181 protein-coding genes, 4 tRNA genes, 1 riboswitch and 1 other annotated feature (1 of these 187 cut by a window edge) are annotated in these 230,686 nt (G+C 48.7%); of the genes, 40 read left to right on the forward strand and 145 right to left on the reverse strand.

Annotation, left to right across the window (positions count from 1 at the left end; translation table 11 throughout):
- Positions 1 to 89 precede the first annotated feature (89 nt).
- The 10 genes from WMO65_RS12405 to WMO65_RS12450 form a co-directional block, all read right to left on the reverse strand.
- Positions 90 to 1,670, reverse strand: a complete 1,581-nt coding sequence (locus WMO65_RS12405; protein WP_148392880.1) for a hypothetical protein — start codon at positions 1,668 to 1,670, stop codon at positions 90 to 92.
- Positions 1,651 to 3,042 carry a M17 family metallopeptidase gene (locus WMO65_RS12410; protein ID WP_148392879.1) on the reverse strand — a complete coding sequence of 464 codons (1,392 nt, stop codon included), beginning with the start codon at positions 3,040 to 3,042 and terminating at the stop codon, positions 1,651 to 1,653. The genes WMO65_RS12405 and WMO65_RS12410 overlap by 20 nt, the downstream gene beginning before the upstream one ends.
- Positions 3,039 to 6,320 carry an alpha-mannosidase gene (locus WMO65_RS12415; protein ID WP_148392878.1) on the reverse strand — a complete coding sequence of 1,094 codons (3,282 nt, stop codon included), beginning with the start codon at positions 6,318 to 6,320 and terminating at the stop codon, positions 3,039 to 3,041. The genes WMO65_RS12410 and WMO65_RS12415 overlap by 4 nt, the downstream gene beginning before the upstream one ends.
- A gap of 3 nt (positions 6,321 to 6,323) precedes the next feature.
- Positions 6,324 to 7,688, reverse strand: coding sequence for a family 4 glycosyl hydrolase (locus tag WMO65_RS12420; RefSeq protein ID WP_148392877.1), 1,365 nt, complete (start codon positions 7,686 to 7,688; stop codon positions 6,324 to 6,326).
- A gap of 16 nt (positions 7,689 to 7,704) precedes the next feature.
- Positions 7,705 to 8,646, reverse strand: coding sequence for a carbohydrate kinase family protein (locus WMO65_RS12425; protein ID WP_148392876.1), 942 nt, complete (start codon positions 8,644 to 8,646; stop codon positions 7,705 to 7,707).
- Between the two features lie 91 nt (positions 8,647 to 8,737).
- Positions 8,738 to 9,649, reverse strand: coding sequence for a carbohydrate ABC transporter permease (locus WMO65_RS12430; RefSeq protein WP_033139246.1), 912 nt, complete (start codon positions 9,647 to 9,649; stop codon positions 8,738 to 8,740).
- 22 nt (positions 9,650 to 9,671) lie between these two features.
- Entirely contained in the window at positions 9,672 to 11,408 is a 1,737-nt protein-coding gene (locus tag WMO65_RS12435; protein WP_349064217.1) for an extracellular solute-binding protein, read from the reverse strand.
- A gap of 31 nt (positions 11,409 to 11,439) precedes the next feature.
- Positions 11,440 to 12,405, reverse strand: coding sequence for an ABC transporter permease (locus WMO65_RS12440; RefSeq protein WP_033139244.1), 966 nt, complete (start codon positions 12,403 to 12,405; stop codon positions 11,440 to 11,442).
- 88 nt (positions 12,406 to 12,493) lie between these two features.
- Positions 12,494 to 13,273, reverse strand: a complete 780-nt coding sequence (locus WMO65_RS12445; RefSeq protein WP_148392875.1) for an endonuclease/exonuclease/phosphatase family protein — start codon at positions 13,271 to 13,273, stop codon at positions 12,494 to 12,496.
- Positions 13,274 to 13,289: 16 nt separating this feature from the next.
- Positions 13,290 to 14,204 carry a CehA/McbA family metallohydrolase gene (locus WMO65_RS12450; protein WP_054352061.1) on the reverse strand — a complete coding sequence of 305 codons (915 nt, stop codon included), beginning with the start codon at positions 14,202 to 14,204 and terminating at the stop codon, positions 13,290 to 13,292.
- Positions 14,205 to 14,408: 204 nt separating this feature from the next.
- On the opposite strand from WMO65_RS12450, the gene WMO65_RS12455 reads away from it, so the two are divergent.
- The 5 genes from WMO65_RS12455 (at position 14,409) to WMO65_RS12475 (ending at position 20,555) form a co-directional block, all read left to right on the forward strand.
- On the forward strand, positions 14,409 to 14,870 hold the full coding sequence (locus WMO65_RS12455) for a DUF6669 family protein (RefSeq protein ID WP_148392874.1): 462 nt from the start codon (positions 14,409 to 14,411) through the stop codon (positions 14,868 to 14,870).
- A gap of 10 nt (positions 14,871 to 14,880) precedes the next feature.
- Positions 14,881 to 15,822 (forward strand): CehA/McbA family metallohydrolase, encoded by a 942-nt coding sequence (locus WMO65_RS12460; RefSeq protein ID WP_187370614.1) that lies wholly within the window; start codon positions 14,881 to 14,883, stop codon positions 15,820 to 15,822.
- 4 nt (positions 15,823 to 15,826) lie between these two features.
- Positions 15,827 to 17,605, forward strand: coding sequence for a sensor histidine kinase (locus tag WMO65_RS12465; RefSeq protein ID WP_148392872.1), 1,779 nt, complete (start codon positions 15,827 to 15,829; stop codon positions 17,603 to 17,605).
- The gene (locus WMO65_RS12470; protein ID WP_256157879.1) at positions 17,577 to 19,199 is read left to right on the forward strand and encodes a helix-turn-helix domain-containing protein; all 1,623 of its coding nucleotides are present in this window, start codon (positions 17,577 to 17,579) and stop codon (positions 19,197 to 19,199) included. Before WMO65_RS12465 ends, WMO65_RS12470 begins: the two co-directional genes overlap by 29 nt.
- 93 nt (positions 19,200 to 19,292) lie before the next feature.
- The gene (locus tag WMO65_RS12475; RefSeq protein WP_148392870.1) at positions 19,293 to 20,555 is read left to right on the forward strand and encodes an MFS transporter; all 1,263 of its coding nucleotides are present in this window, start codon (positions 19,293 to 19,295) and stop codon (positions 20,553 to 20,555) included.
- Here WMO65_RS12475 and WMO65_RS12480 read toward each other — a convergent pair.
- The 20 genes from WMO65_RS12480 to WMO65_RS12575 form a co-directional block, all read right to left on the reverse strand.
- Positions 20,552 to 22,102 (reverse strand): response regulator transcription factor, encoded by a 1,551-nt coding sequence (locus tag WMO65_RS12480; protein WP_148392869.1) that lies wholly within the window; start codon positions 22,100 to 22,102, stop codon positions 20,552 to 20,554. The genes WMO65_RS12475 and WMO65_RS12480 overlap by 4 nt on opposite strands.
- Positions 22,074 to 23,807 carry a sensor histidine kinase gene (locus WMO65_RS12485; protein WP_148392868.1) on the reverse strand — a complete coding sequence of 578 codons (1,734 nt, stop codon included), beginning with the start codon at positions 23,805 to 23,807 and terminating at the stop codon, positions 22,074 to 22,076. Before WMO65_RS12485 ends, WMO65_RS12480 begins: the two co-directional genes overlap by 29 nt.
- Before the next feature lie 240 nt (positions 23,808 to 24,047).
- Positions 24,048 to 24,716: a YesL family protein gene (locus tag WMO65_RS12490; protein ID WP_033139237.1), complete on the reverse strand. Its 669-nt coding sequence runs from the start codon at positions 24,714 to 24,716 to the stop codon at positions 24,048 to 24,050.
- Positions 24,717 to 24,812: 96 nt separating this feature from the next.
- Complete coding sequence (locus WMO65_RS12495; protein WP_148392867.1) at positions 24,813 to 27,935, reverse strand: alpha-mannosidase; 3,123 nt, start codon at positions 27,933 to 27,935, stop codon at positions 24,813 to 24,815.
- Positions 27,936 to 28,094: 159 nt separating this feature from the next.
- Positions 28,095 to 29,378, reverse strand: coding sequence for a glycoside hydrolase family 125 protein (locus tag WMO65_RS12500; RefSeq protein WP_148392866.1), 1,284 nt, complete (start codon positions 29,376 to 29,378; stop codon positions 28,095 to 28,097).
- Positions 29,379 to 29,558: 180 nt separating this feature from the next.
- Positions 29,559 to 31,190, reverse strand: coding sequence for an AAA family ATPase (locus tag WMO65_RS12505; RefSeq protein ID WP_033139235.1), 1,632 nt, complete (start codon positions 31,188 to 31,190; stop codon positions 29,559 to 29,561).
- A 184-nt stretch (positions 31,191 to 31,374) separates the two neighbouring features.
- On the reverse strand, positions 31,375 to 32,199 hold the full coding sequence (locus tag WMO65_RS12510) for a DNA-formamidopyrimidine glycosylase family protein (RefSeq protein WP_103731952.1): 825 nt from the start codon (positions 32,197 to 32,199) through the stop codon (positions 31,375 to 31,377).
- Between the two features lie 86 nt (positions 32,200 to 32,285).
- Positions 32,286 to 32,555, reverse strand: a complete 270-nt coding sequence (locus WMO65_RS12515; protein WP_033139233.1) for a zinc ribbon domain-containing protein — start codon at positions 32,553 to 32,555, stop codon at positions 32,286 to 32,288.
- A gap of 56 nt (positions 32,556 to 32,611) precedes the next feature.
- Positions 32,612 to 33,517, reverse strand: coding sequence for a helix-turn-helix transcriptional regulator (locus tag WMO65_RS12520; RefSeq protein WP_148392865.1), 906 nt, complete (start codon positions 33,515 to 33,517; stop codon positions 32,612 to 32,614).
- Between the two features lie 167 nt (positions 33,518 to 33,684).
- Complete coding sequence (locus WMO65_RS12525) at positions 33,685 to 34,101, reverse strand: stage V sporulation protein AB (protein ID WP_033139231.1); 417 nt, start codon at positions 34,099 to 34,101, stop codon at positions 33,685 to 33,687.
- Position 34,102: 1 nt separating this feature from the next.
- On the reverse strand, positions 34,103 to 34,717 hold the full coding sequence (locus tag WMO65_RS12530) for a stage V sporulation protein AA (protein ID WP_033139261.1): 615 nt from the start codon (positions 34,715 to 34,717) through the stop codon (positions 34,103 to 34,105).
- A gap of 126 nt (positions 34,718 to 34,843) precedes the next feature.
- Positions 34,844 to 35,557, reverse strand: a complete 714-nt coding sequence (locus tag WMO65_RS12535; protein ID WP_033139230.1) for a SigF/SigG family RNA polymerase sporulation sigma factor — start codon at positions 35,555 to 35,557, stop codon at positions 34,844 to 34,846.
- A gap of 11 nt (positions 35,558 to 35,568) precedes the next feature.
- The gene (gene spoIIAB, locus WMO65_RS12540) at positions 35,569 to 36,012 is read right to left on the reverse strand and encodes an anti-sigma F factor (protein ID WP_033139229.1); all 444 of its coding nucleotides are present in this window, start codon (positions 36,010 to 36,012) and stop codon (positions 35,569 to 35,571) included.
- 14 nt (positions 36,013 to 36,026) lie between these two features.
- Positions 36,027 to 36,362, reverse strand: a complete 336-nt coding sequence (locus tag WMO65_RS12545) for an STAS domain-containing protein (RefSeq protein ID WP_033139228.1) — start codon at positions 36,360 to 36,362, stop codon at positions 36,027 to 36,029.
- A gap of 133 nt (positions 36,363 to 36,495) precedes the next feature.
- Positions 36,496 to 38,139, reverse strand: coding sequence for a tetratricopeptide repeat protein (locus tag WMO65_RS12550; protein ID WP_033139227.1), 1,644 nt, complete (start codon positions 38,137 to 38,139; stop codon positions 36,496 to 36,498).
- An 11-nt stretch (positions 38,140 to 38,150) separates the two neighbouring features.
- Positions 38,151 to 38,300: a hypothetical protein gene (locus WMO65_RS12555; RefSeq protein ID WP_018597822.1), complete on the reverse strand. Its 150-nt coding sequence runs from the start codon at positions 38,298 to 38,300 to the stop codon at positions 38,151 to 38,153.
- On the reverse strand, positions 38,293 to 39,594 hold the full coding sequence (locus WMO65_RS12560; protein ID WP_148392864.1) for a bifunctional folylpolyglutamate synthase/dihydrofolate synthase: 1,302 nt from the start codon (positions 39,592 to 39,594) through the stop codon (positions 38,293 to 38,295). Before WMO65_RS12560 ends, WMO65_RS12555 begins: the two co-directional genes overlap by 8 nt.
- 186 nt (positions 39,595 to 39,780) lie before the next feature.
- The gene (locus WMO65_RS12565) at positions 39,781 to 41,952 is read right to left on the reverse strand and encodes an LTA synthase family protein (RefSeq protein ID WP_148392863.1); all 2,172 of its coding nucleotides are present in this window, start codon (positions 41,950 to 41,952) and stop codon (positions 39,781 to 39,783) included.
- Positions 41,953 to 41,980: 28 nt separating this feature from the next.
- Positions 41,981 to 44,629: a valine--tRNA ligase gene (locus tag WMO65_RS12570; protein WP_148392862.1), complete on the reverse strand. Its 2,649-nt coding sequence runs from the start codon at positions 44,627 to 44,629 to the stop codon at positions 41,981 to 41,983.
- 121 nt (positions 44,630 to 44,750) lie between these two features.
- Positions 44,751 to 44,975 (reverse strand) — a binding site (T-box leader).
- Between the two features lie 315 nt (positions 44,976 to 45,290).
- Positions 45,291 to 45,482: riboswitch (cobalamin riboswitch) on the reverse strand.
- A gap of 64 nt (positions 45,483 to 45,546) precedes the next feature.
- A complete protein-coding gene (locus tag WMO65_RS12575; RefSeq protein WP_148392861.1) occupies positions 45,547 to 45,753 on the reverse strand; it encodes an alpha/beta-type small acid-soluble spore protein in 207 nt (68 codons plus the stop codon).
- A 228-nt stretch (positions 45,754 to 45,981) separates the two neighbouring features.
- On the opposite strand from WMO65_RS12575, the gene WMO65_RS12580 reads away from it, so the two are divergent.
- The gene (locus WMO65_RS12580) at positions 45,982 to 46,908 is read left to right on the forward strand and encodes a CAP domain-containing protein (protein WP_148392860.1); all 927 of its coding nucleotides are present in this window, start codon (positions 45,982 to 45,984) and stop codon (positions 46,906 to 46,908) included.
- A gap of 104 nt (positions 46,909 to 47,012) precedes the next feature.
- On the opposite strand, the gene WMO65_RS12585 is transcribed toward WMO65_RS12580, so the two are convergent.
- The 4 genes from WMO65_RS12585 to WMO65_RS12600 form a co-directional block, all read right to left on the reverse strand.
- Positions 47,013 to 47,201: a PspC domain-containing protein gene (locus WMO65_RS12585; RefSeq protein ID WP_033139214.1), complete on the reverse strand. Its 189-nt coding sequence runs from the start codon at positions 47,199 to 47,201 to the stop codon at positions 47,013 to 47,015.
- A gap of 64 nt (positions 47,202 to 47,265) precedes the next feature.
- Positions 47,266 to 48,135, reverse strand: coding sequence for a DUF4097 family beta strand repeat-containing protein (locus WMO65_RS12590; RefSeq protein ID WP_148392859.1), 870 nt, complete (start codon positions 48,133 to 48,135; stop codon positions 47,266 to 47,268).
- Positions 48,132 to 48,908 carry a DUF1700 domain-containing protein gene (locus WMO65_RS12595; RefSeq protein WP_033139212.1) on the reverse strand — a complete coding sequence of 259 codons (777 nt, stop codon included), beginning with the start codon at positions 48,906 to 48,908 and terminating at the stop codon, positions 48,132 to 48,134. The genes WMO65_RS12590 and WMO65_RS12595 overlap by 4 nt, the downstream gene beginning before the upstream one ends.
- On the reverse strand, positions 48,905 to 49,228 hold the full coding sequence (locus tag WMO65_RS12600) for a PadR family transcriptional regulator (protein ID WP_033139211.1): 324 nt from the start codon (positions 49,226 to 49,228) through the stop codon (positions 48,905 to 48,907). The genes WMO65_RS12595 and WMO65_RS12600 overlap by 4 nt, the downstream gene beginning before the upstream one ends.
- Before the next feature lie 1,292 nt (positions 49,229 to 50,520).
- Between WMO65_RS12600 and WMO65_RS12605 the strand changes: the two genes are divergently transcribed.
- On the forward strand, positions 50,521 to 51,120 hold the full coding sequence (locus WMO65_RS12605; RefSeq protein ID WP_103732717.1) for a DUF4230 domain-containing protein: 600 nt from the start codon (positions 50,521 to 50,523) through the stop codon (positions 51,118 to 51,120).
- Between the two features lie 177 nt (positions 51,121 to 51,297).
- Here WMO65_RS12605 and WMO65_RS12610 read toward each other — a convergent pair whose 3' ends face one another.
- The 15 genes from WMO65_RS12610 to WMO65_RS12680 form a co-directional block, all read right to left on the reverse strand.
- Positions 51,298 to 53,100 (reverse strand): ABC transporter ATP-binding protein, encoded by a 1,803-nt coding sequence (locus tag WMO65_RS12610; protein WP_148392858.1) that lies wholly within the window; start codon positions 53,098 to 53,100, stop codon positions 51,298 to 51,300.
- 1 nt (position 53,101) lies between these two features.
- Positions 53,102 to 54,838, reverse strand: a complete 1,737-nt coding sequence (locus WMO65_RS12615; RefSeq protein ID WP_148392857.1) for an ABC transporter ATP-binding protein — start codon at positions 54,836 to 54,838, stop codon at positions 53,102 to 53,104.
- Between the two features lie 92 nt (positions 54,839 to 54,930).
- Positions 54,931 to 56,625: a sensor histidine kinase gene (locus WMO65_RS12620; protein WP_187370613.1), complete on the reverse strand. Its 1,695-nt coding sequence runs from the start codon at positions 56,623 to 56,625 to the stop codon at positions 54,931 to 54,933.
- A complete protein-coding gene (locus WMO65_RS12625) occupies positions 56,618 to 57,412 on the reverse strand; it encodes a glutaredoxin family protein (protein ID WP_148392855.1) in 795 nt (264 codons plus the stop codon). Before WMO65_RS12625 ends, WMO65_RS12620 begins: the two co-directional genes overlap by 8 nt.
- Positions 57,413 to 57,429: 17 nt before the next feature.
- Complete coding sequence (locus WMO65_RS12630; RefSeq protein WP_148392854.1) at positions 57,430 to 58,494, reverse strand: glycoside hydrolase family 172 protein; 1,065 nt, start codon at positions 58,492 to 58,494, stop codon at positions 57,430 to 57,432.
- Positions 58,495 to 58,652: 158 nt separating this feature from the next.
- Positions 58,653 to 59,618 (reverse strand): ABC transporter ATP-binding protein, encoded by a 966-nt coding sequence (locus WMO65_RS12635; protein ID WP_103732321.1) that lies wholly within the window; start codon positions 59,616 to 59,618, stop codon positions 58,653 to 58,655.
- A 2-nt stretch (positions 59,619 to 59,620) separates the two neighbouring features.
- Positions 59,621 to 60,586, reverse strand: a complete 966-nt coding sequence (locus WMO65_RS12640; protein WP_148392853.1) for an ABC transporter ATP-binding protein — start codon at positions 60,584 to 60,586, stop codon at positions 59,621 to 59,623.
- Positions 60,579 to 61,433: an ABC transporter permease gene (locus WMO65_RS12645; RefSeq protein ID WP_118593788.1), complete on the reverse strand. Its 855-nt coding sequence runs from the start codon at positions 61,431 to 61,433 to the stop codon at positions 60,579 to 60,581. The genes WMO65_RS12640 and WMO65_RS12645 overlap by 8 nt, the downstream gene beginning before the upstream one ends.
- An 11-nt stretch (positions 61,434 to 61,444) precedes the next feature.
- Positions 61,445 to 62,443 (reverse strand): ABC transporter permease, encoded by a 999-nt coding sequence (locus WMO65_RS12650; RefSeq protein ID WP_103733112.1) that lies wholly within the window; start codon positions 62,441 to 62,443, stop codon positions 61,445 to 61,447.
- A 33-nt stretch (positions 62,444 to 62,476) separates the two neighbouring features.
- Positions 62,477 to 64,411: an ABC transporter substrate-binding protein gene (locus WMO65_RS12655; protein WP_225305189.1), complete on the reverse strand. Its 1,935-nt coding sequence runs from the start codon at positions 64,409 to 64,411 to the stop codon at positions 62,477 to 62,479.
- Between the two features lie 163 nt (positions 64,412 to 64,574).
- Entirely contained in the window at positions 64,575 to 66,083 is a 1,509-nt protein-coding gene (locus WMO65_RS12660) for a response regulator (protein ID WP_148392852.1), read from the reverse strand.
- A 258-nt stretch (positions 66,084 to 66,341) separates the two neighbouring features.
- A complete protein-coding gene (locus WMO65_RS12665) occupies positions 66,342 to 67,733 on the reverse strand; it encodes an alanine/glycine:cation symporter family protein (protein ID WP_187370612.1) in 1,392 nt (463 codons plus the stop codon).
- A 140-nt stretch (positions 67,734 to 67,873) separates the two neighbouring features.
- Entirely contained in the window at positions 67,874 to 71,656 is a 3,783-nt protein-coding gene (addA, locus tag WMO65_RS12670; protein ID WP_148392851.1) for a helicase-exonuclease AddAB subunit AddA, read from the reverse strand.
- Between the two features lie 3 nt (positions 71,657 to 71,659).
- Entirely contained in the window at positions 71,660 to 75,091 is a 3,432-nt protein-coding gene (addB, locus tag WMO65_RS12675) for a helicase-exonuclease AddAB subunit AddB (RefSeq protein ID WP_148392850.1), read from the reverse strand.
- Positions 75,092 to 75,105: 14 nt separating this feature from the next.
- Positions 75,106 to 75,921 carry a Cof-type HAD-IIB family hydrolase gene (locus tag WMO65_RS12680; protein ID WP_033139207.1) on the reverse strand — a complete coding sequence of 272 codons (816 nt, stop codon included), beginning with the start codon at positions 75,919 to 75,921 and terminating at the stop codon, positions 75,106 to 75,108.
- Between the two features lie 323 nt (positions 75,922 to 76,244).
- Between WMO65_RS12680 and WMO65_RS12685 the strand changes: the two genes are divergently transcribed.
- Positions 76,245 to 76,787 carry a type III toxin-antitoxin system ToxN/AbiQ family toxin gene (locus WMO65_RS12685; RefSeq protein ID WP_033139206.1) on the forward strand — a complete coding sequence of 181 codons (543 nt, stop codon included), beginning with the start codon at positions 76,245 to 76,247 and terminating at the stop codon, positions 76,785 to 76,787.
- Between the two features lie 80 nt (positions 76,788 to 76,867).
- The gene (locus tag WMO65_RS12690) at positions 76,868 to 77,305 is read left to right on the forward strand and encodes a hypothetical protein (RefSeq protein ID WP_018597792.1); all 438 of its coding nucleotides are present in this window, start codon (positions 76,868 to 76,870) and stop codon (positions 77,303 to 77,305) included.
- Positions 77,306 to 77,430: 125 nt separating this feature from the next.
- Here the strand turns inward: WMO65_RS12690 and WMO65_RS12695 are convergent, their stop codons facing one another.
- The 21 genes from WMO65_RS12695 to WMO65_RS12795 form a co-directional block, all read right to left on the reverse strand.
- Positions 77,431 to 78,648, reverse strand: coding sequence for a LysM peptidoglycan-binding domain-containing protein (locus WMO65_RS12695; protein WP_187370611.1), 1,218 nt, complete (start codon positions 78,646 to 78,648; stop codon positions 77,431 to 77,433).
- 199 nt (positions 78,649 to 78,847) lie between these two features.
- A complete protein-coding gene (locus WMO65_RS12700; RefSeq protein ID WP_033139205.1) occupies positions 78,848 to 79,705 on the reverse strand; it encodes a carbohydrate ABC transporter permease in 858 nt (285 codons plus the stop codon).
- Entirely contained in the window at positions 79,705 to 80,745 is a 1,041-nt protein-coding gene (locus WMO65_RS12705; RefSeq protein WP_033139204.1) for a carbohydrate ABC transporter permease, read from the reverse strand. The genes WMO65_RS12700 and WMO65_RS12705 overlap by 1 nt, the downstream gene beginning before the upstream one ends.
- Before the next feature lie 64 nt (positions 80,746 to 80,809).
- Positions 80,810 to 82,144: an ABC transporter substrate-binding protein gene (locus WMO65_RS12710; protein ID WP_033139203.1), complete on the reverse strand. Its 1,335-nt coding sequence runs from the start codon at positions 82,142 to 82,144 to the stop codon at positions 80,810 to 80,812.
- Between the two features lie 525 nt (positions 82,145 to 82,669).
- Complete coding sequence (locus WMO65_RS12715; protein ID WP_148392848.1) at positions 82,670 to 83,686, reverse strand: LacI family DNA-binding transcriptional regulator; 1,017 nt, start codon at positions 83,684 to 83,686, stop codon at positions 82,670 to 82,672.
- A gap of 19 nt (positions 83,687 to 83,705) precedes the next feature.
- Complete coding sequence (locus tag WMO65_RS12720; protein ID WP_148392847.1) at positions 83,706 to 85,769, reverse strand: glycoside hydrolase family 31 protein; 2,064 nt, start codon at positions 85,767 to 85,769, stop codon at positions 83,706 to 83,708.
- A gap of 283 nt (positions 85,770 to 86,052) precedes the next feature.
- A complete protein-coding gene (locus WMO65_RS12725) occupies positions 86,053 to 87,132 on the reverse strand; it encodes a hypothetical protein (RefSeq protein WP_033139200.1) in 1,080 nt (359 codons plus the stop codon).
- 83 nt (positions 87,133 to 87,215) lie between these two features.
- On the reverse strand, positions 87,216 to 88,196 hold the full coding sequence (locus tag WMO65_RS12730) for a Gfo/Idh/MocA family protein (RefSeq protein ID WP_148392846.1): 981 nt from the start codon (positions 88,194 to 88,196) through the stop codon (positions 87,216 to 87,218).
- Positions 88,197 to 88,233: 37 nt separating this feature from the next.
- Entirely contained in the window at positions 88,234 to 89,328 is a 1,095-nt protein-coding gene (locus WMO65_RS12735) for an alcohol dehydrogenase (RefSeq protein WP_148392904.1), read from the reverse strand.
- Positions 89,329 to 89,380: 52 nt separating this feature from the next.
- Positions 89,381 to 91,294: an NAD(+) synthase gene (locus tag WMO65_RS12740; protein WP_148392845.1), complete on the reverse strand. Its 1,914-nt coding sequence runs from the start codon at positions 91,292 to 91,294 to the stop codon at positions 89,381 to 89,383.
- A gap of 18 nt (positions 91,295 to 91,312) precedes the next feature.
- On the reverse strand, positions 91,313 to 92,197 hold the full coding sequence (gene hslO, locus WMO65_RS12745; protein WP_033139196.1) for an Hsp33 family molecular chaperone HslO: 885 nt from the start codon (positions 92,195 to 92,197) through the stop codon (positions 91,313 to 91,315).
- Between the two features lie 66 nt (positions 92,198 to 92,263).
- On the reverse strand, positions 92,264 to 93,025 hold the full coding sequence (locus WMO65_RS12750; protein WP_033139195.1) for a class I SAM-dependent DNA methyltransferase: 762 nt from the start codon (positions 93,023 to 93,025) through the stop codon (positions 92,264 to 92,266).
- Between the two features lie 381 nt (positions 93,026 to 93,406).
- Positions 93,407 to 95,614 carry a beta-glucosidase BglX gene (bglX, locus tag WMO65_RS12755; protein WP_148392843.1) on the reverse strand — a complete coding sequence of 736 codons (2,208 nt, stop codon included), beginning with the start codon at positions 95,612 to 95,614 and terminating at the stop codon, positions 93,407 to 93,409.
- Positions 95,615 to 95,631: 17 nt separating this feature from the next.
- Positions 95,632 to 97,230 (reverse strand): response regulator transcription factor, encoded by a 1,599-nt coding sequence (locus WMO65_RS12760; protein WP_187370610.1) that lies wholly within the window; start codon positions 97,228 to 97,230, stop codon positions 95,632 to 95,634.
- On the reverse strand, positions 97,205 to 98,992 hold the full coding sequence (locus tag WMO65_RS12765) for a sensor histidine kinase (protein ID WP_148392841.1): 1,788 nt from the start codon (positions 98,990 to 98,992) through the stop codon (positions 97,205 to 97,207). Before WMO65_RS12765 ends, WMO65_RS12760 begins: the two co-directional genes overlap by 26 nt.
- Before the next feature lie 7 nt (positions 98,993 to 98,999).
- A complete protein-coding gene (locus WMO65_RS12770) occupies positions 99,000 to 99,902 on the reverse strand; it encodes a carbohydrate ABC transporter permease (RefSeq protein WP_033139191.1) in 903 nt (300 codons plus the stop codon).
- Positions 99,903 to 99,912: 10 nt separating this feature from the next.
- Complete coding sequence (locus WMO65_RS12775) at positions 99,913 to 100,836, reverse strand: ABC transporter permease (RefSeq protein WP_033139190.1); 924 nt, start codon at positions 100,834 to 100,836, stop codon at positions 99,913 to 99,915.
- A gap of 144 nt (positions 100,837 to 100,980) precedes the next feature.
- On the reverse strand, positions 100,981 to 102,486 hold the full coding sequence (locus WMO65_RS12780; protein WP_148392840.1) for an ABC transporter substrate-binding protein: 1,506 nt from the start codon (positions 102,484 to 102,486) through the stop codon (positions 100,981 to 100,983).
- A 366-nt stretch (positions 102,487 to 102,852) separates the two neighbouring features.
- A complete protein-coding gene (locus WMO65_RS12785) occupies positions 102,853 to 103,026 on the reverse strand; it encodes a DUF4250 domain-containing protein (RefSeq protein ID WP_081960325.1) in 174 nt (57 codons plus the stop codon).
- 15 nt (positions 103,027 to 103,041) lie between these two features.
- Positions 103,042 to 105,624 carry an ATP-dependent chaperone ClpB gene (gene clpB / locus WMO65_RS12790; protein WP_033141394.1) on the reverse strand — a complete coding sequence of 861 codons (2,583 nt, stop codon included), beginning with the start codon at positions 105,622 to 105,624 and terminating at the stop codon, positions 103,042 to 103,044.
- 193 nt (positions 105,625 to 105,817) lie between these two features.
- A complete protein-coding gene (locus WMO65_RS12795) occupies positions 105,818 to 107,200 on the reverse strand; it encodes an RNA-binding domain-containing protein (protein ID WP_148392839.1) in 1,383 nt (460 codons plus the stop codon).
- Between the two features lie 433 nt (positions 107,201 to 107,633).
- On the opposite strand from WMO65_RS12795, the gene mscL reads away from it, so the two are divergent.
- A complete protein-coding gene (gene mscL / locus WMO65_RS12800; RefSeq protein WP_103732781.1) occupies positions 107,634 to 108,032 on the forward strand; it encodes a large conductance mechanosensitive channel protein MscL in 399 nt (132 codons plus the stop codon).
- A 234-nt stretch (positions 108,033 to 108,266) separates the two neighbouring features.
- Here mscL and WMO65_RS12805 read toward each other — a convergent pair whose 3' ends face one another.
- The 10 genes from WMO65_RS12805 to WMO65_RS12850 form a co-directional block, all read right to left on the reverse strand.
- Positions 108,267 to 108,851 carry a 50S ribosomal protein L25 gene (locus WMO65_RS12805; RefSeq protein WP_054351991.1) on the reverse strand — a complete coding sequence of 195 codons (585 nt, stop codon included), beginning with the start codon at positions 108,849 to 108,851 and terminating at the stop codon, positions 108,267 to 108,269.
- 340 nt (positions 108,852 to 109,191) lie between these two features.
- Positions 109,192 to 111,717 (reverse strand): FAD-dependent oxidoreductase, encoded by a 2,526-nt coding sequence (locus WMO65_RS12810; protein WP_148392838.1) that lies wholly within the window; start codon positions 111,715 to 111,717, stop codon positions 109,192 to 109,194.
- Positions 111,718 to 111,839: 122 nt separating this feature from the next.
- Positions 111,840 to 111,974, reverse strand: a complete 135-nt coding sequence (locus WMO65_RS12815) for a hypothetical protein (RefSeq protein ID WP_255785803.1) — start codon at positions 111,972 to 111,974, stop codon at positions 111,840 to 111,842.
- 288 nt (positions 111,975 to 112,262) lie between these two features.
- Entirely contained in the window at positions 112,263 to 113,618 is a 1,356-nt protein-coding gene (locus tag WMO65_RS12820) for a C40 family peptidase (protein ID WP_118593794.1), read from the reverse strand.
- Between the two features lie 330 nt (positions 113,619 to 113,948).
- A complete protein-coding gene (locus WMO65_RS12825) occupies positions 113,949 to 115,370 on the reverse strand; it encodes a C40 family peptidase (RefSeq protein ID WP_148392837.1) in 1,422 nt (473 codons plus the stop codon).
- Between the two features lie 184 nt (positions 115,371 to 115,554).
- Positions 115,555 to 117,117 (reverse strand): sodium:solute symporter family transporter, encoded by a 1,563-nt coding sequence (locus tag WMO65_RS12830; RefSeq protein ID WP_148392836.1) that lies wholly within the window; start codon positions 117,115 to 117,117, stop codon positions 115,555 to 115,557.
- Positions 117,118 to 117,263: 146 nt separating this feature from the next.
- On the reverse strand, positions 117,264 to 117,698 hold the full coding sequence (locus WMO65_RS12835) for an amino acid-binding protein (RefSeq protein WP_033141402.1): 435 nt from the start codon (positions 117,696 to 117,698) through the stop codon (positions 117,264 to 117,266).
- Positions 117,699 to 117,784: 86 nt separating this feature from the next.
- A complete protein-coding gene (locus WMO65_RS12840) occupies positions 117,785 to 118,357 on the reverse strand; it encodes an indolepyruvate oxidoreductase subunit beta (protein ID WP_033141403.1) in 573 nt (190 codons plus the stop codon).
- Positions 118,357 to 120,096: an indolepyruvate ferredoxin oxidoreductase subunit alpha gene (iorA, locus tag WMO65_RS12845; protein WP_033141404.1), complete on the reverse strand. Its 1,740-nt coding sequence runs from the start codon at positions 120,094 to 120,096 to the stop codon at positions 118,357 to 118,359. Before iorA ends, WMO65_RS12840 begins: the two co-directional genes overlap by 1 nt.
- Positions 120,097 to 120,164: 68 nt before the next feature.
- The gene (locus tag WMO65_RS12850) at positions 120,165 to 121,469 is read right to left on the reverse strand and encodes a phenylacetate--CoA ligase family protein (RefSeq protein ID WP_033141405.1); all 1,305 of its coding nucleotides are present in this window, start codon (positions 121,467 to 121,469) and stop codon (positions 120,165 to 120,167) included.
- 256 nt (positions 121,470 to 121,725) lie between these two features.
- Between WMO65_RS12850 and WMO65_RS12855 the strand changes: the two genes are divergently transcribed.
- The gene (locus WMO65_RS12855) at positions 121,726 to 122,130 is read left to right on the forward strand and encodes a phosphate-starvation-inducible PsiE family protein (RefSeq protein ID WP_033141406.1); all 405 of its coding nucleotides are present in this window, start codon (positions 121,726 to 121,728) and stop codon (positions 122,128 to 122,130) included.
- Between the two features lie 47 nt (positions 122,131 to 122,177).
- On the opposite strand, the gene WMO65_RS12860 is transcribed toward WMO65_RS12855, so the two are convergent.
- The 3 genes from WMO65_RS12860 to hisD all read right to left on the reverse strand — a co-directional run bounded on the left by WMO65_RS12860 (position 122,178) and on the right by hisD (position 127,035).
- Positions 122,178 to 123,806: an ATP-binding protein gene (locus tag WMO65_RS12860; RefSeq protein WP_148392835.1), complete on the reverse strand. Its 1,629-nt coding sequence runs from the start codon at positions 123,804 to 123,806 to the stop codon at positions 122,178 to 122,180.
- A gap of 426 nt (positions 123,807 to 124,232) precedes the next feature.
- Positions 124,233 to 125,720: an APC family permease gene (locus WMO65_RS12865; protein WP_033141408.1), complete on the reverse strand. Its 1,488-nt coding sequence runs from the start codon at positions 125,718 to 125,720 to the stop codon at positions 124,233 to 124,235.
- Between the two features lie 40 nt (positions 125,721 to 125,760).
- Positions 125,761 to 127,035 (reverse strand): histidinol dehydrogenase, encoded by a 1,275-nt coding sequence (hisD, locus tag WMO65_RS12870; RefSeq protein WP_330641677.1) that lies wholly within the window; start codon positions 127,033 to 127,035, stop codon positions 125,761 to 125,763.
- Between the two features lie 180 nt (positions 127,036 to 127,215).
- On the opposite strand from hisD, the gene WMO65_RS12875 reads away from it, so the two are divergent.
- Positions 127,216 to 128,493 carry a MerR family transcriptional regulator gene (locus WMO65_RS12875; protein WP_187370609.1) on the forward strand — a complete coding sequence of 426 codons (1,278 nt, stop codon included), beginning with the start codon at positions 127,216 to 127,218 and terminating at the stop codon, positions 128,491 to 128,493.
- Here WMO65_RS12875 and WMO65_RS12880 read toward each other — a convergent pair.
- From WMO65_RS12880 to WMO65_RS12905, 6 genes are all read right to left on the reverse strand, one after another.
- Positions 128,465 to 129,385, reverse strand: coding sequence for an alpha/beta hydrolase (locus WMO65_RS12880; RefSeq protein ID WP_148392833.1), 921 nt, complete (start codon positions 129,383 to 129,385; stop codon positions 128,465 to 128,467). The two genes, WMO65_RS12875 and WMO65_RS12880, sit on opposite strands and share 29 nt — an antisense overlap.
- Positions 129,386 to 130,180: 795 nt before the next feature.
- The gene (locus WMO65_RS12885) at positions 130,181 to 131,449 is read right to left on the reverse strand and encodes a M18 family aminopeptidase (protein WP_148392832.1); all 1,269 of its coding nucleotides are present in this window, start codon (positions 131,447 to 131,449) and stop codon (positions 130,181 to 130,183) included.
- A gap of 135 nt (positions 131,450 to 131,584) precedes the next feature.
- Complete coding sequence (locus WMO65_RS12890) at positions 131,585 to 133,003, reverse strand: APC family permease (RefSeq protein WP_033141414.1); 1,419 nt, start codon at positions 133,001 to 133,003, stop codon at positions 131,585 to 131,587.
- Positions 133,004 to 133,098: 95 nt separating this feature from the next.
- Positions 133,099 to 135,408: a xanthine dehydrogenase family protein molybdopterin-binding subunit gene (locus tag WMO65_RS12895; RefSeq protein ID WP_148392831.1), complete on the reverse strand. Its 2,310-nt coding sequence runs from the start codon at positions 135,406 to 135,408 to the stop codon at positions 133,099 to 133,101.
- The gene (locus WMO65_RS12900; protein WP_054351985.1) at positions 135,405 to 135,884 is read right to left on the reverse strand and encodes a (2Fe-2S)-binding protein; all 480 of its coding nucleotides are present in this window, start codon (positions 135,882 to 135,884) and stop codon (positions 135,405 to 135,407) included. The genes WMO65_RS12895 and WMO65_RS12900 overlap by 4 nt, the downstream gene beginning before the upstream one ends.
- Positions 135,874 to 136,692 (reverse strand): FAD binding domain-containing protein, encoded by an 819-nt coding sequence (locus tag WMO65_RS12905; RefSeq protein WP_148392830.1) that lies wholly within the window; start codon positions 136,690 to 136,692, stop codon positions 135,874 to 135,876. The genes WMO65_RS12900 and WMO65_RS12905 overlap by 11 nt, the downstream gene beginning before the upstream one ends.
- 284 nt (positions 136,693 to 136,976) lie before the next feature.
- Between WMO65_RS12905 and WMO65_RS12910 the strand changes: the two genes are divergently transcribed.
- The 3 genes from WMO65_RS12910 to WMO65_RS12920 all read left to right on the forward strand — a co-directional run bounded on the left by WMO65_RS12910 (position 136,977) and on the right by WMO65_RS12920 (position 140,191).
- Positions 136,977 to 138,011: a serine hydrolase gene (locus tag WMO65_RS12910; RefSeq protein WP_187370608.1), complete on the forward strand. Its 1,035-nt coding sequence runs from the start codon at positions 136,977 to 136,979 to the stop codon at positions 138,009 to 138,011.
- Positions 138,012 to 138,090: 79 nt separating this feature from the next.
- The gene (locus tag WMO65_RS12915) at positions 138,091 to 139,458 is read left to right on the forward strand and encodes an MATE family efflux transporter (protein WP_118593795.1); all 1,368 of its coding nucleotides are present in this window, start codon (positions 138,091 to 138,093) and stop codon (positions 139,456 to 139,458) included.
- 85 nt (positions 139,459 to 139,543) lie between these two features.
- A complete protein-coding gene (locus tag WMO65_RS12920) occupies positions 139,544 to 140,191 on the forward strand; it encodes an SH3 domain-containing protein (RefSeq protein WP_033141420.1) in 648 nt (215 codons plus the stop codon).
- A gap of 69 nt (positions 140,192 to 140,260) precedes the next feature.
- Here WMO65_RS12920 and WMO65_RS12925 read toward each other — a convergent pair whose 3' ends face one another.
- Both WMO65_RS12925 and yicI read right to left on the reverse strand, forming a co-directional pair.
- Positions 140,261 to 142,333, reverse strand: coding sequence for a beta-glucosidase family protein (locus WMO65_RS12925; protein ID WP_148392828.1), 2,073 nt, complete (start codon positions 142,331 to 142,333; stop codon positions 140,261 to 140,263).
- Between the two features lie 34 nt (positions 142,334 to 142,367).
- Positions 142,368 to 144,704, reverse strand: a complete 2,337-nt coding sequence (gene yicI, locus WMO65_RS12930) for an alpha-xylosidase (RefSeq protein WP_148392827.1) — start codon at positions 144,702 to 144,704, stop codon at positions 142,368 to 142,370.
- A 240-nt stretch (positions 144,705 to 144,944) separates the two neighbouring features.
- Here yicI and WMO65_RS12935 point away from each other — a divergent pair, with 240 nt between their 5' ends.
- Together WMO65_RS12935 and WMO65_RS12940 are read left to right on the forward strand one after the other, a co-directional pair.
- Positions 144,945 to 146,744 (forward strand): sensor histidine kinase, encoded by a 1,800-nt coding sequence (locus WMO65_RS12935; protein WP_148392826.1) that lies wholly within the window; start codon positions 144,945 to 144,947, stop codon positions 146,742 to 146,744.
- Positions 146,741 to 148,282, forward strand: coding sequence for a response regulator transcription factor (locus tag WMO65_RS12940; protein WP_148392825.1), 1,542 nt, complete (start codon positions 146,741 to 146,743; stop codon positions 148,280 to 148,282). Before WMO65_RS12935 ends, WMO65_RS12940 begins: the two co-directional genes overlap by 4 nt.
- Positions 148,283 to 148,344: 62 nt before the next feature.
- On the opposite strand, the gene WMO65_RS12945 is transcribed toward WMO65_RS12940, so the two are convergent.
- From WMO65_RS12945 to WMO65_RS12955, 3 genes are read right to left on the reverse strand one after another with little or no spacing between them, the layout of a single operon-like run.
- Positions 148,345 to 150,102, reverse strand: a complete 1,758-nt coding sequence (locus WMO65_RS12945; RefSeq protein WP_148392824.1) for an extracellular solute-binding protein — start codon at positions 150,100 to 150,102, stop codon at positions 148,345 to 148,347.
- 13 nt (positions 150,103 to 150,115) lie between these two features.
- Entirely contained in the window at positions 150,116 to 151,036 is a 921-nt protein-coding gene (locus tag WMO65_RS12950; protein WP_148392823.1) for a carbohydrate ABC transporter permease, read from the reverse strand.
- 14 nt (positions 151,037 to 151,050) lie between these two features.
- A complete protein-coding gene (locus tag WMO65_RS12955; protein ID WP_148392822.1) occupies positions 151,051 to 151,959 on the reverse strand; it encodes an ABC transporter permease subunit in 909 nt (302 codons plus the stop codon).
- A 295-nt stretch (positions 151,960 to 152,254) separates the two neighbouring features.
- Between WMO65_RS12955 and WMO65_RS12960 the strand changes: the two genes are divergently transcribed.
- The gene (locus tag WMO65_RS12960; RefSeq protein ID WP_148392821.1) at positions 152,255 to 152,857 is read left to right on the forward strand and encodes a YesL family protein; all 603 of its coding nucleotides are present in this window, start codon (positions 152,255 to 152,257) and stop codon (positions 152,855 to 152,857) included.
- Positions 152,858 to 152,914: 57 nt separating this feature from the next.
- Here WMO65_RS12960 and larB read toward each other — a convergent pair whose 3' ends face one another.
- The 10 genes from larB to WMO65_RS13010 all read right to left on the reverse strand — a co-directional run bounded on the left by larB (position 152,915) and on the right by WMO65_RS13010 (position 164,864).
- A complete protein-coding gene (larB, locus tag WMO65_RS12965) occupies positions 152,915 to 153,661 on the reverse strand; it encodes a nickel pincer cofactor biosynthesis protein LarB (protein WP_033141423.1) in 747 nt (248 codons plus the stop codon).
- Between the two features lie 13 nt (positions 153,662 to 153,674).
- Complete coding sequence (asnA, locus tag WMO65_RS12970) at positions 153,675 to 154,682, reverse strand: aspartate--ammonia ligase (protein ID WP_033141424.1); 1,008 nt, start codon at positions 154,680 to 154,682, stop codon at positions 153,675 to 153,677.
- A gap of 173 nt (positions 154,683 to 154,855) precedes the next feature.
- On the reverse strand, positions 154,856 to 156,196 hold the full coding sequence (locus WMO65_RS12975) for an MATE family efflux transporter (protein ID WP_148392820.1): 1,341 nt from the start codon (positions 156,194 to 156,196) through the stop codon (positions 154,856 to 154,858).
- Between the two features lie 113 nt (positions 156,197 to 156,309).
- The gene (gene arfA / locus WMO65_RS12980) at positions 156,310 to 157,824 is read right to left on the reverse strand and encodes an arabinosylfuranosidase ArfA (RefSeq protein WP_033141426.1); all 1,515 of its coding nucleotides are present in this window, start codon (positions 157,822 to 157,824) and stop codon (positions 156,310 to 156,312) included.
- 87 nt (positions 157,825 to 157,911) lie between these two features.
- Entirely contained in the window at positions 157,912 to 158,772 is an 861-nt protein-coding gene (locus tag WMO65_RS12985) for a carbohydrate ABC transporter permease (protein ID WP_033141427.1), read from the reverse strand.
- Position 158,773: 1 nt separating this feature from the next.
- Entirely contained in the window at positions 158,774 to 159,667 is an 894-nt protein-coding gene (locus WMO65_RS12990) for a carbohydrate ABC transporter permease (protein WP_148392819.1), read from the reverse strand.
- A gap of 78 nt (positions 159,668 to 159,745) precedes the next feature.
- Positions 159,746 to 161,110: an ABC transporter substrate-binding protein gene (locus WMO65_RS12995; protein WP_033141429.1), complete on the reverse strand. Its 1,365-nt coding sequence runs from the start codon at positions 161,108 to 161,110 to the stop codon at positions 159,746 to 159,748.
- Between the two features lie 24 nt (positions 161,111 to 161,134).
- Positions 161,135 to 161,263 carry a hypothetical protein gene (locus tag WMO65_RS13000; RefSeq protein WP_255611035.1) on the reverse strand — a complete coding sequence of 43 codons (129 nt, stop codon included), beginning with the start codon at positions 161,261 to 161,263 and terminating at the stop codon, positions 161,135 to 161,137.
- A gap of 34 nt (positions 161,264 to 161,297) precedes the next feature.
- Positions 161,298 to 163,250 (reverse strand): glycoside hydrolase family 127 protein, encoded by a 1,953-nt coding sequence (locus WMO65_RS13005; RefSeq protein ID WP_148392818.1) that lies wholly within the window; start codon positions 163,248 to 163,250, stop codon positions 161,298 to 161,300.
- A gap of 540 nt (positions 163,251 to 163,790) precedes the next feature.
- On the reverse strand, positions 163,791 to 164,864 hold the full coding sequence (locus WMO65_RS13010) for a LacI family DNA-binding transcriptional regulator (protein WP_033141431.1): 1,074 nt from the start codon (positions 164,862 to 164,864) through the stop codon (positions 163,791 to 163,793).
- A gap of 163 nt (positions 164,865 to 165,027) precedes the next feature.
- Here WMO65_RS13010 and WMO65_RS13015 point away from each other — a divergent pair, with 163 nt between their 5' ends.
- The 4 genes from WMO65_RS13015 (at position 165,028) to WMO65_RS13030 (ending at position 171,076) form a co-directional block, all read left to right on the forward strand.
- Entirely contained in the window at positions 165,028 to 166,731 is a 1,704-nt protein-coding gene (locus tag WMO65_RS13015) for a family 43 glycosylhydrolase (protein ID WP_148392817.1), read from the forward strand.
- Positions 166,732 to 166,859: 128 nt separating this feature from the next.
- Complete coding sequence (locus WMO65_RS13020) at positions 166,860 to 168,236, forward strand: YfcC family protein (protein ID WP_033141433.1); 1,377 nt, start codon at positions 166,860 to 166,862, stop codon at positions 168,234 to 168,236.
- 398 nt (positions 168,237 to 168,634) lie between these two features.
- On the forward strand, positions 168,635 to 170,056 hold the full coding sequence (locus WMO65_RS13025) for an MFS transporter (protein ID WP_033141434.1): 1,422 nt from the start codon (positions 168,635 to 168,637) through the stop codon (positions 170,054 to 170,056).
- 30 nt (positions 170,057 to 170,086) lie between these two features.
- Positions 170,087 to 171,076 carry a uroporphyrinogen decarboxylase family protein gene (locus tag WMO65_RS13030; protein ID WP_033141435.1) on the forward strand — a complete coding sequence of 330 codons (990 nt, stop codon included), beginning with the start codon at positions 170,087 to 170,089 and terminating at the stop codon, positions 171,074 to 171,076.
- Between the two features lie 58 nt (positions 171,077 to 171,134).
- Here the strand turns inward: WMO65_RS13030 and glyA are convergent, their stop codons facing one another.
- From glyA to WMO65_RS13050, 4 genes are all read right to left on the reverse strand, one after another.
- Positions 171,135 to 172,373 carry a serine hydroxymethyltransferase gene (glyA, locus tag WMO65_RS13035; protein WP_033141436.1) on the reverse strand — a complete coding sequence of 413 codons (1,239 nt, stop codon included), beginning with the start codon at positions 172,371 to 172,373 and terminating at the stop codon, positions 171,135 to 171,137.
- A 123-nt stretch (positions 172,374 to 172,496) separates the two neighbouring features.
- A tRNA-Phe gene (locus WMO65_RS13040) sits at positions 172,497 to 172,569 on the reverse strand.
- A gap of 165 nt (positions 172,570 to 172,734) precedes the next feature.
- Positions 172,735 to 173,628, reverse strand: coding sequence for a fumarylacetoacetate hydrolase family protein (locus WMO65_RS13045; RefSeq protein ID WP_033141437.1), 894 nt, complete (start codon positions 173,626 to 173,628; stop codon positions 172,735 to 172,737).
- Between the two features lie 146 nt (positions 173,629 to 173,774).
- A complete protein-coding gene (locus WMO65_RS13050; RefSeq protein ID WP_052099459.1) occupies positions 173,775 to 174,206 on the reverse strand; it encodes an Lrp/AsnC family transcriptional regulator in 432 nt (143 codons plus the stop codon).
- A 232-nt stretch (positions 174,207 to 174,438) separates the two neighbouring features.
- Between WMO65_RS13050 and WMO65_RS13055 the strand changes: the two genes are divergently transcribed.
- Positions 174,439 to 175,374: an agmatinase gene (locus WMO65_RS13055; RefSeq protein WP_148392816.1), complete on the forward strand. Its 936-nt coding sequence runs from the start codon at positions 174,439 to 174,441 to the stop codon at positions 175,372 to 175,374.
- 305 nt (positions 175,375 to 175,679) lie between these two features.
- Here the strand turns inward: WMO65_RS13055 and WMO65_RS13060 are convergent, their stop codons facing one another.
- Entirely contained in the window at positions 175,680 to 176,528 is an 849-nt protein-coding gene (locus WMO65_RS13060; RefSeq protein WP_148392815.1) for a hypothetical protein, read from the reverse strand.
- Between the two features lie 245 nt (positions 176,529 to 176,773).
- On the opposite strand from WMO65_RS13060, the gene WMO65_RS13065 reads away from it, so the two are divergent.
- Positions 176,774 to 177,460 (forward strand): site-2 protease family protein, encoded by a 687-nt coding sequence (locus tag WMO65_RS13065; protein WP_054351972.1) that lies wholly within the window; start codon positions 176,774 to 176,776, stop codon positions 177,458 to 177,460.
- Between the two features lie 20 nt (positions 177,461 to 177,480).
- Here WMO65_RS13065 and WMO65_RS13070 read toward each other — a convergent pair whose 3' ends face one another.
- From WMO65_RS13070 to WMO65_RS13100, 7 genes are all read right to left on the reverse strand, one after another.
- The gene (locus WMO65_RS13070; RefSeq protein ID WP_148392814.1) at positions 177,481 to 177,978 is read right to left on the reverse strand and encodes a DUF2798 domain-containing protein; all 498 of its coding nucleotides are present in this window, start codon (positions 177,976 to 177,978) and stop codon (positions 177,481 to 177,483) included.
- 240 nt (positions 177,979 to 178,218) lie between these two features.
- Positions 178,219 to 179,526 (reverse strand): sodium/glutamate symporter, encoded by a 1,308-nt coding sequence (locus WMO65_RS13075; RefSeq protein WP_033141442.1) that lies wholly within the window; start codon positions 179,524 to 179,526, stop codon positions 178,219 to 178,221.
- A 10-nt stretch (positions 179,527 to 179,536) separates the two neighbouring features.
- A complete protein-coding gene (locus WMO65_RS13080; RefSeq protein WP_103732516.1) occupies positions 179,537 to 180,238 on the reverse strand; it encodes an RraA family protein in 702 nt (233 codons plus the stop codon).
- 48 nt (positions 180,239 to 180,286) lie between these two features.
- Positions 180,287 to 181,210, reverse strand: a complete 924-nt coding sequence (locus WMO65_RS13085; protein WP_033141444.1) for a hydroxyacid dehydrogenase — start codon at positions 181,208 to 181,210, stop codon at positions 180,287 to 180,289.
- Between the two features lie 280 nt (positions 181,211 to 181,490).
- Positions 181,491 to 182,354, reverse strand: coding sequence for a MurR/RpiR family transcriptional regulator (locus tag WMO65_RS13090; RefSeq protein ID WP_033141445.1), 864 nt, complete (start codon positions 182,352 to 182,354; stop codon positions 181,491 to 181,493).
- A 90-nt stretch (positions 182,355 to 182,444) separates the two neighbouring features.
- Positions 182,445 to 182,517: transfer RNA gene (locus WMO65_RS13095), tRNA-Gly, on the reverse strand.
- 5 nt (positions 182,518 to 182,522) lie between these two features.
- Positions 182,523 to 182,593, reverse strand: a tRNA-Gly gene (locus WMO65_RS13100).
- Positions 182,594 to 182,881: 288 nt separating this feature from the next.
- Between WMO65_RS13100 and WMO65_RS13105 the strand changes: the two genes are divergently transcribed.
- From WMO65_RS13105 to WMO65_RS13115, 3 genes are read left to right on the forward strand one after another with little or no spacing between them, the layout of a single operon-like run.
- Positions 182,882 to 183,256 (forward strand): metal-dependent transcriptional regulator, encoded by a 375-nt coding sequence (locus WMO65_RS13105; RefSeq protein ID WP_033141473.1) that lies wholly within the window; start codon positions 182,882 to 182,884, stop codon positions 183,254 to 183,256.
- A 17-nt stretch (positions 183,257 to 183,273) separates the two neighbouring features.
- Complete coding sequence (locus tag WMO65_RS13110; protein WP_256157806.1) at positions 183,274 to 184,473, forward strand: glycosyltransferase; 1,200 nt, start codon at positions 183,274 to 183,276, stop codon at positions 184,471 to 184,473.
- On the forward strand, positions 184,437 to 185,195 hold the full coding sequence (locus tag WMO65_RS13115; protein WP_148392812.1) for a lysophospholipid acyltransferase family protein: 759 nt from the start codon (positions 184,437 to 184,439) through the stop codon (positions 185,193 to 185,195). Before WMO65_RS13110 ends, WMO65_RS13115 begins: the two co-directional genes overlap by 37 nt.
- A 29-nt stretch (positions 185,196 to 185,224) precedes the next feature.
- Here the strand turns inward: WMO65_RS13115 and WMO65_RS13120 are convergent, their stop codons facing one another.
- A complete protein-coding gene (locus tag WMO65_RS13120) occupies positions 185,225 to 188,446 on the reverse strand; it encodes a YhgE/Pip family protein (RefSeq protein WP_148392811.1) in 3,222 nt (1,073 codons plus the stop codon).
- A 507-nt stretch (positions 188,447 to 188,953) separates the two neighbouring features.
- Here WMO65_RS13120 and WMO65_RS13125 point away from each other — a divergent pair.
- Entirely contained in the window at positions 188,954 to 189,124 is a 171-nt protein-coding gene (locus WMO65_RS13125; protein WP_187370607.1) for a hypothetical protein, read from the forward strand.
- 27 nt (positions 189,125 to 189,151) lie between these two features.
- The gene (locus WMO65_RS13130; protein ID WP_033141447.1) at positions 189,152 to 189,730 is read left to right on the forward strand and encodes a TetR-like C-terminal domain-containing protein; all 579 of its coding nucleotides are present in this window, start codon (positions 189,152 to 189,154) and stop codon (positions 189,728 to 189,730) included.
- Between the two features lie 183 nt (positions 189,731 to 189,913).
- On the opposite strand, the gene WMO65_RS13135 is transcribed toward WMO65_RS13130, so the two are convergent.
- The 3 genes from WMO65_RS13135 to WMO65_RS13145 all read right to left on the reverse strand — a co-directional run bounded on the left by WMO65_RS13135 (position 189,914) and on the right by WMO65_RS13145 (position 192,891).
- The gene (locus WMO65_RS13135; RefSeq protein WP_103732779.1) at positions 189,914 to 190,636 is read right to left on the reverse strand and encodes a DUF975 family protein; all 723 of its coding nucleotides are present in this window, start codon (positions 190,634 to 190,636) and stop codon (positions 189,914 to 189,916) included.
- Positions 190,637 to 190,783: 147 nt separating this feature from the next.
- Positions 190,784 to 191,731, reverse strand: a complete 948-nt coding sequence (locus tag WMO65_RS13140) for a carbohydrate kinase family protein (protein ID WP_243128826.1) — start codon at positions 191,729 to 191,731, stop codon at positions 190,784 to 190,786.
- Between the two features lie 77 nt (positions 191,732 to 191,808).
- On the reverse strand, positions 191,809 to 192,891 hold the full coding sequence (locus WMO65_RS13145) for a helix-turn-helix domain-containing protein (protein ID WP_187370606.1): 1,083 nt from the start codon (positions 192,889 to 192,891) through the stop codon (positions 191,809 to 191,811).
- Positions 192,892 to 193,167: 276 nt separating this feature from the next.
- On the opposite strand from WMO65_RS13145, the gene WMO65_RS13150 reads away from it, so the two are divergent.
- Together WMO65_RS13150 and WMO65_RS13155 are read left to right on the forward strand one after the other, a co-directional pair.
- Positions 193,168 to 193,680 carry a ferritin gene (locus tag WMO65_RS13150; RefSeq protein ID WP_033141451.1) on the forward strand — a complete coding sequence of 171 codons (513 nt, stop codon included), beginning with the start codon at positions 193,168 to 193,170 and terminating at the stop codon, positions 193,678 to 193,680.
- Position 193,681: 1 nt separating this feature from the next.
- Complete coding sequence (locus WMO65_RS13155; protein ID WP_033141452.1) at positions 193,682 to 193,870, forward strand: (2Fe-2S)-binding protein; 189 nt, start codon at positions 193,682 to 193,684, stop codon at positions 193,868 to 193,870.
- Positions 193,871 to 193,939: 69 nt separating this feature from the next.
- On the opposite strand, the gene WMO65_RS13160 is transcribed toward WMO65_RS13155, so the two are convergent.
- Positions 193,940 to 194,971 (reverse strand): YeiH family protein, encoded by a 1,032-nt coding sequence (locus WMO65_RS13160; RefSeq protein ID WP_033141453.1) that lies wholly within the window; start codon positions 194,969 to 194,971, stop codon positions 193,940 to 193,942.
- A 137-nt stretch (positions 194,972 to 195,108) separates the two neighbouring features.
- On the opposite strand from WMO65_RS13160, the gene WMO65_RS13165 reads away from it, so the two are divergent.
- The gene (locus WMO65_RS13165) at positions 195,109 to 195,984 is read left to right on the forward strand and encodes a LysR family transcriptional regulator (RefSeq protein WP_103732683.1); all 876 of its coding nucleotides are present in this window, start codon (positions 195,109 to 195,111) and stop codon (positions 195,982 to 195,984) included.
- An 11-nt stretch (positions 195,985 to 195,995) separates the two neighbouring features.
- Here the strand turns inward: WMO65_RS13165 and WMO65_RS13170 are convergent, their stop codons facing one another.
- The 3 genes from WMO65_RS13170 to WMO65_RS13180 form a co-directional block, all read right to left on the reverse strand.
- On the reverse strand, positions 195,996 to 197,069 hold the full coding sequence (locus WMO65_RS13170; protein WP_148392808.1) for an FUSC family protein: 1,074 nt from the start codon (positions 197,067 to 197,069) through the stop codon (positions 195,996 to 195,998).
- A 30-nt stretch (positions 197,070 to 197,099) separates the two neighbouring features.
- Positions 197,100 to 197,546 carry a MarR family winged helix-turn-helix transcriptional regulator gene (locus WMO65_RS13175; RefSeq protein WP_033141456.1) on the reverse strand — a complete coding sequence of 149 codons (447 nt, stop codon included), beginning with the start codon at positions 197,544 to 197,546 and terminating at the stop codon, positions 197,100 to 197,102.
- A 124-nt stretch (positions 197,547 to 197,670) separates the two neighbouring features.
- Positions 197,671 to 198,540, reverse strand: coding sequence for a helix-turn-helix domain-containing protein (locus WMO65_RS13180; protein WP_033141457.1), 870 nt, complete (start codon positions 198,538 to 198,540; stop codon positions 197,671 to 197,673).
- Between the two features lie 158 nt (positions 198,541 to 198,698).
- On the opposite strand from WMO65_RS13180, the gene uxuA reads away from it, so the two are divergent.
- On the forward strand, positions 198,699 to 199,766 hold the full coding sequence (gene uxuA, locus WMO65_RS13185) for a mannonate dehydratase (protein WP_018595261.1): 1,068 nt from the start codon (positions 198,699 to 198,701) through the stop codon (positions 199,764 to 199,766).
- A gap of 2 nt (positions 199,767 to 199,768) precedes the next feature.
- The gene (locus WMO65_RS13190; RefSeq protein ID WP_033141458.1) at positions 199,769 to 201,379 is read left to right on the forward strand and encodes a mannitol dehydrogenase family protein; all 1,611 of its coding nucleotides are present in this window, start codon (positions 199,769 to 199,771) and stop codon (positions 201,377 to 201,379) included.
- 56 nt (positions 201,380 to 201,435) lie between these two features.
- Here WMO65_RS13190 and WMO65_RS13195 read toward each other — a convergent pair whose 3' ends face one another.
- From WMO65_RS13195 to WMO65_RS13215, 5 genes are all read right to left on the reverse strand, one after another.
- Positions 201,436 to 201,795 carry a YccF domain-containing protein gene (locus tag WMO65_RS13195; RefSeq protein ID WP_033141459.1) on the reverse strand — a complete coding sequence of 120 codons (360 nt, stop codon included), beginning with the start codon at positions 201,793 to 201,795 and terminating at the stop codon, positions 201,436 to 201,438.
- Between the two features lie 21 nt (positions 201,796 to 201,816).
- A complete protein-coding gene (locus tag WMO65_RS13200) occupies positions 201,817 to 202,245 on the reverse strand; it encodes a hypothetical protein (RefSeq protein WP_033141460.1) in 429 nt (142 codons plus the stop codon).
- A gap of 317 nt (positions 202,246 to 202,562) precedes the next feature.
- Entirely contained in the window at positions 202,563 to 207,023 is a 4,461-nt protein-coding gene (locus WMO65_RS13205; RefSeq protein WP_118743282.1) for a diguanylate cyclase domain-containing protein, read from the reverse strand.
- Positions 207,024 to 207,213: 190 nt separating this feature from the next.
- Positions 207,214 to 208,041, reverse strand: a complete 828-nt coding sequence (locus WMO65_RS13210; protein ID WP_103731161.1) for a MerR family transcriptional regulator — start codon at positions 208,039 to 208,041, stop codon at positions 207,214 to 207,216.
- Between the two features lie 35 nt (positions 208,042 to 208,076).
- The gene (locus WMO65_RS13215) at positions 208,077 to 210,383 is read right to left on the reverse strand and encodes an EAL domain-containing protein (protein ID WP_103731162.1); all 2,307 of its coding nucleotides are present in this window, start codon (positions 210,381 to 210,383) and stop codon (positions 208,077 to 208,079) included.
- Between the two features lie 157 nt (positions 210,384 to 210,540).
- Between WMO65_RS13215 and WMO65_RS13220 the strand changes: the two genes are divergently transcribed.
- Positions 210,541 to 212,022: a GntR family transcriptional regulator gene (locus tag WMO65_RS13220; protein ID WP_118743281.1), complete on the forward strand. Its 1,482-nt coding sequence runs from the start codon at positions 210,541 to 210,543 to the stop codon at positions 212,020 to 212,022.
- Between the two features lie 45 nt (positions 212,023 to 212,067).
- On the opposite strand, the gene WMO65_RS13225 is transcribed toward WMO65_RS13220, so the two are convergent.
- Positions 212,068 to 212,141: transfer RNA gene (locus WMO65_RS13225), tRNA-Arg, on the reverse strand.
- Between the two features lie 233 nt (positions 212,142 to 212,374).
- On the opposite strand from WMO65_RS13225, the gene WMO65_RS13230 reads away from it, so the two are divergent.
- From WMO65_RS13230 to asrC, 4 genes are all read left to right on the forward strand, one after another.
- Entirely contained in the window at positions 212,375 to 214,120 is a 1,746-nt protein-coding gene (locus WMO65_RS13230) for an ABC-ATPase domain-containing protein (protein ID WP_033141464.1), read from the forward strand.
- A 129-nt stretch (positions 214,121 to 214,249) separates the two neighbouring features.
- On the forward strand, positions 214,250 to 215,263 hold the full coding sequence (asrA, locus tag WMO65_RS13235) for an anaerobic sulfite reductase subunit AsrA (RefSeq protein ID WP_033141465.1): 1,014 nt from the start codon (positions 214,250 to 214,252) through the stop codon (positions 215,261 to 215,263).
- Complete coding sequence (asrB, locus tag WMO65_RS13240) at positions 215,260 to 216,054, forward strand: anaerobic sulfite reductase subunit AsrB (protein WP_103731164.1); 795 nt, start codon at positions 215,260 to 215,262, stop codon at positions 216,052 to 216,054. Before asrA ends, asrB begins: the two co-directional genes overlap by 4 nt.
- A gap of 12 nt (positions 216,055 to 216,066) precedes the next feature.
- Entirely contained in the window at positions 216,067 to 217,035 is a 969-nt protein-coding gene (gene asrC / locus WMO65_RS13245; protein WP_054353737.1) for a sulfite reductase subunit C, read from the forward strand.
- Between the two features lie 137 nt (positions 217,036 to 217,172).
- Here the strand turns inward: asrC and WMO65_RS13250 are convergent, their stop codons facing one another.
- Together WMO65_RS13250 and WMO65_RS13255 are read right to left on the reverse strand one after the other, a co-directional pair.
- A complete protein-coding gene (locus WMO65_RS13250; RefSeq protein WP_148392807.1) occupies positions 217,173 to 218,186 on the reverse strand; it encodes an aldo/keto reductase family protein in 1,014 nt (337 codons plus the stop codon).
- A gap of 7 nt (positions 218,187 to 218,193) precedes the next feature.
- On the reverse strand, positions 218,194 to 219,276 hold the full coding sequence (locus tag WMO65_RS13255) for a zinc-dependent alcohol dehydrogenase family protein (RefSeq protein WP_197064107.1): 1,083 nt from the start codon (positions 219,274 to 219,276) through the stop codon (positions 218,194 to 218,196).
- 398 nt (positions 219,277 to 219,674) lie between these two features.
- Between WMO65_RS13255 and WMO65_RS13260 the strand changes: the two genes are divergently transcribed.
- Positions 219,675 to 220,445, forward strand: coding sequence for a TraX family protein (locus tag WMO65_RS13260; RefSeq protein WP_148392806.1), 771 nt, complete (start codon positions 219,675 to 219,677; stop codon positions 220,443 to 220,445).
- Positions 220,446 to 220,584: 139 nt separating this feature from the next.
- Here the strand turns inward: WMO65_RS13260 and WMO65_RS13265 are convergent, their stop codons facing one another.
- The 13 genes from WMO65_RS13265 to WMO65_RS13325 form a co-directional block, all read right to left on the reverse strand.
- Positions 220,585 to 221,901, reverse strand: coding sequence for a M23 family metallopeptidase (locus tag WMO65_RS13265; RefSeq protein ID WP_243128825.1), 1,317 nt, complete (start codon positions 221,899 to 221,901; stop codon positions 220,585 to 220,587).
- Between the two features lie 179 nt (positions 221,902 to 222,080).
- Complete coding sequence (locus WMO65_RS13270; RefSeq protein WP_054353754.1) at positions 222,081 to 222,329, reverse strand: hypothetical protein; 249 nt, start codon at positions 222,327 to 222,329, stop codon at positions 222,081 to 222,083.
- Positions 222,322 to 222,699 (reverse strand): DUF3990 domain-containing protein, encoded by a 378-nt coding sequence (locus tag WMO65_RS13275; protein ID WP_243128824.1) that lies wholly within the window; start codon positions 222,697 to 222,699, stop codon positions 222,322 to 222,324. Before WMO65_RS13275 ends, WMO65_RS13270 begins: the two co-directional genes overlap by 8 nt.
- Positions 222,700 to 223,146: 447 nt before the next feature.
- Positions 223,147 to 223,461: a hypothetical protein gene (locus WMO65_RS13280; protein ID WP_033143672.1), complete on the reverse strand. Its 315-nt coding sequence runs from the start codon at positions 223,459 to 223,461 to the stop codon at positions 223,147 to 223,149.
- Positions 223,462 to 223,551: 90 nt separating this feature from the next.
- On the reverse strand, positions 223,552 to 224,112 hold the full coding sequence (locus WMO65_RS13285) for a Fe-S-containing hydro-lyase (RefSeq protein WP_033143673.1): 561 nt from the start codon (positions 224,110 to 224,112) through the stop codon (positions 223,552 to 223,554).
- Positions 224,113 to 224,955, reverse strand: coding sequence for a fumarate hydratase (locus WMO65_RS13290; protein WP_018595180.1), 843 nt, complete (start codon positions 224,953 to 224,955; stop codon positions 224,113 to 224,115).
- 14 nt (positions 224,956 to 224,969) lie between these two features.
- Positions 224,970 to 226,571 carry an FAD-dependent oxidoreductase gene (locus WMO65_RS13295; RefSeq protein ID WP_033143674.1) on the reverse strand — a complete coding sequence of 534 codons (1,602 nt, stop codon included), beginning with the start codon at positions 226,569 to 226,571 and terminating at the stop codon, positions 224,970 to 224,972.
- Positions 226,572 to 226,583: 12 nt separating this feature from the next.
- A complete protein-coding gene (locus WMO65_RS13300) occupies positions 226,584 to 227,258 on the reverse strand; it encodes a 2Fe-2S iron-sulfur cluster-binding protein (RefSeq protein ID WP_103731167.1) in 675 nt (224 codons plus the stop codon).
- Between the two features lie 20 nt (positions 227,259 to 227,278).
- Entirely contained in the window at positions 227,279 to 228,133 is an 855-nt protein-coding gene (locus WMO65_RS13305; protein WP_033143676.1) for an FAD/NAD(P)-binding protein, read from the reverse strand.
- Positions 228,133 to 229,173, reverse strand: coding sequence for a 4Fe-4S dicluster domain-containing protein (locus WMO65_RS13310; protein WP_033143677.1), 1,041 nt, complete (start codon positions 229,171 to 229,173; stop codon positions 228,133 to 228,135). The genes WMO65_RS13305 and WMO65_RS13310 overlap by 1 nt, the downstream gene beginning before the upstream one ends.
- 3 nt (positions 229,174 to 229,176) lie before the next feature.
- Complete coding sequence (locus WMO65_RS13315) at positions 229,177 to 230,151, reverse strand: 4Fe-4S dicluster domain-containing protein (RefSeq protein WP_103731168.1); 975 nt, start codon at positions 230,149 to 230,151, stop codon at positions 229,177 to 229,179.
- A complete protein-coding gene (locus WMO65_RS13320) occupies positions 230,139 to 230,582 on the reverse strand; it encodes a hydrogenase iron-sulfur subunit (protein ID WP_033143679.1) in 444 nt (147 codons plus the stop codon). Before WMO65_RS13320 ends, WMO65_RS13315 begins: the two co-directional genes overlap by 13 nt.
- On the reverse strand, positions 230,573 to 230,686 hold the 3' end of the coding sequence (locus WMO65_RS13325; RefSeq protein WP_018595173.1) for a CoB--CoM heterodisulfide reductase iron-sulfur subunit A family protein. The gene runs 1,875 nt beyond the window's last position; the window shows 114 of its 1,989 coding nt (coding positions 1,876-1,989); its start codon lies beyond the right edge, outside the window; it ends in the stop codon at positions 230,573 to 230,575. The genes WMO65_RS13320 and WMO65_RS13325 overlap by 10 nt, the downstream gene beginning before the upstream one ends.

Raw genomic sequence — 230,686 nt, forward strand, 5'->3', positions numbered from 1 at the left:
CTGCGTCATTCAAAAATCTCCGCCTCCACTGCGTCATTCAAAAATCTCCGCCTCCACTGCGTCATTCAAAAATCTCCGCCTCCACTGCGTCATTCAAAAATCTCCACCTCCACTGCGCAGTCGGTAAAATCAAAGCGGAAACGCACTGCGGCGTTGTCTTTCTCCACCGTGAAAGTCCCCTTATTGGAACTTCCGCTTCTGGGATATCCGTCCCCGCAGTAGGTTGCCGACAGTGTCCCGTAGGTAGATACGGCAAAATCGTATGTCCCCGCATAAGGGATCACCACACTCAGCGTGTATGTATTATTTCCTATATAATACATCCTGGTCACTTCGCTGTTGGAATCATTTTTTACAGCTCCCACATAAGGCTGAAAGCTTCCGTAAACTACCACCTTTTCAGGAAGCTTGATCCCCGTTTCCGGATCATAAACCGCCTCCGCCCCATATGCGATCTGCAGCTCCGGATTGGCAGCCAGTTCTCTCAGACGGTGTCCCTCCTGCCACAGCCGCTTTACTGTATCCTCCTGACCGAATCCCATAGGGCAGGAAGAACTTTTTTTGTTGATCTGATAAAATGTCTGGATATCTTTTGCTCCGCTGTCCCCGCGCTCCATAGCTACCGGCGCGTCACCCAGCATACGCCGGAAGGGAATCTCAAAAAAACCGCACACGTTATTCACTTCCAGCCAGCGGTAAGTATATTCCAGAAAATGATTCCGCTTTTCAAAGCTCTGATGTGCAAACCATGCAATCTGGTCATACCCCCACCAATCCTTTAAGGCCAGCTCTTCTCTGGAATACCGGGCCGGGTCATCCACCGCCAGACCACCCCAGTTGTCGTATTCCATCAGATAGGGCATCGCCTGTGCTGACCAGCCGTTGGGGTTCAGGCCTCCCTCACTGTAGCCCTCCCGGACCAGCACCAGATCGGTACCTTCCCGTTCCAAAAGGGGCACCCTGGTAAATGGCATGGCATGATAGTCAAACAACAGCTTTCCCCTCCGGTTCACCCCATGGGTGTGGGCATCCAGCAATACCTTATGCCGCCTGCCATGGACAGCGGCATACCTGCGTATCATCTCAAAAAGCTCCTGTGTCTTCACCATCCCCCGGTCATTTGCCGTGTACAGATGTACTTGTCCCATGTGGAGTGCCTCATAGCCACAGTCAATATAGCGCGCTGCCCGGTAATAAAACCACATTCTGGCCTCCTGCCGGTTCAGATCCGGGATTCCCCCATTCTTCTCCGGCACCTCTCTGCGGCTTACAAATCCCGCCGGTTCTCCGGGAAACAGGGTATCTGCCAGACAAAAGTACCTGTCTTTTGGTTCCATCCCAAAGTCACGGAACACAAATTCCGGTATCTTCACCGACTCCATCCTCTGGGTCACACACTCAAAAATACAAGCCTGCAGAATGATCTCCGGGTCTGCTTCATGCACCTTTTCTGCCAGCTCCCTGGATTTTGCAAAATGCACATCATCGTCTTCCGTCATATACCAGATCCCCGAAGCACGACCCAGGAATTTTACTCCCAGTTCCCGTACCACCCGCAGGTCATCCGAAAGTGTCTCACTCTCATAAAGCCCTGCCGCGGTCACTGCCCGCGACAGATAATTTTCCAGGACTTCCTTTGAAATCCTGCCGTCAAATTGATAATCCATCATCCCGGTTTCCCTTCTCTAAAAATGTAACGATTAAGGCAATATCTGCCCCTGTTGCTCCCTCTGCCAGCCTTTCGTCCTTCCCGCGCATCACGCTTGGGCCTACAGCATCCAAGTGCACCCATTTTACCCCTTCCCGGATAAAAGATTCCAGAAAACAGGCAGCCACACTGGCTCCCGCTCCTTTGCCGGGTGCATAGTTAGCCAGATCTGCTGTGCTGCTCCGGGCAAGCAGTTCCCGGTAATGGCTGTCCAGGGGCAGTCTCCAGACCAGTTCTCCGGCTTCGCGCGCTGCGCATATAAAACTGCTGCTCATAAAATCATCATTGGAGAACATCCCTGTCATCCGGTCTCCAAGCGCATTATGGCAGGAGTATGTCAGAGTAGCCAGATCCACAATGCGCTGCGCGCCCTGCCGCTGGGCATATACCAGGGCATCCGCCAAAATGAGGCGTCCCTCAGCATCCGTGTTGCAGACTTCCACTGTAGTCCCGTCCAGCATGGTGATCACATCCCCCATCCGGCAGGCCTTTGGGCCGATGGCATTCTCCGCCAGAGGCAGCACTGCCATGATATTTTCTTTTGTCTCCTCCCGTACAAGAATCTCAAAAGCTTCCAGCACATTGGCTGCACCGCACATATCAAACTTCATTCCCTCCATGGCCTCTGCGGACTTTAAGTGATATCCGCCGCTGTCAAAGAGAACCCCCTTTCCGACCAGCGCTGTAAAAGGCTGTTCGGGAACACATTCCCGGGTGAGAACTGCCAGTTTCGCTTCACGGGCACTGCCCTGGTTCACTGCCAGGATTCCGCCGAATCCCTGTCTTTTTAATTCCATGCCATCTAATATTCTGCACGTTGCTCCCAGTTTTGCGGCAAGCTTTTCCGTATAAGCAGAAAATTCCTCCGCTCCCAGGTAATTGACCGGAAGATTGCCAAGGCTTCTGGCATAAGCAATACATCTCCCCTCCAATTCTCCGTACCGGACTGCACGTTTAAATCCGCTGTCCTCCGCCGCACTGCTTTCCAGGTAAAATACCGCACTGCCGAAATCCGCCAGACTTTCACGCATTCCAAATACGTCCCCTTTTTGCAGTTCTTTCAGCCCTTCTTTTCGGAAACGATACGCCCCCTGATACATAGACCGCACAAGGAGACGCACCATTTGTCTCTGCTCTTCCGCCTTTAGGCGGTAAAAAGCAGCGCTGTCTATATCCAGCCGTATCAGAAAACAGCCTTTCCGCTGTCTTCCCAGACGGCAGAACTGTTCTGCCAGCCGCCGGGCATCCATACTCTCAGGAATCACCTCCGTAAAGACAGAGGAATCGTGATTTCCAGGCACTGTTTCGGATGGATGTTTTAATATTATCTTCATAAAGCAATCCCCCCGCCTTTCATCCTCTGCCCATTCTCCACACGCAGAAGCAGTGTCTTGATCTCATAAGGCTTCAGGAATACCCGAATCCCGGATGAGCGCCAGGGACTCTCCGGTTCTTCCATAAGATTACATTCGCACCATTCCTTCACTTCAAAACCGGGGCATACTTTAACTTCTCCCCTTCTTCCCTGGAATTCATGGAATCTGAGCACAATTTCCTCCCCGTTTTCCGCCTGTTTCAGCGCATCTGCCACCAGGTTCTCCCTGTCGAAAGACAAAAGACTTCCATGCACAGCCGCAGCTCCTGCTTCTGCACGGAGGGGTGCGTTCAGATCAAAAGCCTCCTGCTCTATTCCTGCGTCATACCACTCCTCACAATGAGGCAGCAGCGAGTAGGTAAAGGTATGGCTGCCCAGATCCGCGCTGTAGTCCGGGTCTGTTGCAGACTTTAAAAGTGTCAGACGGATTGTATTTTCTTTCAGGTCATAGCCGTATTTGCAGTCATTAAGCAGTGCCGCCCCGTATCCTGTCTCCCAGATATCCGCCCATTTGTGGGCCGCCACCTCGAATTTCGCAGCCTCCCAGCTTGTATTTCTCGTAATGGGACGCCGGATATTGCCGTCCTGGATATCAAATCTGGCATCCACTGCCCGGATATCCACCGGAAATGCCGCTTTCAACAGCTTCTGCCGCTCCTGCCAGTCCACAGAGGTCTTAAAATCAATTCGTTTCCTGCTGTTGTAGAGGCACATGGTCTGGCAGATTGTGCTCTTATGGTATTGCCATGTAAATGACACCTCAATGCCCAGCGCATGTCTCCAAACATGGATGTCCGTACATTGGGTGATCTCCTCCATCTTTCTGTCAATCGTGGGTTCCAGTTCCCAGGCATCAAAACAGCGCGGTTTGTCTTCAAAAATCTGCAGCACATTGGCGCATGCACCGTGGGGCAGCATCTCTCTTTCAGCCTCCCTGTCATAGATTTTTGTGAGCTGTCCTTGTTCATTCCAGCAGATTTTGTAAAACAGAGTAGATACCTCATGAATTCCCCCGTTTGACTCCTGCTGCCGGCTGCAGGCAGTATTCTCTGTAATCCGCTGGTCAGCCGCCTTTTCGGTCTGCAAAGACCTCTCCTCCCCAGACCCCCAGGCAGGTTCCTCATGGGGCCCGGAGACACTCTTCTTCGCAGGCCCCCATACGATTTCCGTATAAGAGAAGGGTTCCATATCCCGAACAAGCACATAAGCCCCATCCTCTTTCCATACACAGGGAAGAGATATCTTCTCCTCACTGCCATCTTCCCGTTTCTGATAGAACCCGCCTTTCCCGTATTCCCCGACGCACACGGATTCTGCCTCCCTGCGGGGAATCCGGACAACGGAGGTTCGCTGCCAGTTGCCGCTGTTGAATACGGAAAACACCCGTTCCTCCCTGCATTCCCGAATAAGGCCGGCGCGGCAGGTCTCGTTCACTTCTCTTAAAAGAGCCGCGGCTTTTTCATATTCCGTATGGCTGTCAAGGTAGACCTCCCTTATGGAAGACCCCGGCAGTATATCGTGGAACTGCTGGCAGAGCACGATTTTCCACGCACGCAGGATACGCTGGGAGTCATAGGGCACACTTCCAAACACTCGGGATAAGACAGACCGGATCTCCGTATCCCTCAGCGCATATTCCATCCTGCGGTTCATCCGTTTATTATACGCCTGGGAGGTGTAAGTCCCTCTGTGGAATTCCAGATAGAGTTCCCCGTCCCACACCGGAAGATATCCTTCCATGGGATTCTCTTTCAGCGTCTCGTTGAGACTGCGGAAATACTCCGTCACGGACTGTTTCCTCACATGGGGGATTCCAGGCATTTTCTCCACCATCTCTATCTGGCGGATCATATCCCGGTTCGGGCCTCCGCCGCCGTCCCCATATCCGTAAGAGATCAGCAGTTCCCTGTTGGAATCCTTGTTCTTATAATTGTCCCAGACGCTTTTCACTGCCCTGGGGCCGGAATTTCCATTGTATGTATAATAATCCTCGCCCGGATCGGATGTAGTCACAAAATGGGCTGTCACCCCGGTTCCGTCAATGCCCTTCCATGTAAAGGTATCATAGGGCAGCCGGTTGGTATCGTTCCAGCTTATCTTGGTGGTCATGAACGTGTCCACACCGGATTTCTTTAAGATCTGAGGAAGCGCCCAGGAATACCCGAACACATCCGGCAGCCAGAGAAATTCACTCTCATAGCCGAATTCTTTCCGAAAGAAATTTTTGCCCACCAGGATCTGCCGGATGATGGATTCCCCTGAGGCGATGTTGCAGTCACACTCCACCCACATGGCCCCGGAAGGCTCCCATATTCCCTCAGCCACCCTCTTTTTGATATTCTCATAAATATCCGGGTGGTCCTCTTTGATAAATTCATAGAGCTGAGGCTGGGACTGCAGAAAATGATACTCCGGATACTTTTCCATCAAACGGTTCACCGTGGAAAATGAGCGGGCAGCCTTCTCCCTGGTATGGCACAGCCGCCACAGCCAGGCCACATCTATATGGGTATGGCCCGCCATGGTCACATGGACATCCGGTTTTCCGCGGCCGTCCAGACACTCGTCCAGGTATCCGGCTGCATCCGACACACTCTCATAAAATTCCCTGCTGCCCGGTTCCGTAAAATCCACCAGACAGAACGCCTTTACAAGCACATTTAAGATCCATTCCCGATATTCATTCTCTGCGCTCAGGGCCTCATAGGTTTCAAGGGCCGCTGTGGTCAGATAGTAAAGGTCATCCGCCCCCCGGTCCAGCACACCGATCTGCGCCCTGCATATCTCCATCACATTGTCTTTGGGGATTCCTCCACCGCTGAGTCCTGTCCACAGCCTGAATTTAAGCTGCAGTTTCTTTCCGCATACCCCGGGGCCGAAGAACACTTCCCTGTGGTTTCCGTCCACAGCCTGATACGGTACATCATTTATATAGAGCAGGCTTTCAAAGTTCCCGTTATTTCCGGTTCCCGAAGGGGCGCCGAAGTCAAAAAGGCCCAGCACTTCCTCCCCGCAGAATGCCTCCGGGATTTCCGCTTCCGCTGTCAGCCAGTAGTATTTGTCCCAGCCCCGGAAAGAAAATCCCGGTCCCACCTCCCTGGCGCACACTCTGCTCTCTCTGTCACTGTCCTCCCAGAACCGGAAGGAGGGAATGTTCCGAAGATTCCGGTACCGAAGCTCCCGCAGTTCCTCTGCCAGATTCTTTATCCTGTCAAAATCATGAAAATCAAACGGCATTTTTTACTCCTTTCCAAACAGACCTCCATATGCCTTGTCATAAGCTTCCAGCAGTTCCCCGGCAAGAGACCAGGAATTGACCAGCGGATGAAGCATCAGCGCCTGGGCTGCACATGCATAAGAACCTTTCTTTACAGCCTCCACTGTGAGACGCTCATAATTTTTGAGCAGCCGCATCAGGATATCACACTGCGGAGGGACGACAGCCACAGGAACGGGACGAATGCCCTCTGCGGATACATGGCAGGTCACTTCCACCACATCGTTATCCGCCAGTCCCGGAATACAGCCTTGGTTCTCCACAGAGAGCACCAGGTATTTTCCCTCTCTGCTCTGCATCCCCTCAATACAGTCCAGCATCACACCCGCATAGCCCATACCGTCGGGGACCTCCAGGCTGCCCTTCTCTGCCATCGGACGTTTGGCTGCCCCAGATTCAATGCTCATGTAAGAGTTCTCTCTCAACTGCATGTAATACAGAAATACCTGCAGCGCTCCCTCCGGGTCGGCATCCATGTCCATGGTTTTCAGTTCTTCCATCATGTGTCTGTTAATCGTTTCTATGGTTTCCCCTCTGGCCGCACCTGCTTTCTGTATATTGGCAAGCGCTTTCTCTCTGTGATAGTAATAATACAGATATTCATTTGGCAGAAGTCCCATGAGCCGCAGAAGCTTCGGATCGAACATGGCAAATTCCTGGATTCCGGCAAGGAAGCTGTCATCTGCCAGAAGCTTCGGAAGAATCTCCTCCCCCTTTCTTTTCACACTCCGTATCCAGGAGAGATGATTCAGTCCGAAAAACTCCACATACAGGTCATCCTCCTTCACTCCCAGCCAGTCGGCCATACGGTACTTTGTACTGCTCGGCGCATCACAGATCCCGATGACCCGGTCATAGCCTGCCGACCGGAGTGCCTGAGTCACAAGCCCGGACGGGTTGGTAAAATTAAAGATCCACGCATCCGGCGCATACTTTTCTATCATCCTGCAGTATTCCAGAAGAACGGGAATCGTCCGCACTGCCATGGAAAATCCCCCCACGCCTGTGGTCTCCTGACCGATGACACCGTGTTCCAGCGCAATCTTCTCATCCGTCACACGGGAATGGTCTCCGCCCACACGAAGGGTAGTCACCACATAGTCCGCGCCTTCCAGGGCTTCCCGGGGCGTTCCCGCTGCCCGGACCTTCAGGCTTTCCTGCTTCCTTTCCACTACATGACGGCACAGCCGCTCGATGATCCTCTGCTTTTCTTCCTGGATATCGTAAAGCACCACCTCATCAATATGCAGCTTTTTATATCTCTTTAAAAGTCCGTTGATAAATATGACGGTCCTTACACCAGCACCGCCGATGACTGCTATCTTCATACTAATCTCCTCCCGCTTATTTATTTTCGTATCTCTCTGTAAAACGCAGCAGTTCCTTTTCTTCCGGAAAACCGGTATTACCCCCATGGGCAGACACTGAGAAGGCACCACAGGCGTTTCCGTACTGCAGACATTTTTCAACCGGTTCCCCCTTCAAAAATCCATAGATATACCCGGCATTGAAGGAATCCCCGGCCCCGGTGGTATCCACAGCTTCTGCCCGGTAGGAGGACCTGCGGTACACCATACCATCTTTCACTGCAAGAGAGCCTTTCCCTCCCAGCTTAATCACCGCCTGCCCGCACTCCCGGGCAAACTGAAGGGCTGCCTCCTCTGCTGTATCTGTCTTTCCGTAGTGCTCCGCCTCTGTCTCGTTCATAAAAAGGACATCAATCCATGGAAACAGCTCACAGATCCTGCTGCTCCAGTTCCCGGTGGGATCCCATCCCACATCAAAAGAGACTGTGGCATCTGTCTCCTCCTTTACCCGGCGCAGCAGCCGCGCATAGGCAGCGTGGGAAATCCCCCCCTCATACCCTGTCACGTGAACATGGCGTGCCCGGCCCGCCTTTTCAATCTCCACCCTGTCCATGCTGATATACCGGTTCGTTCCCCGGTAAGTAAGAAAGGACCGGTCCCGGGCATTGGTAAAGCTCAGGGAGATCCCGGTCCGCGCACCCTTTGCGGTCACAAGCAGCTCCGTATCCACACCAAAACGCTCAAAGGTCTCCCGTATCATATGACCGTAACAATCATCCCCCACTGTCCCCTGGAAGACAGGACGCAGTCCCAGTTTACCAATCCCTAAAGTAAACAGGGCCGCCCCGCCTCCCACATAAGTCTCCATGGAGGAAACCAGCTCCTCCTGTCCCGGTGCCGGAAACGTCTCCACTCCGGGAATGATAATATCCACGTTCACATCTCCGTAGACATAGACATCCCATTTCTTTTCACTCATTTTTCTGCTCCTTTTGTCTTCATCTGCAAATAAATACTGCCCGGCAGGTAAAAAACCGGCTTTCAGCGCGAACTAAAAGCCGGTTTTTTTGTCAACCCTTTACTGCCCCGATCATGGCACCCTGGGCAAAATATTTCTGCACAAAGGGATACACACACAGAATCGGAACTGTGGTGATCACCACTGCCGCCATCTTCAGAGAATCTGATGTGACAGCCGTTGCATTCTGCGCCAGTGCCTGGGCCACAGAAGTAATCTCCTGCTGGGAACTCATGGCCTTGCTCAGCATCTGCTGAAGCACGGTCTGTACCGGCCACTTGGAGGTATCACTCATGTAGAATGCCCCGGCAAACCAGTCATTCCAGTGATTGACTGCCGTGTAAAGTCCCACCACCGCGATCACAGGTTTGCTCAGCGGAAGCATAATACGCGTATAGATCTGAAAATAGCTGCAGCCATCCAGCTTTGCCGACTCCTCCAGACTGTCCGGAATCCCTTCAAAGAAGGTTCTTGCCATCAGAAGATATGTCACACTCACCAGCGACGGAACCACATACACCCAAAAACTGTTGAGCAGATGCAGGTTCTTATACTGGATATAAGTGGGGATCATACCTCCGCTGAATAACATGGTGAAGGTAATCAGCATGGTAATCAACTTATTTCCCGGCAAATCTTTCTGTTTCAGGGAAAATGCCGCAAGCGTAGTCACAGTCAGGCTTAATACCGTACCGATGACAGTTCTGGCAATGGTATACCCGTAAGCCCGGACAATACTGCCGTCCTTGAACACTTCCTTAATATTGTCAAACGTGGGCACTCTAGGCCAGAACCAGATACCGCCCCGAGCGGCATCCTTTCCGTCATTGAACGCCAGAACCAGTACATTCAGACAGGGCAGTATAATAATCAGGCAGACAGCAATGACGATCATATATACAATAACCTGCACCGCAATATCTGTCCGGCTGGCCCTGATCCTGCTTTTTTGGCCTTTCCTCATCCTTAACACCCTCTCTCACCTGTCACTGATAAAAGTTGACAGCATCTTTATCTTTGTTATAGACATCAGCCACATAATCTTCAAATTTCTCTACACCTGCTGCTTTTAACTGGCCGCGGAAGGATTCTATGATACTCTTCACCTCGTCGTCAGACTTTGCAAAACATGCCTGCACAAACACTTCGTCCCAGTTGAGCAGGTCCATCTGTGTCTTCACGTCCTCCATTCCCTCTGCAGACAGATACGCCGGCGCGTCCAGTCCCGGGATCAGTTTCTTCACATAGGGATAATCCGCTGCAACTTCAACACTTCTGGCAAAGGTATCGTTGGAGGACGCCCCCGGTCTTGCCTCTCCGAAATTATTGATGTTGTCTTTATTGGTAAGTACGAATTCAAAGAAATAGTTTCCGCTTCCGCCGAAACCTGCGCCCACCTCATTGAGCAGATAGTCCATATTGCCATCACTCAGGGCCTGCTGTACCTCTTCTTTGAGGACCGGTTTTCCGTCAACCATATCGTAGCTTACACCTTCAACCCCGTACTGGGCGATCATCTGTCCCTCTTTTGTGGAGAGCCAGTCAAAGAACCGGAAGATTTCCTCCGGATTTTCCGCATCCGAGGAGATTGCCATACATCCTCTGGCACCCTTGCCGTGTGTCACCTTTTTGTTGTCGCCCTGAATGTCATTGAGAGGTCCCAGCGGAATCCAGTCATCTGTCTGGTAAATGATATCCGTATAATTGTTCACATCAGCGATGATGGCGGAGTTATAACTCTTGCAGGCCTCCTGGGCACGGGTGGAATCCATGGTGAAGAATTCGGGATTCATAAGCCCTTCGTCTATGAGCCTGCGGATATAATTGATCTCATCATAGATGGAATCCCGCTCTGCCTCATGCTTTACTTTTCCATCTGTATCGATATTATAGTTTTTGTTCACGCCCCAGCGGTATCCCGGACAGATATACTCCAGGGTGTCCACAGAACCGCCCCAGTATTTCGGTCCCAGCGGATAGACTGCGTTTCCGTTCTTATCTTTAAAGCCGCCCTCTTTGATCTTCACGAGCAGATCATAAAAATCGTCCTGGGTCCTGATATCATTCACGTTGATGCCAAGCTGGTCCACAATGGATTTCTGTATGTACATGCCTCCGCGGTAATCCTCCTCCGGATTATATTCCAAAGACTTGTCCGTGGCATCCACATTCATCTGCCACAAATACACGCCGTCCAGGTCTTCACGGAAGGTAACGTTCTTATAGGAATCCCAGGGAAGATAACCGTCCTCATAATATCTGGAATACACCTCTGCATTTTTCATATACTCGGATACATCGGCAAACATTCCCTCTTTTGCCGCCTTTGACAGCAGCGGGAACTCCGGTCTTGTAGAGTTGTCCAGATAAGAAACGATCACATCCGGAATGGTGCCGGACGCAAGCTGGGAGGCCAGCACTTTCGCGTCGCTGTCTCCGGGTGTGTATTTTACATCCAGCTTGATCCCTGTCAGCTCCGTGATTTTCTTCATTGTGGGGGTATTGTTCAAATCCTTGGGAAGGGAATTGCCGATGTCATCCACATACGCCTGGACTGTGATCGTGCGGTCCGCGATCCAGGTATCCGGTTTTCCTTCTTTGCTCTCTGTACTTACATTTTTTGCTGTCTCCTTACTGTCACCTCCGCACCCTGCAAGAGCACCTGCTGTCATGGCACCGCACAGAGCCAGCGCCAGAATTGTTTTTGCTGCTTTTTGTCTCATACCTCTTTCCTCCTTTATCTTCACGGTCACGCTACCAAAGCCCGACTTCTGTGACTTTCTTGCATATCTTATTGCTGATCACAACCAGGATCAGTCCCACGACGCCCTGTATGAGCCCAATGGCGGTTGCATATCCAAACTGTCCGCCCTGCAGTCCCACCCGGACTACATATACATCCAGCGTATCCGCCAGGGTCATATTGCCCGGTGTACGCAGAAGCCAGATCTGGTCCACGCCCGAGGAGAGCAGACCTCCGATGCCCATAATGAACAGCAGGCCGATGGTTCCCCGGATTCCCGGCAGTGTAATATGCCACATTTTTTTCAATTTTCCGCATCCGTCCATCTCCGCTGCCTCGTACAGAGCTGTATCCACACTGCTGATGGCAGCCAGATAGATAATGGAATCCCATCCGATATTCCTCCACAGATCCATGGAAAACAGGATTTTTAAGAAATACTTGGCATCCATCATAAAAAATGTGCCCCCGTCTCCTCCCATGCCAGCTATAAGCTGGTTCAGAATACCGGTATCCGGTGCGAGGATTCTCTGAAGCATTGTGACAATGATGACCGATGACAGGAAATGCGGCAGATATGTGATGGTCTGCGTCACCTTCTTAAATTTCATGTTCCTAATCTCATTGAGCATCAGTGCCAGAATAATGGCGAATGGAAACTCCAGCACACATTTGATAAACCCGATCCTGAATGTGTTCAGGATCAGCCTGGGGGCATCATAGCTTTCAAAAAAGGTCTTGAAATATTTAAGCCCCACCCAGGGACTTCCCCAGATACCCTTGTTAAAAGAGTAATCCTTAAAAGCCAGCACAGAACCGGCCATGGGCACATAGCAGATCAACGCGTAATAGATAATTGCCGGCAGCAGCATCACGTACAGGGGCCAGTAACGGATAAGCCGTTTTCCAATGGGCTGCTTTGGCTGTTTTGGCTGCTTTTCTTTCTTTTTCTTTCCCAAACTTTTTGCCGTTTGCATTTGGTTTCCTCCTTCCTTCTGGTCTCTATTATATTTTTTCCGGGCGATTTTCCACAATGGATAAAAATTAATTATTTCATGGACATTTCTATTCCCCGCAGTCCCCGGGTTCCAGTACCGCGCAGATGGGGTAATGGTCAGACAGCCAGACATCCCCTTCCCTGTCTTCCCATTTTTCAACACTTTGGCAGACAAACGGCGCACCGGCATAGATGTAGTCAATCCGCTCCGGCATATCCTCCGGCTCGAATCCGTGATAGGTGACACCGATTCCCTCCGTGACGTTTGTAAATTCCCTGCGGCTTTTCAGGACTGCAAGCTCCGGGCTGTCCGGTTCCGCGTTGAAATCCCCTGCCAGGATCACGGGAATGTTTTGAAAGGCCGATTCCCGGTCCGCTCTTTTTAAGATAAGCTCCAGCCCCAGCCTTCTGGCCTCCCCGCCCATATGGTCCAGATGGATATTATACAGCCGGAACAGATATGCCTTTCCCGGCCCCCCGCTATACGAAAACACGGCCCCGGTACAGACTCTCGGGCAGATGCTCTGGCACGCGTAGCGGCTTCCCGGCACATAAGGCTCATCCGACAGCCAGAACGTATCCATGGAGATCAGATTCACCCTGTCCCTGCGGTATGCCACGGACACCTGCTCATCCTCCAGGTTTACGTCCCTGCCGCATCCGATCACATAATACCCCTTAAGGTTCTCCTTCAGCCACACTGCCACATGGGGCAGCACCTCCTGAAAACAGATGATATCCGGCTGTTCCCTCCGAATCTTCGCAGTGATCAGATCCCTGCGGCGGCAGAAGCAATTTTCTCCATCCTGTCCGAAATCACAGCGGATATTAAAAGTAACCAGTTTCATACCTCTTCCTCCCAGATCATAATAGCCACAGCCAGATTGGCTGGGACCATGCTTTTTCCCCGGCTGCGTTCTTCACCACAAGCCGTACATATTCCTCATCCCCATTCAGCACAAAGGTTCCTCCCTTTAACTTGCCTTCCTCATTGTGAAGATGTCCGCTTCTGTGCGGTGTCTTGAAATAAATATCCGTACAACCACTGCAGGAGGCACAGGCCGTATTGTCCTCCACATAAAAATCATGGATCAAAGGGCCTGAAGAGGCATAAAAGCTTCCGTCTCTCAGCGCCTCGAAGATACCTCTGTGGGTAAGCTCCCGGGCCTTTGCCATAATGAACCCGCCCATGCTGTACGGTCCCAGTTCATGGGTATCATCCGCCGCAAAGCAATACGTCCTGTTCCTCACATACAGAAAATGATCGTAATATGTCTCGGAGTTTCCGTTGCTGTCCTCAAACTCTGCCACATGGTTGTAGATTTCCATTCCCAGCAGCCCGTGAAGATTCTTGATATCCGTGGAATCCACCTTGGACCAGTAAGGATGGGCATAGATAGTGACATTGCCCCGCTGGGCCATATATTCAATGATCCTCTGTGGCGTACACAGGGTATTGCCTGTTCTCTCCCTTTCAAAACGGTAATGATCGGGAATCCGGTTCGTCTCTGGCAGACCTATGCTCACAAGATGATGGTCCTTGCGCTCCGGAAGCTCCAAATCCAGCTCTGTACCGGGAAATATGAGAAAATCCTCCCGGTTCAGCTCCTCATGCACTCCGTAGACCCAGTGGTCCGTGATAGCCAGAAAGGAATACCCCTCCTGTCTGTACCGCTTTGCAGTCTCCTCCGGTTCGCTGCTGCCGTCTGAGCGGGTGGTATGTGTGTGGAGATTTCCCTTGTAAAATTTTCCGGACTGATACAATGTTCTCTTCTGCATCTTCTATCCTCTTTTCTCAAAATTCTGCCTCCGAAAATCGGCATGGGCATATTATAAAGCACTTTCTTTCGGAAAAAGAATGAAGATTTCTCAGAAAAATAATGGACAATTCTACGATAATCTCAAATCTATTGAATCCCCATTTTATATGTAGTATCATTTACCCAAATTCTATTAACACTTTTTTCAGGAGGAGAGACATCTATGAAAGTACTTTATAAAGTTGGAGGGACCCTGTCCAAAGATTTTATCGGGCAGATATCCTATACCGTATGCCTGGACCGGAAATACGAAGAACTGGATATCGAGTTTTCTTTTGATAAGCAGAAGTACACAGCCGAGGATGTGACAGAGGACGTGATCCGTGAGCTGACAGACTACTGCCGCAGCAATTACGGCCTGGAACTGCCTCCCGGCGCAGACCCGGTAAAGGAGATCATGGACAGTGCCAAGACCGAGATACACACACTGGCAATGCTCAATGACCGCTTCATAGGCTGCATCCACCGCCAGCTCACCAACAGACATATGCACTTTTGCTCCTCGTTGGCCACTGAGGGCTGTATCCCTCAGACGGATCTTGAAGGAGTTCTGAAAGTGACTGTACTCGTCTTCAATGTCCTCATGGATGACACACACTACACACTGCAGGTCTCTGCCCGATAAGGAGGTTTTCATGTACAAACGACTGGAATTACACAATCACACCACAGAATCCGACGCTTCCCTCACGTGTGAGGACCTGCTTCGATGGATGGAGGCAGATCAGGTAGATGCCTTCGGCCTTACAGACCATAATACCATCTCCGGCCATCCCAAGATGCAGAAGCTGCTCTTGGAGAACAGTTCCGGCATACAGTGTATTTACGGCATGGAATACACCACCTACTACGGACATATCCTCTGTCTGAACTTAAAGGAGTATGTTCCCTGGGAAACCATTGACCGCCGCCGCCCTGAACTTTTGTTTCAGGCCATCCGGGATAAAAACGCTCTGGCAGGCATTGCCCATCCGTATTCCTATGGTTACCCCTTTGCCCGGGGATGCCGTTTTGAGATGGAGCTTACTGACTATAGCTGCGTGGATTTTATTGAGATCTTCAATAATCCCGAACCACTCCGCCAGGTCAATGAAAAGGGGCTGCTGCTCTGGGAAGATTTGGTGCTGAAGGGCTGGCCCATTGCCATAACCTGCGGTATGGATCTGCACGGACGCTGGGAGATGGGAAACCAGTTCGCCACCTTTGTGAAAGGGGAACCCGGGGGAGATACCGCAGCAGAACTGGAACAGGCCATCCGCAGCCAGAAGACCTGCATTTCCAAAGGGCCCATCCTGGAAGTCTCCGTGGCCCCTGACAGCCGCTCCCTTACGTTTCATCTGGCTGACACGAAGAAACCCGGCTTTTCCCGGCAGGATTCCTCACAGTTTCTGATCACACTCAAAACATCCTCAGATACATACACGGCTGCCCCGGACCAGGCTTTCCCCATAGAAAGACTGAAGGGCGCGGAATCTGTCATTCCGAAATTATATGATAAAACTGCGGAGATAGAAAACCTGGTCTGTGTAGCGCCTGTTCTGCATCTTACAGGACAGAGCCGTCAGCCATGGATGTGATGTTATGAAATGGAAGGGTATCTATTCGCACCGCATTTTTACGCAGCTTGTCGTCTTTACACTTTTGATCAGCCTGATCCCCACCCTGTCCATCACCTTTTTTCTGTTCTATAAGCTGGAGAATATGGTCAAGACAGAGCTTTCCGAATCCTACCGGCAGATGACCTCCCAATATATAAAAAACATTGACGAAAAGCTGACCCAGTACCGATACAGCCTGGATGTCATTGCCGACAACACCGTGATTCTGGAAACCCTGGTGGACAAGACAGAAAGTCCTTACATCAAAGGGGAACAGATCAGCAGTGAGGTGACAAAATCCCTGCTGCTGGACCGTCAAAGAGAGATCCGCAACTGTATGCTCTACTCTGATATTGATGAGTATCCCGTATACGGAAAACGGGCTTCCATGGTCAAGGAGGCCGGACACGAGGAATGGTTTCTGCAGGAGCGCGCGATCAGGGAAAACAGCTTCAGCTATATCTCCAGCGCCGGCAATGTTCCTGTTCTCTCCTTTGTCAAAAACATTGAAAATGTCAATATCCACAATTATGAAAAAGAACAGCTCGGCTTTCTGAAACTGGACCTGTACATGGATCTGGTCTTCAAGCCCGCAGACACAGCCAATGAGGGGGATTCCTCCTATGAGGTCATTGTCTACGGCGATGACAGCAAAATCCTCTATTCCTCAGCGCCACAAAAGAATTACCTGCTGGACGCATGGCTTACGGCCGGGGATTCCTCGGAACTGGTTGACGGCTATACCATCAAGCACGAGGAACTGGAAAAATGTGCCCTGCATGTCCTGCTTCTGTTCGACAATCATCAGCTCACGGTCAAACAGCAGGCAGTCAGACAGATGATCCTGCCCATCATGCTCTGCGTTATCCTGCTCATCCTGTTCTGGTCCTGGCTCTACAGCCGTAACTTTTCAGTCAGGATCAGGTGTCTGGTACAAAAATTCCACAAAGCGGAGACCGGTGATCTGAACATCTACGGACCTATATCCGGCAACGATGAGGTGGCAGAGCTGGACCGCCAGTTTTCCCATATGCTGGGCAAACTGGATGCCCTGATCCAGAAAAACTATATCCGCGAACTGGAGAACAAGGAGGCACAGCTGAAAAATCTGCAGCTCCAGATCAACCCCCACTTTCTCTACAACACTCTGGAGACCATCAGCTCCATGGCTGCTGTAAAACAGGTATTTGACATCTGCGATATCTGCCAGAGGCTGGGGGAGATCTTCCGCTACAACCTTGGGAAGAATTACGGGGAATTTGTGACAGTGGCACAGGAGCTGGGCCACGTGCAGAATTATATCTTTATCATAAAAAAACGGTACGGAAACCGTTTTGAAGTGTTCTACAACATCTCCGTGGATACAGACAATGCCATGACGCTCCGCTTCATCCTGCAGCCCATCGTTGAAAATGCCATTCTTCACGGCCTGGTAAAACAGACCACCACGGGCACCCTGGAACTCTCCGCCTGGGAGGAGGAGGACAGTCTGATGATACGTGTGGAGGATGACGGCATCGGCATGGATATCCAGAAAGTGGAGGAGCTGAACCGCTCCATAAATGTGGCTGACGATCTTACCCATACCGGACTCAGCATTGGTATCCGCAATGTCAACCAGAGGATCAAGCTCGCCTGCGGGGACCAGTACGGAATCACCATAAAGAGTACCCTTCACTACGGCAGTCAGTTTGATCTGCGCCTGCCGCTCATTCGGAAAGGAGAAAAAACAGATGAAAAGGAACCTGCTGATAGCAGATGACGAGGAGCTTATAAGAAAAGGCCTGATCGCACGTCTTAATTATCTGGGGTTTGCATTTGGTGAGATTCTGGAAGCGGAGACGGGAACAGAGGCACTGGAGGCAGTGAGAGAAAATTCCATATCCATTGTCATCACAGACATCCGGATGCCTGATATGGACGGTCTGGTCTTCATCCGGGAGGCCAAGAAACTCTCCCCTCATCTGCGCTTCATGGTGTTAAGCGGTTACGCCGAATTTGAATATGCCAAAACCGCCTTAACTCTGGGCGCCAGTGCTTATCTGCTGAAACCTCTGTCAAACCAGGACCTGAAAGAGGGTATGGACAAACTGCTCACACAGGTAGAACTGGACACGAGAATACGCCGGGACATCACCTCCAGGAAGAAGCTGGAGGAGGAGAACACTGCGTACACCCTGGAAAAGGAGGTCAATGCTCTCCTCCATGAGCCTGAAGACGAGAAATTCGGAAAAGGCAAATATCCCGCATTCTACCATAAGATCTCCTCCGCTCCCGGAAACCGCCTTCTCCTGGGCATTGTCAACATTGAGGAGAAAAGCTGTGAGAACAACTTCTGTAAAGACGACACGGAGCTGATCCGCTTTGCCGTCAAGAATGTATTTGACGAGATCAGCTCACCCAGCAAGGTCCTTCTGGTGAACAGTATCATCCACCGGCGTCAGATGTATGCCGTCTTTGAGAGCAGCGGCAGTGAGGAATCCATGCTCCGCCGGGAGGTGGAACAGTTCTTCCTGGAGATGCGGGCTGTTCTGGAGAAGAAGATGGGCATTTACCTGACCATGGGCACCAGCAGCCAGACCGGCAGACTCTTTGCGGGAATCCTGGGGGAGGCGGAATCCGCCCTTCGCCAGCGGACCATCTACGGTGACGGCAATCTCTATTTTTATGAGGACAACACCGTCTTCTCCGGGAAGTCCTTTCCCGCCTCAGAGCTGTACTTTCTGGAACAGTACCTGATCCAGGGCAATGTCAACGGTATCCTCAAGCTTCTGTCCCAGTTATTCTCAGAGGAAATGCTCCAGAGCTGCGGCGTCTCCTACATCCGCATCCTCTGGGTGCGCATCCTGAATCTCCTCCTGAAATACTATGAGCCGGAGATACGCAAGTACATCGGTGTGGAGGACCTTCTCCACAATTTCCGGATCCTGGATGAACTCTGCCTCCCGGAAAGGATCCACCGCTATATCTCGGATATTATCACGGACTGCATCAGCAAACGTGGAATGCAGGATGCCAGTTCCAAGGACAAGATACAGCTTGCCACTCAGTATATAAAAAAGCATTACAACGAAAATCTGTCCATAAACGGCCTGGCGGAACTCTACAACATGAGTCCAAACTACTTCTCCTCTGTCTTCAAAAAGGAGCTGAACCGTTCCGCGGTAAACTATATCACAGAGGTTCGCATGGAAAAGGCCAGGGAGTATCTGAAAGATACCGGCCTGAGCGTGATTGAGATCGCGGAAAGCGTGGGCTATGAGGACAGCCAGTATTTTTTCCGGGTCTTTAAAAAGACAACCGGGGTCACACCCCTTCAGTACCGGCAGCAATGCCGATCCGGTAAACCCATGTAGAAATATCTACTTTAAAATGGTGATATATCCATTTCTCCTTTTTCCGTTCTGGTGTATATTGAAGAACGAAAAAAGAAAAAAGGGGTATCTCTCATGAAAAGATTTCACAAACTTGAAAGCAGTAAAATGGCATTCTATCTGTTCCTCCTGTGCTGGCTGGCCTACTTTACCTCCTATATCGGACGGCTGAATTTCTCTTCCGCCATGACAGCCATGATCGAGGAGCAGGTGCTTGCCGGGTCCCAGGCAGGGTTTATCAGTATGGTATATTTCTTTGCCTACGGCATTGGGCAGATGTGCAACGGCCTGTTGGGAGACCGGTTCCATCCCGGACATATGATATTTACCGGTCTCGCCGCCGCCGCTGCCGCTAATCTCATCATGGGATTTGTGGATTCCTTCTTCCTCATGTCCCTGGTCTGGGGCATCAACGGATACGCCCAGTCCATGATCTGGCCTCCCATCATCCGTATTTTTGCGGAAATGCTGCAGGAAATGCAGAAGGTACGCTATTGTATCCACATTGTGTCCTCACAGGTGGCCGGGACTCTGGGCGCCTATCTCCTGGCAGCGGCCGTCATGTGGCTGGCAGGCTGGAAAGCCGTGTTCGGTGCGGCAGCCCTCTGCCTGGGCGTCATGGCTGCTGTCTGGTCCCTGGGTTTCGGCCGTATTGAGCGTTACAGCCAGAGCTGCGGGAAGGAAGATACCGCGGCCCCGGATGTCTCGGGCTTTAAACCGCAAGACACATCAAAGGCTGTACCTTTCTCCTCTCTTCTCTTCAGCTCCGGCCTGCTGGCCGTAGTATTTCCGGTACTGATCCACGGAATGCTGAAAGACGGAGTAGCCACCTGGGTGCCGACCTTTATCAGCAAAACCTTTCTGACCTCTCCGTCTCTCTCTGTGCTGGTGACCACCGTTCTGCCCATTGTAAATCTCACCGGTGCCTATGCCGCACAGTATATATACCGCCGCACAGGCAGACGGGCCATGAAGGCTGCCGTTCCCTTTTTCCTGCTGGCCTCTGCCGCGCTGGCCGGAATCCGTCTGGCAGGCAGTCTGTCCATCGTCCTGACCGTGATTCTGTTCGCGCTCATCACCGCCTCCATGATGGCAGTCAACACCTTATTTGTCAATCTGCTGCCCCTGAACTACGAAAAGCAGGGCCGGGTCTCCACAGTATCCGGCTTTCTGAACTCTGTGGCCTATCTCGGCACCGCGGTTTCCACCTTTTCCATTGGGGTCATGGTGGACCATCTGGGGTGGGGCGCCACTGTTACAAGCTGGATACTGGTCACAGCCGCTGCCCTTATAGTCTGCATTGTAAAATCTCTGCGCGAAAACGTTACAGGTCCCTAATATTTTTTCATCTCTCGTAAGGAAGCCGGGGACACCCCGTAGCACTGCTTAAACTTCCGGTAAAAGTAGCTGGTATCCGTATATCCTACCTCCTGGGCGATATCGTTGATCCTGCGGTTCGTATTCAGTATCAGGTCTTTGGCGATCCCGTTCTTGATATTGCTCAGATACTGGGTGAAGGAGCACCCCACTTCCTTCTGGAAAATCTGGCCCAGATACGAGGCGTTCATATGGTATTTATACGCCAGTGTCTTCAGACTCAGCTCCTCCCTGTAATTCTTCTGCACCTCTGCCATGATCTGCTTTACCACAGGCGTGTATGCGGAATTCTCTGTGTGCAGATATGTGATGATCTCCGAAATCTCCGAGATGAACATAGCCTTCAGTCCGAAGATATCCTCAGCGCCGTAAATCCCCTCCACCATATCGGACAGATCCTGCATATTCTTCTCTTCCAGCTTATATTCCCCCTTGATATCCCACAGCAGCATGGCGATCTTCAGGGCAGTCTGGTACAGGTTATTCACATCCGTGTCCTTGCGGATATTGTTGATGAACAGATCCTCGATGTAATTGATCGCCCCGTCCCTGTCCTTCTGCAGTATCATTTTGCGGAGCTGCGTCTCATCAATGGCCACATCCTTTGATTCCCGGTTCCTGATATGGTTGTCATCCACACAGCTTCCGTATCCGTCCAGCATCCTGTACTTCTGCATCCGCATGGCCTCCCGGTATGCATCCGGAAGCTTTTCATAATCCGTAAAGGAAGGGCCGATACTGATAAATGTAAAAATCCCCAGCTCACTTTCCAGGCGGTTCTGCAGACAGGAGAAACGGCTGTGGATCTCACCACGTATCTTCCCGGCAGTCTCCCCTTCCCCTCCGTTCCAGGTATAATCTATCTGAAAACTGTCTATCAAAAGCAGGGTATCTGTGCCCAGATGGATCACTCTGCACGCTTCCTCCTGCAGAATGGAAAGCAGTTCCGACATATCCCCTTTCCGCATGCTTCTGCTGTCAATCTTCATAACTGCCGCTGACAGCAGCTCCGCCTTCTTTACCCTTGGAAACAGGGAGAGAAATGTTTTCTGCTCCTCCTCACTGCTTCCTCCCTCCAGAAACTTCTGCCATCCGATACGGTCCTCCATGTCCTTTGCATTGTCCCGGTCCATCTCCCGGAGTTTCAGAAGCGCCTTTTTTGCCACTGCCTCAAGCTGTTCCTCGTCAATGGGCTTTAATATGTAATCCTCCACGTCAAGGGGAATGGCTTTTCTGGCATATTCAAATTCATCGTATCCGGTGAGAATGACAAACCGCACCCTCTCATCCCTGCCCCTGATCTCCCTTAACAGGTTCAGGCCGTTCATCACGGGCATCTCCACATCTGTCACCACCAGATCCACAGGCTCCTTCTCCCAGAGGGACAGTGCCTCCTTACCATTGTGGGCCATATGCACCACCTCAAGTCCCAGCGCCTCCCAGTCTATGATGTTCCTTATCCCCTGGAGAATCAGCTCCTCATCCTCCACCAGCATTACTTTCTTCATCTGTTTCCCTCTCCCTGACCTTCAATTTCAATATCACATGCATGCCCCGGGGCCTGCCGGCCTCTAAAAACACACCGCATGTATCCCCATAAGCAGCCCGCAGCCTGCGGTTCACATTCGTCACGCCAATGGATTTTCTTGTATCCATCTCATTGTTTCTGAGTTCACGGTTCTTACTCTCCATGTCTTTTCCGGGCATTCCCCTTCCATTGTCTTCTACATGGATATAGAGGTCCTCCTCCACGCACCTGGCATAGATCCGAATCTCATTGTCGCTCTCCTCCATCCGGATTCCATGGATAAAATAATTCTCAATAATGGGCTGCAGGATAAATTTGATAACCGGAATGTTGGACAGTTCCGGTCCGCACTCCACACTGGAACGGAATTTTCCCTGGTACCGGTATTCAAACAATTCCAGATATTTCTTACAGTAGTGCAGCTCCTGCATAAGAGTTATCACATCCGCCTCCTTTAGCTGACTGCGGAAAGTGACGGCCAGGCTGTAGAGCATTTTCCCCACTTCCCGGTCCCCGTTGCAGATGGCTTTCATGCGGATGGCTTCCAGTGTATTGTACAGAAAATGAGGGTTGATCTGACTCTGCAGTGCCTGCATCTCCGCATTCTGCTGTTCAATCTCTGCCAGATAGCTTTTCTGGATGTAGGATTCCAGTTCCCGGCACATGCGGTTAAAATGGTGGGCGATCATGTCCAGCTCATCCCCGTGCTCATGTTCCGGAAGCTGTACCTTTAAGTTTCCCGTCTGCACCTGGTCCATGCCCTGCAGAATACCGTCAAGCCGTTTTGTAAGGCGTTTCAGATAACTGCTGATCAAGATCTCACCTGTAATGACAAGGACAGCCCCGATTCCCAGTATGGCAAAAATATGGACTGCCGGAACGGAGGCTGCAGTGTGCTTGTCAAGCCTGGCTGCCACAATATAATCTTCCACACTTTGAAGCTGTATGTAGGACCCGAGTTTTTTATCTGCGTCCTTTTGCTGGAAATCCTCCAGAAGCAGAGAGTCCGCCCCCGGAAATACCTGGTTTCCGTTCTTGTGATAGAGATACACCTCTGCCATGGGATACTTTTCCTGAATCTTTTTCATGGACCCTGTATCAAATGTAAAGACAATACACCCCTCCATCCTCATGCTGAGAGGGTCCCTGATTTCTTTCTGAAAGGAGTAGGAACCGGGCATGGCAAGCCCGCCGTCCAGAATCTCCTTTCTCCGTTCCCTGCCTTCATGATTTACACGGATATCATTTTCGGAGTAAAAAACCGTTGTCTTGTTATTGGTATAGCTGATGAATTCTATCTCTTTGATATCCGGATACGCGGAATACGCATTTTCCACATAACTGTAAATATCCTTGTTGTCCAGTGTGTTGGAGGACGCGTACGTGTCCAGATGACGTTTGAGATATTCCTCCGTGTCATACCGGAAGTAATTGAGCAGGTCCTCCAGCTCAGAACTGTTCTGGTAAATCGCTCTGTGCAGATAATCCGCGTCCGAGCTTACACGGCTCACCTCCAGAACCGCCTCCCCGCACAGCTTCCCTGCATAATCCTGATTTGTCTCCAGCATGCGGGTTCTGCTGGAGGAAACCGAATATAAGATCAGCACTCCTACGATCAGTATCAGAACTGCGGAATAACTGAAAAATAATTTCTGAAATAAATGTCCCGGGCTTTTGTTTTCCATATATCCCCTCCTGCCTGTAAGTATACCATATCTCCGCCTGTCTGTGCATGCTGAGGATATGCTGATAGCACAAAAAGAGAGTCCTGTGGTTACTGTTCACACTCCACTGTCCCGCGAGGTGTTTTCAGGCCAAAGGCATGAAAATCCCGAGGCAGCCAGCGCGATATGGAGCGGAATGCTCCATATCTGTGCATCGCGAAGCGTGTTATTGGGCACGGAGTGAACAGTAACGTCCTGTGGTTAACTCTCTTCCAGTGAATGCAGAACCTTCCGGTTCATAAATGCTATGAGGAATCCGTACAGGCTTCCCATAAATAATACTGCTGTCCCTGCTTTCAGCTCAAACAGCATCAGGATGACTCCCAGGGAGACAATGCTCCCCAGAGTGCTGACAGGCCTGGTGACAAGAAGGATCAGGGAGGTCTTAACAATATCCCGGTTCTTCATCCGGTACCGGGAGGCCAGCAGGTACAGATTCGGTGTCACCGCCAAGGCGGCTGCGAATAATATCACAAAAAGGATCATAAGAGGAAAGACCGGAATCTGTACCGCAAAAAACTCTATATTTATCTCAAATACCAGGATCAGGAACATATGGCCTGCCGCCAGCAGATATTTCTGTCCCCAGTCATCCCTGTATGCCTTCCTGTAGTCTCTCCATACCCCGGTCTCCGTTTTGGAGAGCAGGCGGTTCATGGTGTAAAACAGGGCGGAGAGCGCCGGCCCCGCAGGAACCATGCACAACAGGAAGAATGGCAGGCAGGTGCGCACCTGGGAGGCTCCCACAAAGAGGAAAAACAGGAGCGCCGGAAGGTTGGAGAGCAGAAACAAAAGGTTCGCTCCAATCACATACCACAGCTTTTCACAAAATCCCAATATCTTATCCATCTGGAACACTTCACTAAACATTTTCTCCTCCTCTTCCCAAGCTGCCGGTCTGCAGCCGCTCTCAGGTACGGTCTGCGCTATAAATGCACAGGCCTGACCGGATCATTACCATTATTCTTACAGCTCGATCAGGATCGTCTTGATCTCATAGGGATGCAGATGAAGCTTCATCTCCCCTGCCGGCCTTGCCTTTGTGAGCGGGCGTTCCCTCAAATCCCCCTCCATCCAGCAGGAATAACCAAATCCCGGTGTCACCGTCACGTTCTGGGAACTTCCCGCAAACTCATGGAAGCGCAGAACAATATACTTTCCGTCCTCGGACTTTTTCACTGCGTCCACTTCCACCTGTTCATTGTCAAAGGTGACAAAACTCTCAAAGTCTGCCTTCGTCCTTCCGGCAGCCGCTTTCATGGGGTCATTGAGCGTACATGCCTCCTGCACGGTACGTCCCTCCACAAAATCCCCGCCGTGTGGCAGAAGGGCATAGGTAAAGGTGTGCATACCCTGGTCCTGCAGATGGTCCGGCTGCAGACCGGAACGCAGAAGGGAAATGCGGATCACATTATCCTTGATGTCATGTCCGTATTTGCAGTCATTCAAAAGGCTGACGCCGTAATTTCTCTCGGAGAGGTCAGCAAAACGGTGGGCAACGCTCTCAAATCTGGCCTGATCCCAGCTTGTGTTCCAGTGGTTTGGGCGCCTCACATTGCCGTACTGTACATCATAGGTTGCATAGGTGGAGCGGATATCCACCGGGAAAGCAGCCTTTAATAACTGCTGTCTTTCATGGAAATCCACATCTGTCCGAAAGTCGATCCTTCGGGAATCCCGGTACAGGCTCATATCCTGGGAAATGAAGGATCTCATATATTTCCATTCCATGTGGATGGTCAGTTTCAGCGGACCGCACTCCGTCACTTCAAAGGCCGTCAGCTCTGTGATCTCCCTCATTTTCTGCTGGTAGTAAATATCAATGTCCCACGCGTCGTTGTCAAGAGGCTTATCCTCGAACATCTGCAGCACATTTCCCCGCTCCCCTTCTGCCAGGACCTCACGGCCGAAGGTCTTGTCATAGAGCCGGGTCATCTGACCGTAATCATTCAGGGAAATCAGATAATAAGGGGTCTCGATCTCCCTTCCCCGGATCACGAAACTGTTCTGCTCCTCTTTTCCCTGTGCCTGGGGATGGAAGAAGATGACCTTATGCCCCATGGCCGGCACCTGCTCTGCCTTTACATACACGGCATTTTCCCCTTTCTGTACAGGAAGCACACACCCCTTATCATCTGTAAAGTATCCGTTCTCTGTGCAGGGGATGGATATCAGCTCATCCTTCGTCCAGGCAGAAGCATTCCATACGGTCCAGGTGTTCTCCTCCGGCAGGGCTGTGTTCTCCGTGAAATCCTCCTCCACCTGAACTGCGATTTCTTCAATGGCAGCGTAATCTTTATGGCAGTCCTCATATACCTCATGGATGGAGGAGCCGGGTATGATGTCATGGAACTGGTTGGTCAGAATCAGCTTCCAGCCCTTTGTGAGGCTTTCCTGCTCTGCTTTTTCCAGGCTTCCTGCCATGAGGCCCTGCATAACGGTCATCCACTCAGCCCTGCGGTACAAAAGCTCCATTTTCCTGTTCATGCGTTTGTTGTAGCCCTGGCTGGTGTAAGTTCCCCTGTGGTATTCCAGATACAGTTCCCCGTCCCAGGTATTTACATACTGGTCTGTGTCCTTTACTGTCTCCTTCAGTTTTCTGAAATACTCCCCTGCTGTGGATGTTTTCACATGAGGCAGCCCCGGAATCCTGTCCAGTCTCCGTCTCTGTTCCAGCATGTCACGGTTCACACCCCCGCCGCCGTCTCCGAATCCATAGGCGATGAGCAGGTCTTTGTTCATCTCCTTCTCACTGTAGGCATCCCACACGCCTTTTACAGTCTTTGGCATAAGCTTGCCGTTGTAGGTGTAGAACCAGGAGCCCGGTTCATTCCAGGGTTCCGGTGTGGTGATGAAATGGGTCAGCACTTCGCTGCCGTCAATGCCCTTCCATTTGAAGGTGTCGTGAGGCATACGGTTAAACTGGTTCCAGCTTATCTTTGTGGTCATGAACATATCAATGCCGGATTTTTTCAGAATCTGGGGAAGTGCCCAGGAGTAGCCGAACACATCCGGCAGCCAAAGGTATTCCACATCTTTTCCGAACTCATCCTTGATGAATTTGCTCCCGATCAATATCTGGCGTGTCAGAGATTCTCCGCTTGTCAGGTTGCAGTCTGCCTCCACCCACATAGCGCCGTCCGCTTCCCAGCGTCCCTCTCTGACGCGCTCCTTGATCTTCTCATAGATTTCAGGGAAATCCTCTTTGATATACTCATAAATCTGGGGCTGCGTCTGCAGGAAAATGTATTCCGGAAACATTTCCATCATGCGGAGCACTGTGGAGAAGGAACGGGATGCTTTCTCATGAGTGTGCTTCAGCCGCCACAGCCATGCCATGTCAATGTGGGTATGGCCTACACAGTAGACATTTACCAGGGAATGCTTATCCATCTTGTCAATCTTCTCATTCAGCACCTGATCCGCCTGATGAAGGGATTCATAGAATTCATCACTTCCCGGATATGCCCAGTCAATGCAGTGACACGCTTCATCCAGTGCGTTTCTCAGATCATAGCGGATGGGATTGTTTTCCTCCAGGTTCTCAATGGTCTCAAGCACCATGGTTCCCAGATAGTAAAAGTCGTCTGCCTCTTCATCCAACCAGGCCAGATCTGCCCTTTTGATCTGATGCTCCTGCACCGCGGGCACACCGCCGCCCTCCAGCCCTGACCAGAGGCGGAAGGTCAGGCTTGTGTCCTTTCCATAACATTCCTCCGGGAAAAATACCTCCTGATGGTTCACGTCAACACCCTGGAAGGGTTCCTCATCCAGATAGCACATGGACTCAAAACCACTGTTGTTTCCCGCACCTGTATTTCCGAAATCAAAGATACCCACTGCCCGTCTGCCGGCCCACTCTGCCGGGATCCGGATATCCCTGTGCATCCACAGATAGCGGTCCCTGCCGGCCCAGCACTCACCCCCGGCAATCCTTCCCCAGCCGTCAAAGTTTACGGGAACCCTGGGATTTACCAGCTTCTGTTCATCCTCGCACATTAGGAATTCTCCTATAGGAGTCACACCGCGGTATCTGTATTTCTTCACTTCATCCATTCGTCTCTGTAATTTCCTGTCTGTCAAAAACATAATACCCTCCTGTTTGATGCCGCCTTTCCCACCGCCTTAAGCAGCTCTGCAGCCAGCAGCACGCTTCGTTATTTTTATTTTACATGTTTTACAGGAAATAACAATTTCCCTTTTTCTAGGTTAACTGTACAAATTCTAGTGCGGTATTCCGGTGCGCGCTTACCGCTTTACCCGGTATCCCAGAAAGTCCAGCATCAGTTCACTGTACATGGCATTGGCCCAGGAAAACCATTCTCTTGTGAAAATCTCAGGGTTATCCACAAAGACACCCTCGTGCATCATACCTTTTCCACCGTCTGTCCCCGCAAGGCGTCTGAGTACCTGAAGTTTCTCCTCCTCTTTTTCCGCAGTCAGCCCCTCCATGGCTGCAGCAATGTGCCATACATATCTGGATGGTGTATGGGGACTTCCGATGCCGGACAGCCTGTCCCCTTTATAATAGTAAGGATTGGCCTCACTCAGCAGAAATCTCCTTGTGTTTTCCGCCACGTCACGGCGTCTCGGTATGTAGCCCAGATATTCCATGGATAAAAGGCTGGGCACATTGGCATCATCCATGAGATTATACTGCCCGAAGCCGTCCGTCTCATAGGCATAGATCTCACCGAATTCCGCTGTCCTGGCAATTCCGTATGTCTCGATTCCCGCTGTTATCTCCTCCCGAAGGCGTTCTGCCCGCTGTGCTGCTGCCTCCTCATGAAGGATTTCCCGGCAGATTTCAGACATGTATCCTAAAATAACACAGGCAAACATGTTGGACGGTATCAGATAACCATAGGTACATGCATCGTCACTTGGGCGGAATCCTGACCAGATCAGACCGCAGCCCTCTTTTACCAGAGCGCCCTTTCCATCCCTTGACAGTGTATCTGTGTGAATGGCATTTTTCCGCTGGAAACGGTACTGTGACCTGGACTCATGATACTGTTCCCGTTCAAACACATCCATGATAGTTTTTATCCCTGTCAGAAAGGTATCATCAAAATGCGCGGTATATCCCGTATTCTTCCAGAGCAGGTAGGCAAGCTGGACGGGATAACACAGGGAATCCACCTCGAATTTCATTTCCCATACCCATGGGTTCTGATCCGGGAAATCCTTCTCCCAGCAGTTCCCGTTGTCTGTCTCATTAAACGCATTGGCGTAAGGCTCTGTCAATATGCAGCGAAACTGCCGCTTCACAAGCCCTGCGATCACCTGTGTCAGCTTCTCATCCTTCCCGGCAGCCAACAGATACGGGCGGAGCTGCGCAGTGGAATCCCGCAGCCACATAGCCGGAATATCGCCTGTGATCACATGGGTGGTGCCGTCCTCCATCTCCCTCACCGTTGTGTTCAGGGTGTTGGTAAAGCAATTGCGAAACACCTCTGCCAGGTACGGTTCCTCCCTGCACTTGGATTCTGCTTCCTTTATCAGTTCTTCTATGATTCCCGGGTTCTCCATTTTTAAAGTCCTCCTGTAATTTTTCTTATGTGTCCATCCTATCAAAAACAGATGGGGCTGTATAGTGAAATATCTCTTGAAATTTGTAAACTTTTCTACTCCGGGCTTCATATCCTGCTGTATACTCCTGAACACAAAAAAGAGCCTCCGTGACTGCTGTCCGAAAGGCCCTTCTCCTCTTTATCTGTACTGCAGGCTGGACATATCCAGCTCCTTTACAGCACATCTGTGTGTTTTTGTTTTTCTGTCATAAGTAAGCGCTGCCGCAAGTACCCTGCCCTTTACTTTTCTTTCACCGGTCATCTCCTTCAACCGCAGCGCATATTTTTTCTCCTGTATCTGCTCCAGTGCAGTTTCCGGCTCTGCATCCACCTTCAGTTCCAAGATCAAAGCAGTCTCAACAGGAGGAATGGGGTAAAATATAAAATCCGCATACCCTTTACCGGCCCTGTCTTCCCGCTCAATGCGATAACTGTCCCTGGCAGATAAATAGACCAGATTCACCAGAGCACTCAGATCTGACTCACTGCTATAATTCAGTATGGGAATTTCCGTATCATGTGCCAGGGATAAAATCTCCTCCATGGTCCTGGTATCTCCCTGCAAAGTGGCATGCAGCATTTCCTGGGACCGTTTTGCAAGCTTTGCGATATATCCCATTTCCCGTCGCTGCAGAACTTCCTCGTATTTCAGCATCAGTTCCTTATTCGGAATCGCTATTTTCCCATCCTTATGGGTCAGCATGCCATAGACCAGCATGGCTGAAAAAATATCTTCACGGCTGTGCAGTTCCATGGTTTCCGCAGTAAAATTTTTGATAGAAACCTCTATCCACTCTCCTGCCACCATACGCACGATATCTTCTTTGACTTCATGCAGATTATGGTTTATATAGAAAAATATCTCGTCATACGGCCCCGTACTGCTCCAATAAGTGCCCAGGTGGTTTTCTGACAATGCCCTGATCACAGAACGTGGATTATATACGGATTCCCCGTCTGCAGTCTGATATCCGTCATACCAAATCTTCAGCTCCTGAAAGCTGAATCCTGCCTTTTCCGTCACAGCGGAATATTTTTGATACAGATCCAGCACTTCTTTGTCCGTAAAGCCGAAACATGTGCTGAATCTGGCAATACCCGTGTCCGCCATAGTGTATTCATTGAACATATTAAGCGGGGACCCGCTTGAATACTTGGCGATAGGAAGAATTCCCGTCATATATGCCATCTCTACATATGCCTGTGATTTAAGCAGATTCTGCAGAAAACGAAGAAACTTAAACTGATCTTTCTCATCAAATGTGTTATCATGGAATATAAAATCCCACTCATCCATAACGAAAATAAAACGTTCTCCTGTTTTACTTCTGATCATTTCCAGGGCATCCCAGGGGGCGTCTGTTTCGGTAACTCCGCACTGCGGATACTGCTCAGCCAAATCTTTCATAAGCTTTTTCACAACAGCGCTTATATAGGTATTATAATCCTCACATAAAAACGGCATTTTACTGAAATCAATAAATATAACATTATGTCTGTTGATATGCTCTTCAAAGTGAGGATTGTCTTTGATCTTCAGTCTGAAGAACAATTCCCTGCTGTCGCATCCACGCGAGAAAAAGGAAGATATCAGATTGGCTGCGGCAGTCTTCCCAAACCGTCTTGGCCTTGTGATACAAACAAAGCGGTTCTCTGTATTAAGGACAGGGAATAACTCTTCAAGGATTTCTGATTTATCAACAAAGTATTCCATCTGTGTAATATATTTATATGCCTCATAACATACATTATTGTTTAGATAATATCCCATAGCGTCCTCCATAATCCCTGAACAAAGTATTCTACTTCATTTCTCTGATCACTCATTGTTCCGAAACAAAAAATATATCCTGTTATTAGATTATAACACATTGCTGAATTATTTTACATTGACAGGCATAAAAAAACCAAAACACCCGACAGTCTTGACCATTCCAAAAACTGCCGGATGTTTTCTATCTCTTCTGGCATTTCTCGCAGAAATATACATTCCCGCCCATATACGCCGCCCTTTTTATTTCCCCACCGCACCGCATGCACGGCTGGTGCAGAGAGTTTTTGGAGAGCTGGGTTATGTACCCGCCTTTGTTTCCGAATAAATCCCGCTCTGTATCTCTGCCCCCCTCATCACACATCTTTTTCAGTGTTTCGGTAACAGATTTGTAGAGATTCACAAAATCTTCTTCCTCCGCCTCCCGCATGTCAAACCTGGGGTCAATGCCTGCATTCCACAGAATGTCCTGCAGCACACCGTTTCCAAGGCCGGGTATGCGCTGCTCGGTTGCCAGAAATGCTTTGGCTGTCACCTTTTTTTGGGTATCCGGGTACAGACTCCGGAAATACTCGTAAGTAAATCCCTCCTCCAAAGGCGTACACTTGCTGACAGACGAAATATAATATTCATCACTGCATTTTCCCAGCGGATATACTCCGATAAACGCATACATCTGCACCGACACGGACAGGGCCGTATCGTCGTCAAAGGCCGCAAAAAACTGATGCCTTTTCGGGAACTCTGCCTTCTTTTCACAGTATTTCGGATAGGCGCCGTCGAAAAGCAGAATCATACAGTCTTCCGTATCAATCTCAATCATGCCGCCCCGGTTCACAGCCTTTACAATGGACTGCCCCTGGAGCATCTCATCATAATTTTCTTTGTCTCCGTGAAAGAACGCAAACTTATGGGGCGTATGGCCTGCTGTGACATAGTCAATAGTCTTTCCTTTCAGGTTATCTGTTATCTGCTTTGCTATGGTTCGGCTCTCCGGCAGTTCCAGCATATCGTATTCCTCCTCCGGCATGTGTTTCAAACTGCATTCGGCAGGCTGTGCGTCACAGTTTGCCGAAATGAACTTTCAGGCATCTTCTAAGACTGTTTCCACCTCTTCAGTGTGGGGAACCAGGATTTCATCATTTTTTCTGCTTCCTCCTGCGTACCGAAAGGATTTCCGTTTTCCTCATTAAACTTCAGGTTAAACCGAATCATATCCTCCATTGTCATATCACCGGTAAAGCTGCCGTCCTTATAGCAGTAACAGCAATAATCCTCATTTCTGCTGCCGTCCCTTTCCGTTCCGAAATCTTCTTCCTTCTCCATAGGCATGCCGCAGCTCTGGCAGAATTTTTTATCTTCCATGATATCTGTCCTCCTGTTTTTCTTACAGGATACGATATCTAATATGACACCTTATGTCATATACGGTAAAGTTCCCGAATCTTTTCCGCCTCCTTTTCGATCTGCACTCTCAGCCATTCCGGCTCCAGGACCCTGGCATCCGCGCCGAAGGATAAAATAAAACCGGTCAGCCACCTGCCAGGTGAAAAAGCAGTCTTCACCTCAAAGCCACCGTCCTTTTGTCGGACAATATCCTCCTCAGCGAAAAAGTCCAGCACCTGATAGCCCGCTGCCTCCGTAAACCTGAGTCTGACTGCTGTCATATCCTCTGACATGTCCCCGCCCGCATCCTTTTCCCCGGGCGCCTGTCTTGCCTGGAACTGTTCCTCCTCCATCTCCAGCTCCCGGATCCGGTTCAGGCGGAACAGGCGGAATGCCTGCTTATTCCTGCAGTAACCGGACAGATACCAGTGGCCGCCCTTAAAGCATAGGCGCAGCGGCTCCACCGTTCTTCTGCTCTTAATACCGGAGGAATTATAATACCGGAAGGTCAGAAGGCGGCGGTGCAGAATTGCATATTTACAGAGTTCAAAATACTTCTTCTCCAGCTTTCCCGCGCCCCATGTCTCAAAATCCACCTCCAGCCAGTCCACCGTCTGTCTTCCGAACAGTCCGGCAAGCTGGGAGAGCAGACTTCCCGAGTCCGCCGCTCCCACAGCATCCAGACTTTGAAGAGCCGTCATAATGTGCTCCTGCTCCTCCTCGCCCAGCAGCGTCCTGTCAAGCTGGAAATGCTCCATCAGCCGGATTCCCCCGCCGTGCCCTCTCTCTGTATAAACCGGTATTCCCGCTGCGGAGAGCGTGTCCAGGTCCCGGTATATGGTGCGTACCGATACTTCAAGCCTTGCAGACAATTCCCCGGCAGTGATCCCGCGGTGCTCCATCAGTATGTATAATATCTCAAATAATCTGCTGTTCTTCATCTTCCCATCCCGTCTGTCACTACAGCCGTCCTGCTGCCTCTTCCCGCAAAGGGAATACAGCCTGCCCGGGAAGAAAATATCCCCGGGCTGTGTAACCTGCCCAAAGGCTGTCTGTTTTCATGTTACCAGTATAACACAGCCCTGATTCTGCCCACAAGGAGCACTTGTCACGTCATAAGGAAAAACTGGATCAGGCTTCCCAGTGTCTTACCGATGGCAATGGACAGCACCACAAGCCCCACACCCTTTGTAAGGCCGATCCGCCTTGCCATAATAGCGAATACATTCACCACTTCACCCAAAGCAATGATCCAGCTTCCCAGGAACATGCCGAAGAATATGCCGATGACAGCCAGTCCCCAGTGTCCGAAAGGCACATGGAACTGATACAGGTATAAAATATTTCCCAGAAAGGTCCCCAGGATCAGAGCGTCCTCATAGAGGAGCAGATTATGGCCCGTATGGGTAACACCCGCATACCGGGGAATGATACCCAGCCCGATGATAAAAGCAGCCAGCGCGGTGGCTACAACCATACCGCCGCTTAAGCCTACAATGGCAGCGATCACTTCATTCACCCACATCTTAACTCTTCTCCTTCCTGTTCTTCTTCTCGATCAGAGTCTTATCTACATCATCCTCATAGACACGCATCTGTACTTCCATAGGAGTAGGGTCCTGCGTGATCTTTCCATGTCCGAAATGATTGAAGAAAAATATAACGCCAAGGCCGATTCCCAGGGAATAGGTAAATTCCAAAATGGTGTGCCCCGTGGAAATATTGCCTGTGAGCTGCTTGTAAAGCTGAAAAAACAGTCCGGATGTATCCACATCCATATTAAACGTCATAATGGAAAAAGCCCCTCCGAAAAATGTAAGAAAGCACACCAGAGCCGTCTTCATCCAGCTCCACAGCACATGCCCATGCTTCTGCGTCTCATAGGTAATGACAAAATTCGCCTCACCGATATGCGTCACATCCACACTCTGTTCCTTATCCTGGATCGCCTCCACCAGCTCCAGGGCAGATACCACATAGCGCCCCGGCTTACCGTCCGGAACGGTGAATACCTTTCTCACCCGGTTCCTGTTCAGTACACTGGTACTGCTGGAGGAAAGCTTTGCCACATCCTGCAGGTAGACCTCCGGCTGATGTACCTCCACATTTTTCTCTGTCTGCACATATAAAACATCACTCATGTAAATATCTCCTTTGAACATAGACAGCCGGACGAAATCCTCCTGACTGCAATTACGATTACAGGGATAGTATGACATTTTCCTGTGCAAACTATTCTTAAAACAGCACACTTGCCGTGCCATAAATCAAAGCTTTTCCCGCAGGCGGCTCAATATTTTTTTCTCCAGCCTGGACACCTGTACCTGGGATATTCCCAGCTCTCCCGCAATCTGGGTCTGGGTCTTCTCCTGGAAGAAACGCATGTAGATCAGTTTTCTCTCCTCAGGGTCCAGCGTTCCCAGCATCTGCTCCAGCATCATACGGTTTAACAGATGTTCCTGGTCATTGCGCTGCTCCTCAATCTTGTCTTCTAGAGAAATATCCGTGCCGTCGCCCTGGTATATGGTCTTCTGCAGGGACTCGATCTGTGCCCCGGACTCCATTGCCAGCACCAGTTCCTCTCTGGTCACTGCAATACGCTCCGCAATCTCATCCATCTCCGGCTCTTTCCCGTTCTCCATCATCAGTTCCTCTCTGGCTGTGTAGGCTCTGCAGCATATCTCCTTTAAGGAACGGCTCACCTTCATCATGCCGTCATCCCTTAAAAAGCGTTTGATCTCCCCTGTGATCATAGGGACCGCATAGGTGGAGAATTTCACATCATAGGAAGTATCGAATTTGTCAATGGCTTTCAACAGGCCAATGCTCCCTATCTGGAACAGATCCTCTGCCTCCACGCCGCGGTTTAAAAAGCGCCTGACAATGCTGTGTACCAGACCAATATTTTTCTCTACCAACGTATCTCTTGCTTCCTTATCTCCCTGGTGCGCACGCCCGATAAGGGCAAGGATATCCTCCATACAGCCTCCTTTTACTCAAATACCTGACTTCCGGTTCCGATTTTTTTCTTCATCCGGACGACAGTGCCCTTTCCCGGCTCAGATTCCACTTCCAGCATATCCATGAAAGCCTCCATAAAGGCAAAACCCATACCTGAGCGGTCCTGTTCCGGCTTTGTGGTGAACATGGGTTCCATGGCTTTCTCCACATTCTCAATCCCCCGGCCGTGGTCTGTTACCGCCACGGTCAGCTCTCTGCCGCAGATGGTACAGTCTATCCTGATCTTCTCTGTCTCCTTCTCGTAAGCATGTACAATACAGTTTGTGATCGCCTCGGAGACAGCAGTCTTAATATCCGCCACCTCCTCAAGTGTGGGATTTAACTGGGTGGCAAATGCTGCCACCGTGATCCGTGCCAGCCCTTCGTTGCAGGAACGGCTGTCCATCTCCAATGTCATTTCATTGGTATTCTCCATATCTACCTTCCCCCTTACCTTCTTTTCTGGTGCCAGACAGCTTCCTGGCTGATTTCAATATATTTGTAGATCCCTGACAGGCGCATGATACGGTTTACCCTGTCATTTACATGGATTGCCGACACCCTGCCTCCGCTGTAATGCAGAAGGCGGTATCTTCCCATAAGCATACCGATTCCGGAACTGTCCATAAATGTAGTGCCGGAAAAATCAAAGACAAGCTGGCGGACATTCCCCTTCTTCAGCTCCCTGTCCACTTCATCGGTGATCTGGCTGGCAAAATGATGGTCCAGCTCCTGTGGTACATATACCATCAGGCAGTTGCCCCTCTTTTTTAACACATCTTCCATACTCATTTCCCCTTACTATTCCAATGCATCCCATCCGGCTGCTGCTGCCTGCAGAAATCCCATATTTTTCTGCGGACAACAAAAGGATGTGCATACGCTTATGCACACCCTTTCCTTCAAGGTTTCTCTTAGGTTATTCTTCTCCGGTGTCATCCAAGTTATCCTGGCCGTCACCTTCACCGTTGTTGTCATCGCCGCTGTTGTCATCGCCATTGTTGTCACCATTATTGTCGTCCTGGTTTCCATCTGTATTTCCGGAATCCAATCCGTCCTCACCGCCGCCGTTATCCTGGCCCTCATCTGTCTCTCCTCCGGTGTCATCCTGAGGCTCCCCCTGGTCAGCCGGTGCCTGGGAACCATCCCCGCCGCCGTCCTGCCCTGTGGGTGTTCCGCCGATGGCAGTCATATAATCCTTTGCGTCGCTGGCATAGCTGGTACCCGGAAATGCGTCTATGATCTTCTGATACCAGACAATGGCATTGGCGTTGTCCCCGCTCTTCTGGTAAGACTGGGCCAGATAGAACATGGAGTCATAATCCGGATCTCCTATCTCCTGTGCCTTCAGCAGATTGTCAATGGCAGCGGCATAATCCTGTCCTTCATACGCCGTGATGCCTGTGCTCTTATATCCCGCTTTAACGGTTTCACCGATCTCGTTCATGATGGTATCATACATGGCCTTGGCATCCACAGACAACTGGGATGCATCCACACTCTCAAGAGCGTTGGCTGCATTCTGGTAGTTACCGCTGTTGTATGCCTGCCAGGCTTTGATCAGGTTATCATAGCTCTCCGATTTGGTGTTGGCCTGGGCGATCTGCTCATTGGCCGTGTTCACCGACTGGGAGGAAGCGTCAATCTCCTGCTGCATCCTGTCTATCTCCGCTGCCTGGGTGGCTACCTTGTCACTGTATTCCACGATCTTCTTGTTGGCCTCATTGTTGATCTTCTGCGTCTTGGCCGGAACGATGAGGAACCAGAGCGCAGAGGCCCCCACCAGCAGGCCGATGATCAGATTGATCAGCGTATTGGTCACGGTCCTCTCCCTGTATTCCGGGGGCTGAATGATGGTGTCATTTCCTGAGTTGTAGATCACACGCCCGTCTTTTTCCTCACGATTCTTTTCCTTTGCCCTGAATCTTGGCTCCAGACTGGTCATTCTACCGGTCTGGTCATCCACCTCCCGCAGAAAACGCAGAGTGGTGGTGTTGGTCTTGTCTATCTTCGCCGCAATTTTAAGCTGTTTTCTGGCCTTTTCATATGCTTCTTCCTTTATATAGATCAGAGAGAGCAGATGATAACCCTTGATCAGCTTTGGATTGCTGGTCAGCACCTTCTTAAGCTGCATCTTAGCCATATCCAGATTTCCGGTACGGCAGTATGCGAGACACTGGTTATATTTCTTGATGCTGGTATTGATGGTGTCCAGCCGGTTGGCATTGCTCTGCAGCTTGTTGATGTAATCTGAAGCCACATTGCCGTCCGGCATAATGTTCTTGCTGATGACCCATTCACTTAGAGCTGCCACTACCTCTCCGGTCTCAAAATACACCAGACCCAGAAGGTTTCTGGCCTGGATATTGCATTTGTTCATCTTCAGGCTTCGTTTCAGGCAGGTGATGGCTCCGGACAGGTCACGGATCTGTGCCTTCTCCAGCCCCTGATTGTAGTAGAGATTGGACAGTGCCACTGCCTTTTTCTGGGCGGTCACATTACACCCGCACTTTGGGCAGTAAGGTGAAGTGTTGAGCTGTGCTTGGCATATCATACAATTCATCTGTCTTCTCCCTAATTCTTAGCCGTTCCATTGGTTTCTTTCAGCATTTCCTTCAAAATATCGATCACATCCGTCAGATCCTGTTTGTAGATGTTGCCTTCCGCATCATCCACATCCAGGCACGGCTGGAATTTCTTCAGTTCTTCCTCGTAATTAATCATTCATTCTCCTCCTAACGTAATCCTTTATCTCCCCGGCAAGATACAAGGAACCCACAACGAACATCAGGCCGTCCCCCTTCAGGGCGTATGCCTTCTCAAATGCCTCTCCCGAATCCGGCACTGCCATTACACTGCTGCATCCGTTTGCCCGGAACAGCTCTGCCAGCTCTTCTGATGACTGCTTCCTGCTGCCCCATATCTCTGTTGTCACCACATTGGCAAATCTGAGTCCGCTGCAGACTCTGCGAATCATATCCTCATAGTCCTTATCCGAAACAGTGGCAAACAAAAGCGTTATGGAAAACTCCTCCTGAAAATGCCGGACTGTCTCCACAAACTGGGCAACCCCGTCCTCATTGTGGGCACCGTCCACGATCACTCCCGGAAGTATGGTCTCCATTCTGCCCTGCCATTTTGTATGTTCAAGGCCCTTTTTCAAAGTTTCCTTTCCTATCCCGTGGTTTTCCCTGAGGACACCCATTGTCTCCACTGCCAGTGAGGCATTCATCATCTGGTATTTTGCAATAAACGGAACAAACAGCTCTGTCGTCCCGTAAACAGCGGAATCAAAAGTAAAACCGATTCCTTTTGGCGTGTAGGATAAAAGCTTCTGGCTTTCTGCCCTCACCTCATGGGCGGGACATCCAAGCTCCTCCGCCCGGCTGCGGATCACAGCGGCTGCTGTCTCGTTGTTCGCGTCAAAGATGACCGGCACACCCTTCTTGATTATGCCAGCCTTCTCCCCGGCTATCTTGTCGATGGTATCTCCCAGATATTCCACATGGTCCAGACTGATGGATGTGATGACACAGGCTAATGGATTCAAAATGGAGTTGGTAGCGTCAAGTCTTCCCCCAAGGCCTGTCTCAAGTACAACAATATCCACATCCTCATCTTCAAAAATCAGCATTCCCATGAGAAACAGGAACTCAAAATATGTGGGATGGTAATCCCCCTGCTCCACAAGGCGGTCGGAAAGCTCCTTCACCTTCAGAAAAGCCTCCAGAAATTTTTCATCTGAAACCATCTGTTCATTGATCTGGAATCTCTCATTGATCTTCATCAGGTGCGGGGATGTAAAAAGTCCGCATCTGTAACCGCCTTCCTCCAGCATGGTGGACAGAAAAGCGCAGACGCTTCCCTTTCCGTTGGTTCCTGCCACATGGATTATCTTTCTATTTTTATCGGGACTGCCCAGCATGTCCAGGCATTTCCTGGTGTGTTCCAGTTTGTTTTTCGTTGTAAATTTTGGAATTTCTTCAATGTATGCTGCTGCTTTTTCATAAGTAAACAAAAGCGTTTTCCTTCTTTCCGTCTTTGGTAAGCCTTATCTATATAGGAAAGTCACCACTTCCCCTTATAAGGACAAGACCGTCTGCTGCAGTCCGGACAGTAGCCGCCGGATTGTAACAGGTCACTTATCATTATAATGAAGTGGTGACAATATGCAAGCAAATTATGTCGGTTCTTTTAAAAGTTTTTAATTCTGGACCGGGTTTTCCACATCAGGTACCTCTATCGGCCCTTCTCCGGCGGCTGTCCCGGTGTTATTTTCTTCCCCTATGGGATTCCCGGCGGCGCCGCCTTCTTTGTTCGCCGCATTCGGGTCAATGGTGTCCGCCCCGCCTTCTTTGTTCTCATCGTCCAGAGGCGGTACCTCCGGAGTCAGCGGCTCCACAGGCACTTTGTAGATAATACTGTCGGTTCTGGTGAGTACCTTGCGGGTGGAACTGTTGCTTCGGATCGCTACATCCACCTCATCCCCGTCTTTTAACTCCACATCATTCAGCAGAAGTGTGGTTGGGCTGATATAGGTGGTTTCCAGAAGTTCACCGTTCACCTCCACATACGCGGACTGGGTGAAGTTCTCACCGGTGATATAATACCTGCCGTCTGAGATCTTCTCGATCTTATCAAGCACAGCGTCTTTTACTCCCAGATGCATCTCTGTCCGTTCAAAAGGATTCTCACCGTCGTAGACATACTGTTTTCCATACAGGATATCATACTGGAGGGTTTCCAGATCCACCTGGTAATTTTTCGTCTGCCTTCTGGCCTGATGGAAGCGGAAAATATTTCCCTCATGGATTCCCACACGGTCCATCACCTCTGCTGCCATCTGGTAGGCTGCCACATTGGCATCCTTCTTCTCAAGCCCCATATTGTCCCAGATCACATACTCTGTCTGGAACAGATAGCGGTTCTTCACATCCTTGACCTTCAGACCCATGGTCGGAAGGTGGTCACCGTACATGACAAGCACAACGTCCTCATCATATTCGGCCAGAGTTTCCGTAAGCTGCTTGACAAACTGGTCCATCTCATAAATCTGGTTGCAGTAATACTCCCATTTATTATTGACAGCTTCGGACTCTCCGCCGGTGACGGTGATCTTGGGGTCATCGATCATAGGCTCCTCCGGATAATCCCCATGGCCCTGTACGGATATGGTGTAAATGTAATCCGGGTCGTCGGATGATTCCAGTGCTTCCATAATATATTTTGTCAGGTTCCTGTCGCGCATCCAGTCATTTGGATTAGTGTCATCCTGCTCTGACATGTATTCCTCTGAGGTAAAACTGTCAAATCCCAGATTGGCGAATACATTCCTTCTGCCGTAAAAGTTTGCCTCATTGTTGTGTATGGCATGGGTGCTGTATCCCAGATTCTTTAACACATAGGGCGCGCTCTCACAGGTGGTCTCTTTTAAGATACTCTTGTAGGGGTATTCCCCCGGTCCGAAATAGCGCAGGCTCATGCCCGTGATGGATTCAAACTCCGTATTGGCTGTTCCCGCGCCCACACTGGGCACCTTGTAGTAGCCTGAGGAATATTCCTTCATCAGTTTCCTGAAGGTTGGAATCGGGTCCTCAGAAATCTTCAGGAAGTTCACCAGCGTAGGATCAAAGAAGGACTCAAGCTGCAGGAAAATAATATTGGGACGTTTTTCTCCCGTCTCGGCAAGGCCGCTCTCGCTCTTCTCGATTCTTTTGATGGATGCCTCAGAGTAATCCCTGGGACAGCTGATGCCTGTGTTAAATATGGTGGTTGCCAGACAGTAAGGATATCCATAGTCTTCATAGGCAAACGCAATATTTCCGAAATAGTTGGACAATACCCTCTTCTCCAGTGCCAGCTTGGTAGTTCCGGCAAATGCCAGCACCCCGGCCAGCACCAGAGGGATATTGAGTTTATATGTCATTTTTCCCTGATACTTCGGTCCCTTCAAAAACAGAAATACCAGTCCAATGAGCGCCGCTGCTGCCAATATGATCACGATCACAAAAAAGACAGGTGACAGATACTTATTGGCGATTTTAAACGCATCTGTGATCAGGTGCAGATCCGGCCCGGTGAAGGGAGTGACACGGTTTGCCAGAAGCACGCCGTTGATAATTCCCAGTACCAGCCAGAAGATAGCCAGAAGGGTTCTCATAAAAACCCTCCGGCGCACCAGATATACTAACAGTGTGGTAGTGAAGATCAGAAAGGAATTGTAGAGAAACACCAGAGGCCTTTCCGTCATGTAAGTGTATGCTTCGCGGACGGAATGTCTGGAGATTGCTTCTATCACAAAATACCCCATCATAACCACTACCATCTGAATCGGCAGAGAAAGCCGGTTCAGATATTTTAACCACTTCTCATTCATATATTTAACTCTCCTATAGCCTGCGCAGTTATCTGCCAAGCTGTGCAAGCCTTTCCTTTACCTGTTCCATCATATTTGTGTATTTTTCAAGTTTGGCCTTCTCCTCAGCCACCTTGCTCTCGGGAGCTTTGCTCAGGAACCGTTCATTGCTCAGCATTCCATTTACACGGGCAAGCTCTTTGTTCAGGCGTTCGGCCTCTTTGTTCAGACGCTCAATTTCCTTCTCGATATCCACCAGCTCCGCAAAAGGCATGTAGATGACTGCCTTTGAAGTTACCGCAGAGACAGCGTCATCCGCAATTCCCGTCTTGTCAGCCTGGATGGTCACTTCGCTGGCATATCCCAGAGCTGCGAAGAAGACTTTTCCGTTCTCAAAGACCTGACGGATCTCCTCCTCCTCTGATACCACGTATACTTTCGCCTTTTTACTTGGTGGTACATTCATATCGGTACGAACATTCCGGATGCTTCTTACAGCTTCCTTGATGATCTCAACCGCGCGCTCATCCTCTGTGAAGTTCCATGCCTCTGTCTTCACCGGCCAGGAAGCGATCATGACGGACTCTTCCTCAGGGTGAAGGGTGCAGAAGATTTCCTCTGTGATAAAAGGCATATAAGGATGCAGAAGCTTCAGCGCATTGCCCAGAACGGTCTTCAGTGTCCAGAGGGCTGCTGCCTTGGTGTTGTCCTCGTCATTGTACAGCCTTGGTTTTACCATCTCAATATACCAGTCACAGAATTCTTCCCAGATAAAATCATATACTTTCTGAACCGCAATGCCCAGCTCGTATTTGTCCAGATTCTCTGTAACTTCCTCTGCCAGTTTGTTCACTTTGGAGAGGATCCACTTATCCGCTCCGGTCAGGGTATTCAGGTCAATCTCAGCGGGAACCTCCGCTTTTTCCAGGTTCATCATTATGAAACGTGACGCGTTCCATACCTTGTTGGCAAAGTTGCGGCTGGCTTCCACTCTCTCCCAGTAGAAACGCATATCATTGCCCGGCGCGTTTCCTGTCATGAGGGTGAGGCGCAGGGCATCAGCGCCGTATTTATCAATAACCTCCAGGGGATCAATGCCGTTCCCCAGGGATTTGCTCATCTTGCGGCCCTGGGAATCACGCACCAGACCGTGGATGAGAACATGGTGGAACGGTGTCCTGCCTGTCTGCTCCAGACCTGAGAATACCATACGGATAACCCAGAAGAAAATAATATCATAGCCTGTTACCAGCACATCTGTGGGATAGAAATAATCCATCTCTTCCGTTTTCTTCGGCCATCCCAGTGTGGAGAAGGGCCAGAGGGCGGAGGAGAACCAGGTATCTAAGGTATCCTCATCCTGTGTCAGATGCTCACATCCGCATTTTGGACAAACTTCCGGCATGTCACGGGTTACCACTACCTCACCGCATTTGTCGCAGTAATAAGCAGGGATCCTGTGTCCCCACCAGAGCTGGCGGGAAATACACCAGTCACGGATATTCTCCAGCCAGTGCATATAGATTTTATCAAAACGGTCCGGTACGAACTGCAGACTTCCGTCTTCCAGTGTCTTAATGGCAGCCTCTCCCATCTCTTTCATTCTGACAAACCACTGGGGCTTGATCATTGGCTCCACTGTAGTGCCGCAGCGGTCATGGGTTCCCACACTGTGGGAATGAGGCACTACCTTTACCAGCAGCCCCTGCTCCTCCAGGTCTCTGACCATGGCTTTTCTGGCCTCATAGCGGTCCATTCCTGCATATTTGCCGCCCAGCTCATTGATGGTGGCATCGTCGTTCATGATGTTGATCTCCGGCAGGTTATGGCGTTTTCCCACTTCAAAGTCATTGGGGTCGTGGGCCGGTGTGATCTTCACGCATCCGGTACCAAACTCCTTGTCTACATATTCATCTGCCACAACCGGGATTTCCCTGTCTGTGAGCGGCAGCTTCAGCATTTTTCCAACCAGGTCTTTGTATCTCTCATCCTCCGGATTGACAGCAACCGCCGTATCACCCAGAAGCGTCTCAGGACGTGTGGTGGCAATCTCCACATAACGGCCCTCTTCCCCTGCGATGGGGTAATTGATATGCCAGAAAAATCCGTCCTGGTCCTCATGCTCTACCTCTGCGTCGGAGATGGATGTCTGGCATACCGGACACCAGTTGATAATACGGGATCCTTTGTAGATGTAACCTTTTTCGTATAATTTAATGAAAACTTCCTGTACAGCCTCGGAACAGCCCTCATCCATGGTGAAACGTTCTCTGTCCCAGTCAGCGGAGGCGCCCAGCTTTTTCAACTGGTTGATGATCTTGCCGCCGTATTCCTCTTTCCACTCCCAGGCGTGTTTCAGGAATGCTTCCCTTCCGATCTCGTTCTTGTCAATGCCCTGTTCTTTCAGCTTCTCAATAACTTTGACCTCTGTGGCAATGGCTGCATGGTCCGTGCCCGGCTGCCACAGTGCTTCGTATCCCTGCATTCTCTTGAATCGGATGAGGATATCCTGCATGGTCTCATCCAGTGCGTGTCCCATATGAAGCTGTCCTGTTACATTGGGCGGAGGCATCACAATGGTAAATGGTTTTTTATCTCTGTTTACTTCGGCGTGGAAATATTTGTTGTCCAGCCATTTCTGGTAAATTCTGTCTTCCAGTCCCTTGGGGTCATAAGTTTTGGCAAGTTCCTTGCTCATAATCTCCTCCTTAAAATGAAATGGAATCCCGCGTGCAGCCATCTTCCTTTTGTATGCATAGAGTATCCTGCCCGGCAGACGTTTTGTGTTACAATAAAAAACGCCCTCTACAGAATAAACTGTAAAGGGCGAAATCTTCCGCGGTACCACCTTTTTTTCTCACTCATGTCCGTTAACGCAGACTACGCGTGAAGGCCTACTCCTGATTCATCCTTTACAAACCACTCTGTTCAGCCCTCCGGTTCAAAAGCTACCTTCCATCCGTTCCTCTGAAACGACCTTGCAGCCGGTGGGTCGTTCTCTCTGCCAGTTTCCGGGATGTACTCCTCTTTCTCATCACCTTTTCATACGTCCCATCATAATCACATTGTTCTCTTTTGTCAAGTGAATAAATTGTGAAGAAATAAAAATAAGCCCGTATCTGCGGACTTATTCCTCATTTGTTCGTAATACACGCTATCCTATGCGGGATATTATCCCTCTGATTTCATCCCGGTTCCTTCTATATAAAAGGGTGCGGTTACACCGGGAATAAAAATCAGAGGAATCCCAGCCGTTTAATCTGGTGCATAATTCTATAAATTCAGGTTTCGGCCTTTCGGCATTCCATAATAAGAATCTCACATGGAAGATTCAGGTTCTAAACTTTGCACGGAAGTTCTCACCCTACTGCCATCAAGCAGGTTTCCTGGCTCATGGTTCATCGCTCAGCCGCCTTCTCACACTTTCATGCAATGGCATTTTGGCTTCGCTTCCCATTTACAGTGACCGCATCGCTCAGGATTTGCACCTGATTCCCTTTTCACCAGCACTGTGCGGCCAGTGCGGATGCACTTGATCGTTTTATGGAATTATACATATTTATGTTACCATTCTGCAAAGGTTCAGTCAACCCCCATTTACAATACGGACCGCTTTTACGATACACCGTCCGTCTTCTTGCTCTCCCGTCTTCTTCTTGTCATAATGCCGCCGATTCGTCCGGTCTCCTTGGCAGAAAGGCTCTTCCAGCCCGACTCCAGAACCTGATCAAGCAGTCCCAGTTCCTCTGCGATTTCATATTTCAGCATCTCCTCACGGGGGATCTTATTTAAGTCAATCTTCTCATCGTTTTTCTTGTTCATGAAAAGTCACACTCCTTCATAAATAATTAAAGTCTCTTTCAAGTATGACCTGTTCTTTTCATTTTAAACATATCTGAAAAAAATGTTGTTATACGGCAGAGGTACTTCCGTCAGTCTGCCGCGCTTTGGGGATTCCAGATGTTCCCTGTTTCATTCCCTCGCTTATCATGTTATTATTGCTCTTGTAACAATTACATAATATTTTCGTAACAATTCAAGGAGGTCTCTATGAAACATAAAATATTACCAGGTTTTCTTGCGCTGGCTGTTGTCAGCGCCATGGGAATGGCTCCGGCCACTGTGCAGGCTGCCGGCATTGAAGATGTAAAGCAAAATCTGCAGGGCAAGGGTATCATCGTAGCCGGAAATGTCTCCAATCTGGACGAATTAAAACAAAAGCTGGAAAGCATGGGAATTGACTGCTCTATCCCCGGCTGGCTGGAATCCCTCTGCCCGGAACTCCCGGGAATCGGACAGCCGGGAGACCCGGATACTCCGGACAACAACCAGCCGGAAAACCCAAGTGTCCCGGATGACAACCAGTCAGAAAATCCGGGCACTCCGGACAATAACCAGCCCGAAAACCCGAGCACTCCGGACGGCAGCCAGCCGGAAAATCCGGGTACTCCGGACAACAACCAGCCAGAAAATCCAGATGCTCCGGATGACAACCAGCCAGAAACCCCGGGCACTCCGGACGGCAGCCAGCCGGAAAATCCGGGTACTCCGGACAACAACCAGCCAGAAAATCCAAGTGTCCCGGATACTGACACAGAAAACGCCAATTTTGTCCGGCAGGTAGTAAATCTTGTCAACCAGGAGCGTGCCAAAGCTGGCCTGTCACCTGTAACAGCTGACACTTCCATCCAGGCTGCCGCTCAGGTCAGAGCAAAAGAGATTGAAAAGTCCTTCTCACACACCCGTCCTGACGGAAGTTCCTTCAGCACAGCGCTGACCCAGCAGGGTGTCACTTACCGCGGCTCAGGCGAAAACATTGCATGGGGTCAGAAAACCCCGGAACAGGTTATGAACGGCTGGATGAACAGCGATGGCCACAGAGCCAACATCCTCAACAAAAACTTCACAAAAATAGGCGTAGGCTACCACCAGAACGCCTCCGGTACCAATTACTGGACCCAGTTATTCACTTACTAAAACACACACAATCATAAGTACACACCACACATAAAAATACAGAGGCTGCAGTGTTCCCCCACTGCAGCCTCTGTATCTTTATGTTTGTCTCTTATCGCTTTTCTTTATTTTGGAATTATAATTGAGGCAATAATGTACGCCACAATTCCGGTCCATACCATTCCAAAGCAGGAAAGGATTACCCATGCAAGCCTCACCAGCGTAGGATCAATATTGAAATACTCCGCAATCCCTCCGCATACTCCTGTCAGCATATAATTTGTAGATGACCTATACAATCTCTTATCAGACATAACCATTCTCCTTTCATCTGAAAACATTTTCTATTTATCTATTCCTGTCGCCGGTTCCCGCAAATCAGTCCCCGTTTTCAAATAGTATATCCACACTGCCCATTCCGCACTCTATCTCCAAATATTTCGGAGCATTGCTGTCACCAGTCCTCAGGGAACTGACGCCGCTGTGAGATTCGCTGCCCACATTGACGGACCCTAAGCCACAGTCTATATCTGTGCTGTAATCCTGGCGTTTTCCCGCTAATCTGGCGTTTACCGTGCCCATTCCGCAGTCCAGGGAACCTGTATTGAATTCTATAAAGGCAATATCCATTGTTCCCATACCTGCTCCCAGTTCTGCTTCATCGGCCCTGATGATTCCGGTAGTCTCCGCACTGCCTGCCCCTACATACATAGTAAGCTTTTCTGCCTCTAAATCCTGAACCTCCAACGCTCCTGCCCCGATATGGAGTTCTGCTTCCTCAAACTTTTTGTCTTTCGGAATCTCAATCTGAATCGGATATTTTTCTATAGAACGTCTGCGGTAGGATCTTTCTACGGAGAGCCGGCCGTCATCTTCGTCAAAATTCACCTTATCCTTATTGGAATAGACTCTGACGCGTATCTTATTCTTGTCTGAAGAACGGATCACGGAAACATAAGCATATTTTGTATCCACATCCAGTTCCCTTACCTGGTCTGCGTCAAATTCAAACTCCTTATCCGCTTCTCCTTTCAGCGTATCTTTAATATTGTCGAGAGATTCTGTAAATTCATAATCATTGTCATAACGCATCCAGCTTTTAAAAGGAATCCAGTTAATTCCATTCTCTGCAGCCGTTGCCACCCCTTCCCAGGTAGCCCCCATAACGAGGCCCGATAAAAACAGGGCACCTCCCACAACCGCCAGCACTAATGCTGTGATCAGACAGAATTTCGTAAACTTTTTCATGAATGGTCACCTCCCCTTATTCCTCTGTGCACAATCCTCTGGATCAAATCTATGACCCAGCGGAACACAGCCGGTACCACCTTAACCACAACCAGGACAAATACCAATATCAGCAGAATCCCAATGGCTGACAACATAATTCCCGCACCGGAAAAAGCCAATGCCGCCGCAGGATTCCCCAACATATGAATCAGTGCATAAACCACCATGGCAATACCGCCGCCCAGCAGCCCTACGCCGCATCCCAGGATTCCTGCAAAGATTCCGAGCAAACCAAGCAGCAGTCCGAAAGGTACGCCGAGAATTCCAATACCGATTCCTCCCACCACCGGGACAGCAATGATGACACATATGATAATGATGCCCCACATAAGCCCGCTTCTGTTTCTCTGGTGCTTTGCCGAACCGTAGCCGTGTCTGCTGTAGGGGCCGTTATATCCGTTCCCCTCCTGCTGTCTCTGTTCCTCTTTGTCTGTGTTTTCCTTTTTCGTATCTGCACCTGCGCGTTCCGGCATATCCCTGTCATCAAATATCCCGTCGCTGTATCCGGTCTCCGTGTATTCTCCGTACTCCTTGCGGCTCCCTCCCAGGTCGGCCTTGATAATGGCAGCCACCTTGCCGGGACTTCCCAATTCCTGAATGACAGAGGATTCGTTTTCAGCCCCTGCATCATCAAAATAATTATTGTAGAATTCCAGTGCTTCCTCTCTCTCCTGCACCGGAATATCCCAAAGCAGCCGTTCCAGCTGCGCTAAAAATTCCCTTCGACTCATTTTGGTATCCCTCCCTCGAACAATCTGGAAATTTTTGTGGAATAGTTTTTCCACTCTGTCTTATAAAGATTCAGCTGTGCCATACCTCTCTCTGTCAGCTTATAGTATCTTCGGTTCCTGCCCCCGTACTCCTGATCGTAAGTCTCCAGGCATTCATCCTTCTGAAGCCTTCTGAGTACCGGATACAGTGTGGATTCGGATACCTCCAAAACCTGCCGTACATCCTGGGTGATCTTATACCCGTATGTGCCGTCCGCCTCCTTGGAGACAACCGCCAGTACAATTGCATCCAGCAGCGCGGCGCCTGTATTAAAAACCATATGCTCACTTCCTTTTCTATATATAAGCCGTCTGCACTGCCAACGGCCGACTCCCGATATGATACTGTAATGCTTCGGGATATTTAGGATTTGTATAATATTATATTTTTTACAATACTATTTTATATTTAATACTATACGCTATATAATATAGTTTTGTCAATAGTATTATATGAAAAATATTTATTCCAGCTGTTGGGATATGGAAGATTGTATCGCAGCAATGATTTTACCTGTAATTCTCATTCAATATTTCGGCCTTATATGTATTATGGACATATGAAAATTGGTTTTTTTCTCAATTTACCACTAATTTCTCTCACTACGTTCTATTCTATCTGTAATCCTAAAGGCATAAGTCCGCTTTTCTTCCTTTTTTACCTATAAATCCCCACACTTCGTTACACTCTATCTGTATTCCTAAGGGCCCAAGCACACTTTTCTTCCTTTTTTACCTATAAATCCCCACACCATGTTACACTCTATCTGTATTCCTAAGGCCCAATCCTAATTTTCTTCCTTTTTTACCTATAAATCCCCACACTACGTTACACTCTATCTGTATTCCTAAAGTCCCAATCCTACTTTTCTTCCTTTTTTACCTATAAATCCCCACACCATGTTACACTCTATCTGTATTCCTAAAGGACCAAGCACACTTTTCTTCCTTTTTTACCTATAAATCCCCACACTGCATTACATCCTATCTGTATTCCTAAAGGTCCAAGCACACTTTTCTTCCTTTTTTACCTATAAATCCCCACACCATGTTACACTCTATCTGTATTCCTAAAGGCCCAAGCACACTTTTCTTCCTTTTTACCTATAAATCCCTACATCATGTCACATGCAATCTGCATTCCTGCAAATTCTCCTGGCTCCTCTCCTGTTCAGGAAATATTCTCATAAAATAATCACTCTTATATATACTCCTAATGTCCTAATTCAAACATCTCCTGATTTCACCATTGCTTTTTTCATACTCACGTTTTCCAACCGGCAATCATTTCTCAGGTTACATTTCACTCCGCACCCAGCAACATACTTCGCAATGCAAAGGTATGGAACATTCTGCTCCATACCATACTGGCTGTCCCGGGATTTTCATGCCTTCGGCCTGAAAACAGCTCGTCAATCAGTGAGCGTGAGCAGCGACTTTCCCAGAACATCATTTACCCGAACCTGTTACTTTTCCTTTTCAAACGTCGGAAAAAGACGTATAATGTAGAAAACAGCACTGTATACAAGCTGCTCAACAGCAATACTGAATATCAAAAAATACGGAGGTAAGAATGAAAAATAAAATAGCAAGGGTAATCGGCGTAATCTGTGTCCTGATACTGGTAATCTTCGGTATTTTCCTGGGACGATACTGGGAGGGGCGCAAATATCAAAAGGCAGATATCTCTGTTTCCGCTATCACTGCCCGTTTGACCCAGGCCAGCGACTTAGCCACAGCGCGCCTGGAATACAGGGGACTTATCCGCTATGAAGCCGGAGAAATCCGTTTTATCACCCAGAAAGGCTTCACCATGATCTACAATGCCCATATCAAGGCAGGCATTGACCTCTCCAAAGCAAAGGTGGACGTATCCGGCGAAACCATCACTGTGACACTTCCAAAGGCAGAGATTCAGGATATCACCATTGACCCTGACAGCCTGGAGTTCTACGATGAGAAAATAGCGCTGTTCAATCCTCAGAACAAGGAAGACACCGTAACCGCACTGCAGGCAGCCAAGGAGGACGCAGAAAAAAATGCCGCTGACAGCGAACTGCTGACAACGGCAAATGAACAGGCCCAGCGTCTGATCCAGGAATTGCTCGCACCTGTAACAAAGGACAGTGAAAAGGAATACACCATTGTATTCAACGAACCGTCCGAGAACTGAGCTAATATCAAAAATACATAAAAATGTAAAAACGGGCCGGGAGAATATGGCAATTCTCCCGGCCCGCCTTTGTATTCTATGCCTGCAGCCGCTGTAACAGTTCCCGGAAGACGAACGGCTGCGTGCATGCCCATTAAAAACCGCTTCGCACTGGGCCGGAGGGCTGCCGGCACCGGTTCAGCGCTGTGAATGTGCAGACCTGCCTGAACCGTTATCCGCCATGTCCTGTCCGGACAGAAACTGGCTGTTATACAGTCTGGCATAGAATCCGTTCTTCTCAAGCAGTGATCTGTGATCTCCCTGCTCCACAATATTTCCGTTATTCATTACCAGGATCACATCCGCCTCCCGGATGGTGGACAGGCGGTGTGCCACAATAAAGCTGGTCCTGCCCTGCATCATCTTTGCAAATGCCTCCTGAATGTGCATCTCTGTTCTGGTATCAATGGAGGATGTAGCCTCATCCAGAATCAGCATGGGCGGCAGGCAGAGCATAACCCTGGTAATACACAGAAGCTGCTTCTGCCCCTGGGACAACCCGCCGCCGTCCTCTGTGATCTCTGTGTCATAGCCCTTGGGAAGACGTTTGATAAAACTGTGCGCATGGGAGGCTTTGGCTGCGGCTTTGATCTCTTCCTCCGTGGCGTCCGGTTTGCCCATTGTGATATTATCCCGGATGGTGCCTGTTCTGAGCCAGGTATCCTGAAGCACCATTCCATAGGACCCCCGCAGGCTTTTTCTGGTAATACTGCGGATATCCCGGCTGCTGACACGGATACTGCCGCTGTCCACATCATAAAAACGCATCAGCAGATTGATGATAGTAGTCTTTCCGCAGCCGGTGGGTCCCACAATTGCCACTCTCTGCCCCGGCTGCACATGGAGATTAAAATCCTGCACCAGCTTTATCTCCGGTGAATAGGAAAAATATACATGCTCCAGATCCACCTTCCCATCTGTATGTTCCAGATTCTCAGCATGATCCGGTTCCGGTGTCTGAGGCTCCTCCTCTATGAGCGCAAATATGCGGGAAGCGCATGCCAGCGCATTCTGAAGCTCTGTCACCACGCCTGAAATCTCGTTGAAAGGTTTTGTATACTGGTTGGCATAGCTTAAAAAACAGGAAAGCTGCCCCACAGTTATCCCGCCGTTTATAACCGACAGTGCCCCTACCAGCCCGACTCCGGCATAAACAAGACTGTTGACAAACCGTGTACAGGGATTTGTCAAAGACGAAAAGAAAATAGCTTTCAAGGAACAGTCTGCCAGCTTTTCATTGATCTCATCAAAATGTTCCAGAGCTTCCTCCTCATAATTGAATGCCTGCACCACCTTCTGTCCGCCTATCATTTCCTCCACAAGCGCAGTCTGCTCTCCGCGGGCCTCCGACTGCTGCTTGAACATCACGAAAGTCCTCTTTGCAATGAAATTTGCCACAAAAAGGGACAGCGGCGTGATCAGAACCACCACCAATGTAATGCCCACATCTCTGGTGAGCATAAAAAGCAGGGTACCCAGAATCGTGATCACACCGGTAAATAACTGGGTAAATCCCATTAAAAGTCCGTCTGAGAACTGGTCCACATCCGCTATGACACGGCTTACCACCTCACCGTAGGAGTGGTCATCCATGTATTTAAGCGGCAGGATCTGTATTTTCTGAAATGCCCGGTTCCTCACATCCTGTACTGTGTGGTAGGCGATTTTATTGTTGCTCACATTCATGATCCACTGCGCCAGGGCTGTGAGCAGAATGACGATCCCGATTTTCTGCAGAGTGCCGAACACATGGACAAAGTCAACTTTTCCCTTGTCGATAATGTAGTCAATGGCCTCTCCTGTGAGAATAGGCACATACAGAGTCAGAACCACAGTCACCGCTGCTGCCGCGATGGACAGAATCAGAAACGGCCAGTAATGGCGGACATATTTTAATACCTTCAGAAGTGTTTCCTTCTGCGCTGATTTTTTCTTGTCCATATTATGCCTCCTCCTGTCTGCTCTCAAACTGTGATTCATAGATTTCCCTGTACACGCTGCAGGTCTCCAGAAGTTCTCCGTGACTGCCGGCCCCTGCCAGACGGCCGTCCTCCATAACAAGGATCAAATCCGCATACATAACAGAGGAAGCCCTCTGGGATACAATGAAAACTGTCATCCTGTCCTTCAGATTTCCTATGGCCTGACGCAGCCTGGCGTCTGTGGCAAAGTCAAGGGCTGAGGCACTGTCATCCAGAATCAGAATCTCCGGATTTTTGACCAGGGCTCTGGCAATAGTGAGGCGCTGTTTCTGTCCGCCGGAGAGGTTCTTACCACCCTGCACCACCTCTGTGTCCAGGCCGTCCTCCTTCTTATCCACAAATTCCTTTGCCTGGGAGATTTCCAGCGCGCGCCACAGCTCTTCGTCGGATACCCCCCGGTTTCCCCAGAGGAGGTTTTCCCGAATAGTCCCTTTAAAAAGGGTTGCCTTCTGCAGGACCATCCCCACCTTCTGTCTGAGCTCATGGATGGGATAGTTCCTCACATCCACGCCGTTTACCCGTACTTCACCTGCCGTGACGTCATAGAACCTGGGGATCAGGTGTACGAGAGATGATTTTCCGGAACCGGTACCGCCAATGATACCGATAGTCTGCCCCTTTTCTGCCTTAAAATCAATGTCTGTCAGGGATTCCTCCCCGGCATTCTTATACGTAAGTCCCACATGGCGAAATTCTACAGATGGGCTGCCCGTCTCTGCCCTTTCCGGGGATTTTCTGTCTGCGTCCTGCATACTTGACTGTATTTCCAGGACACTCTCCACGCGGTTTGCACAGGCAAGTGCTTTGGTGATGGTAATGATCAGGTTTGCCAGCTTGATCAGCTCCACCAGGATCTGGGACATATAATTTACCAGAGCAATAAGCTGGCCCTGGGTGATATACCCTGTATCCACACGGATGGCGCCTGTCCACAGCAGAACCACCAGGGCACCGTTGATGATCACGTATGTCATGGGATTCATCAGACCTGATATTTTCCCCACGTGCTTCTGCATTGCAGTGAGTGTATCATTGCTGGCTTCAAAGCGTTCCTTCTCTTCCTCTTCCTTATTAAATGCACGGATAACCCTTACGCCGGTCAGATTCTCCCTGGTAATTCCCAGTACCCGGTCCAGGGCGGCCTGTGTCTTCTTATACAGAGGAATGGTGATCAGCATGATACCAAATACTACCACAGAGAGCAGGGGAATCGTCACCACAAAGATAAGCGCCGCCTTTACGTCAATGGTAAACGCCATGATCATAGCGCCGAACACAATGCACGGCGAGCGGAGGAACAGACGCAAAACCATATTGACTCCATTCTGCACCTGGTTGATATCACTTGTCATCCTGGTGATCAGAGTGGAGGTACCCATGGTATCCATTTCTGTAAAAGAAAGCCCCTGGATATGGGAAAATAACGCGTGCCGCAGCTTTGTGGAAAATCCCACTGCCGCCTTTGCGGCAAAATACTGTGCCGTGGCGGAGCACACAAGTCCGATAATGCCCAGGCTTACCATGAGCAGGCACATGATGGTCACATAATGCTTGTCTCCGTTTCCGATGCCCCGGTCAATGATCCTGGCCATAACAAGAGGCACCAGCAGTTCAAAGGATGCTTCCAGAAGTTTGAACAGGGGTGCCAGGACAGACTCTTTTTTATAGTCTTTCATATAAATCAGCAGTTTTCTCATGATGTTCTCCTACCGGTAATTTATTTTCTTTCTTATCTTATCACCTCTTTCGTGGAATGACAAACCTTTCCTCCAATAAAAATAACCTGCTGCTATCTGATATATTCCGGCACCGGCACATCCTTGAGTATTCTGACAGTGACTTTTGTTCCCCACCCTTCTCTGCTGTAGATGGAGACACCGCAGTCCTCCCCGTAGGTGCTCTTTACCATAGCCTTCACAAGACGTACCCCAAATCCGCCGTTATCTCCTGTATCGTCCTGAAGCAGGCGGCGGGTGGTCTCCTGCGGCATCCCTTTTCCATTGTCCCAGACTTCAAAAACCAGGTAATCCCCCTCCTGTCTGAGGCTCACACGAAGCTGCCCTTCCTGTTCATCCATACCGTACTTAATAGCATTTTCCACCAGCGGCTGAATCAGCAGTTTGGGCATCTCACATTCTGAAAGCTCCTTGGGAATGTCGATCTCATACTGCAGCTTTTCGTTAAGAAGCAGCCTCTGGAATGACAAATAGGAAGACAGGTATCTCATATCCTCCTGCACTGTAACAAATTCCTTTTTGTGGTTAACACAATACCGCAGAATGTCCGCAAGGGTTGCCACCACATCGGCAATCTCATACTCATTTTTCAGAACCATCTTCCAGTAGATCATATCAAAGGCGTTATAGAGAAAATGAGGATTCAGTTTTGATTTGAGTGCCAGCATTTCCAGCTTATAGTAGTTGTTGCGCTGTCTCTGCACCGTATGGAGCAGTTCCTTGATGCGCACAAGCATATAATTGAAACTGTCGATGATCATGCCGAATTCATCCTGCTTCTTGCGCTCCATAGTAAAATCCAGCTCTCCGTTCTGTATCCGCTCCATGCCGTACAGGAGCTGTTTTACCGGCCTTAGAAAAGACTTGAAAATGGTGAGAGCTATGATTCCAACCAGAAGAGCTATGCACACAAAGACAATGATCAGTATCGGGATGATCTTATTCAGTTCCTGTGTGACGGCTGTACTTTCCAGAATCCCGCACAGGTTCCATCCAAAGCTTCCCAGAGGGTAGGCTACATGATGTTCCTCTGCCTCCTGCGCTGGTGCCTTCACATATTTTCCGATCAGGCTTTTGTCCTCTGTAAACAGAATGCGTCCGTCAGCATCTGTCAGCAGCATTTTCTCCTGGCGGCTTTTATTCTTAGCTGTAAATAGTGTCTCGAAACTCTCCTGTGTAAACTGGACGACCAAAAGCCCGTAAACCACATCCCCGTCATGAATATAGCTTACGGCCTCCATCATACGCGGCTCCCCCTGGGGATACCGCCACAGGATATTTCCGTGGGGAAACTCCTGGTATTTTTCCAGATATGTCCTGTATGGCTCTTCTGTCTCAAATACCGCGTTTCTGTAAAAACAGTTGATCGGCTCATAATCCTCTGTATAGACATAGACATTTTCCGCCATATTGAGATTTCTCTCCCGCAGAGCCTCCCGCACAATACGCACCTCTGTCATGGAAAAATTATCTCTGCCGGACATAAGCCCGGACAGATAATTTTTCACCCACTGGTTCTCTGAGATTCCCAGTATCAGATCCTCCATCTGCCCGGCCTCCTGGCTGCATCTCTCAGAGACCTGGTACACGGTATTTTCAAAGAGCAGGTTTGTCTTCTCTGTCATGATCTTCACTGTCCGGTAATACAGGATGCTGAAAAGAATGCAGATAAAGATACCGCCTGTCAGGAAGATCAAAATTGTCTTGATCCACAAGGTTCTGGGTCTGTTCAGCTTTAATTTACTCATAGTCTTTCGGCACCTCTGTCCTGATCTCCCCGTCTGTGTCATAATGCTCAAAATAATTCCTGATCTCTTCCATGCCGATGAGACATTCACCATTTACCACAATGGTGGGCACCCACAGAGATTCCTGTTCCCTGCCGTAGAGAATATAGAACTTTTTCAGCATCTCCCAGCTTCCCGTTTCCCCACTGCCCACAGGGTAAAAGTCGAATTTTTCATACAGCTTTTTGTCCAGCTCCTCATTTCTGCCGTCCAGCCATTCTTTTGCCTCCCGGCAGTCCGGGCATCCGTCCATGGTAAAGAATACGATCCGGGGGATCTCACGGCTTCCCATATGCGTTTCCCTGTGGATTCCCAGCAGGTATCCCAGTTTCTTCTGCCAGGCCCCTTCCTCCGCAATGGCGGATAACAGCTTAGCCTCCACCTCATCTTCCCCCAGCAGCATGGTGCTGCCCACAAAAACCACGGGGTAGGTCATCTCAGAGGGTTCACTGGCAGTCTGCATGGCTTTTGTAAGGTTACTCCTGTAAAACGAATAGAGAACATTATAAATCTTCAGCTCAACCTGATCTCTCACTCCACCTTCCTCCAGCACGGATTCCATCTTGATCCTGTACTGCCGTTCACCGGTACACGCATTGCAGGGATGGTCCGTCACAGAACATCCCCCGCACTGGTCATATATGTAGCACGATACAGGAACCGGTATCCTGCTTATTTTCCTCACAGCACATGCCCCTCCTGCAAGCAGCAGCAAAAGTACAGCTCCAAAAACCATTTTTCTCTTCAATACCGGTTCCTCCTGTCTTAAATGATCTCCAGATCGTCCCTGTTCCCAAGCACGGAACCGCTGGACACCGGTTTGTCCTGATACCAGTAGGCCACAGATGAGATATCATCCTGCAGCGGCAGATACCTGCCGCCCGAACGCCAGCCCAGTGCCTGAATTGTAACCTTCAGATCCGTATCAAAATATACCGGATCTGTAATATGCCAGCGGTACATACTGAACCTCTGCTGTGTTTTGTAAGCACCGTCCGTATTGGTTATTTTGGACAGCCCTGCATACGGGGTACAGTACGGCCGGTAAACCCCGTCCACCTCAAAGTCATAAGCTCCGCAGAAATAATCTTCTGTCCCTGTTCCGCAGATGGTCGGATATTCCCGGTCGCCGTCCATGAAGAACTTGATCTCGCCCTCTCCCCACCATCCGTTGTTATTGACACCCCAGAACATATATGTTCCCACATATTGTCCTTTTCCCTTCACTCCATCCAGGATGGTGTAGTCTTCTTTATACGGAAGAGGATTGGTACGGCGGTACTGTGCATGAAAATAGCCGTATCCTTCTTCCAGTTCCCGAAGCTGGTAATCGATCTGGTAATACACGATCACAGGTTCCTCTGCCAGATTTTCCAATGTCATGCGGCAGCCTTCGTAAAACGGCATGTCCCAATAACAGTTCAGGCCTCTGCGCGGATTTACACAAACCGCAAGGGAGGTGAGCTGCTCATACTGCTGTTCATCCGCGCTTGCAAAAAAATCCCCAAGCGGAGCCTCCACAGACGGGAACTCCTGCTTATCCCAGTAGATTCTCAGAACCAGAGTCCTGTTCTGCATACTGCTGGTGGTCACCCAGATGTGCTTTACCATCCCCTGCCCGCTGATATCTGACAGGGTAAATGTCTTTCCCGGCTCAATCTGAACAGACGGCGAAACTTTCCACCCCCTGCCCAAATCCCTTGCGCAGGAAGCGCCGGTCCCTTCTACTGCCTGCCCTCCGGCCCCTTTCTCTCCCGTAAAGTTTTCAGGACTGACAGAACGTGTCCTGATATTCTGCATTTTACTTAAACTGCTCATATCTCCAATCATGTTTTTCTCTTCTTTCGTAACTGTTCAGTGCCCTCACAATCACGAGCAAAAATCCATGCAGAATCGCCTGTGGCGATGGGATTTTTGCCTGACTGCGGAACGTTTTCTTACGGTCATCGCAGTAAATGTGCAGACCTGCTGAATCGTTACTTCCTTTCTTATTTTTCATAGCGGTAACATAAAACCGTATGCCCGTCTTCCATGGGATACATAGACGGACTTTTCTGCCTGCATTTCTCTGTGGCATATCTGCACCGGGAAGCAAATTTACAGGCAGTGGCAGCAAACTCCTTCGTTTCCAGGTCAGGCAGCACCATATCCTGATCCCACTTTCTTCCCACAACAGGAATAGACTCCTGCAGAAGCTCTGTGTAGGGATGGCCCGGATTCTCTAAAATAGATTTTGCTTTTCCGAATTCAATAAGATTCCCCCTGTACATGGTGGCTATATAGTCACTCACATAGTAAGCTGTGGAAAGGTCGTGTGTAATGTAAATAAAATTTACATGGTAGTCATTTTTCAGCTTCTTAAAAAGGTTTACAATGTTCATTCTCAGGGAGGCATCGATCATAGCCACCGGCTCATCCGCCACGATCAGCTTCGGCCTCGTGATCAATGCCCTGGCAATGGAAATACGCTGCAGCTCTCCCCCTGAAAACTGATTTGGGAATTTCCCCTGGACATGTTCCATATTAAGCCCCACCTCTGCAAGGGTTTCCCGGATTTTTTTGGCAGCCTCTTCTTTTGACCTGATTCCTCCCAGATTACAGGCTGTCTCGTACAAATAGCTGTCCACGGTTCTCCTGGCGCTGAAAGCGGTAAACGGATTCTGGAAAATAGGCTGCACCATCCTTCTGAATTCCTTTTTTCTCTTGTCGTATACAGAAAGATTTTCACCTCCCAGGGAAATATTCCCGCTCCCTGCCTCCAAAAGCTTTAAAACCATTTTTGCCAGGGTACTTTTCCCGCTTCCCGATTCCCCCACAATAGCCATGATCCAGGGTTTGTCTGAATGGATATCCAGGTTCACATGGTCCACAGCAACAATGTTGGTGCCGAAAATCATTCCGCCTATTTTAAAAGATTTCGTCAGATCCTGAATGGATAAATTATAGTTTTCCATGGCTACCTCCTTTTGTCTGCCAGCAGATGACAGCTTGCCTGATGCCGTTCCCCTACCGATACGGATGCAGGCTGTTCTCTGCGGCACCTGTCCGCCGCATATGGACAGCGGGCGGCGAACCTGCATCCCTTTGGCGGATTTCTGAGACTCGGAGGCAGACCCGGTATCCCTTCCTTCTGTGTGTCATCCCCCAGCCTTGGCAGGGCTTTGATCAGCATCTGTGTATAGGGATGCTTTGGATTTCCGAATATTTCCTCTGTGGGTCCGTCCTCGATCATCTGCCCTGCATACATGATTCCCAGTCTGTCCGTGATCTGATAATGGACGCCCATGTCGTGAGACACTATGACCATGGAATTCTGCAGTTTCTTCTGAACCCTTGACAACATGGTCAGAATTCCCCGCTGTACCACCACATCCAGAGCAGTAGTGGGTTCATCTGCAAGCACCAGATCCGGCCCCAGAAAGGTGGCAAGGGCAATGATGACCCTCTGCCGCATGCCGCCGCTCAGCTGATGGGGATAGGCATCCAGGACTTGGGGCGGCAGCTCCAGTTCTTTCAGATACGCTGTGATGCTCTTTTCCTGTTCTGCTTTTTTCTGTCTCTTCTCTTTCGGAATCACATCAAAGAACTGCTCCCTGACCCTTTTTACCGGGTTCATAACGTGCATGGCCCCCTGCGGCACATAGGAGATTTCCTTCCACCACTCATCTCTGATCTCTCCTGTTGTCAGCACTCTCTTTTCTTTTGAGGATTCTGTGACCAGAGATACCTTTCCCCCGCAGATCTCCAGCGGAAAACCCACCAGGTCATACATGGTTTTCAGAAGTGTGGATTTGCCGCAGCCTGACTCCCCTGCAATACCCATGATCTCATTTTTCCGAACCTCAAAACTTACATTATCCACAGAATTCACGTATCCGCTGACTGTCTCATAGCGGGCACTCACCTGTTCCATTTTAAGCATTGGTCCCCCTCCTTTTCGCCCACATCTGCTGTGCTCCTGTCATGGTGAGGAACAGACCGATGAAGATAAGTGCCGTGGATACCACCGGCGCTCCGATCCATACCCAGCGGCCTGCCAGCATGGCCTGATGTTCATTGGCCCAGTAGATCATGGTCCCCAGTGTGGCCGTGGTATTGCTGGACATTCCGATTACGGCAAGACTGGATTCCGCAGCGATGGCCACCAGGATTGTATTGATAAAGTTTGCCAGAGACCAGTTCATGACAAACGGAAAAATCTCTTTTAATATAATCTTTCCGGTGCTCTCCCCGGAAAACAGGGCCGTGTTGATAAAATCACGTTCCTTCAGAGTCAGCGCCATGGAACGCACCTGTCTGGCCGGCCAGGGCCAGTTGAAGATCACCAGGACCACTGCCACGTAAAAAAGCGGCGCGGTCCCCTTCATCATACTGGATATGAGGATCAGTATGGGAAGCGATGGGATCACAATAAAGGAATCTGTCAGAAGGGTAATGATGCGGTCTGCCCATCCGCCCTTGAAACCTGCCAGCAATCCCATGAAAACACCGATAGCCGTAGCAAAGAATGCAACACCGATGCCTACCAGAAATGAGTTTCTGACAGAATAGGCCAGCAGCCAGAAGACATCCTGGCCAAGGCCTGTGGTTCCCAGCCAGTGCTCTGCTGTGGGATCCATATTTCTGGAATAAGACTGCCACTCCACAGGACTGACTTTACAGAAAACCGGCATGATAAATCCGATGACGAGGAAGACACAGAGCAGCACTGCTCCCATCTTCAGCCGGAAATTCCAGTATTTATTTGTTTTGTTCTTTTTTCCTGCCATTTTCTCTCCCCCTAACTATAGCGGATTCGCGGGTCCAGGAATGGATACAGCAGGTCTATGACAAAGGTTGTCAGGGCAACACTGATGACTGAAATGGTGATCGTACCCATGATCAGATTGTAGTCACTCTGCAGGATTCCCTGATAGATCAAACTGCCCAGCCCCGGAAATCCAAACAAGATCTCTGTCACAAGCGCGCCGTTGAAGATACCGCCAATCTGCAGCGCCAGATTGGTGACCTGGGGCAGCATGACATTCGGCATCACATAACGCCTCATGATACGTCCCTCGTGCAGACCTTTCAGTCTTGCAAATTTAACATATTCCTCTTCATTGGCATTGCTTACCATGGTCTTCATGCTGATGACCCACCATCCGAAACCTACCAGTATCAGAGACAGTGCCGGCAGAAAGCAGTTCCAAAGTATACTTTTGATATGTACCCAGTTAAATCCTTCCCCCTGCACAACAAAGGACAGCGGAAATACGGGAAGCAGATAACAGAAGAACATGATCAGCAGCAGTGCGAAAATGTAATATGGAATAGGATACATGAGGATCGCGATCCCTTCCAAAAACTTTGACAGGGGCTTATCCTTACGGAAACCTGCCAGAAGTCCGATCAGGTTTCCGATCAGCCAGGACAGGACCGTGGTGGTCAGCATCAGCCCCAGTGTCCACGGCAGCGCCCTGGCGATCATCTGCATAACCGGTGTGGGATATGCGGACAGGGACGGGCCAAAGTCATGAGAAATAACCACACGTTTAAAAAAATCCAGATATTGGTGCATGACAGAACCGTCCAGGCCGAAGAGGGAATTCATGGATTCCCTCATCTGCTCGACTGCCTCCGGGCTCATGGAACCGGCATTGGACGTCATCTGTCCAATCATTGCTTCCACCGGGTCATTCGGCATGAGCCTCGGAACAAAGAAGACGGTTGTCACACCAATAAAAATCACGAGTAGAAATGTCGCGATCCTGGAGAGAAGAAATTTACCAAATTTCATTCGTTGCCTCCTTATGATTGGTGTTGTGACAAATTATTTTGCAGCTTCGATTTTCGTAGTATAGAATCTGAATTGTGACCACCACCACCAGGGTCCCTCAAAGGGATTCTCTGAATCCTGGAAACCGGTCCAGTATGTCTCCACAACGGGAACAAATTTTGCTGTTCCGAACATGGGGATCGCAGGCATTTCGTCCACAAAGATCTTCAGCATCTCTTCCACCGTTTTGTTTACCTCCGGGTCATCCGGCTCCAGTGTCTGCAGTTTATCAATGGCAGCGCTCAGCTCTTCGTTGGCGTAACGCTCTTTGTTGCCTGCTGCGTTTTCCCCGTTGGGAAGAATATATTTTTCGTGCCAGGTCTGGATATTTTCTGTCAGGTCGGGAATCAGTCCGCAGAACGGCCAGTATGCGCCTGTATCGTAATTTCCTGTGGCATAGGATGTCCAGAATGTGGAGGAATCCTGCTGTTTTACCTCAGCCTTCACTCCGAATTTACTCCAGGCATCCGCAACGGCAAATGCAAGCCGCATGGATTCGATCTCAAAATCCGCCGGTGCCAGAATAATGATCTCCCAGGGTTCTCCCTCCGGTGTCATCCACTGACCGTCTTTTTGTGTAAAGCCGTTTTTCTGGAGCAGTTCTGCTGCCTTGTCTGTATCATATTTCCACCAGCCGATACCGAAGATATCCGTGATCTCCTCATCTGTGGTCGGAAGATTTTCCACGCCTTCCGTCTTAAGAAGTTCTACCATCTCTTTTGCTGTGTTCTCATTGAAGGGTTTGTATCCGTCCTCAAAGGCATACGTTTTCAGCCATTCCGCCATTGGTTTCTGATATACATCTGTGAGTGCTGTTGTGGGCGGCACAGCCAGAGGGGAAAATTTCAGTTTTCCGCCGAAGGTCGCCATGCTCACCTGCTTGATATCCATACTCAGTGTCAGCGCCCAGCGCACATCCCTGTTGCTGTAATATTCGTTGGAGCAGTTGAAAGAAATACCGCGCTCGCAGGGGTCATCCGGGATTGCATACGGAAATTCCTCGGTCCAGCATTTTGCATTGGGATTTTTCTCTTTCAGGATATCCCAGCTCTCCGGGGAAATATCCTGCAGAATGTCAATCTCATTGTTCACGGCTGCCATGACACGTTTCTCTTCACTCCCGAAATATTTGAACAGTACATACTGTGGTTTCGGCTCGCCGTCAATGACGCCTACGTCTGATTTATCCCAGTCCTCTCTCTTTTCATACAGGAACCAGTTTCCCTGAGCATCACGTTTTGACAAAGTATACGGCCCGAGGGACAGAGGGTCTGTGTATTTAAAAGTGGCCGGGTCCTCTTTTTCCCAGATGTGTTTCGGAAGCACTTTAAAGTTGTTGCCAAACACAATAACGCCAAGTTTCTGCTGGGGCTTCACATTTGGCTCCACAAGCTCCATCTCCACTGTGTATTTGTCCACAGCCTTCATGCTTTTTACAAAGGACTTGTACCAGCTTCCCCAACTGAATTCCTCTGTGCTGCTGAGTATATCGGATGTAAACTCCACATCCTCTGCAGTGAACTCCACGCCGTCCGACCAGGTGATGCCCTCCCGCAGGTGGAACCGGTATTTTGTGTTGGTGTCATCCATGGCTTCCGGAAAATCCGCTGCCAGGTCACAGGTCTGTTCTCCATTCATGGTGTCAGCCTCCCACAGGCACGGATACAGGAGCTGGTGAAGGCCGCAGTCCATGGCCACACAGCCTGTCATATAGGGGTTGAAGTTATCCGGGTCTGTCTGTGTACCGCTCAGCATGTCTACGATCAGTGTATCCTTTCTGGGTGTTCCCACATCTGTCATCTTATCCCCCGACGCTGCAGTCTGTTCTGATGTTCCCTCTTTGGATTCACCTGCACCGCCTCCGCAGCCGGATAACAACAGGGCTGCTGCTGTGGCAGCCGCTAAAATTTGTTTCCCTTTTCTACGCATCTTTTTTCCTCCTTTGTTTCTTGTTTTGATGGTTTCAAGTATATCTTTTTCTGTAAAAAAAACTGTTGATTTCATTAGATTTCTTGTAAATATATTTTATATTTCACAGAAAAAAACAGGAATCATCAGTATTTTGACGATTCCTGCCTCTCATACATCATGTTTATTTATTCATTATTTTCATTCGATACTCTTTGGGAGACATTTTCTTAAACTTCTTGAACACACTTCCGAAATAGGCGGAATCTTTAAATCCCACCAGTTCCGCTATCTCTCCTATCTTTAAATCTCTCTCCTCCATCAGGCTGACCGCTGCCTTTATCCTAATCTGGTTCAGATATTCCCCCATGGAAATTCCCATATATTTTTTAAATTGAGAGCTGAAATACCAGGGATTCAGTGAAACATACTCCGCAACCTTCTGCAGAGACAACTCCTGCATATAATTCGCTTCTATATATGCAGATGCCAGCCGGATATAAGAGGGCACCTTGGCCTTTTCCTGAAAAAAGCTGAGGATCTGCTGCAGATATGCTTCCAGATTGGCCCATGCCTGCATTAAAGTTCGGCTGTTTCTCAGGTCTGAAAGAATCTTCTCCTGTTCAGAAAGACTCTCCGGAATTTTACCTGCCTCCTCAGTCTTTATCCGCTCCTCCAGCAAGTAACAGAAATGTATCATACCCTTTTTTAACTGCACCGGTTCAAAACCATCTGTTCTGCCAATCAGCCGCCGTCTGCCTTCGCGCAGTGTCAGCTGGAGCTGATCTTCTCTGCCCCGCATGAGGATCATCTCAATTTTTGAAAACGGAAGAAACTCCTCCATTTTGATTTCCTCTGCCTGACTGGTTTTCTTCTGCCATATTTCCTCATCCCAGGCGTACAGCCTGCCGTTAAAATCCATATAAAATTCCCGCTCCAAAAGTGTATGTACCGTCTCCTGCAGTTCCCGCTGTCCCCACTTAAAATTTTTCTTCAGATGAACAACAAGATCCCCGTCATTCACACAGATTTCCGGAAAGCCTTCCCCTTCCGTTCCTGATATAGGCGTTACGATCCACAGTCTGTGTTCTTCCACGGTCCCTACAGCGTTTCTCTTTCTCAGCTCTTCCCTTGACCGGTACATAACTGCCTCCCACTCCTCACGGCCTCTGTCCCTGTCTGACCACATAGTGCACACACACGCTTTCCCCTCCGGAAATATACAGAAATCCTTATCCTGCCAGTCTTCATTCCCTTTCAGCAGTTTAAAAAAACGACGCTCCCTCTGTTTTTCCTCCGTCTCCTGAGCCCGCTCTTTTTTCTGCCTCTCCACTTTCTCGAATATTCCCAGGATTTCCTTGCGTCTGCAGGGTTTCAGAAGATAATCTACCGCTCCGTTTTTCATGGCCTGACGGATATATTCATAGTCCGTATAGGCACTCATGGCAATCATGACGATCTCAGGACGTATGTCCCGGATCTTCTCTATCAGAGTGACCCCTGATATGTGGGGCATTTTAATATCTGTCACCACCACGTCCACCTGACCCGGATTTTCCTCAATAAAACGGATGGCAGGCTCCGGATCTGTAAAGCTTCCCGTTATCTCGTGATCCGGAAACTCCTCCGCCAGCAAGTGGCTCATCCCCTGCAGCACTACTTGTTCATCATCAATCAATACAATCTTCAGCATAGTTTTCCACCCGCAATTCTGATCAATTTTCTGTTGACAGCTCTTTTTAACACAGTTCCTTTTCTGTATCTGTCCCCCATATGCCGCAGCTAAAAATCCTCTGCAAACTGCAGATATACAGAATATGTAGATTATTATAATATATTGTCGAATTATAGACAATGGGTAATCACTTTATTTCCTCTATTTCACATCAGGCAGACGCAAAAGAACCTGCGGCAGTCAGCGCAGGTTCTCTCTATACCTCTTACAGCAGGTTTATTTTTTCTTTACTTCTTTCTGGAAATCAAAACATTCTTCCGCCACCACATTACTGAGCATCAGAAGACAGATCAGGTTTGGTATCGCCATAAGACCGTTCATTGTATCTGAAAAATCCCATACGATCTGCAGCGTTCTTGTAGCGCCCACAAATGTGATAAAGGAAAACAGCACCCTGTATATCCTATTCATCTTTGTAGAGCGGACTAAGAATTCCAGGGATTTCTCCCCGTAGTATTCCCATCCCAGGATCGTGGAAAAGGCAAAAAGCATGATGCCAATGGATACCAGATAGCTTCCCATAGGACCCAGTGCACTCTCAAAAGCTTTTATGGTCAGGTTCACACCCGTGATCAGTTCACCGGAGGCATCCTTCATACCGAGGACACCGGAGGACGCAATGACAAGACCTGTGACGGAACAGACTACCAGTGTGTCAAAAAAGGTTCCTGTCATATTGATATATCCCTGTCTGGACGGATAATCCGTCTTGGCTGCAGCCGCTGCAATGGGAGCGGAGCCGAGACCTGCCTCATTGGAGAAGACGCCTCTGGCAACACCCCAGCGCATAGCCGATAACATTGTGGCAATAATATTGCCGCCCACACCGCCGGCTACCGCCTTTACGGAAAATGCCATGCCGAATATCTGGGCAAGCCCATCGGGGATATGCTTTGCATTTATAATAATAACACCTATTCCGCATGCAAAATACAGAACTGCCATAAAAGGAACCACCTTCTCACAGACCTTACCGATGCTTTTAATTCCACCTACCAAGACCACCAGTGCCAGTGTTGTGATCACTACGCCTGTCACAATGTTCGGAATCTTGAAGGTGCTGTTCAAAGCGTCCGCAATAGAATTGGCCTGTGTCATGTTGCCGATTCCGAAAGATGCCAGGACCGCGAAGACAGCAAAAAGCGTTGCCATCACTGCACCCAGTTTTTTGTATTTAAAACCGTTTTTCATGGCATACATAGGGCCGCCAACCATCTCGCCGTCTGCGTTCATTTCCCTGTATTTTACAGCGAGAACGCTCTCCGCGTATTTGGTGGAAAGCCCGAAGAGAGCAGATATCCACATCCAGACGATCGCGCCGGGACCGCCCATGACCATGGCAGTGGCAACACCCACAATATTGCCGGTACCTATGGTTGCCGCAAGAGCGGTCATCAGAGACTGGAACGGTGTGATATCACCTTCCCTGCTGCCCATGCCTTCCTTATCGGGATCTTTAAAAATAGACTTCAGCGCAAATCCCAGATTGCGCCATGGCAGGAAATTCAGCCGAATGGTAAGAAAAACTCCTGTGCCCACCAGCAGTACCAGCATAAAAGGGCCCCATACAAAATCATTCACTGCTTTCAGTATTACTGCAAAATCCATACGTTACCTCCCTCACATGCGACAACGCAGAAAGGGACAGACTACCGACCGTCTGCCCCTTTGCTCCATCGCGTTATCACATCAACGTTTTATTCTTTCTTCCTATCATAACATGGGGGAAGGGGTTTGTAAATCTGAAATTACGGGGCAGCCTGCTGCACAGCCAATCCCTTCTGTAATTCCACGGAGTAAATATACTTCTCCGTCACTTTCCTTCCCGTCACCCGTTCCAAGGCCTCCGCATAGTAATCAAGCTGGACCCTGTACATCTCGATCAGATCACTTCCGTCTCTGCGGCGCACCCTGTCTGTTTTGTAATCCACAAGTACAATGCTGTCCCCCTCGTAGAAGAAGGCATCAATGATTCCCTGTACCAGAACACGCTCCTCCTCCGGGTATTCCTCCTTCAGCCTGTCCGCTGCGATCTCCATGACAAAGGGCTGTTCCCGATACAGCGATCCACGGGTCTGGGCTTCTGCCATGCGTCTGCCAATGGAGGAAGCGGCAAACTGATACACATCACGGGGAGAAACCGTGCGGCGGATCTCACTGTCAATCCTGTGTTCAGACTCCAGAGCCAAAAGCTGCTCCTCCGCCTCTTCTGCAGACCCGGCTTTTGAAAAGTCAAGGCACTCGAATACCCTGTGGTATGCGGTACCTCTTCCGGCTCCTGTCAGTCCTTCCTCGCGTTTTTCAATAAAGGACGGGATATAGGGTATCATCTCCTCCTCCTCTTCATACCAGGAAGTACTCTCCTCGTCTTCCATGTGCAGCCGCTTCACCTCGGATACCGTGACCTTTGCAGGAATCTTGTCCCGGTCCGAATAAGGATAAGAATAGGTAAAACGCTCCTCAATCTGTTCCCTGACCTTTTCATCCCAGACTGCGGCTGTATCAAATTCCAGAATTTCCTGCTTTTTCATCTTCTGTATCATTCTGGTCTCCGCTTCCTCCAGTGTAAGCTTTGTGGGTGAGATCACCTGTATATGGAAACCGGCCTCGTCATCGTGGAGCGGATTTAAAACATAGGGGCGTTTCTCATAGGAGAGGTACACTTCATCCATACAGCGGTGCCTTGCAAGGGCAGGGAAAATCCAGTCCAGATAACAGCGGGCTTTTGCCAGCCTGCCGTAGGATATCCTGCGCTCCTCCTGTTTTTTCAGGGGTTCTAAGGCAGTCAGCCGCTTTTCCAGCCTGGAGGTACTTCCGGTGAGGATCAGTTTTTCCTTGGCGCGGGTCAGTGCCACATAGAGAATACGCAGTTCCTCTCCCAGATTCTCAATCTGTATCTGGCGCTGTACTGCTTTTTTCAGAAGAGTCGGCGTTTTGGTGCGCAGCTCTGCATCCACCCAGTCGGCGCCCACTCCCAGATCAGGGTGCATGGCAAGGGATGCTCTGGCATCCTGCTGGTTGAACTGTTTTCCCATGCCGGAGACAAAGACCACCGGAAATTCCAGACCCTTGCTCTTGTGGATACTCATAATCTTCACTGTATCTTCATTTTCGGAAAGAATGTTCGCCTCCCCGAAATCCACCTGGTATTTCTGCAGATTCTCTATATACCTGACAAAGTTAAAGAGGCCCCGGTAGCTGGTGCTCTCATAATCCCTGGCCTTCTGAAGAAGCATCAGCAGGTTGGCCTTCTGCTGTTCCCCGGAAGCTCCTGCCTGTATATAGTCAAAGAGTCCTGTCCTGTCATAGATCTCCCACAGCAGTTCATGCATGGGTGTGTAGGGAACTTTCTTCCGGACACTCTCATACAGCTCCAGGAAACGGCCTGCCTTCTCCCCGGTCTGCCTGTCCCCGGCATTATCCGATTCACACAGGCTTTCTGCCGCCAGAAGTGACTGATACATGCCGGATTTCTCCATCTCCCTGCCCACGCATTTTACACGGGCCAGCTCCTCCATGGAAAATCCGCCCGGCAGGTTGTGAAGCGCCCCGGTAAACGGAATGTCCTGCAGCGGATTGTCCAGAATGCGCAGATAATTCAAAACGGTCATAACTTCTGAGGCGGAAAAATATCCCGTCTTTGTCGTCACACTGGCCGGAATCCCCTGGGCATTCAAAACGCGTTTAAAAGTCTCCGACCAGCCGGAAAGGGTTCTGAGCAGTACCACACAGTCTCCAAACCTGGCCGGGCGGTACTGTCCCGTGGTTTTGTCAAGAACAGGATAGGAACCCACCAGCTCCTGAATCCTTGCGGCAGCGGCTCTGGCCTCCAACTCCTGTACATTTTCACCGGACTCCATGACCTTCCACTCTTCCTCATCTGTCTCCACCAGGATCAGTTCCGTATCCGCCGCCGAGTTCTGTCGCTTCTCTGCCGCATCCGATCCACCATCCTGCCGGTTCTCTGACGCATCCGGTTCCCCATCCTGTCCCGCCGGATACGGTGGAAAAGATGCACCCGGATACAGCGCCGCTGCATCATCGTACTCCACTTTTCCAAGCGCTTCCCCCATGATCTGATAAAAAAGGAAATTCACCCCGTCCAGCACTTCCTTCCGGCTTCGGAAATTTTTGTGCAGGTCGATTCTCAGGCATTTCCCTCCGGCTGTGGAATAAGTTTTGAATTTTTCCATAAACAGATCCGGCCTTGCAAGACGGAAACGATAGATACTCTGTTTCACGTCCCCTACCATGAAAATATTGTTGTTTCCTTCCTCCATCTTAGACACAGCGTTTAAAAGCTTTTCCTGTACAAAGTTACTGTCCTGGTATTCATCTATCATGACCTCAGCAAATCTGTCCGCCAGTTCCTTTGCCGCCTGAGTCCGCTTATCCTTCTCCCCGGAATGGTCCACCAGGATCTTCAGGGCAAAATGTTCCAGATCGGAAAAGTCCAGTATATTTTTCTCCCTCTTCTTCTCTGCAAACGCCCGGGCAAACGCAAGCGTCAGATCAATGAGCACACCAACCGGACCTCCCGCCATGCGCACATACTCCGCCGCGTCCTCCAGAGAGAGGGCAAAATACTGTTCCTTCAGTTCACCTAACAGGTCTTTTACCTGCTGCCGCAGATTCTTTGTAAGCTCCTTTGCCTCCTCTGAGACCTGGGAATCCTTTTTTGCCGCAAGCCTGGCAAAGGAAAGACCGGAAAAAAGTCTCTGCCATTCCTCAAAGGAATCCGTCTGCAGCAGTTTCTGCACAAACGTCCTGTCAGATTCCAGGGCATTTTCATAATAATAAGGTCCGCCCTCTTCTCTGGCTGTCTCCAGCGCCGCGTCTGCCAGATTCATGGCCTCCTGCAGGCTTTTTCTGATATCCTCTTTGATCATCTGCATCCATCCGGCCTGTTCCAGTTCCTCCGCGGAAGAAATGCTGTAAGCCTCCTTACAGGACAAAAGCCATTCCTCAGGATACGGATAGCTGACCGAAAAGGCATAGAGGCGCTTTATCATATCCTCAATCCCCTCATCCGTCTTCCCGGTGGAAAAACACTCCACAAACTGCAGAAATTCCGGCTCTTTCCTGCTGTATGCATCATCAAGCACCTGGGCAGCTACATCACCCTGCATCAGGCGAAGCTCCCCCTCCTCCGCCATACGATAAGAAGGGTCCAGATCAATGAGATGAAAATAATTTTTCACCACATAGGAACAGAAGCTGTCAATGGTGGTGATCTGCGCGTGGTGAAGCAGTGTGCTCTGCCTCTGCAGATGCTCATTGTCCTCATCCTCCGCAAGCTTTTTTTCAATCGCCAGCCGGATACGTTCCCGCATCTCCCCCGCAGCCGCCCGGGTAAAAGTCACAATCAGCAGCCTGTCAATATCCACCGGATGCACCGGATCTGTGACCATGGAAATAATACGCTCCACGAGCACAGCCGTCTTGCCGCTTCCCGCCGCTGCACTGACCAGTATGTTGCAGTCTCTGGAATCGATCACCTTCTGCTGCTCTGTTGTCCACATCACTCCCATTTTTTACACCTCCTTATCCACAGGGTCCTCAGACTTTTCCCCGTCTTTCATTCTGCCCCATATCTCCTCCGGCTTCAGAGGATTCAGTCTGCGGTAGTGGTATCCCGCGGTTTTCTCGTCAAACCCACAGGCACCTTTATAAGGACAATACTGACACGCATTTCGTTTTCCCATCTCATAAGGCTGAGTCTCAGCCTCCCCTGCTAAAATCCTGCGGCCGATCTCCTTCATCTTCTGGTTTACATAATTCGATATCAGACGGAACTGCTCCGGGCTGACCGCACTGGAATTCCGTGACAGGCTTCCGTCCTTGTTGATGGTCACCGGAACACAGAGGGATGAGGTACCGTTTGCGCTCAGGTTTTCATCCAGCTTTTCCAGCACACCCCTGTCTGAGGAGGCCAGGCCGTTCATGCGCAGCTCCTTCAAAATGCGGCGGTTCAGCGCCTCCGGGTCCTCCTCCTCCACTTTCTCAACCACAGGATCTTTGATATTATAGTAAAAAATACCTGCAGGCACCACCTGCTTATCCGGATGGTTCCTCTGCTCCAGCTCCATAGCTGCGTTCATATACAGCACAAGCTGAAGCTGCAGGCCGTGATACAGAGCCAGCAGGTCAAAGGAGGTGTTTCCTGACTTATAGTCAATGACCTTCACCAGAACCTTGTCCTCCTCCTCGCAGGTATCCACCCGGTCAATCCTGCCCAGGAGTTTCATTTTCTCCTCCTTTGACAGGGCAATGTTGATACTCTCCAGAGAATCTGCCATGGCAAAAGAGACCTCGAAACGGCTGGGCGTGAACGCTCCCTGCTCCATCTGCTTTGTCAAAGCCCAGATGGTGCGCTTCATCATCCTTTTTACCCGGCTGACCATGTATTCATTTCTGGCACTGCTTTTCAGCACGGTATTTCCGTAGTAAGAAACTACCTCCTCCACACAGTCTTCTGCCATCTCATCCATCTGAACCTCATCAAGAGCAGTCCATGAAAGACCGCGCTGGTGCATTTTTTTTGCAAAACTCTCAAGGCCGCTGTGCAGTACATTTCCCATATCCATGGGGCTGAATTCATATCTGGCCCGCTCTTTTAATTCCAGGCCGTACGCCATAAAATGGGCACAGGCACACTGGGCAAACAATTCCAGACGGGTGGCGCTGTTCTCCAGGGTGGTGCCATAGAGCGCTCTTGCCACACTTCTTCCGATCTCATCCTCAGGATTGATGCGGAAAGCTCCTTCCACCATATTCTCCATGGTCTGTTTCCAGGCATCCTGCTTCTGGTACCAGGAAAAAAGCTCCTTCCAGAGCAAAGAAGGCTCACGTTCCAGAATTTCCTTAAATCCCCATGCCAGATACGCAAGCGCGCTTTTGGGATTTTCCACTTCCCAGACAGCATCCTCGGACGGCCGCTCCAAAACAAGCGCCGGAAACAGCTTCCTGACTGCACCGATCAAAAAGGACTGGGTCATGGGTTCCCCTCCGTCGTCGGCTCTGCTGTAGGAGAGATACAGTTTATCGGATGGCTTTGTCATATTCAGGTACAGATAGAACCTCTGAGTGTACAGATTCTCCCGGTAGGTGGGCGCCAGGGCAACAGAGGAAGCCTTTAAATCCTCCCGATTCAAATCTGACAGGATCTTGCCTGCAGCGTCCTCTCTTGGAATTTTCCCGTCATTTACACCCACAAAGAAAAGCACCCGGATATCCTTAAGCCTGGTCCTCTCCATATCGCCCACAAGCACCTGGTCGGAACTGGGCGGAATAATACCGATCTTCACTTCGGAAAGGCCTGCCTCCAAAAGCTCCTTGAACTCCCGGAGGCTTACTTTCTCCTCCCCCAGAACCTCTGTCATCTTGTCAAAAAGGTCCATGACCATGGGGTAGATCTGCTCATATTCTTTTGCCCTGTCCATGGCGTTTTCTTTTGCGAACGCTTTTCCGCTTCTGTCCAGTTTTTCCTGGATACCACAGGCAGTGATAAATTCATAGAAGGCCAGGACGCGTTCCCGGACAGTCCCTTTTCTGGTCTTCATCTGTTCCGTGAACGGGGCCAGGGTGTCCATGAGCTGCTGCCGTATCCTGTCAATCTCAGGAACCTCCTCCGGCTTTTCCCCGCGGTAGTGGAGCACCCACTCCTCCTGCCATTTGCGGAACCCACGGATTCCCATGCCAAGCACATAATTTTCCAGCCAATCCATATCCCGGCAGGGCAGATCCAGCAGTCCGCAGCGCAGCAGCCGAAAAACACTCTCATAACTGTAATTTTCCAGAAGCATATCCACAGCCGAGCGGAGAAATTCCACAAAAGGATTCATGAATACAGACTTTTTCCGGTCTATGAAACAGGGGATATCAAACTTATCAAAGGCCCTTGCCGCATGGTCCGCATAGGTCTCCATATCTCCTGTGATCACTGCGAAATCCCGGCATCTGTATCCTTCCTCCCGCATCAGGCGGCGTATCATAAGAGCTGTCTCCTCCATCTCCCGGGCCGGGTTTCTGCTCTCCCGAATATGGACTGCCTGCTGTTCTTCTGTATAGACTTCCTTTCTGAACCGGAACAGATTCCGTTCCAGAAATGCCATGGGCTTATTATCGGAAAATCTTCCGTTTTCTTTTACCCATGTCTCCTCAATCTGACTGCCCGCCGCCCCCGCAAGTTTACATAACTTAGACACGGTTTCCCTGCTCAGATGAAAGAGATGGTGGGGGCTGCCCGGGCGATAGGGGTCCAGACGGTCATCCATAGTGACGGTCACGTACATGGTCTCACACAGAGGGAGAATCCGCTCCAAAAGCTGCAACTGAATAGGGGTAAAACCCGTATAGCCGTCCAGGACCATCACACTCCCGGCCAGCTTTCCGGACTTCCCTGCCACCCTTCCCAGCACCTCCAGCACTTCCTCCTGGGTGATAAAATTCCCTTCCAGGTAATCAAAAAATCCCTGGTACAGCACAGAGATATCTTTCAGCTTATAATACAGCTCCGGCTTATTTTTCGCATAGTCCAGCATAAGGTCCATATCCTCTTTTGTGACCTCATACTGCTTCAGCTCTGACACCATGGATTTCATCTGGGAAATATAGCCCTGCTTTTTCATTTTCTCTCCCAGGATCTTCAGTTCCTTTTTCTTCTCCTGGGACACCTTGCGAAGCACCAGGCTTTTACCCGTCTCTTCCAGGACCTGCGCGCAGGATTCCCCTGTCTCCTCCAGAACGCGGTAGGCAAGGCGCTCAAAACTCAGGACATCTATGTTCAGAATCCCCTTTTTGGGGTGCATCATTACAAGCTCTTTCTGCGTCTGCATGGTAAACTGCTCCGGAACCAGCACCAGATACTGCCGTCCGGGATGCTCCATGGATTCCTGTATGATCTTCTGATAAATATAGTGCGATTTCCCGGCCCCTGAAGCGCCGAATATAAAATGCAGCGGCATGGACTCCCTCCTTATTATTCTTTCAAGAAAAATTTCTCTATCACTTCTTCGACTCCGTCCTCATCATTGCTGCGGACTGTGATATAGTCAGCCACATCTTTTACCTTTTCCTGGGCATTTGCCATAGCTGCCCCAAGGCCTGCAAACTGTATCATGGATATGTCGTTATATCCGTCCCCACAGCACACCATCTCTTCCCTGGATATGCCCAGAAGCTTCAGCAGCTTTTCCAGACAGTAGGCCTTGTCCACATTTTTAGGCGTTGCCTCCAGGAAAAACGGCTCTGAACGGAATATCTGGGCCTCATGGAGATACTCCTCAGCCAGAAGCGGCTCAATTCTCTCCAACTCATCCGGCTCTCCTGTGAGAAGACATTTATTCACCGGGAAGTTTACATAATTAGGAAAATCCTGTCTGTAACAGATGGGCAGTCCTGTGATCCTTGACTCTGTCTCCATATAGATATCCGGCGTTGTCCCGGCAATGATCTGCTCCTCTTCATATGTGATGATCCCTACCTCATGGCGCACTGCGCTGCGGTAGAGCTTTCTGGGCATTCCCAGAGGAAGGGTCTTGGAATAAATGCACTCCTTTGTCTTCCAGTTCACGATCCTGGCACCGTTAAAGGCCAGCACATAACTGCCGTATTTATCAAACTCCAGTTCATCTGCCACCGGCGCGATCCCCCTTGTGGGCCGCCCGGAAGCAATGGCCACCAGGGTGCCCTGCTCCTGCAGTTTCTTTATGGCTGCTTTTGTCCTCGGCGTCACTTTTTTCTCTGTATTGGTAACTGTGCCGTCAATGTCCAGCACAAGCAATCGGTACTTCATATTTCTCCTGCCTCCTTAGCGACAAAAATTGTCTGCAACCAGTGTATCACAAAACGGGGGCGGAACCAACCTTGTTTTTCTGTTGGGGAATATTCTGAGCTCTAATTTTCTTGACATATTTTTAGTCGAAACGTATAATAATGATATAGATGAGCAATCATCATCAGGTGAGTTCCTACCAGAAGTGGAAAACTTTAACATCAGGAGAGTTCCTGCCAGATAGTGGAAAACTTTAACATCAGGAGATTCCCTGCCGGACAGTGGGAAACTTTAATATTAAGGGGCAGTCTTAGGACTGCCTCTTTTCATCAAAGGAGACAGATATGGATACTCTACGATTATATGAAATTTCAGAAGAATACATCGCTTTTCTAAGAGCCGCTGATAGAAATGTATTCTCAGCAAAGGAAAATGACCGAAAACATACCAGAAAATATCTGGGTATTGTATATATTATTAATAATTATTATTACTATATTCCTCTTTCCTCTCCAAAAAACACAGATTACCAAATAATAAACGGTGAGCGGCGAATACGAAAAAGTATTATCCCAATCATAAGAATTACTGCGGTTTCCTCAAACGGAGAGCCGGAGTTGAAAGGAACCTTAAAACTGAGCAACATGATACCAGTTCCAGCATCTGAACTTACTTTGTACGATATCGACAATGAGTCAGACCGTCGTTATAAAGCATTGATACATAAAGAATTAATCTTTATCCGTAAGAATCAAAAGAAAATAAAACAGAATGCCAAACTTCTATATAAGCAAAAATCCGAAAACAATTCTTCCATCGGCTACCTGAAAAGCACAGTCGATTTCCGACTTCTCGAACAAAAACATGACGAGTTCATTCGCAGGTAATTTGTCCTCCCCAAAAGAATCCTTGCATATTTTCCCCACTTTCATAATAAGTTATAAAAAGGAATGCAGGAGGTGCAGCCATGAGCTCAAAGACCAAGATTGTCGTATTACATATGAAAGAAGTCATTTATACCATTATTTTCGTGGTACTTGCCATTCTTCTGGCGGTTCTTCTCTTTATGATGTTCGGAAAAGACCGGAAAGCCGACTCAGCCGCCACTTCAGCCGCTGTCTACCACGCTGGCGTGTATAAAAGCCCCATCACACTAAATGGCAACACATTTGACGTTGAGGTTACCGTGGACGAAAACCACATAAATGCCATATCTCTGGTAAATTTAAGCGAGACCACCACTGCCATGTATCCGCTGATGGAGCCCGCACTGGATGCGCTCTCCAGCCAGATATACGCATCGCAGACCACGGAAAACATCACCTATACAGACGAAAACAAATACACCTCAATGCTTCTGCTGGACGCCATCAATGAGGCACTTGACAAAGCAAAAGCTGACTGAACGCTGCGGCTCTTATCATGGCCGGCTCATACAAAAACGGGGATGCTCCGGAACATCCCCGTTTTTTCTGTCTGTTCTTCTATCTGTTCTTTTGCCTGCATTTCATATCGTCTCTTCCTGCCTGCTCAGCTGACTGTAAGAACTTCCCCGGCGTAGATCAGATTCGGGTCCGCTATCCCGTTAACTGCCGCAAGCTGTGAAACCGTAGTCCCAAACCTGTCCGCGATCCCTGACAGCGTATCCCCGTAACGCACAATATAGGTCCTTCCCACATCCCCCGTACTTCCGGAGGCTGAAATCTGCAGAACCTCCCCGGGATAGATCAGGTTCGGATCAGAGATATGATTTATAGCCGCAAGCCTTGCCACAGAAATCCTGTACATCCGCGCTATCCCCCAGAGGGTATCTCCTCTTCGCACCATATACGTGTTATCCACCTGAGAAGACGATACCTGATCCGCAAGTGTGATCCTCAGCACTTCCCCGGGGTAAATCAGGTTGGGATTTGCTATCCCATTTTCAGAAACAATAGCAGATACACTGGTTCTGTACATCCGGGCAATCCCCCACAGCGTATCCCCGCTCTTAACCGTATACTCCACCGTAGACGAAGAAGGTTCGGGCATAGGCACAGGCCCCGGCACGCTTCCCGCTTCCTCTAAAAACATAGCATCTGTATAACGGTCCAAATCCACATACCCGGAAATCCCGGCCACATTCCCCGTATCCGAATACTGCCATCCTGCCCATGAGTCCCAGTTCACCTGTGACGAAGGCTCTGACACATCATATTCCGCGATCCAAAGGGGGTATTCTGTCAGCTCTCCCCCAAACACGTTCCCGGCATTGTAGGCATCACTATACACCACTGTCCCTTTACCGCTCAGGTTTTCCACGGTCCTGATAAACGCCAGCCCAATCTCATTCGCCTCCCCGGCACTCAGACGGGTCAAATCCTCAAAATCCATAGCCAGCCGGCACTGAAACTCCTTTCCCTGAATCACGTTCACATAAAAATGTGCTTCATACACCGCCTGGGAAACTGTCCTGGCGGTCACATAATGATAAAATCCCACATTCAGCCCTGCTGCCCTGGCTCTCTCATAATTATGTTCAAAATATGGGTCAGTATAATCACTTCCCAGACTGGACCGGATATAGACCGTATCCACTCCGGTACCTGCCACCTCCTCAAAATCAATATCCCCCTGCCACATACTCACGTCAATCCCCTGCCGCTGATTCCCATCTTCAGGCGGCAGCGCGAAAACCGATGTACACCCCAACAGCATGAAAACACCAAAAAACAATATATATGAAGATACTCTCCTGATCATATTCATAAAAATCCCTTTTTTTCTATCATATGACCCTCGTTTCCAATCGGTCACCTGCCGCCCTCCACTACCAGGGGAAAGCAAAGGGCCCGGGGCCGGGAGGCAAAGGCATCCGGACCCTTTGCTTTCCATGTCCATGTACCAAAAAAGCACCGGATACATTCTCCCCATATCCGGTGCCCAACTTCAAAACCTTTTTCACTTCTTACTTAATCGCTCCATCCACCATTCCCTGTATAATCTGCTTCTGCGCAAACAGGAACAAAATAATAATAGGAATCATAGCCAGCAGCGCTGCCGATAAGATCAAATCCCACTGCTTCACATAAGACCCCACAAAACTGCTGACCGCCACAGGCAGTGTCTTGATCTTCCCATTCAGCCCCAGCATCAGAGAGGGAAGCAGGTAATCATTCCAGATCCAGATACCGTTCAGTATCAGAACCGTCACCTGTACAGGTTTCAAAAGCGGGAAAATAATACGGAAGAACGTCCCTTCCGGACTGCACCCATCGATCCAGGCAGCCTCCTCCAGCTCATAAGGAATCCCTTTCACAAACCCATGCAGAATAAACACGGACATAGACCCGCCGAATCCCAGATAAGCAAAGATAATCCCCTTATAACTCTGCAGCATCTGAATCCCGAAGAAGTTGGAGGTTTCCCGGAATGTGGAAAGCAGCGGTAGCATAACGACCTGGAAAGGAATAACCATAGCTGACACAAACAGCATAAAAATGAAACTGGACCATTTTGTTTTGTTTCTCACCAGAACCCATGCAGCCATACTGGAAAATACGGTCAGCAGCAAAAGGGAAACCGCTGTGATCAGCAGAGAGCTGAAGAAAGAATTCCAGTAGTTAAAGTTCTGGTTATGTATTACATTGCTCAGATTTGTAAAAATCTGTCCCCAATGCTCCGGCAGGGAAATAGGGCTTGTGATAATATCCGCGCTGCTCTTTGCGGAGTTCACAACCACCAGCAGGAAAGGAGCCAGGATGATAATTGTAAGAATCACACCAATAATTTCTGCGATTCCGGTTCTTATTTTCTGTGCCTTCATTACATTTCAACCTCCTTCTTCTTACTGATGGATACCTGTGTCAAAGACACGATCGCCAGGATGATAAAGAATACCACTGCCTTTGTCTGTCCCAATGCATACTGGTTTTTACTGATAGCCGTGTTATAAATATTCAATGCCAAAAACTCGGTTGCCTGCACCGGTTTACCCGCCAGAATACGGCTGGGCGCACCATTGGTGATAGCCAGGTTCAGGTCAAACTGTTTGAATGAGTTGACCAGTGTCAGGAAAATACATACAGTAAATGTATTTGCGATCATGGGAACCTTGATCTTCAGCAGGGTTGTGATCTGGTTAGCCCCATCCACATTGGATGCCTCCAGAATATCCTTTGGCACACTCTGCAGACCTGTCACATAGATCATCATAATATACCCCGCGTACTGCCAGGTACTTACGATCAAAATAGCGGCGATCGCCAGATTGGGATCTGTCAGCATGGACGTGCTGCCTTCGATCACAGTTGTCATTACCTTGTTGAAAATAAACTGCCATACATAACCAAGTACAATACCACCAATCAGGTTCGGGATAAAGTAAGCCGCACGGTAGAAGTTTCTTCCCTTAACTTTTGATGTACAAAGAAGAGCCAGTCCGAAAGCCACCAGGTTCACAGCCAGCATATTGATCACCGTGAAGATAAAGGTTACCACAAATGAATAAATATAATCATTTGATTTAAACATACTGATGTAGTTGCCAAGTCCCACAAACTTCTCAAATTTGATTCCATTCCAGTCTGTCATGGAGTAAAAGATACCGCAGGCAAACGGAATCAATACTGTCACCGCAAACGCAAAGATCAGCGGAAACAGGAACAGCACATTGATAATGGAGCGGTGCTTTCTGGTCGGAAGCAGGTAGACGCCGGCTATCACAAGCAAAGCCCCTGCAATAAGAAGCGGTCCCCTGATCGTGGAGGCGCTGCCCGAAAAATCCATATAGAGTGCTGCTGCCATACCTATAATGCCCGCAGCCATGGCAGCGATTGATATCGTTTTTTTCAATTGAACATTCATGCCTTTTCCCCTTTTGAAAATTTACCGGCTGTCCTCCCCTCGGGGAAAACCGCCGGTAAACTGGTTAATTGCTTCCGTTAGATGCTACATAATCTTTGATTACTGATTCCATGGTGTCTACAAATCCCTGTTTATCCAGCTGTCCTTTTGCGTACAGCTCAAATACAGCTCCTGTGGCATTCTGTGCAATACCTTCCGGCTGTGTCAGCCAATCCCATGCATAGGTTTTTCCGTCTTTGATGTAAGGAAGCATGCTTTTTGCCAGCGGTGTGCTCGGCTCCAGTGTGCAGGATTTATACGGAGAAACCATTCCGCAGTCCTCAACCAGGGCTTTCTGTCCCTCTTCGCTCTCTGCCAGTGCCTTTAAAAATTCCTTGCAGGCGTCAATCTTATCACTCTCATTATAGATACCCCATACAGCCGGTGCGTCCACTATGATGCCGTCTGTATCCTCTTCCATAAATGCCGCCGGTGCCAGTCCGCATGCAAACTCTGCTTCATAGGTGGGAAGTGACGGGTCGATCCAATTACCCTGGGTGATGAATGCTGCTTTTCCTGTAGCCCACAGTGCAAGCTGGTCATCATATGTACCGGAGATCAATACGTTCTGATCTGAATAATCAAACAATAACTGAAGCCAGTCACCGAACTGTCCCATTCTGTCTTTATCAATCTCCCCTTTGTTCAGCTTATCAATAATATCTTTGTCCGTTCTGTCTTTTCCCTGAGAAATGTAAGCTGCCATCATATGGTTGCCCGTTGACCAGTACATCTGTCCTGACTCTGCCGCTACAGCACACACAGATGTAATTCCCAGCTCGTCCTTCATGGAATCTATCTTCTCAAATGCCTCTTTGTAAGCATTGATATTTGTCAGCGCTGACGGGTCAACCCCCGCTTTATCCAGAATATCTTTGTTGTATGCCAGACCGATTCCTTCCAGTGCGAAAGGCATTCCGTATACTTTTCCGTCCTCTCCCTTAAACGCATAATCCGTATCGTCGATCCAGGACTCACCGTCCAGTGGTTCCAGCCAGTCTTTAAAAGAAGATTTGTAAGAGTCTGCAGCAAATGCAAAGATGTCCGGCATGTTGCCTGCTGCATAATAATTTTTGAGCTGTCCGTTTACATCCACACCGCCGCCCAGGGATTCGATCACAACTTCCTGTCCTGTCTCTTCCTGGTACTGCTTTGCAAACTCTTTCAAAGCTCCGTCAATCTCGATCTTTGTGTTCATAAAGCGAATGGCATCCTTGCTCACATCCGCTGTGTCCGTTGTCCCCTGTGTGTTGTCGTCTGCCTTGCTGGTGTCATTTCCACTGCCTGTATTTCCTCCGCATGCTCCCAGTGTAACTGTCATTGCTCCGGCAAGCAGTGCCGCTAAAACCTTCTTTTTCATCTCTCTTACCAACCTTTCTGAGGATTATCTTTTTATACCTTTTGCGCATAAGGTTTTGATGCTTTGTATCTTACCACCACTTCCGCGTAAAATCAATGTTTTTTATAACCTCTTATATTCATTTCTCTATTTTTCACAGAAACACTTCCCATTTTCCTGGTATTCAGCCTATATTTTTGTATAATTTTTACAAAAGGTTTTTCGCAAAACCTTTTTCTGTTCATTCGACACTTTAATACTTTTGCGCATAAGCTTATATTCTACATTCTCTGCTGCTGCCCTTTTCTTATGTCATTCACATTGTACACAATCCATAAAAAAACAAAAAAAATACCGTATGGCGGCAGTATCTCTGCAGCCATACGGTATATTATTTGTAACGATTCAGCCAGCTGAATCGTTACGGGTATTCGCCCATTAAAAATCGCTTCGCGATGGGGCGAATACTTGCCGCCACTACTCTTTTGCACGGTCAGCGCAGTAAATGCGCAGACCTGACAGAACAGTTACTATTATTTTACTTTCTTACCCGTTGATCCTTTTTACAGAATCACGAATGACCATCTGTGTGGGAAGGACAACCAGTGTCTCCATGTCCTTGGGGTTTTCCTCCAACATTTTTACAAGCATATCAACCGCCACCAGTCCTTTTTCCTGGATATCCTGGCGCACAGTGGTGAGTGCCGGCCTTACCAGGGAGGCGTACTCCACGTCATCAAAGCCGGTGATGGATATGTCATCCGGAATCTTTCTCCCTCTGTCTTGAAAAGTATTGAGGAGCATTGCGGCATAATAATCCGAAGAACATATGATCGCCGTATAGGCAAAGGATTTCTCATACAGCTCATCCAGATTGTTCTTCTCTCCCCTGTTTCCGGGACATATTTTCAGAAAATTTTCCTCGCTGCCAAAAAGTCCGGCCTCATCCATGGCCTGGCAGTATCCCAGGAACCGCTGATGATCCAGGTTCACATTATTATCGGCAAGAAACGCGATTTTTTTATGACCGCATCCGATGACATATTTTGTCATCTCATAGGCGGCTTTCTTATCCTCCAGCCGGATATTGATGCAGCGCTCCAGATCATTTGTATCATAATCGTCAATGATCACAATCGGCTTTTTGTAACGTTCCTGCAGGTATGAGATTTCCCCTTCCACAAAACCGCAGGTCACCAGTCCATCCATATTCCATGACAGGATAAATTTCTGGACCTGCCGGACATCATTCAGTGCGTAGACCATCAGATTATAGCCTCTGCTTCTCACACGGTCCTCCACTGCACCCAGCAGCTCCCCAAAAAACTGGTCTTTAAACGGATTTTCCTTTCCATTGACCTTTACCACCATACCGATGATCTTAGAGCGGTTGCTTGCCAGGTTGCGGGCATTGATGTTGGGCATATAGTCATACTCATCCAGAACCTTCCGGATACGCTCCACATTGGCAGGTGATACCTCTTTTGTCTTGCCGTGGATAACATTTGACACCGTGGTGGTGCTCACATTCAGCATATTGGCTATCTCTTTTATTGTAATCATTCTTAAATCCCCAATCTGTTTACAGTATTTCAGCTTGAATCTCTTTCTTCCGGCAGCCTGTATACACACAGGTTCCTGCCTTGTCGATTTCAATCATACCATAATTCGCCGGGTTTTCAAAGTCTTTCCCTTTTCCGTCATCCTCATACCACTCGTAAACAGCCTTCTCTTTTACGAATGCCAGGGCTTTTACGGAATCCGTATCCACATCTTCCGTGGATTCTCCGCCTTCAGACAGCAGAAGAATCTTATCCGGGCGCACAAATACCAGCATCTCATACAGACCTGCTTTCACATAATGATGGCCTGCCGGCAGGATTTCCTTGTCAAAGTCCGTCAGGCTCCGGAAACGCAGAAGCGCCATCTCCTCCGGCAGATACACATATCTTCCCTCCGCGTTCTGACTGTACACAGGAGCTATCATAAGGCTGTCTCCCACAAGAAGCTGGTCCTCCACCTGGGGTGCAAATTCATCTTCCGTGTAAACAAAGGACAGCGGTGTAAAATACATCTCGCCGCGCAGGGCCGCCTTCATATATTCGCTGTAAATATAGGGCAGCATGCCGTAGCGCAGTCCCAGAATATCCCGGAACCGGTCCATATGGTCAAACTGATAGACCTCCTGCATTCTGGTTCCCAGTGCCGTGTGATTCCTCATAAGCGGTGAGAACATGGCAAGCTGGATCCAGCGCATTACCAGGTCTTCCGTGGTGTCAGAACCGAATCCTCCGATATCGGCGCCTGTGTAGAGAATCCCCACCATGTTAAGGCTCGGCATCATCTTCAGGTTGAGAAGCAGGTGCTGCCACCAGGACTTGTTATCTCCTGTCCAGATACCGCCGTAGCGGTGCATTCCCACGTAAGAGGAGCGGGAGAACATGAGTATCCTCTTGTCAGGGCACAGACGCTCAAAGGCTTCCCCTGCCGCTCTGGTCATATTATAGCCGAACAGGTTATGAACCTTGTCGTGGCGCATCTGTCCTGCATCCGTCTTGTGATAGAACTTTTTAAAATCCTCTGTATTATTTGCCAGACCGTCCACCAGACCGGTAAATTTCTGGAAGGTATCCAGGTCCAGGTTCTTTCCTTTCAGCTCTGCAATGGCGTCAATGGTGTCATCCATGCGGTCCTGGGCAAAGAAGATGCTGGGCTCGTTCATATCATTCCAGAAGCCTTCAATCCCCTTATCCAGCAAAAACTTATATTGGTTTCCAAACCACTCCCTGGCGTCTTTGTTCAGCACATCAGGAAAATGCACTTGTCCCGGCCACACACCGGCGATAAATTCTTTTCCGTCTTCGTCTTTGCAGAAATATCCCTTCTCCAAACCTTCCTCATAGACGGAATAGCCTTTTTCCACTTTCACACCGGCATCAATGATAGGCACCAGACGGATATTCTGCGCCTTCATATCCCTCACCAGACCTTCAAAATCCGGAAAACGCTCCTCGTCAATGGTGAAGTCCTTATACCGCTCCATGTAATCAATATCAAGGTAAATGCTGTCAAGAGGCAGATGATTCTTCCTGTGGCCCTCTGCCACCTCCCTGATGTCCGCCTCACATTTATAACCCCAGCGGCTCTGCTGGTATCCGAATGCCCATCTGGGCGGAATATAACTTCTGCCGATCAGACCCCTGAACTCCTTTACGATCTGCCGGATATCGCTGCCCTCCAGAATATAGACATCCGCATCCGGTTCCTCCAGTGTGATCACCAGCTCATCCATGTGGGTATAGCCCACGTCAAAGCTGATAATGCCCGGATAATCAAAAAAGACGCCAAAGGTCGTCTCACCGGCAATCACTAAAAAGTTGTGGGATGCGTACAGAGAATGCCTGTCCTCCAGATGGTTTGGCTCATCTGCACAGCAGCTTCGGTAAAGCCATCCCCGCTTGTTGATCCCTCTTACATTTTCCCCCAGTCCGTACACCAGGTCCTTTTCCCCAAGGCTGCAGGAAAATATAAGCCTGCCGTCCTGCTCTGCCTTTTGCAGATATGGCAGAGTCTGGGTCTCTGCCGCCATATCCTTTACAACCGCGTCCGTACAAAAAGGATTTCCGTATGTATATTTCCGTATCATGTCTGTTCCTCCTGGTTCTCCATATTTATTTTGACATCATAGCATATGCGTATTTTAGCCGCAATACCTTTTGCGCATAATTGATACAACGCACAATATATATCGAATGTATCATTGCATATTTCACTTGTTTATTTCTTTTTCTTCGTTTTTATGCACAAAACACATTTGATAAATTCAGTCAAAATAACATAATGAAAATCCCGGATTTTTTTATACAGCAAAAAGGGGAACGTACCCATATACGTTCCCCGCTGCCTGCTTTAAATCTCAGTTCCGGCACTCACTGTGTTTCATCTGTATTCTGTTCTGCAGATCCTGAATCCTCCTCTGTCCCTTTTTCCCTTTCCTCTTCTTCCATCTTCTCTCTGGCTTCCTTTGGTCTTAAATAATACTTATTAAACGGAACTTCCCCGTACTTTTCCAGAGCTTTCTCTTCCCCGTATTTTTCCACATACTCATCAATGGACATATCATCGTCAGAATCGGTATCCGCAGGGTCTGAATCCTGCCCGTTTTGTTCCGGCTGTTCCTGTTCTCCGCTGTTGGATTCCTGATTCTCAGAGTCCGGTGTTTCCGGTGTATCGGAAGGATTCTCCTGTTCCCCGGAAACTTCTCCCTGCTCCTCACCAGAAACAGCATTTTCGGGCACCGCTGCAGATATGACCTCCTTCACCGCATAGGGAAACAGTCCGCCGTAAGGGTTCTCCACAATGCGAAAGGAACTCACGGCTGACGGTGTATCGGAGGATGCCGGATATGGATAATGTGAACTCACATTTACGATCCAGCCCCCGTCTGTGCCTTCTTTATAGTCCTGTATGGAGACAGTCATTTCTACCTGGTCACCAAGCGCAAAGAGATATTCATTTTCCACGGATTCTATACCCATCTCCTGCTCTAAGTCCGCCGTAAGTTCAGGCAGTGTTTCAATACCTGCAAACAGTCCCTGGGCATATTCTTTTACCACTCCGGACGGGACACGTTTCATGGAGGAATCCTCTGTGTAATCCACTCCGTTATCGCCGACTCTGGCGTAATCTGTGATAATGCGGTTCAGGACTCCCCATACATATTTACTGTCAGAAGCGCTGTATTCAAGCGGCTCCCGGCTTTGTGCCTGAAAGCGTATCACGGAGTCAAAGATCGGCAGCATTTTCTCCAGCTTCCCGGTCTCTATGGCTGCCTTCTCCGCGGTATCCCCTTTTGCATCTGTTTTTTCTTCTTTTCCGGTTTCCTCCCGGGTCTCTGTTTTCTTGTCAGACTTGTCGTTCTCTTTTGAAGAACATCCCATAAGACCGGTGACTGCAAACAGAAGCACAGCCATGGATGCAGCAAGGACAATCCCTCTTTTTTTAATCATTCTTGTACTCCTCCCTTTTTCTACAAATGTAGTATCTATCTATATACTACATTTGCAGTAAGGAAAAGTCAACCGGTATTTTCTTATTTTTCCATTGGATAACGAAAGCCCCATTTCTCACGGACAGCATCCATCTGCTCCATAATGCGGATCGTTTCGCTGTGGGGCATATCCGGGCATTCGCACATCCCCTCTTCTATGGCCTTTTTGCAGGCCCTTACCTCGTATTCATAGCCGCTGATCTGTTTTGGCTGGTCATATCTGGCTGTCACTTCCCGTTTTTCATTATAGACTGTGATGGATTCGAAATTATTGATGTTTTCCACAACCAGAAAGCCCTTTGTCCCGTAAATGATTCCCTGTCTGTCGGAAAGGGCGCGGAGGGAACTGTTCAGCACCGACATCTTCCCATCCGGATAGCTAATGGTTATGCTGCTCTGTGCGTCCACTCCCGTGTCTGTCATAATGACGGAAGTGTCAATGGAGGAGATGTCATCCCCGAACGCAATAGATGCAAATGTCAGAGTGTAGACACCTACATCCAAAAGGGCGCCGCCTGCCAGTTCAGGCTTCATCATCCTGGGTACTGACTCCAGCAGATATCCCAGGTTAGCGGTCAGGGTATACGGTGTGCCGATGGCACCGGAGGCAAGTACCTCCTGCAGTGTCCTTGCCATGGGCATATATCTGACCCACATGGCCTCTGCCAGAAGCAGTCCCTTTTCTTTTGAGAGCGCAGTCATCTCTTCGGCCTCCCGGGCATTTACGGCAAATGCCTTCTCGCACAGGACGTTCCTGCCGTTTTCAAGCAGCATTTTCACATGGGAACAGTGTTCTGAGATTGGGGTTGCCACATAGACCAGGTCTACCTTCTCATCTGCTGCCATCTCTTCATATGTACTGAATGCCTTTTCAAATCCGTATTTTTCTGCAAACGCGTCTGCCTTCTCCTGACATCTGGATGCCACTGCATACAGCTCCACATCCTCCATACAGCGGAGTGTCTCCGCCATAGTGGCTGCAATATTTCCTGTGCTCAATACACCCACTCTTAATTTTTCCATATCGTTCTCCTTCTGCGGTCTTATTTTGTCCGCATTCTTATGGTTTTACCGCGTATTTTATCACGCCGTCCTTTTTTTGTTCAAATATCTCATATGCCTTCATAATATCTTCCAGACGGGTCCTGTGGGTGATCAGGCATCCTGTATCCAGCTTCTTTGCCGCCAGAAGCTCCATGATCTCCTCACAATAGCAGCCGTCCACTCCGCCTGTTTTAAAAGTCAGATTCCTGCCGTACATCTGCGGCAGGGGCAGAGTCTGATCTCTTTCATACATGGCAGCGATCACCACAACCGCGTTGGGCCTGGCTGTCTTCCAGGCCAGCTCAAAGGTATCCGTTCCGCCTGCGGCCTCAAATACCACATCTGCGCCTCTTCCGTGGCTCTCTGCAAGGACACGCTGCACAACAGTCTCCTGTACCTTCCCCGCAACATCGGCATAATCCTCTGCCCCATAGCGGCAGAGCTCTTCCGCGGGACATACCGTCACATCGGCAAGCCCCTGTCTTTTCGCCAGTTCCAGTCTGCTTTCATCTACGTCTATGGCGACGATCTTGGCAGGACTGTACAGCCGGGCACACATCATGGTACAGAGTCCGGTGGGGCCGGCTCCTATAACCACAACTGTATCTGCCGGCTTTACCTCACCCAGTCTGGCAGCCCAGTAGCCGGTGGAGAGTATATCCCCGGTAAAAAGAGCCTCCTCATCGGTCACATGGTCCGGTATCTTAGTCAGTCCATTGTCCGCACAGGGAATGCGGCAGTATTCCGCCTGTCCTCCGTCTATGCGGCATCCGAGAGCCCAGCCTCCGTTTTCATGCTCACAGTTGTTCACAAACCCGCGCCTGCAGAAAAAGCACTCCCCGCAGAAAGTCTCCACATTGACAGCCACTCTGTCTCCGGGCTTCACCTTCTTCACCGCGCTTCCTGTTTCCACCACCTGTCCGACAAACTCGTGCCCCAGGATGGTTCCCGGTACGGCTTTCGGCACTGCACCGTGTTTTATATGAATATCGCTGGAGCATATGGTGGTAAGTGTCACTTTCACAATAGCATCCCCCGGGTCCCGGATCACAGGGATATCACGCTCCTCCAGAGATACCGCGCCTTTCCCCTGATACACTACAGCACGCATTTTATTCGTCCGCAAATCCTGCGCCCCCTTTCTATCCTCTGGCCTTATCCGCTTATCCCAGAGTCTCCAACTCATCCATCCAGATCCTCACAGATGCGTCACTGGGCATCCGCAGATCTCCTCTGGGTGACACTGCCACGCTGCCCACTTTTGGACCGTCCGGCAGGCAGGAACGCTTAAACTGCTGGGAGAAAAATCTCCAGTAAAATTTCTTCAGCCATTTCAGTATCACTTCGTCATGATACATGCCCGCGAAGGCGATTCTGGCTATGCGGTAGATCTTAGCGGGACCGAACTGGAAACGCATCATATAATACAGGAAGAAATCGTGCAGCTCGTAGGGGCCCACCAAATCCTCTGTCTTCTGGGAAATAACACCGTCCGTGGGCGGAAGCAGCTCAGGGCTCACCGGTGTATCCAGCACATCCTCCAGAATGGCTGCCAGTTCCGGTTCCCCGCAGGTATCCGCGTAATAGCGCACCAGATGGCGGACGAGAGTCTTCGGCACAGAGCCGTTTACCCCGTACATGGACATATGGTCCCCGTTGTAAGTTGCCCATCCGAGAGCCAGCTCCGACAAATCCCCTGTTCCGATCACAAGGCCGCCGCAGCTGTTGGCAATGTCCATAATAACCTGGGTCCTCTCCCTGGCCTGTGCGTTTTCAAAGGTCACACTGTGGTCCTGATAGTCATGACCGATGTCCTCAAAATGCTGCAGCACTGCCTTTTTTATGTCAACCTCACGAAGCGTGGCTCCCAGCCTTCTTGTGAGTTCACAGGCATTGGTATATGTCCTGTCCGTGGTGCCGAAGCAGGGCATGGTCACCGCTGTGATCTGGCTTCTGGCAAGACCGCACAGATCAAAGGCTCTTGCAGTCACCAGAAGGGCAAGGGTGGAATCCAGACCGCCGGAAATGCCCAGAACTGCAGCTTTGCATCCTGTATGGTCCAGACGTTTTTTAAGACCCATGGCCTGCATGGTGAGGATCTCATCACATCTTCTCTCTCTGTCTTTTTTATCATCCGGCACAAAGGGGCTGGGGTCAAAGAAACGGGACAGGGCTGTCTGCTCCTGTTTCACATGGAAGGAAATCTGTGTATATTCCTCCTTGGATTCCGGCTGCCAGGTAGAGATCCTTCTTCTCTCGCTTTCCAGGCGCTCCACATCAATTTCACCGTAAATGGTCTCATTGGCAAAGCGTTTTGCCTCCCGCAGAATGGTTCCGTTCTCCGCGATCAGATTCTGTCCTCCGAATACCAGATCCTGGGTGGACTCCCCGTTGCCTGCGGTTGTATATACATATCCGCAGATGAGGCGGGCGGACTGTCCACCTACCAGTTCTCTTCGGTAGGCATCCTTTCCTGTGGTCTCGTCGCTGGCTGAGAGATTGACGATCAAAGTGGCTCCTGCCATGGCATGGAAAATACTGGGCGGATTCGGTGCCCACAAGTCTTCGCAGATTTCTGCTGCCACACAGAGTCCCGGTACTTCCGCACAGTGGAACAGCAGATTCTGTCCAAAGGGAACTTTCTCCCCCTGCCAGTCCACATATCCGTCAAATGCCTGGCCAGGAACAAAGTATCTGGCCTCGTAAAATTCACCGTAATTGGGCAGATGGTGCTTGGGGACAAATCCCAGTATCCTGCCCTGGTTCAGCACTGCCGCCGCATTGTAGAGCTTGCCTTTATGCCTCAGGGGAAGTCCGATGAAGATCAGACCGTCCACATCCTGAAGCTCTCTCTGGATTGTCTTCAGCTCCTCCTCTGCCCTGTGTAAAAGAGCTCCCTGCCAAAACAGGTCCTGGCAGGTATATCCTGTCAGACAAAGCTCCGGGAACACCAGGATCTTTGCCCCGTTCCCGGCCATTTCCCTGGCCTTCTCCACAATTTCCTGTCTGTTGTGTGCACAGTCTGCTACCAGTATATCCGGTGTTGCGGCCGCCACTTTGATAAAACCATCTCTCATATTGTACCTGACCTTTCTTTACCCTCTTTTGCAGCGTTTTAATATATTTTTCAGCTCTTCCACAGAGAATGTGTAATTTCTGTTGCAGAAGTGACAGTTCATCTCTATCTCTTTCCCCTCATCGATCATTTCCTGCAGCTCTTTTCTGCCTACGCTGATCAATGCTTTTTCCACCCGGTCTTTATCGCAGTTGCAGTAAAATTGTGTGGGAATCGTCTCATTAATCTCTATATCAAAGCCTTTCAGCAGGGTATTCAGCAGGGATTCCGGTGTATGGCCTTCCTCCAGCATGGTTGTGACGGAGGTTACATCCTTCAGATTTTCTTCCAGCTGACTGATGACCGATTCCTCTGTAAAGGGCATAAGCTGGATGATAAAGCCGCCGGCCTGTTTTACCGTGTTATCCTTTTCCATGAGGACACCAAGGCCTACGGATGAGGGAACCTGTTCGCTGGTAGCGAAATAATAGGTCAGATCCTCGGCGATCTCACTGGTCTGCAGCACGGTCTGGCCTACATACGGCTCCTTCAGACCCATATCTTTGATCACATTCATGAAGCCCACACCTACGGCTCCTGCCACGTCCAGCTTTCCCTTGTCATTTGCATGGAGGATGACATTTGGATTGCCCACATAGCCTTTCACATTGCCTTTGGAATCTGCGGTCACGGTGATGCCCTCCAGAGGACCTCCTGCCTTGACCTGCAGGGTCAGTAAATCTTTTTCGCCCTTCATCATGACGCCCATCATGCTTCCTGCGGTGAGGAGGCGTCCCAGGGCTGCTGTTGCCACCGGGCTTGTATTGTGCGCTGCTCGGGCGTGCTCTGTCAAATCTCTTGTGGTTGCAGCAAAAGCGCGGATCTGGCTGTTTGCTGCGGTTGCTCTTACTATATAGTCTGCCATGTTTTTTCTCCTTTTATTATAATAACTCAGGCGAATCTTTGCCGGTACTGCCTGTAGTAATCGCTTTTATTTTCCGTTTTCCTGTGCAAGGATGTAGACGCGCTCACTGTCTTCCTTTACCGGGTCATGGGTGAATGCGTCGTAAGCGGCGAGGAATTTCATGCCGGATGCCTCTATGAGCTGTCTGATCTCCTCCAGGGTGTAGGCTTTCTGGTAGTGGACTTCCTCGTATTTGCGGTAGAGGATCTCCCCGCCGTGTTCTTCCGGAATGAAGAGAGAGAGGTCGTATTCGTTGATGTTCTCCTCCTCGTCAAAATAGTTGTCCCAGATAAAACTGGCGTCCTCCCGGTCCTCCGCTATGGTCTGTTCGCCCAGTATCTCTCTGTATTTGTAGAAAGTGTTCAGGTCAAATATGAAAATGCCCTTAGGGTCCAGGTAGTTGTTGACCAGACGGAATACCTCCAGGAGGTCTTCCTTTTCTGTGATGTAGTTCATGCTGTCGCAGATGGAGACTACTGCCCGCACAGTGCCGTAGAGCTCGAATTCGCGCATGTCCTGCAGAAGGTAGAGGATGTCCTGGCCGTCCTCCGCTTTTTTCTCCATGGCGATCTCCAGCATATCCGGGGAGTTGTCAATGGCTATCATGTCGTAGCCGGAAGATGACAGGATCCTGGTGGCATTGCCGGTGCCGCAGCCTAATTCCAGGATCAGGCCGTCTTCTATGTTATATTCTTTCAAAAGCCCGGTGAGATATGCGCACCATTCTTCATAGGGGATGTTGTCCATGAAGAGGTCGTATACGCGGGCGAAGTTTTCGTAGGAACTCATGAGGGGCCTCCGTGGGGGTTTTTCTTTTTTATACTATCACGAAAAGGGGGGTGGTGCAAGAGGGACGGGGAATCCGGTGCGGCGTCGGCGAGGGAGGGCTGTATCCCGGGGGCGAAGCGTTCCGCTGTCCGGAAGCTAACCTGCTCCCAGTCACTAAATTCGTCGGCAATGGCCTCCTCATTAAGTGTCTGGGGCAGGTGGATCTTCCGAACGCTCCACTAAGACATCGCCCCCGGGATACAGCCCTCCCTCGCCGACGACGCACCGGATTCCCCTGGGTATTGGATGGCCGCAGGGTTGTGGAAAGGAAAAGAAAAAATCCCTCTCCTGCTTGTTATAGGGATAAGCGGGAGAGGGTTTGTATTTGTATTTAGTTTTTTGTTATGGTAAGAGGGTGAATTGGGTTTGGTTGGTGGTGGTGCTGTCGGTGCCTATGTAGAGGTCGAAGGTGCCGGGTTCGCTTTCCGGGAGGGAGTGTTGGGTGAGGAAGCGGAGGTCCTGGTCGGTGATGTGGAAGGTTACTTTTTGGGATTCACCGGGGTGGAGGTGGATCTTGCGGAAGTGTTTCAGCTCTTTGACAGGGCGGACGACGGTGGCGGCTCTGTCGTGGATGTAGAGCTGGATGACCTCGGTTCCGGAAAGGGGACCTTCGTTTTTAATGGTTACGGATGCCTGGATGGTTTCGGTTTTGGTCATTGCGGGCTTGTCCAGCTCTATGGGGGAGATGGAGAAGGTGGTGTAGCTCAGGCCGTAGCCGAAAGGATATAAGGGGGCATTGGGGATGTCCAGGTATTTGGAGCGGAAGCGGTCTTTGTCTGCTCCGGTATAGGGGCGGCCGGTGGAGTATTCGTTGTAATGGACCGGGACCTGGCCGACGCTGTAGGGGAAACTCATGGGGAGTTTGCCGCTGGGGTTAAAGGCGCCTGTGAGAACATCCATGACCGCGTGGGCACCTTCTGTGCCCGGCATCCATACCTGGAGGATGGCTTTTGCTTTACCGGAAAGTTCTCGGATGTCCAGGGGTCTTCCGGAGAAGAGGATGACGGCAATGTTCTGGTTGACCTCGTAAATTTTGTTGAAGAGGGTCTGCTGGATCTCGGGGATCTGTATGTTTGCATTGCTGGTGGCCTCGCCGGACTGGACGTAGTGCTCGCCTAAAGGCATGATGACCAGGTCTGCTTTTTTTGCGGCTTCTATGGCTTCTGCGAGCATTTTCTGCTGCTGCTCCGGGGAAATGGATTCCTCCGTCTGCTCTGTGAAGCCTTCCAGACGGATGTCATTTCCAAGGAGCGGACTGCCGGGATGGAAGGATACTTCTGTGCTGTCAAGGGATTCCAGGGCGGCTTCCCGGAGGGTCAGGGTGTCTTCCGGGCGGCCGATGAAGGACCAGGAGCCTGACATGCTGCGGTTATCTGTGTAGGGGCCTATGAATGCAATGTGCTTTCCTTTTTTCAGGGGAAGGACAGACTCGTTTTTCAGGAGGACGAAGGACTTGCAGGCGGCCTCTCTGGCAAGAGCTTTGTGTTCCTTACATAGGATGATTTCTTTTTCTTTGGACTCGTCTGCGTCTTTGTATGGGTTCTCAAAGAGGCCCAGTTTGTTTTTCAGCTCCAGAATGCGGAGAACTGCTTCATCCACCAGTTGTTCATCGAGGATGCCCTCCTCTATGAGCGCTGTCAGATGTTCGGAGTAGATGCCGGTCATCATATCAATGTCAACACCGGCTTCGGCGGCTCTGATGGCTGCTTCTTTTCTGTCTTCACAGTATCCGTGGTAGATGATCTCCTCGATAGCGGCCCAGTCGGATATGAGGACTCCGTCAAAACCCATCTCCTCTCTCAGGATATGACGCATGAGCCATTTATTGCCGGTTGCAGGGACTCCGTTTATGGTGTTGAAGGAGGTCATGACCAGGGCTGCACCTGCGTCAATGCCGGCTTTGTAGGAGGGAAGGTAAAATTCGCGCAGGGTATGTTCTGAAAGCTCCACAGTGTTATAGTCACGGCCTGCCGTGGGGGCGCCGTATCCCGCAAAATGTTTTACACAGGCAGCTATGTTGTAAGGCTCTTTCAGGTCCTCCCCCTGAAAGCCCCGGACCATGGCCTCGGAGAAGAGGCAGTTCAGATAGGTATCCTCCCCGGTGGATTCCATGACTCTGCCCCAGCGGGCATCACGGACCAGGTCCACCATAGGCGCAAATGTCACGTGAAGGCCGCTGACAGCAGCTTCTTTGGCTGCTGCGGCAGCTAACTTTTCAGACAGCTCCGGCTCAAAAGTGGCGCCCTGCCCCAGGGGAATGGGGAATATGGTGCGGAAGCCGTTGATGATGTCAAGCATAAAGAGCAGCGGAATCTTGTGAGGATGTTTTTCCATATAGTTTTTCTGGATCTCTTTTATTTTTGACGCGCCAAGGGCACCTAAAACAGAACCGGCCTGGGATATATTCTCCTCTGTGAAGCCGTTTTCCTTCATAGGGCCTGTGATAACTGTGTCGTCCATGTAAAAATTGCCGGCCACCTGGAGCATCTGGTTAACCTTTTCCTGCAGGGACATGTCTTTTAAAAGTTCTGTTAACTGTTGTTTTGTCATGATCTTTCCTCTCTGTTTTACTGGTTTATTTTGAATTTTCTGCGGTATTCCAGGGGCGAGAATCCTGTGTTCTCCCGGAACATTTTTGTGAAATAGGAGAAATTGCTGTAACCCACATAGATGGATACGGTATTGATGGGCAGACTGCTCCGGGTCAGCATATTTTTTGCCTCCTCCACCCGTTTCTGCATCAGATAGGCACTGATGGAAATACCGGCCTCTTTTTTGAAGATTCTGGACATATAATCTACATTCAGATACACAAGCTCTGCCAGAGTCTCCCTTCTGATGTCCTGCTGGTAATGTGTGTCGATGTATTCTTTTAGCTGGTCTGCCACAGATTCACTTTTGTTGATATATTTCGTATATTCCACGGCAGCAGTCACCAGATGGGAGGCAAACTGCATGGCGCCGTCCACACTCTCCAGGGCCTCCTGGTAATACTGTTCGTTCTCACTTCCGGCAAACAGCAGATGGGCCTTGATCTCCCTTGCGGCAAGCCAGGAATACGTTATCTGGGTAATGTCCATGCGGAAGCTTTTCAAAATGTCACGCGTGATCAGTTCACGCTCCGCAAGCTCTGTGAGATACTGCCGCATGCTGTTAATCAGAGCTTCCGGTTTCTGCTCGCCGAGAAGAGTCTCCCACACCGTGCGCTGTTTATTCTGATAGGCAATGCAGGGCTGCCGGAAATCGGACAGATACAGGACTTTATCCCACACGGTCAGACTGTTGTCCCGCATCTCCTGTAGTTGGGCAAGGCAGTCCGCCAGATCACCGATCCCGGTGCTGCTGCCGGCTCCGCACCAGATATCCATCTGCATGCGCTCCCTCAGCAGATTCCGGAAGGAGGAAAATACGCCTTCCTCACTGAGCCGCTCCAGGTTCCCTGCAGTGCCCCGGCATATGACCGTATAGCTGTCTTTCCGGCAGGGCAGGACAGTTTCCACAGCCACCTGATATTCCTCAGCCAATTCCCCCAGAATATTTTTTATGATAAATAAAAGAATGTTTTCATCCCAGTGCTCTCTTTTTTCTCTTCCCCCTCTGCCGGACAGGTGCAGGAGCACAGCCAGAAATCTGTCCTCCGGTTTATGATCCAGATGTCTTTTGCTGATTTCCTCCTCTATGGCGGATTGTTTTATCCTGCCGGTGAGCAGCTCAGACCAGAAGTTTTTCAGAAGGATTTCCCTGTTCTGCTCCCAGATTCTGCTCTCCTGACGATAAGCCTCGTAATTTAGCGCAGCCTTTACCCTGTCAGACGCTTTCTGAATGGCAGCGGTGAGTTTTTCAAAGTCTATGGGCTTCAGCAGATAATCCACACTGTCCAGGGCAATGGCACGGCGCGCAAAATCAAACTCTGCATAGCTGGTAAGAAATATAGCCTGTACCTCATACGCTTCTTTGCGCACCCATTCCATAAAATCAAAGCCGCTGCCTTTCGGCATGACAATATCACTCACGATCACATGGATAGGCATAAGTCCCATGACCGTCTGTGCCTGCTGCATGGAGGATGCCGTATAAATCTGCCCTATATTCAGCAGTTCCCAATCTACATTTTTCTTGATACTCTCTATCACATATTCCTCATCGTCCACCAATAACAGATTCATAAGTACCTCCCTGAACGGTTTTGTCTGCCTCCTTCTTCCCATGCTCCCGGAACGGGATATGGATATCCACTATGGCACCCTGCAGGGGACTGTTGTCAAAATTGATTTCCCCCTGTCCGCCGTAGTAGTAATGAAAACGCTTCAGGCAGTTTTCAATCCCCACATGACTGCCGTTCTCGCTGATTCCCTTCCCCTGCCTAAGCCTTTCCAAAACATGCTTGGGAAATCCCTTTCCGGTGTCAGAGATATACAGATTGATATATTTCCCATCTTCCCTGTCCTCCGGAAATGCTGTAACTGAGATCAATATCTTCTCTTCCAGTGTCAGTGCATGCTTCGCCGCGTTCTCCACAAAGACCTGCAGCATGAAGGGAAATATCTCCCCGTTTTCGACCTCCTCATCGATCTCAATATAGTATTCAAAGCTGTCCGGATAGCGCAGAAGCAGTATTTTCAGATAGTCTTCGCAGTGCGCTGTCTCTGCCTTGACAGGCACCAGACCACTGGTGCTGCGAAATACATACTGGAGATAATCTGAGGTAGTCTTTGTCATCTTCTGCGCATTGCCGTACTGCTTGAAATCAATCATGCTGTATATAAAATTCAGACAGTTCAGATAAAAATGAGGGCGTATCTGCAGCTTCAGATAATCCATCTCTATCTTCTGCTTCTCTAATTCCTGCTCATACAGGGTAATCTTCAGGCGTCGGATCTGATGTATCATTCTTTTAAACTTGCCGTCAATCTGCTCCAGCTCCATCAGGTTGTTTTCCGTGATGTGGAAGGTATAATCATCGTCATCGTATTTTGTCAGATTATCCGTAAATTCCCTCACCGGCTCCAGCAGATACTTTTTCAGGTATAAAAGGATCGCGGCTCCGGCCAGGACCAGTGCTGCTGCCAGGACTAAAAGGAATCCCAGACTGCCCATCATGACGCCCAGTATCTTGTCCCCTGATATCTTCATCTGAATGGTAAAGGGTGCCTGTTTCAGATTTTTGCTGAGTGAGTATCCGCTGTTTGCCTCCCTAAAATCCAGCTCCTGTTCTATGCCTTTGCTGGTGATCTGACCCGCCACCCGGTTCCTGGCATCCACCAGGCGCACATATCCGTCATCGCCTACGATGGTGTCAGTGAAAGGCTCCAGAATACTTTTTACATTCACAAAACAACCCATGTAAACATCCTGGTTCTGGGCTATTTTACAGATATAGTTTTCCTCGCCGCAGTCCATTTGGTTCCACTTTTTCTTGACCGAGTAGGAAGTGTCTGCAATGAGCCCCAGCTGGTTTCTCACTGCGTCTTCCAGGTCTTTATCAATATCATATCCCACCCCTGTCATAGTGAGCATGGTAAACATATCATTTTTCTTCAAATACAGGAAAAAGTGGTATTCTGTGCCATACTCCCACGCATAGGAGAGACAGATTCTCCGCAGGTTACTGACTGCATTATTTATTTTTACGGGGTCACCGGAATGCTCCATGATCTCAATATAGTCCCCCAATACAGAATACCCCTGATTCTTCTCCATGATATTGGAAAACAGGCTCCGGCTGATCCGCAGGAAACGGTTGTCCAATTCATCGGTATAGAGCTTTGACATTTCGTCCATCTCCTGTATGGCCTGCTTTCTGGTTCTTTCAAGCAGCATGGCGCTGACGCCCACGTACACAGCCAGCACCACCATGAGAATAATAAGGATGGCCTTCATCTGCTGGGCCATATTTTTTTGTTTTCTGTATTTCGGAACTTTCCTCATGCGTTTTTTATCCTTTCACTGCCCCCAGAGTGATTCCCTCCGAGAAATATTTTTGAAGGAATGGATACACAATAAACAGCGGCAGCATGGCTATGAACGCAATGGCCATTCGGATGGATGTGGTGGGAAGCTTGGCGACCTCCGCGCCGATATTCCCCACAACTTTGCCGCTTGCCAGGTATTGGATATCCGTGATCATCTGGTTCAGAAGGTTCTGTATGCCGAACAGCTTCTGTCCCTGGTTTCCTGATAAATAGTATAAACCATTGGTCCAGTCGTTCCAATAGGCAAGTCCGGAAAAGAGTCCCATGGTCACAAGAATCGGCTTGCCCAGAGGCAGCACCACACTGGTAAATATCTTCATATGCCCTGCCCCGTCTATCTTGGCAGCTTCAAACAGGGCATCCGGTATGCTTGTAATGAAATAACTCCGTATCATCAGCACATTGTTGGCGCTCAGAAGAAGGTTGGGAAGAAGAAGCGCAAAAATCGTATTTTTAATATGCAGGTAATTCACATACATCAGATATGTAGGTACCAGGCCGCCATTGAAAAGCATGGTGAAAAATACGAAAAAGGTCAGTGCCCTTCTGTGGGGAAGGGTCTTAATGGTCAGCGGGTATGCCATCAGCGCTGACAGACTGATATTCAGTATAGTGCCCACGACCGTCACAAATATGGTGATCCCATACGCGCGCAGTATTTTTTCTCCCTGCTTGATAATATACTGGTAAGCGTAAAGACTTAATTTCTCAGGAAAAAATGAGTAGCCGTTGCGAATCAGTGTATTTTCATCTGTGACGGAAGAAATGAACACCAGTACAAAAGGCAGTATAATGACCAATGTCATAAGAATCAGAATTATATTGATGAAAAACTGATACCGTTTTTCTTTTGCAGAATTTTTCATTTCTCTCCTCCTAAAACAATGCCTGTTCTTTATCTACTTTTCTCACGACCCAATTGCTCAGCATAACAATGGCAAATCCCACAATGGACTGGTACACGCCTGCCGCGGATGACATACTGATATTTCCCCGCTCAATGAGCGCTCTGTACACATAGGTGTCGATCACATTGGTCGTCGGAAAGAGAACCCCGGAATTCATAGGCACCTGATAAAACAGGCCGAAATCCGAATAGAAAATACGTCCGATATTTAACAGAAGCAGAGTGATAATGGTGGGTACCAGACTTGGCAGGGTGATCTTTGTGATCTGCTGCCATTTTGTTGCACCGTCCAGGCTGGCTGCCTCATAGTAGGACGGGTCAATGCCGATAATAGAGGCAATATAGATCAGGCATCCGTACCCAACGCCCTTCCAGCAGTTAGCAAATACCAGGATAAACGGCCAGTATTTAGGCTGCTGATACCACTGCACCGGTTCTTTTCCCAGGGCGCTTAAAATGGTGTTGTTTATCAAGCCGTTCTCGGAACTGAGCAGTGCATAAACAATGTAGCTCAGTATTACCATGGACATGAGGAAAGGCAGCAAAATGGCGCTCTGGTAGAGCTTTTTCATTTTATTGTTCCGCACTTCACAGATCAATATGGCTACCGCAATACCTACTATCATATTTACGGCAATGAAGGCCACATTATAAAGCAGTGTATTTCTGGTAATGATCCAGGCATCCTTTGACTGGAATAAAAACTTGAAGTTATCCAGTCCGCACCAGGGACTTGCAAATATGCCTTTTGCAAAATTCAGCTTTTTAAAGGCAATCACAATTCCACCCATGGGAATATAGTTGTTGATCAGCAGGTACAAAAGTCCCGGCAGCATCATCAGGTATAGGGGCCAGTGTTGCTTGTAGACACTGAGCCTGGATTTTTTCTTCATATTTCTCCTCCTCTGTCTTATGAATGGTTTCTTTCCGGCAAAAAGGCTGCCGCGCTAAGAGCTTTTTCTGTTTCCTAGAGCGACAGCCTGCTGTCAAAAATGATCCTGTCTATTTATTGTTGACGGGCAGAGAATAAACAGTAACTATTTATTCTCTTCCAGCCATTTGTCAAACTGTTCCTGTTTTGCCTGGATGATCTCGTCAATTCCGGCTGCCTGAAGAGCATCCAAAAACTCCGGCAGATACGTTTCAGGGTCAGCAGAACCGCTGTTCAGTGAACCGGTATACTGTTTTACAACATTGGCCAGCGCCGCTACCTGACTCTCATACTGGGTGTTGTCAAAGCAGAAGCCGACTGCCTTTGACTCTTTTGCGGAATCGTTGAATTCCTCCATCTTCTCCCAAAGCTGCGGGTCAGAGCCTGTCCACTTATGTGCGATGAACTGGTTCGGCAGCTCCCAGCCCAGATTCAGGCTGTATCCCACATTGTCGGCGGTGATGCCTTCCGGGTAGTTGATGATGCCGTTCTCCTCATCCTCTATGACATAATCCACACCTTCCTCACCCCAGTTCAGCAGATTCATGATCTCAGGGCTTCCATAGATGTAATCCAGAGTTTCCATGGTCTTTTCCGGGTTCTCTGAGTTCTGTGCAATGGAATAGATAATACCGTTGTAGGTCTGGCAGTTTTTGATCGGATAGTCCCTGAACGGAACAATCTCAAAATCATATCCGGTTGAGCTTTTGAATTCCACAGGAGTTCCCGGATGATAGGCAAAAAACAGAGAAAACAGATTGCCTGCCTTGCAGACGGTACGCCAATTTTCTGTATCTGTTCCGGCGTCCTTGCTGATATATCCCTTCTGATACCAGTCATAGAGCATCGTGGTGGTATCCTTATACCAATCACTGGCGAAGAAATTGGTGATGGTGGTGTCATTTTCCTGATCCATGAGTACGCCCAGATAGTTGGCATCTGACAAGGGGTCCCCTCCGAACAGCCTTGTCAGCGGCGTATCCCCCTCATTGATGGAAAACAGCATGGTCATGTCCGGCTCCCCTGCTTTGACTGTCTCAAAAACAGATTCCATATCTTTTGGTTCTTTGATGGCGGATGTATCTATACCGTACTTCTCCACCAGGTCTTTTCTCATGAAGACAGCAGGGATACTTCCTCTTTCGATCTGGTTTGGTACGCCGTACAGAAAACCATCCACTGTATTGCTGTTCAGTACATCTTCGCCGTAAATTTCCTTCAGGTTCTTACCGTATTTGTCCACCAGTTCTGACATATCCATGATCTGTCCGCTGTGCATGTACTGGATAGCATTTGTGGCATTTGTATAAAAGCAGTCGATTTTTTCATCTCCTGCCAGCATGAGCTGGAGCTGCTGCGCGGCGCTGGCCCAGGGAAGCACCACAATGTCCAGATTGGCATTCACTTCCTTTTCCAGAATCTCATTGATCTTTTCCTCGATCCGCTCTTCGTCGGCGGGCTGGCTTCCCTGCAGTACCATGGTCACGGTATAAGGTTCCTTTCCGCCTTCCCCTGATGCTGTCTCCTTGCCCTCACTGCCGCTTCCGCCGCAGGCTGCCAGTGACAATACCATGGCTGCTGTGAGTATGGCAGCTGCTATCTTTTTCTTCATGTGATTTCCTCCTTCATTTCTGTTCCTTTGATACGTCTATCTTATTCTTTTCCCTGTTTCTTTTCTATAACTGGTCTGACTTAAAAATATCACTCATTTGACTCCTCCGCGCGTCCGAGGACATAAAAAAGCCTGTATACCCCATTTGTGTCACATGGTATACAGGCTTTTTCCTGTTTCAGTCCACACCCGTACTTTCACGGAGTGCGGCATAGCTTATATTGCTGTAACTGTTCAGTCAGGTCTGCGCATTTACTGCGCTGACCGTGCAAAAGAGTAGTGGCGGCAGGTATTCGCCCCATCGCGAAGCGATTTTTAATGGGCGAATACCCGTAACGATTCAGCTGGCTGAATCGTTACATATTGCTAAATAAACTGATTTACATTTTCATCATAGGCGTAATCAATGGCGCCCAGCTTTTTCTCCAGTTCTTTTCTGTCAAGCTGCAGATCTTCGCACATGTCATCCAGAGAGGAATAGAAATCCCTCAGCTTCATGTTTGCAAAGCTTAAAAGCATCACCGGATCTTTTGGTATCATAATCTCTCTCACCTCTTATGCCCTGCGGGCTGTAAGTTCACCATTTTCCACATCAATGACAATGGTGTCCTCTGTTCCCACATTGCCGGAGAGAATGAGTTTTGCAGTCAGTGTCTCCACGTATTTCTGCAGGTAACGTTTCAGAGGACGCGCACCATAGATGGGGTCGTATCCGCCCTCAATAATATAATCTTTTGCGGCATCTGTCAAGCGTAAAGACAGCTCCTGGTCTTTCAGCCTGCGGTTCAGATCCTCCACAAGCAGGTCCACAATACCGCCGATGTTCTCCTTGGTAAGCGGCTTAAACATGATGATCTCATCCAGACGGTTTAGGAATTCCGGACGGAAATGTGCCCGCAGATCCCTGTCAACCATATCTCTGGCTTCCTGGCTGATCTCCCCGTTTGGCTCAATGCCGTCCAGCAGATAGGTGGAGCCCAGATTGGATGTCATGATCAGGATGGTATTCTTAAAGTCAACGGTACGTCCCTGGGAATCTGTGATACGGCCGTCATCCAGCACCTGAAGCAGGACGTTGAAGACATCCGGGTGTGCCTTTTCAATTTCATCAAACAGAACTACGGAGTAAGGTTTCCTTCTGACAGCCTCTGTGAGCTGTCCGCCCTCCTCGTATCCCACATATCCCGGAGGCGCTCCGATCAGACGTGACACGGAATATTTCTCCATGTACTCACTCATATCAATACGCACCATGTTCTGTTCGTCATCAAACAGGGTAGCTGCCAGTGTCTTGGCAAGCTCTGTCTTACCGACACCGGTTGGCCCCAGGAAAAGGAAGGAACCGATTGGTTTTGTGGGGTCCTTGATGCCGGCTTTGGAGCGGATAATGGCATCTGTTACTTTCTGGACACCCTCATCCTGACCGATGACACGCTTGTGCAGTTCATCCTCCAGGCCCAGGATCTTTGTCTTTTCCCCTTCTGTCAGCTTGGCAACAGGGATTCCTGTCCAGCGGGAGATGATTCTGGCGATCTCCTCATCTGTGACACTCTCGTGTACCAGGGATAGATCCTGACTCTTTACTTTTTCCTCTTCCACCTCTAATTGTTTCTGAAGTTTCGGAAGTTCGCCGTACTGCAGCCTTGCCGCTTCATTCAGGTCATAATTTCTCTGAGCAACCTGAATCTGTTTATTCATATCTTCTATCTGCTCGCGCAGTTTGGAAAGCTTTTCCACGGACGCTTTTTCATTGTCCCACTGGGCTTTCTTACCGTTAAATTCGTCGCGCAGCTCTGCCATATCTTTCTGCAGATCCACCAGACGGTCCTGACTGAGACGGTCGTTTTCTTTTTTCAGAGCCGCCTCCTCAATCTCCATCTGCATGATCCTTCTGCGCAGGTCATCCAGTTCTGTCGGCATGGAATCCAGCTCTGTCTTGATAAGCGCACATGCCTCATCCACCAGGTCAATGGCCTTATCCGGCAGGAACCTGTCGGAAATATAACGGTTCGATAAGGTAGCTGCCGCTACCAGGGCACCGTCTGTGATCTTGACGCCATGGAAGACTTCATACCGCTCTTTCAGACCTCTCAGAATAGAGATGGTATCCTCAACTGTCGGCTCATCCACCATAACGGGCTGGAACCGGCGTTCAAGTGCCGCGTCTTTTTCAATATACTGACGGTACTCATCCAGAGTGGTGGCACCTATACAGTGCAGTTCACCTCTGGCCAGCATGGGTTTCAGCATATTGCCTGCATCCATGGCGCCCTCTGTCTTGCCTGCACCTACGATCAGATGAAGCTCGTCGATGAACAGTATGATCTGTCCCTCACTTTTTCTGACTTCCTCCAGTACGGCTTTCAGACGCTCCTCAAATTCACCTCTGTACTTGGCACCTGCTACCAGCGCGCCCATATCCAGTGCGAAAATCTTCTTATCTTTTAACCCTTCCGGCACATCCCCCTGAACGATTCGCTGCGCCAGGCCCTCCACAGCGGCAGTTTTACCCACGCCGGGTTCACCGATCAATACAGGGTTATTTTTTGTTTTCCTGGACAGGATCCGAATGACATTACGAATCTCTGCATCCCTGCCGATCACCGGGTCAAGCTTCTGCTCCCTGGCTTTTTCCACCAGGTCCTGGCCGTATTTGTTCAGTGTGTCATACGTGGCCTCCGGATTGTCGGTAGTCACCCGCTGGTTGCCCCGCACAGTGCTCAAAGCCTGCAGGAAACGTTCTTTTGTAATCCCATACTCCTGCCAGATTTTTTTCATGGACGGGCTGGGGTTGTTGACCAGTGCCAGAAACAGATGCTCCACAGAGACGTATTCGTCTCCCATGGCTTTTGCCTCATCCTCAGCGCTCACCAGGGCTTTGTTCAGATACTGCCCGATATACGGCTGACCGCCGGATACTTTGGTCCGGGCATTCAGTGCCCGCTCCACATTGTTCAGAAAGTGTTCTTTCTGAATTTCCATTTTTTCAATCAGTTTCAGGATCAAGCTGTCCTCCTGATGTAAAAGATTGTATAGTAAATGCTCCTGTTCGACCTCCTGATTGCCGAACTCATAAGCTGTCTTTTCCAAGTCCTGAACTGCCTGAAGTGATTTCTGTGTAAATTTGCTGATGTTCATAAAATCCCTCCATTCCGAGATTTGAGTTCTTTGTTATTTGTTCTAGTGCTAATATAACACTGTTTGTTAGCACTGTCAAGAGGTGAGTGCTAATTTATTGAATTTAATTTTCTGCACCTTTCCTTCCATCTGGCACAGCATCATGGAACTCATAGCCACCCCCAAGATTTTTGTAAACAAGCTGTTATAATGCTTACTCAAGAGCTTTCCAATAACCGGTCTTTTTAGAACCAACTCTTTCCACATATCCATTTTCTTTTAAAAATGTCAAATTATTTTCTACTGCCGTTTCACTAATCCCCAGTATTTGATGCAATTCCCTGGCAGTAATGTTCGGATTATCTCTTATTTCTGTTATGATTCTTTCTCTTCTTGCATTTAATCCTTTTTTATTCCCAACTTTTTTCCCAACCTTATTCCCGTATTTTTTTATTCGCTGAAACGGGATTGTAACAACAATCGAGTTTTCTCTAAAGGTAAATGCTTCCTTCCCATATGTTTCAATAATCTTAGGCACACCACGACCTGATTTTTCACTAATATGAAGCTGAAGAAAGATTTCTGACAGCTTTTCATTTACAGGGATTGATTCTCCCAGGAAAAAGCCTTCCAAAGTCTGCGCCGGTGCCAGTGTTCCTCTTGATAAAATTTCTATTCTATCTGAAAATACAGAAATCATTGGCTCGTTTCCGCTTATCCACAGATTATGCAAAATAGCATTTATGATTGCTTCTCTAAACGCTTTGTTATCGAACAATGGTATTTCCGTACGTTCCACCACACGCTCGCTCTCATCTGTCTGAATCAAATTTAATACATCCGCATATCTTAAAACCTCATCCAAACTGTAGAGCAGACAATTATTTCCAAATTCTCTTACAGAAAATAAATTGGAGCCTTTTGTCTCTCCTTCAAAAATTGATACTCTTAATGGAAAATGTGAATTATCCGAAAGCAACTGTGCCAACAGGTTATATTCTCCATCTTTATTTCTTAATCCGAGATTTTTTTCAAAGGTTTTCTTATTTAGTACAATCCCTTTTGAACCATAATATCCAAATAATTTTGAAAATGTCAGTTCCTGATATTTCGCCGGTAATGTTTCAATGGTCTCCACTCTTCCGTCCAAAATTTTGAACAATTGGATTTCCCGTTTCGGATAATCTTTCAAATTTGCTTTAGAAGAACCAATACGAATATATCGCTTTTCTTTAAAAGCTGTCGGGATTTCCTGTGCTGCAGGAATCACTAAAACAACAACCCTCTTGTCATTTATAGTTGCTTCCTCAAACGAAAAATTGACGCTTGGAGACAGATTCCTTGCCAAAAAATTTTGGTATGGCTCTTTGTTATGGTCGCAATACTGATTAAATGTTGTACCAACAATTTCATGTGTCTTATCATTAACACCCCACACAAAATATGCCTGAGCCTTATAATGAAATGCTGCTGCATTTGACAAAGCTGATATATATTCCCCCAAGCCTTCCGGCTGAAACCAATTTTCTTTAAATTCAAACCATTCCTGTTCATTGTTATACGCACATAAATCTAAAACCAATTTTTCGACATTCATAAACCATCATCCTTTTCCCAACTTTTATTCCCAACTTTTGTATTATAGCACATTGGGATTAAAGTTGGGAATATTTTGTGCATTTTTCAAAAAATTATTCTTAAAAACTATGAAATTATCACAGCCAAATAGGAATCTATTCTCTCTGCCCCTGCTGTCAAACTCCCGCGTAAATGCGTGGGGAAAGCACTCTGTCATACGGAACAGTGGTCATCACGCAACAAACATCCTTATGGCGAGAAAATGGCTGACCAGCGGATAAGCGAGCTCCTTAACCGCATGAATGGCTCGAAACAGCATCTCCATATCAAATAGCATAGTTGATTTTCTGCAGTCAGTTTTTATCTATATGAAATATTATCTTTATTTGGAAATCATCGAAATATATGGTATGCTTAATTAAAAATACAAAAGAGAAACCAGGAGGTACACCATGAAAAAATTTATAGAGGAGTTCAAGTCATTTGCACTCCGCGGCAACGTTATGGACATGGCCGTCGGCGTCATAATCGGCGGCGCTTTTTCCGGGATTGTGACATCTCTGACGGACAATTTTATTAATCCCATTTTGAATTTTCTGACCGGACATGCAAAATATAATGCACAGGATATTGCCGGATTTGCCTCAGCTTTTGTATCTGCTGTTATTAATTTTCTGATCATGGCATTGATTTTATTCTGTCTTATGAAGGGAATCAATAAATTTCTCTCTTTTGGGCAGAAAAAAGAAGAGCCGGCAGCCCCGGCAACAAAGGTATGTCCTTTCTGTAAAAGTGAAATTGCAGTTGATGCTGTGCGGTGCCCTCACTGCACATCTGAACTTTCAAAATAGCAAAGCATGGTTATGGGCCGGCACATGCATGCCATACTTTTTCACAAACCCCATAAGCCTGCGCATATTCCAGGAGAAACACACCCGGATATAAAGCGGCCGGACACCACGCTTTCCTGAAACAGATCGACCACATTATACAAATCATAAACCGTCCATGAAAAATGCCATAAGCCCCTTACCGTTACACGCGGCAAGGGGCTTATGGCATTTTTTAAGTTCCATGTTAAAACACTATTCCTGTGTTTCCTCTTCCTCTGTATCATCCGGCAGTGAATTGTGTACTGCTGATACGCTCACAACAACGGCCTCCGGATCTGTCATCAGTTCAATATCCTTGTTCTGGCTGATCTCCAGATCCTTTACCCGGAGGGAATCACCGGCACGCATATTTCCCACATCAACGATTACTTTTTCCACCAGTGCTGCCGGAACCGCTTTATATGAAATTTCTTTTAAGATCTCCTGCAGAACTCCTTCTATCACATTTTCATGATTTAATAATACAACCTCAGCAACAGAATGTACTTTTTCATTGCTGATCAAAGCCTGAAAATCAATCTCCTCTACACACCGAGCCATAGCATTGTAATCGATTTCTTTAATCAGCGCATCATAGGTCTGTCCATCTATTTCCAGCATAACCTGTCCGCCTTTTCTTTCCGTCTTGAGGAGCTGCTCCACATCTCTTTTGGCTATCTTTAGCGGAATGGATCCCTGCAGTTCCCGTCCGAACAGGTTTCCTGTGACAAAACCTTCTCTTCTTAATCTCCTTGCTTTCACGTTCATGTTTCTTTTTTCAGCTTTTAAAGTATTCATTTATCTTTTCCTCCGAAAAACCTGATCGCTTAGCATGCCTCGTATGAGGTTGTTTTAAGTATTTCCTTTTGTTACAAGTTCATTATAGCACTACTGCCCAAAAAAGATTCACCAATATTTACAGTCATCAAATATGAATTTTGGTCATTATTAGTTCTCCGGTGTTTTCCAGTATTAAAATTCCAATTCCTTTTCTCTCCCTGGTTATATGCTGCTAAACAACTGCCAGAAGATCCATGTCACCTTGGCCACTTCACATTTTGCTGTCCTATAGAGAGACCCCTTAAAAGCCGTAAAAAACCAGGCAGAGCTACACACCCTGCCTGGTTTCCCGCAAATACTATTTCATCACTTCCTGATACGTGGTATGTCTTTCCAGAGCCTCCGTCATCTCCGCCAGACGGCTTACATCTCCGATCAAAATCACACCGCACAGTCTGTTATTCAGGAAATAGAATTTCTGATACTGCTTTTTCCCCATATCCTTAAACTCAACTGTTTTATAGATCAGATTTGGATTCTTACCATTATCACCTGCCGCGAAAAGCGCAGTCCCCATTCCATGGAAGTTCAGCGCAGCGGATACCGTCTCATATTCCAGATTGTCCCCTGCTGCATTGGCACCTGCAGTCTTGCCCTGTTCCACAGCCTGGCTCCACAGACCATAATTGATGCCTTGATACTGAGCACAGTCACCACACGCATAAATATCTTCTGCGCTGGTTTCCATCCTGGCATTGACCACAACAGAGCGGTCCACTTCAAGACCTGCCTCTTTTGCCACTGCGGTATTGGCCCTCACGCCGCAGGAAACCACCACCATATCAGCCGGGAGCACCTCGCCATCCTCCATACGGATTCCGGAGACAAAATCTTCTCCCTCCAAAGCCGCGATCTTAACGCCGGTACGGATTTCGATATCCTGCGCTTCACTTATCTTCTTCAAAAGCTCGGCTGCCGGTTCATCCAACTGGCGTCCCATGATCACAGGGGCAAGCTCCAACACTGTCACACGGCATTTTGCTTTCTTCAGTTCCCAGGCAGCCTCCAGGCCAAGCACACCGCCGCCGATCACTGCCACATTTTTCACCTGGGGAAGCACATCCGCAATCTTCTTCGTATCATCCAGCCTGCGGATTGCAAATACGTTCTTCTTCTCCACGCCCTTCATAGGCGGCACAAAACACTCTGCTCCAAGAGCATAGATAAGCTTCGTATATTTCAGCTTCATGCCGTCATCCAGAACCACCTCTTTGCTGTCCGTATCAATCCGCTCCACCCGGCGTCCCAAAATCTGGAATACTCTGTTCTCCTCATACCAGGAAGTCTCGTGCACAGCGATCTGACCGGCATCTAAATCTGCCATAATAGATTTTGTCAGCATGGGCCTGTTATAGGTACTGTAAATTTCATTGGAAATCATGGTAATAGACCCTGTCTTATCCCTCTGCCTGATAGCCTCCGCAGCACTGATACCTGCGGCACCATTTCCAAGAATAAGATAAAAATTCTTTGTGTCCCTGCTAAACTGATTTTCCTCTTCCTCAACAGGTACAAAATGCTCTTTTCCCACTCCGCATACCGGGCATATATCAATGGAGGAATCAAAAATAGCACCGCACACCAGACACTTCACCAGTCTGCTTCTGCCTGACTTCCTCTCATTTTCCTTATTCTGAAGGGTACAGCCGAAATTATAGCCAAAGTCATAGGCATCGATCAAGTCCGCCTCACTGGGTTTAAACCGCACGCGAAAGCCGTCCATCGTCTTCATCCGAAGCTGTTTCAGCCGCTCCATCACATGAGGCACGCCCTCACCGCTCCAGCCATAACTTCCGAACGCACTTGCCAGCTTCTTCCCATGAGTCACGGGATACATGGAAATCAGCAGATCCCAGACAGGCTTCAATGCCTCTCCCAAAATAGTCGGTGTGCCGAACAGGATACCATCTGCAAATCCCAGTTCCTCCAGCACCTTCTCCTGCTCTGCTTCCACCAGATCATAACTGCGCACAGCAATATCCCCGCTGTCCTCCACGCCTTTCGCAATCCGCTCTGCCAGCATTTTCGTATAACCGTAAGCACTCACATAAGGGATAATCACGGTTTTCGTGCTGTTTGGATTCACAACTGTACACCATTCCTCGTAAATGTCATACATCTGTTCAATCTTATCATCCAGCACCGGCCCGTGCCCGGTACAGATCATGGACACATCCAACTCCCTGACCCTTGCCAGCGCTTTCAGCATATACGGTTTAAACGGACCCAAAATACAGTCAAAATAATACTTTGTCGCCCGCATATATCCTTCCCTGTCTGTCACCCTGCTTGCCAGCACATCCGAAAATCCATAATGGGACCCAAAAGAATCACAAGTCACCAAAATCTGTTCTTCCTCAATATAAGTATACATGGTATCCGGCCAATGCAGATTCGGCACCACAAGGAACCGCAGAGTCTTGTCCCCAATTTTCATGGTCTCATTATCCTTCACCGCAATCCCGGTAAAATCACCATTTACGATCTCTTTCAGGAACCCAAGCGCACAGCCCGTAGCCACGATCTTCAGCCCCGGATTCAGCTTCAGCAGATTCTCAATACTTCCCGCATGGTCCGGTTCCGTATGACTCACAACAAGATAATCAATCTCATCAACTGCCGTTACCTCCTGCACCTTCTCCAAATACTCATCCCAGAATTTCACCTTAGCAGTCTCAAACAAAACCGTCTTATCCCCGGATTTCAGCACATAAGAGTTATATGTAGTGCCAAACTCTGTATACATTATAATATCAAACACCCGCAAATTTGAATCCACAATCCCAGTCCAATAAAAATTCTTTCTAAGCTCCAATGTTTTCAACTCTTATACCTTCTTTCTCTCTTTATTATCAGTTTTACCCCACAACCCCATTATATTCCAAAACCCTCAAAAAAGATATTCCCATTTTCCATTCCCCTCCCATACTCAAAATATACACCATTTTACTCCACATTAAAACCCCCTATTTTATATCTTTTATTATATCCTTTCTCTTTTATCCTTTCTTTTTTCTTTTCTTTTTTCTTTTCTTTTTCCTTTTCTCCTCCTCCCGCCCTATCATCCCCAGGGGAATCCAAAGCATCCGGGGCCGGCCGGTGTCTGTGTGGGGTGAGCGATGTTTAGTGGAGCGCCGGGGAGATCCACCTGCCCCAGACACTTAATGAGGAGGCCATTGCCGACGAATTTAGTGACTGGGAGCAGGTTAGCTTCCCGGCAAGCGCAACGCTTCGCTCACCCCACACAGACACCGGCCGGCCCCGGATGCTTTGGATTTCCCGCCCCCATGAAAGCCACCTCCCCACATAAACACCAAAAAAGGACCCATGCTCCCAAAAGCATGAGTCCCAAATATGTACTAAATAAAATCAATCTACAATACGTCTAACCGCAATATAAGGCCTATACAACGCATTACTGGAATATTTAATTCCACCCTGCGGATACGGTGCAGAGTTAGATGCATGTACAATACCGCCGTCACCTGTCAGAATGGCAACATGTCCGGAATAAACGATGATATCACCTGCACGTGACTGGGAATAAGAAATTCCGCGTCCGTCTCCCGCCTGTGAATCACTTGTTCTGGAAATGCTGTATCCAAAGTGAGCGAATACCTGCTGTGTAAATCCTGAACAGTCAATACCATTTGTCAGACTGTTGCCGCCATACACATACGGATTACCGATAAACTGGCTTGCGTAAGCAACAACCGCTTCTCCGGTAGCGCTGTATCCACCGCCGCCCTGTTCCTCTTCTTCCGGCTCATAGGAAGGAGTTTCCGGTTCCGGCACGTTCTCATTATTACCGCCTCCATTATTACTTGGAGTCTCCGGCACGTCCTCATTTTCCACATCGTCATTGTTATTATTATTGTTGTTATTATTGTTATTATTCTGAGGTTTCTGTGTGTTCTGCTGCTCCTGTCTCTGTGCAGCCGCCTCAGCTTCTTTTGCAGCTTTCTCTCTTGCCTTTTTCGCTTCTGCAGCCTGTCTTGCTTCTTCTTCCTGAATCTTCTGCAGCTCTGCATTCTGCTGTTCAATCAGACTTCTGTACTCATCTGCCTGTGCCTGAACATTTGCAATCTGTGTCTCATAATCAGAAGCAACTGCTTTTTTCTCTTCCAGTGCTGTCTCTAAATTAGCCTGCTGGTCTTCCTGAGCCTGTTTCATCTCTTCTAACTCAGCTTTTTCCTGCTCCAGCTGATTGCCCAAATCAGTTACCTGCTGAACAGTGTCTCTCAGCTTCTCCAGCTCGTCCCTGTCAAACTGATACATCTTCTCCGTGTATTCAGCTTTGCTGAGCAGGTCTGTAATGCTGTTGACTTCCAGAAGCATCTGCGCCCATGCGTCACTTCCGCCGTTCTCATACAGATACTGGATTCTTTTCTTCATTGCAGCATACTGCTCATCGCGGTCAGCCTCTGCTTCTGCTAAATCCTCTTTTGTTTCTACAATGGCGTTCTCTTTGTCAGAGATTTCACCCTTCAGTATGTCAATCTGTGCGATAACCTGAACCAGATTCTGATCCAGAGAATCAATCTCTCCAAGTAAATTGTTCTTTTTCTCTTCAAGCTCCGCTTCCTTGCTCTCTGTTGCGGACAGTTTGCTCTGTGTGTTTGCTTTTTCAGCCTGCACTTCGTCTTTTCTTGCAGCTGCCACCGGCATTACCTGTGCTGCGGTCAGTGCAAAAATAAGGCTGAGACAAAGGAATCTCTTTTTCATACTGCTATGTACCTCACTGTTGGTATTTAATATTTGCTATTCTCTAAGTAATATTTCCGAAATAATTTTCACTTCCCGCTTATGATATCACAGATTTATTACACTTGCAAGAGGAAATCCCCTAATTCTTTAAGTTTTTGTTACAAAAATAAATTTTATAGTAATATTTTATAAATTCCTTCCATATATTCCCTGCCCCATAGGGCAGATGGGCTGACATCGCGGTATCACAGCAGATGCGTTCCTTCTATAATATATAAAAGCCGTGCTTCCACCTCTCGGTGAGGAAGCACGGCTCTGCTATGCATGATATAATACCTGGCTATGTAATTACTCTACAATTCTTCTGATTGCAATATATGGTCTGTACAGCGCATTGCTGGAGTATTTAATCCCGCCCTGCGGATACGGTGCAGAATTGGATGCATGTACGATTCCGCCGTCACCTGTCAGGATTGCTACGTGTCCGGAATATACAATGATGTCACCTGCACGGGATTCGGAATAGGAAATTCCGCGGCCTGCGCCAGCCTGGTCATCACTTACACGCGGCAGGCTGTAACCAAAGTGTGAAAATACAGACTGTACAAACCCGGAACAGTCAGCACCGTTTGTCAGGCTTGTTCCGCCCCAAACATAAGGATTGCCGATAAACTGGCTTGCATAATCCACAACTGCCTGTCCTGAAGCGCTGTAACCACTGTCACTGCCCTGCTCCTCTTCGGGTTCCTCATTATCCGGTGTCTCAGGTTCGTCGTAATTCGGAGTATTTGTTTCCTCTGCCGGAGGTGTCACATCATTATTATTGTCTTCCGGCTCTTCTCCGTCATTGTTGTCATTGGTTGCATCGTTTCCGTTATCTGTATTATCATTGGTATTGCTGTCATTTGAACTTACGTCTGTGCTGTTCTGGCCGGTGCCCTCTTCCTCAGCATCATCCTTTGCTTTCTGCTCTGCTTCCTGAGCTGCCTTCTCCTGTGCTTTTCTGGCTTCTTCAGCTTTCTTCGCTTCCTCTGCCTGACGTGCTTTCTCTTCCTGGATCTTCTGAAGCTCTGCATTCTGCTGTTCGATCAGGCTTCTGTATTCATCTGCCTGTGCACGCACATTTGCAATCTGTGTCTCATAATCAGAAGCTGTTGCTTTCTTTTCATCAAGAGCACTCTGCAGACTTGCCTGCTGCTGTTCCTGAGCCTGTTTCATCTCTTCCAGTTCTGCTTTTTCCTGGGCGAGCTGATTGCCAAGATCTGTGACTTCCTGAACTGTTTCCTTCATCTTCTTCAGCTCATCTCTGTCATACTGATACATTTTCTCTGTATACTCTGCCTTGCTGAGAAGTCCTGTGATACTGTCAGACTCTAAAAGCATCTGTGCCCATGCATTGGAGCCCCCGTTCTCATACAGGTACTGGATTCTCTTCTTCATATCCTCGTACTGTTTGTCACGGTTTGCTTCCGCTACAGCCAAATCTTCTTTTGTCTGGCCGATGGCACTTTCTTTATCTGTAATCTCACCATTCAGAATATCAATCTGTGCCATAACCTGTACAAGGTTCTGGTCAATGGAGTCGATTTCGTTCAATAACGCGTTTTTCTGGTCTTCCAACTCAGATTCTTTGCTCTCTGCTGCTGATAATTTACTCTGTGTCTCTGCCTTCTCAGCCTGCACGTCATCTTCCCTTGCGGCTGCTACCGGCACAACCTGGGTCATGGCCATTGTAAAAATAAGACTGAGAATAAGAAATCTTTTTTTCATTATTATGTACCTCACTATTCATGTCTGAATCTGTAACTACCTGTAACATTTTTGAAATATTTCTTATCTGTCACCCATAATACCACATAATTATTACAGATGCAAGGGGTAAATTTCCAATTCATTAAATATTTGTTACAAAATGGCACTTTTTCGTAATAATTAGCGGATACATTTTTAACAACTATGCCTCTACTGCAAGGGAACCGCCGTCCTCTTTTTCCTCAGGCAATACCTTTTTCGGCGTGGAGACCACTTCCTGATTGTAACAGAAGAAAATATCCTCCACCTTCTCTTTCTCCATTTTAGGAGTGACAAGGCTTACCACCGGCACTACAACAAATCCGACTACCATAGCAAAGGCCCCTGCATTAATGGGGGATGCAATATAATGTAGGAACAAATTGGATACCGTAATGCCGATTCCTGCTATAAAGCAGACCCATACAGACAGCTTTGTCGTTCTCTTCCAGTAGAGACCGAATAAAAACGGCGCCAAAAATGCTCCTGCCAGCGCTCCCCATGAAATTCCCATGAGCTGAGCGATAAATGTAGGCGGATCAAGGGCAAGTACAACGGAGATTACAATAAACACAACGATCAGTCCACGCATCACACGAAGCTGATTTTTCTCGCTCATATCCTTTGCCACAGTCCCTTTCAGGAAATCCAGCGTCAGTGTAGAGCTGGATGTCAGAACCAGGGAAGAAAGCGTTGACATGGACGCGGAGAGCACCAGTACGATCACAACGCCGATCAAAATATCCGGCAGTGTGGACAGCATATAAGGAACAATACCGTCATAGATCACAGTGCCGTCTGCTTTATATAAGGAGGGGGTATCAAAAAGCCGTCCAAATCCTCCCAGGAAATAACATCCTCCGGAGATCACAATGGCAAATACAGTGGAAACTACCGTTCCGGTCTGAATCGCCTTCTCGTCCTTAATGGCATAGAATTTCTGAACCATCTGCGGAAGCCCCCAAGTGCCAAGGGAGGTCAGGATAACAACTCCCAGAAGATTAATGGGGTCAGGTCCGAAAAATGAGGTAAAGGCACCTGACTGTCCTGCTGTTGCCGGAACATCGCTGGGAATTGACGCAAGCTGTCTCACTGCCTCTGTGAATCCACCCTGGCCGCTTAAGACAGCACCGATCACAGCAGCAATACCGAACAGCATGATAATCCCCTGGATAAAGTCATTGATAGCGGTCGCCATATAACCGCCCAGAATCACATACGCTCCGGTCAGGGCAGCCATAACTACCACGCATGCTGCGTACGGTACATCAAAGGCCAGCTCAAATAATCTGGACAGCCCGTTATAAATGGATGCGGTATAAGGTACCAGGAAAATAAATACAATGGCTGATGCCGCAATCCTGAGTGCATTACTGTCAAAACGTTTGCCGAAGAAATCCGGCATGGTGGCCGCATGCAGATGCTTTGTCATGACACGTGTCCTTCGTCCGAGGACTACCCATGCCAAAAGACTTCCGATTATGGCATTGCCTATCCCGATCCACGTACCTGCCAGTCCGTACTTCCATCCAAACTGTCCTGCATAACCTACAAACACAACTGCGGAAAAATAGGATGTTCCATATGCAAATGCCGTAAGCCAGGGGCCTACGCTCCTTCCTCCCAGTACAAATCCCGCCACATTTGTAGCATGTTTTCGGGAATACAGCCCAATACCCACCATAGAGCCGAAAAACAGCAGCAAAAACAGTATCTTAATCTCCATCTTTTTTATTCTCCTTTTTTATTATGATTTCACTTACACTTTAAACCGCAACGGTTTAAACCACTAAAGCAATAATTGCAAAGAAAAAGAGGCGCCGCTTTCCGCTGTGAAAAGCGGACGCTTCTTAATTCTTCTGTATCCAGTTCTTATTTTTTCAGTTCATTCAGTTCTTCTTCCGAGAACATTTTCATGCCCGCATCTTTTAATGTCTGGTAGGTACGTGCCTGGTCTGAGGTTTTCACAACCATAGCACCGCCCTCTTTGCCGGTAACCAGCGCATACATATATTCCAGATTCAACCCTTTTGTACTTAAGGTATCCAGAATCTGGCTCAGCGCGCCTACCTCCTGCTGCAGTTCTACTACAAGCACAGGTGTCAGCACTGCCGTATACCCTTTTTCCAGCAGTACCTGTTTGGCTCTGGCAGAATCAGACACAATCATCCTTGCAATACCATAGTCCGTGGTGTCAGAAAGTCCCAGGGAGATAATATTAATATTTTTCTCCTTGAGCGCATCCGCGATCCCCTTCAGCTTTCCCGGACGATTCTCCAGAAATATGGATAATTGTTCTATAAACATTTATGCTACCTATCCTTTCTCTGCCCTCTGCATTTAAGAAGACAGGGAATTTTAGCTGCTTTTAGTCTTTAGACCCCATACAGCAATTATTTCAACTCATAACCGGTCAGAAATGCCTTTTTGTTCATCTCCACTGTCTTAGGCGGAACGGTCTTTTCAATCACATTGAGCCATTCTTCCTTTGAATAGTCCATGTGCTGTGCAGCCACACCCAGTACAATGACATTGAACACCTTGGGATTCCCCAGTTCCTTTGCCACCTTCATGGCATCCACAGCGTAGACTTTGTGGGTCTCGCGAAGGGTATCCAGGATTCCTTCCGGATACTCCGCAACGCCTGTCACAACTGTGATCGGGTCAATTCTCTGGTCGTTAACAATGATAACACCGTCTTTTTTCAGGAACTGACGGTAACGCAGTGCCTCCAGCCTTTCAAACGCGATCAGAACATCCGCCTGACCTTCCTCCACGATTGGCTCCTGTACTTTTTCTCCATAGCGGACAAAGGTAACTACACTTCCGCCCCTCTGCGCCATTCCATGTACCTCGGAAAGCTTTACATCATAACCGCCTTCCACGGCAAGTCCTCCTAAAATACGGCTGGTGAGAAGTGTTCCCTGACCGCCGACTCCCACTATCATAATATTTCTCGTTGCCATTACACTTCTACCTCCTCTATTGCATCAGCAGGACAGAGCTGTTTACAGAGTCCGCAGCCGTTGCACATGGTATCATCAATGGAAATCGTTCCATCTTCATTCTTGGTAAGAGCCGGACATCCCGGTCTTAAACAAAGCCCGCATTTTTTACATTTCTCTGAAACCGGTCTGCATTTTGTCTTAAATACATTGGTCTTTAACAATGCGCATGGTGCCTGGGCAATGATCACGGATACAGCATCTCTTGCCACTTCCTCCCTGATCGTCTTTTCCAGTTCCTTAATATCAAAGGCATTCACCACATTGACATGCTCAATACCGATGGCTTTGCAGAGTTTGTAGATATCAATGGCCGGAACCACCTGGCCTTTCAGGGTTTTGCCGGTTGCGGCATGGTCCTGGTGGCCCGTCATACCTGTGGTGGAGTTATCAAGAATAATAACCGTTCCGGTAGCCTGGTTGTAAACCATGTTCATCAGGGAGTTCACACCTGTATGCATGAAAGTGGAATCTCCGATGACAGCCACCCAGTCCTTGACATATTCTTTACCTCTGGCCTTCTCCATACCGTGCAGGGAACTGATGGATGCTCCCATACAGATCGTGGTGTCCACAACACTCAGCGGAGCAACTGCGCCCAGAGTGTAACATCCGATATCACCGGCTGCATGAATCTTCATTTTCTTCAGAACAGAGTAAACGCTTCTGTGCGGACATCCCGGACAGAGGATCGGCGGACGTGCCGGTACCGGTGCCGGTGCTGCAGCCTCAATCTCCTCGCCCAGCACTCTGCGGCGGATCATGTTGGCACTGTATTCACCCTGCAGAGTAAATACATCTTTTCCTGAACATGGGATTCCCCAGGATTTGATCTGCTCCTCAAATACAGGCTCCAGTTCCTCAAATATGTAAAGCTTATCAACTTTAGAGGCAAATTCTTCAATGAGCTTTCTCGGCAGCGGATGTACCATGCCTAATTTCAGTACGCTGGCGTTGGGCATTGCTTCCTTTACATAATTATACGGAATACCGCTGGTAATGAAACCAATGGACGTGTCATTATACTCTGCTTTATTGATTTCCAGGCTGTTGGCATCTTCGGCCAGCTTCTTCATTCTCTCTTCCACAACCGGATGGCGTCTGATGGCATTGCCCGGCATCATGACATACTTCTGGAACTTGCGCTCATAAGGAGTGTCTTCTCTCTCCACTCTGTCCTCCAGCTCCACGATACCCTGGGAATGTGCCAGACGTGTTGTTGTCCTTACAAATACCGGCGTATCATATTTTTCACTGATGTCATAAGCCAGCTTTACAAAATCTTTTGCATCCTGGGAATCTGACGGCTCCAGTACCGGAACCTGCGCTGCCCTTGCAACCGCTCTGGTATCCTGCTCATTCTGGGAACTGTACATTCCGGGATCATCTGCCACAACCAGGACCAGACCGCCGGTCACACCTGTGTATGCCGCTGTATAGAGCGGATCTGCTGCCACATTCAGACCTACATGCTTCATGGATGCCAGAGCACGCACACCGCTGATGGACGCACCGATTGCCACCTCTGTTGCCACTTTTTCATTGGGGGCCCACTCTGCATAAATTTCCTTATATTTTACAATGTTCTCACTGATCTCTGTGCTTGGTGTTCCCGGATATGCTGCAGAAACCTTTACCCCTGCCTCCCAGGCACCTCTTGCAATGGCTTCGTTGCCAAGCATGATTTTCTTTTCGCCCACGTCTCCTACCTTCTTTCTGTAATTATGGTAACGATGCAGTCAATGGAATCGTTACTGATATTGTAAAACTAATTCTTTCTTAAATCAATCACACGTTTCGCTTTTCCCTCAAAACGTTGTATAGAATTCGGTGATACCAGAGAAACCTTTATATCCAGTCCCAGAACCACACGAATCTTGGACTTGATCTTCTTCTCCAGCTCCTGGAGCGCTGCATAGGAGTCCATCATATAATCAGAAAGGACTTCCACACGGATTTCCAGGGTGTCGCTGTGGTTCTTTCTGTCCACCACGATCTCATAGTGCGGTCCGCACTCCTCAATCCCCAGGAGCACTTCCTCGATTTGACTCGGGAATACGTTGACCCCGCGGATTTTCAGCATATCATCTGTTCTTCCAAGCAGATTCTCCATCCGCACAGTGGTTCTGCCGCATTTACAGGGCTCGTACATCAGCCTTGTGATATCCTTGGTGCGGTAACGGATCAGCGGCAGCGCTTCCTTGGATATACAGGTGATGACCAGCTCCCCCTTCTCTCCCGGAGGGAGAACCTCACCGGTTCTCGGATCAATGATTTCAGGTATAAAATGGTCCTCATTGATATGCATGCCGTTTAACTCCAGGCATTCTCCGGAGACTCCGGGTCCCATCAATTCGCTCATACCGTAATTCTGTGTAATATTCATATGATCGCCCCAGGCTTTGTACATCTCCTGGCGCATGGCTTCTGTCATCAGCTCACTTCCCACCAGCGCTGTCCTCATGCTCAGATCACACTGAGGGTGTATGCCCATCTGCTCCGCAACCTCTGCAATGCGCAGCGCATAGGAAGGTGTTGCGATCAGCAGGGTTGTACCGAAATCCTTCATAAACATAAGCTGCTTCTCTGTATTTCCTGTTGAGGAGGGAACAATAGCAGCCCCAAGCCTCTCCAGTCCGTAGTGAAGTCCAAGCGCTCCGGTAAACATACCGTATCCGAAACAAATCTGCGCAATCTCGTCAGGCTGCGCTCCGCCCATACACGCAATACGACAAACGCACTCTGACCAGACATCCAGATCCTTTCTGGTATACCCAACCACAGTGGGCTTTCCTGTTGTTCCGCTTGATGCGTGAATACGAATCAAATCCTTCTTTGGCACTGCGAACAGCCCAAACGGATAATTATCCCTCATGTCCTGCTTTGTTGTAAACGGCAGGTTATGTAAGTCTTCAAGACCTCTGATATCTTCCGGCTTCAGGCCCGCCTCATCCATTTTCTTCCGGTAAGGCTCGACTGTATGATAGACCCGCTCCACCGTCTCTCTGAGGCGTGCAGTCTGAATTTCCTTGATCTCCTCCCGGGATAATGTCTCTTCTTTTGCCCAAATCATAACTTTCTTCCCTTCATTTCCCAGCCCTTATCCGTTTCAGGGAAACATATGCCCTTTCCCGCGGGGACTGTCTGTGCTTCCTATATTAACATATTTATCACGTCAAAGCAATGAAGTACAGGGATTTTCTTGGGATAATTTCGTTATTTTTTGCAGATTTTTCTTGCTCACCCTGTATTTTATGTTAGAATGGAAAAGACGAGAATGTGTTAATCACAATTTTTAGAACAATAGTACAAATGAAACGGAGATAAGTATGAAAAACAAACTGAACGAACTGATTTACACAATTTCCCGCTACACTGAAATTGCCCTGTCAGCAATCATGCTGGTGGTGATCATAGTTCTGATCATACCCATGATCTACAATTTCATAAGCATTCCCCTGCTCAGCATAAAAGCCAGCCAGTTTACTGAATTTCTCGGCAATATCCTGACTCTGATCATCGGGGTGGAATTTGTAAAGATGCTGGCAAAACATACGGCGGAAAACCTGCTGGAGGTGCTCATGTTTGCCATTGCCAGACAGATGATCGTGGAACATCTCAACATGATCGATACTTTGATAGGAATCATATCCATAGCTATCATCTTCTTCATCCGCAAATATCTGCTGCTCAAAACTACTGACAACAAAGCCAAAGTATACGATAAATTGTAAAAGGACAGCCGCACTGCATTTATGCTTTGCGGCTGATCTTACCTCTTTCACTCCACCCGGATAAGCACCTGCCAGTATCCTTTGTGTGTGCTTCCCACGCGGCGCAGACCGCCCTTGTCCTTCCATTTCTTCATATAATATTTTACTCGGTCTGTATTCCAGCACAGCTCTGCTGCCAGTTCCCTCTGGGATATATATGGATATTTTCTAACTGCCTGCAGAAGCTGTCTGTCATAAGCTGACATGCGCACCTCGGGTGTTTGGGTAGTATCCGGTATTGATTGGATTGTATCTTCGGCTGTTTTGGCAGCATTCGGAATTAATTGGGTAGTGTTCCGTATTGGTTGGGTAGTGTTTCCCATCATTTGGGTAGTATTTCCGGCCATTTGGGTAGTGTTCCCGGCCGTTTGGGTAGTGTTTTCAACCGTCAGCCCTGCCTGCTCCATTTGTTTTCCGGCTCTGTATTCTGCCGGTTCTTCCATAACCAAAAACGAATTCCGTGCGGACTCCCGGTATAGATTTACGCGAAAATCCACACCTTCTTCCGAAAATTCAGGCTCTTCCACACCAAACTCCCTGCACATCTTCAACATTTTAGGTACACCACTGCCCCATTGTTCCATTATTTTCATATAGGTAAAAGCATTGGCAATCGCCCTGTTTCTGGGCTTGGAATATCCCTCCCTCATCTGCGCAAGTGTCAGTCCGCCAAACAGCATACCCGGAGATGTGACCTCCAGCCGGTCATCATACAACGCAACCTGTACGCATCCCGGGTTCAGATAACTTCTGTGCGTCACCGCATTGGCAATAATCTCACGAATGCAGAGAATCGGCAGTTCATAGTCATCCACTCTGTACAAACCTTTATATTTCGCCCCATACCGGATATTGCGCAGCACAAAATTGTAGGCTTCGTCTATTTGTTTGTAAATCGGCCCTGTATACTCACGTCTCTCCAGAAACTCACCTCTCGTTGTTCCTCTAAATACGGCACACTGTATTTTAGCCTGCAGAAAATTGTTGTCTGTCAACAGTACAAACGCATTTGTCGGCAGTATTTTTCCCTCTTTCTCTGTCAGTATACCCCAGGACAACAGATTGCTTCTTGTCACGTTCTTCACTGCTGCCCTTTCATTTTCCGTGCTGCACATTTTCAGCGCATACTGCCTCATGGAACTGCACAGTTCCCTGATTTGTCCCTCCTCTGCCAGCCTCGGCGCCGCATATGTCTGATCAAAACACCTGTTCATTCCTTCAAACTCCAGCTCCCTCAGCAAATAACTGTCCGCCGGCCGTGAAGTTCCTGAAATCCGTACATATGTGCCGTTCTCTTTTCCTAATGCAGTGATATAATAGGGACGCTGCCCTCCAGGATAAATCTCTACAACGATCAGTGTCTTGTCTTCTACGGTCTGCAGGGTAATATCGGGAATGATCATGGGCGTACAGCTGTCACAGATTGCATTGATGAGACTGTCCATGGTCTCAAATACCATTTCCTGCGGCACTCCTATAATCCTGTGCGTCCCATCCTCCACACCGAAAACCAGCCTGCCCCCTGCTGTGTTCGCAAAAGCAACAACTGTTTTCATATATCGCTCACTTCTGGCCGGCACTTCCTGCTTAAATTCCAGATTTTTTGATTCACCGGTGTATATTTCATCAATTGTCATATATTCCACCCTTCCACTTATATTATAAACCGTATCGTAACTGTTCAGTACCCTCACAGTTACAAGCAAAAATCCATGCAAAATCGCCTTTGGTGATGAAGTTTTTGCCCGGCTGCTAAACGTTTTCTTACGGTCAGCGCAGTAAATGCGCAGACCTACTGAATAATTACACCGTATCAGCAGTTATCCAATCAAAAATGTGCATTTACTGCTTTTATCCGGCAGCCATCCTGCGATAAACATAGTTTATCACACTTTGCAAATTTCCTCAATGTATATCGAACATATATTCTGTTTTCGTGATATACAACAAATTCTGCCGGTTCAAAACCCGCCAAATTTGTCTCTATTTTCCATATATGCAAAACAACCGGCACGGATTATATATTAATCCGAACCGGCTGCCCTTCAGACATCCTGCTGTCCTTATACAGCAACAAACGGTATCACATATGCCACAATCGCTATGACAACAGCACATGCAACAACGGTTCTCCAAATCTTAAATTCCTTGTCCATCTTCTGTCTCTCCTGTGGTGTCGGAATATCTTCTTCCATAATGATACGGTCCATCTCTTTTGTCTCATCACTCTGATAGCGTTTCCGACAGACAGCATATATGATCAGTCCGAGAATGCACCAGATCACACCTGTCACCAGTGCTTCCCGGTCAAGCTGGGTCATCATGATAAGATAAATGATAACACTGAGCGGCGCCCCGATCATAATTCCCGGCGCCTTAAAGGGGCGTTTTAAATCGGGATGCTTTCTGCGAAGCCCAAAAGATGCCGCAATGCCGATCACATAATAAAACAAATCTGCAAACAGACTCACGGATGCTATGTAGATCATAGAGTTGGACGCGATCAGAAAAGCAGAAAGCAGGCCAAGCACAATGATTGAGATATAAGGTGTCTTGTATTTCGGGTGTACTTTTGCAAATATTTTCGGCATGGCGCCGTCACGTGCCATGGTGAAAAGATATCTGGGCGGTACGGCGATACTGGCATTCAAAGTTGAAAAATCTCCGCCGAACGCAATTCCGGCTGCCAGAAGGATCAGCGGAAAGCCAAGGATACCTGCTGTTTTCATAGCTTCGGCAAAAGGCGCGCTTGCTGTGGACAGCGTGGCGATCTGTTCTGTCGGAACGATACCAACCAAGAACCACTGAAACGCTGCATTTACCGCAAAAACAATAAACGGCGCAAGAAACAGTGCACGGGGAATATTGATCTGCGGATATTTGATTTCCTCCCCCATAGCGCAGCAGGTCTCAAATCCCGCAAAGCACCACCAAATCATACTGACAGATGCGATAAAACCAAGCGGAGTGGACTGGGCAATAAAATCAGGGAGTTTAACGAAATTAGGCATATTTACGTTCGGCAGCATGGTCAAAAACCAGATGATCGCTACGCCCCAGAAAAAGAACATGAATCCATTCTGAAGCTTTCCGGTCATTTCCACACCGCGGACGTTGGTGATAATGAACGCGATTACCACCACTGTGGCAACCACACGGTCGCTCACAGGCAGCTCAATGCCCAGTGCAGAGAAAAATGTTTTGAAATAAAAACTAAACGCCAGTGCCTCCCCGCTGGTAACCGCTACCAGGGAAATTATAAAATTCCACCCGGCAAGCATACCCATGGGTTTTCCTATACCCAGGGATGCATACTGATATGTGCCGCCAGCGTAGGGGAGCGCAGCTCCCATCTCCGCATACAGCAGCGCCGGATAAATACTGATAAGCATAGCAACAAATGTAGCCAGGATAACGGCCGGACCAAGGCCGCCCACCACATTGGCTCCTGTAGTGAACAGACCAACGCCTACCACGGTGCCAACGGTGATGGTTACAGCTTCCTTCATTCCGAAGGTTCTTTTCAATGTATTTGTATTCTGATTACTCACTGTGAAGTCTCCCTCTCTCTGTTATGTCTTATTCCTGCCTTTATTTTGGGCTTGTGAAGCGGATATCAGCCGCCTGCCTGTGCCCTTTCAAGCCCTCGCCGTCAGCCAGTCTGGAGACAAGAGGCGCAATATTTCTCATGGCTTCCGGGGTCATACTCTGCTGGGTACATGTTTTCAGGAAGGTTCCCACCCACACACCACCGGTATAACGGGCCGCTTTCAGTGTTGGCAGCGTGTGATTGGTACCGGAAGCATAATCCCCAAACACCTCCGCTGTATTCTCTCCTATAAAAAGAGAACCATAGTTGCAGAGTCCCGGAATCAACGCATCAGGATTCTGCACATTCAGCTCCAAATGCTCCGGAGCGTATTCATTTACAAGGTTTACAGCCTCATCAAGATCAGATACCACAACTACCTCACCGTATGTCTCCCAGGATTTTCTGGCGATATCAGCAGTTTCAAGCTGTTCCAGTTCTCTTTCCACTGCCTCCATCACGGCTTTTCCGAATGCCTCATCTGTGGTGACCACCATGCCCTTTGCATTGACATCGTGTTCAGACTGTGCCAGCAGGTCAGCAGCCACGATCTCAGGCGTTCCGCTGCCGTCCGCGATCACCAGAACTTCACTGGGACCTGCTACAAAGTCAATTCCCACCTGACCATAACACTGTCTCTTGGCCTCTGTCACGAAACGGTTGCCCGGCCCAACGATCATATCCACCGGGGCAATCTCTTCCGTTCCATAGGAAAAAGCTGCGATCGCCTGGGCCCCGCCCACTGCATAGATCTCATCCACACCTGCAATATCCATGGCAGCCAGGGTCTTAGGATTAATCTTTCCGGTTCCCTTCATGACCGGCGAACATGCAGTCACACGCTCCACGCCGGCAGTCTTGGCCGGAATGATCAGCATAAGCGCTGTGGAATAAAGGGGATAATTTCCTCCCGGCACATAACAACAGCAGGATTTTACGGGAATGATCCTGTGTCCCAGAAAGATTCCCGGCATAGGGCTGAAGTTTTCAAGAGGTTTCACCGTCTCCCTCTGGGCTTTGGCAAATGCCTGTATATTGGATGCCGCTGCTTTTAAGTCAGCTACCTCCTGGGGAGAAAGCTGCATATAAGCTTCCCGGACCTCCTCTTTTGATACGCGCATGGAAACCCGCTCACACTGGTCAAACTTTCTGCTGTACTCCTTAAGCGCCTCATCCCCGTTTCCCCGTACATTGTCAATAATCTCCTGTACCATACGGGACAGCTCTTTTCTGTCCTCCTCGGTCCTCTCCTGAGCTTTTTTTAATATTTTCATCATCCATACCTCACTTTTTATATGAATTCTACCCGTTTTTCTTTATCGTGCTACCATAATAAATCATAGAGTCTGCTTTAGGTCAATATACTATTTTTACGAAAACTGATATAAACCTTGAGTATACTCCAGATTTATGCTAGAGTGTAGGCATAAAAATGGATTCTCAGGAGGAACCGGACTGTGCGCATAGGAAAAGTATCGGAAAAATACCATATTTCAGTGGACAACATCTATTATTACATTAATTATGGGCTTTTGGTCCCTCCCAAACCCAAAGGCCAGTACGTATTCGACGAACAGACTGTCAGGGACCTGGAATGGATCCTGGGTTTAAAAGAACTGGATTTCTCGCTGCGGGAGATTCATGTTATCCTGTCCCTGAAACGAATCTCAGGACTGGCTGACCCCCAGGACATGGAAGAATTAAAAGAAATTTTCAAGGGAAAACGTGACTTCTGTATGAAAGAAATTGAGCGGAAACAACAGGTAGTGGAACGCCTGGATTCGCATATCAAAACCATGGAAGCATCCGAAAGCACTCCACGGGCCAGCACCGGGTTCCCCCTTGCTGCCCTGCCGCTTCTGTGCTGCCCCCTCTGCGGCGGGTCCCTCTCTCTCTCTGAGGTGAAAATGGATCAGCGTTTTATTTACAAAGGCAGCTTATCATGCTCCTGCGGCTACAGCGCCCATATCTCCTCCGGTATCCTTATGACACCAAACAAAAACGAAAACCTGCAGGATACACCGGATATTACCCGCGAGCTATACAAAGATCTGCCGCCTGCGCTGATCAGCACCTTCCAGCGCTCCTATAACTGGATGTTGAAACAGATTGAAGAAACAGACCTGCATGAAAAGGTGATTGCGGAGACTTATATCAATGCCTGGTTTTTTATGCACAATCATCTGGAATATCTGCCCACTGACAGCCTGTACATTGTCATTGACAAATATCCGGAAACCCTTCTCATGTACAAGCATCTGATAGAACGTCAGAAACCAGAGCTGGATATCCTGTATCTTGCGGATTCCAGCACCCGTTTTCCTCTGAAAAAAAACTGCATAGACGTACATCTCGACTTCTTTGCAGCCAACGAACATAACTTTTATCATGATACTTTTTTATTTGAAAGGATTGCCCCTTATCTTACCGCTCACGCAGACTTGATAGGTACTTATTTCTACTTTGAAAATGCCCCCAAATCCATGCGCCTTCTGCTGAGCCAGTATCCGGAATGTTTCTGTATGAATTTCCGGCTGGACTATTTTTTATCCTCACTGAAGAATGCAGGCTTTCGCCTGAAAGGTTCTGAGGACTGCGGTGCGGTCACGGATTCGGGGAACAATCTTGGATTTGGATTTCATGTAAAAGGTGAAAAAATGCATCTCATGCCATATCATGCCAGTTCTGCACCTAATGGTCAGGATATCAGCAGCGGTTCAGACAATACTGTATGAACTCATGTGCCAGACTGCACATTTCCTCTGTCCAGTATTCAGCGCCGCCATGGTCTGCTCCTTCCAGCAGATATAAACGGACATCTTTACCACATGCTTTCATTTTTTCATAGAGCTGCACGCTCTGGTATGTATGAATCGTTCTGTCCTTTGTGCCGTGAACGATCATGGTTGGAGCCATATCCAGCTCCGGTGTGATCCAGCATTCCACGGAACCTTTTCTGCATAGTTCCGGGTGCTCTTTCAGATTTACTTTTCCCATCAGCAATCCTTCCGGGCTGTCCTCCATATGATGATTGACTGTAGATGGAAAACCTTCCTCGTACATCATGCTGACAGAGCCATAATAATTAAGTATGCCTTTTACCTCCGCTGAGACTCCCGGAAACAGGCTGGCATCCAGTTCCCCGCCTTCCCTTGCGATTCCGCAGAACATGGATGTATGTCCCCCGGATGAATCACCGCCGACCACAATTCCATCCGGGTCTGCATGGTACTCGGAAGCGTGAACCCTCATATAACGGATCGCGTTTCTTGCATCCTGAATCTGTGCCGGGAAAGGTGCAAGGCCGGAATGCCGGTATTGGACAACCGCTATCACATACCCCTTCTTGGCCAGTCCGGACAACATGGCACACTGCATCCAGACATCCTGCTCCATCCATGCAGATCCTTGGACAAATACCAAGCACGGGTAAATTATATCCGGCTCATTTCTGGTAAAAGGCAGCAGGATCTGCAGATGCAGGGGTACATCGTCAACTCTGGCATATTCCACATCGTGCAGGTAACGAACCCCCACTTCATCTCCTGTTGTCTTCAATCGCACTGCTCCGGGTACTTCCTCTGAATACCCTGGATACTCCTCATAGGTCCATGCTTTAATTTCCATTTTGACACCTCCGCTTATATAGTTTTGCATTATTTAAAACCTTTTTCCGCTGCAGTTCTGATTCCCACAGAACTTTCTTCAGGTGGGAATCTTCCTGCCAAAAAAGGCCTTAAGTTCTTTTCTCTCCGCGCAGGATTCCAATCAATTCTGATTTCTCGTCCAGACTCCCAGCTTTTGGCGGAGTTTTGACTGGAAAACTTTACTATATATCTATCATACATGGGTGGTATCAAGAATGCAAAGGTCTTTTTGAAAACTCATAGGAAGATATGGTTTCCGAACCTTTTATGATTGTAGAAGTGCCTTGATATATTAGAATAAGATGTTGATTGGCCTTCTATTACAGATAAGTCTTAACCGAAATATGTACCCTGTAGGTAATTTGGGTGATTTCTGACATGATACGCCTCTGTTTTACAGATAAACCTTAACTGAAATATATATTTTATAGGTAATCCCGGTGATTTCAGCCTGAAAATGACCTTGATTTACAGATAAATCCTAACTAAAATATAAACTCTGTAGGTAATTCTGGTGATTTCTGACTTGGTACACCTCTGTTTTACAGATAAACCTTAACTGAAATATATATTTTATAGGTAATCCCGGCAATTTCAGACTGAAAATGTCCTTGATTTACAGATAAACACTGACCCATCATTATCCCCTCCTCCCCCACTTCCAGCACTATCTTCCCCTCCAAAAACCACCATAATTTTTCCCCAACACCCCAAAAAAGGGAAACATACCCCCAATAAACCTCAGAAGTATATTTCCCTTATCACCCATGTTACACTATTTAAAGAACTTCTCAGCCGCCTGGATCAGATAACAGGTATCCTTAACCCCGGCAGTCTCGTAAGGAGAATGCATGGCAAGCTGCGGAAGGCCGATATCCACGGCGTTAAGCGCCACTTTTGTATTGGAGATATTTCCAAGTGTGGAGCCTCCCAGAATGTCGGAACGGTTTGTAAATGTCTGGAAAGGCACACCTGCCTCCCTGCACAGATCCTTGAATATGGCAGCAGATACGCCGTCTGTACAGTATTTCTGGTTTGCGCTGTGTTTGATGACAATACCCTCGTTCATATAAGGACGGTTCACCGGGTCTGCCACCTCCTTGTGATTCGGATGTACTGCATGGGCATTGTCAGCGGAGAGCATGAAGCTCTTTGCAAGTCCTCTTAAATACTCCTCATAAGACAGCCCCAGGCACTCATTCACACGCACCAGTGTATCATACAGGAATGTGGATGCAGCGCCCTGTTTTGTTCCGCTTCCCACTTCCTCATTGTCAAGCACACAGTGTACTGCCACGTACTCCTTTTTCTCCCCCTTTAAAAATCCCTGAAGAGAGGAAAATGCGCACTGCAGATCATCCAGGCGTGAGGAGGATACAAACTCCTCATTTGCGCCCCAGATACTGCCCTTAACACGGTTGTACAGGAAAATGTCATGTCCTAAAATGTCCTCTTCCTTCACTCCTGCAGCCTTTGCGATGGCTTTCATAAAGGTATCCTTTGAAGAGATATCGCCGTACAGCGGAAGCATATCCACCTGGGCGTTATATTTATATCCGTCATTGACTTCCCTGTTCATATGAATTGCCAGATTGGGGATCATCAGCAGGTCCCTGTCCACATCCACAAGCTTTGTGACAAAGCTATCCCCTTCTTTCACGATCACCCTTCCCGCTACGGAGAGCGGACGGTCAAACCAGGGGGCGCAGAGCATACCACCGTAACGCTCCACATTCAGCTTCACATACTTTTTATCCACTTCCATCTCCGGGTTTTCCTTGATCTTAAAAGTTGGGGAATCGCTGTGGCTGGCCATGATGCGGTATCCGGTAAATCCGGTCTCCGGTATGGTGAATGCCACGATGGAGGAGTCATTTCTGGTGACAAAATATCTGCCGCCCTTTTCGATCTCCCATTTCTCTTCCTCTTTCAGCTCTGCGAATCCGTCTGCCGAAAGAATCTCCTTCATATTTTTAATAGCATGAAAACAGCTTGGGCTTTTTTCAATAAATGCAAGAAGCTGTTCTGCAGTCTCTCTGTACATTAATTTTTCCTCCTGTAGTTCTGCCCGCCAATGAGGGCTTTTTCTTCTATTGTACCTGTCCGGCGCTGTTCTGCCAACAGGAATTTTCATACAACAAACGCCCGGCCGCTTTTGGCAGCCAGACGCTTATTTTACTTATGCCTGATTCTTTGCTTTGGAACGTTTTGCGATCTGAGGCATAATGAATCCCAGTCCGATCAATACGAAAGGAGTCACAATATTCAGTACGAACTGGAAGGTATCCTCAGAGTAAATACCCAGAACACACGCAAACGCGGTAAACAGGAAACACCACGCTCCCAGAACAACGCCAAGCGTTTTGTTCTTCACAAAACGGTACTGTGCCGGGAATCTCTCCCCTGCTTTTTTCAGCGCAATATATGCCACGAATACCCACAGGTAACGCAGAGGCATACACACGGAATTCACCTTTACCAGCCAGCGTACCAGTGTATCCACGCTGCCGATGCCGATCGCCGGAACAATGATCAGAATAGAAACAATGATCATGACCAGCTTATGGCCGTTGGTGTATGTGCCGTGTTCGTTCTGTTTGAACATGGATGCAGGGATGAAGTTGTCATCCGCATTGTCAAGCAGCATACGAAGAGGCGCGTCGATGGAAATGATCATAACCGTAAACTGACCGATCAGGTTACAGATTGCATAGACCACCACGAAGAAATTGCCCAGTCCGTAATACTCTCCCAATGTCTGGAATGCATAGTAAGCACCGTTTGTCATAAGGTCTTCCGGAATGTTGTTGGAGTCAAACATCATGCCCATGGCAATGGTTCCCAGCATAGCGCAGACAGCAACCATAATAGCCAGGGCGATCATGCCCTTTGAGAAATCCTTTGCGGGATTTTTCGTCTTATTTACATATGGAGAAATTTTCTCACATCCGCCCACGGCAAATACCAGAATGGACAGATTTAATAAGAATTTCGCATCAAAGGACGGCATAAAGGTCTTCACAGACCAATCTATATCCAGTACATTTGCATGGGTGATAGCCGGAGCTGCAAGCATCATGACCACAAACAGCAGGGACATAATGAACATGGTGGAGCCTGCCAGTGTGGAAAGCTTTTTCAGCACATTGATTCCTTTGGATGCCACCCAAACGGCAAACAGGAACAATACCAGACAGAGTACCTGCAGTACCCTGGTGTTCATGGAACTGATCCGGTTGTCCCTAAAGATTGCCCAGCTCGCTGCAATAAAAGATGCACTGGGCTTCTGGGAAATATAAGGCATATGGACGATCCAGTAAGTCCATCCCGCCATATAAGCCATCCTTGGGCTTATGGTTTCCAGAATCCAGGAACTGACACCGCCGCCTGCGTCCTTGAAGGCACTGCCCAGTTCACCTACCATCAGAGCATATGGCACAAAGTAAATGGCAAATATGATCACCCAGGATATGATTGCCTTTAATCCGCCGTACTCTGAGAATCCGTTGATCACATTTCCGAATCCCCACACCGTGGAGAATGCCATAAATGCAAGGCTGTACCACAAGATTTTCTTTTCACTTTCGTGTTGTTTCATTGTTTTCCTCTCCTTGATTTTTTCTCCCGGTTTTTATCAGTCTCGCCGGGAATCGCCAGCCAGTTCAAGGTAACAAAGCAGCCGTCAAAATTTCGTCAAAATTCATCTTTTTTGCAATTTTCACATTCAATTCCTGCAATTCCCATGGCTACTTTTTCCGGCGTGATGGGCATCTCCGAAACCCTTACACCTGCGGCATTATAAACGGCTGCAGCAATTGCCGGACATGGAGTGTCAATCACGATCTCACCGATGGATTTGGCACCAAAGGGATGGCTTCCTTCAAAGCTGCTCTCAAAATCCACGCGGATCTTACCTACATCTAAGCGGGTGGGAATCTTGTACTGCATCAGGGAATTGTTCAGCATCTGTCCCCGTTCACTGTACTGGATATCCTCAAAGAGGGCCATGCCGATACCCTGAGCGATACCGCCCTCTGTCTGCACCCTGGCAAGGTTCGGATTGATCGGGGTGCCGCAGTCCACCACTGCCACGTAGTCGATCATTTCCACAGACCCGGTCTCTCTGTCCACTTCCACTTCCGCCATGCCCACCATGAATGGCGGCGGGGATATGGGTGAGGAGGCATTTTCTGTCACCTGAAGGGAGTCGTTGTTGCCAAAGGTACCGCGGATGCCGATTTCTTCCAGGCTGACCGCCCCGCTTCCGTCCTTCCTGCTGACTCTGCTTCCGTCAAAATCCGTGTCCTCCCTGGGAACCTCCAGCATCCCGGCACCCAGATCCCAAATCCGTTCTTTCAGACTTTCACAGGCTTTCACCACAGCCTTGCCTGCAATATAAGTGGTGGCGGAGGCGTAGGAACCGGAATCATACGGTGAGATATCCGTATCCACCCCAAACACCACAATGTTGTCATAATCCGTCATCAGCGTATCTGCTGCCATCTGGGAGAGCACCGTGTCACAGCCGGTACCCATATCCGTGGCCCCGAGGCTTAAGGTGTAAGAACCGTCCTCGTTAAGCTTCACGCTGGCGCCTCCCACATCCACGCCTGCGATGGAGGAGCCCTGCATGGCCATGGCAACACCCACGCCGCGCACTTTTCCGTTCTCCATCACTCTGCGCGGGAACTTCTCGTCCCAGTGAAACATCTCCTTTGCCCTTGCCATACAGCGGTCCAGAGCACAGCTTGTGACCTCTGTGCCACCGTCGTATCCAATAAACCTGCCTCCCTCTTTTGTCATATTTTTCTCGCGCAGCACAACCGGATCCATATGCAGCTTTTCCGCCAGCTCATTCACAGCGGATTCCACTGCGAAGATTCCCTGGGTAGCTCCGTATCCCCTGTAAGCGCCTGCTGACATCTGGTTGGTATACACAACGTCGTATACAAAGCGGTATGCCTCTGTGTTCCGGTAAAGAGCAATGGATTTGTGGCCGGAAAGACCCACGGTGGTAGGGCCGTGCTCACCAAAAGCCCCTGTATTTGACAGGGTATAGACGTCAATGGCCCGGATGGTCCCCTCCCTGTCCGCGCCGATACGGACCTTTAACTCCATCTCATGACGGGGAGAAGAACATATCTGGGATTCATAGCGGGAAAAGATCATTTTCGCCGGCTTGCCTGTCTTCACCGTCACGATTGCAGGGTAGACCTCGGACACCAGCGTCTGCTTTGCGCCGAAGCCTCCGCCGATACGCGGCTTGATCACACGGACTTTCGATGCCCCGATTCCCAGCGCCCGTCCCAGGATTCTCCTCACATGGAAAGGCACCTGTGTGGAGGATACAATATTCAGCCTTCCGAAATGGTCCATATAGGTATAGCTTCTGAATGTCTCCATCATTGCCTGCTGATTGGCCTTTGTATGGTATGTGCGTTCCACCACACAGTCACAGTCTGCCAGGATCTTCTCCACATCCCCGTCCCCTTCCTCGGCATGGGCACAGAGATTCCGCTTATTGTCTGCTCCCACAGGAAAACGTGACTCCCAGTTGTCCTCCGGGTGGATACAGACCGCATTGTCCTTTGCCTTATGGAAATCCAGAACCGGCTCCAGCACCTTGTATTTCACCTTAATGATCTTCAGTGCCCGGTCCACAGCCTTTTCCGTCTCCCCTGCGACAATGGCAGCGGCATCTCCCACAAAACGCATTCTTCTGTCAAGGATCAGCCTGTCATAGGGGCTGAATTCCGGATAAGTCTGTCCCGCCATGGTAAATCTGTCCTGGGGCACATCCTCGTAAGTGAGGATACACGCGATCCCCGGAACCTTCATGGCATTCTCTGTCCTGATCTCCTCGATCCACGCATGGGCATGGGGGCTGCGCAGAACCTTTACCACCAGACAATCCTTCGGCGCCAGGTCATCCGTGTACACAGGCTGGCCTGTCACAAGGGCCATGGCGTCCTTTTTCCTCACCGGTTTGTTTACATAACTCATCTGTCGCTGCCCCCTTCCCTCTGCTCCTTCTTATATTTTAAAAATGCCAGAATACTTCTCGTCTGCCCCATGAACCCGGAACAGCGGCAGAGATTTCCGGCAAGATATTCGCCGATCTCCTCCTCCGTTGGCTCCTTCATCTCCTCCAGCATGGCAAAGACATTCATGATAAATCCCGGATTACAGAAACCGCACTGCTCTGCTCCCTGGTCTGCTAAAAAAGAACCGAACTCCTCCGCTTCCCTCTGCATTCCCTCCAGGGTCACGATCTCATGTCCGTCCGCGCGGACCGCCAGCATACTGCAGGAGAGCACCGGCTTTTTGTCCATCAAAACAGTACAGAGGCCGCAGTTGGCAGTCTCACATCCCCGTTTCACGCTGTAGCAGCCCTTCTCCCGAAGAAGGTCTAAAAGCAGCAGATCCGGCGCTGCATCCACCTGCATTTTCTTTCCGTTTAAAATAAATTTAATTTCCATTTTCCATACCTCCTGCTGCCAGCAGCGCCCTTTTGGTCAGAACACGGACCAGATGGGTTCTGTACTCTTTGGAAGCCCGCATATTGCTTCCCGTGACAACGCGCTCTGCAGCCTTTTTGGCCAGCAGCTCCGCCTGTCTGCTCCACTCCCCGGCACTCATATCTTTTTTATTGACAGGGGTATCCATCTTCTCTTTCAGAAGAGCCGCTCTGCCGGGCCTTGCCCCGATGGAAAGCCGCATACCTTCCTCGTCAAGACATACCGCACAGGCCAGAACAGGGAAATCCGTCTTAGCATTTCTCTGGCTTACATATGCGGATCTCTGGTGATGTTTCTTAACAATTATATTTACCAGGATATCTCTGTCCGCTTTTTTTTCTGCAAACTCTTCCATGGATACCCTGCCGCCTTTATAAAACTCCACATAGGAATCCAGCGCCAGAAACATGGTGAGCACATCAGAAAATCCAAATCTGCCATAAATGCTGCCTCCTGCAGTCGCACAGTTTCTGAACTGTACTCCCACAATATGCCGCAGGCTCTCCCGCACAGCTCCGTCCGTGCAGGCATTTAATCCCGCGTGTGTCTCCAGAGTCCGCAGGGAGGTCATACAGCCGATCACGAATTCGTCCTCTGTCTCTTTGACCGTATCCAGTCCGAGACCGGACAGATCAATGGCCGTTCCCACGCTTCGGTTCATCATCTTCATCCAGACCATTCCCCCAAGCACGCGGGATGACTTTTTCTGGTTCAGCTCATAGGCTTCCTCCAGACTGTTCACCTTCACATACTCTTTAATCTTCAGCATAATCCATTCCTCTCCGTTTTTGACATCCCGCGCCTTTTGCGGGCAGACATCACTCAAAAAAACACTGCTGATGCAGTGCTCCCAAAAGTCATTTTCTCTCTATGAGGGAATTATAACATAGGCTGTTTGTGAGGTGCAAGCTGTTTTGCCGTACCCCCGTAAATTCCAAAGGAAAATACCTGAAATACTAATGACAAATTTCTGCTTTTTATTTATAATGAGATGAGTAATGCAAAAATTTACAGACAGCCTGAATTAACAGACAGAAAAGGCAGATGATACCAATGAAAAAGAACTCTGACATACGAAATATCCTTGTGCTGACATTTCTGTTCCTCCTCAGCATCATACCTCTGGGCTTCCTGACAGATGCCTCCCGGGATACTTTTGCCTATGCACCGCTGCCGAATACGGATTACGCTTCCCCGGATCTTGATCTGGAATACGAAGCCCTGGAGAACATGGCCGATTATATACTTGTGGAATCCGATATTGCTGAATATTCCTCTGAAAGAGAAATTCCCGAGGGCAGCACAGCCGAAAGCCTGCTGGATTCCATTCTGGAAGAATACGGACTGAATGAAGAAAACTTTTCCTTCTTCTACCGCAATACCTTCACGCAGGAAATATATATATACAATCCTGACACCCTCTTTACGGCAGCCAGTACCGTGAAGGTGCCTGTCAACATGCTCTACTACGATGCCGTCAACAGCGGGGAGCGCACCCCGGAGGACGGGCTTCCCTACAATGCCTCAGCCACAGATACGGAGGGAGACGGCTCCACCCCCTATGATTACCGGCCCGGCAGCCTGGTTCCCCTCTCCTATCTCATGGAGGAAAGCATTGTGTGCAGTGACAACACAGCCAATAATATTATGATCCAAAACCTGGGCGGTGTTTCCGCCTACCGGCATATGATGCTGAAATATTCGGACAACACCTACCCGGATGCGTTTTTTGCCAGCAACAAGCTTTGTGCTGATTTTTCTTTTGATGTGATAAATTATCTATATGAACATTCCTCCGCGTACACTCCGCTTCTGGAATACATGAAAGAAGCTGCGCCGGGCACCTTTTTACAAAAATACATAGACCTGGACCTCTTCCCGGTGGCCCATAAATACGGAGATTACGACGGGTGTCTCCACGACTATGGGATTGTCTACACACCTGCACCATTTTTGATCGGTGTGTTTACTGACCACGTATCCAATGCGGAAGATCTGATCGGGGTGATCGGCGAGACCTACTTAAACTATACCCTGAGCGTTGCCGAACCAACTTATGTAAGAATATCTGTGGTACCGGCATCATAATTATTCTGTAGGCCTGCGCATTTACCTGTCATCATAATACAAGGGCTGCGCGCCCCTGAGACGAAAGGAAACAAAAAACATGAAACAGACAACTGACCTGGGCAGGGACAAGGTATGGCTGCTGGTCCTCAAACTGGCTGTCCCCTCCATGATCGCCCAGTTCGTCACCGTACTTTACAGCATCATTGACAGAATGTTCATCGGAAACATACCCAAGATCGGAGATCTGGCACTTGCGGGAGTGGGAATCTGCGGCCCTATTGTCACCCTTCTCACCTCCTTCGGAACCCTGATCGGACTGGGCGGCTCTATCCTCATGTCCATGCGTCTGGGTGCCGGGCGGAAGAAACAGGCCCAGTCCATATTGGCCCACAGCTTTGCCATGCTGGTGGTCTTCTCCGCTGTACTGACCCTGCTCTTTCTCCTGACGAAAAAATATCTTCTGCTCTGGTTCGGGGCAAGTGCCGCCACCTTTGTATACGCGGACACCTATCTCACCATCTACACAGCAGGAACGTTCTTCGCCCTCATGGCGATCGGGCTTAATTATTTTATCACCTGTCAGGGGTTTCCCGGTGTGGGAATGACCACTGTGCTGATCGGCGCTGTCACCAACATAATCCTGGACCCTGTCTTTATCTTCGGTCTGCATATGGATGTGGCGGGTGCAGCCATTGCCACGGTTATCGCACAGTTTGCATCCTGCGCCTTTGCTTTCTGTTTCCTGATCGGCAAAAAGGTTCCCATTAAAATAACCAGGCTGCGGAAACCGGCCTGGTCCCCCATGATCGTCAAAAGGATCCTGGTACTGGGTGTCTCCCCCTTCCTGATTCTGGCAACCGACAGTGTGATCATCATTGTCCTGAATGCCATGCTGCAGAAGTACGGCGGTCCCGGCGAAGGTGATGTGCTCATCACCTGTGCCACCATTGTGCAGAGCTACATGATGCTCATAACCGGCCCCATGCTGGGTATTTCCAGCGGAACACAGGCCATACTCAGCTACAATTACGGCGCAAAAGCTGTGGACAGGGTGAAAAAGGCAGAAAAATATATCCTGCTTCTCTGCCTCTGCTTTACAACCGTAATGTTTATACTGTCCAGGATCGTGCCTGTATACTTTATCCGGATCTTTACCGACGAGCCGTCTCTGGTATCCCTTTCCACCTGGGGAATCCATGTGTTTACGCTGCTGATCATTCCACTCAGCTTCCAGTATGTGTTTGTGGACGGTTTTACTGCGCTGGGACTTTCCAGAACTGCCCTGTTTCTCTCCATGTTCCGGAAAGGGGATTACATGCTTTTTACTATTTTCCTTCCCATCTTTTTCGGGGCCAGAAGCGCGTTCTACGCGCAGCCTATTGCAGACGGAATCGCCTCGGTTATGGCGACTGCTGCCTTTTTCCTCTTTTTCCGCAGACATCTGGAGAAGCGTCTGCAGCAGTGACTGTGAACAGTATTTAGAAAAACTTTCGTTGACATTTTGCTGAAATACTTTAAAATATTAGGAAACGGGAAAGGGGATGTAATTGATGAGAGACAAACTGAAATATCTTCTCCTGTTGCTGTTGTCTGTTCTGTGTCTGTCCGTACTGGGCGCCTGCGGCAAGGACGACAGCGCTGCGGAGGAGGAGGCTGCCCTGGATTCTGTATCTGCTTCCATGGACGGAACCGTGACAGCTTTTACCGGAAAGGAAATCAGTATAAATACTTCAGATAATGAAACACTGACTTTTGATATGACAAAAGCGGAACTGGACTGCAAAAACGGAATTATCCCTGGCAATGAAGTGACGCTTATTTATGTAGGTCCCCTGGACGGAACAGATACCAGTAAAGTCCGGCTTAGAAAGATCATCACCACAGACGATAATTCAGGCCTGCTTCCCACAGACGGGACAAAAGTGATCTCACCCAGCGGCGGCGCAGAAGGTTTTAATTCCGGAAAAGCCGGATACGATGAACCGGATTCCGGTGCCAAAGTGGAGGAGAAGACAGAGACCGTCACCGTAAAAAGCCCTGTAAATGTAAGAGCCGACGCGGCAAGCCAGGCAGAGGTCCTGGGCGTGCTCCAGGGAGGTGCCACAGTGACACGGACCGGAATCTGTGACAACGGATGGCATCGGATCGTCTATGAAGGGGAAACGGGATATGTGTGGGGAGATTATCTCTCTGACTGAAAAATTATAAGAAACCGGGTAGAATGAAATCCTTCCCGGTTTTTTATATTCGCCGTAACACAACCTGTCCTATCCCTCACAGCGCAGACGGATATCCCTGGAGGAACTCCCCACCCGGATCTCACAGCCTGCTGTAACTGTTTCTATCTCTATCACAACTTCCTTTTTCTCTCCTTTTTCAAGGAATATTTTTTCAAATCCGATAAGCTCCTGGAGCGGCGCATCTTTTTTTCCTCTTCTTATATATACCTGTGCTGTCTCTTTTCCGGCAGTCTCCCCTGTATTTTCAATCATAAAATGAATACACCCCCTCTCTCTTTCCAGCCGCAGTGCGCTGTATTCAAACGTTGTATAGGAAAGCCCGTGACCAAAGCAAAACTGCGGTTCTACCCCAAATGTATCATTGTACCTGTATCCGACATACATCCCTTCACCGTATGTAACCTTTTCACCCCCTGGAAATTCTCCCAGTACGTGTGCTGAGCAGTCTGTATGGGTTTTATAAAAAGTCTCCGGCAGTTTACCTGAGGGAACAGTCTCACCCAGCAGCACCTCTGCCAGGGCGCTGCCTCCCTCCATGCCCGCATACCATCCCCAGACCACAGTATCTGCCCGGTCAATCCAGGCCCCCATCTCCACCGGACTCCCCGCAACCATCACTACGATCATATCCGGTCTTACATTCAAAAGTTCAGAGATTAAAACATCCTGTTCATATGGAAGTTTCATATCTTCCCTGTCATTTCCTTCGCAGTCATGGCTGTGGTCCAGCCCGCCTATATAGATAACTGTATCATACTGATCTGCCAGACTGACTGCCTCAAGGCGGAGTTCCCGTCTTCTCATTTCCAGCCTGCTGTCTTTTGTTTCCCTTTTCCCTGTTTGACCTCCGCCATTCTCCAGGCTGGTCTCCTGCCATCCTTGCTTTTTCTCCTCTTTTATGTCCCCGCAGCTGCAGTATCCCTGCACAAAGTCCACCTGCACATTCCCCCCAAGACGGGATTTGAGCCCCATCAGAGGCGATATCTCATACAGTGCCTTTATCTCAGCACTTCCACCGCCATTGGCATGGAGACGCTCCGCATTTTCTCCGATCAGAAGTATACGCCTCAGTCTTTCTCTCTGCAGAGGCAGGCAGCCCTTCTCATTTTTCAGAAGAACTACTGATTCCCTGGCTGCCTCCAGTGCTTTCCTGCGGTGGCTGTCCGTGTTGTAACTGCCGGATTTCCGCCTGCCATCCAGCATATGCAGACGCATCATAAGAGCCAGTATACGTGTTACCTTCTCATCTATTTCACACTCCCTGATTTCTCCTGACAGCACTTTTTCCTTCAGCGGGTCCGCCATACAATACGCATCAAAATCAGATGTAACAGACATCTCAATATCCAGGCTGCAGGCCGCTGCCCTGTCTGTATGATGTACTGCCCCCCAATCGGAAATCACCACCCCGTCGTATGCCCACTCCTCCCTTAGTATCCTGTCCAGCAGAAACCGGCTCTCACAGCAGTGTTCCCCGCAGAGCCTGTTATACGCCCCCATGACTGCCATAGCTCCGCCTTTTGTCACAGCCTCGTAAAAAGCAGGAAGATATATCTGCCTCAACACCTGCTCCTCAATCTCCACATTCACCCATAGCCGCTCCGTCTCCTGGTTGTTCCCTGCAAAATGCTTTACACAGGCAGCCACATCAAAGAGCTGTACCCCCTGAATAAACGGCACTGCCATTTCCTTTGTCAGATACGGGTCTTCACTAAAATATTCAAAATTTCTTCCGCACAGAGGGCTTCTCTTTATATTGATTCCCGGAGCCAGTATTACGTCCTTTCCACGTCCCCTGGCCTCCTCGCCGAGCACACTCCCGATCTCCCCGGCCAGGGTTCTGTTCCAGGTGGCAGCCAGCGCGCTGTTGCAGGGAAGATATGTCACATAATCATCGGAATGGCCAATCGTCTTCCACCGGGTGCCCTCAAACTCATGACGTACTCCCATAGGTCCATCCGACATTTTAAGAGGCGGAATGCCCAGCCTCGGAATACCTGCCGTCTCAAAAAGCCGTGCCCCATGAAGCATCCCTGTTTTTTCATCCAGAGTCATCTCTTTTACCAGGCTTTCTGCCCTTTCTCTAATTTCTCTGTCCATACAACTGTCCTTTCTGTTCTCAATATACCCTGTGTTACTGACATCTGCAGACAAACTCTTTCGACGAATCTGTTACCTCAACAATGCTGTCCTGCCCATCCACCACAAGGCTGCCTCCGCTCACACTGCTGAAGATAAAATTCACAAACCGGAGACGGCAGCCGCTGCAGGATGTTGTTCTGCCGAATATGGTCTCACCTTTCTGTTCCAGGACAACACTGAGCACTTCTTTTCCGTCCTCATATACCACTGTCTCGGCTTTTTCCCGCAGAGTATATATCTTCAGCTCTATATCATCACCATAAGGGTCTGCCGCCCTGCACCGTCTGCCGGCGGTGGGCAGAATTGTATTTTCCCTTACCCATAGGGGAATGGAAAGATATCCGTGGCGTTCCCTGCGCCAGCCGCCTCCCACCACAGCCTCCCCCGTAAAATAGTTCGTCCATGTCCCCTGAGGAAGATAATAGGATGCCACTCCGTCCTCGCTGAAAACAGGTGCCACCAACAGCTTCTCCCCGAGCATATACTGTCTGTCCAGGTAAAAACAGGCCGGGTCCTGTTCAAACTCCAGTACCATACTTCTCATCATAGGAATACCCGTCTTTGCAGTCTCCACAGCACTGCTGCAGAGATATGGCAGTAATTCCAGTTTCAAGTTGGTAAAACAGCGCAGCACTTCCACTGACTCCTCATCATATACCCAGGGCACACGGTACGAAGTACTTCCGTGAAGTCTGCTGTGGGAGGAAAGCAGGCCGAAAGCGGCCCATCTCTTGTACACATCCGGTGTGGACGTACTCTCAAATCCACCTATATCATGGCTCCAGTATCCGAATCCTGACATGGTAAGAGACAGTCCGCCTCTCAGACTCTCTGCCATGGCTTCATAATTAGACCAGCAGTCCCCACCCCAGTGTACCGGGAATTTCTGCCCCCCGACCGTAGCTGATCTTGCAAACAATACAGCATCCTGCGCTCCCCTTTTCTTCTGCAGCAGTTCATACACAGTTTTATTGTACAGATAGGTATAGAAGTTATGCATCTTCACCGGATTGGAACCGTCATGGTATCTGATGTCCTCTGTAGGAATCCGTTCCCCAAAATCCGTCTTAAAGCAGTCCACTCCCATATCGAGAAGTTTTTCCAGTTTTTCCTGGTACCATTGGCAGGCCATAGGATTTGTAAAGTCCACCAGCGCCATTCCCGGCTGCCACATATCCCACTGCCACACATCCCCGTTTTCCCTCCTGACCAGATATCCCTTATCCATTCCCTCCTCAAACAGACAGGATTCCTCTGCAATATAGGGATTGATCCAGACACAGATTTTCAGCCCCTTCGCTCTGATTCTGGCAAGCATTCCCTCCGGGTCGGGAAATACTCTACTGTCCCATATAAAGTCACTCCAATGGAATTCCTTCATCCAGAAACAGTCAAAATGGAAAACCTGCAGTGGTATTCCACGTTCCTCCATCCCATCAATAAAGCTCATGACTGTCTTCTCATCATAGTTTGTGGTAAAGGATGTTGACAGCCACAGCCCGAATGTCCATTTCGGAGGCAGAGACGGTTTCCCTGTCAGGCTGGTATAACGCTCCAGAACCTCTTTCATAGACGGCCCATTGAGAAAGAAATAATCAAGACATTCCCCCGGTACACTGAATTCCACCTTAGATACCTGCTCTGTCCCCACCTCAAAAGAAACCTTCTCCGGGTGGTTCACAAATACGCCGTATCCCCTGCTTGTGAGATAAAAAGGGATATTCTTATAGGACTGGTCTGTACTTGTTCCGCCGTCCTCGTTCCAGATATCTACGCTCTGCCCGTTTTTGATAAATGGCGTGAACCTTTCTCCAAGACCATAGACCAGTTCTCCCACCGATAATCCTAACTGCTGCCTCATATAGGCATCCTGACTGCCCTTGTCGTAGGCGTATCCCTTCCAGTCTGTTTTCATATAAGCCAGATCACGGCCGCTGCTTTTTGAAAGTATCTCACCGTTTCGCTCATATGTCATACTCCAGTTTTCTTTTGTCAGTACCAGTGTTAATGTGCCGCTTGAGATTCTTATGGTTTCCTCATCTTCCCGGACATCCATATCTACCGGTTCCCCTGCATTTAACTCAAATTCCGGGCCGTTTCTCTTCATACCCTTGTGATGGCGGGTCCGGACTCTCAGTACCTCCGGCATAGGCGAGGTGATTTCAAGGGTCAGATTGATTCCTCCCAATGTATCCCCCCGGTGCCTGATTCTGGCTGTTGGCGCACAGATAACCACTCTCTTCTTCTCTTTTTCCACAAAATAAACCTGCTGCGGTGCAAAACATTCACATCCTTCTTTTTGCAGCCAGCATCCGTTGCTGAATTTCATATCCTGTTTCCTCCTTTTGTGTCATACAGTGTAAACTTACTTCTGACTTGAATTATAGTTGAGAGCCGGTCCCCTGCCTACTGATATAATTCAAGGGAAAACACGCAAGAAATCAGAGGATCCCTCTAAAAATAGATATAAAACACCACCAAAAATTACCGTATCTTTTTTTCTTATCAGCTTTTCATTCTTCCGGAAAGCCGATATAATAAAAGCAAGAAAGAAAGGGCGGAATCCTCTATGACACGAAAGAAGATATTGGATGTTTTTACAAAGATCAGGGTACAGAAGCAGCTTTATATCATCTTTTTTATTGCTATTTTCATCCCTGTTATTACTATTGGAAATTACCTTGTCTATAATACACGCGCTCTGCTCCTGGAACACTATGAAGACCAGTCACATTCTGATAATCTGAGGGTCAAGTCCCTCCTCCTTGACCTGACCGCCAACCTGCATAACAAAGCGGAGTCCCTGGCCTCTGACAATGAACTGGTCCGTCTGCTTGTCTCCTCCTATTCATCACCGGGCGAGTCTGCACAGGCAATGGAGGCATATGATGGCTTCCGCACTCTTCTGTCTGAGGATGTATCTATCCAGCATTTATCTGTCTATACCTTTAACACAACGCTTGGGGAAGGGAAATATATTCACCAGATAACAGATGATATCCAGAAAGAAGACTGGTTTGAAAGGGCCTCCAAAACCATGACTCCATTCTGGACAGAGGAGATGGTGGCAGATGACTTCGGAAACGAATCACTTATGCTATGCCTGCACTCCAGAATCTTTCTGCCTCAGATCAACAGCTACGCGATTCTCAATCTGACAGTGAGCAGCAACCATATCAAGAACAGAATAGAAAACAGTACACTAAACACGGTACTGTGGCTGGAAGGTGATGAAATCTTCTACTGCAGCGACCGCCGCGCCATAGATACCAATCTGGAAGCGTATGCCAAAGGCCCCACCGGATATTATCTAGGAAAAATACGTTTGCAGGATTACAGTGTCATCGGATGCGTCTCATCCATGTCCACCGCTTACTCCGATGACATATTCCACGCGGCATCCCTTAATTATGACGGATACCCATACATCAATAAAATCACCAGAATATACCTGGCAATTCTGCTGCTGATCCTCTTCATCACCAGCACTTTTATTTACATCTTCTCCCGGTATTTCAGCCGACGTGTTATTACACTGAGGGAGTCCATGCACAAGGCCAGCCAGGGTAGTTACCATATCACAGATACTTTTCACGGTGAGGATGAGATTTCGGAAGCTTTTGCGGACCTGAATGTGATGGTGCAGGACATTCTGCGCAAGGAGGCCTCCGTGTATGAGGCACAGATCAAAGCCCAGGAGCTTACCAACCAGCAGCAGCGCATGGAATTCAAAATGCTGGCCAGCCAGATAAATCCGCATTTTCTATACAACACACTGGAAACCATACGCATGCGTTCCCTGAAGGCCGGCAATACAGATGTAGCCACTGCCGTAAAACTCCTCGGAAAATCCATGCGGTATGTATTGGAGAATACTGCCACCTCCTTTAGCACCCTGGCAAAAGAGCTGGACTATATCCAGACTTATCTGGCGATTCAGAAGTTGCGTTTTCATGACAGGGTGAACTATTCCCTGAGGACGCCGCCGGATATGAACCTGTCAGAATATCAGATCCTGCCTCTCCTGCTGCAGCCCATAGTAGAAAATGCTATCCTGCATGGGCTGGAGGAGGTGGAACAGAACGGTAAGATCATTATCCACATCCATATAAAAGAAAAAAAACTATACATCGAAATTTTCGATAACGGCTGCGGCATGACACCCGGGGAACTGGAACAGATGAACCGAAATATTTACCAGCACCCAAAAGAATCCACCAAAAGCATCGGGCTTTTTAACATTTACCAGAGAATTGTGCTATGTTACGGCCCCGGATACGGACTGAAAGCTAAAAGCAGGAAACAGCGCGGCACTCTGATCACCATGGTTCTGCCTGCACAGAAATTCGGAAGGGAGAAAGAAGAATGAAACTTTTTATCGCTGATGATGAAATAGATGTCAGAGAAGGTATCCGTTACCTTCTGGATTGGGAAAAACTCGGATTTTTTATTTGCGGTGAGGGCAAAAACGGCCAGAACACACTGGAACAGATATTAAAATCACATCCTGACGTGGTCCTGCTGGATATCCGTATGCCCAAACTTTCCGGGCTTGAAGTGGTAAAGCAGGCAAAGGAAAGGGGCTTCCGGGGGCGTTTTATCATTCTGAGCGGATACTCTGACTTTTCCTATGCGCAGGAAGCCATCCGTTTCGGTGTGACCTGTTATCTCACCAAACCAATTGACGAGGATGAATTGGAAAAAGCCGTTCTGGAAGCCAGGGATTCCATTCAAAAAGAACAGGAGACCCGGAAAAAACTGGTCCAGTACCGTGACCGGGCAAGAGAATCCATCCTGCAGGACGTTCTCTGCGGCAAAGCCAACTATGACCTGCTGGACTACCATGACATTATGCTGGAATCCTCTGTCTATCAGGCCGTTATATACACCAACTACAATCAGGAATCTTTTCAGACCACATGGGATTTTGCCGGTATCCTGAGACTTGCCAACAGGAACCATAATTCCCTGGATTATATTAGAATGGATAACCGGAACGTCATCATTCTGAAAGGAGAATTTGCGCTGAACCGTTTTCAGGAACTGGTTGAACATCATATCAGCCAGCCACAGAAAGGTTCCCCTCTGGATTCCCTGTTTCTCACCTATGGAAGGCCTGTATATTCTGTGGATCAGATCCACACCTCTTACGAGGATGCCGAACTTCTGATGAAACGCAGATTCTTCTGCCGTTTTAACCAGCATGTGCTGGGCTGTGGGGACCTGCCGAAGGAGGCACCTGTTCTTTCACAGAGCACTGTCCCGGAGGATATCTATTCCCAGCGTATCTCTAACTATATAAAATCCGGGAACCGGCATATGCTCCTTGAAACACTGGATGAGCTGAAAGATGCTCTGTATCATACAGATACGGAGATATCCCTTTTAAAACACTTTCTGGCTGATATTATGATCCAGGTAAAGTCCATAATCACACACACCTACGGCAGCATGGATATTCCATTTCCAAACAATGCAGCCATTATAAGCACCCTGGAAGAGAAATGCTACCTGTATGAAATACTGCAGTTCTTCACTATTCAGTTTGAGATGGCCATGAATGCCATAGGCTCCCCCACAAAGGAGAGCGTTATGGATGGAATCCTCCAGTACATCCGGCACAACTACCAGGAAAATCTGAAGCTTGGAACCCTCGCCGAGCTGTTCGGATACAACAGCTCCTATCTGGGCAAAGTCTTCAGCAAGGCTGCCGGCAGGAATTTCAACGTCTATATAGACGAAGTCCGCATAGAAAACTCCAAAAAGCTGCTCCTTGACCACGATTATAAAGTCTATGAGATCTCCCAGCTTGTAGGTTATACAAATGTAGATTATTTCCACAAAAAATTCAAAAAATATGTAGGCATGAGTCCGGCGGAATACCGGAAGTCACATACACAGGAATAAAAATGCACCGTTCATGCAGAAACAGCGAAACCTTTCGACCGGTTTCGCTGTCTCTGCGTTTGTTATTTATTTCTGCTGTTATACTCCTCCACTGCTTGAATCCTGCAGGCTGACTGTTCTTTTGCATTTTTCATATCCAGCTCCAGAACCTCCTCGTAGCCGAGTCCCTTGACTGTATCCTGCATGTGTTTCAGAATACTTTCAAATTCCGTCTCATCTTTGGCAAATACCATCTTCCACGAATCATCCACAATGACTGTCTTACACTGGTTTCTGAGTGTAGTGATATCCGATGACTCCTCCGGTTGTATATAAGAGGTTCCCGGCGAAACTGACAGGGCATCTTTGCTTTCCAGAAACTCTATGGTAGTCTTTGCCCCTCCGGACTTATCCTGCCAGTCAGTATCCAGCGGTGTGGTGTTTTTCTCCAGCACGGATGACCACATGGTGGATAGATAGGGCTCGCCAATTCTAGGGTCAATGTCAACAGGTGACAGAGGCTTAAAGTTTAGTGCCGGGCCGCCGTCTGTCCATTCACCGCCGCCCCACTCTTCAGGGACTTCCACCTTCTCACCTGCAAGTGCCTTATCTCCAAATTCTGTACGCACAGCTCTGTCGTCCTTGATCTCCCAGGTCAGTCCCTCCGGTCCTGCTCCGCCTCCGGACTGTCCGCCAATTTCCATGCCTTCCGGTGAGTACAGCCAGTCAATGAAATCTGCCATCCTCTCAGGATCCTTTGCCTGGCTACCGATCCCTATGATGGTCTTTCCATTTCCCTCTGCATAACAGCCAAAGGAGAAGGGAGAACTGTCTTCAATAAATGCCGGCATAAAGCCCTTTCCTTCCTTTTTCCGCTCTGCGGTATTGTAAAAGGCCGGCCCCTGATAAGACCACAGAGAGGTAAGTATCTGACCATCCCGATATTTATTTGAGAGGATATCATAATTCTGTGTGGTGGACTCCGGATCCACAAGACCTGCCTGGTTAGCTTCAAAAAGGAACCTCAGTGCCTGTACATACACACCATCACTTGACACCACATCCTGATCATCACTGCCGTCCGCTTTGGACAGCACGAACCCCAGCTCGTTATATCCATATAAGGAAGCATAGTTTTTTGCCCCCACCATCATATTTCCATCCCAGTCCTTGAACAGAGAGATGGCATAGGTTGGTTTGCCGGAATCACTCTGCGGTGTATTCTCCTGCATGGCTTTCATAACAGGGATGAAATCTTCAAGCGTCTTCATCTGTGGATATCCGGCTTCCTTATAAGAATCCCATCTCACATAGGGGGATACCAGAGGCTCGATCCCATCTGCAGATACCTCCGGTGACTGGTTGGATATCTCACTGGGAATGCCGAAAATCCCCTCCTGGCCGGCACTCTCATTGACCTTCTTGATCGCTGTCTCATAATTTTTCATGATCTCTTTATCTTCCAGCAATTCCGTCATATCAGCCAGAAGCCCCGCTTTTACCATATTACTGAAGCGACCGTTGTCTGCACCTGCAATGATCAGATCGCCCAGGTTGCCTGCTGCTGAACGTGTCTGGAACAAGGTATCGCCTCCACCCGCCACATTGGGCGCAATGATATTGAGCTCCATATTGAACTTATCCCTCACCACTTTCGCAAACCAGCCAGACTGGATTCCCTGGTAATTTGCCAGGGCGTCAAATACGTCCACTGTGATGAATTCTTTATATTTGCTGTTGCTGCTGCCTGCGGAAGCGCTCTTTTCTTCTCCGCATCCTGACAAAACAACAGATACTGTCATAGTAAGACACAAAAATATACCAATCAAACGTTTTTTCATTTTCTATCTCCTCTCATCCTTTCACAGATCCAATCATGATTCCTTTTACAAAGAACCTCTGGAACACAGGATAAACAAATAATATTGGAAGCACCACGATTACGGATACTGTCATGCGAATAGACGTCGGCGTCTGCTGTGTGGCAAGTGTCATCGCATTTATGGCGCCAGTGCCATTATTCCGCACCATAGCGGCCAGGGAACTGGCCTGGTTAATATATGTATACAGAAGATACTGCAGGGAGTACAACTTCTGATCGGTTATGTAAAGGAGGGTATCCTGAAAAGAATTCCACTGTCCCACCGCCGAGAAGATTGCGACTGTAGCCAGTATCGGTTTTGCTGTGGGCAGGATGATCTTCCCGAATATTGTGAAGATTCCGGCTCCATCAATCTCCGCTGCCTCCTGCAGGGATTTTGGCATGGACTCAATATAAGTTTTCACAAGTATGATATTGAACGGCTGTACAATGGCCGGGATCACATATACCCAAAAGGTATTCGTCAGATGCAGTGTCTGCATGGTGATGAACATGGGTATCAAACCGGCATTGAAATACATGGTGATCACAAAGAACCTGTACCAGAATTTTCTGTGCCATAATCTCTCCTGTGTAAACATAAATCCCAAAAATGCTGAGGCTAGTACCGTACAAGCAGTTCCCAGCACAGTCCTTCCAAGGGAAACCAAAGCCGCTGTAGACAGTCCGTCCAGCATGAGTACCTGCCTGTAATTATCAAAGTGAACCGATTTCGGCAGGAAATTGATCAGACCGTTGGAGCTCAGGTCATTGGCACTTATGGTGTTGACGATCATATAGTAAAACGGATAGACACAAATCAGAGTAATTATGAGAAATACCAGATAATTCACAATCTGGAATACCATATCACCCGGTTTTATCTTTCTGCGCTTTTTCACATCTGCCTTCATAAAACTTCCCCCTTCTAAATGATAGACTCTCCGCGAGTCTTCTTGGAAACCAGGTTAACAAGTACCAGAAGGGTAACGCTGATAATACTTTTCAGCATACTGATTGCAGTAGCCAGTGACAAGCTGCTCCCTGTCATACCTATATTATACACGTAAAGATCCAACACCTGAATATGTTCTTTATTGAAAGAGTTCTGGAACACATAATACTGGTCCATGCCATTATTCAGGAAGTTGGCTACCGACATCATGAGCAGTACAAAAAACGTGGGCATAAGTGCAGGCAGCGTAATATTTCGCATTAACTGGAACCTGTTGGCACCATCCACTCTCGCGGCCTCATAGAGCTCCGCGTCAATGCCGGCAATCGCTGCCAGATACATAATGGCCCCCCAGCCGAGCCCTTTCCAAAGATTCCAAAGTGTCATCCACAGATATGTATGGGCATCGCTGTCCAAAAAACGGATGGGTGAGGTAATGATGCCCAGATTCTGCAGCAGAGTATTTACCATACCGCTGTCTGTGAAAAGGCTGAATGCCACAGAATACACAAGCACCCAGCTTATGAAATTGGGAAGGGTGGTCAGGGTCTGTACCAGATTCTTGAACCATTTGCATTTGATCTCATTCAGGAAAACAGCAAATCCTATGGGCAGCATGGATGTGAGGATTCCCAGCAGGCTCATGGCAAATGTGTTCTTCATTACCTGCACCATCTGTGCAACCTGTGTTTTGTTGGCAAAAAGAGTTTTGAACCACTTCAAGCCTACAAAATCACATTGTGACAATTTAAGCGGAGGCTTATAATCAAACAGCGCATAGATCCATCCGTGCAGTGGAAAGTAAGAGAACAGGAAGCTCAGTATAATGAACGGTACAATGCAGTAGAACAGCCTGCGGCTCTGGGTAGATGATTTTCTCATTCTTTCTATCTCCTTCTATTTTATTTTGCTGCAGCTTATCTTCAAGTCACGATTATTGTAACATTCTATGTTTTGCCGGAATACCGTCCAAATCGGACTGCTGATATGGAGAAAATCATATTTTTACAGGTGTTTTTGGCAAATCTCTATTTTGTTCTGTATTTTATCTCGATTCTTTTCTATAGTTTTTTGGCCGGTTCTCCCCTACTATGAATTCAGTAACCGGAACAGTCTAAAAAACCACTCCCGGCAGACTCTAATACAATAAATACCTGTTAAGGTAAAGGAGGTTTCTATGAAATTCAACATTGACAGTCCTGTTTTTCAATTTCTGGGCACGCTTGCTGATTTTACATTACTCAATCTTGTCTTCCTGGTAAGCTGTATCCCTGTGGTCACGATCGGTCCTGCCGTATGTGCTCTCTTCTCAGTTGTCCTTGGGGAGGTCAGAGGAGAACATGGCGATATGGTCCGCACATATATGCGCGCTGTGAAGGAGAACTTCAGATCCTCCTGCTTTCTGGCTCTTTTCTACTTTATTACCGGCGCCCTGCTGCTGTTTCATTTCGCCTTCTGGCTGCAGATGAATACATGGATGGGAAATGCTGTGCTGGTGCTCCTTACATTCTGTACAGCCTTATATGTCCTTTCCCTGATGTACGCCTTTGCGCTGAATGCCCGCTTTGAAAATCCTATCAGGAGAACGCTTAAGAATGCGGTACTGCTGGCACTCTCAAATCCAAAGCAGACCGTTCTCCTGCTTCTTATGGCGGCCGCCACAGTGCTTCTATTTTATGTCAACCCGTTTTTCCGTATCCTTCTTGTACTTTTCGGCAGTTCTTTTCTGGCATACTGTCAGGCTTTTCCGCTCACCAGGGTCTTCAGAAAATATGAATAAACACACAGAAAAAGGACACCTCAGCCGAAGTGTCCTTTTTCTGTATAAAATCATATTTTATTTTCTGCATATCAGCCGGTTTATCTGGGCTCCCATATATCCTCCTCCGAACCCATTGTCTATATTCACCACCGAAATCCCTTCCGCACAGGAATTCAGCATGGTCAGAAGGGCTGACAGTCCGCCGAAGTTGGCTCCATATCCTATGGAGGTGGGCACTGCAATGACCGGCACCTCCACAAGGCCGGCAACCACACCGGCCAGGGCGCCCTCCATTCCGGCCACGGCCACAATGGCGTTGGCGTGGCGCAGACGGTCCTGCTGGGAGAGAAGGCGGTGGATTCCCGCTACACCTACATCGTAAATACGCTCCACATTGGCGCCAAAATACTCTGCGGTCCTGGCTGCCTCCTCGGCCACCGGAATGTCGGACGTACCGCCGGTACAGACAGCCACGCATCCCTCTTTTGCCGCATTCTCCTTCTCAATGACAAGGATATGGGAAAGGGGGTCGTACTGTACCTGGGGAAGTACCTCCTTCACAGCAAGATACTGGTCCTCTCTGGCTCTTGTGCCCAGGACACAGCCGTCCTGCTGGTAAAAATGCTGATAAATGCCTACCAGGTGGTCCGTGGCTTTTCCGGAACAGAACACTACTTCACCGAACCCGGAACGGATTCTGCGGTGATGGTCAAGCTTTGCATAGCCCAGGTCCTCGTAAGGTATCTTTTCCAGCATTTGCTCCGCGGTTTCAAGAGACATCTCTCCGCTTTTCACCTGGAGCAGTATATTTTGAATATCCATATATCTTTCCTCTTTATAAGATTTCAACACCGGCATTGCTGCAGGCAGTCAGGGTAGCTTCGTCCCAGATGGAGGACTGTACCTCTCCCACATGTACCTTCTGCAGAAGAAGCATGCACACCCTGGACTGGCCGATGCCGCCGCCGATAGTGAGGGGCAGTTCGTTGTTTAAAAGCATTTTGTGGAAAGTCAGGTTCCTGCGCTCATTGCATCCGGCTTTATCAAGCTGTTCACTGAGGGTTTTGGCATCCACACGGATTCCCATGGATGAAATCTCCATGGCACACTGCAGAGGCTCATGCCAGAACAACAGGTCACCGTTTAATTTCCAGTCATCATAGTCCGGTGCCCGGCCGTCATGCTTTTCCCCTGATTTTAACAGGTCACCGATCTGCATGATGAAGATCGTCTTCTTCTCCCTGGCGTAGGCGTTCTCCCTCTCCTTCGGCGTCAGGTCAGGATACATATCCTCCAGTTCCTGGGAAGTGATGAAGGACACCTCACGGCACAGCTCTGTGTCCAGGTTTTCATAGTGGTATTTCACCTCTTCCAGCGCGTTGCAGATGGAGTTCACGATTCTGGTCACCGTATCCTTCAGATAATCCAGGTTCCTGTCTTCCGCTGTGATGATCTTTTCCCAGTCCCACTGGTCCACATACGCGGAGTGCAGATTGTCAAGCTCCTCATCCCTTCGGATGGCGTTCATATCGCAGAGGATTCCTTTTCCCACATGAAAATCATAGCGGTAAAGGGCCATACGTTTCCATTTTGCCAGGGAATGCACGACCTGGGCATTCATATTTGCATCCGGGATATCAAATGTTACAGGGCGCTCCACACCGTTCAGATCATCATTCAGACCGGAAGCCGGATCTACGAAAACCGGCGCTGTCACTCTTTTCAGATTTAAAGCCAAACATAGTTTCTTCTGCATCAGATTCTTGATGATACCAATCGCTTCCTGTGTCTCATAGCTGGATAAGCATGAATGATACTTCTCTGGTATTGTTACTTTTCCCATGTCTCTTTCCTCCCGTTTTTTATGTTCTATGGAATGTCTGCATCTGCCCGTTTTCGGCGGATAACAACTGTTTTTTATTTTATTATAAAAAAGCAGTGTTGTAAATAGTCAATTCCCTCATCAGCTTACTGTCCGCTCCGTGTCCGGCGGGACAGCGGCGTGTGAGCAGCATCTTAATCAAACCGCCGTATCCGCTTTCTGTACGCACCTATGAGGATCACCATGGCGCCCAGCCAGGCACCTGTCTCGGCAAAATAGATGCCCTCTTTTCCTATTATAAGGGGCAGAAGGAGCGCAATAAGGATTCTCATGACCAGCTCCGCGATTCCGGAGCACATGGGAATGAGGGTATCACCCATGCCCTGCAGGGCGGAGCGGTAAATATGGAGCAGATAGAGAATGATCAGTGTTGCCCCCATGACCGCCAGATAATTATATGCAATGGTCAGCACTTCTGATGCATTGGATGCCTCCGGGGAGATAAATATTTTCAGGATACTGCGCCCGAAAAGGAGAAGCACAGCACCGATGGCAACTGCGATCCCTATGGATATCTTCGCTGAGGCACGGACACCTTCCTTGATTCTGCCGTATTTCCCTGCCCCCAGGTTCTGTCCCACAAAGGAGGATGTGGCGTAGCCAAAGGAGACTGCCGCCAGCTCCAGAAGACCGTACAGCTTGTTGGTTGCCGTAAAACCGGCTACATATAAAAGGCCGAATCCGTTGATGACATACTGGATGACAATGCCTCCGAAACCGATGATCACATTCTGGAATGCCACGGGTATGCCAAGGCCCAGCAGATGCCCTGCCATCTCCCAATCCCATTTCCAGTCCGCTTTTTCTATATTCCAGATACCGTACTTTTTAAGCTGCCAAAAGCAGATGGCGCCTGAACATACCTGGGCCAGCACAGTTCCCAGCGCTGCGCCCTCCACGCCCCAGTGAAATACCAGGACAAAGATAAGGTCCAGGATAATATTAACGGCAGAAGCTCCTATCATGGCCCGCAGCGGCGTCTGGCTGTCCCCCATGGCCCGCAGGATACCGGAGCAGATATTGTAAAGAGCCGTTGCCACCAGTCCGAACATGAGGATCAGCAGATAATTATGGGCCGGCTGGCGGATATTATCCGGCACACGAAGCAGGCCAAGCAGGCGGGACAGATTGCCGATGAACAGAGCCATGATCAGCAGAGTGATCAGGCTTCCCGTCCACACGGACATTGCCACTGCCTTTTTCAGGCGTTTTTCATCTTTTGCCCCGAAGCACTGGGCAATGAGTACGGAAAAGCCCTGGGCCACGCCTGTGATCCCTCCCATGGCCGTAAAACTCAGCCAGTCTGAAGTTCCAAGGGCTGCAAGAGCCTCCACACCCACGCCGCGCCCTACAATGACACTGTCCATCACGGTATATAGCTGCTGGAATACGTTTCCCAGCATGAGGGGAAGGGCAAAGGAAACGATGATACCTGCCGGCTTCCCGCTTGTCATATCTCTTGTCTTTTGTCTCATCACATTCTCCTCTTTCACCTGTGCCCGGTACAAAAAAACGCACAGCCTGTAATGTTGTATTATATCACTTTTACAGGCTGTGCGGTAGACATTATTCGATTCTGTTTTTCACTCTATTTCCCCAGACGTATCACATTCCAGGATGCTTTTTTCAGTACACTGGTCATGACGCCGTCATCCAGGCTGCTGCGGTTATCCGCATTGGCGGGAGCGACTTTTTCCATTCCCAGGCCGTTGACTGCTTTCAGGTCTTCATTTTCCAGAACGATGTGTTCCAGGATACGGTATCCCTCAAAGCTTCTCACATCTGTGCTAAGTTCCACATCTTCCTCCAGGTTACGATTCACGGCAAAGATGGTCACCTCATCTGCCTCCTCATTGTAGACAGCTACAGATTCCACGTCAGTGATCTCATCGTGTTTTGCCGTGGCATGTTTTGTACTGTTCATAACAGGCAGAAGAGCCACACCGCGTCCGTATTTGGATGCGTGCATAAACGGATAGAAAATGGTCTGTTTCCAGGCGCCGCCTGCGGCATCTGTCATGATGGGTGCGATCACGTTCACAAGCTGCGCAAGGCATGCCATCTTCACACGGTCTGCGTGTCTGATCAAAGTGATGAGCATCAGGCCCACCAACAGGGCATCCTCGAAGTTGTAGATATCCTCCAGCATGGGCGGTGCCACCTGCCACGGATGGTTCTCTGTGATGTCATCATCCGCCGCGTTGGAGTGGAACCATACATTCCATTCATCAAAGCTCAGATTCATAACCTTCTTACTACGTTTTTTAGCCTTTACATAGTCACAGGTGGAAATGATGGTGCGGATGAAATCATCCATATCATCTGACTGTGCCAGAAAATCATTGCTGTCATCATCCCGGTTTCCGTAATACTGATGCATGGAGATATAATCCACGTAGTCATATGTATGGGAAAGTGTAACTGCCTCCCAGTCAGGGAATGTAGGCATATCCCGGTTGGAGCTTCCGCAGGATACCAGCTCAATAGACGGGTCGATCAGGCGCATTGCCTTTGCGGTCTCCTCAGCCAGACGTCCGTACTCCTCCATGGTCTTATGACCGATCTGCCAGGGGCCGTCCATCTCATTTCCCAGGCACCATACTTTGATGTTGTGCGGGTCTTTCACTCCGTGTCTGACACGCATATCACTGTATTTTGTTCCTGACGGGTGGTTGCAGTATTCCAGCAGATTGCAGGCATCGGAGATCCCCCTTGTGCCCAGGTTCACTGCCATCATCACCTCTGAGTTCACCTGTTTTGCCCATTTTGAAAATTCGTTGAGGCCAACCTCATTTTTCTCCAGGCTTCTCCAGGCCAGTTCCAGGCGGTTTGGACGTTCCTCCACCGGACCTACGGAATCCTCCCAGTAGAAATTGGAGACAAAGTTTCCGCCCGGATAGCGGATGATGGGTACGTCCAGCTCCTTTACAAGCTGTACCACGTCCTGACGGAATCCGTCCTTGTCCGCAGCCGGATGTCCCGGCTGATAGATGCCTTCGTACACGGCACGTCCCAGATGCTCAATGAAGGAACCGTAAATCCTCTTGTCCACAGGTGCGATACGGAATTCCTTGTCCAGCACCATCTTTGCACGTCTGCTCATAAAATCAAATCCTCCTAAAATAAGTCATGTACTATGGGGTAATTATAACACTTGTATGGAAGTCCGGTAAACTTGTGCTTTCCCTTGTCACTCTTTTACAGCGCCGGCTGTCATACCTTCGATGAAATACTTCTGGAAGCATACGAACAGGATGAAGATCGGCACAATGGAGAAGAAGGAACCCACTACCAGCAGGCTGTAATTATCTCCGTAAGGGTTGATCAGGGTGTTCAGACCAAGGGTCAGCGTATACTTTTCAGAAGAACGAATCACCAGCAGCGGCCACAGGTAGTTGTTCCATGCATTCATACCATTTAAAATAGCCATTGCGGCAAAAGCCGGCTTCATGATCGGAATGATCAGTTTGAAGAAAATACCGTACTCTGTGGCACCGTCAATACGTCCTGCTTCTATCAGAGACTTCGGCAGCCCCAGCAGATACTGCCTGAAGAAGAAGATGGTTGACGCGTGAGCCAGGAAGGGAAGCACAATTGCTCCGTAATTATCCATCATTCCCCAGCTTGAGATCTGTTTGTACAGAGGAAGCATAACAACTTCCAGAGGAATGGAGAGGATGATCAGTACGATCACAAAGAGTACCTGTCTTCCTTTAAATTCATAGGCCGCAAACCCGTATGCCACGAACGCGCTGATGAGCAGCGTGAGCACCACTGTGATCACGGTCAGGATGATACTGTTCGTAAACCAGGTCCAGTAATCATGGGAGCCTGTGAACAGAAGCACATAGTTGTCCAGGTTCATGACAGAAAAATCCAGGTCCAGATTCAGCCCATACTGAAGCAGATGTCCGCCCGGCTTAAAGCTTGCCAGAAATATGGCATAGATGGGCAGGATGATCAGAACAGCCAGGATGGTAAAAAGGACGAGCAGACCTGCTGTGGCAAATCTGTCTTTTTTTCTTCTTGCTTCGTTTTTATCCATAGCCATATCAGCGTTCCTCCTTCTTGAATGTTCCGGTCACGGTAAGCTGAATCAGGTTGACGATCATGACCACGATCAGCAAGACCAGACCAACGGCACAGGCATAACCCATAGCCCGTTTTTCAATACCCTGGCGGTACAGATATCCCACAATGGTAAGACCGATATTCTGCGGTGAGTTGTTTCCCTTCCATAACATGTAGCTTTCCAGGAACATGGACAGACCTGCATAGATACTGATGGTCAGCACGTATACGGTTGTTGGTTTCACAAGCGGAAAGGAGATTTTTTTGAACTGCTGCCATTTGGACGCACCGTCTATGGATGCTGCCTCGTATAAATCCGTGGAAATACTCTGTAATCCGGCAAGGAAATAGAGAATATTTACACCGGTCCATCTCCAGCAGGCTACCAGAAGCAGTGCAAAATATCCGGTCCACTGGCCTTTCAGCCATTTGATGGGGGAATGTCCGAACAATTCAATCACGCGGTTTGCCAAAGCTGTATCCATTTCTCCGAAGATCAGACGGAAAATGGTACCTGCAACAACGACGGATGTCAGCGCCGGCAGGAAATAAATGGATTTGAAAAATCCGGGTTTTTTCATTAATTTACTGTTCAGAAGACTTGCAAATAAAAGCGGGAACGGAATCAGCAGCGCGCAGGTTCCGATCATATATTTTACACTGTTCCAAACTGCCTTCAGGAAAATCTTATCAGACAGAAGCCTCTCATAGTTTTTTAATCCTACCCATTTATCTTTTAACACATCCTGAAAGCTTAAAAGTACGCCGTTTCCAATCGGGAAAATCCAGAATAACAGTACCGTAAGTACAAACGGCAAGACAAACACGTAAGGAGCTGCTTTCTGTGAGTAAAAGAATTTTTTCACTTTGTTCATTTTATACTCCTTTCTCTCTCCTCCAACAAAACTGCAGCCTGACCCGACGGTCAGGCCGCAGCGATAACTTATGAATTTTTATTCAGCAAATTCGTTCTCTAAGGAATCCTGTGCATCATCAAGAGCTGTCTTCACATCTGCGTCAGATTCAAAAATATCGTTCAGTGTAACGGTACAGAAGGTGTTGTTTACAGACGGCATTTTCTCGTCTGTATAGCATTTCAGAAGGCCGATGCCGTCAGCCAGTTCGTTCAGTGTGTCAAATGGTTTTGTATTGAAATACTGGATAAATGCATTGTCCGGGTTCTCTGTAATGGCTGTGTCTGTCCAGAGAGCTGTGTTGACCGGATCAAATCCCAATACATTCCATACTTCCTCGTTGGCTGTCTCGGAAAGTTTGATATAAGCAAATACTTCTGCTGCCAGGTCTGCGTTCTCACTGCCTGCCACAACTGCGGTACCTGTTCCGCCGCCGCCGATGGTCTTAACCGCGTCGTTGTCACCCCATACCGGAGGAGCTGCGATGGCTACTTTGCCTTTCAGGTCTGTCATGTAGCTTGTGTAACGGCTTGTCTGCCAGAACGGCATGATAGCTGCTGCCACATCACCGGAGTTGAATAACGGATATGCTTCCTCATTGTCCGGCTGTCCGCCTGCGATGGTATCCAGGGCGCCTGCTGCCTGCATGTCTTTCATATACTGTAAGCACTCTACCATTTTGTCATTGTTTACATCCAGCTTGCCGTCCTCTGTCATGTAGTCTCCGCCCTTCTGAGCCAGCATCAGGTTCAGAGTCCACTGTGCTGTTGTCTCAGCTGCCGCGAAGGTTTTTCCTGTAGCTTCTTTGTATTTCTCACCTGCTGCTTTGAAGTCATCCCAGGTCTTGATCGTGGTGTAATCAACGCCTGCTGCGTCAAGAGCCTCTGTGTTGTAGAAAGCAACGGTTGTTCCTACATGAGTGGGCAGTCCGTAATATTTTCCGTCCTTGGAGTATAAGTCAAGTCTGGACTCAACCACGTTCTCTTTGTAAGGTGCGATCACATCAGATAAGTCTTTCAGTCCGACTTCGCCTGTCATGAATGCCGGGAATTTACCTAACTCAATATCAACTACGTCGGGAGCACCCTCGCCGGATTCCAGAGCCAGAGATAATTTGTTGTGCATATCATCATATGCCATATTGGAAAGAACCAGTTTTACTTTCTTGTCCGGATTTTCCTCATTCCATTTCTCTGCCATATTTGTATAGAAATCCTGGTGATTCTCAATGAATGTCCAGACAGTAAGTGTGGTGACATCATCACCTTCCACTTCCATCTCTCTTTTACCTGTCTCCTTGGTGCTGCTCTCTTTTGCGTCGTCTCCGCCTTTGGATCCGCATCCTGCTAACATAGTGCCGATCATGGCTGCGCTGAGTAATGCTGCTAAAACCTTCTTCTTCATTGTTGTTGCCTCCGTTTCTTAATATTATAGATGCTTTGTAACTTTCAGTGTCTCCACAGCTCCGGGCAAAAGTCCATGTAAGATCGTCTTTCGTGATGTGATTTTCACCTGGCTGTGAAGCGCTGTCGCTGAATCGTTACGTTCCTTTATCAAATCAGAGGATTTCTCCCTCTGTATGATACAAATGTTACAGCAGTTCTTTGATCCAAACCAGCATCTCGCCGGTTGTACGGTTGCCCCAGTGGCAATAGGGAACTGCTTTTAATTCAATATCTTCAAGTTCTGTCTTACATTCCCGGTATAAGGTATCGTCATCCCAGCAGGACTCTGTTATTTTCTTACCCTTCAGGCAGATCACAGTGGTTCCGCCCAGAAGCTTCGGTTCATAATGCTCTGACAGTTCCTGTCCCGTATCCACAAAAACAGATGCCAGGTTGCTGCCGTTGTCCGTCTCCTCCAGACAATACACAAGGGGCCCTCTCATAAGTGCTGCCTTGCCGCTGTCTGCCCGTACTTTTGGGTTTGCGTGGACAAATCTTGGTTTTATGTCAAATTTCAGGGTGATCTCTTCCTGCTCCAGCTCACCGCTTATGAGCAGGTAGCCCTTCTCTGTCTTTGGCTCTCTGATCTTTTCACCGTTTCGGAATACACAGTAGGTTTTCACCCAGCCGGGAATCCTAAGTGCCAGGGTTCCTGTTGTCTTGTGCTCCGGGTGAAGACTTATGTTCACTGTGCCGTCATCCAGATATCCGCTGTCAATCTTTACGCTGCATTTTACACCGTTTATGACAGTCTGCGCCTCGTTGGAGACGTATAAGTTTATGTACAGCGAATCCTTTCCCTTTCCGTACAGGTATTGCCCCAGGGATGCCAGCGTTCTGGCTATGTTTGGCGGGCAGCATGCCACGCCGAACCATTTCTGCCGCACAGGCTTTACATGTTCCTTTGAAGTTCTCTCCAGGCAATTGTCCGGCCATACCTCCAGAGGGTTTACATAGAAGAAGCTCCTGCCGTCCATGGCGATTCCCGCCAGGACCGTGTTATAGAGTGCTGTCTCCGCCACATCCATATATTTTGCTTCCCCTGTGATCTCGGCCATCCTTCTGCCGAACAGCGCCAGGCCGATGGATGCACAGGATTCTGAGTAGTTACAGTCATTCGGCAGGTCATAATCCGTGGTAAAACGTTCCAGAAGCCCGGAAGAACCTATGCCTCCTGTGATGAACATTCTCTTCTTCACCATATTGTCCCACAGGGTTCTGCAGGCATCCAGCAGGGATTCATCCCGGTACTCGTATGCCAGGTCTGCCATGGCACAGTACAGATATACGGCACGCACTGCGTGTCCCTCGGCGGTCTTCTGTTCCCTGACCGGAAGGTGGGATTGTGAGTATGCCGGGCTGTAATCCTTGAATTCCGGGAAGATCTGCCGGTATTTCTCACCTTTTTCCTCCTGGAAGAAGTAATTCTCCCCCACACCTCTCTGCTCTACAAAATATTTGGATACCTCCAGATATCTTTTCTCTCCTGTTGCCCGGTAGAGCTTCACCAGTGCCAGTTCCACCTCCGGATGTCCCGGATAGCCGTGGCACTGTCCCTCATCCGGACCGAACTTTTCACAGATAACATCCGCAAACCTGGATACGATCTTCAGAAACGCGTCCTTGCCTGTGGCTTCATAATAGGCAACAGCAGCTTCTATCATATGTCCCGCTGTGTATAGCTCATGCCCTTCTTTCAGGTTTGACCATCTGCGATCCGGCTCCTGAATGGTGTAATAGGTATTCAGGTATCCGTCAGGACACTGGGCCTTACCGATCAACTTAATCGTTTCATCAGCCAGACTTTCCAGCATCTCATCCCTTCCGCCGGAAGCCAGGGTGAACGCGGCGGCTTCCAGCCACTTTGCCACATCCGTATCCTGGAAAACAGCTCCCTGAAAGGTGCCTTTCTCCTCGCCGGCGGCGATTCTGAAGTTTTTGATGCAGTGGCTTGGCTCTGCATCCGGTACATTGTCATTCAGTGTTTCCCATTGGTAAGGGAGAATCACATCTTTTACCAGCCGGATATATTTACCCCAGAACGCGTCCTCTATCCTTATGTCACCAAGAGGCAGGGACTGTAATTTCTCACCGTTCATACTTGCTCTCCCTTCATATCTCTTTCCTTGCTCCGGTCAGCCCGGAGCATTTCGCCCTCAGATCATTGGCTGCTCGTCCTTTGATGAGGTTTTTGTTATTAAACGTTTAAGCGTACATCTTTTCCATCACTCTTATTTTGTTTCGGATATCCGCCTGTTTTATTTTTTCTGAGCCATTCCTGCTGTTTTAGTTATTTTTACTCAGCGGCTCTGTGTGTTTTTCTCTTTTATAGACCACTTTTCAGATGTTTTCAAGTTTGTTAATTCAGATATATTTCCATTAATCTCTATTCTAAATCACTTATTCTCTGTTTTTCTCGTTTTTACTCTTATTTTAAATATTTACACAACTATTTTTATTTTTAAATCGTTTAAGTATGTGCACATTGTACAATTCTTTATTTTGATAAAGCCTTTTTTGCGCTGTTCCCCCTTTCATTCTTTGTACAAAACCACAAAAAAACAGCCTCCAGGGGATGTGCTCCACATTTCCCCGAGAGGCTGTAAAATTTTTCTGTTTTCCTTACTTGTACCATCGTTTCAGGAACTTGTACCATTGCTGCTTTTTTGTCCCTGACTGATATTTCTGACGGATTTACGCAGCAGACGCTGGCATTTCACCTGGTAGACTGCTTCTGTTTTCTGTTCCGGAATCTCTTTTTCAAGAAGACCGATCATCACTTCCCCGGCACGGTATCCGATATCGTGCAGAGGCAGGGTAATGGTGGTCAAAGGCGGTTTATAATAACTGGAAAGTTCCCTGTTGTCATACCCTGTTATGGAAATATCCTGTGGAATCTTAAGTCCCAGCTCATCCAGACGGTCATATACGCCGCCTGCCATCAGGTCATTCATGCAGAAAATGGCTGTCACCCCTTTTTCCAGCAGTTCATCTGTATACATGTATCCTGCAGGCCGCGTCCAGTCTCCTGTCTTTACAAGCTCCGGGTCATACAGGATTTTATGGTTCAGCAGGGCTTTCTGGTATCCGATCAGACGCGCCTGCATATGAAGGCTGTCCGCTTTACCTGTGATCACCCCAATCTTCTCATGTCCGTTCTCAATAAGATGATTGACAATATCCAGCGCTCCGTGCTCGTCATCCACCACAACGGAAGGCACCTTACCGCTTCTTGTATAGCCGTATGCCATCACCGCCGGTATGGGAAGGTCCTCGGGAATACACCGTATCACACGCTCATGGGCTGTCACATAGATGATTCCCTCCACCTGCTTTGCCATGAGTTTTTTGATCTCCTGCTGCACAATCCCGTAAAAATCCGTTCTTCCATAGTAAGTGTCATTATATTTCTTATAGAGCCTTAAGTTGGTCAGCAGTATCTGGTAGTCCACTTCCTCACAGTATTCTGTTATCCCGTCTATGATATCCGGAATGCTGAAAATGGTCATATCCTCAGCAATAACCCCTATGCTCCTGGAATTCTTCGTCTTCAGGTTTTTAGCCATGTAGTTGGGCATATAGTCCATCTCCCTGGCCACCTTCAGAACCATTTCCCTTGTATTCTCACTGGCCCCCGGCTTGTCGTTCAGAATATTCGACACCGTAGCCACCGAGACATGACATGCCTTTGCAATTTCTTTGATCGTAGCCATAATTACCCCCGTACCGCATCGGCGGACTGCCCGCCGCATCCTTTACTTAAACGTTTTATATATTAATTAAATACTTGTTTTTACCTGCTTGTCAACCCTTTTCTTTTGTGTTAAGATGAAAATACTCTTATTTTGTTAAAACATCTGCCCAAAAGGAGTTATTATGAAGAACATGCATATACTTCCCTGGGATGATTCTCTCTGCAGAAAAGGTCAGAAAACGGCCTGGCTGCGTCCTTATACCCTGGATTGGAACAATCCGGAATCTGACAGTCTTCACCTGGAATACAGCTACAACGGGTCTGACTGGTATCAGTTAAACGGAAACAATGGAATCTGGTTCCCGGATTTCGGTTCCAAAAGGCTGCATTCCCCATCCATTTACCAATTAATCAACGGCACTTATCTGATCGCGGCGTCTGACGCGGTATATGAGTCCAGCATGCATCTTGTATGCACAACAGATTTTATCCATTATACGGGAGCAGTCTGCACAGACAGGGATTATGAATTTGAACAGCTCTACCCGATCACACAGAAGCCGGCCCCAAACGGCGCCGTTGAAATTCCGATGGAAATTCTCTCAGAACTTCAAAAAAATTACGGAAAACCTGAGCCGGTGCTACTGCACGCGGTGGAGGAAGTCCATATCACCGCAAAACCGGGAGAAAAACCGCCTTTTCCGGAAAGAGTCACTGTGGAGTATACAAACGGTATGCAGGAAGAGCGGAAAGTCCGCTGGAATCTGTCCGAAACTGATAGGATAACCAAGGACTGCCAAACCTGTGAGGTGACCGGCCGCCTGGAGGAGACACGTTTTCCAAATCCCTTTATTTATCACAGAGCGGACCCGTTTATTTACAAGCACACGGACGGTATGTATTATTTCACAGCATCCCATACCGATATGGAGCACAATCTGGACGGAAAATACCAGTATCTTTACATAATCCTGCGCCGGGCTTCCACCCTGGGCGGGCTGGCAGACGGTTCCGGGGCCTATGAGGAAAAGGTGGTCTATGAGCGCCGGCCCATAGCCGGAGGCACCTTAAGCCCTCATATCTGGGCACCTGAGATCCATTATATTGACGGAAAATGGTATATTTATTACACCACCACCATATCGGAGGAATCCTCCTGGCGCATCCGCCCCCACTGTCTGGAGTGTAAAGACCGCGATCCCCTAACCGGGACCTGGGAGCAGAAAGGCCCGGTGGTCACTGAGGTAAAAGGCGATATTGCTTTCACGGATTTTTCTCTTGACCATACACATTTTGAACATAAAGGAAAACATTATTTTCTTTGGGCGCAGAAAACAAACAATATCTCTGACATTTTCATTGCACAGCTCTCAAACCCTTGGACGCTGTGCACCCCGGCTGTCCGCCTGTCCCATCCGGAATACGCCTGGGAGCTGCACGGGTTCCCCGTAGATGAAGGTCCCGGCATTATCAAACACGGAGGTAAGATATTCCTGACCTTCTCCGGCAGCGGCACAGACGCCCTGTACTGCGTGGGACTCCTCTATGCAGATGAAAATGCAGACCTTCTGGATGCTGCCTCCTGGAAAAAACTTCCCTTCCCCGTATTCCAGAGCAGTCGGGCCACCGGCCAGTTCGGACTGGGACACAACAGCTTCACCAAATCAGACGACGATACGGAAGACCTGATCATCTACCACGGACGCCAGGAGGAACGCTACCTGGTTGATGAGGATTACCAGCCCCTTTACGACGCAGGGCGCAACGCCTCCGTGGGCAAAATATTCTGGGATGAGGACGGAATGCCGAATTTCTCCGTGCCCTCTGAGAGAATCACGCGCAGGGAGGAAGACTTAACCGTCCGGGCAGTGATAACAATAAAATAAACGTATGACAGGAAAGAAAGAGTTCAGCGGTGAAAAATTCCCCTCCTGATTTCAACAAAAATTCAACAAGTTATTCATATACTTTTGTATCATACGAAAGCAAATCAAGAAAGAAGGAGGAAACACAAATGAACAAAAAGAAACACGAATTTCCGCATGCATTTGTCATTCTGTTTGCCATTTTGGTATTGATGGTGATCTGCACATGGCTGGTTCCTGCGGGGCAGTACAACAGAGTGGAGGTAGACGGAAAACAGGTCGTGGATGCGGACAGCTTTCAATATGTGGAATCTTCTCCTGTAGGTTTTATGGGATTATTCCAGTCCATTCCCCAGGGAATCCAGGATGGAGCGGCTTTGATCACCATGATCTTTACAATCGGCGCCGCAATCGGTCTTGTAAACAGTACGGGGGCTTTAAAAGCCGCAGTCATGACACTATCCAAAAAGCTGGGTGAAAAGCACAGTAAACTGGTATTGATCGGTATTATGGTCTTCTTTCTCTTCATCGGAGGGTTTCCCGCAATGCTGGAAGGCACGATTCCCTTCGCAGCCGTCTGTATCCCCATCTGTCTTGCACTGGGATACGACGTCATAACAGGGATATCCGTCGTATTCATTGCAGATATCGTAGGGTGGTCCGCCGGCCCGGCAAACTATTACACGGTTGGAAACGCCCAGATCATCGGCGGCCTGAAACTGTTCTCCGGTTTTTCCTACCGTATGGTGGCTCTGGTCGTACTTGGTTTGGTCAGTATCTTCTACGTGATCCGCTATGCTGAAAAGGTTCGGAAAGACCCATCAAAAGGACTCATGGCCGGACAGGACTATTCTGATCTTGCAGGGGACCAGGAGGAAACTGCGTTTACCGGACGCAGAAAACTGGTGGTTGTGGTATTTATGGCTGCTATCCTTCTCATCGTTATCGGCTGTCTGAAATGGGGATGGGGAATGCCGGAGATGTCAGCCGTCTATATCATCTGCGGGATCGTATGCGGAATCATTGCAGGCTACAAGAGCGGCAAGATTGCAGACGAGCTTTTAGAGGGAGCCAAATCCGTGTTTATCGCGGCGATGGCCATTGGAATGGCAAGGGCCATCTCTGTTGTCATGCAGCAGGGACTGATTCTGGATACCATTATCCACGGTCTGTCCGGTGTGCTGGCGGGACTGCCTGAAAGTCTTACCAGTATCGGAATGCTGGTGGTACAGACCATTCTGAATTTCTTTATCCCTTCAGGAAGCAGCCAGGCACTGGTTACCATGCCCGTACTTATGCCTGTTGCAGAGATAACCGGACTCAGCAAACAGCTTACCATCCTGGCTTTCCAGTTTGGAGACGGCCTGAGCAACCTCTGTTATCCTACTATGGGCGCACTGATAGCATTCCTGTCTTATGGACGTGTTCCTTTTAACAAATGGATAAAATTTATCATGCCTTTTATGCTTCTGGCATGGGGTGCCTGCATTATCCTTCTTATTGCCGGCACTATCATCGGATATTAGAAATCTTATACACCATTCTGTCACGCAGTTTCATCCTGCCTGCCGGAATGGTGTTTTTCATCCCCCTCATTCCGCTGTAATTCTGAAAAAACATCTCCTCTCTTCTATTTGCATTCCCAATTATCAAAATAACCACAAATTATATTGACGTTATTTTTTACAGATGATATAATCCACATATAACATTTGCAATATATTTATTTGCATAAGTCGGTCAGGAGGTGAATTTTAAAAAGACGTCATAAATATCATTGCAGACAACACAGACGGAAAACAGCGACAACAAAGCCATACTGTACTGCCAGCCGCCGGCATCTGTACACAGCCGCAGATTTTGCAGCGACAGAATGGCCGCCTGTTAAGATGCCCATCAGACCGGGCAGCAGAAAGGAGAAGATATGGGGGATTCAGATGGAGGGAAGAAGCGAAACGGAATCAGCAGATCCCTGAAAAGATTTTTTGGTGTGGGGGACTTTGGCTTTTCCTTTATGACCAATATTGAAACGTATTATTTTACTTATTTCCTGACAAATATTGCAGAATTTTCACTCCCGATCGTTACCATGATCACAACCATAGCCAGTGTAGTGGATGCTGCGCTGTCCTGGATATACGGAGTTATTCTGGACACATTTAAGCCTATGAAATGGGGGCGCTACCGCTCCTGGCTGGTGGTCATCCCATGGCTGGTGCCATTTCTTTACGCATTCCAGTTCGTACGCGTGGGAAGCGGAACCGCAGCCGTGGTGATCATCATCGCAGCCACGATCACAAGCCATATTGCATGGAACATTCCATTCGTAGCCAACATTTCCATGATCAACATGGCTTCCAAGACCCCGGAGGACCGCATGGCTCTGTCCTCATCAAGAGCTATCTGGCAGTCTCTGGGCAGGGTATTTTATTCCTATGTAGGCCCGGCAGTGGTAGCTGTCATGGCCGGTATTGTTGGAGAAAAGAATTCCTACGGCGCCACAGCCTTTGCCTTTGCCGCACTGATGGCAGCCGGTTACTTCGCGCATTTTAAAATGTTTGAAGGCTACGAGGAAACCGGTGCCCAGGAAATTGAGAGGATGCGGCGTGAACTTGCGGAGAAGAAAGCCCGCGGCCGCCAGGATAAGGGAAACGGCCTTCTGAAGTGCCTCACCACCAATCCCTACCTCTTAGGGCTGACCGTAGCCGACCTGGCAAAATATATCTACAGTTTTGTCGCCAGCGGCATTGCCGTATATTATTTCACCTATGTTGCGCACAACAAGGACTTGACTGCTACATTCATCCTTATCTCCAGCCTACTGGGAGTTGCAGCTTCTTATCTTTCCAAAACAGCAGCCAAAAAGTTCTCTGCCAGAAACACTGTCATCTACGCCTATCTTGCCATGGCAGTTGTGCTTGTGCTGGGATTTCTCTTCTATCGGCAGCCCTGGGCAGTGATCATCCTGGTCAGCCTGGCTCAGTTCTTCTGCACCATGACAAACGCGTGCGGTCCCGCTCTCTATGCGGACTGTGCCATTTACAGCGAATACAAAACCGGAAAAAATGCCACCGGACTGATCATGGGACTCAGCAACATCCCACTGAAGATTGGCGTGGTGAGCCGCGGCATTTTGATCAGCGCCTGTCTCGCCATCGCAGGCTTCAATCTGGAAACTGTGGAAAAAGGGATCACGTCCCCGCAGTTAGAGCGCGGAATCAGCATGGGCTTTACGATCATTCCCGCCATTGCCGTAGCTCTGGGTGCTGTCATCATGATTTTCGGTTTCCGCCTCACAAGGGACAAAATAGAAAAATATTCTGCAGAACTGGAAAAACGGAAATAGTATGTGAATAAGAAAAGGAGGAATAATATTATGTTAACCAAACGTCAAAACCTTATGGAGACGATCAGAGGCGGCAGTCCTGACCGCTTTGTCAATCAGTATGAGGCCTTCCGGCTCATTCAGAATCCTCTTGGCGGACACAATCCCAACCCCAAATACGGGGAGATGAATGTAAAGAATGCCTGGGGTATCACACGTTCCTGGCCCAAGGGCACACCGGGCGCTTTCCCTGTGCACACGCCTGAAAAGGTGGTGATCAAGGATATCCGGCATTGGAGGGATTATGTACATGCACCCAGTGTCAAATTCTCTGACGCGGAGTGGGAGCCTTTTATCAAACAGGCAGAGGAGACAGACCGCAGGGAATCTTTTGTTATGCCTTTTGTAGCCCCGGGCCTTTTTGAACAGTGTCACCATCTGGGGGAAATCCAGACCACCCTCATCAATCTGTACGAGGAACCGGAAGCCATGCATGAACTGATCGATTACCTCACGGATTTTGAACTGCAGCTTGCAGAGGAGATCTGCACACACCTGAAACCGGACGGCCTGTTCCACCACGATGACTGGGGCAGCCAGACCTCCACCTTTATGTCCCCGGCCATGTTTGAGGAGTTCTATCTGCCGGGCTATAAAAAGATCTACGGATACTATAAATCCCATGGTGTGGAACTGATCGTACACCACTCGGATTCCTATGCAGCTACCTTTGTGCCCTATATGATCGATATGGGCGTGGACATCTGGCAGGGCGTCATGACCACCAACCGGATACCGGAACTGATTGAAAAGTACGGCGGCAAAATTTCTTTCATGGGCGGGATTGACAGTGCCAAAGTGGATTATGAAGGCTGGTCCAGAAATGTCATTGCAAGAGAGGTCAAAAGAGCCTGCGATGAAAACGGAAAATACTATTTCATCCCCAACGCATCCATCGGCCTCCCCACAAGTACCTATGAGGGGGTATATGATGTGATAACCCAGGAGATTGACAAGTACAGCAGAGAAGTCTTCGGATAAAAAAAGATAAAAAAACTGCCGGACACGGGTATTTCCCGGTCCGGCAGTGCTGTATTTCTTATGCATTCAGCGGATATTTATCTGTCAGTTCCTTCACAATAGCCTTGGCTTGCTCTTTCTTCTCCGGTTCTTTCACCATAATGGCAATAGCCTCTGCAATCTTATCCATGTCTTCCTCATTCATTCCCCTGGATGTCACTGCTGCTGTTCCCAGACGTACACCGCTTGTCACAAACGGTGATTCCGGGTCATTGGGAATGGCATTTTTATTGCAGGTGATGTTTGCTTCATCCAGCAGGTTTTCCATGGCTTTGCCTGTCACCCCTGTGCCTCTTAGATCCACCAGCATCAGATGGTTCTCTGTGGTTCCTGACACAATGTTGATACCGCGTTTCAGAAGGCCGTCGCAAAGCGCTTTGGCATTCTTCACAATGTTTTTCTGGTACTCTTTATATTCAGGCTGCAGCGCCTCTTTTAAGCAGACTGCCTTGGCAGCTACCACGTGCATCAGCGGGCCGCCCTGGATTCCCGGGAATACGGCTTTGTTGAAATTGAATTTTTTCGCAATCTCAGCGCTGCACATAATCATACCGCCCCTTGGGCCTCTCAGTGTCTTGTGGGTTGTGGTGGTGGTCACATGCGCATACGGGATGGGGCTTGGGTGTACGCCTGCTGCCACCAGACCTGCGATATGGGCAATATCTACCATCAGGTAAGCACCTGCCTCGTCGGCAATCTCCCTGAATTTCTTGAAATCAATGATTCTGCAGTAGGCACTGGCGCCGGCCACGATCAGCTTTGGTTTTGACTCCAGCGCAATTTTGCGGACTTCCTCGTAATCGATCACACCCTCATCATTTACTCCGTAAGGCACAATGTTAAAGTATGCGCCGGAGAAGTTAGCCGGGCTTCCGTGTGAAAGGTGTCCGCCGTGGGCCAGATTCATGCCCATAACCGTATCACCTGGCTTCAACATGGCAAAGAACACAGCCATATTTGCCTGCGCACCGGAATGGGGCTGTACATTCACATATTCACAATCAAACAGTTCTTTTGCGCGTTCTACAGCGAGACGTTCCACTTCATCCACACATTCGCAGCCGCCGTAGTAGCGTTTTCCCGGATATCCCTCCGCATATTTGTTTGTCAGCGGGCTTCCCATAGCAGCCATGACTGCCTTGCTTACCCAGTTTTCTGATGCGATCAGCTCGATGTGGGAGTTCTGACGCTCAACCTCATCATTAATACACTTCGCTATTTCCGGATCTGTTGCCTGAATTTCTTCCAATGAATACATGTTTTCCAATCCTCACCTTTCTTATAATTAACCTTAGAATCCGCTGTGCGGATACTTTACCGACAATATCTTTCTTATAAAGATATTTGTTTTCCACCGAAAGACATTTGCCGTGTAAAAAAATGCCCAGAGCCGGAATCGAACCAGCGACACGAGGATTTTCAGTCCTCTGCTCTACCAACTGAGCTATCTGGGCATGTATGGGAATACGATAACAATACACCGTTTTCTCAAACAACACTGCAATATTATCATATTCCCTTTCATATTTCAATAGTTTTTTTCATTTTTTTACATTAATCTGGTAAATTGTTACTATTCACAAATCTATGAACTTCAGCGGGCTCTGCCCTGTACACAATTACACAATTGTGTTCCTGATACATCCAATACCTTCAATTCCGCACTCCACAACATCCCCGGGATTCAGGAATCTTGGGGGAATCATCCCCATTCCCACCCCTGCCGGTGTTCCCATGGCAATGATGGTGCCGGGCTTTAATGTCATGCCCGCAGATAATTCCGCGATCACATGGGGAATATCAAAAATGAACATATCCGTACTGCTGTTCTGCCGCAGTACCTCATTGACCCTGCTCTTGATGGCCAGCTTCGGCGGTCTCGGAACATCGTCCTCTGTGACGATAAATGGTCCCATGGGGGTGAATCCATCCAGGCTCTTTCCAAAATACCACTGCTTATGGCGTGTCTGCACATTTCTGGCACTCACATCATTGATCACCGTATAGCCGAATACATAGTCAAACGCGTCTTCCTTCTTTACATTCTTCGCTTCTTTCCCTATGATAACTGCCAGCTCCGCTTCGTAGTCCAGGCTGTCCACCAGCCCGGGATAGGAGGGAATGGTACCTCCGTCAGGTGTTGCCTCATTCACGCGTTTGGAAAAATACACTGCGTAAGGACGTTCCTGATCGAATTGCTCTTTTTTAAAACGGCTGGACTCCACTGCATGCTCCCTGAAGTTCATGCCCAGACAGATCATATCCTGTCTCGGATGGGGAATCGGGGCACACTGGACAACATCTTCATAACGCAGAAGCCTTCTGTCCGGCTGGTCACAGGCCTGTTCCATAATCTTCCTCTGTTCCGGGGTTATATTCTCGATCAGATCATTCATATCCCTGAAATGAATCCCCAGATCTTCAATAGGGATAAAACGATGGAATGCAAAGGAGCACATCAATCCCAGCCGTTCCTTATCATCACCCTGCAGTTTATATGTAAGTAATTTCATGTTTTTTCCTCCTCATGCAAAACACCCGTCAAAGATTTCAGCACGTTACAACATAAAATTTCGTTATACATAATAGTATCACAGTTTTCCGGTGTTTTCCACTAAAATCTCATAAAATTTTATGTTATTTGCATAAATATTATTCCTTATTCCGGCAATTCCTTCTTAGAGAATTTTGACGAGAGGATCACCGATGACACGGTATTACCGAACTTTCCCAATTCTCCCAGGAGTCCCTCGAACTGCCCGGTATCCGGGACAAAGACCTTCATGGTGGCTCCGTAAACGCCGATGGTGTGGTACAGCTCAAGCACATAAGGGGAATCTTCACAATATCTGGCCAGTTTCTGCCAGCTGCTGCTCGGTATCTCCATGTTGATGAACGCTGCCATTCCTTTCTGGATCCTTCCTCTTTTTATAATGGTCCTGTATCCTTCAATGATCCCCTCTTCCTCCAGGCGCCGCACCCGTTCAGTGACCGCCGGGGAGGTGAGACCCACCAGGGTACCCAGCTCCTTCATGGAGATTCTGGCATTTCCCTGAAGGATATTCAGGATCTTTTTATCCGTACTGTCCATACGCCTCTGCCGCCTCCTGTCCATTCACTTTGTCCATTATAAGTCTTTCCCCACACCTTGTCCATCTATTTTCCCGTCTGTATACTACTTTTCATTTTTAAGAAAATCCATGAAAATACTTTAAATGTATAAGTCAGATGCCCCATATACCTTTTTCCCTCCATGTTCTTAATGACCAGTGCCTGCTACAATATAGACAGTTACAAAAATAGTTTTTCAGGAGGTATCCATCATGGAAAATATCAACTTACCCATTACAGGAATCTGTTCCTTTGCCAAATATCCTATCTGTACCGACATGGACACCCTGGACGCCGATATAGCGGTCCTGGGCGTGCCATATGACCAGGGCGCAGCCTGGTACGGAGGCCAGAGACTGGCACCCCGGGCCATCCGAAACATATCCACTGCCTATGCCAGAGGTGAGACCGGCTTCTACGACCCTGAGGAGGATGCCTGTCTTTTGGCCTCCCCCATCAAAGTTGTGGACTGCGGGGATGCGGATATGCTCCACGGTGACCGCGAATACTGTTTCTCTTCTATAGAAGAAAGTGTGCGCAGGATCATAAAGCGGTGTGCCGCCCCGGCCGTTATGGGCGGTGACCACTCCATCTCCATCCCCGTGGCAAAAGCACTTGATGAGATCGGGGAAACCATCAACATCGTACAGTTTGATGCTCATTTGGATTTTGCCATGTCCCGTGGCCCCCAGAAATACGGAAACGGCAGCCCCATCCGCAGAATGCGTGAAATGCCCCACATCGGCAGTATTGTCCAGATCGGCATGCGGGGTCTGGGCAGCAGTTCCCGTCAGGACTGGGAGGAAGCCAGGGCAGCCAACACCGTCATAACTGCCAAAGATTTTCACCGTCTTGGTGTGGAAAAAGTGCTGGCTCAGATACCGGCGGGCAAGACCTTCATCACCTTCGATATTGACGCCTACGACATTTCCCTCATGCCCGCCACAGCCGCGCCTTCTCCCGGGGGACTGCTCTATGATGAGACCTGCGAACTGCTCAGCGGCATCTGCGCAAAAGCGGACATCATAGGCTTCGATCTGGTGGAAACCGCGCCGTCCTACGACACTCCCGCCACTACCGGCTGCCGTCTGGCTGCACTGACCATGCTGCATATCATGGGGCAGATGACGAAAAAAACACTGGCATAATTCTCTTTCATTACAGAAACAGAAAATTTTACAGTTTCTCCAAGTAAGCAGCCTCCTGAGCCAGTAAGAATGAAACAAATCTTAACAATTATACACCGCAAACATACCCACATAGAGAGACAAAAAACACATCGATACGCTTTTCGATGTGTTTTTTAATACACTTCCTAATTTCCTCACTATCAGCCATAACTTTTCTCAAATACAGATCATGCTGTCCGGTGAGGATATGCGGCAACATGTAGTATGTATAGGACTTCTCGATTCCAGATATTATGATTATCCGAGTCCTAAATATAAAGTATCTATTTAAAGGTCCAATCACCGCAGCTATCAGGCTTTACCGTATTTAAATACTCTTTTATCTCATCTATGTGTTCCTCATCTTTAAAAAATCCACCTTCCGCACCTGGAAGCTGATAATTTTGTGCAATGTTCTTATCCTCGTCCAAAACGATCATTTTATACTCTTCCGTATCTTGAGAAAATGTTTCGTCCTTTAATGTATAATTTATTGTCATATTAATGGTATATAACCCTGGTTCCTCAGGGGAAACATCAACTGCTACGGCTTCAATTCCTCCAGGGCTAATTTTTAGATATTTTCCATAACTATGGATTTCAGTTCCCTCCAAACTACCACTATACATTGCTGTATATTTAGTATTTACTTTACTGCCTATGTTGCTGTCACTCTCAAATAACTGGATTTCAGCAGGCCCAGCTCCTTGACTGCCAAAATGTATTATAGTATCACACGTTGTATAGTCTAATATATTAATATCAATAGTATCTATCTTTATATCATAATCTGTATTATTATTCGTAATGTCGAAAGCAGGACGTATAAAAGAATCCGTTCTATAAAATTTATCATTGACAAGACAATAATAATAATCAGGATATATACCGGATGGCGCCGTCAAACTTACCCCTTTTTTATTTTCATTATCGTCCTCTGCATTATTGTAGTTAACATTTATATCACCACTCTCTCCATTAACGACAACACTTCCTCGATCTCCACTAGTAGTAAAATTTCCTACATTGCCATTATTATTTTTAATAACCTTGCTCCCACCATAAACAGCACCAAAAATTGATACGATAGCAGTTATAGCTGCCAATACAATTTTAGTTTTCTCCTTTCCCATAGCCCTCACCTCACATCATCATATATGGATATACGTGATATTATAACATAATCTATCTATAGTAACAATGCAAACGGCACCTCTTAATTGATCCATTACACCATATATTACTGTTGCCGTCTGACCGCACTGACCATGCTGCATATCATGGGACAGATGACGAAAAAAACACTGGCGTAATTCTCCTTCATTGATTATAATGGTTCAAAACGAACACATTATATATAAGATTGGAGGAAATGCTTATGCTTCGTTCCAGTTATTATCTTCAACAGCTCCGTGATATTCTGTATATTGCCCCTGTGGTGCTCATAGCGATCATGGGCCACGAATTTGCCCACGGCTGGGTCTCTGACCGGCTGGGTGATCCGACTCCCAGAATGGACGGCAGGCTGACGCTGAATCCGCTGAAACATCTGGATCCTTTCGGCACTTTGTGTCTGATTTTTTTCAGAATGGGATGGGCAAAACCCGTGAGGATCAACACCCGGTATTATAAGAACCGAAAATCAGGCATCATCATGGTTTCCCTGGCCGGTCCTTTCATGAATTTTATCCTTGCCTTTCTGTCCCTGCTTCTCTATGGCCTTCTTGGAAAATACGGAAGCGCTGACTCCGTGTCCGTCACCGTATTTATCCGGCTGCTGTATTATTCGGCAGTTATGAACATCGGCCTGGGGGTATTTAACCTGATTCCGATTCCGCCGCTGGACGGTTCCAATGTGCTGGCTGAATTATGGCCCGGTGTATCTGTCTTTTACCAGCGCATACGCCCTTACCGCACATGGATCCTGGTCATTCTGCTGGCAAGCGGTGCTCTGAGCCGGCCTCTGGGAACAGCAAATGCTCATATTTTCAACACCCTCTGGGGATTTGTGAAACTGCTGCTGAATCTGACTCCGCATATACCACAGACAAGTCCGTTCATATAATGCCAAAGCGGGAGTCCGGTTTACCGGGCTCCCGCTGCCGCTTCCCCGGCACACGCCTCCTTATCCTTAAACAAATGTCTGAAAATCCATCTCACAAACGGCCCCGCAAAAAATATCTGCCAGCAGAACGCCATGGGAAAGTTCAAAACCGTTGTCTGAAGCCATTTTGCGACAACCTGGGAATCCACCCCTTTAAAGAGAAGCGTAGCGATAAGACTCATCAGGGGACACATGATACACACCGTCATGGCTGACACCACAAGGATCACAACAATCTGCCTGTCTTTCCCCTGATCTGCTATGGAAAACGCCAGCTTCTTTGCCAGCGGCCCCGCAAGGAACATTTCCAGCAAAAACGCCGCGATTCCCATGATCACCAGTTCCCCAAAGGCCATTACGAACACCTCATTGGTAAGTCCTCCTCTGTCCAATGAAATGTTGTACACCACCAGTGCATAGACCATCACCACCACCATGAGAAGTGTAAAGATAACATCCTGAAATTTTGTTTTCGGCATAATAAATTCCTCCTTCTTCCGGCATCAAAAAAGGCAGCAAGATATATGACTCGTAACTTTCGCTGCGATCATGTCATATAATCTCACTACCATTTTCATCTGATACCATTATTTATTTTTTTCTGGTATCCTATGGTAACAGAATTTTTTTCCCTGTGTAAGCACTTTTTTTAATTTCAGCACTTCGCCCTCAGGACCTGTTCTCATCTGTACGGCATTCGTCAGATTCCCCTGTTACTCTTATCTTTGTTTTCTTACAAATAACTCATTAAACAAAATCGTAACGATTGTGACAGCCGCCCCTATCCCTACCAGAATCCATAGATTATTTACGGCGATAACAGGCCAAATTGCTACGAACACAGAAGTACAAGGTACAAAACAGCCCTGCGCCACACCAAATGCCTCCCAGCTTTCCGTCTTTACATCCGGGTCAACACAGCGGGCCAGCGCCAGGCCGCTGGGTGTAGAACCACAGCCTGCCCCGAAAAACATCAGTGCCAGAGGAAACCAGTCCTTTCCAAACCAACGGCGCATAAATACCATACACAACAGTGACATTAAAAGGATTATGATAACCATATGTATCAGAATCGGCGCAAGATATGTTGCAAAAAATGATAAATTTAATGTTGCTGTTGCAGAGCAGATACAAATTTCCAGCGCCACACCGCCGATATTATCCACGGCCGCCTTATCCGCGTATTTATCCAGATGTGTTCTTGTCAGGAAAAACCATACGATGATCGCACCAACTATGCCGTACAGCAGAGAGGGAATATTCTGCGCTGCCGGGATCACTTTTGCAATTCCTCCGAATATAACGCTTCCAAGCCACATACTCAGAAATACAAAACACATCTGAAGTGCCAGGCCGTTAATGGAATCAGACGCAATGGTGGCTCTTCCCAGGGATTTCTGTTCTTCCGGCAAAACATAATCATTTTTTCTTTCCCTGCTGTTTCCCCCTTTATCCAGTGCTCTTGCCCAACCCCTACGGACCCCCACATTAACCCAGAACATTCCCGCTACCATGGCAACGATCAGACCTAAGGTTGCCAGGATGAGGCCAATACTCAGCATCCCCTCTACACCTAATTCCTCGAACAGCGTGCCGGATGATGTAGCAGCACCATGACCGCCCCAATAGGTAAATACGGTCATAACGCCCCAGCTTTCAGGCAGCCCTTTCCAAATCTTTTGCAGTCCTACGCCTGCAAGAATACCAACCAGCATCTGTGAAAAATACGACAGCATATTACTGCTGATCGCACCTGCATAGGATTTCATTTTTGATTTATTGATCGCGATACCGAATAATGTAGTAGTCAGTACAATATTGATCATTGGTGACGCCATGCTTGACCAGGTATCGGGCATTGCAAACAGGTTCAAGACCTGCGGCCCCATGATCAGTGCAGCGGCACCCCCGATCAGTCCCGAAGGAAGATACAGCTTGCGCAGAGGCTTTATAATCTGCCGAAGCACCACTCCTATCATTAAAAACAAAAATAGTAACATCAAATCATTGACTGCTGTTGTATACATAATTTTCCTCCTAACACTTCGTGTAATCCATATAGTCCGTGTATTCCACTCCCAGCGCCCGCAATTTTTCCTCGACCCAGGGACGTATGTAAGTTCCTTCCTTTTTCATGGTATCCAATATTTTTCTCTCATTTTCCTGTATTTTTCGTACCTTGTCCAACAATTCCGGGGCTTCCTCAGGCCTGATAAAAATCACGCCATCCTCATCTCCCAGAACGATATCTCCGGGATTGACCACTCTTCCTCCACACACTACAGTGGTATTGATCTCCCCCGGCCCGTTTTTATAAGGCCCATCCGGTGTCACGCCTCTGGCATAGACAGCAAAATCCTCCATTTTAGACATTGCATCCACATCCCTGACTGCTCCGTCCACAACAATCCCTCTGATTCCTTTCATCCTGCAGTAAGTTACCATCAACTCTCCAAAGACAGACCTTCTTGTGTCCCCTCCGGCATCAATGACAATGACATCCCCCGGCTTTGCCAGATCCATCGCTGCATGAAACATCAGATTATCCCCTTCCGGAACCTTTACGGTAAAAGCCGTGCCCAGCAGTCTTGTTTTATTTACAGGGACAATATCCTCATGCACTGCAGACATCCGCCCCATACAGTCATCCAGGTTTGCTACGGCAACTCCTGCAAACTGGTCTACCAGTGTTTTTTCCGGTCTCTTTATATCCTTTACGATCCTGCATCCTGTTTTCATATTTTCCAATCCCTTTCCGCTTTCTTTTATGGTTTTTTTCCATGCCTGCTATATTACTCTATGCTTCGGTTCCTTCCCTTCCAGAACGCTGAGGACCTCCTCCACGACCTCCATTCCCATGCGGTAGAGGGCCTCCTCTGTATTCGCCCCTATGTGGGGTGTTGCGCAGAAATTCTCCAGTGTCATCAGCTTATTGCTTCCATCAGGCGGCTCACTGACAAACGCGTCACAGGCAGCCGCTTTTATTCTTTTCTCTTTCAGAGCCTTATATAAGTCCTCTTCATTGACGATCCCGCCCCTTGCTGCATTTATTAAAATGGCATTCTTTTTAAAATACTGAAATTCCGGCTCTGCGATCATATTTTCAGTTGATTTCGTAAGCGGCACACTGATATTCACAATATCCGAAACCATAAGCAGATCCTTCAGCTCCGTGTACTTTTTTATCCCCCAGGCTTTCGCCTGCTCCTCCGTACAATAGGGATCATATCCCGCGAGCACTGCCGAAAAGCCATTTTTCAGTATCTCTCCTACACGCCGTGCAATATTTCCCATGCCGACTAACCCTACCGTCTTATTTGTCAGCTCAATACCTGTCATCTCCGGAGGGGCGATCCTTTCAAATCCTTCTTCTCTGCATTTTGCATCACATACGGATATTTTTCTGCTGACCGTCAGCATTAAGCCCACAATCAGTTCTGCCACAGAATTTGTGTTGGCTGACGGGGTGTTGAGCACGGTAATTCCGTATTCCCCGGCAGCTTCAAGGTCTATCGTATTACAGCCAACGCCATGTTTTCCTATTACCTTCAAGTGCTTTGCTCTCGCCATAATTTCCCTGCTTACCTCTGCAGTCCGCAGGATAACCGCATCAATATCCTCCGCATGCTCAAAAGAGTCCACTACCTCTGCTCTTTTCCTGAGTAAAGCCTCTGCATCCGGATGAATGTATTCACTTAAGTATACAACCATATTTTTTCTCCCTGTTCTATTCCTTGAGATCATGTTATCGTAACGGCCGTTACCTGCTTATGCTTCTATTATATTTACAACATTCACTACATTCCATTGATGCTTCACACAAGAGTTTTCCTGATATTTTATATACTTTACACTACGAATTTTGTTATTTTGTTATATTTTCTTATGATTCAAAAATTTTCACTACATTTTTGTAACAGGGCATCTCTATCCTTATATCTCTGCATAAAAATAAGGCGCACGGTTTCTGCGCCTTATCCTGTCCGTATAATTATTGGGTCAGTCTATACTCATCTAAGACTTTATCCCTTTCTATCAGTTTCTGGCGGAATGTCTGCGGCTCCTTCCAGCACATGAGAATCAGCAGATATTCCAAAACACCTTCCACTCCTATCATGGAATGAAAAAAACCGCAGTGTTCTGTTTCCACCAGCAGCACCTCGTCTGCGTATTTCACAACCGGAGACTCCATGCTGTCTGTGATCAGACAGCAGTACACGTTTCTCTCAGACAAAATTTCACCAATCTTTTCGTCTATCTTGTAATAACGGGGAAAATTGAGGAAAATGGCAGCATCTGACTCATCTAATTCCGTGAGTTTCGCAAGCTGGTCATGGCTCTCCTCTGTTACCGCGCTCACTTTATCGGTAAGATGTCCCAACAATCTTGAAAACTGGACCGCGCACCCTTTACCGCCGCGTAAACCAATGATCACCTTCTTGTCTGCCTTCAAAAGTCTGTCTGCCGCATCTTCATACCGTTCTTCGCTGTTCTGCCGCAAAGAGGTATCCAGATTGATCCCCATCAACTGAATCACTTCGTTTATGGAATCCTTGCTTTTTATATATTTATGGGTCTGCATGGTAAAACGGTCATATAAGGAATGTTTCCCTATTTTCTCTCTGTCCTTTGCAAGCTCATGCTGGATATACTCTTTCATGTCAGAAAAACCATCAAACCCTATCGTTCTTGCAAACCGAATGACAGAAGCATCACTGACGCCAATCTCCTTACCGATCTCTTTTGCCGTCATGCCAAGAACCCTCTTTTGATTTTTCAATATATAATCTGCAATCTTTCCCTGCCCCTTTGTCAAAGAATATTCCATAATCCGGTTCATCAACGTTGTATCCATATGCTATGCTCCTTCTCTTTGCTGCGGTCATCATAGCCATCCGCTTTCCCATGTAAAAAAGCCCCTGCAGATACAGGGACTATAAAAAAGAGCGCGAGACGGGACTCGAACCCGCGGCCTCGACCTTGGCAAGGTCGCGCTCCACCAACTGAGCCACTCGCGCATAAGAGCGGGTGATGGGAATCGAACCCACATATCCAGCTTGGAAGGCTGGTGTTCTACCACTGAACTACACCCGCAGGTTATTCTGTTGTGTTGTGTGTCTGTCCTTAGGACGTTATTTATAATATAATAAATTGTTCCAATTGTCAAGACATTTTTTACAATTTTTTTCAGGGAATTTTGAACGGTTTTCTGTGTACCGCCAAACGCGCTGCCCGGCACGGGGTGAACGGTAATATTTGAACTTCTTTTCAATCTATGTTATGCTGTTAATATCTATGTGTGCAGAGGAGTTTTTTATACCTTGGGCATACAAAAACGGAGGATTTACTGACCTCTATTAACGAAAAGGAAGGATGTTGATTTTGAAAATACAAGAATCCGCAGAAAACTATTTGGAAACCATTCTCATGATCGGAAAAAGAAAGTCCCATGTGCGTTCCATTGATATTGCCAATGAACTGGAATTCTCCAAACCCAGTGTCAGTGTTGCAATGAAAAATCTCAGAATCAACGGCTACATTGAAGTTGATGCCGAGGGTTTTATCACGCTCACACCGGAAGGCCGGAAAATAGCAGAAAAAATATATGAGCGTCACCAGCTCCTCTCCGGATGGCTGATCCGCCTGGGCGTTGACCCCAAAACAGCCGCGGAGGATGCCTGCCGCATGGAACATGTCATAAGCGCGGAGAGCTTTGAAGCCATCAAAAAGCATACACACCGTACTATTACAGAATAGAAAGCGTTTTATTTATCATGAAAATATTATTAGTAACGGAACAGTTCTGTCTGGCAAACAACGGCATGACGATTTCCAGCCAGCGTTTTGCCCGAATCCTGCGGGAACACGGGCATGAGGTCCGTATGATGGGATACAGCAGAGAACCCGTGGATGCAGATGGAGAATACGCCTATGCCATGAAAAAGCTTACCATCCCTGTTTTTGACAATCTGATCACATCCCAGGGAATGATATTTGCAAAAGTGAACAGAAAAATCATCCGGGATGCCCTTGTATGGGCTGACCTGGTGCACATCCTTTCTCCTTTTGCCCTTTCCCACGTAACCATTAAAATGGCCCGGCTTTACGGTGTGCCCTTTACAGGTGCCTTCCATGTACAGCCTGAGAATATAACATCCTCCATCCATTTGAGCAGAGCAGATTTAGTCAATGATGCCATATATCACTGGTTTCATTTTTATATTTATCGTTACTGCCGTCATATTCACTGTCCCAGCAATTTTATCGCCGGAGAACTCCGCCTGCGGGGCTACCATTCACAGCTCCATGTAATTTCCAATGGTATTGATCCTGATTTTGTATACCGAAAATCCCCAAAGGTCAAAGCTCTGGAAGGAAAATTTGTAGTGCTGATGGTGGGACGGCTTTCCATTGAAAAAAGACAGGATGTGCTGATCAGGGCTGTGGCCCGCTCCAGATACGCCGACCGGATTCAACTGGTCCTGGCAGGAAAAGGGCCGCGGAAAGAAGCGCTGCTCCGGCTTGCAGAAAAAGAACATCTTGCCAATCCCTTACAGATTCACTTCTTTCCGAAAAAACATCTGCTGGAATTGATCTCCATGAGTGATCTGTACGTGCACGCAGCGGATGTGGAGATAGAAGCCATGTCCTGCATGGAAGCATTTGCCGGCGGCCTGGTGCCTGTCATTGCCGACAGCCGCAAATCCGCCACGCCACAGTTCGCCCTGGATCAACGAAGCCTCTTTCAGGCAGGCGACAGCAATGACCTGGCTGCAAAGATAGACTACTGGATCGAGCATGAGGCGGAACGAAAGGCCATGGAGTACAAATACAGTGCTCTCGGCAAAAAATATGCTCTTGAAAACTGTGTCCGCCAGGCAGAGGAAATGTTTCGGCAGGAGTTGGAGGAGCATGCAGGAAAAAGGAGGCGTTTTATTTGCCGGAGAAGAAAACAGAGTCAAAAGGATTCCTGAAAGAGGATGAACATGTGATCCACATGTGGCAGCCTTTTTCTTTTGAGGTAAAAAAGGGATACGATTACCGGCGCGCCAACCCGCTCTCCCGCCTTACCTCCTCCCTCCTAAAAACAGTGGCATTGCCTGTCCTGACAGTATTTGACCGTGTTGTACTGGGATCCCGCATTGACGGCTGGAAAAATCTGCGCAGGCTCAGAAATACCGGCGCAGTCACCGTCTGCAATCATGTCCATATGCTGGACTGTACGCTGGTGGAACAGGCACTCTTTAAAGAGCGCACGTATTTCATCACCCTGGCATCCAATTTTAAAATTCCCCTTGTCCGGCATCTGATCCGTATTCTGGGCGGCGTACCTCTCTCCGCCGATGTGCAGACCACTGCTGAACTTTTTTCAGAGATGGGAAAGGCCCTGAAAAAGGGCGCCTGTGTACAGATATACCCCGAGGGAGTCCTGCTCCCCTACTGCCGGGAACTCCGCCCCTTCAGAAGAGGTGCCTTCTATCTGGCGGAAGAGAACCAGGTTCCCGTTCTTCCCATGGTGATCACCTTCCATACCCCCACAGGCATCCGCCGCATATACAAAAGAAAGCCCTGCCTGCGTCTTCACATCCTGCCGCCCCTCTGGCCGGACAGCACTCTGCCTAAGAGGCAGCAGATAAAAGATCTGCAGGATCGCTGTTTTTCTTCTATGTATAAAAAAATCACGGAAACCCGCTGAACGCTCTGCGGTTTCCCGTGATTTTTTTGTTATGCCAGACCCTTTTCTTCCAGCCAGTCTGCCAGAATATGTTTGCCGGCTTTAATCTTCCTCGCCCTGAGCTGGAATTCTATCAGGGTAAGCCCCGTAAATACCACGCACAGGAAGATCATAAATACAACCGCGCCCTGGATACTCTCTCCACCCGAGATCGTGCTTCTGAACGCTTCCACAGAATATGTGAACGGCACCCACTCATGAAGATAAGGCACAAAAGAACCTGAGATCTCCAGCGGATAAGTCCCCACAGACCCTGCTAACTGAACCACCATAAATACAAGCATCAGGAAGCTTCCCACTTTGCCGATAAAATTGGTAAAGAAATACATCACTGACATAAATGCCACACTGGCCAGACACGCAAATCCAATGGTCCGCCCCATCTCCATAGGACTGAACCCGTCAAATACGTGGAGAAGCAGCACCATGGCAACTGCCTGCAAAACAGCAATGGCATAGAGCACAGATGCCTTGCTGAGCCACCAGGAAAAGCCTGATTTTAATTTTCCCTTATATTTTGTCAGCGGATACATCAGGCTGAATGCAATACATCCCACCCAAAGCCCCACACTCATCATATACGGTGCCATGGCGTGCCCGTTATTTTCCACGGTCGTTATCATGGTCTCTCTCGTCTCCACCGGACCGGCGAACATTTCCACCGTGTCATCCGTGGTTTTTGTATCCTTCACCTGTTCTGCACCGTCCAGCAGGCTGCTGCTGAGTGTATCGGACCCGTCAGCCGCCTGGCTGATGCCGTCTCCCAGCTCTTTACTGCCATCCTTAAGTTTCCCGGCACCTTCCTGAATCAGTCCGGCCCCCTCGCTTAACCGAGATGCCCCATCCAGAAGTGTGCTGTTGTTGGCGGTAAGCTCGCCGGTCCCGGAAACCAGGGACCCGGTTCCGTCTTTCAGCCTGGATGCACCGTCATAGAGCTGGCTGCTGCCCTGAAGAAGTGCTTTCGCACCGCTGTCCAGCCGTTTTGCTCCGTCCGCCAGGGTGCCGGCACCATCATCCAGACTGCCTGCGCCATCATTTAACTGACGGATCCCTGTCTCCAGTTCCGGTACCTTCCCCTGCAGCGTACCGGCTCCATCCTTCACCTGTACAGCTCCGCTGCCCACACCGGTAATACCGCTCAAAAGACTGTCTGCACCGTCCTGAAGCGGTTTCATGGCCTCTTCCCGGAACTGCTGTCCCCCTGCTGCCGCCTGTTCTATGCCGGCTTTCAGAAGCGGGGATTTCTGATCCAGCTCATTTGTTCCTGCCTCCAGCTGCTCCGCTCCTGCCTTTGTCTGGCTGGCACCTGCGTTAAGAGCCGCGGCCCCGGTCTCCAGCCCGGACATTTTATCCGTCACCAGTTTCACACCGTCCGTATACGCAGCCGTTTTATCTGCAAGGACCTCACTGCTGTCCCGCAGTTTCTTCACTGCCTTTATAACCGGTTCCATCATCTGGGCCTCTGTGCCCGAACCCTGACGGCTTTCCACAGAAGTTACGGTCTGTCCGCTGACGCCTGCAAGACCGTTCTCTGCCGCATCCGCTGCTGCCGATACAGCCTCCCCGGCCCCTCTTAAGGCACTGCCGCTCTCCTTAAGCAGAGAAGCCGCGCCTTCTAAACGTCCGTTTGCCTCATACACTGCACGCTCATTTTCCTGTGCTGCGGCAACCGCCTGACCGGCTGCCTCTATAATCTGGCTGATATCACCGGAAGCCACAGCCGCATCAAGCGCCTCAGCCAGGCCGTCTGCAGAAACAGCATTTACACTTGCAATTCCATCCGCAGAAGCTTCCAGCTCCCCGGCCTTTCCCTGCAGTTCGTCTGCCTGCCCGTGCAGGGGTTCCAAAGCCGTCTCTGCCTCTGTGACATCCACGTCTGTCTGAACGGTTGTCACTTCCTCAGCACCCTGCGCACTGCTGTTTCCGCCTGCTGTCAGCATGGCATATAACTGTTCCAGCCCCTGATGCAGCGCGGAAACGCCGTCTGCCAACTGTGCAGAACTTGCTCCCTCTGCCCCGTTGACAGCCTCCATACCTGCCCTCAGCTGTTCTATTCCTGTCTTCAGATTCCCACTTCCGGCCTCCAGTGCTCCCGTTCCCTGAACAAGAGCCTCTGCACCCTCATGAATCTGCTTTGCGGAATCCGGCAGCGTCTCCGTGCTCTGCCGAAGCACTTCCAGCCCCTTACACAGTTCTGCCATTGCCGCGTCTGCATTCGATACCCCCACTTTTAAAGCTGTACCTCCGGCTTCCAGCCGGGCGGCTCCGTCTGCCAGTGCTCCTGTCCCCTGTGCAAGCTGATCCACCCCGTCCTTCAGTGCCGGCACCTGCCCATCCAGTTGTGAAAGTCCGGTATGCAGCGCTCCTGCACCGCTCTTTAATTCCTCAGCTCCCGAAACCAGCGTACCGGTGCCATCCGAGAGTTCACTCACTCCCGCTCCTGCAGCCGTCACACCGTCCTTTAGTTCAGCCGCTCCCGAATCCAACTGATCGGCTCCGTCCTTTACCGTGCTCACGCCGTCCACATAAGTTTTCAACCCCACGCGCAGCGTATCACTCCCTTCCCGAAACGTAAGGGAGCTGTCCGCCAGAGTCTCCAGATTATCCGTTATGGTCCTGTTTCCGTCCGATATCTTACTCACACCATCCTTCAGGTCCCTGGACCCATCGGCAGCCTCCTGCATCCCGTCCCCAACCTCAGCAATCTGGTCAAACACAGCCTGGGTATATGTCTTCGTCACTTCCTCCGCCACACTGTTTTTCACCTTCTCCATAGCCGTCTCACTCATCTTGGACGCAATATAATTCGTCCCCGGATTGGTCTGATAGGCAAGTTCCATCTTCTTTGGCTTCTCATCCATCACCGTAGACGCATTCTCGGAAAAATCCTCCGGAATCGTGATCACCATATAATAAGTACCGTTTCTAAGCCCTCTTTCGGCGGTCTCCGCATCCACAAAATTAAAACAAAGCGATTCCTCCTCCCGGAGCTTCTCAACCAGTTCCTCCCCCACATTCAGCTCCCTGTCATTATAAGCAACCGCCTCATCTTCATTCACCACCGCCACCGGCAGCTTATCCAGATTCCCATAAGGGTCCCACATAGACCCCAAAAACAGTGTAGTATAAATCGTAGGAATCAAAACAATCGCCACAACCACCACCAAAAGCAGTTTATTATGGACCAGTCCCTTCCATTCCTTTCTCAGCAAATCACATTCCCCTTTCTGTCACCATTATTCCCAACACGCCATCCACCAACCCCCTCTACCATTCTATGCCCCACTTTCACATTAGCACACTCCAAATCCATTAATAGATACCGTGTTGATTTTCAAAGCAACCTGTATTATACTAAAACCATCCCACCCCCACAACCATCAATCCCCCCTCACCCCATCCATTACTAGACACCCCGCCCCAATTATGTCTCATTTTATACTTTTTTAACATTTTCCCACATTTTCACTCTCAGCCACCCGCACTTAATAACCAACCGCCCCACACCTTCACTCTCAGCCACCCGCACTTGATAACCAACCGCCCCACACCTTCACTCTCAGCCACCCGCACTTGATAACCAACCGCCCCACACCTTCACTCTCAGCCACCCGCACTTGATAACCAACCGCCTCACCCCTTCACTCTCAACCACCCGCACTTGATAACCAGGTGAAGTCACAGCGGCAGGGCCGGGAGGGCGGGGTGTCAGGTGAGGGATGTCTCAGAGGAGCGCCAGGGAGATCCACCTGCCCCAGTTACTTAATGAAGAGGCCATTGCCGATGAATTTAGTAACTGGGAGCAGGTTAGCTCCCTGGCAGCGGAACGCTTCCCTCACCTGACACCCCGCCCTCCCGGCCCTGCCGCTGTGACTTCACCGTCCCTTTAATCAAGACAAGAAAGGAGCCCCAAAATAATGCCAAAAAAACCCGACCGCCGCATAAGAAAAACCAAATCCCAACTCCGCGCCGGCCTCTCCAAACTCATGCAGCACAAAAGCATCAAAGAAATCACCGTAAAAGAACTGGTAGAAGAAGTCGACATCAACCGTTCCACCTTCTACCTCCACTACACAGACATCTACAACATGCTGGAAACCATAGAAAACGACCTGCAGGAAGAAATCCTGAAAATCATCCAGGAACACCCTGTCAGCCCCTTCAATGAAGCCAGCTTCCCCTTCATAGAGGACATCTTCCTGATCCTCTGGGAAAACAAAGACATCTGCAGCGCCCTTTTAGGCCCCAACGGCGACATGTCCTTTGTCAGCCGCATAGAGAGCATTATCTCCGAGCACAGTCTGAAGGTCCTGAAAGCCACCTTCCCGGAAAACATGGACAGCCTGAAATACTCCTATTCCTTCTGCCTCACAGGATGCATCGGCCTGATCAAAACCTGGCTGGACTCCGACACAGGCGAATCCCCCCAGCACATGGCTGACCTGACCTTCCGCCTGATCATGAACGCCCTGAAAGACATTTACCCCAAACCATAACCCGCCGCAGCCTGCCCCAAGCACTTTCAGACTGCACAGGGAAAAACGAACAACTTTTCTGCACAACAAAAAACCGGCCTGCCGTCCTCCATACGAATCACCATGCAGTCCAAACTGCATCATACATCCATATAGAGTCCGGCAGGCCGGTCCTGTCAGCTCATTCAAACACAGGAAAAACCATCAGCTCCTGGCAGTCTTGCCAAACCAGTCCTCCCTGAGTGCCACATAAAGCTCCGCATTGGTGGCATCCACATAGGGCTTCACATAAAAAATCCCAGCTACTCCGCATGTGATTCCACCAACTATCAGCCACCCGAAAAAAGAAAGGTCCAGAATAAATGCTTCCCACTTCTGCCCATACATCATCTCCTTGCTGATGCGAAGAGCCTCCCTGTAATCAATATCCGGCTGTTCCGCCAGAATATAGGGAACCATTCGGTAAGCATAACTCATCACAATTCCCGGGATCACAAGCAGCAGCGTCCACAGAGCCACAAACAGATTTTTCATGAACATAACCAGCACAGAGTTTCCGTAATACCCGCTCTTAAACCCAAACAACAGCTTAGAAACCGGCGCATTATAATCCCTGTTCTCCACATAAAATCTGCAGGCCCCCATCAGCAGCATCTGAAACACAAAAATATCAAGTAAGATCACTGCCAGGGAAACAGCTCCCGCACTGTAAGCGCTTCCTCCCCAGTTAAAAAACGAATGGCTCCAGTCAAATTTCAAATGCAGTCCGGAAAACTCAAGGAACGATCCCGAAGGGCCGTCACTGCTATAGCTGCGCCCATATTTTGTCGCCACAAGAGCCGATATCAGGGATACCAATACTGCCGGTCCGTAATTTTTCAGGAAATTTGCCTTACCGTTCATTTTCAGGTCAATTCTGTTCCACATAACTTCATCCCCCATTCTCCGGAACCAGTGCCTGTCAGAAAATTCATTCCGACCAACTGTGACACACAGCCTCCCGAAACCATTTTCAAACACGCTCCGATGAATATATATCCGGATAATTTTTCACTGTTCCATATTACCATACTTTCATGGAGAATGATACTTCTTTACCACATTTTCTACCTGAACAATATTGTCAATTCCTTCCGCAGCTCCCAGTTTCTGCACTGCCAGCGCACCGCATGCGTTTGCGTATGCCGCTGCTGTCTGCAGGTCCATTTTCTCTGATAATGCGTACACGAAACCTGCCGCAAAACTGTCGCCGGCTCCTGTGGTATCCACACACGGTACACCGGGAACGGCAGGGCTTGTAAAAAACATTTCCCTGTTTTTCACAAAACATCCCTTATCCCCGCATTTGATCACCACATTTCCCACACCGCAGTCCAGAAATGTATCTGCGATCTCATGCAGTTCTCTTTTCCCGGTAACCAGCACTGCCTCCTCATAATTCGGAAAAAGATAATCCACACAGGCCAGCGCCCCGCGGATATCCTCCGCGGTTTCTCCGTTCTTCCTCTTTGTCATGTCCGCACACACCAGCACGCCCTGTTTTTTCGCCCGCTGAAACAGCCGCTCCATCTCCGCATTTCCAAGCCTCGGAAAGACAAAGATACTGGCAAAACACAGGATCTTTACATCCCGGAAAAGTTCTCCCTCCAGATGTTCCCCGGAAAGAACGCGCAGTGTGCCGTGAGGATTTGTCAGGAAACTCCGTTCCCCGTTCTCCTTCACCAGAACCACATTGATGCCTGTATCCACACCCGGCTCTGTCCTGGCAAGTTCAAGTCCGATCCCATATTTCCGGCAGTGGCCCCTGATGATCTCTGAAGCCGGGTCGCTGCCCAGCACGGTCAGAAGCCGGACATTCCTCCCCAGTTTTGCCAGAACTGTCGCTTCGTTCAGAGCATCCCCTCCTGTCCTCATGGTGATGGCATCTGCCGGGCTTGAACCGGTCTCAAAAACATGTTCGTCGGCCGGCTCTGCCAGCACATCCAATATGGCCGCACCCACAACTAAAATCTTTTCCTTCATATCCGTACTCCTTTGCTCTGCCATTTATCAGCAAATGACTGCACAGCCTCCGCCGCACATTCTCCGGCCGGTCATCTTCAGGCCGGTCCGCCGTCTTCCCGGAACTTTTCAATCAATTCCGTAAACTCCTGCCTGTCCCTTACAAACGCAAACTCCTCACTCTTTTCCAGCTCCGTTAATAACCCAGTTCGCATACGCTTAAATATTTCCGTCTGCTGCCCGCTGTTCTCCTTCTGCTCAGCCAGTTTATAATACAGCCTGCTTTTACTCAGTTCCCACGGTGTCCCCATTTCTTCCAGAATATTTTCGAGCAGCTCCAGCGTTCTGTCCGCGTCTTTTTCTGCAACCGCCATCTCGTAATCCACCATATACTTTCCGTATTGCCACAGATCCAGCAGTTCCACCACATCTCTGCATTTACCTGCATAATATTCCATGTTCTCCCAGTCACTCTGCTTCTTATAAATTTCCATAAGCGTGATCAGGCAGTTCTGCACATCGCCCGCTGCCTGGAGAAGCTTTTGCTGTGTCATTTTCACTGCCTCCTCAACTTTCCCCTGTTTTCTGTACAGAAGTGTGAGCATTGGCCTTTTATCCACCCCAGGCTCCGGCATCTGCGCCAGCAGCTCCTCCGCTCTGCTGTAATCCTCCGCTGTAATATAATCAGACACCAGCATATTCAGAGCACTGCCCCTTATCCCCCAGTCAGTCTCGCTGTTCTTTGCCACCCTTTCAAATAATTCCCGGATTTCCTCCTCATACTTTGCCTTATCTTCATCCGGAACCGGAAACATGAGCAGCGTACCCTTCAGAAAACCGGCCAGATTATAAATCAGACTGTCACTGTTTGGAAACTCCCGGATCTTCTTCATTGCCAGTTCATATCCTTCCTTATACCCGCTCTCCTTCAGCACGGAAAAGACCTCATTGCAGAAATGATTTATCTCCTCCCCCGTCAGATCATCCTCAAAGGACAGCAGGGTATTCAAATCCACCTTCAAAAGCCTTGCCAGCGGCGGAAGCAGCGTGATATCCGGATAGCTCACCCCTTTTTCCCATTTGTTGACAGCCGGCGCCGATATTCCCAGATATTCTGCCGCCTGTTCCTGGGTCAGCTTCAGTTCTTTTCTTCTTGTTCTGATAATTTCATTGATTTTCATAACATTGTCCTCCATCCTACAGAGGGACAGCCGGCGCCGGCTTTCGTTCTCTGTTATAGCTATTATAACAGATGTGCCTTTTGGGCACTATTGATTCCTTTTTAATTTTCATTCAAATATTTTAACCACCGGTTATGCCCAATGGATCCAACCCGTAAACTATAGTCACACACGACCGGAGTCATAATTTTACCATTGTTGAAACCATCGTACCGTGCTATAATCTAAGTTGCAGGATACCTGCATAAAATAGTCCAATTTAAGGAGGTTTTTACAATGTTAGACAAAAATGTATCTGAACTGCTGAACACGCAGATCAACAAAGAATTCTACTCCGCCTATTTATATCTGGATTTTGCCAATTACTATAAAGACCAGGGACTCGACGGTTTTGCCAACTGGTATAACGTTCAGGCCCAGGAGGAGCGCGACCACGCCATGCTCTTCATCCAGTATCTGCAGAATAACAGTGAAAAGATATCACTGGAATCCATAGACAAGCCGGACAAGGTATTCGATGCCTTTGACCAGCCCCTGCATGCCAGCCTGGAACATGAGCGGTATGTAACCAGCCTGATCCACAATATCTACGACGCTGCGTACACGGTAAAAGATTTCCGCACCATGCAGTTTCTTGACTGGTTTGTAAAAGAACAGGGCGAGGAGGAAAAAAATGCGGAGGACCTGATCCGTAAGTTCGAGCTTTTCGGACATGACTCCAAGAGCCTCTATATGCTGGATTCCGAACTGGCAGCCAGAGTATACACTGCCCCTTCCCTGGTGCTTTGATATGAGCGGGGAGAAATATCTGTGTCCCTGTTTTAAGGTCACAAAAAAAGATATCAAGGAGGCCATAAAGGATGGTGCCTCCTCCTTCAAAGAAGTGCGGAAAATGACCAAAGCCGGAAAAGGCTGCGGCCACTGCCAGTGCAAGGTAAAAAAGTACGCAAAGAAACAGCTGAAAAAACACGCGTCCTGAATACTGACGCGCATACAGAATGCCTGCCGGGTCAAGACAATTCGTCTGTCGCCCCGGCAGGCATTCTTCTTACCATATTCCTAGTATTTTCTGCATAACCAGACTCACACATGTGATCCCGGCCCAGCAGCAGGCGCCCATGAAGATTGGCTTTCCGCCTGTTTTTATAAGTTTCACCACATTGGTGTTCAGTCCGATTGCACCCATTGCCATGACAATGAAAAATTTGCTCAGCGTCTTCAGAGGACTGAAGATCCCCGCCGGGACACCAAAGTACACAGCGACCGTGGTGATAACAGAAGCTGCTACAAAGTAAAGGATAAAGAAAGGAAATATTTTTCTTAATTCAACACTGTTCCCTTCCTCCTCTTCCAAATTCTTTGTACGTATTACTGCCAGCACCAGGGTAATGGGGATGATCGCAAGGGTTCTTGTCAGCTTCACGGTCACAGCCTTGTCAAGCGTGGCATTGCCCAGATTATAAAGGGAATCCCAGGTAGATGCAGCGGCTGTTACAGAAGAAGTATCATTGACAGCCGTCCCCGCGAAAATTCCGAAAGCTTCCCCGCTGTGCGTATCAAATCCGATCAAAGCTCCAAACGCAGGAAAGAGAACTGCCGCCAGAATATTGAATAGGAAGATAACGGAGATGGCCTGGGCCACTTCCTCGTCATCCGCGTCAATAACAGGCGCTGTAGCAGCAATGGCTGAACCGCCGCATATGGATGAACCAACCCCTACTAAAGTGGAAATTTTTCCGGGAATTTTCATAACCCTGTGCAGCACATAAGCGATAACCAGCGATGTGGTAATGGTGGATAAGATAATGGGAAGAGATTGTTTCCCCGTCTTCAGAACAACTGTGAGATTCATCCCAAATCCCAGAAGGATCACTGCATACTGCAGAATTTTTTTTGATGTAAAGGTAATACCGGGCTGCAAATCCGTCTTATCCTTCAGAAAGTGTGTTACTACCATTCCCAGCAAAATGGCACAAACCGGACCGCCCACCACAGGGACCAGTTTTCCCAGATACCAGCCTGCTGCTGCAATGACCAGACAGAGCAGCAGGCCTTTCCAATTCTTTTTCACAAAATTCATACTTCCTTTCTCCTTTTAGCATTTTCTTTGGTATATCTTACCATGTTCTTATGATAAATAAAAATTATTTATATTTATTTTTCTATAAAAATACTTTATACTATAACCAGAATATATTTTTAGAGGGGGATAAGAAAATGCAGGATTTTCGTATGGAAACGTTTTTAACCGTATGCGAAGAATTGAATTATACACGTGCAGCCCATAAGCTTGGTCTGACACAGCCGGCTGTTTCTCAGCACATCCATTTTCTGGAAGAGTCCTACGGAACACACCTTTTCACCATACAGGGCCGGAAATTATATCTGACGGAGGCCGGAAAGCTTCTCCATGCCTCTGCCCAGACCATGAAAAACGATGAATCTCATCTCCGCCGCAGGCTCAGAAATGCGCAGCAGCCCAAAAAAGAATACCATTTCGGCGCCACTCTCACCGTAGCCGAATATATCCTTCCCGAGAAGATAACGAAAATCTTAAGCGATGACAAGGGCTGCCGCATGAAGATCACGGTCCAGAATACAAGAGAGCTGCTGCGCCAGATCGACACAGGGGTCATTGACTTCGCCGTGGTGGAAGGCTCTTTTCCCAAGGAAGAATACGACTTCCTGCCCTACAGCAAAGAGCCTTATATTGCTGTATGCGCCGCGGACTTTCCCCTTCCCAAGTGTCCCTGCGTTTTAGAGGACCTGCTGCCCTACACCCTGATCACCCGGGAAAAAGGTTCCGGCAGCAGGGATATCCTGGAGTCCATCCTGGCACAGCAGAACTTAAGGCTCGCTGACTTTGCCCGCGTGGTGGAATACGGCAGTATCGGCGCCATCAAGCGTCTGACCGCTTCCGGGTGCGGCATCACTTTTCTGTACAAAAAAGCCGCGGAACATGAGCTCCGCAGCCGAAAATTAAAAGAGATCAAATTACAGGAATTCCACCTGCTGCACGGACTTAACTTTGTGTTCCGCAAAGATACCATTTTCCGGGAGGAATACGCCCAGCTCTATTCCCTCCTGAAATGAGTAGAACACACTTACGCCGCATCCGCGGATTCCGTTCCCCGGGAGATACGTTCCGCCGCGCAGCATACCTTTTCAAACACAAAATCAAACACCAGACCATATACCACGCCGAACAGGTTATTTGCCAGCCTCAGCGCCACGGACCCTGTCATGCCGAACATTCCCGTAGCCATGGCAAGGGCCCCGAAGGAGTTGAACACTGTCTGCCACAGATAGGTTGCCGAGAATCCCACACCAACGCCGCCCAGCATACCGATACAACCGTAAAAGCTCTCCGGCAGCACCGCGCACAGCCCGAAAAACAGAACACACCCAATGGCATTTCCCGGAAAACGGTATTTGAACCGATCGAGCAGATCCTTCCGGAAAGGCTGGATAATGGACATCATGGCAAATCCTGCCCACATCACTCTCGGAAGATGCAGGAGCTGCGCAAAAAACATGCCGGAGGAGATGCCAAGGGCCATGCGGAGCTGCCATTTCGTCCTGGCTGATGAAAGGGCAAATTCCCGCAGCAGATCCCCCAGTCCCCTCTTATAGGTAATCTCCCTGTGGTTTCTGTAAAAGACAAGCGCAGTCAGCAGTGCGCCCAATGCCAGCGCAAGGACCCGCATGAAATACGCATGTCCGGACACATCATTTCCCTGAAGCAGCAGATACCCCAGAACCCAGGTAGCGTGATTGGCCATGATAATGTTGTGGCATCCCAACGTAAGGAGCAGAAGCAAAAAGACAAAATCCAGTAAAAACGCCCATCCCGGCGGCACCATATGGGTCAGCCTCGGCCCCACGGCCAGAACGGCAAACAAAATGACAATAACCCCCATACCGTGAGAGGCTTTGATTCCCAGATCCGCGGACCGGAACACCATCACGGTAAGCAGCACTACCACCCCGGCCACACTGTTGTCCTCCCCGAATATCTTTGTATAAGCTGTGACAAATGCCATACAGAATGCAAGCGTCAGAAATACTTTGAAAACATAGATGAGAAGATGCCTTCTCTTTTCCCTGCTGTCTTTACTGTTCCGGATCAGTGCCTTTGAACCGGCCTGATTCAACTGTAGTTCCTGATAAATACTCAAATGATCAACTCCCTGAATGATTGATTTCTGTTATTGTTTCATTTCCCCGGATTCCCCTGCCTGATGGTTCACCAGGCGGATCAGCTCCATAAGCCGGGCAAAGTTCTCCTCCCCGGCCCTGCGCCTCATGGAATACAGCGGTTCCAGATAATACTTATATGTGTGATCCAGCTCCTCCCGCCCTTTCTCTGTGATACACAGATAATAACTGCGGTGGTCTGCTGCACACGCCTCCTTCTCCAGAAATTCCTTTCTGCAGAGGCTATCCACCAGACGGCTGACTACCGGCTTGCTGATTCCCATCCCTGCGCAGAGCATATGGGATGTGAGTTTCTCCCCGGAGAGCGCCACCCTGGAGAGCAGATCCAGTTCCTGTGCAGAGGAAATCCCGCCTTTTTTTGCCCGCCTTACATGCAGACTGCAAAAAAGCCTGATATCCTGCATTCTCTCCATCATTTCTATCCAGTCGTATTCCATTTTTCTCTCTCCTGTATACGAATTTGTGAAATGTCCCTGTGGTTCTATTTAGTTAACATTATTAACTATCCAGATATACTACGCCAAATAGTTCATTTTGTCAACTATTTCCAGACATTTTATATTACAGCGTCACCTGCATATCCTTAAATTCCTTTGGCGATATCCCATACTCTTTCTTAAATGCCCGGTAAAAGCTGGAGTAATCCCCGAACCCGAACATGGGATACACCTCACTGATCCCCACATCCCCCAGTATGGCATCCCTGCAGGCGGACAGCCTTTTTTTGGTGATATACTGGTGGATGGACAGTCCCGTACTGTCCTTAAACACATGGGCTATATGGTACTTGCTCACATAAAACTGCTTCGCCAGATTCTCCAGGGACAAATCCCCATCCAGATTTTCTTCTATATAATCAGCCAGCCCCTGATACAGGTTCAGCTCCTCCCGCTCGCTCTTCGGATAATTCTGTTCATGGACGATTCTGTTCAGGTGCAGGATCAGGTCATTGACACACAGGGATATCTTCGCCTCCCTGCCAAACCGTTTGGAGCGCATTTCATCAATAAGCCCGAAGACTTTAGAGCGGATGGTATTGAAGATCACCACATCCGTATGAAAAATGTAATTCTTCGTCACCTTTACATGCTGCATCAGATAGGCATAGTCCGATGAAATTTCCATAAGACTGTTGCAGTATTCCTCCGTGATCCAGAATACAAAACGGCGGTATGGAAGCTCCTGGTCCCGAATCACAGCGTGGTGCCGCGCTTTGGGAGGTATCAGTACAATATCCCCCTGCCTCATGGAATACTCCTTCCCCTCGATGATCATACCCACATTCCCCTCCAGGAAAAAATAAAATTCATAGTAGTCATGCGCATGGTCCTTTACCTGGGACAGATAAAAATCACTGTAATAATAGACCTCAAAATCTTTGGAAAGCATATACTGCCTGGTGCTGAACGCTGTCTGCAGATTTTTTTTCACACCTGTCACCTCCGTCATTTTTTATAGATTATCACGAAACCGCAACTTTTGCAATGTAAACAACAAATCAGTCAATTGGCTTTTTCTCTGCAGTTATTATAATAATAGATAACAAAGTAAATGAATCCCAAGCGGAAAAGAGAAAGGATACAAAAACTATGGAAATGACATTAAGATGGTATGGTTCTAAATTTGACACAGTGACTCTGAAACAGATTCGCCAGATCCCGGGTGTGACAGGGGTTATCACCACCCTTTACGACACACAGCCGGGCGAAGTATGGAGCAGGGAACGCATCGCTGCCCTGAAAGAGGAAGTTGCCGCATCAGGCCTTCACATTTCCGGTATCGAGAGCGTCAACATCCATGATGCCATCAAGACAGGCTCTCCGGAGAGAGACATGTACATTGACAACTATATCGAAACTCTGGAAAACCTGGGAAAAGAAGATATCCATCTGGTATGCTACAACTTCATGCCTGTCTTTGACTGGACCAGAACAGAGCTGGCACGTGTAAGACCGGACGGCTCCACAGTTCTTGCGTACACACAGGAAGCGGTTGACGCCCTTGACCCGGAGAACATGTTTGAATCCATCGCAGGCGACACCAACGGCACAATCATGCCGGGCTGGGAGCCGGAGCGTATGGCTAAGATCAAAGAGCTGTTCGACATGTACAAAGACATTGACGACGAAAAATTATTCGAGAACCTGAAATACTTCCTGGAGCGCATCATGCCGGTCTGCAACAAATACGACATCAATATGGCAATCCATCCCGATGATCCTGCATGGAGCGTATTCGGCCTTCCGCGTATCATCATCAACAAAGCCAACATCCTGCGCATGATGGCAATGGTGGATGACCCGCACAACGGCGTTACCTTCTGCTCCGGTTCCTATGGCACCAACCTGGAAAATGACCTGCCGGATATGATCCGTTCCTTAAAAGGCAGAATCCATTTTGCACATGTGCGTAACCTGAAATTCAACTCTCCTACAGATTTTGAGGAGGCTGCCCATCTTTCCACAGACGGAACCTTTGATATGTATGAGATCATGAAAGCACTCTACGACATCGGATTTGAAGGACCTGTCCGCCCTGACCATGGCCGCATGATCTGGGACGAAGTGGCAATGCCGGGTTACGGCCTCTATGACAGAGCACTGGGCGCTACTTACTTAAACGGACTCTGGGAAGCAATCGTGAAAGGAGCAAGATAGTCATGCAGGTAAATGAACTGGGTTTAAAAAACAGAGAACAGTGGGAAAGCAAAGGCTATTCCCTTCCGAAATTCGACAGAGCAGCCGTAACGGAAAAGACCATGGAAAATCCGTTCTGGGTCCACTTCGGCGCCGGCAACATTTTCCGCGCCTTTCAGGCAAATGTGGTGCAGAACCTTTTAAATGAAGGCGTTCTGGACCGCGGCCTGGTAGTTGCAGAGGGATTTGACTATGAGATCATAGAGAAAATGAACCGTCCCCACGACGGCTACAATATCCTTGTGACTTTAAAAGCAAACGGCTCTGTAGAGAAAACCGTTGTGGGCAGTGTTGTGGAATCTCTCACCGTTGACTCCGAGAATGACACGGACTTCAACCGTCTGCGTGAGATCTTCAAAAAAGACTCCCTGCAGATGGCCAGCTTCACCATCACAGAGAAAGGCTACAGCCTTGTTAACGGAAAAGGTGAGATGCTCCCCTCTGTTGTGGCTGACATGGAAAAAGGCCCGGAAAAACCGGAGAGCTACATCGGCAAAGTGGTAAGCCTTCTGTACACCAGATTCCAGGCAGGCGAAAAGCCTATCGCTATGGTGAGCATGGACAACTGCTCCCACAACGGAAGCAAACTCCACGACGCAGTCTTCGCATTTGCTGATAAATGGTCAAAGACGGGCCTGACAGACAAAGCCTTTGTGGACTATATCGAGAACCCGGCTAAAGTCTCCTTCCCCTGGTCCATGATCGACAAGATCACTCCCAGACCTGACCCGTCCGTGGAAGAGATCCTGAAAAAAGACGGCGTGGAAGAATTAGAGCCGGTGGTAACCTCTAAGAACACCTATGTGGCTCCCTTCGTAAACGCAGAGGAATGCCAGTACCTGGTCATCGAGGATGCCTTCCCCAACGGAAGACCCGAGCTTGAAAAAGGCGGCCTGATCTTCACTACCCGTGAGACAGTTGACAAGGTGGAGAAGATGAAAGTCTGCACCTGCTTAAATCCTCTGCACACCGCCCTTGCCGTATTCGGCTGCATTCTGGGATATGACCTGATCTCCAAAGAGATGAAGGACGAGACCCTGAAGAAGCTGGTAGAGGGCATCGGCTACGCAGAAGGCCTGCCGGTTGTTATAAACCCGGGCATTCTGGACCCCAAAGAGTTCATTGACACGGTACTTGGTGTCCGTATCCCGAACCCGTTCATGCCGGATACCCCGCAGCGTATTGCCACAGATACTTCCCAGAAGCTGGCGATCCGTTTCGGTGAGACCATCAAGGCATATCAGGCGTCCCCCAAGCTGCATGTATCAGACCTGAAGCTGATTCCTCTTGTATTCGCAGGATGGTTCCGCTATCTGATGGGTGTGGATGACAACGGCAATGCTTTTGAATTAAGTCCGGATCCGCTTCTGGATACCGTACGCCCCTACGTTGCAGACGTAAAACTGGGCGAGGCCGTGGATGCGGAAAAACTGCTGAAACCGGTTCTGGAAAATGAAAAGATCTTCGGTGTGAACCTCTATGATGTGGGCATGGCTGACACTGTATGCAGTTACTTCTCACAGATGACAGCCGGTACAGGCGCTGTCCGCAGCACACTGGAAAAATACGTTTAAAACCCTTCGGGGCTGCACGAATCCTCCGCTCGTGCAGCCCCGATTTTTTCTTTTATTTAGTATACTTCCGCTCCAAACGGCATAAGTGCCAGCTTGGCGATTTTAAAATGCTGCATTCCAAAAGGAATACCTACCACTGTGACACAGAGCAAAAAGCCGATCAGCAGAGATTCCAGAGCCAGGGGGATTCCTGTCACTATCATCCAGATGACATTGAGAAGCAGGGAGCCTGCCCCTCCGCCGTACTGCACTTCCTTCCCAAAAGGGAAAAAAGCCAGTGCAGCAAACTTAAAACACTGCATTCCCACAGGAATACCCACTATCGTGACACACCACAAAAGCCCTGCCAGACACCAGCTCAGCCCGCTGATACAGCCGCCGAACACAAACCACAGTACATTTCCAAGACATCCCATATAATTCCCTCCTATTCTATCTTATTCATTCAACAGGTCTCTCAGCTCCCCGAGAATCGCTCTCACCCGCATGATCGCGTCATCCACCTGCTCTCTGGCATCATTGATCTTCTTCTGCACCAGATAGTCAGCCACGATCCCATCAAAGAAGAAATCAGCAAAATTCAAAAATGAGCTGATGTCCATGCGCAGGTCAAGGGGAACCTGGACATCCCTAAGTTCTCTCTGGAAGACAAGGAGCTGGCTTTTTGCATCCTCCATATAAGCTGTGGCATCCGACATTTTTGAATGTTTTACCATGTCTGTGAAAAACCCGCCTCCCAGCATATCGAAGATTCCCCAGTTCTTTGCTCCCTGAAGCTTTTCTCTTGCATTTTCCAGGCTGTAAAGAGCCTTCTCACCTGCCGCTGCTGCTTCCTCAATCTCTCTTCTTCTCACTTCGTCTCTCATTTTTCTTTTCCTCCATTTTTTCAGCCGGCTTTCCTGCGGCGGATATCTGGAAGGTGTGCTGAAAATAGATGGAACTAAAAAAAGACCTCTATTATGACATCCGCCACAATAAAAGTCTTGCTATCTCATTTGATACGGACACCTCTCGGTATCGGTTGACGATTTCAAACCCGTTCATCTCTGAACGTTCAGCTACTCCCTTTCGATTGCTTGTATAGAATATAGCACAGAGCACACAACTTGTCAATATATTCCTTTATAAAAACAGAGTTGCGGGACATCTTTCCGCAAGATGCCCCGCATTCTCCTGTTTTCACTCAGCTTTTCTGATCCTTGCCCTTTTGACTTCCCGCTTTCTGGTACTGCCTGTCAAATTCCGGCCTGGGAAGAGGTTTGTTGAAATAATACCCCTGAATATAGAAGCATTCCAGATTCTTCAGCACCTCAAGCTGTTCTCTGTTCTCCACACCCTCAGCCACCACTTCCATCTGCAGCTCCTGGCAGAGCGCCAGGATGTTCTTCACAATGATACGCGCGTTTTCATTGGTAAGAAGATTATTGACCAGCCCCTTGTCCAGCTTCAGGTGATTGAAACGGATTGCGGACAGGAAGGAAAGGTTGCTGTATTTGGCTCCGAAATCATCCAGAGCTATATGGTAACCTGCCTGACAGATCTGCTTTCCGATCTGGGCCACTGTGTTGCGCTCCACCTCCCCCATACTCTCCGTGATCTCTATCTCCACGTACCGTTTGTCCACGCCATAGCGGAAAATAATCTCCTCCATCCGCTCTATAAGCTGCTCCTCCAGCAGGGTTGCCCTGGAAAAATTAAGGGAGACGGGAATCAGCTCCACACCTCTGCGCTCCCACTCTTTCAGGATTCTGCACACTTCTTCAAAGACAAAGAAATCTATATAATGTATCAGGCCCGCTGTCTCCAGATAAGGGATGAACTTCCCGGGCGGCACGATTCCCTTCTCCGGGTCCTGGTAGCGCACCAATGCCTCTGCGCCGCAGAGTTTGTTATTATATGTATCAATCTTAGGCTGGAGATAGACTGTAAACCTTCCCTCTGCGATCTCCTTTAACAGCGCCTTCAATACCCCTGCGTTTCTGTGGACTTCTGCGTAAGGATGCTCACTGTAGTAATCCTGTTTTGCTATCATTCTGCGCTCGTCCGCACTGGCGATGAGAAAATCCAGGCTGATATCCGTATCCGACCAGGCGCTTCCCACAGAAATGCCTGCCACATCCCGCATCCTCTCCCTCATTTTCTTCAGACGTTTTATGAAAGAGTCGTGGGATATATTTTCGCTGACCAGCAGAAACTCGTCACCGGTAAAACGGTAGATCCTTGCCGCCGGAAATTCTTCCTGCATGATACCCGCAGTAAATTGTACCACATTGTCACCGTATGCATTTCCATATACCCTGTTGATATCCTTTAACCCGTTAATGTCCAGGGAAACGACGCCAAGTGAGATCAGGCTCTCCTCTTTAAGACCGGAACAATACTCTTTATAACTGTTCCGGTTGAGCACGCCTGTCAGCTCATCGTGATGCATGAGAAATTCCTGCTTTTCCTGCAGCCTGCGCTTTGTCAGTTCATTTGCCATAAAATACTGCATGGTACTCAGAACTGCCGTATGCTCTGTGTTTCTTGTGGGATTGTCAACGCCCATGTAGCCAATCAGCTTATCCCCTTCCTCAAGCCCTGCCGTAAAGCAGGACTCAATACCCAGGCTCTTCATAGCTTTATACAGCCCCCGGCGCTTCTCCCTCCACGGTTCCACATCACGAATGTACTGAAGCTGCCTTAATTCCTCCCATTTCCAGCCTCCCGGGCCTCCCGGGTACAGATAAGGCCTCATGCCGGAACAGATGGAAGACGCTCCCTCCTTCTTCCACTCATAGACATCCCTGACACCTCTGCTCTCCGGTTCACATTCGATCACATACGCCCGGTCCGCACCGTAATAGACAGCCAGGGATTCCAGCACCTGTTCCAGTGAATGCCCAAAATCCATCGCGCCGGTCAGCGCAAACATACTCTGCAGCACCACCTTTTCTCCCTCACTGTCATGCTCTGTATGGGGCATACACTGCCCGGTTCCCCTTATGCCGGGATTATCCGGCTTATATTTCTTCAACTGCTCGCTGTAGACAAAGACACCGCTCCTGCCCATGGATACGCCTGTCTCCAAGGCTGCCCTTGCCTTCTGGTACAGTCCCTGAAAAATATTGTCGGACCTGCTGTCAAAAATAATACCGCAGGACACATTGACCGCCCGGCTGATATTGGGAAACATATAGGGAAGTGCAATCGCCCTGACAACCTCCTCCGCGCACTGCCGTACAAATTCCATCCTGGGATTGTTATACACAAAGACTACAAACTCATCCCCGTAGAATCTGCCGATAATGGCGTCCTCTATAAACCTCATTTTTAACTGGTTGCTTATCTCCTTCAGCACATCATCCGCAGCCACATAGCCGATTTCATGTACCAGCTTTGTAAAAAAGTCCACATTGAATACCAGCAGCGCATAGGACTGTCTTCTGCCGTGGTTTTTCAGCAGTGCATCACCTATCATCTGTATGGCGGTATCTTTGTTGTACACACCTGTCTGCACATCATACTCCGCCCGGAATTTCAGGGCAAGCTCCAGATTTTTCTTCTCGTTGATATCCTCCAGTGTACCATAGACATAGAGGTCTCCGTTCTGTACATCCCGCACCAGACGGGCCACGGCATTGACCCAGGACAGCCTGCCGCTGCCTTCTTTTCTGCGGTATTCAAAATTAATGGTTGTATTTCCCTCTTTATAGGCTCTGCAAAGCGCCTCACGGTTCATGAGTTTCAGCAGACGCAGTTTGTCTTCCTCGTTGGCTATACTTTCATTGTGAAGCACCATCAGCTCCTCATATGTCATTCCCGGAGAATACTCCCTCCGGACTTTTCCGTCTACATACTCTACACAGTTCTGATCAAGATTACACCGGAAGCTGGCGATCACACCGCCGTCATAGGTCAGCCTGAGCTGCATCTCCTGCTGGCAGATCATCTCTGCTTTTTTCTGTTTTGTGATATCCTCCCCCACAGCAACTGCGCTGCAGGGCACATGCTCCCCGTCATAGAGCATGGCATAGGTGACCCGTTCCCACCACCAGTAACTTCCGTCTGCTGAGCGGGTGAGAATATCCGCCTGCACATGGCTCTGCCCCTTCTCCAGCCTGCGGTACAGGTCAAGCAGATCCTGACGGCTCCGCGGATGTATATACCCCTCCTTAAGCAAGGCTTCCGGCGCGTTGGCCATCTGCCGAAAGCCATGGCTCTCCTGTGCTCCCTCTGTCAAAAACAGCGTACGGGTCTTCAGATCATATTCCCATACATTGATGCAGGCTTCCTTAAGCGCTGTCCGGTAAACCATCTCCTTATGGGAGGATTCCTTCATTGGAAGCAGGGCGGGGACTTTTAGTTCCTCTGCTTCTTCTGCCGTGTTCGCCCTTCGTTCTCCATATATACTGTACTGTCCCTTGCCGTTTTTCTTTGCCTGGTACATGGCAGCATCCGCTTTTGCGAACAGGGACATAAAATCCGTGCCGTGTTCCGGGTAAAAGCTGACTCCGATGCTGCATCCGATACTGCAGGTAGTCTCCCCGTTGGTGTAATGGTCAAAGATATTGCGTATGGCATTTACTTTGCTGTCAATCACATTGTTCCTCTGCAGATTGGTCATAAATACCACAAATTCATCCCCGCCGATCCGTGCCGCAATGTCCTCATGTCTGAAAATGGCCCTGAGGCTTCCCGCGGTTTCCCTCAGCACCCTGTCACCGAACAGATGCCCATAGGTATCATTGATCTGTTTGAAATTATCCACATCAATGAGAAGCATCGCCGCGGGATTATGCCCCTGCTGCATATAACGCTCCACTCTGGCCTCACATTCCCTCCGGTTCAGAAGTCCGGTGAGAGGATCTAAGGCAGCCGCTTTCTGGGCTCTTATGATCTCCTTTTTTCTCTGGTCAATATCTGAGATAATGCCCAGGATCTTCAAAAGCTTCCCGTCCCTGTCCCGAAGCGCAGTCGCATGGACATCCACCCAGAGATAAGAGTTGTCCTTTGCTTTGAGACGGTACTCACATTCCATCTTGTCATTCCCCTTTAAAATGGCCTGAAATCCGCTCCGAAGTCCTGCCTTATCCGCCTCATACACAATATCTGTGGCAAACATGGAATCCGGGAAACCATCTGATGGAATCTGATACCCGAATTTTTTCTCAAAATTAGGGGAGTAATATATTTCATAGGTGACACAGTCCAGCTCAAAAATAATATCCTGCATCTGGGAGAGCACGATCTCATACCGCTTCTCACTGATAGCGAGCTGTCTCTGTGCCTCCTTCTCCCTGCTGATATCATGAAAGATACAGTGGAACCAGTCTCCCTGTTCCTTATCTTCTATAAGCTCTGCACTGATCCAGGCCCAGCAGATCGTGCCTCCTTTTTGGACCAGACGGTTTTCGTACATGAAAACCTTGCTGTTCTTCAACTGTCTGTGTATCTCCTCCATGACCATTTTCCGGTCACCCTCATAGACGGTGTCCAGAATATGGTCGTGAAACAGCTCCGAAAATTCTTCCCTGGTATATCCTAAAAACTCAAACAGATAATCATCCGCATCGATCAGGGTGAAATACCTGTCATACCGGCAGTTAAATACGCCTCCGCCGATCTCCTCCATCCCGTCAGAACTGTTCTCTTTTTCATTCATCCTCAATCGGCCTCCTTCTGTCTTCTGCTCCCTTTCCTCCCACACCCGTTTATATAACTCCTATTGTATTACAACTTTGACGGTTTTTAAACTTTTCCGGGTAAAATTGTAATTTTTTTCCATATATCCGGGCAGAGTGCAGGCAACTTGCAGCAGTACAGAACAGAAAAGACCTGCCGCAAAGGCAGGCCTAACTATCCGGCTCCGTCAGGATCGTCACCTGGGTGACATATTGTTCTATATCCGAGACTGCTATTTCATTCATTCCGATTTCATAGGCATATCCTGTGATCCGTAAGCCGTGCTCTTCCGCAAAAGCCAGCATCCGGCTGTAAAGTCCGGGCAGTCTGTCCCAGCTTCCTGTACAGATGCCCCGCAGATAAGTACCTTCCGGCTTTCTGTAAAATCCCTCCACCCGCACAGGACTCTCTAACTGGGTATATAATCCGTCATAGATTTCAAATTCGCCCTGCCGGATTTTTTCCACAGACAGTATGCTGCCGCAGCTTGTCTTATATTTGCTCAGATCCCAGGTCTTCTGCAGATGCTCCAGCAGAGTGGGCATATCCACGAATTCTCCCTGCTGTGCCTCAGAGGACAGTGGTGTTATAAAAACATACTCCTCCTCACAGTTGATCAAATCAATCTGCCCGTCCTCCACCTCCATACAGAGCCGCAGCATATCCTGTTTCTTCTTCAGAACGTTTTGCAGGTTCTCCAGATTGCGGATGGTATCTTCAATCTCCCCTATCTTTTTCTCTGAAAGAGATATAAATCCCTGGGCTGTGGGCTTGTTCAGATATTCTTTGATCTCCCCGATGGACATATTCAGCTCCCGGAGCGCCAATATACTTTCCAGTTCCGCACTCTGCCGGTATGTATAGTAGCGATATCCGTTCTTTCCCTTGTATGCAGGAGAAAAAAGGCCGATGTCATCATAGTAATGCAGTGTCCGCTTGTTTAAATGATGCAGCCTGGCAAACTGCCCTGCTGTAAAAAGTATGGAATTCTGAAACATGTCCTACCCCCTTGCGTTTTATCCTCTGTACGCTCTCAGACCATTATACCACGCACATATTTTTCTTCAAATGCATCAGCCGGCATCGGCCTTGCATAGACATACCCCTGTATCATATCACAATTTACCTGCCGCAGATACTCCACCTGCTCCGGTTCCTCTATTCCCTCCGCCACGGTCTTCACATTCAGCTTCTTTGCCAGCTCCATCAGACATGCGATCACATCTCTTGCCTTCTCACTGTGCATATCCAGAAAGAAGAGACGGTCCAGCTTCAGAGCATCCACATCAAATTCTTTTAAAAGGCCCAGGGAGGAAAATCCGGAACCAAAGTCATCCAGAGAACAGGTAAATCCCAGTGCGTGCATCCGATGTATACTGTCCTTCACCACATCAATCTGCTCCTCATCCAAAAATATGGATTCTGTCAGCTCAAATTCCAGCATCTCTGTCCTGACACGGTACTGTTTCGCGATACCGGAAAACTCCTCCAGAAAGCCCGGTTCCCTGAAATGCTGTCTTGACAGGTTGACAGAGACAGGAATCAGCCTTTTTCCCATTCGCTCCCACTTTGCCATGAGAGCGCACACCTCCCGGAACACATATACATCCAGCCTGCATATCTTTCCGTTTCTCTCAAACAGCGGGATAAAATCCGATGGACAGATCACGCCCCGCTCCGGGTGCTGCCAGCGCACCAACGCTTCCGCCCCCTCTGCCTCACCGGTCCTGGGGCTGACCTTTGGCTGCAGATATACCCGGAAATGACGGCTGCGGAGGGATTCCTCAAACAGCTCGTTCATCTCCTCCTCCCATTTCAGGCGCTTTACAAAACTCTCATCATAGAAGACACATTCCTCCCCAGCCTTTTTCTCCACACTCTGCTCCGCCAGGCGCGCATGATCCTGCAGAATGGTGATCTCCTCGCCTGGGTGTTCAATGATACAGGCTCCCTGACGGAATGCCACAGGATGGCGGGGAGCTTCGGATCCCGAAAATGCATTCACTTCTGTAATAATATCCCTGAGCCTTGCCCGGATACGCGCAGGCTCCGCATCCCGAAGACACAGGAAAAAATTGTCCGATTCATTTCTGGCGGCAAATTCATCGTCAGATGGTTTGATATGACGCTGCAATACCCGGTGGATATGGCGCAGCATCTCATTGCCTCCCTCAATGCCGAATCTCTCGTTGACCATTTTAAAGCCTTTTACATTCATCATGACAATACAGTTGGAGGAGGGGGCCATTTTACAGGCCAGCTCCTCATATTTCAGGCAGAAAGCCGCCTGGTTCATGCCTCCGGTCACATGGTCCTCAAACGCATAGCGCTCCAGTTCCCTTCTTCCTGTGCTGAAAAATCGGTACACCTTTATAAGGAAGATAAAAAATACGGCCATGACAAATATGAGGATCAGAAAAAATCTCCATATACTCCCCTCTGAGCTGCCTGCAATCAGGTCCGAAGGTATGATGGTCAGCAGAACCCAGTCATTTACTCCCAGCGCGTCATAGGACAGATAGAGTTCATCCTGATGCGTGGATGTAAATGCCAGGATTCCGCCTGTGCCCCTCCGCATATTTTTCCGCATCTCATCAATCTCAGATACAACTTTCCCGTCTTTGCTCTTCTTGAAAATATCATCCAGCTGCAGAAATGGCTTTAAATCCGTGGGGGAGAGAATCACCTTCCCGCTGCTGTCTATGATACAGCTCAGGCTTTGTCCGTCAAAGCTCTTGGACGCGATCATATCCTGCATTTTTTCCTTGCTGCGGATGCCGACCATGACATATTCCACGGATTTCTCCCCATCGCCGCCATAAACCGGCACGGAATAGATGATTTCCTGACCCCCGAGATAGCTGGTTCCTGTTCTCCCCTTAAAAGCTGCCCTGACACAGTCCAGTTCTGCCATTCCCTTCAGTTCCGCCTTGCCAATGGTCTCCGGCACCTCTGTATGCACCATTTTTCCCTGCCTGTCTATAACCGTCAGAAAATTAAACTCCAGCACTCCGGCCTTCTCTTCCAGAAAATTTTGAAGCTCTGCCGTATCCTCTCCCGACCCAAAGGAATCCGGCAGATACCCCGCGGCAAACTCTGATATCATTGCCAGGTCCTCGGATTTGTGATGCATGGTATTTCCAATCTCCCCTGCCATACGCATTGTCACATCATTTAAATATTCCTCCGTGCTGTGATCCAGCACCTTCCGGAGGTCAATGGCATTCCAGGCGGAAATGAGCAGCGTGATCAGGATGACCACCCCGATGATCCCCACCTGCATTCCGCTTATCAAAAAAGGCCCCTGATATGCGGAGCCTTTTCCCACCCTTCGTCTCATGTTCCATACTCCTGCCATAATACGATTCTGTTTTTCCTATTTTTTCTCTTTAGAATATTTTACACTGAATTTATTTTGAAGCGCAATCTTATATTTGTGTACATATACATATAGTATTATAATAGAGATATACTATCAGCATAAGGGAGGCTGCACCATGGAACAGAAGAACAGATTATTTGATTTTTTATACCAAAGTCTGAGGGAACAGATTGAGACCGGACTTCTTCCTTACGGAAGTGCGCTCCCCTCCATGAGCCAACTCTGCGAAATATACCATGTGGGAATGCGCACAGTCCGGGAGGTACTGAAAGCCCTGGCAAAGGAAGGTCTCATCCAGACAGCCGAGCGGAAACCCTCCCGCGTCATATACCGCCCTTCGGGGAACCACTCTCCTGAGGAACCGTCCGTGCGCACAGTCCTGGAGCACAGAGACTCTATCCTGTCTGTGTATGAGACCATGACTATCCTGATGCCTCCTCTCTTTTCCTTCTCTGCCCTGGTCTGCGGGGAGGAAAAGATGCAGCACTGCCTCTGGATTCTGGCGCATGAGAAAAAAGTGCGCAGGAATAAGTGGCAGACCTATTCCATGTTCCTGCATGAAATTCTCTCCGCCTCCGGCAGTCTGCTGTTCCGTGACCTGTATATCAGCCTGGAACTCTATGCCCAGATTCCCTTTTTCTGGGAGCGCAGAGGTTCCATTGTAAGACCCTGGGAAAATGTAATAAGTCATAACACTTTCTGGGACACCGGACTGCTGAAGCCGGAAAACGCCGAGGAGGCTCTGCACTATTTTACCGCGCTTTATCGTTTTACGACAGATATCATACAGGAACATCTGAAAATACTTGTCTCAGAAAACCCACAGGTAAAGGCAGCCGGTAAAAACGTCTACTCCTGGAACGCCGACCTGGGACGTGATCATTATTATATGCAGATTGTACGGGATATTATTGACAAGATCGGAATGGGCCTCTATAAGGACAGGGAATTTCTGCCTCCGGAGGGAATACTCGCCGGACAGTACCAGGTCTCTGTCTCCACGGTGCGCAAGGCGCTCTCTGACCTGAACCGTCTGGGCTTCTGCAGAACCTACAATGTCAAAGGAACACAAGTCACCCTCTTTAATGACGAGGCAACCTTTGTCTGTATGAAGGACAGAACCTATAAAAAAGACACGCTGCTGTACTTAAGCGGCCTGCAGTTCATGGCGCTTGCCGTCCCCCCTGCTGTCAGGCTGACCTTTGACCGGATAACGGATGAGATCCTGGATTCCCTGGCGCAGAGATTCCGAGAACCCAATGCTATTCCCCTTGATTTGATCATGGACTGTATCATAGAGCAGATGCCTCTGTACCCTTTTCGTATCATTCTTAAGGAAGTGAGAAAGACACTGCACTGGGGATATTATTTCTCTTTCTATGCGGAAGGCAATCAGATGTCCAATATCATTAACCAGATGGGGCTGCAGGCTTTTGAATATCTCTGCAGGAGAGACCGGGCTGCCTTCACGGAGCAGCTCAGTGCATGCTACTGCCATATCCTGACTTTTGTCCGCAACTTCATGACCGGCTGCGGCCTTCCCGAAGCTTCCGATATCTCGGCACCGGATATGTCCTTTATCCGCCTGTATATCTGAACAAAAAGAAACCCTTGTAAAATTTTCATTCTACAAGGGCCTTGACGTGCGCGAGAGGATTCGAACCCCCGACCTTCTGGTCCGTAGCCAGACGCTCTATCCAGCTGAGCTACGCGCACATCCAATAATTGGATAGATATTAATTTGTTATTGCCTCAGCAACGAAATTTATTATATCCTATGGTGCGAAAAATGTCAATAGGTTTTTGAAACTTTTTTTAATCACTCTTTTACCGTCATACTTAACAGATGACTGCAGGAAGCAAACAGTTACACTTGCCATTTTTCAGCGGATTGTTTATAGTAAAGGGTAAGCGCAGTCTGCTTATTTATATAAAGGAGTGACAAGAATATGAAATCATCATCAGATCTTAAGACCATGCTGGCCTCCATCCACCGGAAAAGCTATCCTGCCTACAAGGATTTGCGGGGTATCTACTCCTTCGGTGACTATACATTATCTATCGATCATGTGCAGGGGGACCCCTTTGCGGCGCCCTCCAGTCTGAGTGTAAAAATCCCCCTGAAGACCGCCGGTTTTCCTGCCCATTATTATAAGGAAAGGCATACCAGAATCGCCCTTCAGGACTATCTGAACAGACAGTTTGAACAGCAGGTATACCATTTCAGCTTCAGGGCCAAAGGCTCGGGAAAGAGCGGACTCATCTCCGTCAGCCGCTGCGGGCAGGAAATCCTGGACCGCACTGCCTGTGAGATCACCGATACCGACGTGACCGCCCGCTTCACTGTGGGCTTTCCGGCAAACGGCAGGACCATCAACGCTCCTGAGCTGGAAAAAATCCTGTTTGAATTTCTGCCTGTATGCGTGCGGAAATCTTTCCTGTATAAAAACCAAAACGCAAAAACTGTGGAAAATGTGTTTTTTCTGGCAGAGGACCAGCAGTTCATCCGGGAGGAACTGAAAAAGCGTAAGCTGGCTGCCTTCGTGGCTGACAACGCCATCCTCCCAAGACAGAGCGGTGTATCGGACAAGCCGCTTTCCGACTGTGTCCCCTTCATCTCCCCGGACTCCATGCGCACTGAGCTGACTCTTCCCCACAAAGGGAAGATCACCGGCATGGGCATCCCGGTGGGCATCACCCTCATTGTAGGCGGCGGCTACCACGGAAAATCCACTTTGCTGAATGCCCTGGAATCCGGTGTATACAACCACATCGCCGGGGACGGCAGGGAGTATGTTATCGCGGACGACACAGCAGTGAAGCTGCGCTCCGAGGACGGACGTTTTGTAAAGGATGTGGATATTTCCATGTTCATCAATGACCTTCCCAATAAAAAGGACACCCGCTGCTTCTCCACCCCGGACGCCAGCGGAAGTACGTCCCAGGCTGCCGCTATTGTGGAGAGCATGGAGGCAGGTTCCCATCTGTTTTTCATAGATGAAGACACTTCTGCCACCAACTTTATGGTCCGCGATACCTTTATGCAGCATGTGATCAGCCGCCATAAGGAGCCGATCACTCCGTTTTTGGAGCGCGCCCGGGATCTGTACACCGAGGCCGGTATCTCCACCATCTTAGTGGCAGGCAGCAGCGGTGCCTTTTTCCACATTGCAGACACCATTATCCAGATGGACTGCTACCGCCCTGTGGACATAACACATGCCGTGAAGGAACTCTGCAGAGACTTTCCGCTGCCCCCGGCAGACACGCCTGCCTTTGCGCTGCCTCAAAGCCGCAGAATCATGACCACACCTGATTTTCGTGAGCCTCAGGGACGGTCAAGGGGCCGCAGACCGGAGGAGCACAGCCACGGGCAGAGAGAAAACAGAGGTCTGAAGACCAAGACACATGACCGCTATACCTTCTCCATCGGCAAAGAATCCGTGGACCTGCGGTATGTGGAACAGCTTGCGGACTACGAACAGACGGCAGCTCTTGCCTCCATCCTGCGCTATGCATGTGAGAACCTCATCGACGGCAGAAAGACCCTGGACCAGGTAGTGAAGCTGCTTCTGCACCAGCTTGAGACAAAGGGACTGTCCTCTGTCTGCGGAACCTCCTACACGCCCTGCGGGCTGGCCATGCCCAGGCCTCAGGAGATTTACGCCTGCTTTAACCGGTTCAGAAGGCAGTAAAGCACAAAAAACTTTATAAATCGTGAGAATTATCACGGCATTCCCAGACTGCTGCGGCTATACTTATCTGAAACGAGTGAAGCCGCAGCTTTTCTGCGCCCTCACACCATTTATGAAAGAGGTGAAATTATGGGTTATTGTTACAAGACGCAGGATTTACAGCAAGTCTTTTCTGCTCTTACCGAAACTTATGACCTTTACGCTCCCAGACTTTTTCCGAATAAGGGAGCCTTTTCCGATACGGATCTGGTCCGCTATGACAGGATCACTTCCCCTGAGGAAATCGTACTTGACAGGAAGTCACGCTTCTCTCCCAAGGAAGTGCTGCTCCCCATTTCCCAGACCTTATTTTATTTCACAGAGGACAAGGTAACCGAACCGAATCCGCCAAAGAAGGATGCTGTCATCTTCCTGAGAAGCTGCGACCTTCACGCCATACGCCGTCTGGATTATATGTATCTGGAAAACGGCCCTGAGGATTCCTACTACAGGCAGCTCCGCGACCATGTAAAATTCGCGCTTCTGGGCTGTTCCTCCTGTTTTGACTCCTGCTTCTGCGTGGATATGGGAACCAATAAAAACACGGATTATGATTTCAGCCTGGACCTTACAGGCGATACCTGGAAAATAGATGTAAAATGGCAGGAGCAGGAAGAACTCTTCCGAAAATATGCCGTTTCCCAGGAAACCGTCTCCCCGGCTTTCGTGACAGAGACAAAGACCCGCGTACATATTCCCGAAAACCTGACAGCCAAAGCCGCTAAAAGCTCTGTCTGGAAAGAATATGACAGCCGCTGCATCAACTGCGGACGCTGTAATTTTTCATGTCCGACCTGTACCTGCTTCACCATGCAGGATCTGTTCTATACAGACAACGGTAAGGTGGGCGAGCGCCGCAGAGTGTGGGCCTCCTGTATGGTGGACGGCTACACGGACGTGGCAGGCGGAGGAAGTTATCGTAAAACCAACGGGGAACGTATGCGCTTTAAAGTCATGCATAAGGCACTGGATTTCAAACAGAGAGCGGGCTATCAGATGTGTGTGGGCTGCGGACGCTGTGACGATGTCTGTCCGGAGTACATTTCCTTCTCACACTGCCTGAACCGCCTTTCTGATGCCATGAAGGAGGTGGAAGATTTATGATAAAAAATGAATATATTCCTTTCCGATCAGAAATAAAAGAAGTAATTCGCCACACAGCAATTGAGTACACCTTCCGCATGGAATACACAGGTGATGTGAAACCGGGCCAGTTCTTTGAGGTATCCATCCCCAAATACGGCGAGGCTCCCATCTCTGTCAGCGGCATCGGCGACGGCTGTATAGACCTGACCATACGCCGCGTTGGCAAGGTCACAAACGAAGTGTTTGAGCAGTATGAGGGGGACACCCTGCTGCTGCGCGGACCTTACGGAAACGGATTCGACCTGGAAAATTATAAAGATAAAGAGCTTGTCATTGTGGCAGGCGGCACCGGTGTTTCACCTGTCCGCGGGGTGATCGACTACTTTGCACGCAATCCCGGGGCGGCCAAAAGCGTCACCGTAATTGCAGGCTTCAAAACGCCGGATGACATTCTGTTCCGCCGGGATCTGAAGCTCTGGGAAGAGAATTTAAACCTGATCCTCACAGTGGACAGCAGGGAAGGTGACAAGTCTTACAGAGAGGGACTGGTAACTGCCTATATCCCTGACCTTGAATTTGGTAATATGGATGACGCCTGCGCCATTGTTGTAGGCCCGCCCGCCATGATGCGCTTTTCCACCATGGCCCTTATGGACCGGGGCCTGAAAGAAGAACAGATCTGGATTTCCCAGGAGCGCAAAATGTGCTGCGGCCTTGGAAAATGCGGCCACTGTAAGATCAATGATGTCTATGTATGTCTGGACGGCCCTGTCTTTAACTTTACCAAAGGCCGCCAGCTGCTGGATTAGGAGGTGCAGGGAATGGATGTCAATACAAAGGCTTTAAAGAAAAATGCATTCCGCGTCACAAAAGAGCGCGGCAAAACAGCCTCCCGTGTCCGTGTACCGGGCGGTCATATGGATGCCTGTTATCTGTCCATGATACAGGATATCGCTGAAAAGTACGGCAACGGAACCGTACACATTACCAACCGCCAGGGATTCGAGATTCCCGGCATTGACTATGCAGATATGCCCAAAGTCAACGAAATGCTGCAGCCCATCATTGAAGGACTGGACATAAATCAGACGGACCCGGGCACAGGCTATCCGGCTTCCGGGACCAGAAACGTAAGCGCCTGCATCGGCAACCGCGTATGTCCTTACGCCTGCTACGATACCACGGCATTTGCAAAACGGATCGAGAAGGCCATCTTCCCAAACGATCTGCATTTCAAGATTGCCCTGACCGGATGTCCCAATGACTGTGCCAAAGTCCGCATGCATGATTTCGGCATCATGGGAATGACGCTTCCCCGTCTGGACCCCAGCCGCTGTGTAAACTGCGGTGCCTGTGTCAAATACTGCCGCCGCAAATCCGTGGAGGCTCTGGAGACTGTAAACTACCGTCCAAAGAGAAATGAAGAGAAATGCATCGGCTGCGGTGAATGCGTTCTGAACTGTCCTGCCTCCGCATGGACCAGGGATGAAAAGAAATATTACCGTCTCACCCTTCTGGGACGTACAGGAAAGAGAAATCCGCGTCTTGGCGAGGATTTCATCAAATGGGTGGATGAGGACAGCATCATCAAGATTATCCTGAACACCTATAAATATGTAGAACACTACATTGACCGTTCCGCTCCCGGCGGCAAGGAACACATCGGCTACATTGTGGACCGCACCGGATTTGAAGAGTTTAAGAAATGGGCGCTTGAAGGCGTGGAACTGCCTGAAATTGCGGAAGTTACCACTCCTGTGTACTGGAAAGGTGTCCATTATACAAAATAGAAAAGCCCGGTCTGACGGACTTACGCGTCGAAGCGCGCAGAGAACCTCCTCAATTCTCTGTGCGCTTTGCTTTTACCTCTTGAAAAGGACTCTTCCGGGTAAACCATACCCGGAAAAGCCCTTTTTCTCTTATATCCCTATTTTGTGATTGTCCCATCCAAATCCCACAAATCTTCCCAGCTCTCTGCCCCCGGCCAGAGGAATACCTGGCCTTTTACCAAACGGCAGTTCTTATCTGCAAGGCGGATTTTCTCCATCTCCTCCTTTGTCAGCGGGTCTTCAGTGGTACATTTCAGATTGCTGATATACTGCGGTTCCTTTACGGAAAAAGGAATGGGCACCTGCCCCCGCTGTACCGCCCATTTCAGGCACACCACAGCCGGATGTAACTGATGGGCTTGGGCGATCTCCAGAATCTCGGATATCTGGGTGTCTGCAACGTCCTCAGAGGTCCTGTCACGCTCCGGGCGTGAGGGGGAACCAATGGGGCAGTAGCCGATGGGCACAATCCTGTGCTCCAGCGCGTACGCAAACAGCTCCGGCTGCTGAAAGCCCGGATGAAGCTCCATCTCAATGGCTGCGGGCTGTACTTTGCAGAAGGGAAGCACAGCCTCCAGCTTCGGTATGGTCATATTGGACATACCGATGTGGCGCACAAGACCTTCCTCTAAAAGCTGTTCGCACTGTCTCCACACACTCATGAACTCCTCTGTGGAAAAGGGTTTGGAATCCGGATTCCTGGAATCCCCGTCACAGCCCGGCGCGTGGTAATTCGGAAACGGCCAGTGTACAAAGTACAGGTCCAGATAAGAAAGCCCCAGATCTGCAAGGCTCTGCTTACAGGAAGCTATAACCTCCCCTTCCCCGTGCATGTCATTCCACACTTTCCCTGTGATGAACAGCTCCTCTCTCTTTACAACTTTGTTGTCAAAGAGACGTCCGAGCACAGCACCGATCTCCTTTTCATTCTGATAGACGGATGCACAGTCAATGAGGCGGTATCCGTTTTCCACGGCACCGTAAACTGCATTTGACACCTGCTCTGCGGAATACTTGTCAGAGCCAAAGGTACCTATACCGATCGCCGGCATTCTGGCTCCTGTATATAAAGTTCTGTAAGGCACTTTTGCCGGGTCTACTCCTTTTGTCATCCTGTGCCTACCTTTCATCCTGGTCGCCGAAGACTACAGCTACCTTGCCGCACTGTCCGCCGGCCATGAGTTTATATGCTTCGCCCGCTCTCTCGATGGGGAACTCGTCTGTGATCAGATCTTCCGGATGGATATTCCAGCGCACCAGCCTTTCCACCAGTTCTTCCATTCTCCACAGGCTTGTCACCCAGGAACCAAAGATTGTCTTCTGTCCGTGAATGATATCCGGGCTTGGGTTGAATGTACAGGTTCCGCCTTCACCTACGAAGGCTATTTTGCCCCATTCTCTTGTGGCGCGGATGGCAAGCTGACGGCCTGCGTCATTGGCGCTGGCATCAATCGCACGTTCAACGCCGTATCCTCCCGTTACTTCCAGTATCTCATCCACGGTATTCTCGCCCGGTTTGAAGACATGGTCCACCAGTCCGAGTTTCTTAGCCAGTTCAATACGGTAGTCATTCATTTCCACACCAATCAGTTTATTTGCTCCCAGTGCTTTGGCAAGCATGAGGGCTGCCAGGCCTACAGGTCCAAGTCCCGTCACCAGAACCGCATCATTTCCGCTGATGCCGATTTTCTCAATTGCCTCGTAAACCGTACCGAATCCGCAGGCAACCTGCGCACCGTCTTTGTAGGTGAGTTCATCGGGCAGGGCAATCAGGTCTTTCTCCTCCGCCAGAATGTACGGAGCCATGCCGCCGTTTCTCTGCCAGCCGTATGCCTGACGGAATTTGCTCTTACAGGAAATGTAATATCCTCTTCGGCAGTCATTGCACACACCGCATCCGGAAATGTGATATACGATCACTCTGTCGCCCTTTTTAAACCTGCGGAGGCCTTCGCCCTCCTCCACGATCACGCCGCAGGGCTCATGGCCTGCCACCATACCCGGAATATATCCTTCCGGTCCTTTTCCCACGTGTTCTCTGTAAATGCATCGGATGTCACTGCCGCAGATCGTTGTTGCCTTTGTCTGGATCAATACCTGACCGTGACCCGGTTTCGGAACATCGAACTCCTTCATTTCAACTGAGCTGTTGCCCGGAAGTATTGCACCTGCCATCTTTTTCGGAAGCATTTTTACTGCCATAACTGTTGTCCTCCCAACCGTAAATTCCAGCATTTTCTGCTGTTTTTTATTTGTCCTTATTATACCATTCTGCGCGGAGGTTATTAGAGATATCTGCGACACCTTGCTGTCTTTCATGTCGTGTTTTCGTATATTTTTCAAACTGCCTTCCGTCTTGCAGGCCCTTCTGTATACTTACGGACATCCCCGCCAAAGGTGACAAAAATGTAATAAAAGTTCCGAATTTGTAAGGTAAATCGATGGCAGATATCCCTATCATACCCTATAATCAACACTGTAAAACAAATATCACGGAGGGTTTGAAATGAACGAGATTGCAATACCAAATAAAACAGCCGCTGCCAGATCGGGGTTCACTTCCTATTCTTTGAAGGTTCTGGCGCTTCTGCTGATGACACTTGACCACATTTATTATTACCTGGGAGGCGGGATTCTGCCGGTCCCCCCACATATTTACTCTGCTGGGCCGGATCTCAGCACCCCTGTTTCTGTTTGCCATGGCGGAGGGCTTTTCCCATACACATGACCGGAAGGCGTATCTCAAACGGCTGTATATCGCCTCTGTGCTTATGTCCGTGGGAAATGGCCTGGTCAACGCCTTCCTGCCGCATCCCGGCGGGGCTATGGTCATTAACGGTATGTTTGCCACTTTATTTCTTGTGGGGCTTTACATCTGGGCTATTGAATTGCTCATTGAAGGCGGAAAAGAAAGAAAATGGAAAAAGGCAGGAGCCGCTTTGGTAATGCTGCTCGTACCCGTATTCTCGGGAATTGCGGTTATCCTGTTTATGGGAAATATGGCAGAGCTTTCACCTGTGGGCAGAATCGCCTTCCAGGCAATGTATACCCTGATCCCCTCACCTGTTTTCGTGGAAGGCTCTGTCTTCTGGGTAGTCCTTGGAATCGGATTCTACTTTCTCAGGAATAAGAAAATCGGGCTTTCTGTCTTCTATGTACTTATGTCCGGATTCTTCTTTTTCTCGGCAGCCGGTGCGGGACTGACCTATGAAAATCTGTTTATCCTGAATGACCAGTGGTTTATGATCTTATCGCTTCCTTTTATTCTGCTCTACAACGATCAGCGGGGGCGAAAAATGAAATACTTCTTTTATGTTTATTATCCGCTGCATGTATATCTGCTTGTGATACTTGCCAGGATTGTGGCCTAAAGAAAGAACTATTATAAAATGTAAAAGAGACCTTATCAAAAGGACAGTATTGTTTCACTGCTCCCTTTTATAAGGTCTCTGATCTTACAAAACAGATAAGTATTTATCGCCGCTTTTCCGAAGCACTGACCGTTGTCTGCTATCTTGTATGGGCATCTGCCGGCTGTTTTTCCGTATTGCCGCCTGTTGTCTTTTTTTCTTCCGCTGACTTCAGATATTCCAGAGCCTCCGGGTCTTTTATCTGCATTGCCCTGGACCACTCTTTTGTCGCATCGTCCCTTACCACCTCTGACTGGTTCTTATACAGGAATTTGACCAGTTCATAGACATCCACCCAGATTTCATGATTTCCCTCTCTCTGGGATTCGTCAAAAATAAGCTGCAGGCCAAAATGCAGATGGGTTGTATCAATGTTATTCACATTTTCCTTTGCGCTGTACCCGGTGCGTCCCATATAGCCGATCACATCACCTGCCTGCACAACGCTGCCCACTTCCAGGGATTTGCAGTAAGGGAAATTCTGACGCAGATGAGCGTAATAATAATATCGCCTGCCGTCAAAACTGCTGATTCCCAGACGCCATCCGCCGTACTGGTTCCAGCCCATAGCTGATACATAACCAGACTCCACCGCCACAATGGGTGTACCTGTCTGCCCCATCATGTCGTGCCCCAGGTGTTCTCTCTTATAACCATAGCTCCTGGCCACACCGAAATCATCATAGTCATTATAGGGAAAACTTTTCGCAATCGGACTGAATCCTTTCAGTCCATACTTCTTTGTCCAGTTTACCGTCCCCGGGCTCTCCTGGTCATTCTGATCCTCTTTACGTCCCTCCTCCGCCTGGCTGTCCCGGTTCTGCACTTCCTGACTGTCCCGGCTCTGCACTTCCTGCCCTTCATTTTCTGCCTCTATTTCATACTCTCCCACCAAACCATCCAGGACTGCACCGTAGGCCTCACGGTAGTAGTCAAAAGACTTTATCTCCACAGACAGCTTTTCCACGGTAGTTTCCCCTTTTTGGAGCCTGTCGGCAATCTCATCCATATCTTTTGCCTTATACTGTTTAAAATCTCCGCCGTATCTGGCTCCCAGATAGGCCAGCAGATCCACCCAGTTTAGATGACCTTCCTGCCCATATGTATCCACATCGTAGGCACATGCCTGACGCATGGCTTCACTGGTCACATGGAAATCCACCCATTTTATGTAGTCTTTCTCCACATTTTCCGTGGCGGAATCCTCTCCGCTTCCTGCGGCAGAACCCTCTTCGCCATTCGTACCGGCGCTCTCTTCACCTATAGTGCCGGAATCCGGTACATCTGCTGCTGCGTTCGTATTCCTTCCGGCAGCAAAGGCACCGTCTGAGACATCTTTCCAGCAAAGCACTGCCGTCAGAGTCAGCACAATAACTTCCGCTGTAAAACCATATTTTTTCCATCTCTGTCTGTTCATGTCCGGCCCCCGGTCACATTCTGTATCAATTTATGTGAAGTGATAAAATTTTAGAACTCAGACTGTGGATCGGTGGTTAATGTTCATGCGCCACTGTCCTCCGAGATGTTTTAGACCTAAAGCATAAAAATCCGGAGGCAGACAGCACTATAGGAAGCAGAATGCTCCATTGGAACATTTTATAGATTTGGTGCCTTTTCTTTCATCTCCTCAAAATATCTTTCAGCAATATACTCCGCCGATTCTGCCCAAAAAGCATTTTCAGTGTTTTGTAAGGTTTTATATGTCTGTGATTTATAGAAACGCATTACCGCCTCCTCAAAATCAATTCCCAACTGCTCCTGCATTATATCTACAACAGCTCTGATCTGGATACAGACATTCATGGTTATATCTTTTCCATTAAAGGTATAAATTATATCACTCATACTTTTCCCTCCCTATGAATCGCAGGTAAGCCAGTGCTTTCTCCGTATGGAAAGACACCTGGTTGTTTACCTTACTATATCTTAAACGCTTAACAGCCTCTTCTGCGGTCAATATCCCCGATATATATAACTGCACAGTTTCCATCGTGTTATCATCCGCCACTGGTCCAATAACGATATCATAAGTATGCTGCGTTCCACCTTGGGCTCTGTTCCTTTTAATGAATTCCAGCCACTCTTGGTTCAATGAGTCAAAGCGTTTTATTTTAAGCATTTCGTTTTCTTCAAATATATATTGATATAGATAATAGCACTGTGCTTTTTCTCTCAGCGAAAGCCGGTACCCCCACTCGATTGCCTGTGTCTTCAAAATCCACCTGATGGAGATATTCATGCTGAATCATAATTTTTCAAATACTTGACATTTATGAAACAATTCAGTGACATCCTCTCCGGACAAATGATTGCGCTTTGCATATGTTTCCATTGCTCGTAAAGATAACATCTCAACATCTGTTTGAATACTCATAGTTTTCCTTTCAGCCCCCTCACACAGTAATATTGTCACCTATAGTATATCCATCTTTTAATGCAAAATCAACAAAATACAGCGGCAACCCCCTCAACTTGAGAGAATTGCCGCTATTTTCGAGATACCGTACTGCGTGTTACTGATATTCATTTATTTGATTTCTAAACATAGAAAAACCACCCATGAACTTTGACCAGTATCAGGGTGGTTTTTCTAATCTACACAGGTCAATCCACCTTGTGGGCGGTTGCTCCTTTTATATTCATAGCGCTTCAAATCGTAATCTCAGGCTTTTTCTCTTGCTTTATCCAGTTTTACATTTCTGAAATAGAGTGCCATGTCAATGGAAATCTCAACAATATTCAGTATGTAGAAGAACCATCCCAGATAAAACAGCCAGTCAAGAGAAGTTCCTGCTGATCCGGCTTCCATCCACAGAATCACTTTGCGGGCAATACCGAACACGTAACCAATCCAGATAAAGAACTCAAAGAAAAGGCTCTTTCCTTTTGCTGTTCTGGAAATCCAGGATTTACGGATTGAAATCGGCCACGACAGGCCGAAGCAGAGTATCATAAGTGCTTCTAATAAGTTTGTCATTCTATTTTCTCCATTCCCTCTTTTAATGTGGTGCAAAGACCGCCTCTGTTCTTTCAGAAGCGGTCTGTCTTACGTCCCTCAGATTCTGTCTTACTCTTTATGCTGTGCCAGATAAGCGGCTCTGCCCTCTTCGTACAGGTTCTTTCCTTCGCTGTCGATGATGACAAACAGAGGCATATCCTCCACATATAATTTTCTCAATGCCTCCGCGCCCAGATCTTCATACGCGATCAGTTCCGCTTTTTTTATACATTTTGCCAGCAGTGCGCCTGCTCCGCCGATCGCGCCGAAGTAAACGCCGCTGTATTTTTTCATAGCTTCAATGACTTCCGGAAGGCGGGCGCCTTTTCCGATCATGCCTCTTGCGCCTACGGACATCATAGTCGGTGCATAGGCATCCATACGTCCGCTGGTGGTAGGGCCTGCGGAGCCGATGACCTGGCCCGGTTTCGCCGGTGTGGGGCCCACATAATAGATGGTAGCGTCAGTGGGGTCAAAGGGAAGTTCCTCACCTCTTGCCAGTGCTTCGCACATGCGCTTGTGGCCTGCGTCACGTGAGGTGTAGATGGTTCCTGTTACATATACGGTATCTCCCGCATGAAGAGTTTTTGCCAGCTCTTCGGTAAGGGGCAGTGTAATATGTTTTTCCATTTAAATCACCTCCGTTTTGTGGCGGGTCACGTGGCAGTTGATATTGATGGCACACGGCATACCTGCAATATGTGTGGGCATGGTCTCAATGTTCAGTCCGATGGCAGTGGTCTTACCCCCGAATCCCTGCGGTCCGATACCGAGCTTGTTGATCTTGTCCAGCATTTCCACTTCCAGATCCGCATAGTACGGGTCCTCATTGGAGGAATCAATGGGCCGCATCAATGCTTTTTTCGCAAGAAGGGCAGCCTTGTCAAAAGTACCTCCGATGCCCACACCCACAACCATAGGCGGACATGGGTTCGGGCCTGCTGTCTCGACTGTCTCCAGGATAAAATCCTTGATTCCCTGCAGGCCTGCTGACGGTTTGAACATGCGGATAGCACTCATATTCTCACTTCCGAAGCCTTTCGGTCCCACTGTGATCTTGATCTGCTCACCCGGAACAATCTCGGTATAGATCATGGCCGGTGTGTTGTCGCCTGTGTTGCCTCTGCGCACCGGGTCTTTTACTACGGATTTTCTCAGGTATCCCTTATCGTATCCGCGGCGCACGCCTTCGTTCACAGCCTCGCTTAAATCACCGCCTGTGATATGTACGTCCTGTCCGATCTCCAGGAATACGCATGCCATTCCCGTATCCTGGCAGATTGGTACATTCTGTTCGTCAGCGATCTCAAAGTTCTCAATAATATTGTCCAGAACGCCCTGTGCAATTTCCCAGTCTTCACATGCTCTGCAGTTTTTGATCGCACATTTCACATCCTCAGGCAGATGTTCATTGGCCTGGATGCAAAGGTTCTCAATGACATCTGTTATCTGGCTTGCCATTATTTCACGCATATACGTTCACTCTCCTATCTCTCGTGGCGGGCATATTTAGGAAGCAGCAACGGTGATACATCATCGGAAGCAATGCCTGCATTATTCAGTTCTTCCGCATATTTCTCAATATGCTCCAGTGTCATGGTGCCAAGCTCTGTCTCCTTTGCCCTGGCTGCTGCGGCCTTACCTGCGTTGCGGCCGAATACAATGATATCCAGAAGAGAGTTGCCCATCAGACGGTTTCTGCCGTGGATTCCGCCTACCGCCTCACCGGCTACCAGCAGATTGCTGATCTCCTTTGTAAATCCGTCTCCGCCGATTTCCAGACCGCCGTTCTGGTAATGAAGAGTCGGGTATACAAGAATCGGCTGTTTTCTCATATCAATGTCATAGTTCATGTACATACGAAGCATGGCAGGGATACGTTTCTCAATGGTACCCTCTCCGCCGATTCTCTCGATCATGGGCGTATCCAGCCATACACCGCTGCCAAGAGGTGTTGCCACGCCTTTCCCCCTGTCGCTGCACTCGCGGATAATGGAAGCTGCTGCCACGTCACGTGTCTCCAGAGGATGCATAAATGCCTCTCCGTCAATATTTACAAGCATGGCTCCCAGAGAACGTACTTTCTCTGTAACAAGAGCACCGAAGATCTGTGCCGGATACGCAACACCTGTAGGATGATACTGAATGGTATCCTGGTATAAAAGCGGAGCACCTGCACGGTATCCCAGAACCAGACCGTCTGCGGTTGCACCATAATGATTGGATGTGGGGAAATTCTGATAGTGGAGACGTCCTGCGCCGCCGGTCGCAATGATAACCGTCTTTGCTCTTGCCACCATATAGTCCTCTGTCTCCATGTTCTGAAGAACAGCACCTGCCACTTGACCTTTTTCGTCCTTGATCAGCTCCACTGCGGATGTAAATTCCACAACGGGGATCTGACGGTTTAAAACCTCATCGCGCAGAGTACGCATGATCTCCGCACCGGAGTAATCCTTGCAGGCATGCATTCTCTTTCTGGAGGTACCGCCGCCGTGGGTGGTGACCATATTTCCCTCTGCGTCCTTGTCAAACATAACACCCAGCTTGTTCAGCCACTGAATCGCGTCCGGGGCTTCCATAACCAGTCTTCTCAGCAGTTCCGGCCTTGCTGCAAAATGTCCGCCGCCGAAAGCATCCAGATAGTGCTGTACCGGGGAGTCATTTTCCTTGTCTGCTGCCTGGATACCGCCCTCTGCCATCATGGTGTTGGCATCACCGATACGCAGTTTTGTGACGATCATAACGTCTGCGCCTGCCTCGTGAGCTTCGATCGCAGCGGAAGAACCTGCTCCGCCGCCGCCGATCACCAGCACGTCCACGTCATAATCCACTTTGTTCAAATCTATATCCACATTTAACAGACGGCTGTTGGAGTGGAGTAAATGTCCCAGCTCTGTGGGGGCTTTCTGGCCCTTGTTTGGTCCGATCTTGATCTCTGTAAAGCCGTCTTTTTTGTAGTCCGGATGATAAGCCTTCAAGAGGGCGTCTTTTTCATCAGCGGTCATACGCCTGGGTTCCATGCCCATACGTTCGTCTCTGGTCGCTTCCACCTTTTTAATGGACTCAAGCATTTCTGGTGTAAACATGGCTATCCCTCCTTATTTCTCAATCTCTCTTGTGTTGTAAAGTTCCTGCATTTCCGTAATGGGTTTCTGCATAACCTGCTCGATCAGTTCATCATAAGCACCCTTGTGGATCTCCTCCACGCGGTTTTTCAGATGTTTTGTCTCAGGCGCGATATATTTTCCTGTGAGGCGCCTTGCAAGAAGACCAACCATAGGATGAGAAATGCCGGCCGGGCATCTTACGGAACAGCAGCCGCAGCTTACACAGTCAAAGGACTCCTCTGCGCATTTCTCAAATTCCCCTCTCTGTGCGTAAGCAATGTACTGCATAACGTTCAGATCCTGTGTACAGGCTTTTGTACAGGCATTACATCCGATACAGCTGTAGATCTCCGGATAGAGTTCCATCATGATCTGCTGAGTCGGTTTGATTTCCTCTATATCATAAGTTCTCTTATCTGTGGGGAAGAAGGGGATGCTTGCCACATACATGCCTTCCTCCACCTGTGTCTGACAGGCAAGACAGGTCTTTAACTCGTTCTTTCCCTTGATTCTGTATATTGTAGCACATGCCCCGCAAAAGCCGTGACGGCAGCCGCATCCTCTTTTCAGGGTGTAACCGGCATATTCCATGGCTGTCATGATCGTCAGATCTGCAGGCACGCTGTATTTCTTACCAAAGAAATATACATTTACCATTTTTTCCATTATAGGTACCAATCCTTTCCTTAATACTCATTCGGTAATTCATCAATCTCATCACAGCGGAATACCGGTCCGTCTTTGCACACGTACTTGGAACCGATGTTGCAGCGTCCGCATTTGCCTACGCCGCATTTCATGCGCAGCTCCAGAGTTGTGTACACCTGCTCTTTGGAGAATCCCATCTCCTGCAGAGCTGCCAGCACGAACTTGATCATGATCGGCGGGCCGCAGACAAGGGCTGTCTTGTCCGTGGTAAAGCCCACTTCTTTCAGGTAGTTTGGTACGAATCCCACATGGCCGTCCCAGCCTTCCTGCTCCCGGTCGATGGTCAAATATACATTCACGCCCTCTGTCTTCATCCAGACTTCCTGGATCTCTTTTAACTGGACCAGATCGTCTGCGGATCGGGAACCGTAAAGGATGTCCACAGTGCCGTAGTTCTCTCTGTTGTCCAGCACATAGTTGATCACGGAGCGCAGAGGCGCAAGGCCGATACCACCTGCGATAAACAGCAGGTTTTTGCCTTTTAACTCAGTCTCTACCGGGAAATGATTTCCGTACGGCCCTCTCACGGTAATCTCGTCGCCCACCTCAAGGCTGTGGAGATAATCGGTGAGGACACCGCATTTCTTGATGCTGAATTCCTGGAATTCTTTGTTAGTCGGTGAGGAAGTAATGGAAAACATACCTTCACTGATGCCCGGTGCACACACCATGGCACACTGTCCGGGCATATGTTCAAAAAGCTTTCCGCCCTCCGGCGCGTTTACGCGGAAGGTCTTCACATCCGGCGTCTCCTGGCGGATATCCGTGATGACTCCCACCTGGGGGATCAGCGTATCCAGTGTATAATTCTTATGACAGGTACATTCACTCATTATTTGTCACCTCCCTGGTTCTGAAAGGATTTGATAACCTTTACGATATTTAAGGAAGCCGGGCATTTTTCCACACATCTGCCGCAGCCTACACAGGAATACATCCCGTCGTTGTTTGCCGGGAAATATACCAATTTATGCATAAATCTCTGACGGAAACGCTGCATCTGGCTCGTACGGTTGTTCCCGTGTGCCATCATGGTGAAATCCGAGTACATGCAGGAATCCCAGCAGCGGTATCTCTTGATTCCGTGGCCTGTGTCGTAGTCCTTAATGTCATAGCACTGGCAGGTTGGACATACAAAGGTACAGGTTCCGCACGCCAGACATGGCTTGTACAGTTCTTCCCAGAGTTCTGAATTGAATTTTTCGTTTAATGCCTCCCCGTTCCATCCTTCCAGGGAAAGATTGGAGTAAGGCAGCTTCTCAACGATTCCGCGGATGGATGCTTTCTCTTCCTCCACTTTCTTCTCGTCCTCAGCGTCTGCCTCAGCAAGAAGGCTTTCTGCGGATTTCGTAAGGGCATCTCCCTTTTCTGTGAGGGATTTCCAGTAAAGCTCCTCGCCTGTCATCCACACAGCCACATCTGCCGCCGGCTCTGCACAGTCTGCGCCAAACACTTTACAGAAGCAGGTCTCTTCCGGCTCATGGCATGCCATAGCCACAATAGTACCGTGCTCACGCCTTGCCGCATAGAAAGAGTCTACCGGGTCAGCTAAAAATACTTTATCTAAAACCTCCACACCTTTCACATCGCAGGCCTTCATTCCAAATACCACAAAATCCTGCTCTTTCAGTGCTTCCGGTTCAACTGTCAGCTTTTTTCCGTCCTTTCTGCAGGTATACAGGTCCTCACTCTGGGGGAAGAACGCGTCTTTTGGAGATTTCACGGTCTTCAGGGTATCAAGATCCACCTCCGCGTCCTCGCTCCATGCTCTGAAGTTCACCTGTCCGCTCACTTTTACAGGAAGGTATAATTCCCGGGAGCCGGCGATCAACTGGAATAATGCCGCCAGATTTTCTTTTGCTATCTTATACATACATTATCCCCTTTCTGCCACAATGCCTGGCTCTACGTCATCAAAGGTAAAGTCTGTCAGCGGTCCTCTGGAATCTGTGTCTTCACCGGCCTGATATTCTCCGTAGAACTCATTGATGTCCTTGATGAATTTCCGGTTGAACAGATGAAGGGGTATTCCCTGGGGACATACACGGCTGCACTCTCCGCAGTCTGTACAGCGTCCTGCCACATGGAAAGCACGGATGATGTGGAACATCTTCTCTTCAAAGGAGTCCACATTGGCTTTCTGGGAACTGTCAAACTTGTTGCTGTCAAATACACATTTTCTGCAGCTGCATGCAGGACATACGTTTCTGCAGGCATTGCAGCGGATACATTTGCTTAACTCCTTCTGGAAAAACGCAAATTTCTCCTCCGGGCTCATGGCTTCAATGGCAGCCACACTGTCAAAACGCTCTGCGTCTTTTGTCTCTTTTGATTCTCCGATCAGCTCATCGTATATCTTATGCTCTTTGCCTTTGCACACATGGCATCTCTCCAGCATGGCATCTGCATAGGAACATGTCTTCTCTCCGTAGAGGGTCTGTATGGTCAGGGTATCTGCCCCATCTGTGATCTCGGCGCCGGAAATACTCTCGATTCCCTTAATCCCCATACCTTTGATCTTTTCAATATCCAGCTTGCCTTTGCAGCCCACACCGATAATATAGGCTTTTTCCCTGTCCACCCTGTGCTCCTTGATGAGCTGGTTAAAGCTGTAGGTATCACACGGTTTCAGGCATACCAGGGTCTTTCCCTCCAGTTTGGAGGCTTCAATCATATATTTGCTTAAATTGGCTCCGCAGAATCCGTTGTATACGAAATTCTCAAAGTCCTCTTCTTTTTCAAAATATGCCGGTTCCGGATTGTAAGGCAGGTCTCCCGCTTTCCAGCCGAGAACACGGGCTACGGTACCGTCCGCTAACAGCTCTTTTGCACGGTTAATCAATTCCTGCATCTCAAATCCTCCAATCTTACGTTTTTGCCCAGAGAGCGGACTTTTTCCACAAACTCATTCATGGTAGTGGAGAATTTGACACCCTCTGCGGCTGACACCCATTCCACACGGGTACGTCCGTTTTCCACGCCGATATAATCCAGCATGGAGAATAAAAGTGTCATACGCCTTCTGGCATAGTAGTTTCCTGTGCTGTAGTGGCAGTCTCCCGGATGGCATCCGCAGAGGATCACACCGTCCGCACCTTTCTCAAATGCTCTCAGGATGAACATGGGATTTACACGGCAGGAACATGGCACACGGATGATCTTCACATCTGCAGGATAGGAAAGGCGGCTGCTTCCGGCCAGATCCGCACCTGCATAACTGCACCAGTTACAGCAGAATGCCACAATTTTAGGTCTGAATTCTTCCTTTGTTTCTATCGACATATTGCATCCACCTCCGCTATGATCTGTCTGTTCGAGAATCCCTGTAAGTCCATGGCTCCTGACGGGCAGGCAACGGTACAGGCTCCGCATCCCTGGCAAAGCGC

This window comes from Blautia caccae, from assembly GCF_040095955.1.
GTDB classification, from domain to species: Bacteria; Bacillota; Clostridia; order Lachnospirales; family Lachnospiraceae; genus Blautia; species Blautia celeris.

What these genes read in the sequence shown, in the direction of transcription:
- WMO65_RS13085 (WP_033141444.1), bottom strand. Translation starts at nt 181,210, where the DNA reads ATGGTTGTATACTTAAGTGAATACATTCATCCGGATGCAGAGGCTTTA.
- WMO65_RS12710 (WP_033139203.1), bottom strand. Translation starts at nt 82,144, where the DNA reads ATGAAAAAGAAGGTTTTAGCGGCACTGCTTGCCGGAGCAATGACAGTT.
- WMO65_RS13140 (WP_243128826.1), bottom strand. Translation starts at nt 191,731, where the DNA reads ATGAAGGAAAAGATTTTAGTTGTGGGTGCGGCCATATTGGATGTGCTG.
- WMO65_RS12440 (WP_033139244.1), bottom strand. Translation starts at nt 12,405, where the DNA reads ATGCAAACGGCAAAAAGTTTGGGAAAGAAAAAGAAAGAAAAGCAGCCA.
- asrB (WP_103731164.1), top strand. Translation starts at nt 215,260, where the DNA reads ATGATAAAAAATGAATATATTCCTTTCCGATCAGAAATAAAAGAAGTA.
- WMO65_RS12460 (WP_187370614.1), top strand. Translation starts at nt 14,881, where the DNA reads ATGTACAAACGACTGGAATTACACAATCACACCACAGAATCCGACGCT.
- WMO65_RS12995 (WP_033141429.1), bottom strand. Translation starts at nt 161,110, where the DNA reads ATGAAGAAGAAGGTTTTAGCAGCATTACTCAGCGCAGCCATGATCGGC.
- WMO65_RS12950 (WP_148392823.1), bottom strand. Translation starts at nt 151,036, where the DNA reads ATGAAGGCAGATGTGAAAAAGCGCAGAAAGATAAAACCGGGTGATATG.
- WMO65_RS13295 (WP_033143674.1), bottom strand. Translation starts at nt 226,571, where the DNA reads ATGTTTACACCAGAAATGCTTGAGTCCATTAAAAAGGTGGAAGCGACC.
- asnA (WP_033141424.1), bottom strand. Translation starts at nt 154,682, where the DNA reads ATGGGAAAAGTAACAATACCAGAGAAGTATCATTCATGCTTATCCAGC.
- WMO65_RS12585 (WP_033139214.1), bottom strand. Translation starts at nt 47,201, where the DNA reads ATGTCTGATAAGAGATTGTATAGGTCATCTACAAATTATATGCTGACA.
- WMO65_RS12465 (WP_148392872.1), top strand. Translation starts at nt 15,827, where the DNA reads ATGAAATGGAAGGGTATCTATTCGCACCGCATTTTTACGCAGCTTGTC.
- WMO65_RS12900 (WP_054351985.1), bottom strand. Translation starts at nt 135,884, where the DNA reads ATGGAAATTAAATTTATTTTAAACGGAAAGAAAATGCAGGTGGATGCA.
- WMO65_RS13305 (WP_033143676.1), bottom strand. Translation starts at nt 228,133, where the DNA reads ATGAGTGAATGTACCTGTCATAAGAATTATACACTGGATACGCTGATC.
- yicI (WP_148392827.1), bottom strand. Translation starts at nt 144,704, where the DNA reads ATGAAATTCAGCAACGGATGCTGGCTGCAAAAAGAAGGATGTGAATGT.
- WMO65_RS13025 (WP_033141434.1), top strand. Translation starts at nt 168,635, where the DNA reads ATGGGGGATTCAGATGGAGGGAAGAAGCGAAACGGAATCAGCAGATCC.
- WMO65_RS12920 (WP_033141420.1), top strand. Translation starts at nt 139,544, where the DNA reads ATGAGAGACAAACTGAAATATCTTCTCCTGTTGCTGTTGTCTGTTCTG.
- WMO65_RS12940 (WP_148392825.1), top strand. Translation starts at nt 146,741, where the DNA reads ATGAAACTTTTTATCGCTGATGATGAAATAGATGTCAGAGAAGGTATC.
- WMO65_RS13310 (WP_033143677.1), bottom strand. Translation starts at nt 229,173, where the DNA reads ATGTATAAGATAGCAAAAGAAAATCTGGCGGCATTATTCCAGTTGATC.
- WMO65_RS12615 (WP_148392857.1), bottom strand. Translation starts at nt 54,838, where the DNA reads ATGAGAAAACTGCTGATTTATATGAAAGACTATAAAAAAGAGTCTGTC.
- WMO65_RS12955 (WP_148392822.1), bottom strand. Translation starts at nt 151,959, where the DNA reads ATGAGAAAATCATCTACCCAGAGCCGCAGGCTGTTCTACTGCATTGTA.
- WMO65_RS13020 (WP_033141433.1), top strand. Translation starts at nt 166,860, where the DNA reads ATGAACAAAAAGAAACACGAATTTCCGCATGCATTTGTCATTCTGTTT.
- WMO65_RS13075 (WP_033141442.1), bottom strand. Translation starts at nt 179,526, where the DNA reads ATGTATACAACAGCAGTCAATGATTTGATGTTACTATTTTTGTTTTTA.
- WMO65_RS12780 (WP_148392840.1), bottom strand. Translation starts at nt 102,486, where the DNA reads ATGAAGAAAAAGATAGCAGCTGCCATACTCACAGCAGCCATGGTATTG.
- WMO65_RS12575 (WP_148392861.1), bottom strand. Translation starts at nt 45,753, where the DNA reads ATGAACAAGAAAAACGATGAGAAGATTGACTTAAATAAGATCCCCCGT.
- WMO65_RS12595 (WP_033139212.1), bottom strand. Translation starts at nt 48,908, where the DNA reads ATGAGTCGAAGGGAATTTTTAGCGCAGCTGGAACGGCTGCTTTGGGAT.
- WMO65_RS12665 (WP_187370612.1), bottom strand. Translation starts at nt 67,733, where the DNA reads ATGGATTTTGCAGTAATACTGAAAGCAGTGAATGATTTTGTATGGGGC.
- WMO65_RS13045 (WP_033141437.1), bottom strand. Translation starts at nt 173,628, where the DNA reads ATGAAATTACTTACATATAAACTGCAGGGTGATGATAAGGAACGGCTG.
- WMO65_RS13255 (WP_197064107.1), bottom strand. Translation starts at nt 219,276, where the DNA reads ATGGCAGTAAAAATGCTTCCGAAAAAGATGGCAGGTGCAATACTTCCG.
- WMO65_RS12840 (WP_033141403.1), bottom strand. Translation starts at nt 118,357, where the DNA reads ATGGCAACGAGAAATATTATGATAGTGGGAGTCGGCGGTCAGGGAACA.
- hslO (WP_033139196.1), bottom strand. Translation starts at nt 92,197, where the DNA reads ATGGCAGACTATATAGTAAGAGCAACCGCAGCAAACAGCCAGATCCGC.
- WMO65_RS13265 (WP_243128825.1), bottom strand. Translation starts at nt 221,901, where the DNA reads ATGAACAGACAGAGATGGAAAAAATATGGTTTTACAGCGGAAGTTATT.
- WMO65_RS12450 (WP_054352061.1), bottom strand. Translation starts at nt 14,204, where the DNA reads ATGCAGAAGAGAACATTGTATCAGTCCGGAAAATTTTACAAGGGAAAT.
- WMO65_RS12515 (WP_033139233.1), bottom strand. Translation starts at nt 32,555, where the DNA reads ATGGAAGATAAAAAATTCTGCCAGAGCTGCGGCATGCCTATGGAGAAG.
- WMO65_RS12730 (WP_148392846.1), bottom strand. Translation starts at nt 88,196, where the DNA reads ATGGAAAAATTAAGAGTGGGTGTATTGAGCACAGGAAATATTGCAGCC.
- WMO65_RS13005 (WP_148392818.1), bottom strand. Translation starts at nt 163,250, where the DNA reads ATGAACGGTGAGAAATTACAGTCCCTGCCTCTTGGTGACATAAGGATA.
- WMO65_RS12630 (WP_148392854.1), bottom strand. Translation starts at nt 58,494, where the DNA reads ATGATTGGAGATATGAGCAGTTTAAGTAAAATGCAGAATATCAGGACA.
- spoIIAB (WP_033139229.1), bottom strand. Translation starts at nt 36,012, where the DNA reads ATGGAGAATACCAATGAAATGACATTGGAGATGGACAGCCGTTCCTGC.
- WMO65_RS12455 (WP_148392874.1), top strand. Translation starts at nt 14,409, where the DNA reads ATGAAAGTACTTTATAAAGTTGGAGGGACCCTGTCCAAAGATTTTATC.
- WMO65_RS12570 (WP_148392862.1), bottom strand. Translation starts at nt 44,629, where the DNA reads ATGAGCAAGGAACTTGCCAAAACTTATGACCCCAAGGGACTGGAAGAC.
- WMO65_RS12945 (WP_148392824.1), bottom strand. Translation starts at nt 150,102, where the DNA reads ATGAAAAAACGTTTGATTGGTATATTTTTGTGTCTTACTATGACAGTA.
- WMO65_RS12580 (WP_148392860.1), top strand. Translation starts at nt 45,982, where the DNA reads ATGAAACATAAAATATTACCAGGTTTTCTTGCGCTGGCTGTTGTCAGC.
- WMO65_RS12430 (WP_033139246.1), bottom strand. Translation starts at nt 9,649, where the DNA reads ATGAGGAAAGGCCAAAAAAGCAGGATCAGGGCCAGCCGGACAGATATT.
- WMO65_RS13200 (WP_033141460.1), bottom strand. Translation starts at nt 202,245, where the DNA reads ATGAGAGACGAAGTGAGAAGAAGAGAGATTGAGGAAGCAGCAGCGGCA.
- WMO65_RS13285 (WP_033143673.1), bottom strand. Translation starts at nt 224,112, where the DNA reads ATGGAAAAACATATTACACTGCCCCTTACCGAAGAGCTGGCAAAAACT.
- asrC (WP_054353737.1), top strand. Translation starts at nt 216,067, where the DNA reads ATGGATGTCAATACAAAGGCTTTAAAGAAAAATGCATTCCGCGTCACA.
- WMO65_RS13070 (WP_148392814.1), bottom strand. Translation starts at nt 177,978, where the DNA reads ATGCCGAAAACAAAATTTCAGGATGTTATCTTTACACTTCTCATGGTG.
- WMO65_RS12610 (WP_148392858.1), bottom strand. Translation starts at nt 53,100, where the DNA reads ATGGACAAGAAAAAATCAGCGCAGAAGGAAACACTTCTGAAGGTATTA.
- WMO65_RS12680 (WP_033139207.1), bottom strand. Translation starts at nt 75,921, where the DNA reads ATGAAGTACCGATTGCTTGTGCTGGACATTGACGGCACAGTTACCAAT.
- WMO65_RS12425 (WP_148392876.1), bottom strand. Translation starts at nt 8,646, where the DNA reads ATGAGTGAAAAGAAATGGGATGTCTATGTCTACGGAGATGTGAACGTG.
- WMO65_RS12770 (WP_033139191.1), bottom strand. Translation starts at nt 99,902, where the DNA reads ATGAAAAATTCTGCAAAAGAAAAACGGTATCAGTTTTTCATCAATATA.
- WMO65_RS13190 (WP_033141458.1), top strand. Translation starts at nt 199,769, where the DNA reads ATGCAGGTAAATGAACTGGGTTTAAAAAACAGAGAACAGTGGGAAAGC.
- WMO65_RS13300 (WP_103731167.1), bottom strand. Translation starts at nt 227,258, where the DNA reads ATGGAAAAAATGGTAAATGTATATTTCTTTGGTAAGAAATACAGCGTG.
- WMO65_RS12405 (WP_148392880.1), bottom strand. Translation starts at nt 1,670, where the DNA reads ATGATGGATTATCAATTTGACGGCAGGATTTCAAAGGAAGTCCTGGAA.
- WMO65_RS12535 (WP_033139230.1), bottom strand. Translation starts at nt 35,557, where the DNA reads ATGGAGGATATCCTTGCCCTTATCGGGCGTGCGCACCAGGGAGATAAG.
- WMO65_RS12885 (WP_148392832.1), bottom strand. Translation starts at nt 131,449, where the DNA reads ATGTACAGAGAGACTGCAGAACAGCTTCTTGCATTTATTGAAAAAAGC.
- WMO65_RS12760 (WP_187370610.1), bottom strand. Translation starts at nt 97,230, where the DNA reads ATGAATCTGTTATTGGTGGACGATGAGGAATATGTGATAGAGAGTATC.
- WMO65_RS12530 (WP_033139261.1), bottom strand. Translation starts at nt 34,717, where the DNA reads ATGAGTGATGTTTTATATGTGCAGACAGAGAAAAATGTGGAGGTACAT.
- WMO65_RS12915 (WP_118593795.1), top strand. Translation starts at nt 138,091, where the DNA reads ATGAAACAGACAACTGACCTGGGCAGGGACAAGGTATGGCTGCTGGTC.
- WMO65_RS12470 (WP_256157879.1), top strand. Translation starts at nt 17,577, where the DNA reads ATGAAAAGGAACCTGCTGATAGCAGATGACGAGGAGCTTATAAGAAAA.
- WMO65_RS12695 (WP_187370611.1), bottom strand. Translation starts at nt 78,648, where the DNA reads ATGAATATGATCAGGAGAGTATCTTCATATATATTGTTTTTTGGTGTT.
- WMO65_RS12935 (WP_148392826.1), top strand. Translation starts at nt 144,945, where the DNA reads ATGACACGAAAGAAGATATTGGATGTTTTTACAAAGATCAGGGTACAG.
- WMO65_RS12975 (WP_148392820.1), bottom strand. Translation starts at nt 156,196, where the DNA reads ATGAGACAAAAGACAAGAGATATGACAAGCGGGAAGCCGGCAGGTATC.
- WMO65_RS13155 (WP_033141452.1), top strand. Translation starts at nt 193,682, where the DNA reads ATGAGCGGGGAGAAATATCTGTGTCCCTGTTTTAAGGTCACAAAAAAA.
- WMO65_RS12635 (WP_103732321.1), bottom strand. Translation starts at nt 59,618, where the DNA reads ATGGAAAACTATAATTTATCCATTCAGGATCTGACGAAATCTTTTAAA.
- WMO65_RS13080 (WP_103732516.1), bottom strand. Translation starts at nt 180,238, where the DNA reads ATGAAAACAGGATGCAGGATCGTAAAGGATATAAAGAGACCGGAAAAA.
- WMO65_RS12700 (WP_033139205.1), bottom strand. Translation starts at nt 79,705, where the DNA reads ATGAAGGCACAGAAAATAAGAACCGGAATCGCAGAAATTATTGGTGTG.
- WMO65_RS12650 (WP_103733112.1), bottom strand. Translation starts at nt 62,443, where the DNA reads ATGAAATTTGGTAAATTTCTTCTCTCCAGGATCGCGACATTTCTACTC.
- WMO65_RS13015 (WP_148392817.1), top strand. Translation starts at nt 165,028, where the DNA reads ATGAAGAACATGCATATACTTCCCTGGGATGATTCTCTCTGCAGAAAA.
- WMO65_RS13250 (WP_148392807.1), bottom strand. Translation starts at nt 218,186, where the DNA reads ATGACAAAAGGAGTAGACCCGGCAAAAGTGCCTTACAGAACTTTATAT.
- WMO65_RS12795 (WP_148392839.1), bottom strand. Translation starts at nt 107,200, where the DNA reads ATGAATGTCGAAAAATTGGTTTTAGATTTATGTGCGTATAACAATGAA.
- WMO65_RS13130 (WP_033141447.1), top strand. Translation starts at nt 189,152, where the DNA reads ATGCCAAAAAAACCCGACCGCCGCATAAGAAAAACCAAATCCCAACTC.
- WMO65_RS12750 (WP_033139195.1), bottom strand. Translation starts at nt 93,025, where the DNA reads ATGAGTTCCTACGAAAACTTCGCCCGCGTATACGACCTCTTCATGGAC.
- WMO65_RS12605 (WP_103732717.1), top strand. Translation starts at nt 50,521, where the DNA reads ATGAAAAATAAAATAGCAAGGGTAATCGGCGTAATCTGTGTCCTGATA.
- WMO65_RS12475 (WP_148392870.1), top strand. Translation starts at nt 19,293, where the DNA reads ATGAAAAGATTTCACAAACTTGAAAGCAGTAAAATGGCATTCTATCTG.
- WMO65_RS13280 (WP_033143672.1), bottom strand. Translation starts at nt 223,461, where the DNA reads ATGACAAACTTATTAGAAGCACTTATGATACTCTGCTTCGGCCTGTCG.
- WMO65_RS12415 (WP_148392878.1), bottom strand. Translation starts at nt 6,320, where the DNA reads ATGCCGTTTGATTTTCATGATTTTGACAGGATAAAGAATCTGGCAGAG.
- WMO65_RS12715 (WP_148392848.1), bottom strand. Translation starts at nt 83,686, where the DNA reads ATGATTACAATAAAAGAGATAGCCAATATGCTGAATGTGAGCACCACC.
- WMO65_RS12705 (WP_033139204.1), bottom strand. Translation starts at nt 80,745, where the DNA reads ATGAATGTTCAATTGAAAAAAACGATATCAATCGCTGCCATGGCTGCG.
- WMO65_RS12510 (WP_103731952.1), bottom strand. Translation starts at nt 32,199, where the DNA reads ATGCTGGAACTGCCGGAGAGCCGAACCATAGCAAAGCAGATAACAGAT.
- WMO65_RS12990 (WP_148392819.1), bottom strand. Translation starts at nt 159,667, where the DNA reads ATGAACAAAGTGAAAAAATTCTTTTACTCACAGAAAGCAGCTCCTTAC.
- WMO65_RS13060 (WP_148392815.1), bottom strand. Translation starts at nt 176,528, where the DNA reads ATGGGAAAGGAGAAAACTAAAATTGTATTGGCAGCTATAACTGCTATC.
- clpB (WP_033141394.1), bottom strand. Translation starts at nt 105,624, where the DNA reads ATGAACATCAGCAAATTTACACAGAAATCACTTCAGGCAGTTCAGGAC.
- WMO65_RS12835 (WP_033141402.1), bottom strand. Translation starts at nt 117,698, where the DNA reads ATGTTTATAGAACAATTATCCATATTTCTGGAGAATCGTCCGGGAAAG.
- WMO65_RS13145 (WP_187370606.1), bottom strand. Translation starts at nt 192,891, where the DNA reads ATGAAAATCAATGAAATTATCAGAACAAGAAGAAAAGAACTGAAGCTG.
- WMO65_RS12855 (WP_033141406.1), top strand. Translation starts at nt 121,726, where the DNA reads ATGAAAAACAAACTGAACGAACTGATTTACACAATTTCCCGCTACACT.
- WMO65_RS13315 (WP_103731168.1), bottom strand. Translation starts at nt 230,151, where the DNA reads ATGCAGGAATTGATTAACCGTGCAAAAGAGCTGTTAGCGGACGGTACC.
- arfA (WP_033141426.1), bottom strand. Translation starts at nt 157,824, where the DNA reads ATGAGCAGACGTGCAAAGATGGTGCTGGACAAGGAATTCCGTATCGCA.
- WMO65_RS13215 (WP_103731162.1), bottom strand. Translation starts at nt 210,383, where the DNA reads ATGAGACGAAGGGTGGGAAAAGGCTCCGCATATCAGGGGCCTTTTTTG.
- WMO65_RS12445 (WP_148392875.1), bottom strand. Translation starts at nt 13,273, where the DNA reads ATGAAACTGGTTACTTTTAATATCCGCTGTGATTTCGGACAGGATGGA.
- WMO65_RS12895 (WP_148392831.1), bottom strand. Translation starts at nt 135,408, where the DNA reads ATGAGTTATGTAAACAAACCGGTGAGGAAAAAGGACGCCATGGCCCTT.
- WMO65_RS12410 (WP_148392879.1), bottom strand. Translation starts at nt 3,042, where the DNA reads ATGAAGATAATATTAAAACATCCATCCGAAACAGTGCCTGGAAATCAC.
- larB (WP_033141423.1), bottom strand. Translation starts at nt 153,661, where the DNA reads ATGGATATTCAAAATATACTGCTCCAGGTGAAAAGCGGAGAGATGTCT.
- WMO65_RS12860 (WP_148392835.1), bottom strand. Translation starts at nt 123,806, where the DNA reads ATGACAATTGATGAAATATACACCGGTGAATCAAAAAATCTGGAATTT.
- uxuA (WP_018595261.1), top strand. Translation starts at nt 198,699, where the DNA reads ATGGAAATGACATTAAGATGGTATGGTTCTAAATTTGACACAGTGACT.
- asrA (WP_033141465.1), top strand. Translation starts at nt 214,250, where the DNA reads ATGGGTTATTGTTACAAGACGCAGGATTTACAGCAAGTCTTTTCTGCT.
- WMO65_RS13050 (WP_052099459.1), bottom strand. Translation starts at nt 174,206, where the DNA reads ATGGACAGTACGGATAAAAAGATCCTGAATATCCTTCAGGGAAATGCC.
- WMO65_RS13220 (WP_118743281.1), top strand. Translation starts at nt 210,541, where the DNA reads ATGGAACAGAAGAACAGATTATTTGATTTTTTATACCAAAGTCTGAGG.
- WMO65_RS13175 (WP_033141456.1), bottom strand. Translation starts at nt 197,546, where the DNA reads ATGGAATACGACTGGATAGAAATGATGGAGAGAATGCAGGATATCAGG.
- WMO65_RS12725 (WP_033139200.1), bottom strand. Translation starts at nt 87,132, where the DNA reads ATGATTAAAAAAAGAGGGATTGTCCTTGCTGCATCCATGGCTGTGCTT.
- WMO65_RS13030 (WP_033141435.1), top strand. Translation starts at nt 170,087, where the DNA reads ATGTTAACCAAACGTCAAAACCTTATGGAGACGATCAGAGGCGGCAGT.
- WMO65_RS12830 (WP_148392836.1), bottom strand. Translation starts at nt 117,117, where the DNA reads ATGGAGATTAAGATACTGTTTTTGCTGCTGTTTTTCGGCTCTATGGTG.
- WMO65_RS12500 (WP_148392866.1), bottom strand. Translation starts at nt 29,378, where the DNA reads ATGGAGAACCCGGGAATCATAGAAGAACTGATAAAGGAAGCAGAATCC.
- WMO65_RS13195 (WP_033141459.1), bottom strand. Translation starts at nt 201,795, where the DNA reads ATGGGATGTCTTGGAAATGTACTGTGGTTTGTGTTCGGCGGCTGTATC.
- WMO65_RS12435 (WP_349064217.1), bottom strand. Translation starts at nt 11,408, where the DNA reads ATGAGACAAAAAGCAGCAAAAACAATTCTGGCGCTGGCTCTGTGCGGT.
- WMO65_RS12620 (WP_187370613.1), bottom strand. Translation starts at nt 56,625, where the DNA reads ATGAGTAAATTAAAGCTGAACAGACCCAGAACCTTGTGGATCAAGACA.
- WMO65_RS12655 (WP_225305189.1), bottom strand. Translation starts at nt 64,411, where the DNA reads ATGCGTAGAAAAGGGAAACAAATTTTAGCGGCTGCCACAGCAGCAGCC.
- addB (WP_148392850.1), bottom strand. Translation starts at nt 75,091, where the DNA reads ATGCCGCTGCATTTTATATTCGGCGCTTCAGGGGCCGGGAAATCGCAC.
- WMO65_RS12505 (WP_033139235.1), bottom strand. Translation starts at nt 31,190, where the DNA reads ATGGGATATTATCTAAACAATAATGTATGTTATGAGGCATATAAATAT.
- WMO65_RS13110 (WP_256157806.1), top strand. Translation starts at nt 183,274, where the DNA reads ATGAAAATATTATTAGTAACGGAACAGTTCTGTCTGGCAAACAACGGC.
- WMO65_RS12775 (WP_033139190.1), bottom strand. Translation starts at nt 100,836, where the DNA reads ATGAAGAAAAAATCCAGGCTCAGTGTCTACAAGCAACACTGGCCCCTA.
- WMO65_RS12640 (WP_148392853.1), bottom strand. Translation starts at nt 60,586, where the DNA reads ATGCTTAAAATGGAACAGGTGAGTGCCCGCTATGAGACAGTCAGCGGA.
- WMO65_RS13010 (WP_033141431.1), bottom strand. Translation starts at nt 164,864, where the DNA reads ATGGCTACGATCAAAGAAATTGCAAAGGCATGTCATGTCTCGGTGGCT.
- WMO65_RS13055 (WP_148392816.1), top strand. Translation starts at nt 174,439, where the DNA reads ATGGAAAATATCAACTTACCCATTACAGGAATCTGTTCCTTTGCCAAA.
- WMO65_RS12985 (WP_033141427.1), bottom strand. Translation starts at nt 158,772, where the DNA reads ATGGCTATGGATAAAAACGAAGCAAGAAGAAAAAAAGACAGATTTGCC.
- WMO65_RS12645 (WP_118593788.1), bottom strand. Translation starts at nt 61,433, where the DNA reads ATGGCAGGAAAAAAGAACAAAACAAATAAATACTGGAATTTCCGGCTG.
- WMO65_RS12555 (WP_018597822.1), bottom strand. Translation starts at nt 38,300, where the DNA reads ATGATTAATTACGAGGAAGAACTGAAGAAATTCCAGCCGTGCCTGGAT.
- WMO65_RS12765 (WP_148392841.1), bottom strand. Translation starts at nt 98,992, where the DNA reads ATGAGGAAAGTTCCGAAATACAGAAAACAAAAAAATATGGCCCAGCAG.
- WMO65_RS12820 (WP_118593794.1), bottom strand. Translation starts at nt 113,618, where the DNA reads ATGAAAAAGAGATTCCTTTGTCTCAGCCTTATTTTTGCACTGACCGCA.
- WMO65_RS12420 (WP_148392877.1), bottom strand. Translation starts at nt 7,688, where the DNA reads ATGAAGATAGCAGTCATCGGCGGTGCTGGTGTAAGGACCGTCATATTT.
- WMO65_RS12565 (WP_148392863.1), bottom strand. Translation starts at nt 41,952, where the DNA reads ATGAATGAGAAGTGGTTAAAATATCTGAACCGGCTTTCTCTGCCGATT.
- WMO65_RS12660 (WP_148392852.1), bottom strand. Translation starts at nt 66,083, where the DNA reads ATGCTGAAGATTGTATTGATTGATGATGAACAAGTAGTGCTGCAGGGG.
- WMO65_RS13125 (WP_187370607.1), top strand. Translation starts at nt 188,954, where the DNA reads ATGTCTCAGAGGAGCGCCAGGGAGATCCACCTGCCCCAGTTACTTAAT.
- WMO65_RS12735 (WP_148392904.1), bottom strand. Translation starts at nt 89,328, where the DNA reads ATGCGTGCTGTAGTGTATCAGGGGAAAGGCGCGGTATCTCTGGAGGAG.
- WMO65_RS12600 (WP_033139211.1), bottom strand. Translation starts at nt 49,228, where the DNA reads ATGGTTTTTAATACAGGCGCCGCGCTGCTGGATGCAATTGTACTGGCG.
- mscL (WP_103732781.1), top strand. Translation starts at nt 107,634, where the DNA reads ATGAAAAAATTTATAGAGGAGTTCAAGTCATTTGCACTCCGCGGCAAC.
- WMO65_RS12545 (WP_033139228.1), bottom strand. Translation starts at nt 36,362, where the DNA reads ATGGAAGATGTGTTAAAAAAGAGGGGCAACTGCCTGATGGTATATGTA.
- WMO65_RS12685 (WP_033139206.1), top strand. Translation starts at nt 76,245, where the DNA reads ATGGATACTCTACGATTATATGAAATTTCAGAAGAATACATCGCTTTT.
- WMO65_RS13165 (WP_103732683.1), top strand. Translation starts at nt 195,109, where the DNA reads ATGCAGGATTTTCGTATGGAAACGTTTTTAACCGTATGCGAAGAATTG.
- WMO65_RS13150 (WP_033141451.1), top strand. Translation starts at nt 193,168, where the DNA reads ATGTTAGACAAAAATGTATCTGAACTGCTGAACACGCAGATCAACAAA.
- WMO65_RS12490 (WP_033139237.1), bottom strand. Translation starts at nt 24,716, where the DNA reads ATGTTTAGTGAAGTGTTCCAGATGGATAAGATATTGGGATTTTGTGAA.
- WMO65_RS12590 (WP_148392859.1), bottom strand. Translation starts at nt 48,135, where the DNA reads ATGAAAAAGTTTACGAAATTCTGTCTGATCACAGCATTAGTGCTGGCG.
- WMO65_RS12690 (WP_018597792.1), top strand. Translation starts at nt 76,868, where the DNA reads ATGAGCTCAAAGACCAAGATTGTCGTATTACATATGAAAGAAGTCATT.
- WMO65_RS12785 (WP_081960325.1), bottom strand. Translation starts at nt 103,026, where the DNA reads ATGATACCAAAAGATCCGGTGATGCTTTTAAGCTTTGCAAACATGAAG.
- glyA (WP_033141436.1), bottom strand. Translation starts at nt 172,373, where the DNA reads ATGTATTCATTGGAAGAAATTCAGGCAACAGATCCGGAAATAGCGAAG.
- bglX (WP_148392843.1), bottom strand. Translation starts at nt 95,614, where the DNA reads ATGACAAAACAACAGTTAACAGAACTTTTAAAAGACATGTCCCTGCAG.
- WMO65_RS13065 (WP_054351972.1), top strand. Translation starts at nt 176,774, where the DNA reads ATGCTTCGTTCCAGTTATTATCTTCAACAGCTCCGTGATATTCTGTAT.
- WMO65_RS12495 (WP_148392867.1), bottom strand. Translation starts at nt 27,935, where the DNA reads ATGTTTTTGACAGACAGGAAATTACAGAGACGAATGGATGAAGTGAAG.
- WMO65_RS13320 (WP_033143679.1), bottom strand. Translation starts at nt 230,582, where the DNA reads ATGTCGATAGAAACAAAGGAAGAATTCAGACCTAAAATTGTGGCATTC.
- WMO65_RS12805 (WP_054351991.1), bottom strand. Translation starts at nt 108,851, where the DNA reads ATGAATACTTTAAAAGCTGAAAAAAGAAACATGAACGTGAAAGCAAGG.
- WMO65_RS12925 (WP_148392828.1), bottom strand. Translation starts at nt 142,333, where the DNA reads ATGGACAGAGAAATTAGAGAAAGGGCAGAAAGCCTGGTAAAAGAGATG.
- WMO65_RS13210 (WP_103731161.1), bottom strand. Translation starts at nt 208,041, where the DNA reads ATGTTTCAGAATTCCATACTTTTTACAGCAGGGCAGTTTGCCAGGCTG.
- WMO65_RS12850 (WP_033141405.1), bottom strand. Translation starts at nt 121,469, where the DNA reads ATGATTTGGGCAAAAGAAGAGACATTATCCCGGGAGGAGATCAAGGAA.
- WMO65_RS13090 (WP_033141445.1), bottom strand. Translation starts at nt 182,354, where the DNA reads ATGGATACAACGTTGATGAACCGGATTATGGAATATTCTTTGACAAAG.
- WMO65_RS12550 (WP_033139227.1), bottom strand. Translation starts at nt 38,139, where the DNA reads ATGAATTGTATGATATGCCAAGCACAGCTCAACACTTCACCTTACTGC.
- WMO65_RS12720 (WP_148392847.1), bottom strand. Translation starts at nt 85,769, where the DNA reads ATGATACGGAAATATACATACGGAAATCCTTTTTGTACGGACGCGGTT.
- addA (WP_148392851.1), bottom strand. Translation starts at nt 71,656, where the DNA reads ATGGGAGTGATGTGGACAACAGAGCAGCAGAAGGTGATCGATTCCAGA.
- WMO65_RS13270 (WP_054353754.1), bottom strand. Translation starts at nt 222,329, where the DNA reads ATGAGTGATATAATTTATACCTTTAATGGAAAAGATATAACCATGAAT.
- WMO65_RS13135 (WP_103732779.1), bottom strand. Translation starts at nt 190,636, where the DNA reads ATGTGGAACAGAATTGACCTGAAAATGAACGGTAAGGCAAATTTCCTG.
- WMO65_RS13230 (WP_033141464.1), top strand. Translation starts at nt 212,375, where the DNA reads ATGAAATCATCATCAGATCTTAAGACCATGCTGGCCTCCATCCACCGG.
- WMO65_RS13160 (WP_033141453.1), bottom strand. Translation starts at nt 194,971, where the DNA reads ATGAATTTTGTGAAAAAGAATTGGAAAGGCCTGCTGCTCTGTCTGGTC.
- hisD (WP_330641677.1), bottom strand. Translation starts at nt 127,035, where the DNA reads ATGATGAAAATATTAAAAAAAGCTCAGGAGAGGACCGAGGAGGACAGA.
- WMO65_RS12960 (WP_148392821.1), top strand. Translation starts at nt 152,255, where the DNA reads ATGAAATTCAACATTGACAGTCCTGTTTTTCAATTTCTGGGCACGCTT.
- WMO65_RS12740 (WP_148392845.1), bottom strand. Translation starts at nt 91,294, where the DNA reads ATGAGAGATGGTTTTATCAAAGTGGCGGCCGCAACACCGGATATACTG.
- WMO65_RS12905 (WP_148392830.1), bottom strand. Translation starts at nt 136,692, where the DNA reads ATGCTGAAGATTAAAGAGTATGTGAAGGTGAACAGTCTGGAGGAAGCC.
- WMO65_RS12525 (WP_033139231.1), bottom strand. Translation starts at nt 34,101, where the DNA reads ATGTGGGTGAATGAAGTGATCGCTGCCATTGTAGGCTTAAGCGGCGGT.
- WMO65_RS13205 (WP_118743282.1), bottom strand. Translation starts at nt 207,023, where the DNA reads ATGAATGAAAAAGAGAACAGTTCTGACGGGATGGAGGAGATCGGCGGA.
- WMO65_RS12910 (WP_187370608.1), top strand. Translation starts at nt 136,977, where the DNA reads ATGAAAAAGAACTCTGACATACGAAATATCCTTGTGCTGACATTTCTG.
- WMO65_RS12890 (WP_033141414.1), bottom strand. Translation starts at nt 133,003, where the DNA reads ATGAAACAACACGAAAGTGAAAAGAAAATCTTGTGGTACAGCCTTGCA.
- WMO65_RS12520 (WP_148392865.1), bottom strand. Translation starts at nt 33,517, where the DNA reads ATGAAGAACAGCAGATTATTTGAGATATTATACATACTGATGGAGCAC.
- WMO65_RS13290 (WP_018595180.1), bottom strand. Translation starts at nt 224,955, where the DNA reads ATGCGTGAAATAATGGCAAGCCAGATAACAGATGTCATTGAGAACCTT.
- WMO65_RS12880 (WP_148392833.1), bottom strand. Translation starts at nt 129,385, where the DNA reads ATGGAAATTAAAGCATGGACCTATGAGGAGTATCCAGGGTATTCAGAG.
- WMO65_RS12480 (WP_148392869.1), bottom strand. Translation starts at nt 22,102, where the DNA reads ATGAAGAAAGTAATGCTGGTGGAGGATGAGGAGCTGATTCTCCAGGGG.
- WMO65_RS12825 (WP_148392837.1), bottom strand. Translation starts at nt 115,370, where the DNA reads ATGAAAAAAAGATTTCTTATTCTCAGTCTTATTTTTACAATGGCCATG.
- WMO65_RS12485 (WP_148392868.1), bottom strand. Translation starts at nt 23,807, where the DNA reads ATGGAAAACAAAAGCCCGGGACATTTATTTCAGAAATTATTTTTCAGT.